The 174,138-nt window shown below is 68.1% G+C and carries 154 protein-coding genes, 4 tRNA genes and 1 pseudogene (1 of these 159 only partly in view); 57 read left to right on the top strand and 102 right to left on the bottom strand.

The features are described 5' to 3' along the window. The 11 genes from ACM6LR_RS08740 to ACM6LR_RS08690 all read right to left on the bottom strand — a co-directional run. On the bottom strand, positions 1 to 1,237 hold a 1,237-nt coding region (locus ACM6LR_RS08740), incomplete at its 3' end, for a cation acetate symporter (RefSeq protein ID WP_414943520.1). Next, positions 1,234 to 1,578 carry a DUF485 domain-containing protein gene (locus tag ACM6LR_RS08735; RefSeq protein ID WP_414936397.1) on the bottom strand — a complete coding sequence of 115 codons (345 nt, stop codon included), beginning with the start codon at positions 1,576 to 1,578 and terminating at the stop codon, positions 1,234 to 1,236. The genes ACM6LR_RS08735 and ACM6LR_RS08740, both read right to left, overlap by 4 nt. A gap of 149 nt (positions 1,579 to 1,727) precedes the next feature. Further along, entirely contained in the window at positions 1,728 to 3,518 is a 1,791-nt protein-coding gene (locus ACM6LR_RS08730; protein WP_414936398.1) for a cation acetate symporter, read from the bottom strand. Between the two features lie 146 nt (positions 3,519 to 3,664). Further along, the gene (locus ACM6LR_RS08725) at positions 3,665 to 4,189 is read right to left on the bottom strand and encodes a hypothetical protein (RefSeq protein ID WP_414936399.1); all 525 of its coding nucleotides are present in this window, start codon (positions 4,187 to 4,189) and stop codon (positions 3,665 to 3,667) included. A gap of 9 nt (positions 4,190 to 4,198) precedes the next feature. Beyond that, positions 4,199 to 5,035, bottom strand: coding sequence for a LytR/AlgR family response regulator transcription factor (locus ACM6LR_RS08720; protein WP_409489632.1), 837 nt, complete (start codon positions 5,033 to 5,035; stop codon positions 4,199 to 4,201). A 145-nt stretch (positions 5,036 to 5,180) separates the two neighbouring features. Beyond that, positions 5,181 to 6,602, bottom strand: coding sequence for a carbohydrate-binding protein (locus ACM6LR_RS08715; RefSeq protein WP_414943519.1), 1,422 nt, complete (start codon positions 6,600 to 6,602; stop codon positions 5,181 to 5,183). Between the two features lie 185 nt (positions 6,603 to 6,787). Next, entirely contained in the window at positions 6,788 to 7,633 is an 846-nt protein-coding gene (locus ACM6LR_RS08710; protein WP_414936401.1) for a S49 family peptidase, read from the bottom strand. Positions 7,634 to 7,652: 19 nt separating this feature from the next. Beyond that, the gene (locus ACM6LR_RS08705; protein ID WP_414943518.1) at positions 7,653 to 8,948 is read right to left on the bottom strand and encodes a histidine kinase; all 1,296 of its coding nucleotides are present in this window, start codon (positions 8,946 to 8,948) and stop codon (positions 7,653 to 7,655) included. 438 nt (positions 8,949 to 9,386) lie between these two features. After that, positions 9,387 to 10,250, bottom strand: coding sequence for an Fpg/Nei family DNA glycosylase (locus ACM6LR_RS08700; protein ID WP_414936403.1), 864 nt, complete (start codon positions 10,248 to 10,250; stop codon positions 9,387 to 9,389). A gap of 32 nt (positions 10,251 to 10,282) precedes the next feature. Continuing rightward, positions 10,283 to 10,723, bottom strand: a complete 441-nt coding sequence (locus ACM6LR_RS08695; RefSeq protein ID WP_414936404.1) for a DUF983 domain-containing protein — start codon at positions 10,721 to 10,723, stop codon at positions 10,283 to 10,285. A gap of 106 nt (positions 10,724 to 10,829) precedes the next feature. Beyond that, on the bottom strand, positions 10,830 to 12,383 hold the full coding sequence (locus ACM6LR_RS08690; RefSeq protein WP_414943517.1) for a sigma-70 family RNA polymerase sigma factor: 1,554 nt from the start codon (positions 12,381 to 12,383) through the stop codon (positions 10,830 to 10,832). 197 nt (positions 12,384 to 12,580) lie between these two features. On the opposite strand from ACM6LR_RS08690, the gene ACM6LR_RS08685 reads away from it, so the two are divergent. Next, positions 12,581 to 12,653: transfer RNA gene (locus ACM6LR_RS08685), tRNA-Gly, on the top strand. 317 nt (positions 12,654 to 12,970) lie between these two features. Beyond that, complete coding sequence (locus tag ACM6LR_RS08680; protein ID WP_414943516.1) at positions 12,971 to 14,695, top strand: hypothetical protein; 1,725 nt, start codon at positions 12,971 to 12,973, stop codon at positions 14,693 to 14,695. Positions 14,696 to 14,707: 12 nt separating this feature from the next. Here the strand turns inward: ACM6LR_RS08680 and ACM6LR_RS08675 are convergent, their stop codons facing one another. From ACM6LR_RS08675 to ACM6LR_RS08655, 5 genes are all read right to left on the bottom strand, one after another. Beyond that, positions 14,708 to 14,854, bottom strand: coding sequence for a hypothetical protein (locus tag ACM6LR_RS08675; RefSeq protein WP_414936407.1), 147 nt, complete (start codon positions 14,852 to 14,854; stop codon positions 14,708 to 14,710). Positions 14,855 to 15,028: 174 nt separating this feature from the next. Continuing rightward, positions 15,029 to 15,430 (bottom strand): immunity 7 family protein, encoded by a 402-nt coding sequence (locus ACM6LR_RS08670; RefSeq protein WP_414936408.1) that lies wholly within the window; start codon positions 15,428 to 15,430, stop codon positions 15,029 to 15,031. Positions 15,431 to 15,440: 10 nt separating this feature from the next. Beyond that, the gene (locus tag ACM6LR_RS08665; protein ID WP_414936409.1) at positions 15,441 to 15,989 is read right to left on the bottom strand and encodes a DUF2716 domain-containing protein; all 549 of its coding nucleotides are present in this window, start codon (positions 15,987 to 15,989) and stop codon (positions 15,441 to 15,443) included. Between the two features lie 187 nt (positions 15,990 to 16,176). Then, the gene (locus ACM6LR_RS08660) at positions 16,177 to 16,785 is read right to left on the bottom strand and encodes a hypothetical protein (protein WP_414936410.1); all 609 of its coding nucleotides are present in this window, start codon (positions 16,783 to 16,785) and stop codon (positions 16,177 to 16,179) included. Positions 16,786 to 16,860: 75 nt separating this feature from the next. After that, a complete protein-coding gene (locus ACM6LR_RS08655; RefSeq protein WP_414943515.1) occupies positions 16,861 to 17,367 on the bottom strand; it encodes a hypothetical protein in 507 nt (168 codons plus the stop codon). Between the two features lie 388 nt (positions 17,368 to 17,755). Here ACM6LR_RS08655 and ACM6LR_RS08650 point away from each other — a divergent pair, with 388 nt between their 5' ends. From ACM6LR_RS08650 to ACM6LR_RS08625, 6 genes are all read left to right on the top strand, one after another. After that, positions 17,756 to 18,925: a hypothetical protein gene (locus ACM6LR_RS08650; RefSeq protein ID WP_414936412.1), complete on the top strand. Its 1,170-nt coding sequence runs from the start codon at positions 17,756 to 17,758 to the stop codon at positions 18,923 to 18,925. Between the two features lie 146 nt (positions 18,926 to 19,071). After that, positions 19,072 to 20,415, top strand: coding sequence for a flagellar basal body-associated protein FliL (locus ACM6LR_RS08645; RefSeq protein WP_414936413.1), 1,344 nt, complete (start codon positions 19,072 to 19,074; stop codon positions 20,413 to 20,415). A 9-nt stretch (positions 20,416 to 20,424) separates the two neighbouring features. Further along, positions 20,425 to 21,789 carry a class I SAM-dependent methyltransferase gene (locus ACM6LR_RS08640; RefSeq protein WP_414936414.1) on the top strand — a complete coding sequence of 455 codons (1,365 nt, stop codon included), beginning with the start codon at positions 20,425 to 20,427 and terminating at the stop codon, positions 21,787 to 21,789. Continuing rightward, positions 21,786 to 23,708, top strand: a complete 1,923-nt coding sequence (locus tag ACM6LR_RS08635) for a glycosyltransferase family 4 protein (protein ID WP_414936415.1) — start codon at positions 21,786 to 21,788, stop codon at positions 23,706 to 23,708. The genes ACM6LR_RS08640 and ACM6LR_RS08635 overlap by 4 nt, the downstream gene beginning before the upstream one ends. Then, positions 23,701 to 24,267, top strand: coding sequence for a hypothetical protein (locus ACM6LR_RS08630; RefSeq protein WP_414936416.1), 567 nt, complete (start codon positions 23,701 to 23,703; stop codon positions 24,265 to 24,267). Before ACM6LR_RS08635 ends, ACM6LR_RS08630 begins: the two co-directional genes overlap by 8 nt. Further along, complete coding sequence (locus tag ACM6LR_RS08625; RefSeq protein ID WP_414943514.1) at positions 24,264 to 26,045, top strand: glycosyltransferase; 1,782 nt, start codon at positions 24,264 to 24,266, stop codon at positions 26,043 to 26,045. The genes ACM6LR_RS08630 and ACM6LR_RS08625 overlap by 4 nt, the downstream gene beginning before the upstream one ends. A gap of 292 nt (positions 26,046 to 26,337) precedes the next feature. On the opposite strand, the gene ACM6LR_RS08620 is transcribed toward ACM6LR_RS08625, so the two are convergent. The 7 genes and pseudogenes from ACM6LR_RS08620 to ACM6LR_RS08590 all read right to left on the bottom strand — a co-directional run bounded on the left by ACM6LR_RS08620 (position 26,338) and on the right by ACM6LR_RS08590 (position 31,108). Then, positions 26,338 to 27,078 carry a Crp/Fnr family transcriptional regulator gene (locus ACM6LR_RS08620; RefSeq protein WP_414936418.1) on the bottom strand — a complete coding sequence of 247 codons (741 nt, stop codon included), beginning with the start codon at positions 27,076 to 27,078 and terminating at the stop codon, positions 26,338 to 26,340. Continuing rightward, positions 27,078 to 27,278 (bottom strand): hypothetical protein, encoded by a 201-nt coding sequence (locus ACM6LR_RS08615; RefSeq protein ID WP_414936419.1) that lies wholly within the window; start codon positions 27,276 to 27,278, stop codon positions 27,078 to 27,080. The genes ACM6LR_RS08620 and ACM6LR_RS08615 overlap by 1 nt, the downstream gene beginning before the upstream one ends. Positions 27,279 to 27,871: 593 nt before the next feature. Beyond that, positions 27,872 to 28,540 (bottom strand): response regulator, encoded by a 669-nt coding sequence (locus tag ACM6LR_RS08610; protein WP_414936420.1) that lies wholly within the window; start codon positions 28,538 to 28,540, stop codon positions 27,872 to 27,874. Further along, positions 28,537 to 29,661: a sensor histidine kinase gene (locus ACM6LR_RS08605; RefSeq protein ID WP_414936421.1), complete on the bottom strand. Its 1,125-nt coding sequence runs from the start codon at positions 29,659 to 29,661 to the stop codon at positions 28,537 to 28,539. Before ACM6LR_RS08605 ends, ACM6LR_RS08610 begins: the two co-directional genes overlap by 4 nt. Before the next feature lie 58 nt (positions 29,662 to 29,719). Continuing rightward, positions 29,720 to 30,574: a hypothetical protein gene (locus ACM6LR_RS08600; protein WP_414943513.1), complete on the bottom strand. Its 855-nt coding sequence runs from the start codon at positions 30,572 to 30,574 to the stop codon at positions 29,720 to 29,722. 63 nt (positions 30,575 to 30,637) lie between these two features. Then, positions 30,638 to 30,841 (bottom strand): annotated as a pseudogene (locus ACM6LR_RS08595) (XRE family transcriptional regulator); the annotation flags it as partial. After that, a complete protein-coding gene (locus tag ACM6LR_RS08590) occupies positions 30,815 to 31,108 on the bottom strand; it encodes a hypothetical protein (RefSeq protein WP_414937136.1) in 294 nt (97 codons plus the stop codon). The pseudogene ACM6LR_RS08595 and the gene ACM6LR_RS08590, both read right to left, overlap by 27 nt. 123 nt (positions 31,109 to 31,231) lie before the next feature. Here ACM6LR_RS08590 and ACM6LR_RS08585 point away from each other — a divergent pair, with 123 nt between their 5' ends. Both ACM6LR_RS08585 and ACM6LR_RS08580 read left to right on the top strand, forming a co-directional pair. Continuing rightward, complete coding sequence (locus tag ACM6LR_RS08585; RefSeq protein WP_414936423.1) at positions 31,232 to 31,753, top strand: RNA polymerase sigma factor; 522 nt, start codon at positions 31,232 to 31,234, stop codon at positions 31,751 to 31,753. Beyond that, on the top strand, positions 31,746 to 32,621 hold the full coding sequence (locus tag ACM6LR_RS08580; RefSeq protein WP_414943512.1) for a VOC family protein: 876 nt from the start codon (positions 31,746 to 31,748) through the stop codon (positions 32,619 to 32,621). Before ACM6LR_RS08585 ends, ACM6LR_RS08580 begins: the two co-directional genes overlap by 8 nt. Positions 32,622 to 33,107: 486 nt before the next feature. Here ACM6LR_RS08580 and ACM6LR_RS08575 read toward each other — a convergent pair whose 3' ends face one another. After that, entirely contained in the window at positions 33,108 to 34,871 is a 1,764-nt protein-coding gene (locus ACM6LR_RS08575) for a gamma-glutamyltransferase family protein (protein WP_414943511.1), read from the bottom strand. A gap of 119 nt (positions 34,872 to 34,990) precedes the next feature. Then, positions 34,991 to 36,301 carry a UDP-glucose dehydrogenase family protein gene (locus tag ACM6LR_RS08570; RefSeq protein ID WP_414936426.1) on the bottom strand — a complete coding sequence of 437 codons (1,311 nt, stop codon included), beginning with the start codon at positions 36,299 to 36,301 and terminating at the stop codon, positions 34,991 to 34,993. A 161-nt stretch (positions 36,302 to 36,462) separates the two neighbouring features. On the opposite strand from ACM6LR_RS08570, the gene ACM6LR_RS08565 reads away from it, so the two are divergent. Next, on the top strand, positions 36,463 to 37,221 hold the full coding sequence (locus ACM6LR_RS08565) for an SDR family NAD(P)-dependent oxidoreductase (RefSeq protein ID WP_101611665.1): 759 nt from the start codon (positions 36,463 to 36,465) through the stop codon (positions 37,219 to 37,221). A gap of 67 nt (positions 37,222 to 37,288) precedes the next feature. On the opposite strand, the gene ACM6LR_RS08560 is transcribed toward ACM6LR_RS08565, so the two are convergent. Together ACM6LR_RS08560 and ACM6LR_RS08555 are read right to left on the bottom strand one after the other, a co-directional pair. Continuing rightward, positions 37,289 to 37,477, bottom strand: a complete 189-nt coding sequence (locus tag ACM6LR_RS08560) for a hypothetical protein (protein WP_414936427.1) — start codon at positions 37,475 to 37,477, stop codon at positions 37,289 to 37,291. 38 nt (positions 37,478 to 37,515) lie between these two features. Continuing rightward, positions 37,516 to 39,162: a TM0106 family RecB-like putative nuclease gene (locus ACM6LR_RS08555; RefSeq protein WP_414936428.1), complete on the bottom strand. Its 1,647-nt coding sequence runs from the start codon at positions 39,160 to 39,162 to the stop codon at positions 37,516 to 37,518. 90 nt (positions 39,163 to 39,252) lie between these two features. Here ACM6LR_RS08555 and ACM6LR_RS08550 point away from each other — a divergent pair, with 90 nt between their 5' ends. Further along, entirely contained in the window at positions 39,253 to 39,717 is a 465-nt protein-coding gene (locus ACM6LR_RS08550; RefSeq protein WP_414936429.1) for a DUF6474 family protein, read from the top strand. Between the two features lie 286 nt (positions 39,718 to 40,003). Here ACM6LR_RS08550 and ACM6LR_RS08545 read toward each other — a convergent pair whose 3' ends face one another. The 4 genes from ACM6LR_RS08545 to ACM6LR_RS08530 are packed head-to-tail and all read right to left on the bottom strand — an operon-like array spanning position 40,004 to position 43,556. Then, on the bottom strand, positions 40,004 to 40,963 hold the full coding sequence (locus tag ACM6LR_RS08545; protein ID WP_414936430.1) for a glycine betaine ABC transporter substrate-binding protein: 960 nt from the start codon (positions 40,961 to 40,963) through the stop codon (positions 40,004 to 40,006). Position 40,964: 1 nt separating this feature from the next. Beyond that, positions 40,965 to 41,741: an ABC transporter permease gene (locus ACM6LR_RS08540; RefSeq protein WP_414936431.1), complete on the bottom strand. Its 777-nt coding sequence runs from the start codon at positions 41,739 to 41,741 to the stop codon at positions 40,965 to 40,967. Further along, complete coding sequence (locus ACM6LR_RS08535; RefSeq protein ID WP_414936432.1) at positions 41,738 to 42,922, bottom strand: ABC transporter ATP-binding protein; 1,185 nt, start codon at positions 42,920 to 42,922, stop codon at positions 41,738 to 41,740. Before ACM6LR_RS08535 ends, ACM6LR_RS08540 begins: the two co-directional genes overlap by 4 nt. Then, on the bottom strand, positions 42,909 to 43,556 hold the full coding sequence (locus ACM6LR_RS08530; protein WP_414936433.1) for an ABC transporter permease: 648 nt from the start codon (positions 43,554 to 43,556) through the stop codon (positions 42,909 to 42,911). The genes ACM6LR_RS08535 and ACM6LR_RS08530 overlap by 14 nt, the downstream gene beginning before the upstream one ends. 302 nt (positions 43,557 to 43,858) lie before the next feature. Here ACM6LR_RS08530 and ACM6LR_RS08525 point away from each other — a divergent pair, with 302 nt between their 5' ends. The 5 genes from ACM6LR_RS08525 to ACM6LR_RS08505 all read left to right on the top strand — a co-directional run bounded on the left by ACM6LR_RS08525 (position 43,859) and on the right by ACM6LR_RS08505 (position 49,055). Next, complete coding sequence (locus ACM6LR_RS08525) at positions 43,859 to 44,350, top strand: hypothetical protein (protein WP_414937095.1); 492 nt, start codon at positions 43,859 to 43,861, stop codon at positions 44,348 to 44,350. Positions 44,351 to 44,420: 70 nt separating this feature from the next. Next, entirely contained in the window at positions 44,421 to 45,194 is a 774-nt protein-coding gene (locus tag ACM6LR_RS08520) for a YcnI family protein (protein WP_414936434.1), read from the top strand. Further along, on the top strand, positions 45,195 to 45,758 hold the full coding sequence (locus ACM6LR_RS08515; protein WP_414936435.1) for a copper resistance CopC family protein: 564 nt from the start codon (positions 45,195 to 45,197) through the stop codon (positions 45,756 to 45,758). Beyond that, positions 45,755 to 46,786, top strand: coding sequence for a copper resistance D family protein (locus ACM6LR_RS08510; protein ID WP_414936436.1), 1,032 nt, complete (start codon positions 45,755 to 45,757; stop codon positions 46,784 to 46,786). The genes ACM6LR_RS08515 and ACM6LR_RS08510 overlap by 4 nt, the downstream gene beginning before the upstream one ends. A 253-nt stretch (positions 46,787 to 47,039) precedes the next feature. Beyond that, a complete protein-coding gene (locus ACM6LR_RS08505) occupies positions 47,040 to 49,055 on the top strand; it encodes a tetratricopeptide repeat protein (RefSeq protein ID WP_414936437.1) in 2,016 nt (671 codons plus the stop codon). Positions 49,056 to 49,267: 212 nt separating this feature from the next. On the opposite strand, the gene ACM6LR_RS08500 is transcribed toward ACM6LR_RS08505, so the two are convergent. Together ACM6LR_RS08500 and ACM6LR_RS08495 are read right to left on the bottom strand one after the other, a co-directional pair. After that, entirely contained in the window at positions 49,268 to 50,155 is an 888-nt protein-coding gene (locus ACM6LR_RS08500; RefSeq protein ID WP_414936438.1) for a phosphotransferase family protein, read from the bottom strand. Positions 50,156 to 50,162: 7 nt separating this feature from the next. Next, positions 50,163 to 51,566, bottom strand: coding sequence for a tetratricopeptide repeat protein (locus tag ACM6LR_RS08495; RefSeq protein ID WP_414936439.1), 1,404 nt, complete (start codon positions 51,564 to 51,566; stop codon positions 50,163 to 50,165). Between the two features lie 318 nt (positions 51,567 to 51,884). Between ACM6LR_RS08495 and ACM6LR_RS08490 the strand changes: the two genes are divergently transcribed. After that, entirely contained in the window at positions 51,885 to 52,259 is a 375-nt protein-coding gene (locus tag ACM6LR_RS08490) for a hypothetical protein (protein ID WP_076163933.1), read from the top strand. Between the two features lie 13 nt (positions 52,260 to 52,272). Continuing rightward, positions 52,273 to 52,698 carry a hypothetical protein gene (locus ACM6LR_RS08485; protein ID WP_414936440.1) on the top strand — a complete coding sequence of 142 codons (426 nt, stop codon included), beginning with the start codon at positions 52,273 to 52,275 and terminating at the stop codon, positions 52,696 to 52,698. A 338-nt stretch (positions 52,699 to 53,036) separates the two neighbouring features. Here the strand turns inward: ACM6LR_RS08485 and ACM6LR_RS08480 are convergent, their stop codons facing one another. Then, the gene (locus tag ACM6LR_RS08480; protein ID WP_414936441.1) at positions 53,037 to 54,293 is read right to left on the bottom strand and encodes an MFS transporter; all 1,257 of its coding nucleotides are present in this window, start codon (positions 54,291 to 54,293) and stop codon (positions 53,037 to 53,039) included. Then, on the bottom strand, positions 54,286 to 55,608 hold the full coding sequence (locus ACM6LR_RS08475; RefSeq protein ID WP_414936442.1) for a GH1 family beta-glucosidase: 1,323 nt from the start codon (positions 55,606 to 55,608) through the stop codon (positions 54,286 to 54,288). The genes ACM6LR_RS08480 and ACM6LR_RS08475 overlap by 8 nt, the downstream gene beginning before the upstream one ends. A gap of 140 nt (positions 55,609 to 55,748) precedes the next feature. Between ACM6LR_RS08475 and ACM6LR_RS08470 the strand changes: the two genes are divergently transcribed. Then, positions 55,749 to 56,393 (top strand): TetR family transcriptional regulator, encoded by a 645-nt coding sequence (locus ACM6LR_RS08470; protein WP_414936443.1) that lies wholly within the window; start codon positions 55,749 to 55,751, stop codon positions 56,391 to 56,393. A gap of 433 nt (positions 56,394 to 56,826) precedes the next feature. Here the strand turns inward: ACM6LR_RS08470 and ACM6LR_RS08465 are convergent, their stop codons facing one another. Beyond that, positions 56,827 to 58,011 carry an amino acid deaminase/aldolase gene (locus ACM6LR_RS08465; RefSeq protein ID WP_414936444.1) on the bottom strand — a complete coding sequence of 395 codons (1,185 nt, stop codon included), beginning with the start codon at positions 58,009 to 58,011 and terminating at the stop codon, positions 56,827 to 56,829. A gap of 86 nt (positions 58,012 to 58,097) precedes the next feature. Between ACM6LR_RS08465 and ACM6LR_RS08460 the strand changes: the two genes are divergently transcribed. Then, positions 58,098 to 59,402: a D-arabinono-1,4-lactone oxidase gene (locus tag ACM6LR_RS08460; RefSeq protein WP_414943510.1), complete on the top strand. Its 1,305-nt coding sequence runs from the start codon at positions 58,098 to 58,100 to the stop codon at positions 59,400 to 59,402. Positions 59,403 to 59,414: 12 nt separating this feature from the next. Here ACM6LR_RS08460 and ACM6LR_RS08455 read toward each other — a convergent pair whose 3' ends face one another. The 5 genes from ACM6LR_RS08455 to ACM6LR_RS08435 all read right to left on the bottom strand — a co-directional run bounded on the left by ACM6LR_RS08455 (position 59,415) and on the right by ACM6LR_RS08435 (position 66,581). Beyond that, positions 59,415 to 60,362: a ribose-phosphate diphosphokinase gene (locus ACM6LR_RS08455; protein ID WP_414936446.1), complete on the bottom strand. Its 948-nt coding sequence runs from the start codon at positions 60,360 to 60,362 to the stop codon at positions 59,415 to 59,417. A 61-nt stretch (positions 60,363 to 60,423) separates the two neighbouring features. Beyond that, positions 60,424 to 61,074, bottom strand: coding sequence for an NAD(P)H-binding protein (locus ACM6LR_RS08450; protein ID WP_414936447.1), 651 nt, complete (start codon positions 61,072 to 61,074; stop codon positions 60,424 to 60,426). A 19-nt stretch (positions 61,075 to 61,093) separates the two neighbouring features. Then, positions 61,094 to 61,744: a hypothetical protein gene (locus ACM6LR_RS08445; protein ID WP_414943509.1), complete on the bottom strand. Its 651-nt coding sequence runs from the start codon at positions 61,742 to 61,744 to the stop codon at positions 61,094 to 61,096. Positions 61,745 to 62,106: 362 nt separating this feature from the next. Continuing rightward, positions 62,107 to 64,374, bottom strand: a complete 2,268-nt coding sequence (locus tag ACM6LR_RS08440; protein WP_414943508.1) for a protein kinase domain-containing protein — start codon at positions 64,372 to 64,374, stop codon at positions 62,107 to 62,109. After that, on the bottom strand, positions 64,365 to 66,581 hold the full coding sequence (locus ACM6LR_RS08435) for a serine/threonine-protein kinase (protein WP_414936449.1): 2,217 nt from the start codon (positions 66,579 to 66,581) through the stop codon (positions 64,365 to 64,367). Before ACM6LR_RS08435 ends, ACM6LR_RS08440 begins: the two co-directional genes overlap by 10 nt. A 118-nt stretch (positions 66,582 to 66,699) precedes the next feature. Here ACM6LR_RS08435 and ACM6LR_RS08430 point away from each other — a divergent pair, with 118 nt between their 5' ends. Both ACM6LR_RS08430 and ACM6LR_RS08425 read left to right on the top strand, forming a co-directional pair. Next, the gene (locus tag ACM6LR_RS08430; protein WP_414943507.1) at positions 66,700 to 67,761 is read left to right on the top strand and encodes an HpcH/HpaI aldolase/citrate lyase family protein; all 1,062 of its coding nucleotides are present in this window, start codon (positions 66,700 to 66,702) and stop codon (positions 67,759 to 67,761) included. 138 nt (positions 67,762 to 67,899) lie between these two features. Continuing rightward, positions 67,900 to 68,754, top strand: coding sequence for an HpcH/HpaI aldolase/citrate lyase family protein (locus ACM6LR_RS08425; RefSeq protein ID WP_414936451.1), 855 nt, complete (start codon positions 67,900 to 67,902; stop codon positions 68,752 to 68,754). A gap of 189 nt (positions 68,755 to 68,943) precedes the next feature. Here ACM6LR_RS08425 and ACM6LR_RS08420 read toward each other — a convergent pair whose 3' ends face one another. The 9 genes from ACM6LR_RS08420 to ACM6LR_RS08380 all read right to left on the bottom strand — a co-directional run bounded on the left by ACM6LR_RS08420 (position 68,944) and on the right by ACM6LR_RS08380 (position 78,028). Continuing rightward, complete coding sequence (locus ACM6LR_RS08420) at positions 68,944 to 69,465, bottom strand: hypothetical protein (protein WP_414936452.1); 522 nt, start codon at positions 69,463 to 69,465, stop codon at positions 68,944 to 68,946. A 240-nt stretch (positions 69,466 to 69,705) separates the two neighbouring features. Continuing rightward, positions 69,706 to 71,091, bottom strand: a complete 1,386-nt coding sequence (locus ACM6LR_RS08415; protein ID WP_414943506.1) for an amidase — start codon at positions 71,089 to 71,091, stop codon at positions 69,706 to 69,708. Positions 71,092 to 71,102: 11 nt separating this feature from the next. After that, a complete protein-coding gene (locus ACM6LR_RS08410) occupies positions 71,103 to 71,861 on the bottom strand; it encodes an SDR family NAD(P)-dependent oxidoreductase (protein ID WP_414943505.1) in 759 nt (252 codons plus the stop codon). Beyond that, the gene (locus ACM6LR_RS08405) at positions 71,858 to 73,279 is read right to left on the bottom strand and encodes an aldehyde dehydrogenase family protein (RefSeq protein ID WP_414943504.1); all 1,422 of its coding nucleotides are present in this window, start codon (positions 73,277 to 73,279) and stop codon (positions 71,858 to 71,860) included. Before ACM6LR_RS08405 ends, ACM6LR_RS08410 begins: the two co-directional genes overlap by 4 nt. Then, the gene (locus ACM6LR_RS08400; protein ID WP_414943503.1) at positions 73,272 to 74,045 is read right to left on the bottom strand and encodes an ABC transporter ATP-binding protein; all 774 of its coding nucleotides are present in this window, start codon (positions 74,043 to 74,045) and stop codon (positions 73,272 to 73,274) included. The genes ACM6LR_RS08405 and ACM6LR_RS08400 overlap by 8 nt, the downstream gene beginning before the upstream one ends. Next, on the bottom strand, positions 74,042 to 74,788 hold the full coding sequence (locus tag ACM6LR_RS08395; protein WP_414943502.1) for an ABC transporter ATP-binding protein: 747 nt from the start codon (positions 74,786 to 74,788) through the stop codon (positions 74,042 to 74,044). The genes ACM6LR_RS08400 and ACM6LR_RS08395 overlap by 4 nt, the downstream gene beginning before the upstream one ends. After that, complete coding sequence (locus ACM6LR_RS08390) at positions 74,785 to 75,597, bottom strand: ABC transporter permease (protein ID WP_414943501.1); 813 nt, start codon at positions 75,595 to 75,597, stop codon at positions 74,785 to 74,787. Before ACM6LR_RS08390 ends, ACM6LR_RS08395 begins: the two co-directional genes overlap by 4 nt. Beyond that, on the bottom strand, positions 75,597 to 76,541 hold the full coding sequence (locus tag ACM6LR_RS08385; protein WP_414936459.1) for an ABC transporter permease: 945 nt from the start codon (positions 76,539 to 76,541) through the stop codon (positions 75,597 to 75,599). The genes ACM6LR_RS08390 and ACM6LR_RS08385 overlap by 1 nt, the downstream gene beginning before the upstream one ends. Next, complete coding sequence (locus ACM6LR_RS08380) at positions 76,538 to 78,028, bottom strand: ABC transporter substrate-binding protein (RefSeq protein ID WP_414936460.1); 1,491 nt, start codon at positions 78,026 to 78,028, stop codon at positions 76,538 to 76,540. Before ACM6LR_RS08380 ends, ACM6LR_RS08385 begins: the two co-directional genes overlap by 4 nt. A gap of 60 nt (positions 78,029 to 78,088) precedes the next feature. Here ACM6LR_RS08380 and ACM6LR_RS08375 point away from each other — a divergent pair, with 60 nt between their 5' ends. After that, the gene (locus ACM6LR_RS08375; protein ID WP_414936461.1) at positions 78,089 to 78,832 is read left to right on the top strand and encodes a FadR/GntR family transcriptional regulator; all 744 of its coding nucleotides are present in this window, start codon (positions 78,089 to 78,091) and stop codon (positions 78,830 to 78,832) included. Positions 78,833 to 78,853: 21 nt separating this feature from the next. Beyond that, entirely contained in the window at positions 78,854 to 79,909 is a 1,056-nt protein-coding gene (locus tag ACM6LR_RS08370) for a patatin-like phospholipase family protein (RefSeq protein ID WP_414943500.1), read from the top strand. Positions 79,910 to 79,983: 74 nt separating this feature from the next. Here ACM6LR_RS08370 and ACM6LR_RS08365 read toward each other — a convergent pair whose 3' ends face one another. The 5 genes from ACM6LR_RS08365 to ACM6LR_RS08345 form a co-directional block, all read right to left on the bottom strand. Next, positions 79,984 to 80,586: a class F sortase gene (locus ACM6LR_RS08365; protein WP_414936463.1), complete on the bottom strand. Its 603-nt coding sequence runs from the start codon at positions 80,584 to 80,586 to the stop codon at positions 79,984 to 79,986. A gap of 4 nt (positions 80,587 to 80,590) precedes the next feature. Beyond that, entirely contained in the window at positions 80,591 to 81,295 is a 705-nt protein-coding gene (locus ACM6LR_RS08360) for a hypothetical protein (protein WP_414936464.1), read from the bottom strand. Positions 81,296 to 81,724: 429 nt separating this feature from the next. Further along, positions 81,725 to 82,057 carry a hypothetical protein gene (locus ACM6LR_RS08355; protein WP_414936465.1) on the bottom strand — a complete coding sequence of 111 codons (333 nt, stop codon included), beginning with the start codon at positions 82,055 to 82,057 and terminating at the stop codon, positions 81,725 to 81,727. A 17-nt stretch (positions 82,058 to 82,074) separates the two neighbouring features. Continuing rightward, positions 82,075 to 83,115, bottom strand: coding sequence for a trans-sulfuration enzyme family protein (locus tag ACM6LR_RS08350; RefSeq protein WP_414937096.1), 1,041 nt, complete (start codon positions 83,113 to 83,115; stop codon positions 82,075 to 82,077). Positions 83,116 to 83,451: 336 nt separating this feature from the next. Beyond that, entirely contained in the window at positions 83,452 to 86,688 is a 3,237-nt protein-coding gene (locus ACM6LR_RS08345; RefSeq protein ID WP_414936466.1) for a penicillin acylase family protein, read from the bottom strand. A gap of 194 nt (positions 86,689 to 86,882) precedes the next feature. Here ACM6LR_RS08345 and ACM6LR_RS08340 point away from each other — a divergent pair, with 194 nt between their 5' ends. Then, on the top strand, positions 86,883 to 87,263 hold the full coding sequence (locus ACM6LR_RS08340) for an FKBP-type peptidyl-prolyl cis-trans isomerase (protein WP_414943499.1): 381 nt from the start codon (positions 86,883 to 86,885) through the stop codon (positions 87,261 to 87,263). 64 nt (positions 87,264 to 87,327) lie between these two features. Here ACM6LR_RS08340 and ACM6LR_RS08335 read toward each other — a convergent pair whose 3' ends face one another. The 3 genes from ACM6LR_RS08335 to ACM6LR_RS08325 form a co-directional block, all read right to left on the bottom strand. Then, positions 87,328 to 88,371: an ImmA/IrrE family metallo-endopeptidase gene (locus tag ACM6LR_RS08335; protein ID WP_414936468.1), complete on the bottom strand. Its 1,044-nt coding sequence runs from the start codon at positions 88,369 to 88,371 to the stop codon at positions 87,328 to 87,330. Continuing rightward, positions 88,368 to 88,592 carry a hypothetical protein gene (locus tag ACM6LR_RS08330; RefSeq protein WP_414943498.1) on the bottom strand — a complete coding sequence of 75 codons (225 nt, stop codon included), beginning with the start codon at positions 88,590 to 88,592 and terminating at the stop codon, positions 88,368 to 88,370. Before ACM6LR_RS08330 ends, ACM6LR_RS08335 begins: the two co-directional genes overlap by 4 nt. A gap of 592 nt (positions 88,593 to 89,184) precedes the next feature. Then, positions 89,185 to 89,267 (bottom strand) — tRNA-Leu (locus ACM6LR_RS08325). 129 nt (positions 89,268 to 89,396) lie between these two features. Between ACM6LR_RS08325 and ACM6LR_RS08320 the strand changes: the two genes are divergently transcribed. From ACM6LR_RS08320 to ACM6LR_RS08285, 8 genes are all read left to right on the top strand, one after another. Continuing rightward, positions 89,397 to 90,674 carry a DUF3662 and FHA domain-containing protein gene (locus tag ACM6LR_RS08320; protein ID WP_414943497.1) on the top strand — a complete coding sequence of 426 codons (1,278 nt, stop codon included), beginning with the start codon at positions 89,397 to 89,399 and terminating at the stop codon, positions 90,672 to 90,674. A 161-nt stretch (positions 90,675 to 90,835) separates the two neighbouring features. Beyond that, positions 90,836 to 91,303, top strand: a complete 468-nt coding sequence (locus tag ACM6LR_RS08315) for an FHA domain-containing protein FhaB (protein ID WP_414936471.1) — start codon at positions 90,836 to 90,838, stop codon at positions 91,301 to 91,303. Further along, positions 91,300 to 92,706, top strand: coding sequence for a PP2C family protein-serine/threonine phosphatase (locus ACM6LR_RS08310; RefSeq protein WP_414936472.1), 1,407 nt, complete (start codon positions 91,300 to 91,302; stop codon positions 92,704 to 92,706). The genes ACM6LR_RS08315 and ACM6LR_RS08310 overlap by 4 nt, the downstream gene beginning before the upstream one ends. Further along, a complete protein-coding gene (locus tag ACM6LR_RS08305) occupies positions 92,706 to 94,184 on the top strand; it encodes an FtsW/RodA/SpoVE family cell cycle protein (RefSeq protein ID WP_414936474.1) in 1,479 nt (492 codons plus the stop codon). Before ACM6LR_RS08310 ends, ACM6LR_RS08305 begins: the two co-directional genes overlap by 1 nt. Beyond that, the gene (locus ACM6LR_RS08300) at positions 94,181 to 95,644 is read left to right on the top strand and encodes a penicillin-binding transpeptidase domain-containing protein (RefSeq protein ID WP_414943496.1); all 1,464 of its coding nucleotides are present in this window, start codon (positions 94,181 to 94,183) and stop codon (positions 95,642 to 95,644) included. The genes ACM6LR_RS08305 and ACM6LR_RS08300 overlap by 4 nt, the downstream gene beginning before the upstream one ends. A gap of 3 nt (positions 95,645 to 95,647) precedes the next feature. Continuing rightward, complete coding sequence (locus ACM6LR_RS08295) at positions 95,648 to 96,958, top strand: protein kinase domain-containing protein (protein ID WP_414943495.1); 1,311 nt, start codon at positions 95,648 to 95,650, stop codon at positions 96,956 to 96,958. Beyond that, positions 96,955 to 98,919: a Stk1 family PASTA domain-containing Ser/Thr kinase gene (gene pknB / locus ACM6LR_RS08290; RefSeq protein ID WP_414943537.1), complete on the top strand. Its 1,965-nt coding sequence runs from the start codon at positions 96,955 to 96,957 to the stop codon at positions 98,917 to 98,919. The genes ACM6LR_RS08295 and pknB overlap by 4 nt, the downstream gene beginning before the upstream one ends. A 98-nt stretch (positions 98,920 to 99,017) precedes the next feature. Next, on the top strand, positions 99,018 to 99,479 hold the full coding sequence (locus tag ACM6LR_RS08285; RefSeq protein WP_414943494.1) for a type II toxin-antitoxin system Phd/YefM family antitoxin: 462 nt from the start codon (positions 99,018 to 99,020) through the stop codon (positions 99,477 to 99,479). Positions 99,480 to 99,655: 176 nt separating this feature from the next. Here ACM6LR_RS08285 and ACM6LR_RS08280 read toward each other — a convergent pair whose 3' ends face one another. From ACM6LR_RS08280 to ACM6LR_RS08270, 3 genes are read right to left on the bottom strand one after another with little or no spacing between them, the layout of a single operon-like run. After that, positions 99,656 to 100,300: a hypothetical protein gene (locus ACM6LR_RS08280; RefSeq protein WP_414943493.1), complete on the bottom strand. Its 645-nt coding sequence runs from the start codon at positions 100,298 to 100,300 to the stop codon at positions 99,656 to 99,658. Further along, positions 100,288 to 101,100 carry an ATP-binding cassette domain-containing protein gene (locus ACM6LR_RS08275; RefSeq protein WP_414943492.1) on the bottom strand — a complete coding sequence of 271 codons (813 nt, stop codon included), beginning with the start codon at positions 101,098 to 101,100 and terminating at the stop codon, positions 100,288 to 100,290. Before ACM6LR_RS08275 ends, ACM6LR_RS08280 begins: the two co-directional genes overlap by 13 nt. Further along, positions 101,097 to 101,741 (bottom strand): aminodeoxychorismate/anthranilate synthase component II, encoded by a 645-nt coding sequence (locus tag ACM6LR_RS08270; RefSeq protein ID WP_414936482.1) that lies wholly within the window; start codon positions 101,739 to 101,741, stop codon positions 101,097 to 101,099. The genes ACM6LR_RS08275 and ACM6LR_RS08270 overlap by 4 nt, the downstream gene beginning before the upstream one ends. A gap of 111 nt (positions 101,742 to 101,852) precedes the next feature. Between ACM6LR_RS08270 and ACM6LR_RS08265 the strand changes: the two genes are divergently transcribed. Continuing rightward, positions 101,853 to 103,172: an FAD-dependent oxidoreductase gene (locus ACM6LR_RS08265; RefSeq protein ID WP_414937097.1), complete on the top strand. Its 1,320-nt coding sequence runs from the start codon at positions 101,853 to 101,855 to the stop codon at positions 103,170 to 103,172. A gap of 191 nt (positions 103,173 to 103,363) precedes the next feature. On the opposite strand, the gene ACM6LR_RS08260 is transcribed toward ACM6LR_RS08265, so the two are convergent. Further along, positions 103,364 to 104,017: a response regulator gene (locus tag ACM6LR_RS08260; protein WP_414943491.1), complete on the bottom strand. Its 654-nt coding sequence runs from the start codon at positions 104,015 to 104,017 to the stop codon at positions 103,364 to 103,366. Beyond that, on the bottom strand, positions 103,957 to 105,807 hold the full coding sequence (locus ACM6LR_RS08255; protein ID WP_414943490.1) for a sensor histidine kinase: 1,851 nt from the start codon (positions 105,805 to 105,807) through the stop codon (positions 103,957 to 103,959). Before ACM6LR_RS08255 ends, ACM6LR_RS08260 begins: the two co-directional genes overlap by 61 nt. Before the next feature lie 132 nt (positions 105,808 to 105,939). Between ACM6LR_RS08255 and ACM6LR_RS08250 the strand changes: the two genes are divergently transcribed. The 3 genes from ACM6LR_RS08250 to ACM6LR_RS08240 all read left to right on the top strand — a co-directional run bounded on the left by ACM6LR_RS08250 (position 105,940) and on the right by ACM6LR_RS08240 (position 107,894). Continuing rightward, complete coding sequence (locus ACM6LR_RS08250; protein ID WP_414936485.1) at positions 105,940 to 106,650, top strand: ABC transporter ATP-binding protein; 711 nt, start codon at positions 105,940 to 105,942, stop codon at positions 106,648 to 106,650. 15 nt (positions 106,651 to 106,665) lie between these two features. Beyond that, on the top strand, positions 106,666 to 107,400 hold the full coding sequence (locus ACM6LR_RS08245) for an ABC transporter permease (RefSeq protein ID WP_414943489.1): 735 nt from the start codon (positions 106,666 to 106,668) through the stop codon (positions 107,398 to 107,400). A 101-nt stretch (positions 107,401 to 107,501) separates the two neighbouring features. Then, positions 107,502 to 107,894, top strand: coding sequence for an SCO5389 family protein (locus ACM6LR_RS08240; protein ID WP_414936487.1), 393 nt, complete (start codon positions 107,502 to 107,504; stop codon positions 107,892 to 107,894). Here ACM6LR_RS08240 and ACM6LR_RS08235 read toward each other — a convergent pair. From ACM6LR_RS08235 to ACM6LR_RS08225, 3 genes are read right to left on the bottom strand one after another with little or no spacing between them, the layout of a single operon-like run. Beyond that, complete coding sequence (locus ACM6LR_RS08235; RefSeq protein ID WP_414943488.1) at positions 107,891 to 108,868, bottom strand: LLM class flavin-dependent oxidoreductase; 978 nt, start codon at positions 108,866 to 108,868, stop codon at positions 107,891 to 107,893. The genes ACM6LR_RS08240 and ACM6LR_RS08235 overlap by 4 nt on opposite strands. A 2-nt stretch (positions 108,869 to 108,870) precedes the next feature. Continuing rightward, positions 108,871 to 109,026 carry a hypothetical protein gene (locus tag ACM6LR_RS08230; RefSeq protein ID WP_409489491.1) on the bottom strand — a complete coding sequence of 52 codons (156 nt, stop codon included), beginning with the start codon at positions 109,024 to 109,026 and terminating at the stop codon, positions 108,871 to 108,873. Beyond that, entirely contained in the window at positions 109,026 to 109,949 is a 924-nt protein-coding gene (locus ACM6LR_RS08225; protein ID WP_414943536.1) for a class E sortase, read from the bottom strand. The genes ACM6LR_RS08230 and ACM6LR_RS08225 overlap by 1 nt, the downstream gene beginning before the upstream one ends. 402 nt (positions 109,950 to 110,351) lie before the next feature. Here ACM6LR_RS08225 and crgA point away from each other — a divergent pair, with 402 nt between their 5' ends. Beyond that, the gene (gene crgA / locus ACM6LR_RS08220) at positions 110,352 to 110,618 is read left to right on the top strand and encodes a cell division protein CrgA (RefSeq protein WP_037308756.1); all 267 of its coding nucleotides are present in this window, start codon (positions 110,352 to 110,354) and stop codon (positions 110,616 to 110,618) included. A 118-nt stretch (positions 110,619 to 110,736) separates the two neighbouring features. Then, entirely contained in the window at positions 110,737 to 111,114 is a 378-nt protein-coding gene (locus ACM6LR_RS08215) for a PH domain-containing protein (protein WP_414937099.1), read from the top strand. 268 nt (positions 111,115 to 111,382) lie between these two features. On the opposite strand, the gene ACM6LR_RS08210 is transcribed toward ACM6LR_RS08215, so the two are convergent. Continuing rightward, positions 111,383 to 112,345 (bottom strand): rhomboid family intramembrane serine protease, encoded by a 963-nt coding sequence (locus tag ACM6LR_RS08210; protein WP_414936489.1) that lies wholly within the window; start codon positions 112,343 to 112,345, stop codon positions 111,383 to 111,385. Positions 112,346 to 112,397: 52 nt separating this feature from the next. Then, positions 112,398 to 112,958: a peptidylprolyl isomerase gene (locus ACM6LR_RS08205; RefSeq protein ID WP_414936490.1), complete on the bottom strand. Its 561-nt coding sequence runs from the start codon at positions 112,956 to 112,958 to the stop codon at positions 112,398 to 112,400. A gap of 89 nt (positions 112,959 to 113,047) precedes the next feature. On the opposite strand from ACM6LR_RS08205, the gene ACM6LR_RS08200 reads away from it, so the two are divergent. Continuing rightward, positions 113,048 to 113,791, top strand: coding sequence for a hypothetical protein (locus ACM6LR_RS08200; protein ID WP_414943487.1), 744 nt, complete (start codon positions 113,048 to 113,050; stop codon positions 113,789 to 113,791). Positions 113,792 to 114,083: 292 nt separating this feature from the next. Here ACM6LR_RS08200 and ACM6LR_RS08195 read toward each other — a convergent pair whose 3' ends face one another. Beyond that, positions 114,084 to 114,539, bottom strand: a complete 456-nt coding sequence (locus tag ACM6LR_RS08195) for a DUF6918 family protein (protein WP_414936492.1) — start codon at positions 114,537 to 114,539, stop codon at positions 114,084 to 114,086. A gap of 168 nt (positions 114,540 to 114,707) precedes the next feature. After that, complete coding sequence (locus ACM6LR_RS08190) at positions 114,708 to 115,232, bottom strand: DUF2020 domain-containing protein (protein ID WP_414936493.1); 525 nt, start codon at positions 115,230 to 115,232, stop codon at positions 114,708 to 114,710. 99 nt (positions 115,233 to 115,331) lie between these two features. Here ACM6LR_RS08190 and ACM6LR_RS08185 point away from each other — a divergent pair, with 99 nt between their 5' ends. Together ACM6LR_RS08185 and ACM6LR_RS08180 are read left to right on the top strand one after the other, a co-directional pair. Continuing rightward, complete coding sequence (locus ACM6LR_RS08185; RefSeq protein ID WP_414936494.1) at positions 115,332 to 116,045, top strand: hypothetical protein; 714 nt, start codon at positions 115,332 to 115,334, stop codon at positions 116,043 to 116,045. A gap of 3 nt (positions 116,046 to 116,048) precedes the next feature. Then, on the top strand, positions 116,049 to 116,690 hold the full coding sequence (locus ACM6LR_RS08180) for a pyridoxal 5'-phosphate synthase (RefSeq protein WP_414943486.1): 642 nt from the start codon (positions 116,049 to 116,051) through the stop codon (positions 116,688 to 116,690). 67 nt (positions 116,691 to 116,757) lie between these two features. On the opposite strand, the gene ACM6LR_RS08175 is transcribed toward ACM6LR_RS08180, so the two are convergent. Next, positions 116,758 to 117,942: a DNA glycosylase AlkZ-like family protein gene (locus ACM6LR_RS08175; protein ID WP_414943485.1), complete on the bottom strand. Its 1,185-nt coding sequence runs from the start codon at positions 117,940 to 117,942 to the stop codon at positions 116,758 to 116,760. A 254-nt stretch (positions 117,943 to 118,196) separates the two neighbouring features. Here ACM6LR_RS08175 and ACM6LR_RS08170 point away from each other — a divergent pair, with 254 nt between their 5' ends. Continuing rightward, a complete protein-coding gene (locus ACM6LR_RS08170; protein WP_414943484.1) occupies positions 118,197 to 119,048 on the top strand; it encodes an ADP-ribosylglycohydrolase family protein in 852 nt (283 codons plus the stop codon). A 60-nt stretch (positions 119,049 to 119,108) separates the two neighbouring features. Further along, positions 119,109 to 119,351: a hypothetical protein gene (locus ACM6LR_RS08165; protein WP_414943483.1), complete on the top strand. Its 243-nt coding sequence runs from the start codon at positions 119,109 to 119,111 to the stop codon at positions 119,349 to 119,351. 372 nt (positions 119,352 to 119,723) lie between these two features. Here ACM6LR_RS08165 and ACM6LR_RS08160 read toward each other — a convergent pair. The 11 genes from ACM6LR_RS08160 to dnaA all read right to left on the bottom strand — a co-directional run bounded on the left by ACM6LR_RS08160 (position 119,724) and on the right by dnaA (position 132,578). Further along, positions 119,724 to 119,796, bottom strand: a tRNA-Ala gene (locus ACM6LR_RS08160). A gap of 39 nt (positions 119,797 to 119,835) precedes the next feature. After that, positions 119,836 to 120,024 carry a DLW-39 family protein gene (locus ACM6LR_RS08155; protein ID WP_414936499.1) on the bottom strand — a complete coding sequence of 63 codons (189 nt, stop codon included), beginning with the start codon at positions 120,022 to 120,024 and terminating at the stop codon, positions 119,836 to 119,838. 248 nt (positions 120,025 to 120,272) lie between these two features. Next, positions 120,273 to 120,346: transfer RNA gene (locus ACM6LR_RS08150), tRNA-Ile, on the bottom strand. Positions 120,347 to 120,393: 47 nt separating this feature from the next. Then, entirely contained in the window at positions 120,394 to 121,080 is a 687-nt protein-coding gene (locus tag ACM6LR_RS08145) for a DUF3566 domain-containing protein (RefSeq protein WP_414936515.1), read from the bottom strand. 36 nt (positions 121,081 to 121,116) lie between these two features. Then, complete coding sequence (gene gyrA / locus ACM6LR_RS08140; protein WP_414943482.1) at positions 121,117 to 123,639, bottom strand: DNA gyrase subunit A; 2,523 nt, start codon at positions 123,637 to 123,639, stop codon at positions 121,117 to 121,119. Positions 123,640 to 123,691: 52 nt separating this feature from the next. After that, entirely contained in the window at positions 123,692 to 125,659 is a 1,968-nt protein-coding gene (gene gyrB / locus ACM6LR_RS08135; protein WP_414936517.1) for a DNA topoisomerase (ATP-hydrolyzing) subunit B, read from the bottom strand. Positions 125,660 to 125,864: 205 nt separating this feature from the next. Next, entirely contained in the window at positions 125,865 to 126,356 is a 492-nt protein-coding gene (locus ACM6LR_RS08130; RefSeq protein WP_414937100.1) for a DciA family protein, read from the bottom strand. A 272-nt stretch (positions 126,357 to 126,628) separates the two neighbouring features. Beyond that, complete coding sequence (gene recF, locus ACM6LR_RS08125) at positions 126,629 to 127,783, bottom strand: DNA replication/repair protein RecF (protein ID WP_414936518.1); 1,155 nt, start codon at positions 127,781 to 127,783, stop codon at positions 126,629 to 126,631. A gap of 5 nt (positions 127,784 to 127,788) precedes the next feature. Continuing rightward, entirely contained in the window at positions 127,789 to 128,679 is an 891-nt protein-coding gene (gene gnd / locus ACM6LR_RS08120) for a phosphogluconate dehydrogenase (NAD(+)-dependent, decarboxylating) (RefSeq protein ID WP_414936519.1), read from the bottom strand. A 37-nt stretch (positions 128,680 to 128,716) separates the two neighbouring features. Next, positions 128,717 to 129,850, bottom strand: a complete 1,134-nt coding sequence (gene dnaN / locus ACM6LR_RS08115) for a DNA polymerase III subunit beta (protein WP_414936520.1) — start codon at positions 129,848 to 129,850, stop codon at positions 128,717 to 128,719. 1,102 nt (positions 129,851 to 130,952) lie between these two features. Beyond that, entirely contained in the window at positions 130,953 to 132,578 is a 1,626-nt protein-coding gene (gene dnaA / locus ACM6LR_RS08110; protein WP_414936521.1) for a chromosomal replication initiator protein DnaA, read from the bottom strand. Between the two features lie 594 nt (positions 132,579 to 133,172). Here dnaA and rpmH point away from each other — a divergent pair. The 8 genes from rpmH to ACM6LR_RS08070 all read left to right on the top strand — a co-directional run bounded on the left by rpmH (position 133,173) and on the right by ACM6LR_RS08070 (position 138,678). Continuing rightward, complete coding sequence (gene rpmH / locus ACM6LR_RS08105; protein ID WP_005154511.1) at positions 133,173 to 133,316, top strand: 50S ribosomal protein L34; 144 nt, start codon at positions 133,173 to 133,175, stop codon at positions 133,314 to 133,316. A 23-nt stretch (positions 133,317 to 133,339) separates the two neighbouring features. Then, entirely contained in the window at positions 133,340 to 133,750 is a 411-nt protein-coding gene (gene rnpA, locus ACM6LR_RS08100) for a ribonuclease P protein component (RefSeq protein ID WP_414936522.1), read from the top strand. 4 nt (positions 133,751 to 133,754) lie between these two features. Continuing rightward, positions 133,755 to 134,060 (top strand): membrane protein insertion efficiency factor YidD, encoded by a 306-nt coding sequence (gene yidD, locus ACM6LR_RS08095; RefSeq protein WP_020632650.1) that lies wholly within the window; start codon positions 133,755 to 133,757, stop codon positions 134,058 to 134,060. A gap of 4 nt (positions 134,061 to 134,064) precedes the next feature. After that, positions 134,065 to 135,174 (top strand): membrane protein insertase YidC, encoded by a 1,110-nt coding sequence (gene yidC / locus ACM6LR_RS08090; RefSeq protein ID WP_414936523.1) that lies wholly within the window; start codon positions 134,065 to 134,067, stop codon positions 135,172 to 135,174. Between the two features lie 30 nt (positions 135,175 to 135,204). Next, positions 135,205 to 135,762, top strand: coding sequence for a protein jag (locus ACM6LR_RS08085; RefSeq protein ID WP_414936524.1), 558 nt, complete (start codon positions 135,205 to 135,207; stop codon positions 135,760 to 135,762). Positions 135,763 to 135,980: 218 nt separating this feature from the next. Further along, complete coding sequence (gene rsmG, locus ACM6LR_RS08080) at positions 135,981 to 136,661, top strand: 16S rRNA (guanine(527)-N(7))-methyltransferase RsmG (RefSeq protein WP_414936525.1); 681 nt, start codon at positions 135,981 to 135,983, stop codon at positions 136,659 to 136,661. A 65-nt stretch (positions 136,662 to 136,726) separates the two neighbouring features. Next, positions 136,727 to 137,656 (top strand): ParA family protein, encoded by a 930-nt coding sequence (locus ACM6LR_RS08075; RefSeq protein WP_414943481.1) that lies wholly within the window; start codon positions 136,727 to 136,729, stop codon positions 137,654 to 137,656. Next, positions 137,653 to 138,678 (top strand): ParB/RepB/Spo0J family partition protein, encoded by a 1,026-nt coding sequence (locus tag ACM6LR_RS08070; protein WP_414936527.1) that lies wholly within the window; start codon positions 137,653 to 137,655, stop codon positions 138,676 to 138,678. Before ACM6LR_RS08075 ends, ACM6LR_RS08070 begins: the two co-directional genes overlap by 4 nt. 487 nt (positions 138,679 to 139,165) lie before the next feature. Here the strand turns inward: ACM6LR_RS08070 and ACM6LR_RS08065 are convergent, their stop codons facing one another. Together ACM6LR_RS08065 and ACM6LR_RS08060 are read right to left on the bottom strand one after the other, a co-directional pair. Then, complete coding sequence (locus ACM6LR_RS08065) at positions 139,166 to 140,116, bottom strand: D-alanine--D-alanine ligase family protein (protein ID WP_414943480.1); 951 nt, start codon at positions 140,114 to 140,116, stop codon at positions 139,166 to 139,168. A 37-nt stretch (positions 140,117 to 140,153) separates the two neighbouring features. Further along, complete coding sequence (locus ACM6LR_RS08060) at positions 140,154 to 141,473, bottom strand: PLP-dependent aminotransferase family protein (protein ID WP_414943479.1); 1,320 nt, start codon at positions 141,471 to 141,473, stop codon at positions 140,154 to 140,156. Between the two features lie 194 nt (positions 141,474 to 141,667). Here ACM6LR_RS08060 and ACM6LR_RS08055 point away from each other — a divergent pair, with 194 nt between their 5' ends. Further along, a complete protein-coding gene (locus ACM6LR_RS08055) occupies positions 141,668 to 142,312 on the top strand; it encodes a GNAT family N-acetyltransferase (protein ID WP_414936530.1) in 645 nt (214 codons plus the stop codon). A gap of 348 nt (positions 142,313 to 142,660) precedes the next feature. On the opposite strand, the gene ACM6LR_RS08050 is transcribed toward ACM6LR_RS08055, so the two are convergent. The 9 genes from ACM6LR_RS08050 to ACM6LR_RS08010 all read right to left on the bottom strand — a co-directional run bounded on the left by ACM6LR_RS08050 (position 142,661) and on the right by ACM6LR_RS08010 (position 153,864). Further along, complete coding sequence (locus ACM6LR_RS08050; protein ID WP_414936531.1) at positions 142,661 to 143,809, bottom strand: N-acetylmuramoyl-L-alanine amidase; 1,149 nt, start codon at positions 143,807 to 143,809, stop codon at positions 142,661 to 142,663. Between the two features lie 260 nt (positions 143,810 to 144,069). Further along, on the bottom strand, positions 144,070 to 144,393 hold the full coding sequence (gene trxA, locus ACM6LR_RS08045) for a thioredoxin (RefSeq protein WP_076163850.1): 324 nt from the start codon (positions 144,391 to 144,393) through the stop codon (positions 144,070 to 144,072). A 36-nt stretch (positions 144,394 to 144,429) separates the two neighbouring features. After that, positions 144,430 to 145,425 carry a thioredoxin-disulfide reductase gene (gene trxB, locus ACM6LR_RS08040; RefSeq protein ID WP_414943478.1) on the bottom strand — a complete coding sequence of 332 codons (996 nt, stop codon included), beginning with the start codon at positions 145,423 to 145,425 and terminating at the stop codon, positions 144,430 to 144,432. Between the two features lie 172 nt (positions 145,426 to 145,597). After that, positions 145,598 to 146,383 carry a hypothetical protein gene (locus tag ACM6LR_RS08035; RefSeq protein WP_414943477.1) on the bottom strand — a complete coding sequence of 262 codons (786 nt, stop codon included), beginning with the start codon at positions 146,381 to 146,383 and terminating at the stop codon, positions 145,598 to 145,600. Further along, on the bottom strand, positions 146,380 to 147,039 hold the full coding sequence (gene sigM / locus ACM6LR_RS08030) for an RNA polymerase sigma factor SigM (protein ID WP_037308644.1): 660 nt from the start codon (positions 147,037 to 147,039) through the stop codon (positions 146,380 to 146,382). The genes ACM6LR_RS08035 and sigM overlap by 4 nt, the downstream gene beginning before the upstream one ends. 31 nt (positions 147,040 to 147,070) lie before the next feature. Continuing rightward, entirely contained in the window at positions 147,071 to 148,633 is a 1,563-nt protein-coding gene (locus ACM6LR_RS08025; protein ID WP_414943535.1) for a protein kinase family protein, read from the bottom strand. A 121-nt stretch (positions 148,634 to 148,754) separates the two neighbouring features. Then, positions 148,755 to 150,890, bottom strand: a complete 2,136-nt coding sequence (murJ, locus tag ACM6LR_RS08020) for a murein biosynthesis integral membrane protein MurJ (protein ID WP_414936534.1) — start codon at positions 150,888 to 150,890, stop codon at positions 148,755 to 148,757. 305 nt (positions 150,891 to 151,195) lie between these two features. After that, a complete protein-coding gene (locus tag ACM6LR_RS08015) occupies positions 151,196 to 153,346 on the bottom strand; it encodes a DUF6049 family protein (RefSeq protein ID WP_414936535.1) in 2,151 nt (716 codons plus the stop codon). Further along, positions 153,343 to 153,864 (bottom strand): NUDIX hydrolase, encoded by a 522-nt coding sequence (locus ACM6LR_RS08010; RefSeq protein WP_414936536.1) that lies wholly within the window; start codon positions 153,862 to 153,864, stop codon positions 153,343 to 153,345. Before ACM6LR_RS08010 ends, ACM6LR_RS08015 begins: the two co-directional genes overlap by 4 nt. Before the next feature lie 148 nt (positions 153,865 to 154,012). Here ACM6LR_RS08010 and ACM6LR_RS08005 point away from each other — a divergent pair, with 148 nt between their 5' ends. Then, the gene (locus tag ACM6LR_RS08005; protein WP_414936537.1) at positions 154,013 to 155,434 is read left to right on the top strand and encodes a CCA tRNA nucleotidyltransferase; all 1,422 of its coding nucleotides are present in this window, start codon (positions 154,013 to 154,015) and stop codon (positions 155,432 to 155,434) included. A 258-nt stretch (positions 155,435 to 155,692) separates the two neighbouring features. Here the strand turns inward: ACM6LR_RS08005 and ACM6LR_RS08000 are convergent, their stop codons facing one another. Further along, entirely contained in the window at positions 155,693 to 156,115 is a 423-nt protein-coding gene (locus ACM6LR_RS08000) for an AAA family ATPase (protein ID WP_414937102.1), read from the bottom strand. Beyond that, the gene (locus ACM6LR_RS07995) at positions 156,070 to 156,957 is read right to left on the bottom strand and encodes a hypothetical protein (RefSeq protein WP_414943476.1); all 888 of its coding nucleotides are present in this window, start codon (positions 156,955 to 156,957) and stop codon (positions 156,070 to 156,072) included. The genes ACM6LR_RS08000 and ACM6LR_RS07995 overlap by 46 nt, the downstream gene beginning before the upstream one ends. A gap of 348 nt (positions 156,958 to 157,305) precedes the next feature. On the opposite strand from ACM6LR_RS07995, the gene ACM6LR_RS07990 reads away from it, so the two are divergent. Both ACM6LR_RS07990 and ACM6LR_RS07985 read left to right on the top strand, forming a co-directional pair. After that, positions 157,306 to 158,613 carry a sensor histidine kinase gene (locus ACM6LR_RS07990; RefSeq protein ID WP_414936539.1) on the top strand — a complete coding sequence of 436 codons (1,308 nt, stop codon included), beginning with the start codon at positions 157,306 to 157,308 and terminating at the stop codon, positions 158,611 to 158,613. Between the two features lie 16 nt (positions 158,614 to 158,629). After that, positions 158,630 to 159,481 (top strand): class I SAM-dependent methyltransferase, encoded by an 852-nt coding sequence (locus ACM6LR_RS07985; RefSeq protein WP_414943475.1) that lies wholly within the window; start codon positions 158,630 to 158,632, stop codon positions 159,479 to 159,481. A gap of 384 nt (positions 159,482 to 159,865) precedes the next feature. On the opposite strand, the gene ACM6LR_RS07980 is transcribed toward ACM6LR_RS07985, so the two are convergent. The 7 genes in view from ACM6LR_RS07980 to ACM6LR_RS07950 are tightly spaced (at most 38 nt apart) and all read right to left on the bottom strand, a layout consistent with a single transcriptional unit that may run on beyond the window. Beyond that, the gene (locus tag ACM6LR_RS07980) at positions 159,866 to 161,794 is read right to left on the bottom strand and encodes a TNT domain-containing protein (RefSeq protein ID WP_414943474.1); all 1,929 of its coding nucleotides are present in this window, start codon (positions 161,792 to 161,794) and stop codon (positions 159,866 to 159,868) included. A 38-nt stretch (positions 161,795 to 161,832) separates the two neighbouring features. Continuing rightward, positions 161,833 to 162,927, bottom strand: a complete 1,095-nt coding sequence (locus tag ACM6LR_RS07975; RefSeq protein WP_414943473.1) for an ADP-ribosylglycohydrolase family protein — start codon at positions 162,925 to 162,927, stop codon at positions 161,833 to 161,835. 4 nt (positions 162,928 to 162,931) lie between these two features. Then, a complete protein-coding gene (locus ACM6LR_RS07970) occupies positions 162,932 to 164,953 on the bottom strand; it encodes a YrhB domain-containing protein (protein WP_414936543.1) in 2,022 nt (673 codons plus the stop codon). Positions 164,954 to 164,969: 16 nt separating this feature from the next. Continuing rightward, a complete protein-coding gene (locus tag ACM6LR_RS07965; protein WP_414943472.1) occupies positions 164,970 to 167,216 on the bottom strand; it encodes an ADP-ribosylglycohydrolase family protein in 2,247 nt (748 codons plus the stop codon). Then, entirely contained in the window at positions 167,217 to 168,686 is a 1,470-nt protein-coding gene (locus ACM6LR_RS07960; protein WP_414936545.1) for a TNT domain-containing protein, read from the bottom strand. Between the two features lie 8 nt (positions 168,687 to 168,694). Beyond that, positions 168,695 to 169,150 (bottom strand): hypothetical protein, encoded by a 456-nt coding sequence (locus tag ACM6LR_RS07955; protein WP_414936546.1) that lies wholly within the window; start codon positions 169,148 to 169,150, stop codon positions 168,695 to 168,697. After that, positions 169,147 to 174,138: the 3' portion of a toxin glutamine deamidase domain-containing protein gene (locus tag ACM6LR_RS07950; protein ID WP_414943471.1), read on the bottom strand. 2,082 nt of this gene lie beyond the right edge of the window; only the last 4,992 of its 7,074 coding nucleotides appear in the window; its start codon lies beyond the right edge, outside the window; the stop codon is at positions 169,147 to 169,149. Before ACM6LR_RS07950 ends, ACM6LR_RS07955 begins: the two co-directional genes overlap by 4 nt.

Genomic DNA, 174,138 nt, shown 5'->3' with positions numbered 1-174,138 from the left:
TCTGGTTCTTCGCGAGGATCCCGCCGACGATCGCGACCGCCCCGATCACCAGCGCGGTGATCCGCGCGACGCGGACTTCGCTGTCGGCGTCGGTCTTGCCCCGCTTGATCACGTTGGCGTAGACGTCGTGCGCGAACGACGCCGACGCCGTGATCGTCAGGCCCGCCACCACCGCGAGGATCGTCGCGAACGCCACCGCGGCGATGAACCCGAGCAGCACCGGGCCGCCCAGTTCGAGCGCCAGCAGCGGCGCCGCGGAGTTGGTCGTCCCCGGTGCCTTCGCGATCACGTCCGGGCCGACGAGCGCGCCCGCGCCGTAGCCGAGCACCAGCGTGAACAGGTAGAAGATGCCGATCAGTGCGATCGCCCAGACCACCGAACGGCGCGCGTCCTTCGCGGTCGGCACGGTGTAGAAGCGCATCAGCACGTGCGGCAGGCCCGCGGTACCGAGCACCAGCGCGATGCCCAGCGACAGGAAGTCCAGTTTGGTCGTGCCCGTCTTCCCGTACTGCTTACCCGGGCCGAGCAAAGCTTCCCCGGTCTGTCCGCCCTTGTCGACGGCGGCTTGGAACAGGTTGGAGAGGTTGAAGCCGTATTTCCCGAGCACCCACAACGTCATCGCGAACGTGCCCGCGATCAGCAGGACGGCCTTGATGATCTGGACCCAGGTGGTGCCCTTCATCCCGCCGATCAGCACGTACAGGATCATGATCACGCCGACGACGGCGATCACCAGGTCCTGGCCGAGGTTCCCCTCGATGCCGAGCAGCAGGTTCACCAGGCCGCCCGCGCCCGCCATCTGCGCCAGCAGGTAGAAGAACGAGACGGCGAGGGTGGAGATCGCGGCCGCCGCGCGGACCGGGCGTTGCTTCATCCGGAACGCGAGGACGTCGCCCATGGTGAACTTGCCGGTGTTGCGAAGGAGTTCCGCGACCAGCAGCAACGCCACCAGCCACGCGACGAGGAAGCCGATGGAGTAGAGGAAACCGTCGTAGCCGTTGATCGCGATGGCGCCGGCGATACCCAGGAACGACGCCGCGGAAAGGTAATCGCCCGAGATCGCGATCCCGTTCTGCGGGCCGGTGAACGCGCGGCCCGCGGCGTAGTAGTCGGAAGCGGTCTTCGTATTCCGGCTGGCCCGGAGAACGATCACGAGGGTGATCGCGACGAACACCGCGAAAATGGTGATGTTGAGCGCCGGATTGCTGCCTTGGACGCCCGCGGCCAGTGTGCTCACCGTTCGGTCCCTTCGACCCCGTGCCGGATCTTGTCGGCGAGCGGATCGAGTTTCCGGTTCGCGTACCGGACATAAAGGCCGGTGATCACGAAGGTCGACACGAACTGCAGCAGGCCGAAGACGAGGCCGACGGTGATGTTGCCGAAGAGCTTGGTGCCCATGAACGCGGTCGCGTAGTCGGCGAGGAGTACGTAGAGCAGATACCAGAGCAGGAACAGCACGGAGACCGGGAAGACGAACACCCGGAGCCGTCGTCGCAGCTCGGTGAATTCCGGGCTCGCCTGCACCTTTTCCCAGTCGGATTCCGGATCCGGGCCGAGGTCTTGCTCGGTGCCACTCACGTCGGACCTCCCACCTGCCGCGAACACTCGTGACGCCTGGCCGATTTCGTCGTCACGGGAGATCATGCCCCTTATGGGGCGCGAGAGGGGCAATCCATTTGAGTGAACGAGACGACTCTGCGTAGACCGTTGCGACACGACCGGGTGAACTACTTCCGGTGACGACCCTTTCCGGTGGTCCGCGTCTTCTCCTCGGCCTGCCCGAACCGGGCGACCGCGCGATCGCGCATGAACCCGAGCGGGTCGGGCGCGTGCAGCCGCAGCATCACGCCGTGGACGTCGTCCGGTCGCCCGTACCCGGTCGCGCGGCTCACCACGTAGGTGGTCAGGAACGCCGCCGGCACGGTGATCAGCGCGGGCTGGTTCGAGAACCACGGCGCCCAGCCGCCGGTGTACTTGCTGACGATGTTGACCACCAGCGCGGTCAGCACCAGTCCGCCGCCGACGAGCATCCCGGCCAGCGCGCCTGGCCAGCTGAGCTTCCGCCACCAGACCCCGAGCAGCAGCAGCGGACTGAACGTGGACGCGGCCAGCGCGAACGACATCCCGACCGAAAGCGAGAGGTCCTCCGACGGCAGCAGGACCGCCAGCGCGAACGGGATCAGCGCCACGATCGCCGTCGCCACCCGGAAATCGCGGACACGGCCGGGCAGCACGTCGGTGGACACCACCCCGGCGACACTCACCAGCAGTCCCGACGAACTGGAGAGGAACGCGGCGAACGCGCCCGCCGCGGTCACCGCGCCCAGGATCTGCCCCCAGAGTCCGGGGAGGACCGCGGACGGCAGCAGCAGGACGGCCGCGTCGGTCTTCCCGGTCACCAGCAGTTCCGGGACGTACATCCGCGAAAGCGCGCCCAGCAGTGTCGGGAACAGGTAGAACAGCCCGAGCAGCAGCAGGACGTGCACCGTCGTGCGGCGCGCGGCCTTGCCGTCGGGGTTGGTGTAGAAACGGACCAGGACGTGCGGCAGGCCCATGGTCCCGAGGAACGTCGCGAGGATCAGCGAATAGACCTGCAGCAGATCGGTGAGACTGCCCGAGCCCGGCCGCAGCCAGTCGCCGTTGGACGCGGGCGCGTCACTGACCACCGGGACCGGGGTGCCCGCGGTGAACTTCAGCGTCGTGCCCTTGGTGACCTTGTGCCCGGCTTCCGGCGTCCACACCGCGAAACCGTTGGCCCGCGCGCCTTCTATCTGGCCGTACGCCTCGAGCACGGTGACCGAGGTGACCTTCAGTGTGACGTCGGTCTGGACGGAGATCGTGGTGTTCTCGGTGAACATCGGCGGCGCAGGCTGCCCCAGCGGACGCGCGCCGCCCGGCCCGCCGGAGCCGACGAACACGATGCACAGGATGAACGTCGGCACCGCGATGGCGAACAGCTTGAGCCAGTACTGGAAGGCCTGGACGACGGTGATGGCACGCATCCCGCCCGCGATCACGTTGAAGCCGACCACGAAGGTCACCAGGATCGCGCCCGCCCAGGCTGGCACGGGCAGGATGGTCGCCAGCGTCAGGCCGGCGCCCTGCAGCTGCGGGGCCATGTAGAGGATCCCGATGAACACCACGAACGCCGTCGAAACCCGGCGCAGCATGGTCGAGCCCAGCCGCATCTCGACGAAGTCCGGCAGCGTGTACGCGCCGGACCGCCGCAGCGGCGCGGCGACGAACAGCATCAGCGCGAGATATCCGGCGGTGAAGCCGATCGGGAACCACAGCGCGTCGGCGCCGTCCTTGAGCACGATGCCCGCGATGCCCATGAACGACGCGGCGGACAGGTACTCACCGGAGATCGCGGCGGCGTTGCGCCGGGAGCGCACGGTACGGCGGGCGACGAGGAAGTCGTGCGTGCTGACGGCCGACCTCGAGGAACGATGCCCCAGGTAGAAGGTCAGAACCGCGACCAGCACGATGCCGGCGATGGCCCACGGATTCAGCTGCACAGTGGTATCTAATCGCGCGCTGACGAAAACGCGCCGCCAGGGCACCACTGAGTGAACACGTCACCTCGATGTGCGACCGCGTTTCCGGGGCCTTCGGCCACAAGAGGGCGCGTGATCATGCTCCTCCTCTCCGTGCCGCTCCGCGATCAGTTCTCGATCATGTCGACGAAGTCGCGTTCATGGCGTTCGGCGAGCCGGTTGTACCAGAGCCCGATGACGAACAGGAACGGAAACGGTGCCACGCCGAGGATCAACCAGGGCAACGGGATGCCGACGACGACCACTCGTCCGAACGACGGGATCAGGTAGAACAGCACCGGTAGTGAACACAGCGTGCCCATCACCAGCAGCGCCAGCAGGGAGGCCGTCCGCAGCTGGATCTTCACCAGATCCCGGACGAGGAGCTTTCCCCAGCTGGTCTGCTCTTCGAGTTCGACCCTGGCCCGCAGGGTGCTCGTGGCCTGCCGCGGATCGGCGAGGATCACCCGCTGCCGCTTGGGTTTCGCGTGGTGCTCGGGCTTCGCCTGCTCGTGTTTCGGGCCGGACGGCGCACCCGGCACGGGCTCGACGACGGCGCCTTCGGGCTGCGGCGGCTTCTTGTGCCTGCCCTTGCCCAGCGTCGGGTCCGGTTCGCGGACGCCGTTGACGCGGCGGTAGTAGTCGTCGGTCATGATCCGACGCTACGTCGACCGGTTGGTGCCGACCAGCCTGTCCTTGAGCGCGCGGGTGTGACGGCGGCTCACCGGCAGCACCTTCTCCTCGTTGCCGATGACGACCTGGTAGCCACCCTGGCCCATCCGCAACTCGGTGACCAACGGCAGCGAGACCAGGAACGACCGGTGGATCCGGACGAAACCCGCCTTCTCCCAGCGCTCCTCGAGTTGTGCGAGCGGGATGCGGACCAGGTGGCTGCCGTCGGTGGTGAACAACCGGGCGTAGTCACCCTGCGCCTCGACCCACCGGACCGAAGAGCGCGGGATCAGCTTCGTGGTGCCCGCGAGCTCGACGGGGATGACCTCGTCGTCGTTCTGGACGAGCCCCGTGCCCTCGGGGCCGCCCCGCTGCGGCGCGGCGTTCGCGGCGAGTTTGTCGATCACGCGGACGATCGCGCGGTCGAGCCTGTCCTGCTGGTACGGCTTGAGCACGTAATCGAGCGCGCCGAGGTCGAAGGCGTTGACCGCCTCTTCGGCGTGCCCGGTCACGAACACCAGCGCCGGTGACGGGCGCAGCGCGGCGAACACGCGGGACATCTCCATCCCGGACAGTCCGGGCATGTCGATGTCGGCGAACACCGCGTCCACGATCGGGAGGCCGCGCGCCTTGCGGTCGCCGAGCCTCGGGTCGTCGGTGGACAGCAGGCGCAGCGCCTCCGAAGCGTCGATCGCCGGGAAGACCAGGGCGACGTGCGGGCTGTTCCGGAGACAGTGAACTAGTTCGTCTAGCCCTTTGGGCTCATCGTCCACCGCAAGGACAATGAGCTTCCGGGTGTCATCGTGAGCACTCACAGTGAGTCGCATAATGCCCATTGCCGGGTTCCCTGTCCAGCCCGCCTCACGAAAGTCGAACGAAAAGGACGGCACCGCCCACCCCCGCGCCCGGGGTGGCCGGTGCCGTCATCTTTTCCGGTGACACGAACCGCCTAGCCGTGCCACATCTCTTCCTTCACGGGGTGAAGGTGAACCAGTTGACGCTCACGAAATCGGCGGGCTGGCCGCTCGCGAAGGTCAAGTAGACGTCGTGCTTCCCGGTGATCCCGCTGATGTTCGCCGGAACGGTCCGCCAGTTCTGCCAGCCGCCGGTGTCACCGACGGCGAAGCTGCCGACGGGCGCGTTCGACCGGCTGTCGAGCCGGACCTCCACGAGGCCGCTCACGCCACCCGCCGCGCCGGACGCCACCCGCGCCTGGAACTGCCTGCCGGTCCGCGTCCCGAAGTCGACGTTCGGATAGCGGGCCCAGTCGCCGTTGCCTGCCGGGCCGATGTTCTGGCCGCCGCCGGAGTCGGACGTGGCCTGCTTGGCGATCCCGGTGGCCTGGCTGTAGGACTCCGCCTGGATCGTGCTGTAGGCGCTGCCGCCGCCGGGAGAACTCGTAGTCGTGGTGGGTGTGGTGGGTGTCGTGCCGCCGCCGCGGGTCAGGACGGTGACGTAGTCGACGAGCATCGGATGCCCCGGCACGATCCCGGGTCCCGGCGTCGTGGTGCCGGAGTTGTTGTTCGGGAACGCGCCACCGATCGCGACGTTCAGCAACACGAAGTAGCCCGCGTGGTTCGTCATGTTCGCCCAGGTGGTGGCGTCCACCTGGTTCTGATCGACCGAATGGAACTGCTGACCGTCCACGAACCAGCGGAACACGTTGGGGACGGCGCTCGTGTCCCATTCGAAGGTGTAGGTGTGGAACGCGCTCTGGCAGCTCGCGCCGGGGCAGGTCCGGCTGCCGACGAGGCCGGTGGTCTCGTCGCACGGGCCGCCGGGGTTGACGCCGCAGTGCAGCACACCCCAGACCGAGTCGATCCCGTTGACGTTCTCCATGATGTCGAACTCGCCGACGGCGGGCCAGTTCCAGTAGTTGCCGCGATACGGCGAGCCGAGCGCCCAGAAGGCTGGCCAGTAACCGAGGGCCGCGGCACCGGTGACGTTCGGCATCTGGATGCGGCCTTCGATGCGGAGCGCGCCACCCGACGGCGGTTTGAAGTTCGTGCGCTGCGTTTCGATCCGCCCCGAGGTCCAGTTGCCCGCGCCGTCACGCAGCGGCGTGATCCGAAGGTTCCCGGAACCGTCCTGAGCGAGGTTGGCGGGATTCGCGGTGTAGTTCTGGATCTCACCGGTGCCCCAGTTGCCGGGACCGCCGGGATAGGCGTGACCGGTGTCGATGATCCAGTTCGCGCTCGACGGGAGCGAACCCGCGGCGCCGGTGAAGTCGTCGGTGAACACGGTGGTCCAGCCGGACGGCGGGGGCGGGACGGCGGCGGCAGCGGGGATCGTGAGGGGAACCGCGATCAGCGCCGCGCCGGCCGCCGCGCCGAGCGCGATCTTCCAGCGGCTCCGGTGGCTCGGACGGCTCGCTTGGGGAGAAGTAACGGACATCGGACCTCCTCGTCAACACTGTCGAGGGTTTGTTGCCGTTCACAACAAAGCGGTATGTCCGATATGACACCTGGTCTGAACCACTTACGCCTACCACCGTCCGGGTGAATCTGCCCCCAGCCCCGACGCGATGAACGGGACTTTCCTCGCAACTTTTGCGAGGAAAGTCCCGTTCATTACCCTGGTCAGAGGCCGAAGCGGCTCCACGCGGCCTTGTGCTGCACGGCGTCCAGCAGCGCGCTCGCCGCGGCGGGAGCGCCGATGCCGAGCCGCGCCAGCAGGGCCTTCTTCGGTTCGGCGATCGAGATCTCGGCGTCCGGGTACCGCTCGCTGATCACCTGACGGAGGCTGCCGACGCCGTCGATGAGACCGAGTTCGACCGCGCGGGCGCCCAGCCAGACATCCCCGTTGAACAGGTCGTCCGAGCCGGAAAGGCGGTCTCCCCGGCGTTCGGTGACCCAGTCGACGAACAGTTCGTGGAGCTGGCCGTGCATCTTCTTCAGCCACTCGACGTCTTCCGGCTTCTCCGGGCTGAACGGGTCGAGGCGGGACTTGTTCGTCCCCGCGGTGTGCAGCCGCCGCTCGATGCCGAACCGCTCCAGCAGGCCGGTGAACCCGAACCCACCGCTGATCACGCCGATGGAACCGACCATCGACGTCCGGTGCGCGTAGATCTCGTCGGCCGCGCAGGCCAGCCAGTAGCCACCGGACGCGGCGACGTCCTCGGCGAAGGCCAGGACGGGCACGTTCTTCTCGTCGGCGAGCTGGCGGATCCGCTCCGCGACCAGGCCCGACTGCGTCGGCGCCCCACCCGGCGAGTTGATCTGCAACGCGACGGCCTTCAGCCGGTCGTGCGCGAACGCGCGGGTCAGCGCCGATTCGACGGCGGCGAGGTTGATCGATCCCCTCGCCAGTGGCGACGGGGTCGGCGTGATGACCCCGTGCAGCTTCACCACGGCGACGACGTCCTTGCGCTCACCCCGGTCGCCGATCATCGGGAGACGGGAGGTCAACTTGTCCGCAACGCTCATACCGCCAGGTTACCGACGTTCAGGACGGCAGCACGCCGCTGCGCGAACCGGCCACCCCGCTGGCCTCGTGCGGGCCACCCTGCGGGGGGACGGCGGTGCTGTCGACGGAGAAGTCCGGCAGGTTCGGCCGCACACCGGGCATGAACTTCGGCACCCGCAGGGTCACCTTCATGCCGGCACCGGGCGCGGTTTCGACCATGAGCGCGTAGTCGCGGCCGAACACCTGCTGCATCCGCTGGTTGATGTTGCCGAGGCCGACGTGCGCGCCGGTGCGGTGCTGGCTGCGGAGGTCCGCGAGCTTGGCAGGCTCCATGCCGATGCCGTCGTCCTCGACGCTGATCAGCGCCTCGGCGCCGTAGTCCTCGGCGATCACCGTGACGCAGCCGCCGGAAGGCTTCGACGCGAGGCCGTGTTTGACGGCGTTCTCCACCAGCGGCTGGATGATCAGGAACGGCACGACCACCGAAAGCACCTCGGGCGCGATCTTCATCCGCACTTCTAGCCGCCCGCCGAAACGGGCGTTCTCGATGGTCAGGTACCGGTCGATGTTCCGCAGTTCCTCGGCGAGCGAGGTGAACATGCCCGACGTCCGGAACGAGTAGCGCGTGAAGTCGGCGAAGTCCTGAAGCAGTTCTCGCGCCTCTTCCGGGTCTGTCCGGATCAGCGACGAGATGGTGTTGAGCGCGTTGTAGACGAAGTGGGGCGAGATCTGCGCGCGCAGCGCCTTGATCTCCGCCTGCTGGAGCTGGTTCTTCGATTCGTCGAGGCGTGCCAGCTCGAACTGGGTGCAGACGAACTGCGCGACCGCGTCGGCCATCTGCACCAGCCGCCCGCGCGTGCGCCCGACGACCAGCAGCGCCGCCTCGGTCTCGCCCTCGACGATCAGCGGCACGATCACGGCGGTCCGCATCCGGCAGGTGCCGCGGTGGTTGCACGGCATCTTGTCGTGCGCGACGACCTCGCGGCGGTGTTTGCGGATCGCGTTGCCGATGGCGTCGACGAGATCGACGTAGTGGTCGTTGGCCTCGCCGTCCCAGGACAGCAGCGTGCCTTCGCTGTCGGTGATGCCGACGGCGACGCAGTCGAGCATCTCCAGCAGCTGGCTGGTGATCTTGTCGGCGACCTGTTCGTCGAGCCCCTCGCGGAGGTCCGGCGTCGCCTTGGACATCCGGTGGACGGCCTGCAGCACCGCGTTCTCCACGATGCTCGCGGGACGCCGCAGCTTGATCAGCAGGACGATCACGAGGATCGCGAGGAGCAGCGCGACACCCCAAGGGATGATCTGCGCGATCTCGAGCCCGGACACGGCGTCCATGCTCTGCGCTCGACCAACCGGGTGCAAGGCCTGCTTCCCACTTTCCGTTGAGTTGTGACAACTGAGGGTGGGACCGACCCTACCCAAAGCCGGGGTGCTCTCCCCGGGGTCACTCCCCGTGGCGTCGGGAAGACTGTCCGCAGGCAATCGTTTCCGGGGGAGGAACACAAGGCGCGGAACGGGGAAACTCGCCGCGGTCGGGGAACCTGGTCGCGGAAGGGGGATTCCCGGGAGCGGTCGTCCAGGTCCGGAGCGGTGAGGCGTGCTGGCGCTGAACGGGTACGACCTGGCGAAGGACGTGGCGCACGAGGCTCCGCTGCCGAGCAGTCCGCTCCCCGCGGGTCGCCGCCGCCCGCTGCTGACCGCGTTTAGTCCTCTAGTTGCGGTAGTTGCGCGTGCAAGTACCGCAACTAGAGGACTAAACGCGGAGGTGGTGGGTCACTTCAGCAGCCGCGACATCCGCCGGTCCGCCAGTGGTTTGCCGCCGGTCTGGCAGGTGGGGCAGTACTGGAACGACTTGTCCGCGAACGAGATTTCGCGGATCGTGTCGCCGCAGACCGGACACGGCAGCCCGGTCCGCGCGTGCACCCGCAGCCCGGACCGCTTCTCCCCCTTGAGCCTGGCCGCGGACTGTCCGACCGACCGCGTCACGGCACTGGTCAGCACTTCACGGATGGCCTCCGAGAGCCCGTCGAGCGCTCCTTCGGACAGTTTTCCGGTTGTGGCGTAAGGAGAAAGCTTCGCCATGTGCATGATTTCGTCGGAGTAGGCGTTGCCGATCCCGGCGACCAGCGACTGATCGGTCAGCGCCGTCTTCAACCGCTCGGTGCGCCCGGTGAACAGCTTCTCGAGTCCCGCCCGGTCCAGCGACAGCGCGTCCGGCCCGAGCCGCGCGATGCTGGCGACCTCCTTCTCGGGATCGCGCACGATCCAGACCGCCAGTCCCTTCTTCGTGCCGGCCTCGGTGAGGTCGAAGCCCGGCCCGGCGGCCTCGTCGAGGTGGACGCGCAACGAGATCGGCCCCTTGCCGGGTTTGAGCGGCGTCGGCGACAACGCGTCGGACCAGCGCAGCCAGCCCGCCCTCGCCAGGTGGACGACCAGATGGAGATCCCCGGCGACGAGGTCGAGATGCTTGCCGAAGCGGCCGGCCCCGGTGACCTCGCGGCCGTGCAGCTCGGTCCACGGCGGTGTCGCCGTCTTCAGGACGCTGAGGGACGACACGTCGACGCGGAAGACCGTCTTGCCCACCGCGTGTTCACGCAGATGGTGAGCGAGCGCTTCGACCTCGGGTAACTCGGGCATGGCCCCAGTCTCGCGCGTTCAGGCCGCCGCGACTACTCCACCGGGTGCAACGGGCCGTCGAAATCCGGCAGCGAGTGCTTCTGGATGGTCTTGGTGATCTTCGAGACCTCGCCGCGCACGGTGAACATGCCGCGGATGGTGCCCACCCAGCGCTCGGACGGCCGGTCGCCCGCCAGATCGCCCTCGGTCTCGGCGACCACGGTCCACGGACGGCGCAGGATCCACCGCAGCGGGAAGAACAACGCGACCAGCAAGAGCGCCAACGGAACCCAGGACGGGATCATCACGTCCGCGGGGGTCCACAGGATGAGCACGATCGCGAGCAATGCCGTCACCACGATCATCGCGATACCCGGGCCGTAGCTGCCTGCCACATCGTGCTCGAAGTCGTCCGCTGTCGCGGGAGCACGCCATTCCATCTGGGCTCGGACCACCCAGTCACGGCCGTCCTCGCCGTGCACCAGCCGGTTCATTCAGTCGCCTCCCGCGCGGCCGCTCGCTCGTCGTGAGCGAGCTCCACCGTACCGTGACCACGGCGAAATTCGCGAGAGTTCGAAGGCGATCTGCCCCTCTCGCGCGTTACGGGCACGTCGGGTGGTCGACGCGTGGTTCCGGATAGTGGGAAGTGGGCTTCACCGGGCTCTGCTCGTCCTCCGACGGCTCGTCGGAAGGCGTCTCGGTCGTCCCCTCAGGGTTGCCGATCACCGGCGAAGTGGCCCCTTCCCGGCCAGTGGTCGACTCCGGCGCGTTGTTCGGCTCCGTGGACTCCCGCGGGGTGGTCGTCGTCGGACTCAGCGACCCCCCGGACGGCGGGAGGTCGTCCCGCTTCGTGGTGGTCTGGTTCGAGCCGGTTTCCGGGACCTCGTTACGCGGCGAGGTCTCCTCCTGTGACGGAACCAGGCCTGGCTGAGGCTGCGGCTGCGGTCGCGGCTGCTGAATGTCGTCGCCGCCGAATTCCTTCCTCGACTTGCCCGCACCGGGCAGGCTCGGCAGGTCGGCGACGCCGAGTTCCGCCGCCGGGCCCCGCCCGGTCTCGATGGACTGGGGCCCCTTGCCGTGCAGCTGGTCCTCGGCGATCCGCTGCGGCGGAATCTCCACCGGCCTGCCCTGGCCCGGCGGGGCGACCTGCGCCGGCAGCAGCGTCAGCTCCGGCAGCCCGCCACCGGGCAACCCGATGGTGTGCGTGACGTCGGTGCCGAACACGGCCGGACCCGCGACGAGCCCGGCCGCGCCCGCGGCGGCCGTCGAGGCCACCGCCAGACCGACCTTGACCTTCGACCCGAGCAGGATTCCCTTGACCGACGCGGCCACCCCGGACAATGCCCCGGACGACCCGCTCGCGTAGATCCCGGCCGCCCCCGGCACCAGCAGGGCCACCACACCGGCGTGCGCCCGCAGCGAAGAACAGACGTCACGCAGCTCGTCATGCGTGGCACGGCAGGACTGGCACCCGATCAGATGAGCCTTGATCCGGCGAGCCTCGGCACCGGTGACACTGCCCGCGGTGAACCCGCCGAGCTTCTCCACCACCGCCCGGCACGAATCCGGCCCGCGGTTCACCGACAGATGCGCCTGCAGATACGCCGCCCGCAGCCCCTGCCGCGCCCGGCGCGCCAACGCCGCCGTCGCGTTCGCGCTCAGCCCGAAATGCGGCGCGACCATCGAGGGCTGCTCACCCTCGACCTCCGTCTGCCACAACACCGAACGCCAGCGCTCCGGCAAACTCGTGAAAGCGGTCGTGATCAGCGAATGCTCGGCCGTACGGGCATGCGTGTCCGTCCCCGCCCCGGCCCGGAAAGTCAGCTCGTCGTCGCTCACCGGCACGTCACGACGCGCGCCGTGCCACTCCCACGAGACCCGGCGAGCCACCGTCAGCAGATACGCCCGGACATAGTCCCGCGGCCCCGCGCCCCGGCGCAGCGCCTGAAGCACCCGGAAGAAGGTTTCGGCCGTGATGTCCTCCGCCTCCGAACGATCGGAGGCCAGACTGCGCGCCAGTCGCCGCACCGCGGCGGCGTGAAGCTCGAAAAGCTCCCCGAAAGCGGCGTCCTCCCCTTGGCGGAGCCGCTGGAGCAATGCCTGCTCGTCGGATTCCGAGACCGCCTGAAGCGGCACTGTGCCCTGCTCGGTCATCCGGCCAGGCACCTCCTCCCCGAAGGACTCACCATTCGGTCGAATGGGGACACCATACGGAGGTATGCAGCCGTCGTCACCCCTTGTACGCCAGGCGTGACACCGAAGCACGTGTCGGGGTGGGTAAAAACGGCTACAGACGGTCCGTGTATGGTTGTTCCACTGCTTCAAACGAGTGCTGAAGCAGCGCAAGACATGCGGATGTAGCGCAGCTGGTAGCGCATCACCTTGCCAAGGTGAGGGTCGCGGGTTCGAATCCCGTCATCCGCTCGCATGCGGGCGCAGTGTGTCCAGAAAAAGCCTGGACCCAGGCCTGCTCGCCATAATTCCCGGAGGGGGCCGAGCCCCCCGGACCCCCACGTCGCTTGTCTCTCACCTTTTCGGGGTGGGTACGGAGCACGTGGTCTTCTTCGTTTTCCCCCTATGTTCTTCGTGGCTCTTTTGGTTACTAAGTGCTACAGGTTCGGTGAGCGGGGTCACACGACCGTAGTAATTCGGATTCGTGCATATGTCGGCCCGCTGGCCGCGGTCGTCACCTGGGCATTCGGTAGCTTGTGGGCCGGATCTTCGAGCCTGGGGGAACAAGCATGAGCGAGAGCACGTCGGGTGGCGACACCGCCACCCTCGAGCCCGCCTCGCGACGTCCGCGAACCACCGGGACCAGGCTGTCCCGGCTGCCCGGCCTCGGCACCGTGTCGCTGTGGGCCCTCCTTGTCACCCCCATCGTGCTCGCGCTCGCCGAAGCCCTGAGGTCACCGAGGCTCAACTACTGGGACTTCTGGCACGCCCTCAGCCTCACCACCGACGCGAACGGCTCGCTCGACCCGTCGACCTTCGGGAGGCTGTACAACGAGCACCCGATCATCACCGTCGCGATGACCTTTTGGGTCGACGCGAAGCTCTTCGCCGGCGCCAACTGGACCCTCGGTGTCGCCACGGTGCTGCTGGCTCTGGTCACCTACGCCGCCCTGTGGAGCATGCTCCCCGAGAAGCTCACCGGCCTCCCCCGTCTCGCCGTCCTGGCCGCGCTTTCCCTGCTGGTCTTCTCCTCGGCCGGGATGGACTACTTCGGCGCGGGCTGGATGGGGATCCAGTGGTTCGTCGGCATCGCACCCGCCGTCGTGGCCATCGCGTTCGCCCACCGCGGCCGCACCGTGCCCGCCATGCTCCTGGCGCTCATCGCCTGCCTCGGCCACGGCTCCGCCTTCCCGGTCTGGATCGCGCTCGGCCTGATCGCGTGGCTCCGGCGGGACCGGCCGTGGCGGGTCCTGCTTCCCTTGGTGCTCGGCCTCGGTGTCCTGCTCTTGTGGCGGCTGGCCACCAGGGTCGAGGTAGGCGCGCCCCCCGCCATCCTGGGTGTGGACACCTACTTCGGTTCGATCGTGACCGTCCTCGGCCGCACCTGGGCGGCATCGGCGGCCGACACCGCCATGGTCACCGGCGTCGCCATGCTCGTGGCCATCGGACTCACCGTCGTGGACGCGGTCAAGCGACGGGGCACGGCGTCGACCCCGCAGGCGGGCAACAGCTCCGGCTGGGTCGGCTTGGGCGTCCACATGGCACTGGCCGCCGTGCTGATCGGGCTCGGCCGAGGGCGGTTCAGCAACGTCGAAGGCCTCTCCGCCCGCTACTCGATCATCGGCCTGCTCGCCGTCGGCGCGCTCCTTGTCCTCCTGGCGATGCGAGCACAAGGACGCGTCCAGCGCTACCTCGTGCCCATCGCACTCGTCGTCGGGCTCAGCACGTACGCCGTCGGGTCGACGAGCGCCCACATCGTCCGGAAGGGTTACCCCGGCCAGCCCGTCCTCGCGGTCGCCATGCAGACCGGCGCCACCGCGGTCGTCAAGAAGATGAACGGCTACCCGGAGAACCTCGACAAGTACCGGCGACTCGGTATCTACCCCTTCACGTCCGACTTCACGCTCGGCTGTGGCGAGGGCGGACCGGAACTCGGCTCCCGGATCGACGTGGCCTCGGTCCCGGTGATCACCGCGGCGATACCGAAGGGTGGCGATCGGACGGCCGGATTCATCGAGAGCCCCGCTGTCACCGGCGACACCACCCTCACCGGCTGGTCCTTCGTCGGCGGCGAACAGGCCGACTGTGTGGTGGTCACCGATGGCTCCGGCACGGTCGCCGGAGGCGGCGCGGTCGGCTTGCCACGCCGCGACGTCTCGACGGAGTTCGGCCCCATCACCGGCCGCGCCGGCTGGGAGGCCGTGGCACGACCGGGACTCGAGGACGGTCTCGTGTTCGTGAGCCGCGAGGGCGAGCTCTACCGGCTGGGGGCGCAGACCGACGGCAAGCCCTGAGATTCCGCCCGCTCAGGGCGCGGGCACCTTGAAGGGGTCGTGCTCGGACAGGAGCTTGTCGACCCGTGCCTGGTCGACTCTGCTGACGACGGCGTTCTCGTCCTGCCGGTCACGGACGCATTTGGCGAGGGTGAACGCCGACGTCGTCAGGAACAGCATGCCGAGAGGCCCGCGATGACGGCGACCAGGGCCAGGCCGAAGGAAAGGGCCGCCTGGACAAAGAACGCGACGGTGGTCGGAGGCGCCGAGGAGTGGGGTTTTTCGTCATACAAACCAAGGTCCACCGACGGCCGCCCGATGTCTTGAGTACGGCTACTCAAGAAGGTGTCGCGATCAGATCTCGTAGCCGTCCATCACGGTCGGCGCGACCGGGGAGAGGTGGTCGTCGCCGCGTTCGGCGACCAGGCCACGCGCCATCCGGTACACCTGGAACTCGTTGTCGTGCGCGGGATCCTGGTCGTCCCAGACGTGCAGGAGACCGTACGAACCCGGCGCGAGGTCGCCGACGCGGGTGAACAGGTCCACCAGCTCGGTCCCGATCACCGTGCCGTGCTTGTCCATACCGCCCAGATGCAGCACCGGCACCCCGGCGGCCCAGCGCAGGTCCACCAGATCACCGTCGGCGAAATCGCGGACGGCGCGGTGCACCCGTTCGACGATGCGCTCGAGCAGCGCCGCGTCATCGTCGCCGGAAGGGCTCGCTTGGATGGTCACCCACCCGTGGTATTCGAACACCCGCCTGAGTTTAGGCAGGTCCGGCCGCCATCACCGCCGGCGCCCCATCGCGCCGCAGCACGTTCTTGAAAACTCGCTCGCCGTGCCGCTCGAAGGCGGGCGCCAGTTTCTCGCCGTAGACGCACAAGGTTCGCTCCCACGGGTGCCCGAGTGTGCCGAAGCGGAAGTCGTTCGCCAGGAACAGGTGGTAGTCCGTACGCGGGAACACCGGAACCGGCCACGGGTCGAGCGCGGCGTGACGATGCGGGTAGAAGCGATACGACTGATGCTGCCAGTGCAACACCCATACCCACTCGTCCTCGGCGACGCAGTCCTTCAACGCCGACAACGCGACACGGGCGACGTCGTTCTGCTCGACGGCGTACGGGCCGAGCCGGAATTCGGCCGAAGACCGGTCGAGTCCACCGGGCGCGAGGTCCCACGCGACGGACGGCGCGGGTTCACGGAAGCCCGGCCAAGCGTGCGAATAGGTACTCGGCCAGAACGCGAGCTTGTCGTAGACCCAGTACCACGCGGGCTCATCCGCGACCCTGGAGACGGCTTCCCATGCGTTGTTCACGAGCGACCCTCGGTGGTTCGGCCGATTAAGACTGGGAAAGCTTCGTGTTCGGGGCCCAAGTTGTCCAGCTTGTAGGCATACTCCGTGAAACTGTCACCTGATCAGGTGTCTTGTGCCGCCGCCGGAACCGTGAGAATGACGGTGCGTGAACGGCGAGCCCGCCGGACGCGGGCTCGCCGTCGTTCGATCATGCGGCCGCCTCCCAAAGGCTCATGAAGGCCGACGCCTCACTCCGCACCCACGGCCGCACCCTGTCGCGATCGCGCGGTGACAACGCGAACTCCTTCGAACGCCGGACATCGATCACCAGCGGACGCCCGCCGGGACGCAGCTCGTCCATGGTCTGCTCCAGTAGCCACAGCACCATCTGCGCCGCGTCGCGGCTCAACGGTTCCTCCTTGAAGTAGAGCCAGGTCGCGTAGACCGGGCCGTCGGCCTTGCGCAGGCCGAGGTGCGGGTTGATGCCCACTTCGAGCGCGCCGAGCCGCCAGCGCGACCGGCCGACCTCGGCCAGCCGCAGGTCGCGCCGCCCCAAATAGCGCAGCCAGCCGTCGGCGATCTCGGTGTAATGCGGCCGCGTGCGCTCATCCGCGTTCTCGATGAGGGCACGCATCGCTTCGCGATCCCGCCCGGAGATCCGCCCGGCCCGGATCGCGTTCGCGGCGCGGAGGTAGAAGTTGAACCCGCCCCGGGCCGGGTCCTCGTACTGACGGCGCCACCGCCGGACGAACGAGGAACGTGCGGGACCCGAACTCGTGCTGTACCCCACGAACGTGGGCAGGGTGATGTAGGCCATCCGTGTCTGCCTTTCGCCGCTGTTCCTGCTGTACAACGTCGATTTTAGAACACATGTACGACAAAAACCGGCGCCTTACGGGTGACTCCGGCGAGGAGGCCAAGGACCTTCGAGCAACTCCGCCGCTTCCTCGAGGATCGGCACCTCGCAGACGTCACGCGGGGTGAGATCGGTGGGGATCCAGTTGTCGAGCATCGCCGACCAGCGCGCGATCCCGCGCAGCGACGCCGGCGACCCGAGCAGCTCGCCGACCTCGCTGACCAGCGCGCCACCGGCCGCGGGTGACAAGTCGCCCTCGACCATGGCGGTGAGCCAGCCGCGGATCAGCAGCCAGCGCGCGGCCGTCGGGTCGGTGGGCAGTTCGAGACCGAGTTCGCCGACGACCTGGCCGAGCGCGTTGTCGACGGCGTCTTCGCCGGAGGACTCGAGCCCGGCGAGCAAGGCGAGAGAGGGCACGTCGAGCCCGGCGACGATCGCGTCCAGACCGGCCTCGACCAGGTGGGACGTGCGGACGTCGCGTCCGGCGAGCCTGCCGATGGCCAGCTCGCGCAGCGCGCTGCGACACGCGTCGATTTCCGTCACCCGGCACTTCCCACGTCCGCCACCGTACCGCCGGGAGGGGTGGGTCGCCCGTGCACGCGTTCACCTGGTCGTGAAGGCCTCTTTGCCTGCCTTTCAGGGCCCAGGATCTCGGCAAAGTCGCGGAGCTGCCGCTCTGCGTCGCTGGTGGTAGTCCGGACTTGACATCGCTCGTGCCGGGGTTCATCCCTTCACCGTCAGCCTCACACAACGACGAATAACGCCTGACCCGCAAGACCTCGACTTTGCCGGGACCTTCCGGTCCACGATGTCGCGTCCGGGCGGTGCTGGACCTAGGCACGGACGGACGTAAGAATGGGAAAAGACCAACATCAACCACCCGTCCGGGTCATGCAACACTGACGGCCCACACCCGGCGGCAGGGGGCTATATGAGCTGGCAGGACGAGCTTCGACAGCTGGATGTCGAGCTGGCCTCGGGCCGCATCGGGCACACCGAACACCGCAAGAGGCGCGACGAACTCCTCGCGGAGGCGTCCGGTGGGACAATGCCGTCGCCGGTCGCCTCACCGTTGCGTCATCAGTCCGGACCGTGGCACAGCACCAACCCCGCCGCACGGCCGATCGAACTGCCGACGGCCACGGTCCCGGCGCCCCTGCCGCGGCAGACGCCCCCGCCGGAGCGGAAGACCGAGCCGATCGCCACCGAGCCGCCCCCGTACCGGTCACGCGACGAGAAGCGGGACAGGCAGTCCATCCCCCACATCGCGGACCACAAGACCACGGCGCCTTCGCCCGCCGACATCAATCCGACGGTCTATCTGCGCGCGGAGCCGCCAACGCAGGTCCAGCGCAAGCGGGCCACCGCGGAGCCGAACCGGCCGCTCCCGCCGCTGACGCCCGAGCCCCGCCCTCAGCACAGCGCTCCCGCCGAGGATTACACGGTCGCCGGCAAGGAGAAGCCGGTGTGGCTTTTCCTCGGCGCCGGTGTGCTCGTCGTGCTGGTACTGATCATCGGCGGGACCCTGTGGCTCGGTTCGTCGTCTTCGAACGTCGCCGGCACGCCGCCCGAGACGGCCCAGCCGCCGGGTGGGCTCTCCGGGCTCGTGCCGAGCGAACGGCCGGACAGCACGCGGACACCGGTGGAAGACCGGCTTCCCGCGTTGCCGGGGACGCCGTCGAAGGAGAACTCCACGATGTCGGTCGCCAAGGGTGCCGAGCTGAAGCTCTACTCCCAGGCCGCGGCCGACTTCATGCTGGCCAAAGGGGTCACCTCGGTCACCTACAAGGGCTCGTCCGACGGTGTGAAGGGCTATCTCGTCCTGGTGATCCCGACGAACGACGCGAAGGACGCGGACGCGGTCGTCAAGTACTTCCGGCAGAACTCGATCAACGCCGGAATGCGCGAACAACGCGTCGGTGACCGGCTCGCGCTCGTCGGCGCCAACAAGAACGGCCAGCTCAGCGGGTTCGGGTACGCGTCCGGCACGATGGCCGTGACGGCTTGGGTGTCCCAGCCGCTCGGTGGCGATTCGAAGGCACTCGACGACCGTCTGGAGAAGACGGCCGCCGCGCTGGGCGACGTCCTCCCGGCGGGCTGAGCTGCCCGGATCGCCGGCAGATCACGATTCGACCCGCGAGAGCGCCCCGGCGCCGGGCAGTGCAGAATGTGCGACGTCACCGCAGTGGTGGTATCGCGACGACCGGGCCTTTTCCGCGAGCCCGGCCATCAACGAAAAGGGGGCTGGTGGTGTCCTGGCAGGAAGAGCTGCGGAATCTGGACGAGGAGCTCGCATCCGGCCGCCTCTCGGCGGACGACTACCGGATCCGCCGCGACCAGGTGCTGTCTTCAGCGGTCGCCTACGGTGACGCTCCGCAGCAGCAGGTCCAGCAGCCCGGCCAGCAGCCACCGCCCGCAGGCCAGCAGCCGCCGCCCGCCACGCAGCACGGTCAGCCCCCGCAGCAGCCCGGCCAGGCCTCGGCCGATTCGACGCAGATCATCGCTCCGGTGAACCCGCCGCAGGGCGGCGACGGCGCCGAGCGCACGCAGGTCGTCCCGTCCTGGCAACAGCAGCAGGCCCAGCAGCCGACCACCGACCCGAACCGCACGCAGGTGGTCCCTCCCACGACCTCGGCGCCCGGTGGTTTCCCCCAGCAGGGCCAGCCGTCCCCCGCCGTCGGCTTCCCTCAGCAGGGTCAGCAGTCGCCGGCAGGTGGTTTCCCCCAGCAGCACGGCTATCAGCACCAGCAGCCCCAGCAAGGCTGGAACGCGCCCGAAGCGGACCCCGCACCGCCCTGGGGCGGCTCGGACTTCCCGCCGATCTCCCCGGTCGGCAGCACGGAATGGGTCAAGCAGGGCCCCGAACTCTTCGACGACAAGCCTCGCGGCAAGGGCAAGAAGGTCGCCATCATCGCGATCGTCGCCGTGCTCGTGCTCGCCGGTCTCGGCGTCGGTGGCTACTTCGCGTTCTTCTCCGGCGGCGGCGATCCGCAGGCGGATGACCCGGCCACTCCGCCACAGAGCCAGTCACAGGCGCCGCCGTCCTCCACGAAACAGCTCACCCCGCAGGAGAAGCTGCTGGAGAGGATCCCTGAGCAGTCGGGTACCGCGGACCCCAAGAGCGGTGTGCTCAAACTCGCCGAGGCCGCTTCGATCACCGGGATGGAACAAGGCGAGATCGACCTCGTCACGGCCGAAGGGGTCAAGGAGGTCATCTACCGGGGCTCGGAGAAGCAGCCGGACGAGGCCGGACCGCAGAAGGCCAAGATCTCGATCACGATCATCCCGCTGAGCAACCCGGGCAGCGCGCAGGACCTGGTGAGCAAGCTTCGGCAGTACCAGAACAGCCACGGGTTCGTGCACATCACCGACACGGTGCTGCCCGGCATCCCGACCAAGGTGAACTTCCACAAGAAGGTCGAGGGCGACAGCGGCGACTACCGCGGCACCTGGGTCTCCGGCAACAACATCATCCGGGTGGACATCCTGCAGAACCCGCTCGGCGGCGGACCCGGCGAGGCCGCCCTGAGCGGCACTTACCAGCGTGCGGTGAAGCAAGGCCTGCTGGAAAACTTCCCCGCCACGAACTGAGTGGGGCAGATGGGGGTCGACCGGCTGCTCTCGACGGTCCTTTCGCTCGCCGAGGACCTGGATTCCCTCAGCGACGAACTGCACTTCGCCTGCCGGGATCTCGCCGACCGCGCGCCGCTCGACCACGGTGCGGCGAACGTGCTCCGGGCGCTCACCCTGCCCTGCGACGCCCGGGTGCTCGAGATCGGCGCCGGCTATGGGGCGCTCACGAGGTATTTGGGCGAGCAGGCCGAGGTCGTGCACGCGATCGAGCCGGACGAAGGCCGCGCGGAAGCGGTCCGGGCGCGGACCGGTGAACTGCGCACCGTCGAGGTGTCCACCGACGATCCGCGGAAGTTGCCGAGCGGTACCGAGTACGACTTGGTGGTCGTCGCCCAGCCGTACGCGACCAGAACCCTTCTGGAGTCCGTGCGGCGGCGGCTGTCGCCCCACGGCGCCGTGGTGGTGACGACCCGCTCCCGAGCGGTCGTGAACACGCTCGCGGACGCCGGGCTGGACGTCACCCGGGAACTCCTCTGCTCGCCTGGACACGAGATCGCCCGCTCGGTGCGGTCGGCGAGGCTCGACGCCGAAGCGCCACGGCTGGCCGCGGCGATCGCGGACGGTCCCGGCCAGGGTCTGCTGCTCCTCGCCGGTCCTGGTGCGGGCGCACTGTGGCCGTCCGACCGGCTCGCGACCTACTTCAACACCACCGAACGCGCCGCGTTCGCCTGCACGCGGGCCGACATCGTCCGGACGTCGGGCGGGGCCGAGGTGCGGCGGGTGCCGCTGCGTCCTTCGACGGCCGTCGCCGGGATTTCCGTCGGCCCGTGGACGGATCCGGTGTACGACGCCTCCACGATCCTCGAGGTCCTGCTGGCCGCACCGGAACGGGCGGGCGACCTGCTGCCCGCCTGGCGCGACTTGCTGCGCGCCGAGGCGGCGCGGGGGGTGCGGGCGCTGTGGGACCTCGTGCCGCACAACGTCGTCGTCGACGGCGAGACCCTGCACCCGATCGACCTCGAATGGCGGCACACCGGCGCGGGTGTCGCCGAGGTGACCGAACGCGGAGTACTGGTGCTGGCCGACAAACTCGCCTCGGCGGACTGGCGGGGAGCGGCGGACGGCGGGACCACGCGGGAACTGGCCGGCTGGCTCGGCGTGCTCGCCGGTCTCGATCCCTCCTTTGTGGACAGTGCGGTCGAGCGCGAGATCGACTTCGCGACGATCGGTTCGTGCGGTGCCGTGCACGGCACCGCCGAGATCCGCGCGGCGATTTCGGACATCTGGCACGCGCGACTGGAGCGAACGGTCCATTCCGCCGAAGACCGGCCAGACGCGGAAGCCGCCGAGTACGGTCGCCTCAGCGACGAGAACAAGGAAGCGAAGCCATGACGAGCCTCTACACCGCCGGTATCGTGACCCCGGGCCGGCCGGTCGGGCATCGGTACGAGCTCCGCGGCTGGACCACCGGCGTCGGCAGCGCCGACGAGATGTCCGTGAGCGTCGCCGGGGTGCCCACGACCGTGGTTCCGGAGGACTGCCCGGACGCGCCCGCCGGCGCGTTCGGCTGGAGAGCGGTGCCGCACGGGTGGCTTCCCGCCGGGCGGCGGGAAGCGGTCGTCTACGGCCCCGGCCAGCGCGTCCTGTCCACGGCCAGCGTCCACATCGGAACGCTGCCCGGTGAGGAACCGTTGTGGATCGGGGAGATCACCACCCCCAGGGCGGGTCAGGTCACCGATGCCCACGTCGCGTACGTCTCCGGCTGGGCACTCCTGCAGGGGCAGGCGCCGAGCTTGATCGAGGTGCAGGTCGAAGGCGGCGGCACCGTGCGTGCCCGCACCCGTCTCCCCCGCGAGGACGTGCACGCGGCACTGCCCGGTTTCGCCGACGCCGGGGTGAGCGGGTTCGAGGCGTGGGTCCCGGTCGACCTGCCCGAGGGCACCGAGCGGACGCTCTCCCTCCGGATCCGGTTCCGCACCGAAGGGGTCGGCGAACACGTCTCTCCCCGGCACACCTTCACTCTGCGGCACGCGGAGGCGGATCCCGACGAAGCCGTGCTCGCCGAGGAGCTGGCCACGGAAACCGCTCGAGTGCTGGCCAGGACCACGGTGCCGGCGGATCCGCGCCACGCACTGGTGTTCACGCACAGTCTCGCCGTCGGCGGCGGACAGCTGTGGCTGCAGGAACTGCTCGGCAGGCTCGTCCGAGACCATGGCTGGCGGGCCGACGTGGTGACCGCGGTGGACGGCCCGCTGCGCGCGGAGTGCCGCGAACTCGGTGTCCCGGTCCACGTCACGACGCACTACCGCACGTCGTCGGTCCCCGAGTACGAAGGTCACGTCGCCGAACTGGCCCGTTTCGCCAAGTTGTCCGGTGCGGGCGTGGCGCTGGTCAACACCCTCGGTGGTTTCGCCGCCGCGGACGCGGCCAACCGCGCCGGGCTCCCGACCGCGTGGGTGATCCACGAGAGTTTCTCCTTGCCCACCTTCGCCTTTCACAACTGGGGCCCGGACAAACCGCCACCCGCGGTCTGGCGACGCTGGGAGTCCACTCTCGCCGAGACCGACAAGCTGCTGTTCGTGGCCGACTCGACGCGGGAGATGTTCCTTCCCTACAGCAAGCCGGAACGGTGCCGGACGGTCCGCTACGGAACCCCGATGTGGACGCTTGGCGGAAGGACTCCGGCCGAGACCCGGCGCAAGGCACGCTCCGACCTCGGCTACTCGCCGGACGACGTGGTGCTGGTGAACGTCGGGATCACGGAGCCACGCAAGGGCCAGGCACCACTGCTGTCGGCGATGCGGCGGATCCGCCGCGTCCACCCCGAGGTGAAGCTCAGCGTCATCGGCCTGCACCCGACCCCGTACGGGCTGGCCATGGAGCGGACGGTCGAGCGGGCCGGGCTCGGGAGGGCCGTCGAGCTGGTGCCGATCCAGCCGGACCCGATGCGCTGGCTCCACGCGGCCGACCTCTTCGTCAACAACTCGGACGTCGAATCACTGCCACGGTCGATCCTCGAAGCCGTCAGCTGCGGAGTCCCGGTCGCGGCGACCGATGTGTTCGGCGCGCGGGAGATGCTCGTCGACGGGGAATCCGGCTGGTTGTTCGAAACCAACGATGTCGACGCCTTGACGGCGACGTTGCTTCGGGCGCTGGAAACACCTCCGGCTCGACGACGAGAAATGGCCGAAGCCGCGTACGAGAAACTCCTGCCGTGGCTCGATCCGGCAGGCTACGCACGGGAATACTCCGAAATCCTGACCGATCTCGCCCACAGCGGGCGCAACAGTGCGGGGGGCGACCGTGCCTGACGAAGAATCCGAGTTCACCGGCCTGCCCGGCCGCGTACAGGCCGAACTGACCCGCTTGCGGGCCGAACGGCAGATGTTCACCGCCGAACAGGACAGATTGAAAGCGAAGCTGACCGGTACGGAGCAGGAACTGCGCGAAGCGACCGCCGACGCCGCGGCGGTCACTTCGCTGCGCGCGGAGCTCGCCGAGTCGGAAGGGCAAGCGGCCGCGCTACGGGAAGAGCTCGACATCGCGAACGCGAGGACGACGGCGTTGGCGGGCGATGTGCTCTTCGCCCGGCATCAGCGTGACTCGATGCGCGCGGAACTCCTGGCGGCTCGCGAAGAACGCGACAGACTACGGCTCGCCTTGCTCGACGCCGAACTCGTGCTGTCCGCGGGGGTCGTCGAGGCGGACATCCTGCCCGGTGGCGAACCGTCCGCGGACCGGCAGCGCATGCTGACCGCGGAACGGGTGGCCGCCGAGATGGCGGGTGAACTCGACGCGACGCGCCGGACCGTCAGCTGGCGGGTCACCGCGCCGCTGCGGCTGGTGCGCAGGAGGATGAACCGGCCGTGACCGACCTCTGTTTCGTCTCCGCCGAGGGCGGCTCGTCCTTCATGGAGGAGCTGCTCGAAGTGGTCGCCGACGCGGTACGTTCGGCGGGTGGGCAGGCTCGGACGGCCGTCGGCAAGTACCCGGAGGCCGGCCCGGACACCGTCTACGTCGTCGTCCCGCACGAGTACTTCGTCATCTCCCCGGACGCCGACTTCCCCACCGCCGAACAGTGCCACCGGACCATCGGGTTCTGTGTGGAACATCCCGGCACCTCGACGTTCGAACGCACCGTCTCGCTCGTCCGCGCGCTGGGCGCCGCGGTCGACATCCACGCCGACGCCACCGCCGAACTGCGACGGCGCGGGGTGCGGGTCGAGCACTTCCAACTCGGCTACACCCCGCTGTGGGATCTGTGGGGCGGCGACCTCGACAGCCCTCGCGACCTCGACGTGACGTACCTTGGCACGGCCGAACGCCGCCGGTCGGCACTGCTCGGCTCGTACGCGCGTGACCTCGCCGGGCTGCGGACGCGGCTGCTGACCCCACCGCACGAACCGATGACCACCGCTCGCGTCGATTTCCTGCCCGGCAAGGCGAAGTTCGAGCACCTCGCCCGGTCCCGGTTCCTGCTGAACCTGCATCGGGAGCGGAAGCAGACCCTGGAATGGGTCCGCACCCTCGAAGCGATGACCAACGGCTGTGTGGTGATCAGCGAGACTTCGGCCGACATCGAGCCGCTGGTCCCCGGCGAACACCTGGTGATCGCGCGGGCGGAGTCACTGGGCACCGTCGCGGCGGCGCTGGCCGCGGAACCCGGACGCGAACGCCGTCTCCGAGCGGCGGCGTATGACTTCGTGCGTTCACTAGACATGGGGCCATCGGCCCGGATGCTGATCGAAGTGGCTTCATCGCTCGTCCGCGGCGCCACCGCGGCGCCGCAGACGGACGTCGCCTCGGCACGGCGGCTCGCGTCGACCCTGCGCAGCCCGGCGAACGCACTCGCGATCGACACCTCGTCATTCGACGTGCGCTTCGCCGGGGATCGTTCGGTGCGGGGCACCGCCTCCCCTGAAGGCCTGGTGGCTTCGGCGCGGCTCAGGCGTCAGGTCGAGGGGGCGCGGCGGGTCGCTTCGCGGCGCTGGGAGCCCGCGACGGCCTCCTTGGCGGGCTCCGCCGATGTCGACGTGCTGATCGTGCGCCGGACCGGCGAAGCCGACCCGGACGAGCTGGCGAACGACCTGCTCAACGGTGGCGTGGCGCCGCGGAAGGTACTCGTCGGCGAGGACGGCGTGCACCCGTGGCCGCGCCCGCGCCCGTACGACGTCCTGCTGCACGGCACCCCGCTCGGCCGCGGGCTCACCCGGAACTCGCTGCTGGAACGTTCGACGGCGTCGTGGCTGCTGGTGCTCGACGGCGGGATGCGCGCTTCGGAGTTCCTGCTGGAACGGCTGCTCGCCGCCTCGGAAGGTGCCGACGTCGTGCACTGCCCGGTCGCGGATCCGGTGGACGGCCTGGTCGGCGCGCTGCCGCCGGAGGAGCGGCGCCTGCGGACGCTGCCGTACCTCGGCAGCGGGTATCTGGTGCGGCGGTCGCTGATCGACGAGTTCGGCGGGTGGAACTCCGAGGTCCTGTTCGAGGGTTTGGAAGACCACCTGTTCTGGCGGCGGGTGGCCGCCGCGTCGCGGCCGACGGCGCTGGTGCAGCAGGTGCTGCTGCGGCGGCTGCGGCCGGATCCGGACTCGCGGCCGATGGACGTCGACCCGCATCGGGTGTGGGCGGCGGTGGACAGCGCTCTGTAGCTCCTCCAGGGCGCGATCTTCGTCCGTTCGAGTGAGTTTAGGCCGTGTCGGTGAACGTCCTCCCCCGGTGACGCGCCTTATGAGCAGAGCATCGGAGCGTTCGATGCTGGACGAGGAGGAGCCGCATGGCCTGGGAAATCGCCCTGGTCGCCGCGCTGGCCGTCGTATTCGTCATACGGCTCGCGCTTCAGCTGAAGCGCGGCTGACCGCTTTCGGACCGTTAGCCCGCTCCCGCGGCGCACGAGTGGGATGAACGGGGCTTCAATCTCGGATTTCGCGAGGAAAGCCCCGTTCATCCCACGGCCGCCCGCCGTCCCAGCCGCAGTTGTGGAATCTGCCGCGCATGGGCCCCGCCGGCCGGGCGATTCACCGGGAAAAGCGGTGGACCGTCTTCCCGTAGTTGTTTCTTGACGTGAATCGTCTTGTACCCCGTCGTCAGATAGCCCTCGTTCTTGAGTTTCACCATCTCAGAGTGCACCGAAGCGGGGGACGCCCCGATCGCGGACGCGATATCCGCGTGGTTCAACCCCACGTCGATGACGACGTGGTCTTCTGCGGGGATTCCGTAGACCACCTGCAGGCGAGCCAGGAACGCCGTCAGCCTGCTCCGGACCTTGGCCGGCGCGAAGCCCAGCGCGACGTCACGGCGCCGTGCCCGGAAGGCCAGGACCTCGGCGGCCGCGCCCATCGCCTGCTTGTTGTCGTGAAGAAAGCCGCGAAAGGTCTTCTGCGGGACTTCGAGCACGCGGGCCGGCTTCGTGGCGACGTAGGCGAGGTGGCTCGAACGGCCGACAAGGCAGTCCTCGATGCCGAGAAGGTCACCGGTGCCGAGCAGGTCGACGATCATCGGCGAAGTGTCGCCCTGTGCCGTACGCAGCACTTTCACGAAGCCCGACTGCACGACGAGCACCGGTGGGGCCGGATCCGCCTGATTCGCCAGGTTCGTGCCCGCCGCGTGGTCGACGTATCTGCCGAGGTCGATCAGCCGACGCCGCTGCCGGTCGGTGATCGTCTCCAGGAAGGACCGGCTCATCAGCCCACCACCGCCGCGAACGCGTAGAGGATGGCCGGAAGACCCGCCACCAAGGCCGTCACCGCGCCGATGACCCTGGCGGGCTGGGCGACTTTCCCGGCGAGCAGGAGCCGGGTCAGGATCGCGGCGAAAACGATGTAGGCGAGAACGACGACGCCCGCGGTGATCACCAGCAGGGGATCAGAAGTATTCGACGCCAATAGTGACTCCCAGTGAGAAGAAAGCGTTCTTGAAGCTTTTTCAAGTTCTTGCCCGGCCGGGTGAGAATCACGTCCAGTAGGTGACGCAATCGCACGGCCACACCTTCGAAGACTAGTGCTCAGCGGCATTGCGAGAAAGCAACGCGCTACCCGCGGCACCCTTACAGGGAGCCCCCATTCGTCCATTTCGCAACGGAAAGTGACAGTCGTTTCGGGTATGACCGACGAGGAAAATCACGGACCGTACACGAGAAAGCCGTCAGTTTTCGCGGATCACGGCCGAAAACAGTGGGAAATCAGGGTTAGCAGTACGGACATATCATTGAGACTTGTCCACCGGGAATAATCGGCGGCGTTGCCGAGTCCGAGGTTTCCCCAGGTCGACGCGAGGATGAATCGGAGACCTTGATGCACGTGCAGATGCACGACCTCGCGAGGCTCACCGACCCCAGGAGGCGATCGGCGGTCATTTAACGGAGGGTCAACGATCCGTCGTCTTCGATCACGCCCAGTGATCCGAAAGGAACTTCGGCAATCTCAGCTTTTTGGGGGAATCCCACCCTGGCCGGATAACGCGCGGCGAGGAGCTGCGATCAGGCGCGACGGGGGCTGACCAGGCCGGACTCGTAGGCCAGCACCACCAGCTGCGCCCGGTCACGCGCCCCGATCTTGGTCATGATGCGGCTGACGTGCGTGCGCGCGGTGGCCGTCGAGATCACCAGATGCGCGGCGATCTCGTCGTTCGACATACCGCCCGCGACCAGGCCGAGGACCTCACGTTCGCGGTCGGTGATCTCGCGGACGGCGCTCACGTCGATGCGGCGGTTCTCCGGCCGGTCGACGAACTCCGCGATCAGCCGCCGGGTCACGGTCGGCGCCAGCAACGCCTCGCCCGCGGCGACCACCTTCAGCGCCCGCAGCAGTTCCACCGGGTCGGTGTCCTTCAGCAGGAACCCGCTCGCGCCGGCGCGCAACGCCTCGTAGACGTACTCGTCGACGTCGAAAGTGGTCAGGACCAGAACCTTCACTCCGGCCAGCTCGGGGTTCGCGGTGATCCTGCGGGTCGCTTCGAGCCCGTCGACGCCGGGCATCCGGACGTCCATCACCACGATGTCCGGCTGGTGCTCGACGGCGGCCGCGACGGCCTGTTCACCGTCACCCGCCTCGGCAAGGACCTCGAAGCCGTCTTCGGTCTCCAGCAACAACCGGAAACCGGCGCGCACCAGCGCCTGGTCGTCGGCGAGGACCACCCGGATCGTCATCGTTCCCCCTCGATCGGTAAAACCACGCGAACCTGGAACCCGCCATCCACCACGGTCGTCGTGAGCGCGCCACCCAGCGCCGCCGCCCGTTCGGACATCCCGCGCAGGCCGTTCCCGGGCGCGGGTTCGACGGCGCCACGGCCATCGTCGCGGACGAGCAGCGTCAGCGCACCGGTTTTCCGCTCGAATCCGATATCGACGCCGCGCGCCTGGTTCGCGTGGCGGACCACGTTCGTCAGCGATTCCTGCAGGATCCGGTACGCGGCACCGTCGACGGGGGCGGGCAGCTCACCCGGTTCGCCGTCGACGCGGACCTCCAGCCCGGCGGCCCGCGCGTGCTCGAACAGCTCGCCGGCCTGGGCCAGGCTCGGCGCGGGCGCCTTGTCCTCGCCGGAACGCAGCACGGCCAGCGTCGCACGAAGGTCCTTCAGCGCCGAAGCGCTCGCCTCCTTGATGTTCAGCAACGCTTCTTTCGCCTGCTCGGGACGCCGGTCCGCGACGTGCGCGGCGACCCCGGCCTGGACGTTGATCATCGCGAGGCTGTGCGCGACGACGTCGTGCACCTCGCGGGCGATGGTGAGCCGCTCCTGCTCGGCCATCCGGTGCCGGTGCTCGTCGGCCTGCTCGCGCCGGGCCCGCGCCGCGGCCAGCCCGTTGCGCACCGCCGTCCCGATCCCGACGACCGCGATCACCCACACGACACCCAGCCCGGCCCGCGCGTCGAAGGAATCGAATCCGTGCCGGACGAACAACGCGACGCCGGCGGCCACGAGCAGCGATCCGCCGGTGATCCCGGCGACGAGCGGCCCGCGGACCTTGGTGAGCACGAACAACGCGATCGTCGGCAGCACGATCGCCGGACCGCCGGGGTTGCCGGAGGCGTAGTAGCCCAGTGTCAGCGCCGAGGTGAGCAGGAAGATCGGCATCGGGAACCGGTGGACGAGCAGCAACGGCAGCGCGATCGCGACCAGCCAGAGGGCGCCGAACGTGGTCAGCGCCTGCGCGCCCGGTTGCCAGCGGGCGGCACTGCTCGTGGCGCCGAGGACGAACCCCAGCGGCAGCACCACGCGCAGCACACGGCCCACCCAGTGACTCCACGGATACCGTTCTTTCAGCAGCACAGGACGAAAACTACCTGGGGTCGAGGCGTACCGCGTCCGTTGAAAAGCGGCTTCTCGGCTACGCCGCGTGCGGTAGCCGGCGCAGGACCGACGTCATCATCAGCACCCCACCGATCACCTGCACCGCCAGCACGAGCACCCGCCCCAGCCCGGGCGAACCCATGCCGAACGCGCTGAACAGGCCCCAGGCCCCCGAGCCCGCCATCACCCCGGCGCCGGTCCACACCAGCACCAGCCGCGGCCAGAACCGTCCACGCGACACCGAAGCCAAGGCCACCGTGGCGAACACACTGAGCAAAGCGACCACGACGTCCTGGCCGCGAGCCGACAAGCCGCCGGAGCCGAACGCCCAGCTCCCGTGGCCGATCGCGGAAACGAGCGCGGCGGCGATGCCGAGTCCGCCCGCCACACCGATCGTGCCCGGCCGCACGGTGCCGGTGACGACGAACCACCAGCGATCGCGGGCGTAGAGCACGAACGCGGTCAGCAGCAGGATGCCTTGCCAAGCGAAACCGCCGTAGACGACGGCCCAGACCCAGTTCTCCAGTGGCATCTCGGCCAGTTGCGCGTGCGCCAGCTCGGTGACGATCACCGGGAGGTTCAGCACGATCGGCGCGAGCAGGCCGGTGCCGATCCAGATCGGGAACAGCACGAGCGGCGCGGGGATCCGGCGGCCCCAGGAGTAGGTGAACGCCAGCGCGAGCACCACCGCGACGACGTCCATCCCGCCGGTGAGCAGGTTCGCGAAGAGCATCAGCTCGGAGTCCACAAAGGACGGATCGCGGAGGCCGAGGCCGCCTCCCGTGACCCAGGACGCCTTGAGCGTCAGATACGGAAGCGTGCCCAGGATCGCGGCGTAGCAGATGATCAGGCGGGCACTGGAGATCTTGGGGGCGGCGACTGCTGCGGTCATGTCCTCAGCGTCGGCTTTCACGCCGCGGAAAGAATCCCCCGCGAGCCTGGTTCGCCTCCCTCCTCAGAAGGAGCTGGGCAGTTTCGCCGCGGTTTCCTCGTCCGCCGGGGTGCGCGTCGCCGGCGAAATCTCCGAACGCCGTCCGAAGTACAGGTAGGAGAACTCGAACCGCAGCAGGCCGACATCCGGATGCAGGTGCTACTCGAGCACAATTCTTTCGGTGGAGACGTCGTGCTCCTTTCACATCCGCTCGAAGACTTCGGACTCACCGTGCTGCTGGAGTGGGCGGACCTCGGCGTGCTCGATTCCGCGCCGGGGATGCTGCTGTGCGGTCTCGGTCAGGGCCTCGCGATGAGGACGGTGTTCCGGATCGTCCTCCCCGAAGGTGCCGCCGGAGATCGCCGGGGTCGGCAGCGGGATGCGGACGACGTCGCAGCAGGCGGCGATGGCACTGGGCGTGGCGACGTTGGGGACGTTGTCCGCCTCCGTCGGCGCGGGCCCGCTCGGGATGAAGGGCGCGTTCGCCCTGGTCATCGGGATTCAGGCGGTGCTGACGGTCGGTGTGATCACGGTGGCGCGACGGCTGCCCGATCCGCGGGGCTGAGAAAGTTCGATTTCACCCGTCGGAGTTGTGGCTCGCCGAGCGACGATGGGGATGTGACGGAACCACGGGTGCATCGGGACCCGGCCTTCGCGCTGCTGTCGCTGTACGAGACGGCGTTGCCGGAGGTCTACGGGTACCTGCTGTCCCGGTGCGGTGATCGCACCCTCGCCGAGGAACTGACGTCGGAGACTTTCCTCGGCGCGGTGAGGGCCTGTCGCAAGGAATACGCGCCTGCGGTGAGCACCGGGTGGCTGATCGGCGTCGCCCGGCACAAGCTCGCCGATCACTGGCGACGTAAGGAACGCGAGGAACGCGGGCTACGGCTCGTCCACGAGGAAGAGGTCCACACCGATCCTTGGGACGAGCGGCTGGACGCGCTCCTGGCGCGCGAAGTGCTCGCGTCGCTCGGGGCGCACCACCGAGCCGCGTTGACGCTTCGCTATGTCGACGGCCTCCCGGTACCGGAGGTCGCCGTCCATCTGGGGCGCACGGTGCACGCCACCGAGGCGTTGCTCGTGCGGGCCCGTGCCGCGTTCCGGCGTGCTTATCAGGAGAAGGAGGGTCGCGATGCCTGATCCGTTCGACGCGCTTCGCGCGCCCTCACAGCGTGTCGATCCCGACCCGCTCTTCGCCGCCGAACTGCGCGACAACCTGCGTCGCGCCGTCTTGAACGGAGCCGAGATGACCGAAACACTGGCGGAACCACGTTCCCTGACGCCGTACCTGGTGGTGACCGACGCCCGCGCCGCGCTCGACTTCTACGTGGAGGTGTTCGGGGCGCGGCGCCGGGCCGAGCCGATCGTGATGGAGGACGGCCGGGTCGGGCACGCGGAACTGGCCATCGGGGACAGCGTGCTGATGCTCGCGGAGGAGTTCCCCGAACTGGGCAATGTGGTGGCGGCCGCCGGTGGCCCGCTGATCCGGGTCGAGGTGCCGGACGTGCACGCGGCCGCGCGGCGGGCCGTTGAACTGGGCGGGGAACTGGAACGTACCGTCTCGGACGAAAGCCATGGGCTGAGCGGGACGATCAAGGATCCGTACGGGCAGCGGTGGCTGGTGGCGCAAGCCGCTCCGCGTTCTTCGTCCGGTGCGGCGCCGATCCGGCACGGCGAAGCGGGCTACTTCACCTTCCAGGTCCCGGACGACGCACGCGCGAAGGCGTTCTACGGCGCCGTCCTCGGCTGGCAGTTCTCCCCCGGACGGGTCGAAGGTGGTTGGGGCGTCGAAGGTTCCGGCCTGCAAGGCGGGCTTTGGGGCGGCCCAGGACGGCAGGTGGGCTGGAAGGTCATGTACGCCGTCGACGACCTGGCCGCCGCCCTCGACCGTGTCCGGGCTCAGGGTGGCCAGGCAGGCGAAACCGAACAGCAGCCCTACGGCCTGAGCGCCGACTGCACGGACGACCAGGGCATCGAATTCTGGCTCTGGGAACAGCCGCGCTCTTAAAGTCACCACCCCAGCCCCCACCCGTCCCAGGGGGGCGACCCCAAAGCCAGTCTATCGCCGATGGGGGACGGGAAGTGGGGCTGAGGCGAGTTGTCCACAGGTGGAAGGCATTGTGGACAACTGGGACTGGGGGTTCAGGGTCCCGGCGAAGTCGAGGTTTTGCAGGTCAGGCGGTTATTCGTCGCTGCGTGAGGCTGACGATGTAGGAATTGGGACGATGAGTGTCCCGATTCCTACATCGTCGCGAGGTCACCGGTTGCGGAGCTTGATCGACAAGGGTTCAGGAAGACATGCCCTCGGCACACGCCGAGCGGGGGAAGATTTCGAACGTTCAACGTCCCAAATCCTCCCCGCTCGGCCCTCGCAGGCACTAGCGATGCCAAGTCCTGATTACCAACAGCAGCGCTGACCAGCAGCTCTGCGACTTTGCCGGGACCCTGACTTTGAGGGTAGGGAAGGAGGCCTTCACGGCACGATCCGGGCAGGTCAGCGACCGGCGGCGTAGCCCTGCATCCCCCGCGCGTTGGCGGCGGCGCGGAGAACTCCGCCGGAACGCGAAACGGCCGAAAGTCGTCCCAGCGCCCAAGGTCCGGCATCGACGACAGCGTGTCCACGTGCGGCCAGAGCGTCCATTGTGGACTGGCCGAGCCGCGACTCGACCACGAGTTCCCGCGGTGTCCACGAGCGCGGATAGAACGAACTCGGGAACGCGGTCGTATGCCACGCTGGCGAGTCGATCGACTCCTGCAGGTTCAGCCCACCGAGGGTGTGCGCCAGCCAGAAACACAGCTGCCACTGGTCCTGCTGGTCCCCGCCGGGCGTCCCGAACGCCAGCACCGGCTCGCCGTCGCGCAGGCCCATCGACGGCGAAAGCGTGATACGTGGCCGTTTCCGCGGCGCCAGCGAGTTCGGCAGGCCCTGTTCCAGCCAGAACATCTGCCCACGGGAGTCGAGACAGAAACCGAGTTCCGGAATCGTCGGACTCGACTGCAGCCAGCCACCCGACGGTGTCACCGAGATCATGTTCCCCGCCGCGTCGACGACGTCGATGTGCACGGTGTCGCCCCGGGTCTCACCCAGCGGCCCGACCGTCGGCTCCCCCGTCGCGCCGGAACCGGATTCGATACCACGCAGCTTTTCGAGGATCGCGGGCAGTCGCGGCGAGGGCCCACCCGGCCGGAGTCCGGCGGACGCCTCTTCGGTGATCAAGGCGCGGCGGGTATCCGCGTATTCGCGGGAGATCAGCAATTCGATCGGCACGTCGGGGGAATCCCCGTACCAGGCCTCGCGGTCGGCGAACGCCAGTTTCGCCGCCTCGACGGCCAAGTGCACCGTGCGTTCCGTCGGAATTCCGTCCACATAGGACAGTTCGTCACGCAGGCCGTCCAGTAGCCGAGCCTGCTGCAGCAACGCGGGCCCCTGGGTCCAGGCGCCCATTTTCACCAGGCCCCAGTCACCGAAGTCGACCTGCAACGCCTCTTCGTACGTCGCTTCCCAGCCCGCGATGTCCTCGCCGGTGAGGAGACCGGCGTGATCGCGGCCGGAGTCGTCGCGGAAAGCCTTCCGGCCGAACGCCTCGATCGCTTCGGCGACGAAACCCTGCGACCACGCGTGCCGTCCGGCGTCGATCTGTGCCTCGCGGCCGCTGACCGACTCGGCCTCGGCGAGCAACCGCTCCCAGGTGTCCGCGAGAGCCGGGTTGCGGTGCGGTCCCTGGGCGGGCTCGCCGTCGGGGAGCCACAGCGCCGCCGACGTCGGCCAATGCTCGGTGAACAGGTCCCGCACCGCGCGGATCGTGTCGCCGACCCGGCTGACCAGCGGAATCCCGTTGCGCGCATATGAAATCGCGTAGCCGAGCACGTCGCGCAAAGACTTCGTGCCGTGATCCCGCAGGAGCAGTAGCCAGCCGTCCCACGCCCCCGGCACGGTCGCGGGGAGCAGGCCGCTGCCGGGGATCAGATCGAGACCGAGGTCCGCGAAACGCTCCGGTGTCGCGGCCGCGGGCGAGACGCCTTGACCCGCGAGGACCCGGGGCGTCCGGTCCTTCGCGGTGACGAAGATGCCGGGAACCTGCCCCGCCGGGCCGCACAGATGCGGCTCGGCGATCTGCAGGACGAACCCGGCCGCTACCGCCGCGTCGAAGGCGTTGCCGCCGTTTTCCAGCACCGCCATCCCGGTGGCCGAGGCCAGCCAATGCGTCGATGCCACCATGCCGTGGGTGCCGGCCAGTTCCGGCCTGGTCGTGAACACCCAGCCGATACTACGCTTGGCTAACTACTTTTTCAGTCCCAGCAGTTGAAGAGGGCTCCGCCCAGGTTGCCCTGGTGTCCTGAAAGGGTCCTTCAGGACACCCCCGGAAGGCAGGTGGGTCAGGAGACGGCGACCTTCCGCCGCAGCGCCGCCCGCGGTCGCCCGACGCCCTGCCACGACAGGCCGGCGTCCAGGATCCGTTGCGGCTCCAGGAGGTTGCGTGTGTCGACGACCGAGTCGCCGTCCATCTGCTCGGCCATGTAGTTCCAGTCGAGCCGGTTGAACTCGTCCCACTCCGTCAGCACGACGACGGCGTCGGCCGCCTTCGCGACCTGGTACGCGTCGTCGACCACGGTCATCCCGGCGATCTGGCCGCCGACGGCGGGGTCGTAGGCGGTCAGCTCCGCCCCGAGCGCGCCCAGCACGGAAGCGACCGCGAGGGCGGGCGAGTCACGCAGGTCGTTCGTCCCGGCCTTGAACGCCAGTCCGAGGACGCCGATCCGCGAACCGGCCAGCGTGCCGCCGACGGCGCCGGCGATCTTCGCGACGATCCGGTCCCGCTGCGCGATGTTCTCCTCGATCGCCGAGGTCAGCAGCGTGAAGTCGTACTGGACGGACTCGGCGACCTTGACCAGCGCGCTGGTGTCCTTCGGCAGGCAAGAACCGCCCCAGCCGGGGCCGGGCTTGAGGAACGAGCGGCCGATGCGGCGGTCGTAGCCCATCCCTTCGGTGACCAGGTCGATGTCCGCGCCGAGGCGTTCGCACAGTTCGGCGATCGAGTTCACATAGGACAATTTCATCGCGAGGAAGCAGTTCGCCGCGTACTTCACCAGTTCCGCGCTGGCCGCGTCGGCGATGACGACCGGGGCGGCGAGATCGGCGTAGAGATCGCCGACCCAGCGCGCCGCCTCGACGTCGTCCGAACCCACGACGATCCGGTCCGGGCCGAGGAAGTCCTCCACCGCGGTGCCCTCGCGCAGGAACTCGGGGTTCGACACGACCGGCACGTCCGTGCGGCCGAGCATCGCCTGGATGCGCTTCGACGTCCCCACCGGAACGGTTGATTTGGTGATCAGCGCACAACCCGGCGGAATGACGTCACCGATCTCGGTGGTCACGGCTTCGACGGCCCGCAGGTCCGCCGAACCGCCCGCGCCCATCGGGGTCGGCACACAAAGGAAAATGGCCTCCGCGTCGCGGACCGCGTTCCGCGCGCCGACCACGAACTCGAGTCTTCCGCTGGTCAGTCCCCTCGACACCAGCTCGGACAGTCCCGGCTCCAGGATGTCCACTCGTCCGGCGGAGAGCCTTGCGACCTTCGCCTGGTCGACATCGACGCAAGTGACTCGATGCCCCAGGCCGGCCAGGCAGGCCCCCGTGGTCAATCCGACGTAACCGGTCCCCACCACCACGATCCGAGCAGCGCTCATGGTGCTGAAGGTGACAGCCTGAGTTGACCTCCGAGCGAACGGAATGCTTCGGGCCCGAATACTCCTCACGACATGCTGCGCACCGACGTGAGCCAGCACACCCACCCCGCCGATGCGAACGAGCGTTAACCTAGGGAACGGTTGTCGACGAAAGGGAGAACATGCAGATCACCGATACCGCGGCGCTCGTCACGGGTGGCGCGTCCGGGCTCGGCGGTGCGACCGCGAAGGCGCTCGCGGCGAAGGGCGCGCGGGTCTTCGCGCTGGACCTCGCCGGTGCCATCGCCAACGCCGAGCAGGTCGAGGGCATCACCTACGTCGAGGCCGACGTGACCGACCCGGAGCAGGTGCGGACCGCCGTCGCGACCGCCGCCGAGTCCGGGGTGCCGTTGCGGACCGTGGTGAACTGCGCCGGGATCGGACCGTCCGCGCGGATCCTTTCGAAGAAGGGCCCGCACGACCTCGCCCTGTTCGCGAAGGTCGTCCAGATCAACCTGATCGGCTCCTTCAACGTGCTGACGCTGGCCTCCGAGGCCATCGCCAAGACCGAGCCGCTGGCCGACAACGCGCGCGGCGTCATCATCAACACCGCGTCGATCGCGGCCTACGACGGCCAGATCGGACAGGTGGCATACTCGTCGTCCAAGGGCGGCATCGTCGGGATGACCCTGCCAGCCGCCCGCGACCTCGCGTCGCACGGCATCCGGGTGCTGACCATCGCGCCGGGCATCGTCGACACCCCGATGCTGGCGACCGTAAGCGACGAGTTCCGTGCTTCGCTGGCCGAAGGCGTTCCGTTCCCGAAGCGGCTCGCGCGGCCGGACGAGTACGCGCAGCTCGCGCTGTCGCTGATCGACCACGACTACCTGAACGGTGAGGTCGTCCGGATGGACGGCTCGCTGCGCATGGCCCCTCGCTGAGCCGCTCCCCGTGAGATGAACGGGGCTTTCCTCTCAGATTCTGCGATGAAAGCCCCGTTCATCTCGCTCAGGGACGGGTGAGGCGCACGTCGAGGGTGATGCCCTCCGTGGTGATCTCGCACGTCCTGAACGTGGTTTCGGCGACCAGCCCGCCGAACCGCGCCGGCGTGTAAGCGCGCCGCCGGAGCTGGCCGAGCGTCTGCCGGACACCGAGCGCGGCGAGTTTGCCGAGCTTCGTGCTCTCGACCTCACGCACGATGCCGGGCGGGCGCGAGTCTCTTAGTTCATGAGAGATCAGAGGTCGTTCATATACGGCACGGCCGTCTGCGCGTGGTCGGTCATCCACTTCCGCAGCGCGTGCGTGGCCAGGACGTCGTCCTCGTTGTAGCGCAGCAGCCGCTCCCGCTGGAGTTCGTCCGGGACACCGCCGTCCATGCCGACGGCGTCGCGGTACCAGCTCATCGACGCCTCACCGCCCGCTTCCGGATCGCGCCAGGTGAAACCGGCGACCGGGGCGATCACCTTGAGCCCCTTGCCGTGCGAGCACAGGAACTGGTCGGTGACGCTGCGGAAGAGGTCGATCCACTCCTCGGAGTCCACAAAGGACGCGATCTCGGCCTTGGTGGGAACGCCGGGGTGCTCACCGAACCGGCCGGCGGACCCGAAGAGCCAGCGGTTCTCGGCGAGCGCGTTGTAGCAGTAGGCACGGAAGGTCAGCCCCGCCGCGAGCGTGCGCTCGCGGACTTCCTTGAACCAGGCCCAGAATTCGGCGAACGACCGCGCCTCGTCCGCGGTCGGCAGCGGCTCCCAGGTCGCGAAGGCCCGGTAACCCTGCTCCATTCCGATGTCGGCGCCGGTCAGCAGCGAACCCCACAGGTACGCGCCGGAATCGCCGAAGCTCTCCATGTCGACATCGACCTCGACGTCACCGCGCGAGACCTCGATGCGGTCGACCTTGCGCACCATCGTGAGATCGGCGAGCCAGGCACGCGCGAGGATGATCGCGTCGGCGAAGGTACCGCCCGTCCAGTTCATCGGCGGCGGCTCGTCGGCCGGGTCGAGCGCGGCCAACTTGTCCACTGTGGACACTCCGGCGCGGCGGAGTTCCATCGCGTCCTCGCCGCGGACGACCAGGCTGACGTCGCGGGTTTCGGTGAGCACGACCTCGCACGTCGGCCACCAAGGGCAGCGACGGCATTCGAGGACACGCGACGGCTCGGCAAGTGGCTCTTCGCCTTCAACGGCTGCGCTCGCGATGGCGAGCCTGTCGGCGAAGCGGCTCTGGTACTCCGTCAGCGCGCTTCGGCCGCCCGGCCAGGTACCCGCGGACAGGTCGTGCCAGACGACGACATCCGCGTCGAGGCCGATGACGCCGCCGATGGCGCGGTGGCCTTCGTGCCTCCCGAGCGCTTCGAGCATCCGATAGAGGTGCGCGAGCCGCATTTGGTCACGCGGCTGCGAGCGGACCTTTCGCGCCGGATCGGGCAACCGGTTCGCCGGGTCGAGATCGGTCATCACCGTGGTCGGCGCGCCCGAACCGCGATCGGTGATGCGGTGCCGCACGACCAGCACCGGCACGTAGCCGTCGGCTGTGCGGATCAGAAGTTCTGAGCCGCCGCGACGGTGACCGGCACGGTCCACCGGGAGCAGGGCACCCCAGATGTAGTGCGCTTCGGCGGCGAAGGCCTCTTCGGTGAGTTGCACACGCTCGGCGGCGGGAAGGTCGCGAGGGATCTTTACCCAGCTCACGCCGGGCCCTGTCGCCTCCATCAGCTGCCGCACGATGGCCTCGCGATGCGCTGACGCGTCGTCGATCCGCTGCTGCGCGGCGGGGTCGGGCGGGGCGAGCGGGACCTCGCGCATCGCCGGATCGTGTTCGAGGTGCACGCGACGCCGGCAGCGGCTCACCGCTCCCGCGTCCAGTAGCACCTCGTTACTCACAGACAACACTCTAGAAGGCGACCGGCAAGCCGACATGCCCGCCACTTCGGGGACCAGTAAGTTCGTCTGTGACACAGCGTGGGAGGTGCCATGGCGCGCAAGGCCAAAGCCGTCGAGGCCGAAGGCAGGATCAACCCGAAGAAGGCGAAGAACGCCGTCGCGGTGGTCAAAGTGCTCGGTCCGGCCGTACTGCCGGTGATCGCGCCGTACGCCGTTCGAGCGGCGGGGGCCGCGCGAGAGCTCTACGACCGTTACCAAGCGAAGAAGCTCGGTGTCGCGGTCGACCAGCTCGGCGAATTCAGCGGACGCGGTGCCGCACTGCACGCGCGGATCGCCGGGCTGACGCAGGGACTCGCGGAGCTGAGGAAGTCCGCGAAGGCGACCGATGCCGACGTGTCCTTCGCGAAGGACACGCAGGGGACGCTGGAGCAGCTTTCGGCGACCGTCCGCGCTTCGGAGCGGATGCCGGCCGCGCGGCGGAAGGCGGCGCACCGGGCGGTGGCCGGGGAGCTGGACCAGCTGGAGGGAAAGCTGCTGCACCGCCTGGGGATCTGAGCGGTCGAGCGCCTCAAGTGCCATGAACGGTCCGTTACTTGCAAATTTTGCAAGTAACGGACCGTTCATGGCACGACCCGGTGCGTCCAGACGGATGGTGAGGGTGGTGAACTCAGCCGAGAGGTCTCCCCAAGGGCGCCCCGCGCCCGACGGAGACTTCACCCGTCGAGCGCCCTCTCTTGGGCCGAAGGCCCACGGAAACTCGATGAAGGGGCGCCTCCACTCCTACCGCGAGGTGAATGCGGAACGGCGCCCCTTCGGCGAGTTTCCGTCAGCGCTCGACAGATTAGCTGATGAAGCCCTTCTTCTTCATCCACTCATAAGCGACTTCGCCTTGGTCACGGCCGTCTACGTCGACCTGCTTGCACAGTTCGATCATCTGCTGGTTGTCGATGGCCGCGGCGACGGCTTCGAGCGGGGCGCGGAGTTCCGGGTGCTGCTTCAGGAAGTCCGAGCGCAGCGTCGGCACGGCGTTGTACTGCGGGAACGCCTTTTTGTCGTCCTCGAGGACACGCAGGTCGAGTCCGGCGATGCGGCCGTCGGTCGTGAAGATCTCGCCGATCGGGCAGGTCCCGCTCGCGACGGCCGAGTAGATCGTGCCGATGCCGAAGTTCTTGATCACCGGGTTCTGGAACCCGTATGCCCGCACGGCGGCGGGGAAACCGTCCTGGCGGCTGGTGAACTCGGTCTCCAGGCAGAACACGCCCTGGTCGGGCTTCTGCTTGAGGAACGCCGCCAGGTCCGAAGTCGTCTTCAGGTTGTTCGCCGCTCCGTAGGCTTCAGTGACCGCGAAGCCGTACTGGTCGTTCAGCGGCGAATAGTTCAGCCAGGTGACGCCGAACTTCGACTCGTCGGCCGCCTTCGTGGCTTCGTACTGGGCTTGTTCCCCACCGGGGACGGGAAGTTCGTTGCCCTGGTAGTTGATCCAGCCGGTGCCGGTGTATTCCCAGGTGACGTCGGTCTGGCCGGCGAGCAGTGCCTGCCGCGACGAGTTCGAGCCCTTGATGTCGGTCAGGTCGATGACGTCCGCGCCCGCCGCGGAAAGCGCCATTTCGGCCATGTAGCCCAGGATGATGTTCTCGGTGAAGTCCTTGGACCCCACCGTCACCTCGACACCCTTGAGCGCCTCGATGGGCTGGATCGAACCGGGTTCGATCTTGTACGGCAGCGCGGTGTTGACCTCGAGCCCGCAAGCGGAAAGCGTGCCGCACAACAGGACTGTGCCGAGAATCGCCTTCAATCGCATGTCAGCGCAGTCCCTTCGGTCCGAAGAACTGTTCCGCGACCGCACCCAGCCAGTCCACCAGCAGTGCCAGCGCGACGGCGAGCACCGAACCGGTGATCAGCACCTTCGTCAGGTTGAGCTTGTAGCCGGTGTCGATGAGCAGGCCGAAACCGCCGGCGTTGACGAACATGCCGAACGTCGCCGTGCCCACCGCCAGCACCAGCGAGGTCCGCAGGCCGGCCAGGATCAGCGGGACGGCCAGCGGGAACTCGACCCGCCACAGCACGCCGGAGGCCGACATGCCGATGCCGCGACCCGCGTCGATCAGTGCGGGGTCGACCTGTTGCAGGCCGACCATCGTGTTCCGCAGCACCGGAAGCAGCGAGTAGAACGCCAGCGGCAGCGCCGCGACCCACAGCCCGCCGGTCGCACCGGTGACGATGAACCACAGCACCAGCACCCCGAGCGCGGGCGCGGCCTGGCCGATGTTCGCGACCGCCAGGAACACCGGTGCCGCCCACTTCGCGTACGGCCGCGTCACGAGCACGCCGAGCGGCACCGCCACGGCGACCACGATCGCGGTGACCACGACGGTCATCGCCAGGTGGTCACGCAGCGCTTCGAGCAGCCCGGTGGCGTTGAGTGTCGCCTTCTCCGTGGCGGTCAGGTCGCCGGCGAACACCCAGATCAGCACGCCGGCGACGATCAGCAGGACCACCGCGGGCTGGGCGAACAGCCGGACCCGTTCGGCGCTTCTCGACGAGGACTCGGTGGTGAACCCGGTATCGACGGCCGTCATGCGGTCACCCCTTCCGCCGGGTTGCCGTCCGAGTGCTCCTCGCGCAGCTGCTGGATCGTCGAGATGACGGTGTCGAGCTCGATCGTCCCGGCGTACTCGCCGCGAGCGCCGGTCACCGGGACGCTGCCGCCCTCGGCGAGCATGGCTTCGAGCGCGTCCTGCAGCGTCGACTGGAGGCTGACCGAGTCACGCAGCGGCTTGCCCGCGGTGGCCAGCGACGTCGCCGCGGTCAGCTCGCGGACGTGGACCCATCGCATCGGACGACGGCGCTGGTCGAGCACCAGCACGAAATGCTTCCGCTGCCGGGTCAGTTTCTCGCGCACGTCCGACGGCGATTCGCTGACCGCCGCCGTCAGGGCGTCCTGCTTCAGCTCGACGTCGCGGACCCGCAGCAGCGTCAGCTGCTTCAGCGAGGCACCGGCGCCGACGAAACCGGCGACCGTGTCGTCGGCCGGGTTCGCGAGGATCGCGTCCGGGGTGTCGTACTGGAGGATCTTCGACTGGTTGCCGAGCACCGCGATCTTGTCGCCGAGCTTCACGGCCTCGTCGAAGTCGTGGGTGACGAAGACGATCGTCTTCTTCAGTTCGGTCTGCAGCCGCAGCAGTTCGTCCTGCAGATTTCCTCGGGTGATCGGGTCGACCGCGCCGAACGGTTCGTCCATCAGCAGGACCGGCGGGTCCGCGGCGAGCGCCCGCGCGACGCCGACACGCTGCTGCTGCCCACCGGACAGCTGACGCGGGAAGCGGTCGCGGAAGTCGGCCGGGTCCAGCCCGACCAGGTCCATCATCTCCTCGACCCGGTCGTTGACTTTCTTCTTGTCCCAGCCGAGCAGACCGGGCACCACCGCGATGTTCTGCGCCACGGTGAAGTGCGGGAACAGCCCGGCCTGCTGGATCGCGTAGCCGATGCGACGGCGCAGGGTGTCGACGTCGAGCTTCAGCGCGTCGTCACCGCCGATGGTGATCCGGCCGGACGTCGGCTCGATCAGCCGGTTGATCATCCGCATGGTGGTGGTCTTGCCACAGCCGGACGGGCCGACGAAGACCACGATCTTGCCGGCGGGCACCACCATCGAGAACTCGTCGACCGCGGGCTCGCGGGTGCCGGGGTAGCGCTTGGAGACGTTCTCCAGCTCGATCTCGACGCCGGATACGGTTTCAGGCTGCTCAGCCACGGACACCCCTCGAGACGGTCAAACGATTGATCAGGACGTAAACGGCGTCGAGGACCAGCGCGAGGACGACCACGCCGAGCGTCCCGGTCAGCGCCTGGTTGAGGGAGTTCGTGCTTCCCGCGTTGGTGAGGCCGGAGAAGACCTCCGAACCGAGGCCCGGGCCCTTCGCGTAGGCCGCGATGACCGCGATGCCCATGAGCATCTGCGTCGCGACCCGCATCCCGGCGAGGATGGCGGGCCAGGCGAGCCGTAGCTCCACCCTGGTCAGCACGCCGAACCGGCCCATACCGATGCCGCGTGCCGCGTCACTGACCGCTGGATCGACGCCGCCGAGCCCGACGATCGTGTTCCGCACGATCGGGAGCAGCGCGTAGAGCACGAGGGCGATGACGGTGGTGTTCGCGCCGAGGCCGAAAACCGGGATGAGGAGGCCTAAGAGGGCGAAGGAGGGGACGGTGAGGATCGTGCTCGCCAGCGCCGTGGCCACGGCCGACCCGATCGGGCTGCGGTAGACCGCTACCCCGATCACCACGCCGAGCACGGCGGCGATGATCGTGCACTGCACGACCGCGCTGACATGGAGAAGCCCTTGAAGGGCGAGTCTGTCCCACCGATCCGAGATGTACTCGAAGAGGTTCATCGCGTGCTGGTTCTCCCGCCGCCTCTAAGTGAGAGTCCTCACCCATTCGGAGTAGCCGTATCGGGAGCCTGACTACCCAAAACGTGTGCGGCCAAACCCCGGTTTACCGCCTTTTATCCCGTAAACCTTCCCCATTCGGCCTAAATGGGCAAACGCAGGCGCCGTCCCGCGGTGTCTTTCCCACTGCTCACCAGCCGGGAGGACGTCGACCGCTCGGCCGGATGTCGCATACCCTTCACCTCGTGAGCAAGGGCAGCCATCACCGAAGCGCGTTACGCGTTGTGCGTGGCGGCTTGCTCGGCGTGAGTTCCGCGGCGCTGGCGGTGACCGCTCACGTCGTGGGGGACGGCGAAGTACCCGATGCGGCGATGACGATGTTGCTCACCGTGCTCATCGGCTGGAACGCCACCGCGCTCGCCGCGAAGGCGCGCGGACCGCTCGCCACGATCGTCGACCTCGGCGCGGGCCAGGTCGTGATGCACCTCGTGCTCAGCTCCCTGAGCAGTCACGAACTGAGGCACGACGAGCCCGCTCCCGTCTCGGGCGGGCTCGCGATGACCGTGGCCCACGTCGTCGCGACGCTGGTCACCGCGCTGCTGCTGGCCAAGGCCGACGGACTGCTGCTCGGCGTCCTCGCCTGCCTGCGCGTGCTGGTCCCGTTCATCCTCAACGCGCTTCCGGTGCCCGCCGCGGCGGGCACGCCGGTGCTCGCCCGTCCGGCGGGTCCCGGTCACCTCGTCCGCGTGGACCTTCGCCGGGTCCACGGCAGGCGCGGCCCCCCGCTGCTCTCCTGAACCCCAGCTCGTCCCCCGTAAACCGGCGAGGTCCCCGAACCCGCCGTCTCAATCACGTTCAGGAGTCTTCGTGTCCAAGCACGTCTTCCAGCGCGCCGGTTTCCTCGCCGCCGCCATCGGTGCCGCCGGTCTGCTCTCGGCCGGGGTCGCCTCGGCCCACGTCACCGCCAACGTCTACGGCCCCCAGCCCGAAAAGGGTGGCTACGGGTCGATCTTCTTCCGCGTCCCCAACGAGGAGAAGGACGCCGGCACGGTGAAGGTCGAGGTCACCCTCAAGCCCGAGTACGCGCTCAGCTCCGTGCGCACCAAGCCGATCCCCGGTTGGAAGGCCGAGGTCGTCAAGTCGAAGCTGCCCGCCCCGGTGACCACCGCCTCCGGCACTCAGATCACTGAAGCCGTCACCAAGGTGTCGTGGACCGCGGAGCCCGGCACCAAGATCGCCGCCGGTTCGGCCGAGTTCCAGGAGTTCCAGATCAGCGCTGGCCAGTTCCCGGCCACCGTCGACGCGCTGGAGTTCCCGGCCACCCAGACGTACGAGAACGGCAAGGTCGTCGAGTGGAACCAGCCGACCCCGGCCTCCGGTGAAGAGCCGGAGCACCCCGCGCCGAGCGTGAAGCTCGCCGAGAAGAGCGGTGACGGGCACGGTGGTGGCCACGGTTCCGACACGAAGGCCTCCGAGGAATCGCACGCTTCTTCGTCGTCGTCCGACAACACCGCCCGCTGGCTCGGCGGCGCGGGCCTGGTCGTCGGCGCGCTCGGCCTCGGCGTCGGCGCCGGTGCCACCCTGCGCGCCCGCCGCGCCACCGCGGCCGCCTCCACCAAGAGCACCGAGGAAACCGAGTAAATGCGTAAGGCGCTCATCGCGCTGGCGATCACCGGGGTGGCGTGGCTCGCCACAGCCACCCCGGCGCTGGCGCACAACGTCCTGATCTCCTCAGACCCGGCGAAGGGCGCTTCGCTCGCCGCCGGGCCCGCGAAGATCACCCTCACGTTCGACCAGTACGTCCAGAACGCGAACGTCAACCAGATCGCGGTCATCGGACCGGGCGGCGGCCAGTGGGCCGAAGGCCAGGTCGAGGTCCGCGACAGCGTCGTGTCCGTACCGCTGCGGCCGCTCGGCCCGGCGGGCGAGTACAAGATCGGCTTCCGGATCCTGTCCGCGGACGGGCACGCCGTGACCGGTGAGGTGCCGTTCACGCTCACCGCCGCGGGCGCCGGGACACCGGCGACCGCCGACGCCGCGCGCAGCAACGCGGGCCAGGCCGAGACGACCCCGGCGACCGGCGGCGAAGGTTCGTCCGGGGTACCGATCTGGGTGTGGATCGCGGGCGCCGTCGTGCTGCTCGCCGTCGGACTGACCGTCGCACTGCGCACCGGCGCGGGCGACAAGGAGAAGAGCGGGTCATGACACAGGCCGAGACCACCTCGCGCGCCCGCGTCGCCGTCCTGTTCTGCGTGGTGGCGGCGGGGATCGTCGGTGCCCTGATCGGCGTCGCGCTGACGGCCACCACCCCGGTCCCCGGGGTCGCGCAGGTCAGCGAGGTGGTCTCGGTCTCCATCCCGATCGTGCGGGTGCTGCTGGACATCTCGGCGGTCGCCACGATCGGGCTGGCGCTGCTTTCAGTGCTGGTCGGCTACGACCGGCCGAAGCTCTCCGAGCCGATCATGCGGATCGCGCGGCCCGCGAGCGTCGCGGCGGCGCTGGTCTGGGCGACCACCGCGCTCGTCGCGCTGATCCTGCAGACCGCCGAATACCGGCCGGGCTCCAGCACACTGTCGATCTCGGACGTCGGGAGCTACATCGCCGATGTCGGCGCGGGGAAGGCGCTGCTGATCGTCGCGGTGCTGGCGTTGCTGCACGCGGGACTCGGCGTCCTCGCGCTGAAACACGGCGAGAAGGTGCCCGCCGAGGTCCGCGTCGGACTGGGCCTGTTCGCACTGCTGCCGCTGCCGGTCACCGGGCACGCGTCGAACTGGAACTACCACGACTACACGATGATCTCGATGGAACTGCACGTGATGAGCGCGGTCGCCTGGACCGGCGGGCTCGGCGCGATGGCGGTGCTGCTCGTCGGGAACCGGACACTGCTGGCGCACGCGCTGCCGCGGTTCTCCAAGCTGGCGACGCTGTGCCTGATCCTCGGCGCGGTGACCGGCCTGTTCAACGGGCTGATCGAGATCACGCTCAACCCGTCGCTCGGTTTCTGGGAAGGCGTGTTCACCACGCCGTACGGGCAGTTGGTGCTGCTCAAGCTGTTGTGCACCGGGGTGATCGCGGGTCTCGGCGCCTACACGCGCTGGAAGCTGATGCCGCGGATCATCCGGCACAACCGGACGGCACTGGCCGCGTGGGCGACGCTGGAGCTGACCGTGATGGGGTTGGCGTTCGGGTTCGCCGTCGTCCTCACTCGCGCGCCGGTCGTGCCGACGAGCTGAAGGGGACTTTCCCCGCATCTCACGCGGCGAAGGGCGCTTTCCCCGCATCGCATGCGGGGAAAGTCCCCTTCAGCCAGGCGGTGGCCTTGCTCCATCTGGCCGCATTTGACCGGTTTCACTGTCCTCTTCGGATCGTCACCGGAATGCTCTACGCGATCGCTGGGGTAACCCGAAGAGGGGATAGTGGATGGGCAGCCCGATGCCGGGTGAAAGTGAAGTCGGCACACCGCAGGTACCGCGCCAGCGTTCGGCGGTGAGGCTCACCAGGCAGGTGAGTTCGGGGCCGCGTCAGCTCCCGCCCGCGCCGGCGCATTTCACCAACCGTACGGCCGAACTCACGCTGCTCGAGAAGCTGCTGGCCAAGGACGACACCGACGCCGACCGGCCGTCGCTGCACCTGATCAGCGGACAGGGCGGCATCGGGAAGACGGCGCTGGCCACCGCGTGGGGCCGTCACGTCGGTGACCGTTTCCCGGACGGGCACCTCTGGACGGATCTCGGCGGCTTCAGCACGAACGGCCCGCTCTCCGCGAGCGAAGCACTCGGCCGGTTCCTCCGCGCGCTGGGCGTCCCGCCGGAGGGGTTGCCCTCGGAAGTCGAGGAACTCGCCGCCCTGTACCGCACGACGACCGCCGAGCGGCCGCTGCTCCTGCTGCTCGACAACGCGGCCTCGGCCGAGCAGGTGCTGCCGCTGCTGCCTTCCTGCGGGGAAAGCCTCGTGATCGTGACTTCGAGGCGCCGCCTCGGCAGGCTCCAGGCCGAACATCGCGCGAGGCTGATCGAGCTGGCTCCCTTCGGCTCCGCGCACAGCGCCGAGCTGCTGGGTCGCGCGCTCGGCGCCGAGCGGGTCGACGCCGAGACCGACCAGGCGCGCGCCATCGCCGAGCTGTGCGGCGGCCTGCCGATCGCCCTCACCACGGTCAGCGCCAAGCTGGCTGGACGGCCGAAAATGTCGTTGGAGAAGATCGCCACCGAGCTGGGGAAGGAATATCGTCGACTGGCCACGCTCTCGACGAAAGAGGCGCAATCGGTGGAAGCCAGCTTCAACCTGTCCTACGACGAACTTCCCTCGGACGCGGCCGCGCTGTACGCGGCGCTCGGGCTGCATCCCGGTCCCGACTTCGGCGTCGGAGTCGCGGCCGCGTCGATCGCCGTCCGCCCGGAGGTCGCCGACGACCTGCTTGACCAGCTCGTCGACGTCGGGCTGCTGATCGATCGGGGTGACGACCGGTACACGTTCCACGACCTCGCGCGGCTGCACGCCAAGGAGAAGACGTCGGGCAACGAGTACGACCGCGACATCGCCGTGCGCCGCATGCTCGAGTGGTACCTGTTCGCGGCCTCCGCGACGGCCGGCTTGACCACGCCGGACCAGGACACGATCCCGTACCGCTACGAGTACCGGCCGTCGACGCGGGCGTCGTTCGATTCGTCCGAGGAAGCACTCGCCTGGCTGGAGCTGGAACGCGAGAACCTCATCGCCGCGGTCCAAACGGCCCACGAATGGCAGCTGCCGGAGCTCGGCTGGCAGCTCGCCACCGCGATGTGGCCGCTCTTCCTGCTGCGCAAGCACTATCCGGACTTCCTGCGGGTGAGCGAGATCGGCGTCCACTGCGCGAAGGCCTGGGGCAATACCTCCGCGGAGGCGTTGATGCGCAACCGCGCCGGCGCCGCCTGCCGCGGCACCGGCCGGTACGACGACGCCGTGCGGCACTACCTGGCCGGACGCGACGCGGCCCGGACAAGCGGGGACCACGTCGTCGAGATCCGGTCGGTGGAAGGGCTCGGTCTGGTCGCACTGCAACAGAGCAGGCTCGACGAAGCGATCGAGTGGTTCACCGAGGACCATCTGCTCAGCGAGCGGCAGGAACGCCCGCACGACGTCGGGCTGGCGCTGATCAATCTCGGCGCGACCCGTGCCAGGGCCGGACAGGTCGAGGCGGCGATCACCGACCTCACCCGTGCTCGCGACACTCTCGACGGCGACGACTACAACGTGGCCCGCGCCCGGATCGAACTCGGCCGCGTCCTCACGGCGAGCGGGGATCTCGCGGGCGCGCGGGCCGAAATCGAACCCGCCCGCGCCACCATGGAGGCCAGCGGGTCGCGGTTCGAGGTGGCCAGGGCGCTGTCCGCGTTCGGCGAGATCGCCGAAGCGGAAGGCGAGCCCGAAGAAGCCCGGCGCCACTACGACAAAGCTTTGCCGATTTTCGTCGGGCTCGGCCGCCCGGAAGCCGACGCTCTGCGTACGCGTTTGGAACAACTGTGACTCGAAGGCACCGATCGACGAACAACCACGGGATGAACTGAGCGCGCCATTTAACGGAGCGTAGCTGCAAGTTGCACATTTGGGGGAGCCTTGGGCCAGGAGAAGTGATTAGCCCGGGCGAATTCGTCACCGATTGATCGCTGATTTCGGGCAAGCGACGAACGGTCATTCGCCGTCGGCGAATGCACGTGCAGAAACCTTTCCCTGGTGACTCACCGATACCGGTTCCAGCGGGCGCCGGTGTGCCCGTTCCGGAGATCGTCCAGCCGTTTTCGCAGCTCATCACGCACGCTGGGGTGACTGCGGAGAATCGGGAGAACACTCGTGGTGAGCTTCAGTTCACGGATCGCGCGCAGTACCGGGAACCCGGACCACGTGGTCACGTCGAATCCGTACCGCTCGGCGAACACGCGATAGCGAGCGGGTGGATCACCGAACCGTTCATGGCCGACGGCGAGCGGCGTCAGATCCCATTCCGGCGGTCCGACGCAGGACGAATCGAAATCGCACAGTACCGGTCCGTCCGGTCCTCCGATCACATTCCCGGTGTGCGCGTCCCCGTGGACAAGGGCCCGCGGCAAGGGAAAGTCGAGCGTCGCGAGCGCGGCCTCGACCTCGGCACAGCGTTCGAGCAGGAACCGCCGGTCGCCCGATGACAGCTCCTCCGCGTCCGAAACCCGGGCGCGGACCGCGGCGAACGGCGCCCATTCGGCGAGCCCCTCGGGCGGCTCGAGCGCGTGGACCCGGCGCAGCAGCGCGGCGAGGTCCGAGGACTTGGCCTTCCGGCCGGTGGACGGCACTTTCCACCACACCGTCACGAGATGGTCCCCGACCGGCAGCGGCTGGTCGAGGCCGGGAAGCAGGCGGATGGCGGGCACGTCGTGCCGTTCGAAGTGCCGTGCGACCCGCACGACCGTGCCGGCCCGGTGCCTCAGCAGGGTCGAGCCGACGATCCGGACGACGAACGGCGCGCTCGCCAGTTCGTAGACGGCGTTGTTGGTGAACCTCAGCAGCCGGGCCTCGGCGGGGTCCACGCCCAGCAGCTCACAAGTCCGCCCCAGGACATCGCGCAGTTTGCCGGGTGTGAACCGGCCGTCCAATCCTCGCTCAGGCGGCGTAGAAGGAGTTGAGGCGATCGGCGAGGTCACGGGCGTCGGCGTTGTTCCGGCGGCGCTCCGCCTCGACCTGCAGTGGTCGCATCCGGTCCTTCACCCGCTCCGACTTGATGCCCTCGGCACAGTCGACGGCCTTCGAGCCCACCTTGGCGCCGTGATCGAGATCGCCTTCGAGCAGGTGGTTCGTGGCCAGCGCGCTGAGCATGAACGTCTTACTGCGGGCCATGTCGTCGTCGTAGAACTCGACGGCCTTCGCCAGCGCCGGGATCGCGTACTTGGTGTGCTCGGCGTTCTTCGCGGCGAGCACCGTGTGCACGGTGCCGATCATGGCGTAAACGTCGGTCTCGGTGAAGAACTTGACCCAGGACTCGGCCTCGGCCAGGTCGGCGCGGGCGAACTCGTCCTTGCTCCGGCCGAGCAGCTTGGTGGCCTGCTCCTCGTTGCCCATCATCGCGTAGGCCCACGCCTCGTTGGCGCAGAGCACGGCGACCGCCAGCTCGGAGCCCGATTCCTGGGCGGCGATCTGGCCGAGCTGGAACAGTTTCAGCGCGTCGTTCGGAGCGTCCTGGTGCAGGTAGACGCGGCCCATCCGGTACAGCACGTTGGCCACCAGCGGATGGCTGTCCCCCTGTTTGGCCAGGTCCAGCGCGTTCGCGAAATGGCCGCGTGCGGAGTCCATGAGGCCGGTGTCGAAGGATGTCCAGCCCGCCAGGCTGTGCAGGTCGGCCAGCGCGACGTACAGGCGGTTCTTGACCATTTCGGTGCCGGTGGACTCGAGCATCTGCTGTCCCCAGGACAGCTGCGCGACCACGGCGTCGCGGCAGAACCCGCCGCCGTACTGGTAGTCGAGGGACCGGAGCGCTCTGGTCGCGGCTTCCACCTGACGGACGTCGGTCATGCCGATCCGCCCGGGAGCGGGCGTCTTCGCCGGCCCGGAAGACCAGGTACCCGATTCGGGACCGAATACCGCCGCACCCATCGTGACCTGGGCGGCGTGCGCGAGGAACCTCCGTCGCTTCACGGACTCGTCCTCCTCCGCCTGCTGGCCGTCGGCAGCGCCGACGACCTTTATCGCTGTCGCCTCGTCATAGGCGAGACCCATGTATCCCCGTGGGACACCAAGGCCGTCAGCGATGCGGGTGAGCACGTCGTACGCCATCACCTGGCGACCCTTGAGGATCTCGGACACCTCGGACTGCGATTGGCCGGTCATCGCGGCGATCTGGCGCTGCGAAACACCGTGCTTGCGCAACAGCCGGTAGACGGAAGAGATCTCCCGGGTGGCCAGTGCGGCTCGCATCTCCGGCTGCTCCCAGGCATCCGGCGGCACGGGGTGACTCTGGCGGCTCTTGGAGTCCGAGCCGGCGACAGCGCCGCCACCGATACTGGCGTCCATTGCGCCCCCTCACAGTTCCGTTGGGGTCGAGAAACAGCGTAAGCACACTTATTCAACCGTGCGAAACACCGAAATGCCCGTCGTGATCGGCCCGGCAGAAGTCGTTTGACCGCTTACCGTGAAACCTCGTCCGGTTACCGCTATGACGGCGGTTCGACCTTCTATCGCACTCGGTTTCACATCACTGTAGTTGTCAGATCTCAGTGACCGACCAGCCACCGGCAGCGATCACAGAGAGCTACCAAGTCTCCGAACCTCCTACAGGTGCGGATACGCGGTCAGGAAGACGACGTGGAACGAGAGAGCGGAGAAGAGCCAGTGGAGTTCGTGGACTCGATCGCAACAGGCTCCATCACCGCGGGACGGCCCGGTATGGCGACGCGCCACCTGCGTGCGGCCGGCCCCGCCGGTCAGCAGGCGGTCGCCGTCGCGCCGGGTGCCAACCGTCCGGTCTCCCCCTCCGCGGCGGTCGACCCTCGTACCGCGAGTGTGCGCCGTTACGAAGGCGGACAACTGGTCTGGCGCGTGCAGTGCGGCGATCTCATCAGCCGCGAGCGTGCCGTCACCGTGTTCGTCGAAGACAACCAGGTGGTTCTCGTCTCGCCGCCAGGAGAGACCGCGCGCCTGACGTCCGGCCAGCTCGGACAGCTCAGGGCAGCGCTCAACGAAGCCGCCAAGATGGCGGAAAGGTGACGGTGAGTTCTCCGTGGATCAGGTCCTAGGGCAAGTCCTCCGCAACGCGGTTTGGGAACGCCTCGACATGCTCTCCGATCTCGCGAACCGGGCTGACGCGCAGTCGCTCGTGTCGGTCGCTCGCTCGGAGCTCCCCCGGCTGACCGAGGGCTGGCGCGCGATGCTCCAGGCGCATGAACCCGACGAGCGCGGCGACTGCCCCACTTGCTCGACCCGCTGGCACAAGTGCAAGGCCCCCTGCTCGGTCTGGCAGGTCGCGCACGAGCACCTGGTCGCCGGCGGCCTCGCCCCCCAGCAGACCGTGGCCACCCAGGACCACCGGCGGGAGAACCGCCGCCGTGTCCCTGGTCAGAGTCGTGGCGTGAGCCCAGCCGAAACCACCGGCAGGCACGCACTGGTCAACCCGCGCAGGCCTGCCATCGGCGGTGTGCACGCTTGAAACTCTTCTTGAGAGACACCGCCTAGAAGCTGGCGAGCGAACGGCGGTCCGAGCGCCCCCTCGGCAACCACGCCACGAGCTCGCCTTCGCCGGAAGCGGTTCGCCCGTACCCCCGAACGCGACGAGCCGCTCTCGGTGATCACTCCGGTCCCCACCGCGATTAATCGAAAATTCTCGGCAGAACACCTAGCGAAGGCAGTAATCGGTCGCTAGGTTGATGATCACAAAAGCAGCGCGATACCTGCCAAGGAACACGCTGCCATCCCCCGAACTCCGCGGGCCGGTGCCGTTGCACTCCCCTCCCCCGACCGGCACCGGTCCGCGGTCTCCAAAACGCTCTAGCCGACGCCTTTCACCCGCGTGACCAGCACCGCGGCGATGACGGTGGACAGCGCCGAAGCCGCGAAGAGGCTCGGATAACCGCCCAGGTAGGCCAGGATCGGCGCGGTCAGCATCGGCGCCACCACCTGCGGCAGCGAGTTCGCGATGTTGATGACCCCGAGGTCCTTCGCCCGGTCCTGCGCGGTGGGCAGCACCTGCGTGAGCATCGCCAGCGCGACGGCCATGTACGCACCGAAACCGACGCCCAGCAAGGGCGACGCCGCGAGCGCGGCCGTCCAGTTCTGCCAGACGACCAGCACCAGCGCGGCGACGGCCATCACCGCTGACGCGGCGAGGACGTAGGGCTTACGTCGTCCGGACTTGTCGGAGAAATGCCCGGCGATGAGCGCGCCGACGATGAGGGCGGCGCCGTAGAGCCCCATCATGATCAACAGTCCGGTGTCCGGGTCTTCGTAGTGCACCGCGTCCTTGAGGAAGAACAGCAGGTACAGCGTCCCGAAGGCGTTGCCGAGGTTGATCATGAAGTGACAGCCCCACGCCCAGGCGAAGTCCGGATGCCTGCGCGGAGAGATCCACAGGTTCGACAGCACGTCGCGAGTCTTGGCCGACGGCCGATACGCGACCGGCAGCCGCGCGTCCGGCGTGCGCAGGACGAACGCCGCCGCGCCCGCCAGCACGATGGCCGCGCACACCGCGTAGCCCAGCGGAAGACCGGCGAGGTCGAGCATCACCACGACCACCACCGCGCCGAGTACGGTCCCGAGCATCTGCGCGATACCGACCAGCCCGCCGACCTGCGCGCGCTGGGGCACGGGCACCCGGTCCGCGATCGCCGAGACCAGCATCGCGAGCATTCCGTTCAGGCCCGCCTGCACCAAGCACCAGCCGAGCACCATGACCGCGACGTTCGGCGCGAACGCGAGGACGAGCAGCCCGGCCGCGGCGACCACGGCACCGGCGGCCGTCCACGGATGGCGGCGTCCCCGCGCGGAACAGGTGCGGTCCGAGAGCAGGCCCACGGCCGGGTTGGCGATCAGCGCGATGACCGCGCCGACCCCGGTGACCAGGCTGAACACGGCCTCTTTGTTGGCCGCGTCCAGGATTTCGGCCTGCTTCGGCAGCAGGACCTGGATGGGCGCGTAGACCCCGAGCCAGAGCGCGATGTTCGCGAAGAACAGCAGGCTCATCCAGCCCGCGCGGACCCTGGCGACCGGTTCGGCGAGCGCCTCGGGCAGTTCCCTGACCTCACTCATGGCGGATCAGTTCCCGGTACCAGCCGAAGGAATCCTTCGGTGTCCGCTTCTGCGTCTCGTAGTCGATGTGCACCAGGCCGAACCGCGGCTGGTAGCCCTTCGACCATTCGAAGTTGTCCATCAGCGACCAGACGAAGTACCCGCGGACGTCGACCCCCGCGTCCATCGCCTCGCGCACCGCGACCAGATGACTGTCGAGGAAGTCGATGCGCTCCTGGTCGTGGACGTGCCCGTCATCGGCGACGACGTCGTCGAAACTGCAGCCGTTCTCGGTGATGTAGACGGGCGGGAGGTGCTCCCGGTAGCGCTCGTGGAAGCCGACGAGCAGATCGCGCAGCCCGTGCGGGACGATCGGCGAATCGTTGGTGGTCATGGGATATCCCTCGATCGCGCGAAGCTCGAAGGGGAGCGGGTTGCCTTCACCGGGCGCCGCGACGCCCTGCGGCTCGTAGTAGTTCACCCCGTAGAAGTCGAGCGGCTGCGCGATGGTGGGCAGGTCTTCGGCGAAGTTCTTCGGGAGATGTTCGACGACCTGTTCGGGATAACGGCCCAGCAACACAGGATCCGCGTAAGTGCGGTTGATGAGGGCGTCGATCCATTCGCCCGCGGCCTTGTCCGCCGGCGAATCGGAGGCGGGCCAGATCGGCGAATGATTGTTGGCCGTGCCGACACTGCGGGCGCCGGCCGCGCGCAGGGCCTGGACGGCGAGACCGTGGGCGAGATTCTGGTGGTGCGCGGTGGGCAGGGCGTCGAGCAGCAGGGTCTTGCCCGGCGCGTATTCGCCGATCGCGTAGCCGAAGATCGACATGACCATGGGCTCGTTGAGCGGGATCCACATTTTCACCCGATCGGAGAACCGCTCGCCCAGGATGGCGGCGTACTCCGCGAACCGTTCGGCGGTATCACGGGAGAGCCAGCCACCCTTGTCCTCGAGCGCCTGCGGGAGATCCCAATGGAAAAGCGTCCCCACCGGGTCGATTCCGGCGGCGCAGACCTCGTCGATGAGCCCGTCGTAGAAGGCGAGGCCTTCCGCGTTGGGCTTTCCGTCGCCGTCGGGCTGGATTCTCGGCCAGGCGAAGGACATCCGGTACGCGCCGACGCCGAGTCCGGCCATCAACGCGATGTCGCCGGAGTAGCGGTGGAAGTGATCGGCCGCTACCTTGGCGTCCTCCCCCCGCGCGATCTTCCCCTCCGTTTCAGTGAACGTGTCCCAAATGGACTGTCCTCGGCCGCCCTCTCCGGTCGCCCCCTCGATCTGGAAGGCGGAGGTCGAGACACCCCACAGGAATTCGGACGGGAAGGTCGGATTCTCCACCGGCTACGCACCTTTCTCGAGAGACACAAGCTTCGGAGACACGGCCGAACATGAAAAGTTCTCAGATACTATGCCTTCACTCGACCGTGGGGAACCCTGTCGGGACGATAAAGTCGCAGATCAGCGAAGGAGGAGCCCGAGTGTCCGACATCCAGGCCGCGAAACCGCAGACGGAGACAACTCCGCTCCGGCGGCAGCCCGTCCAGCAACGCAGCGCCAAGCGCGTGGAGCAGATGCTCGACGCCAGCGCCCAGCTGATCGACGAGCTCGGTTACGAAGCACTGACGACCACGTTGATCGCGAAGCGCGCGGGGGTGGCCGTCGGTTCGCTGTACCAGTTCTTCCCCGACAAGCGGGCCGTGGTGCAGGCGCTGACGCAACGCAATCTCGAACGGTTCGTCGCCTCGGTGTCCGACACCCTGAACGAGCTCGCGCCCGAACACTGGTGGGATGTCGTGGACTCGATCCTCGACATCTACCTCGACATGCACCGCGAGGTCCCCGGATTCTCGAAGGTCCACTTCGGTGACGTCGTGGACCGGCAGCTTCTCGACGAGACGCGCGACAACAACGCCGTCATAGTCGACGCGCTCACCGACATCCTTTCGGCGCGGATCTCGTCGCCGCTGGACGACATCCGGTTCGCGCTGACGATCGCGAACGAGACGGCCGACGCGCTGCTGAAGCTGGCTTTCCGTCGTGATCCGCGTGGGGACGAGCGGATCGTGGCGGAGGCGAAGTCGGTGGTGAAGGGGTACCTGGCGAGCAAGTTCGGGGAGGCCTGAGTTTTCTGGGCGCTCCGGGTGGGCTGAAGGGGACTTTCGCCGCGTCCGATGCGGCGAAAGTCCCCTTCGCCCACGTCGGTCCACTATGGACTGATGATCGGCGGCCTGACTGTCCCCCCATGCCACCTTTTGAGACGCTGAGCGCCCCGAACTCGGTTTGGCGAGCCTTCCGCACACCGACGGATTCCCTGCTCCATTAGTGTGCACCGGCGACCCGGGCCCATGCCTCACCAGTCACACATGCCCCACCAGCCCCGCCACGACCTATCCTGAGCTGGCGTTATCCTGTTATCCACACAAGTTGTCCACACCCACCCACAGTTGTGGACAACTTCACCCTCCGCCCCTCGGAATCCTCTCCCCCGACACCCCCTCCCGATACGCTGGTGCGGGGCGCGCCCCCCTGGGACGGGTGGGGGTGGGGTCGCGCGGATCAGCCGAAGTTTTGGGCTTCGCCTCGGTAGGTGGGGACGGTCCGGTCGACGCGGTCGCCGATGACGACGTGGTAGTGCGTGAAGCGTTCGGCGAGTTCGCCGGCCTTCGCGTGGCGTAGCCAGACGCGGTCGCCGAGCCGCAGGTGGCGGGCGGCTTCGCCGGAGACGGGGGTCTGGACTTCGCCGGCGCCCTCGAACCCGAGCAGCGAGAGACCTTCGGGCAGGTAAGGCGTCGGCTGTCGCGAAGACTCCGTTGGGCCGGAAGCGATGTAGCCGCCGGAGAAGAGCGTGGCGACCTTCGGCGCAGGCCGCCGGACGACGGGGAGCGCGAACATCGCGGCCGGACGCGGTGAGAAGTGCGCGTAGCCGTCGAAGAGGGTGGGGCCGATCAGGCCGGAGCCCGCGGCTATTTCGGTAACGGCCGCTTCGGCGCCTGTCGATTCGACGCTGCCGCTGCCTCCGCCGTTGACGAACTCCAGATCCGCCAGGGCCCGCACCGCCTTGACCGCGGCCGCGCGGCGCTTCGCGATTTCCACAATGGACTTCCGCTGCATCCAGCCGACGACCGCGTTCTTGACGCCGCCACCCGCCGCGTCGCCGAGCCCGGCGATCTGGCCTTCGTACGCCATCATCCCGGCAAGCCGGAAACCCCTGCGGGACAGGATGGTTCGCGCCAGATCGGCGGCCTGCCGCGGGCTGAACACCGGCGAGCGCCGGGTGCCGACATGCACGCCGGGCAGGGGCCGCCACGAAGCGTCGAGTTCGAGACAGACCCGGATTTCGGCATGGTCCTGCCCCAGCGCGGCATCGACCAGGTCGAGGTGCTCCGGCGAATCGACCATGATCGAGATCGCCGCCCGCGCCCGGTCGTTCGCCACCAGCCGCCGCAGCGCGCCGTGGTCGGCGGTGGGGTACGCGACCACGATGTCGTCGGTCGTCCCCTGCTCGACGTGCCAAACGGCTTCGGCGAGCGAGTAGCACATGAGACCTTCGAAGCCGGGCCGCGCGAGCGCCCGCATCAGCAGGTATCGGCAGCGCACCGACTTGCTGACCACGCGGATCGGCTTGCCGCCCGCCCGCCGCAGCAGATCGGCGCCGTTCGCGTCGAAAGCATCCAAGTCGACTATCGCGAACGGAGGATCCAGATCCTTCGTCGCCAAGTCGTACACCGTCGCACTGGTCACCCGAACTAAGGTACGACAGAAGGGCTTGAAACGCGAATACTATTCACTTACTGTTTCGGCACTCACGACGACTGTTAGGTGGGCGCATGACTCGGTGGACCAACTGGGCCGGTACCGCGGCGGCGACACCCCTGCGTGTGCATCGGCCGCAGGACACGGGTGCGATCGCCGAGGCGATCGGCCGGACCGCCGCGGCCGGACGGCGCCTGCGCCCGCTGGGCAGCGGCCACTCGTTCACGGCGATCGCCGTGGCGAATTCCGACGCCATGGATTTGGCCGGCTGGACCGGTATCGCGTCGGCCGACGTCGCGAAAGGCCTGGTCACGGTCCGATCGGGCACCACGCTCAAGCGACTCAACGCCGAACTCGACGCGCTGGGGCTGGCGATGACCAACCTCGGCGACATCGACGCGCAGACCGTCGCCGGCGCGATCTCCACCGGCACCCACGGCACCGGCGCCCGGCTCGGCGGGATCGCCACCCAGATCGCCGCGCTCGAACTCGTGCTCGCCGACGGCACCGTGGTCACCTGTTCGGCGGACGAGCGCCCCGATCTCTTCGCCGCCGCGAGGGTCGGCCTCGGCGCGCTCGGCGTCATCAGCACGGTCACCCTGCAGTGTGAACCGTCGTTCCTGCTCTCCGCGCAGGAACGGCCGGAACCGCTCGAACAGGTCCTCGAAGGCTTCGACCAGTTCGCCGACGAGAACGACCACTTCGAGTTCTACTGGTTCCCCTACGGCAAGAACGCGCTGGTCAAGCGCAACAACCGGCTCCCGGCGGGCAGCGAACGCAAGCCGCTGAGCAAGGTGAAGGAATTCGTCGACTACGAGATCACGGAGAACGTCGCCTTCGGCGGGCTGTGCCGCCTCGGCCGCGCGGTACCGAAACTCGTGCGGCCGCTCGGCAGGTTCGCCTCGAACATCCTCTCCACCCGCGAATACAGCGACACCTCACATCGCGTCTTCGTGACCCATCGCGGCGTGCGGTTCGTCGAGTCGGAGTTCGCGATCCGCCGCGAATCACTGCTCGACGTCTTCGCCGAACTTCGCGCGTTCGTACCGAAACTGGAGAACCCGATCGCGTTCCCGGTCGAAGTACGCGTCGCCGCCGCGGACGACATCTGGCTCTCCACCGCCAACGGCCGCGACTCCGCCTACATCGCGATCCACCAGTTCGCCGGCATGCCCTTCCGCGAGTACTTCGCCGGATTCGCGTCGATCGTCGGCGAGGTCGGCGGACGCCCGCACTGGGGCAAGATGCACGACCTCGACGCGGCGACCCTCCGCTCGCGCTACCCGCGGTTCGACGATTTCTCGCGGGTCCGCAAGGAGGTGGACCCGGCCGGGATCTTCACGAACACCTACCTCGACCGGGTCCTCGGCACGATCTGAGCCGATGCAGACCTAAGCCGATTCGAAGAGCGCGCTGACCGACTCTCCGTTGTGGATCCGCCGCATCGCCTCCGCCAGCGCGGGCGCGATCGACAGGACCCGCAGCTTCGGGCTCTGTTCCTCCGGCGCGATCGGCACCGTGTTCGTGCAGACGACCTCGAGCACATCGGGCTGGCTGCCGATCCGCTCGAGCGCGCCGCTGGTGAAGAGACCGTGCGTACAGGCGACGCGGATCGAGCGCGGCTTCAGTTCGCGCAGTTTGGAGAGCAACTCGATCACCGTGCTCCCCTTGGCGATCTCGTCGTCGAGGACGATCACGTCGCGGCCGGTGATCTCACCGATCACCGAGCTGATCTCGACTCTGTCGTCGGCGAAGCGCTGCTTCGCGCCCGCGGCGACCTGCGCTCCGAGCAGCCGGGCGAAATGCGCGGCCTCCTTGGCGTTGCCGAGATCCGGCGAGACCACAGTGGTCGCGGAGAGGTCGTACTGGCGGAAGTGCCTGGCCAGCTCCTGCAACGCGTGCAGGTGATCGACCGGAACGCTGAAGAATCCGTGCACCTGCGGCGAGTGCAGCGTCATCGCGAGGACACGATCGGCGCCGGCGGTCGCCATGAGATCGGCGACGAGGCGGCCACCGATCGAGATGCGCGGCGCGTCCTTCTTGTCCGACCGGGCGTACGAGTAGTGCGGCATGACGACGGTGATCCGCTTCGCCGACGCGCCCCGCGCGGCGTCCAGCATCAGCAGCAGTTCGACGAGGTGTTCCTGTACCGGCCGCACCAGCGGCTGGATCAGGAAGACATCGCGTTCACGGCAGTTCGCCTCGAGCTGGACTTCGAGGCAGTCGTTGGCGAACCGCTGCACCCGCACGGGATGCAGCGGAACACCGAGATGAGTACAGATCTCTTCGGCGAGCTCCGGATGTGCGCTACCGCTGAAAACCGCGATGTCCTCGCGCAAGGACCTACTCCGTTCACTTAACTGACGGATTACGTCCACACACTAGCCAGTACCGACGATTTCAGAGAGCGGAAACAGCCTGAGAGATAGGAGTATCACCCGAGATCGCTTCGAGGACGCGTCCCACCGTCGACGGATTGTCGAGCAACGCGACCAAGAGCGCGGCGACGTCCTGACGCGGGATCGGCCCGCGTCCGGTCGCTTCCGCGATCCGGATCTCTCCGGTGCCGTCTTCGTCGGTGAGCTGTCCCGGCCGCAGGATCGTCCATTCGAGATCGCGGGCGCGCAGATCGTCCTCGGCCGCTTTCTTCGCTTGGAGATAGACGCGGAAATCGTCCGATACGTCCGCGGTCTCCCCTTTGTCGGCACCCATCGAGCCGACCTGGATGTGCCGACGCACGCCCGCCCGCTCGGAGGCCGCCGCGAAAAGTCCCGCGGCCGCCCTGTCCACAGTGTCCTTGCGAGCCGTGCCGCTGCCGGGCCCGGCTCCGGCGGCGAAGATGGCGGCGTCGGCGCCATCGAGCACCTTGGCCACGGCGTCCACATCGGACTTTTCCAGGTCGAGGACGACGGCTTCGGCACCGATCGCCTCGAGGTCGGCGACGTGATCGGGATTGCGCACGATCCCCACCGCCTGATCACCGCGCCCGGCGAGAAGTTTCTCCAGCTTCAGCGCGATCTGTCCGTGTCCACCCGCAATGACTACTCGCATGGACCCGACAGTAGTGCGTCTACTCGACTTCGGCAGGGGCCTCGGTGGCGCGCAGCAGCTGGTCGTAGACGATCTCGTTGACCAGGCGCGAGACCGGGTCCTCGTCCAGGATCATGCGCTCGTTGTGCCCCTCGAGGTCGAGGTCGGTCACCGCGTTGGGGTCGGCCGCGACGATGCCGAGCCCGTAGGCGCGGGCACGCGGCAGGCAATTGCCGACGTAATCTTCCGTCAGTACGGCTGGCGATGGGAGCACCATCGCGGCCTCGCCGTAACGTGCGAACGGGACCGCTGAGGCCATCGCGGTGCGCCAGTGCCGGGCGACCGCGAGGACGCCGATGATCTCGGCGGCCGGCGCGGGTGCGGTCGCGGCCAGCTCTGGCCATGTCCAGGTGTCGACGGTGGCGCGATCGACGACGGGACCCATACCCATCGCGATGCGCTCCGCGTGCACGTCGGTGCGGAGCCGGGCGACCACGCAGATCTTCCGGCCGAGCACGGTGGTCTCCGGCAACACGATGCCGTTCCAGCCGAGCAGGGCCGCGGCCTTGCGCGAAAGCTCCTCGACGCTCGCGGACAGTTCGATCGGCGGCACCACCCGGCTCGGCAGTGACCGGCTGCGCTTCGCGCCACCGGCGACCGTCGAGCTCTCCATGTTCGGTGTAGCCGCCACGTTCCGCCTCCTTCGAACCTGGTTTCCCTAAGGCTCTTCATCCCGTGCCGCCTCGGAGGAAGCGGCACATGAACTGTCTAACAGGGCGGGGACGCGGGGGCGCCGGACAACGCGAGTGGCTGCGATCGACGGCGCCTTGTCATCGGTGACCGGTCGGCAGGCGGTCATTCGACTTCAGTCCGACCGTGCCGCCAACCGAGTGAGAGCGAGGTAAGTGGTGTTACCCGGCGTCTCCGAACGGTCACGGGTATGGACTGATCGCTACCGGACACAGACGCGGCAAAGGAAGCGAAACGTTAGGCCATCCGGCCCAGTGCACACTCATTCCACTGTGGACATTTCTGGGGCTTCCCAGGTCAAGGTCATGAGAACGTCGCGGTTCGGAGGAGTTCCTCGACGCCTGGCGTCCGCCACTCGTCCATCACCACGATTTGCCTGTCCACAACGAACCAGATCCGCTGGGTCACTTGCGCCTCGCCGCTGCCACCCGTCTGTCCACGAGGAACACAGTCGACGGCCCACTCCTCGTAGGTCGCCGTGGCGGTGCCGATCGGTGCGGTGGCGGAAACCGTCTTGGTAGCGTCACCCTCTTGGCGGAGGTCCTTGCGGCCGGCGGCGTTGCAGGCGCGGCCGCCCGCGCTGCGGCGGTACAGCTCGCCCGGCCGATAGGCCGGCTGCTCCGCGGATTCCTTCGTGTTGTCGGTGATGAGGAAGTAGCGGCAGTTGAAGTATTTCTTCGGATCCGGGCAACTCGAATCGACGATCACCTTCTCGAGTCCCTGCGGCACCGCCGTCCAGCCCGGCGGCAGATGCAGGGTCAGCGCGCCGACCGCCACGTCGGTGAGCCCTTGCGCGGGCGGCGCGGCCGAGGTCCCCTTCAGCGGTTTTCCGCCGGTCACGCCCGCGGCGAGTTCCGGATTCAGGAGATCGGCGACCTTGTCGTAGGGCAGCGTGTAGTTCTGGACGCCACAGGCGGTGGCGAAGCCGAGCCTGTTGAGGTCGACGGTGATCTCGACGGCCGTCGGGGTGAACGCGAGCCACACCTTCCGCTCGTCGGTGAGGTCGGCCGTCTTGAGGGGACGGTACGGGAAGTAGGCGTTGGCAGGGCCGCACTGCTTCTTGTCGGGCCAGAGCAGTTCGGCGAGGGTCCGCAGTCCGTCGTCGGTGAACTTCCCGGGGGCGAACAGTTCGGCGGGCGTGAGTGCCTTGCCCTCCTTCAGGTCGATCGTCACCGCGTCACGACCGTTTCCCCAGGTCGAATGCGGTTTGTTGGTGAGGTCATGGGTGTAGCTCACCGAGAGGTACCGCTCGTTCTGCGAGCGGATCTCGGCCTTCGTGAGGAGTTCGTACGGCCCGCGTTCCGGCTCCAGTTTGGCCGCGCCGGGGCCGGTCTTGCGGTTCCACTCGTCGATCGGCGCGGTCAGGGCGTCGTTGACCCGCTTCAGCCAGGCCTGGTCGGTGGACCCGGACACCTCTGGATAGTCCCCGGTGTAGGCGAGGTTCGTTCCTGGCACGGTGCCGGTGCGGTTCTTCATGGCGACCTTGAGCGCGACGGCCTGCTGAGTCGTCGGCGGTGACTGCGGCGGGGTGCTCGCGTCGGAGAAGACGACCACCGAGCCGACCACCGCGGCCGTCGCCGCGACGACACCGATGGCGACCTTCAGCCCGGCCGCGATCCCGCCGGTCGACGCGGCCACCGCGCCCGTTCCGGCGGCGGCGACCCCGGGCGCGGCCGCCGTACCCGCGCCGAGCAGGGCCAGCGGCGTCACCGCGGCGAGCAGGCCCGTCGCCTTCGCCAGCCGTGACCAGCCCTTGCGTTCCCAGTCGTCGCCGTAACCCGCGCGGGCGACACGTTCCAGTTCGCCGACGAACATGAGCGCGTCGACCGGTCGTTTCGACGGATCCTTCGCCATCCCCAGCGCGACGATCTCGTGCACCGGTTCGGGTGCTTCGCCGAATGGGATGGGCGCGTGTTCGTGCAGCGTGCGGAGCACCTCGGTGTCGTCGGCCTGATACGGCCGATGACCGGCGACGCACTGGAAGAACACACAGGTCGCGGCGTAGACGTCGGTCGCGGGAGTGGACTGTCCACCCGCCCATTGTTCGGGCGCCATGTACGCCGGCGTGCCGACCGCCGGACCCCGGTCACCGGCGAGGACTGCCGTGCCGAAGTCGACCAGCTTGCTCTCGCCGGTGTCGGCGACGAGGACGTTGCCCGGTTTGTAGTCGCGGTGGACGACGCCGACGGAGTGCGCCGCGGCCAGCCCGAGCAGCGATCCCTTCAGCACCGCGAGCGCGGCTTCGGGCTCGAGAGCGCCTTCGGCCTGAAGTACCGCGCGCAGCGAGACCCCGTTGATCGCCTCCATCACGATCGCCGCGCCCTGCGGCGTCTCGAAGAACTCGTACAGCCGGACGACGTGCGGGCTCGACACCCGATGCAGCGCCAGCGCTTCCTGCCGGAACGCGGTCAGATACGCGGGATCCGCGGCGAAGCGGGAGAAGAGGTATTTGATCGCGACGATGTGGCCGGTGTTGTCCTGGCGTGCCAGGACAACACGGCCGAAGGTGCCCTCCCCCAGCTGCTCCAGCTCGGTGAAGCCGGGCAGTCTCCACTCGTCGGTCAGTGCCACCGTGCCTCTTCCAAAATCTTGTCGAGTCCTGGAGTGTTCCACTCGTCGACGATCACGAGCTGCGTTTTCGGCAGAAACCACACTCGCTGGGTGACGATCCCGCCGCCAGAACACGTGAGCTGCCATTCCTCGTAGGCGGCCTTCTTCGTTCCGATCGGCCGAAGCTCCTTCGCCTGCAAGACGGGCGAACCCTGTGTTTCAGCTGGTACCCCGAGGGAATGACACGGACGCGGGCCGGTCGAGCGGTTGTACGGCTTGCCCGGTTCATACGCCGGAGTGGACGGATCGACCCGTGAGTTGTCACTGAAGAGAACGTGCGCGCACTGCGCCCCCGAGCACTGGTCGACGGTCACCAGAGAGCGCTCAAGCGTCGCGCTGGACCGCAGCGACCACTTCTCCGGTGTGGTGATGGTGAACGCGCCGACGTCGTCCTCTTTGGTCCGTTGCGCCGGTGTGTCGCCGAGCAGCTTCTTGACCCTGGGACTCAGCAGATCGAGCAGCCGGTCGTAAGGCACGGTGACCGTCGTCGGGTTGCAGACCATCGGATACCCGAGTGCGAAGGCGCTGAGGTGGAAGACCATCCCGCCCGCCGCGGGCGCCGCCTGCACGATCGACGCTTCTTCGGTGTACGGATCCGACATCGACCTGGCGGGGAGATGCTTCGGCTCCGATGGCGGCTCGGCGAGGCATTCACCTGGTCTGGCCGAGGCGTAGAGCCGGTCTTCCAGTGTCAGCATCCGTTCGGCGTTGCCCTCGACGTTGTCGAACAGGTTCGGGGTCGAGATCACGTCGCCGCCGGACAGGTCGATCACGAGGGTGCGAACGTCGTAGCCGCCGTGGTTTCCGAGCTGCACGGTTTCGACCGAACGTTCGTAGACGACCGAGAGCAGCTTGTCGTCCTGGCGCAGGACCTCGGCCTTGGTGGTCATATGCGGGATGTCGCCGTCGGGTTCCTTCTCCGGCGGGTTGCCCGGCGACCAGACGCTCGTGAGCCAGCCGTCGATCGGCGCCATCAACGCCTTGTTGACCCGCTCCTCGACGGCCTTGTCCTTCAGTCCGCTGATCCGGACGTACTTGCCGTTGTAGTCGAAGCCGTTGAGCTTCTCGGTGCGGGTGCGGACGTCGACCCGCAGGGCGGCGAGCGTCGTCGTCCGCGGTGACGGCTGGTCGTCGCTGCCGGCGTCGACCACCACGACCGTGCCGACGGCGGCAGCGGTGACGGCGGCGATCGCGGCGGTCACCTTGAGGCCGAGCGCGATCCCGCCGCCGGTGGTCGCCGCGACCCCGCCGACCACGCCACCCGCGATGACCGGCGCGGCGGCCGTCCCGGCTCCGAGCAGGGCCAGCGGGGACAGGGCGACCAGGACACCGGCGCCCTTGGCGAGCCAGTGCCGGCCGTTGCGCTCCCAGTCGTCGCCGTACGCCTTCCGCGCGGAAGACTCCAGTTCGGCGACGAACCCGGCCGCGCCCGACGGCCGCTGGGCGACGTCCTTCGCCATGCCGCGCGCGATGAGGTCGCGGACCGGTTCGGGGACCTCACCGAACGGGATCGGCGCGTATTCGTGCAGTGTGCGGAGCACTTCGGTCTGTTCGGCCTCGTACGGCCGGTGCCCGGCGACGCACTGGAAGAAAACGCAGGTCGCGGCGTAGACGTCGGTCGCGGGGGTGGCGATCCCGCCTGCCCACTGCTCGGGCGCCATGTACGCGGGGGTGCCCGCGGCGACACCGGTCTGCCCGGCGAGGACGGCGATGCCGAAGTCGACCAGTTTGCTTTGCCCCTCGCGGGTGACCAGGACGTTGGCCGGTTTGTAGTCGCGGTGGACGGTGCCTGCGGCGTGCGCGCCGGCGAGGCCGAGCAGCGAGCCCTTGAGGATGGCCAGCGCGGCTTCGGGTTCGAGCCTCTCCTGGCGGCCGAGGATCTCTTTCAGGGAGATTCCGTGAACCGCTTCCATGATGATGGCGGCACCCTGTGGGGTCTCCACGAACTGGTGCAGACGGGCGGTGTGCGGTCCCGAAACCCGGCTCAGGATCTGCGCCTCATGGCGGAATTCGGCCAGCCGCCGCGGGTCCGCGGCGAACCGCGTGTACAGGTATTTGATGGCCACGACCTGGGCGGATTCCTCGTGCCGCGCCAGCACGACACGCCCGAACCCGCCTTCGCCCAGCGACCCCAGCTCGGTGAAACCCGGCAAGGCCCAGTCGTCCACAGATTCCTCCGCGATTCCCGATCGTGCCCCCTTGGAGGTGAGCTGCGCCGCAGCGGTTCCCCGCCTTCCGGGTTTAGGGTTACTCGTCGGTCACTTAGCCCGTTGCGATGGAGGAACGATGCGTTCGCCGAAGGATTTCTTCGCCCCGCTCGCGGTGGGGGCGCCCGAACCGCTCCGCCAGATCCCCGTGCCTCCTTCGCGGATGATCCACTTCTTCGATCCCAGCAACGAGAAGATGGCGGCCAAGGTCCCGGATCTCGCCAAGAAGGTCGACGTCCTGCTCGGGAACCTCGAGGACGCGGTGCGCGCCGACCGCAAGGAGGCCGCGCGGAACGGGCTCGTCGCCATCGCCAAGGCGAACGACTTCGGGAAGACGCAGCTGTGGACGCGCGTCAACAGCCTCGACTCGCCGTGGGTGCTCGACGACCTGATCACGCTGGTCACCGAGATCGGCGACAAGCTCGACGTGATCATGGTGCCGAAGGTCGAAGGCGCGCAGGACATCCACTACGTCGACAGGCTGCTCGCGCAGCTCGAAGCGCGAGCGGGCCTGACGAAGCCGCTGCTGGTGCACGCCATCCTGGAGACCGCCAGCGGCGTCGCGAACGTCGAGGAGATCGCCGGCGCGAGCCCCCGGATGCAGGGCATCTCGCTCGGCCCGGCCGACCTCGCCGCGAGCCGCCGGATGAAGACCACCCGGGTGGGTGGCGGGCATCCCGGTTACCTCGTGCGCACGGACCCGACCGGCGAAGACCTGAACGAGGGACGCACGACGTATCAGCAGGACCTTTGGCATTACACCGTCGCGCGGATGGTCGACGCCTGCGCGGCGAACGGGATCATGCCGTACTACGGGCCGTTCGGCGACATCCGTGACGTCGTGGCCTGCGAAGACCAGTTCCGCAACGCGTTCCTGCTCGGCTGCGTGGGTGCCTGGAGCCTGCATCCGGTGCAGATCGACATCGCCAAGAAGGTGTTCTCACCCTCTCCCGAGGACGTGGCCTGGGCGCGGCGCGTGATCGCCGCGATGGGTGACGGCACCGGTGCCGTGATGATCGACGGGAAGATGCAGGACGACGCCTCGGTGAAGCAGTGCCGGGTGGTCGCCGAACTCGCCGACGCCCTGGCCGCCGACGACCCCGAACTCGCCGCCGCCTACGACGCCGCCGGCAGTGTTTGACATCACGCGATCGCGAACACGTCCACGGGCCGCGGCTGATCGAACACCCGCCAGTCGCCACCGCACGGCGGCCCGCAGCCGCGTTGGCGAGGCCTGCCGGCCAAAACGCGTGATCCGAAAAGATCAGGAGGCTTCCGAATGAATCCCCGCCGTTCCGTCCTGTACATGCCCGGCGCGAACGAAAGAGCACTGGAAAAAGCCAAGACGCTCGACGCGGACGGGCTGATCCTCGACCTCGAAGACGCCGTCGCGCCCGACGCGAAGGAAGCCGCTCGTGAGCGGGTCTGCGTCGCCGCGTCTTCGAAGGAGTACGGCGAGCGCGAGGTGACCATCCGCGTCAACGGCCTCGACACCGAATGGCACGACGCCGACCTCCGGGCCGCCGCGCAGGCGGGTCCGGCCGCGATCGTGGTGCCGAAGGTGAACTCCGCCGCCGAGGTGCACAACATCGAGCGCGCGCTGGAACTCGGCGGCGCACCCGATCACACGAAGATCTGGGCGATGGTCGAAACCCCGGTCGCGATGCTGCACGCCGAGGAGATCGCGTCGGCGTCCGAACGGCTGACCGTGCTGGTCATGGGCACGAACGACCTGGCGAAGGAACTGCACGCCGAATTCGTCCCCGGCCGCGCGCCGCTGCTCGGCGGGCTTTCGCTGGCACTGCTGGCCGCGCGGGCGACCGGCAAGGCGATCCTCGACGGCGTCTACAACGACGTGAAGGACCTCGAAGGCTTCGAGGCGGAATGCCTGCAGGGGCGCCAGTTCGGCTTCGACGGCAAGACGCTGATCCACCCGACGCAGCTGGAGCCGTGCAATCGGATCTTCGCGCCGTCAGAGGAGGAGATCGAACGGTCGCGCAAGATCATCTCGGCATTCGAGGAGGCACAGGCGGCCGGGCAGGGCGTCGTGACCGTTGACGGGCGGATGATCGAAAACCTGCACGTGGACAACGCGCGGCGGATCCTGGCGCTGGCGGAAGCGATCGGCGGCTGACAGGAACGTGCGGCGAACAGCCGCGTCCATGAACTGTTGGCCGTGATGTAGGCAGCGACCTGTGGGGAGATGAGACCGGCAAGGTCTTGCACGTCCTTCCAGTGCCCCAGCAAATCGACAGCGAGCAGCGGCTCGTGGTGAGCGACGCGGTTGCGAAGCCTGTGTAAGCGCTCTACGTGCCGGTCGACGTCACGACGGTCGGTCCCGGCACGAAAAGGCCAAGTGTAGGTACGGGATCCACAGCGGGTCGTGATGACGTCTCGCGGACAGGTACCGCCAGAAGCCGAAGCTGAGTTCGGCGATCATCTTTCCGGGCGACGGCGATGGCCGCTTGTCCGAACCGCAAGGGCGGTTGACCTTCGGGGTCGCGTTCTTGATCGCTTCGGCAAGCAGTCTTCGGCTTGTCTCGTTGACGTCGTACCGCGTACCGTTCGCCGCTTTCTGCCACCGCGACGGGAAGATCATCGTCGCCTGGAAGACCCAGTGCGCCTTTCCCTCTGCGACGGCATGGCCCAGTGCCCGGTCATAAGCGTTGCGCAAGGCGACTTCCAGGTGCGACAGGTCGTGATGGATCGCTGCGGATACCGCCGTGTTCCACTCGTACAAGCCCACGGCTTGCTCCCGTTCCTGGTTCGCCGCTTGCGGGAAGACCTCGAACCTTGGCTTCGACAGCCAGGTTTCGATCCAGTCCCCCGCACCAGCGCTGGTCATCCTCGGAACTCCTGCCTAGGGATTCGCCGTCCACTCGACGTGGCCGACAAATTTGCTATGCTTGCCGACGAATAGCCCCGGATGGCCCCTGACCTGCTGGTCATGTCACCGGGGCTTTGATCTTTTCGCTTGCTGGCAGGCAAGGCAACGACGGCAGGACAGGGCGTCGTGCCTGACGCAATTCGTCCTCTGGTTGCGGTAGATGAACGCGCATCTACCGCAACCAGAGGACGAATTGCGTCAGGGGCGGGGCCAGGGGCGGGCAGGGGGGCGAAGGGTTTCGTAGGCGGCAGCGGCGCGAAGGACGTCGAGGTCGGCGAAGCGGCGGCCGCTGATCTGGAGGCCGATGGGCTGGTCATCGCTCGTGTAGCCGCAGTTGATCGAGACGGCGGGCTGGCCGGACATGTTGTACGGCACGGTGAACGCGATGTGCTCGAACGGACGGCGCGGGTCGTTGGTCGGCGAAGGCCACTCCGCTGGCGGGGCCGAGACGGGGCACGTCGGTGACAGGACGACGTCGAAGCGTTCGGTCTCGCGCAGGGTCGCGACGGCGATGGCGTCGATCTGCGCGAAGCCGCGGTAGGTGTCGACACCGCTGACGTCGGCGCCGCCGGCGGCCCAGTCGGCGATGTACGGCAGGACCTTCGCGCGGCGTTCTTCGGACAGTGTGGACATGTCCGACCAGGCTCGGACGCGCCAAAAGGTGTCGAGCCCGTCGAGCATTTCGCGGCGCAGGAACGGTTCCACCGGTTCGACGACGGCGCCCGCGGCTTCGAAGGCCCGCGCGGCCTCGGTGACCGCCGCGAGGATGTCCGGCGAGACGGGGAGGCCGACGCCGGGGTCGAGGTGGAGACCGATCCGTAGGCCCTTGACCCCGACTGACAGCGACTCCCAGTCAAGTGAGGACGCCGGCAGCGAAAGGTGGTCGCGACCGTCCACACCGGACAGAACGCTCATCAGCAGCGCGGTGTCGGCCACGGTCCGCGTCATGGGCCCGGCGACGCGGCCGAGGAACGGCGGATCGACCGGCACGCGACCGAAACTCGGTTTCAACCCGACCAGGCCACACCAACCGGCGGGCAGCCGGATCGAGCCGCCGATGTCGGTACCGACGTGCAGCGGGCCGTAGCCGGCGGCGGCCGCCGAACCGGCGCCGGCGCTGGAACCGCCGGGCGTGCGCGCCGTATCCCACGGGTTCCGCGACGCGGTGTGGAAACTCGACAGCCCGGACGTCAGCATCCCGTAGTCCGGCATGGTCGTCTTGCCGAGCAGGACCCCTCCGGACTCGCGCACGCGAGCGCCCGCCGGGGCGTCGTCAGGCGCGGGCACCAGCGAGGTGGCGGCCGTGCCGAGCGGGACCGGGGTGCCGCGGGTCGCGATGTTCTCCTTGAGGGTCAAGGGAACGCCGTCGATCGGGCCGAGGCGTTCCCCGGCGTGCCAGCGGCTTTCGGACGCCTTCGCGTCTTCACGCGCGCCGCCCGGGTCGTACGCGTACAGCGCGTGCAGTTCGGGCTCGCGCGCCTCGACGCGGGCGAGGACCGCTTCGGTGACCTCGACCGGCGACAACGTTCTCGCGCGGTACTGGGCGACCAGTTCGACGGCGGTCAGATCGGGCAACTCCGGCACAGCGGAACTCCTCACGTCGCGGGCGGTTCGAAGCGGCCGTCGACCGCGGTCCAGCCGCCGTCCACCGCCAGCACGGACCCGGTCACGAACGACGACGCGTCGGACGCCAGATAGACGACGGCGCCGGCGAGTTCGTCCGGACGTGCCCAGCGGCCGAGCGCCCCCTTGGTCGCGTAGGCGTCGTACCAGGCCGGATCCGCTTTGATTTGCGCGGTGAGCGGAGTCTCGACGACGCCGGGAGCGATCGCGTTGACCCGCACCCCGGCCGGGCCGAACTCCGCCGCGGCCGTGCGGAACAGCTGCACGAGACCGGCTTTCGTCGCCGCGTACGGCCCCTGACCGGGCTCGACGGTCGTACCGCGGATCGAGGAGAACCCGATGACGCTGCCCCTCCCGCGCTCGACCATCCCCGCGCCGAACGCGCGGACGACCTCGAACGTCGCACCGAGGTTCAGCGCGATCACCCGGTCGAATTCCTCGCGCGAGTACTCGAGCAGGCGTTTGCGCACGTTGGTCGCGGCGGTCAGCACCACGACGTCGATCTCGCCGAGTTCTTCCGCCGCTCGCGCGGCCGCACCGGACTCGAGCAGGTCGATCTCGTAGGCCTCCCCCGCACCGGTTTCCTCGGCGGCGGCGACATCGCGGTCCGCGACGATCACTTCAGCGCCGTGCGCGGCCAGCGCCCGAGCGGCTTCGCGGCCGATGCCGCTGCCTCCGCCGAGCACCACGGCCCGTCGTCCGTCGAGGCGGAACAGGTTCTCATAGCTCATGGCCGCAGCACCGCCATCCTCGTCACGGTCAGTTCCTCGACCGCGAACCGCGGCCCTTCCCGCCCGATCCCGGAGTCCTTCACGCCGCCGTACGGCATGGTGTCGGACCGGAAACCGGGCACCTCGTTGACCACCACACCGCCGACGTCGAGTTCGTCGAGCGCGCGGAACGCGGTCTTCAAGGACGTGCTGAACACCGAAGCGTGCAGGCCGTAGCGCGACGCGTTGACCGCGTCGAACGCTTCGTCCACTCCTGCCACAGTGCGAAAGCAGACGACGGGGCCGAAGATCTCTTCGTCCCAGCATTCGAGGCCCTCGGGCACGTCGAGCAGCACCGTCGGGCGCAGCACTGTTCCGTCCACACCGCCACCGACCAGCCGCGCACCCGCCGAAGTCGCTTTGTCGACCCATTCCTGAACGCGCCGTGTCGAACCCTCGTCGATCAGTGCCGACACCCGCGTCTTCTCGTCGCGGGGATCACCCGCGACGACCTCGCCGAACCGCGCCAGCACGCTTTCGGTGAACTCCTCGGCCACCGCTTCGACGACCAGGACGCGTTGCACCGAAATGCAGGCCTGGCCGGACGCGTAGAACCCGCCGCGCAGCACGGCGTCGGCGGCCGCGTCGAGATCGGCGTCCTCGGCGACGACGAGCGCGGCGTTGGAACCCAGCTCCAGCAACGTCTTCGTCGGCGCGGCGTCGCGGGCGATCCGGTGCCCGACCAGCGCGGATCCGGTGAACGACACCGCACCCACCCGCCTGTCCGTTGTCAGCGCCGCCCCGACCGCCGCGTCCCCGGTGACCAGCTGGACCATCGCGGGCACGTCGGTCAGCGAGCGCACGAGGTGCACGAGCCACAAGGTCGCCAAGGGCGTCTGCGGGGCGGGTTTCACCACCACCGGGCAGCCCGCCGCGATGGCGGGCGCGATCTTGTGCGACGCCAGCAGCAGCGGATAGTTGAATCCGGCGATGCCGACCACGACGCCGATCGGCTTACGCTTCCAGAACCCGACCAGCCCGTCGCCGGACGGCAGCAGGTCGAGGGGCACGGTCTCGCCGTGCAGCCGGGAAACCTCTTCGGCGGCGGCCTGCCAGGTGACGATCGTGCGGGCGACCTCGACACGGCAATCCACCAGCGGTTTGCCGGTCTCCAAGACCAGCAGCCGCTCGAAGGCCTCGCGCCGGGCTTCCAGAGCGGTGGCGACGTGGTTCAACAGCGTGCGACGGGTACGCGATGGCAAGGCCGCGACCTGCTTGAACACCGCGACGGCCTCGTCGATCGCCCGCGTGGCCAGCTCCGGCGTCCCGACCGGCGCCCGGCCGATCTCGCTCCCGTCGTACGGGAACGTCACCGGCTCAGTGTCCACAGTGGACATCCAGCCGTCGCCGATCGGCAGTCCTTCCGGGTACTCAAGCATCGTCGCCTCCGTTACGAAGCCGCGCCAGCTCGGCGCGCAGGTTCGGCGCGGCCGCCAGCAGCTCCCTGGTGTACTCGTGTTCCGGCGCGTCGTAGACCTGGTCGACGTCACCCATCTCGACGATCTCCCCGCGCCGCATCACCGCGACCCGGTCGCAGACGTGCCGCACCACACCGAGGTCGTGCGAGACGAAGACCAGCGTCAGCGAGTACAGCTCGACCAGCGACGCGAGCAGGTCGAGGATCTGTTTCCGCACCGAGACGTCGAGCGCGCTCACCGGTTCGTCCGCGATGAGGACGCTCGGGTTCGGCGCGAGCGCCCGCGCGATCGAGACGCGCTGCCGCTGCCCGCCGGAGAACTGGTGCGGGTACCGGCCGGCGGCGTCTTCGGGCAGGCCGACCGCCTTCAGCAGCTCCGAAACCCGCGCGGGGTCCCGGCGTCCCAAGGGTTCGGAGATGATGTCGCGCACCCGCATCCGCGGATCGAGCGAGCCCATCGGGTCCTGGAAGACGATCTGCAGTTCCGACCGAAGGAAGCCGAGTTTCCGTTCGGGCAGCGTGTCGACGCGCTTGCCCTGGAACGAGACACTGCCCGCCGTCGGCTTGTCGAGAGCGGCCAGCAATCTGACCAAAGTGGACTTCCCCGAGCCAGACTCGCCGACGATCCCGAAGCGCTGACCAGCCTCGACGTCGAACGAAACCCCGCGCAGGGCGTGCACGTCGCGGCGTGGGTAGCGGCGTTCCAGGTCCCGGACCTCGATCATCATCGGCTCGCCTCCAGATCCGAAGCGGCCAAAAGCTTCTTGGTGTACTCGTGCTGGGGAGCGGTGAGCACTTCGCGGGTGGTTCCGGCCTCGACGATCTCGCCGTCCAGCATCACCAGCACCCGCTCGCACACCGACGCCACGACGGCGAGGTCGTGCGTGATGAACAGCAGCGCGCTCTCCCGCTCGCGGACGCCGTCGAGGATCAACTCCAGGATCTGCGCCTGCACGGTGACGTCCAACGCGGTCGTCGGCTCGTCGCAGATCAGGAGCTTCGGATCGTTGGCCAGCGCGATCGCGAGCACCACGCGTTGCCGCTGCCCACCGGAGAGCTGATGCGGATACGCGCGGAAAGTCCCTGGCAAACCGACGGAATCCAGCAACGTCTCCGCCGCCGCGCGGTGATTCCCGCGATCGCGGTGGATCCGCATCGGCTCGGCCACCTGCGCGCCGACCCGCATCGCCGGGTTCAGCGCCGTCATCGGCTCCTGAAACACTATCGACAGTTCGTTGCCGCGCAGCCGCGACAGTTCCTTCTCCGGCGCGGTCAGCAACTCGCGGCCGTCGAGCTTCACCGAACCGGACGCGGCGAGTTCTTCGGGCAGCAGGCCCATGATCGACAACGCCGTCAACGACTTCCCCGAACCGGACTCGCCGATCAATCCGACGCGCTCGCCGCGCGCGATGTCGAACGAGACGCCGCGGACCAGGTCACCGATGCCGAGGCCGTGGACTTCGAGGGTCATAGCCGCACCGCCAATCGAGGGTCGAGACGATCGCGGAGGCCGTCCCCGAGCAGGTTGAAACCGAGGACGGCGATGGCGATCGCGACGCCGGGTACGAGCGCGAGCCGCGGGTGCAGGGTCAGGAACACCTGGGATTCCTGCAACATCCGGCCCCACGATGGCGTCGGCGGCCGCGTGCCGAACCCGAGGAACGACAACGCCGCTTCCGCGAGCACGGCGATCGCGAACGACACGGACGCCTGGACGATCAGCATTCCGGAGATGTTCGGCAGCACGTGCCGCGCGGCGATGGTCAGCCGCGACCGGCCCGCCGACCGCGCGGCCAGCACGAATTCGCTGCTCATCACCTGCAGCGTTCCCGAGCGGGCGATCCGGGCGAAGGCCGGGATGGTCGCGATGCCGATCGCCACCATCGCGGTCAGCGTGTCGGCCCCGAACACCGCGCCGAACATGATCGCCAGCAGCAACGCGGGGAACGCGAGCACGAGGTCGTTGACGCGCATGACGAACTCGCCGAGCCACCGCGACGACATCCCGGCGAGGATGCCCAGCGGCGTCCCGATCAGCGCGGCGATCCCGACCGCGACCACGCCGACGTACAGCGTCGTCCGCGCGCCGACCATGAGCTGGCTGAGCACGTCGCGGCCGAAGCCGTCCGTGCCCAGCAGATTGGCGCCGCTGAAGTCGTGCAGCCGATGGGCCGCGTCGACCTTCACCGGGTCGAACGGCGTCCACACGAACGAAAGCAGCGCGGCGAGCACGATCAAAGCGACCAGTGCGCCGCCGATCACGAGACTGCGATCGCGCATCAGGAACCCCGCAATCTCGGGTCGAGCACCGTGTAGAGGACGTCGACCACGAAATTCACCAGCAGCACACCGACCACCAGCACCAGCACGATCCCCTGCACGGACACCAGATCCCGTGACGCCACCGAGTCGAGCAGCATGCTGCCCAAGCCCGGCAGGACGAACACGCGCTCGACGACGACCGCGCCGATCAGCAGCGTCGCCAGTTGCAGGCCCAGCACCGTCACCACCGGCACGGCGGCGTTGCGCAGCCCGTGGCGGAACAGCGCCTGGAACGGCCGAAGTCCTTTGGAGCGCGCGGTGCGCAGATAGTCCTGCCCGAGGGTGTCGAGCACGGCGGAGCGGGTGTATCGGGTCAGTACGGCCCCCTGCACGAGGCCGAGTGACAACGCCGGAAGGACAAGGCCGCGGAGGAATTCGCCAGGGTCTTGCACCGGCGGTGTCCAGCCACCGGAAGGCAGCCAGCGCAAGTGCACCGCGAAGATCTGCACCAGGATGATGCCGGCGAGGAACGCGGGAATCGCGACGCCGATCTGCGAGAGCCCGGAAACCGCGGTGCCATCGGCTTTCCGGCGCCGCACGGCGGCGAACGTCCCGGCCGGGACCGCGATCAGCAACGCGACCAGCATCCCGGCCCCGACCAGCCACAACGTCACGCCGAGCCGGTCGGCCAATGCGGGTCCGATCTCTTCGCGGGTGACGTACGAGCGGCCGAAGTCGCCTTGCAGGACACCGCCGATCCACTCGAAGTACTGCGTCACCAACGGCCGGTCGATGCCGAATTCGGCGCGGGTCTTCGCGATCAGCTCCGGCGTCGCGTTGACGCCGAGCGCGACCTGCGCCGGATCGCCGGGCAGCACGGCCATGAACAGGAACACCACGATCGACGCGACCAGCACACTGGCGATCAGGATCGACAGGCGGCGGAGGACCTTGACCGTCATCGCGGCGCCAATCCCGTGAGGTCGAAGGACTCGCTGACCTGGTTGCGGACGAACCCGGTCACCTTGTTCTTCGCCACGATCACATTGGGGAACAGGAAGAGCCAATCAGCGGCGGCGTCTTCGGACAGCTGCCGAGCGACCTGCCGCATCGCGCCGACCTGCTCCTGGGGCGTTCCGGCGTCGGCCTTCGCCAGGTTTTGCTGGACGGGCTCGCCGTCATAACCCCAGTAGTACTTCGGCTTGCCGAAGGTGACGATGTCGCGTGCCTCGACGTGCTGGATGATCGAGAGGTCGTAGTCGCGGTCGGTGAAGACCTGCTTGAGCCAAACCGCCGGGAAGTCCAGCGGTTCGATCGTCACCGTGACCCCGACATCGGCCAGTTGCGACGCCACCACCTGCGCGGCCGAGACGGCGTACGGCAGGTTGGGAATCCTCAAGCGCAGCGCGGATTGCGGCTGTCCGGCCTCGGCGAGCAGCGTTTTCGCCTTCGCCGGGTCGAAGGGGTACGCGTTCGAAAGGTCTTCGTACCAAGGATCCGTCGGCGGGACCATGCTGCCGATGAGCGTGCCGCGCCCGGCCCAGGCCGTGTCCAGCAACGCCTTCCGGTCGATGGCGTAGGACAGCGCGCGCCGCACGCGGACGTCGTTCAGCGGCGGACGCGCGTTGTTGAACGCGAGCGTGACCTCGCTGTTCGTCGTGCCTTCGACGACGGTGAACCGGTCGTCGCTCTGGAACTGAGGGATCGAGTCCGGCACGGTGATCGCGGAGATGACGTCGATCCCGTTGCTGAGCAGGGCGTTGTTAAGCGCCGTCGGATCCTTGATGTACTTGAGGACGACGGTGGAATACGCCGGTTTACGGCCCCAGTACGCGGAATTCTCCTTGAGCACGATGGAATCGCCGCGCCGTCGCGAAGACACCGTGTACGGCCCCGTCCCGACCGGTTTGTTCGCGAGATCCGCGACGCCGGTGGGGCTGAACATCGCGCCGAGCCTGCTGGTGAGGCTGAACAGCCAGCCGTTGCTGGGTTTCGTGAGCACGACCCGCGCGTGGTCCGGCGCGACGACGTCGACCCGGTCGACGACGTCCATTGTGGACTTGATCGAGACCGTCCAGTCGGTTTTGACGCGCATCAGCGAGAACTTGACGTCCTCGGCGGTGAACGGCGTGCCGTTGCCGAACTTCGCGTCCTTGCGGAGCTTGAAGTCGTAGGTCTTGCGGTCTTCCGAGACGGTCCACGATTCGGCCAGCAGCGGCACGATCTTCCCGTCCGTGTCGAGTTTCACCAAACCCTCGTAGACGTTGTAGAGCAGGGCCTGCGGAATGGCGGCACCGTCGGTGCGGGTGAAGTCGAAATTCGCGGGCTCGGCGGTGTAGCCGACCGCGAGCGTATGGGGATCCTTGGCCACGGTGGCGCTCGAACCGGCGGAGCAGGCGGACGTCACCAGCAGCAGCGCCAACGCCGCCGCGTGGATCCGGACTTTCATCCTGCCCCCTGACCGGTAGACTGGTCTGACCAGTAAACCAGACGAGACGGCAGGGTCAAGATGGAATTCGAGCCGGTCGCCCCTGTCCGCGCGTACCAGCGCGTCGTCGAACAAATCGAGGAAGCCGTGTTCAGCGGCCGGATCAAACCCGGCGACCGGCTACCGAGCGAACGTGAACTCATGGTGCAGTTCGACGTCGGCCGCTCGACCGTACGGGAAGCGCTGCGTGTCCTGCAGGCGGCGGAAATGATCCGCTCGCGGCCCGGCGATCCACGCGGTCCCGAGGTTCTGGCCGCCTCACCCGTCGCGTTGCACCGGTCGATGCACCGGCTGGCAAGGGCCGACCACCTCGGCCTTTCCGAACTGCTGCAGTTCCGCATGATCCTCGACGGTTCCGCACATCTGCTCGCCGCGCAGCTCAGGACCGAAGACCATCTGACGGAACTGGACGCGGCACTGGAAGCGATGCGCGCGGGCGTCTCGCGGGGTTTCGCCGAATTCAGCCACGCGGACGTCGCGTTCCACGAGGCCATCGCCCGCGCGACGGGGAATCCGCTGCTGGTGATCAGCGGTGAGGTCGTCCGCGGGGTCGTACTCGAACTCATCGAGGACAAACTGGAGCACGCCGACGACCGGACGGCGTTGATGCGCAACTGGCTGGCGCATCACGAAGAGGTGCTGGAAGCGATCCGGGACTCGGACGGTGAGCGCGCGGCGCGGCTGGCGAAGCAGGCGCTTTACGACAACTACGCCGAGTACGTCCCTGAAGAAGAACGTCGTCTTCTCCAGCCACTGCTCGCTTGACCCGCCTCTACACTCGCTCAGGTGGGGGATGCCAAGAAGCCTTCAACGGCCCGGAAGGGCGTCGGTCTCGCGCTGTCCGGTGGCGGCTACCGCGCGATGTTGTTCCACACCGGAGCCCTGTGGCGGCTCAACGAACTCGGCTGGCTGTCGAAGATCTCGACGTTCTCCAGCGTCTCCGGCGGTTCGATCGCCGCCGGTGTCCTCGCGCACGCGTGGTCGGACCTGGACTTCGAATACGGTGCCGCGAACAACTTTCACGACGAGGTCGTCGTGCCGATCCGTAAGCTGGCGCGTACCCGGCTCGACATCCCGATCACCTTGCGCGCCATGGCCATGCCGTGGCGAAGCGCCGGTGATGAGCTCGCGCGGGTGTACGCGAAGCACCTGTTCGGCGACTGCTGCCTCAAGCATCTGGACCCGGCGGCCCCGCAGTTCGTCTTCACCGCGACGAACCTCCAGGACGGCGCGCTGTGGTGGTTCTTCCGGCAGGACGGGCCGCACGGGAACCTCCCCCTCGCCACCGCGGTGGCCGCGTCGTCGGCGTTCCCGCCGATGCTCTCGCCGGTGGTCTTCCGCGATCCGCTTTCGGCCGAAGCCGGCAAGAAGATCGTTCTGAGCGACGCCGGCGTCTACGACAACCTCGGGCTGGATCCGGTGGAGGGGCACGCGACGGTGCTGGTCAGCGACGCGGGCAAGCGGATGAAGGTCAAGCAGAAGGTCAAGCGTGACTGGGGGCGGCAGCTGCTGCGCGTCCTCGACATCATCGACAACCAGGTCCGCGAGCTGCGGCGGGGCGCGCTGCTGAAGTCCTATGTGGAGAAGGACTTCGCGGGCGCCTACTGGGGAACCTACGTCGATCTGGAGAACTTCGAGCTGGCGGATTCACTGAGGGCGCCGGTCGAGCTCACGCACAAGCTGGCGGAGACGCCGACGCGGCTGACGAAACTGCCGGAGGTGTTGCAGGAGCGGTTGATCAACTGGGGTTACGCGGCGTGCGACGCGGGGATGCGACGGTGGGTCGACACCGAGGCGGTGGCTCCGGCCGGGTTCCCGTTCCCGAAGTCGGGCGTGGGCTGAGCGGGTCCCCGAATGCTATGAACGGTCCGTTCCTTGCGAAATTTGCAAGGAACGGACCGTTCATAGCGCGCGCGTCAGGCGACCAGGTTCGCGTAGACGATGATGTTGTCCTTGTAGCTGTGCTCTTCCTTGTCGAAGACACCGCCACAGGTGATCAGCCGCAGCTGCGGCTTGTCCGTGTTGCCGTAGACCGCGTCCTCGGGGAACTGGTCCTTGGGAACCTGCTCCTTCTTCTCGACCACGAACTTCAGGCTCTTGCCGTCGCTGCGGTCGACGAGGATCTCGTCACCTGGGCTGACGTCCTTGAGCTTGTAGAAGATGCCCGGCTGCTTGTTGCCGTCGACGTGCCCGAGCACGATCGCCGGGCCGACGTCACCGGGAACCGGCGAAAGCTGGTACCAAGCGGCCTGCATCGGCTTCTTCGCCGAAGGGACGGCCATCTTGCCGTCCTTGTTGACTGCGACCGCGATCAGGTTCGACTCGGCGCCGATCTTGGGGATCTTCACGTTCGTCGGCCGGGTGCCGTCGAACGGCTTCGTGACCGGGACGGTCGATTCCGGCGGCGCCTGCTGTGCGGCGGGCGCGGGATCGTCGGTACCGCAACCGGTCAGCGCGAGGGAAAGGATCAGGGCGGCCGCTACCGCGCGGCCACCCTGCCTCAGGAATTTCGTCGACATTCGATCAGGCCGCGGTGGCGCCGAAACCGGTCTCGATGCCGCCCTTGGGGGCGTACTTGACCTGCTTCTCCGGCTTGCCCGGGGTGCCCGCGCCGCCGCCGATGGGCGACTCGAACTCGATGTCCGCCTTGCCCGGCTTGCCGGCACAGGTCCAGGTGAAGGTGCTCGAGTTGCCCTTGAAGGACTTCTTCACCTTCACGATGTAAACCCAGTAACGGCCGTCGTCCTCGGCCTGGTTGTGCCTGATGATGTCGAAGTCCGGAGCCGAAACGTTCGACGGCTCGCCCGACTGGCAGGCGATGACCAGCGCGCCGACGCCGGTGTCACCGATGTAGCCCGCGCCGACGTTGTCGTAGAAGGGTTCTTCCGGCGGAGTGGTCGGCTTCTCCGAGGTGGAGGTCGGCGACGGCTTGTCGGAAGTCGGCGTGCCGCTGGTCGAGGTCGGCGTGCCGCTCTCGGTCGTCGACGGCGGGGCCGTCGTGACCTTGCCGCCCGACCATTCGGGACCCGAGGTCGCCTTGCCGCCCGTCCACGAAGGCGAGGGCGCCGTGGTGGGCGTCTCGCTCGCCGGGGCGGCAGGCGTCGTCGTGATCTCGTCCTGTGCCATCGCGGCGGGCGTGACGGCCAGCGAGATGACGGCGCCGGCCAGCACCGCGCCCGCGACGCGGCTCAACGTCTTCTTCAAAGTGATCTCCCAGTGGAAAAGCATCGCAACGCAAGGTGACCCCCACCCTGCGACCACCCAGGGAAAAATCCCACGTTCGGGTGATAGCGCGATCCTGCCGGAAAGTCGTGGCTCGGCAGTAGCGAAAGGACAGTGACAAGAGCCACTGGAAAAACCGGTAACACCGAGGTGGTCCGACCCGATACAGGAGTCCGAAAGTCGCTCAGCAGAGGGAAATCCTCGCGGTGCCGAGGGCAGGTTAACACCCATACGGCCGGAATGGCCGCCATGCGGAAGCCTTTTTTCCTCTTCCGCCGAACGTCTCGAAAGCGCCGGTTTTCCTGGCCGAATCGACCGCTGTTCGCCACTCTCCGCACGTTTGTTACCCGTCGGTTCACACGTTCGGAGTACGCCCTCGTGAAGCACTGACCAGCTCCAGGTGAAAGCCGGTGCTTGGTAACTCGAAGGTCACGATCAGAGCACCAGGAACAAGGCCACGGCGAGGGAAAGCGCGCCGAGGAGGCCCCCGAAGAACAACCAGGGCTTCGGTGACGTCCGCTTCCGCACCGCCCGGCCACCGCCCACGGCCGCGAGCAGCAGCCCGAGACCGAACCCGATCGCCGGGACGAAGGTGGCGAGTGTCCGGTTCTCCGGGGCGCAGGCCCAGATCTCGTCGCTCGGGCAAGGCTTCGACGCGAGTTCGGCCAGCACGCCCGCCGCGACGATGGCGAGAAAGCCGAGCACCAGGAGCCAGAACAGGCCCCACATCCATTGACCGAGCCGCCGGGGCGGTTTCGTCTCCTCCACGCGTTCAGGTTAAGGCGCTAGCCGAGTGCCGAAGCCAGATCCGTCCAGAGATCTTCCGGATCCTCGAGCCCGACGCTGAATCGGACGAGTCCGGCGGGCACGTGGGCGTCGCCCGCCAGCCAGGCCCGCCGCTCGACCAGGCTCTCGACGCCGCCAAGGCTGGTGGCCGCGCGGATCAGCCGCAGCGAGCCGATGACCTTGTCCGCGGTTTCCGCGTCCGGAAGTTCGAACGCGATCATCGTGCCGGAGCCGGGATACCGCACCCGGGTGATCGCGGGGTGGTCCAGCAGCCGCGCCGCCAGCAACGCGGCCGTGCGCGTCTGCTCGGCCAGGCGGACCGGCAGCGTCCGCAGGCCGCGCAGAGCCAGCCACGCTTCGAGCGCTCCCGGCGTCGCGCCCATCCGGGTGCGCGCGTCGCGCAGGTCCTTCGCGACGCCTTCGTCGGCCGCGATCGTCAGGCCGAGCAGCAAGTCACTGTGTCCGCCGATGAGTTTCGTCGCGCTGTGCACGACGATGTCCGCCCCGAGGTCCAGCGGCCGCTGACCGAGCGGGGTGGCGAACGTGTTGTCCACGGCGACCAGGCCGTTCGCGGCGGCGGCGATCGTCTCGATGTCGATGACGTCGAGGGTGGGGTTCGTCGGGGATTCCAGCCAAAGCAGGTCGGCGTCCGCGGCGGCGACCCACGCCTCCGTGTCGTCCGGCGCGATCTCCGTGACCATGAGACGGCCGGTCCGGTGCGCGTGCGCGAGCAGCCCGCGAGACCCGGCGTAGGAGAACGTCGGGACGCAGACCTTCGCGCCGACCTTTAACGTGTCCACCACGGCGCTGAGCGTCGCGATCCCCGACGCGAACGCGGTGGCGTGCCCGCCCTCGAGCGCGCCGATCGCGGCTTCGAGGGCTTCCCAGGTCGGCGTGCCGTTCTCCCGCGAATACGCGCGATCGGCGCCGGCGTCGAAGGTGCTCGCCGCGACGATCGGCACGTTCAGCGGTTCACCGGGGCCCTCGGGGCGTCCGGCGGCGACGGCGAGGGTGCGGGGTGACCAGTCGTTCGTGTCCACCCCACCACCGTAAAGGTCGCGGATGATCACGGAAACCGGCCTCTTCGCGATCATCGGGTGCCGGACTCCGGCCATGACTTCCGGAACCATCGACGCGGGAACCTGAGCACTCGGCGACATGTGGGTCAACCGGGTCGGGTTCGGCGCGATGCGTTTGCCCCAGCGCGGCCGCTGGCGACCGTGACCAGGCCCAGATCCGCCTCGCGTGGGCTCGGCGGCGTGGGCCGCACGTACTGGTCATTCCGGACAACGTCGCCGCCGGAGAGCACTGCGGCTCCCGCCCGAAGCCCTGGCCCGCCTCGAAGTACTCCATCAAGGCGGGCCGTCAGCCACGGCCTAGTGGGCGTACACCTCGAACTCGTAGAGGGAGTAGCCGTACTTCGTGCCCCGCTGAACTCCGGCCATCCGGACGTAACGGCCGTCGGTGGCTTCGAAGGCGACGTTGTCCTGCCCGCCGTCTCCGTCCACTATGGACGCCGCGTCCCGCCAGTTCGTCCCGTCCGACGAGACCTGCACCTTGTACGCCTTCCCGTACGCGGATTCCCACTGGAGGATCACCCGGGAGACCCGCCGCACCGAACCGAGGTCGACGGTGATCGACTGGCCGTCGCTCCAGTCGCTCGCCCAGCGGGTCGAGAGGTTCCCGTCGATCGCGTTGGACGGCGGCGAGTTGTACCAGCCGGTCTCGTGGCTGCTCGCGCTGACCGACCGGCCGGTGGCGAGGTTGGCGATGTTGTCGCCGCGCTTCGCCGGGAACTCGACGACCTGCTGGAAGGTCGGCCGGTTCTGGGTGCTCATCTTGGCCTGTGTGATCCCGCCGAGCGCGCGGTGGATGATCGTGTCGGCGCACCACTGGTCACCCGCGGAGCAGTCGCCGTCACCGGGGTACACGGTGTTGGCGGGCTGCGCGGCGGCCTGCGTCAGCGAGTCGAGCAGGATCTGGCGGCAGGCGTCGACGTCGCCGCCACCGCAGTACTTCGCGCCCAGCGGTCCGGCCACGTTCTGCCCGAGTACAGAGCGGATGTCCTTGTGCACGTAACCCCACCAGCCCGCCTGATACGACGAACCGGCGTGCGGCTGGCCGACGTGCTTTCCGGGAACCTCGTTCTGCCAGCCCGAAGGCGACTCGTTGATCTTCAGCACGCCCACCATGGCGGCGTAGGCGGCGTCGCCCATGCCGGGTTTGAACTGGGCATTGACCAACAGCGGCCACCACGCGTCCATGACGCGGATCGCGTCGGCGTTCGCGTAGGCCTTGCTTCCGGGCGAGGTCTCCGAACGCAGGCCGCCCGCGGCGAGCCAGGTCTTCAGCTTCGCCACCGCGTCCGCGGCCGGACCGGTCACGGGGGCCTTGTCGATCACCTTGAACAGTTCCGGCAGCACCTTCTCCGCCCGCAGGTCGGCGAGCGCCGCCTCTTCCATGGCCTGTGTGAGGTTCACCCGCGTCACCTTGGTGCCACTGGAAACCAGTTTCTTGACCCGCGCGTCGATCAGATCACCGCGGTGCACGGAACTCTTGTCCGCGCCGCTGGCGGCGTAGCCCTTGGTCTGGGCGTTGTTCCAGCTGATGTAGTAGTCCTGGTTGATCGACTGCGGATGCTGCGACGACGGCGTGTAGTTCGCGAGGTTTCCGTCGGGATTCCAGCCCTGCCAGTCGAATCCGGCGTCGGCCTTCACCGGCATCGCCGGGTCGACGGTCGGATTGCGGACCGGGTTCGAGCCGGAGTTGAAGTACGCGACGTCGCGGGAGTCGGCGTAGAACCAGTTGTAGGTCTGGTTGACGTCGGCCGCCGCGGCCTGGAAGTCCTGCGCGGACTTGATCGCGTCCGGGTCGTTGAACTTCTGGAAGCCGATGATCGTGTCGATCTCGTGCTGGAAGGTCGACCGCAGCGACGCGTACGCCACCGGTTTGCCGCCGACCAGTGCCCGGCTCGTCACCGGACCGTATTTCGTGCGGAAGCTGCGCAGCGTGTACGAACCCTCGGCGGTCCCGTCGGCGATCGTGGGCTTCCAGGCGTTCTTGCGCTCGACGATCTCGAACGGCAGGCACTGGCCGCGGAAGCGGTAGAAGTTGGAGTTCTTGGTCGGCGTGGAACCGTTCTGCTCGCACAGTTCGACGGCGTAGGAGTCGGTGATGTCCTGCGACGCCGAAGTCGCGCTCCACGAGTAGTCCTTGCCGCGGCCGAGCAGCACGTACATGCTGATGCCCGCGAAGGAGGCGCCGCGGGCGCTGATGCCAGGGCCCTGGAGTTCCTGCAGCATCAGCAGTTGCGGCGCGAAGTAGCCGGTCTGCGGGCCGAAGACGGCGACCGGGTGCCCACTCGCGGTCTTGGCGCCGGAAACGACCAGCGCGTTGGACATGCCGTGCTTCTCGGAGAGCATGTTGCCGGGCAGGACGCCGTCGTCGAAGATGCCGCGGACGGCCTTCTGGTCTTCAGGCGCGGGAACGGTCACCTTGGCGGGCGCCCGAGTCCCGGCGGAACCGGTCGGGTCGAAGACGAGTTGCTGCCCGGAGACCGAACCCTTGTCCGGCATCGCGGCGCCCTGCGGGTTCGACGGTGCCTTGCCGTAGTCGAAAGTCTGTCCATTGTGGAGGGTCTTGACGGTCTCGGGGTCGTCCTCGGAGCGGAGGCTCTTCCAGACCTTGTCGCCCTGTTCGAGACCGTACTTCTCCTGCATCGCCATCTTCGCGATGGCGTTCTGCACCTCACCACCGCCGCCGGCACCGAACTGCGCGCCGACCACGGCGGCGAGGACGACGAGGTCGGTCAGCTTGAACGGCTCGATGGTCCCGGCGTTGGTGATCGCGTCGACGTGCCCGGTGAGGACGTACTCACCGGGGAAGTAGCGCCCGCTGTGCGAATCGGAGATGTACTTGTTGACCCCCTGGACGTAGGCCTCGGCGTCGGCCTTGCCCTGTGCGCCGCGCGGACCACTGGCCGCGGCGTTGTCGATCTGCTTCTGCAGTTCCTGCTCGGTGTAGGGCGCGGAGGAGAAGAAGCTCTGCTCGAGGTCGCGGTTTCCCTGCGCGCCCCCGGCGAACGAGGTCAGCTGGCCGCGTCCGACGCGGCGCATGACGTCCATCAGCCAAAGGCGGTCCTGTCCGGCGGCGTACCCGGCGCCGTACATCGTGCCCGGTCGCGTCGTGCCCACGATCCGGGGAACACCGGTCGCCTTGTCACGAGTGATCGTCACGTCCGAACGGGGTTTGATCGTGCTCTCGACCTGCCCGGACTGGACACCGAACGAGGCATCGTTGAAGAACTGGTTGATCTTGTCCGTGGTCAGCGTCCGGTAGCCGTTGGCGAGCGAGGCGTACTTGCCGAGCTGGTCGGCCGAATGCGCGGGACGGGTGCCGAGCGCCTTGTGCGCCAGTATCTCGGCGAGGGTGGCGTTTCCCTTGGTGCCGGGCGGCAGGATGTCGGAACACTGGCCGCCGCAATAGTCGTCGAGCGCGGCCGCCACCACCGAGTTCTGCGGGGATTCCGCCGCGCTCGCCTGCGGTGCCGGAACGGTTCCCGCCACCAGGGTCAACCCCGCCAGCGTCGTCAAGACCCGTATGCCTCGTCGCATGAAAGACCTCCGTCGTCGGAGAGTGACGAGGCGCACACTACGCACGGGTATCCAAATTTGTGAAGACTATTCGCGTTCTTCTCACCGTTCGGCGGAACACTTCGACCTGCGAACCCCGGACCTGCGTAGGTAGCCCTCCTCTTCCCCGCCGCCGCCCTCAGCGGAGAAGCTTCGCTTCACGTATCTTCCTTGGCATGTCTTTGGAAAAGCCCCAGATCGACCGCCCGGAGGGGCCCGCGCCCTCCGACCTGGAGAAGTCCGACATCACCGTCGGAGAGGGCCAGGAGGCGAAGTCCGGCGACACCGTTTCGGTGCACTACGTCGGTGTCTCGCACTCGACCGGCGACCAGTTCGACGCGTCGTGGGACCGCGGTGAGCCGCTGCGCTTCGGCTTCGGCCTCGGCGCCGGTCAGGTCATCCCCGGCTGGGACCAGGGCGTCGCGGGCATGAAGGTCGGCGGCCGTCGTCAGCTGGTCATCCCGCCACACCTGGCCTACGGCGAACGCGGCGCCGGTGGCGTCATCAAGCCGAACGAAACCCTGATCTTCGTCGTAGACCTGATCGGCGTGAACTGACCCACTCAGTCAGCAGGGCCCCGGTGGACATAGCCCTCCGGGGCCTATCTGGCGCCGCCGAGAGTCACACCGCTTGCAATCGTCGCGTCGGTCGCGCAAACGGGTTGTCCGCGGAGTCTTCCGAGAAGCCCGCCAATTCAGCGATCTCTTCATCGGTGAGACCTTTGGCCCGTAATGCATCCCCGATGGCCGTGACGAGCTGCGGGATCTCTGGCGCCAAGCGGTCACTGTCCGGTTCAGTCGTCTTCCATCCGCGAGCGTTCAGAGACTTGTAGAAGCTCGTACGGTCTGCTGCGGAAACCTGCTTGAGCGAGTAGGCACGCTCGAAGAGCGCCTGCATCGAGACTCCCCAGACTCGCTTCATGTCTCGTAAGTGTCCGAGCGTCGCAGGACGAAGATCCGGCTTGATCACATGCGCCGGCATCAGAAACTCAGCCGCGAACTCGTTGGCTTCTCGTTCGGGATCTTCGGTCGCGATCCCGTTGTGAAGCACGAGATGGCCGAGTTCGTGAGCCAAGGTGAGCCGTTTGCGATCGACCGGGGCGGCCGCGTTGATCAGCAACACAGGGTGATCGCCGATCCACTGGGAAAGCCCGTCGATACGCGAGGTACCGAAGTCTTCTTCCAGGATCACGCAGCCGGCGGCCTCGAGCCATCGGGCCAGGTGCCGCACCGGCCCGGCCGGCAGTCTCCATTGAGCGCGCACCATCAGCGCCGCCTGCACCGGAGTCGTATCGATCGGATCGAACGTCGGGACAGACTGCTCCGCCCTCATCGACACCTCTTCGAACAACACGGACACGTGGAGTCGATAGGCGTTCAGTCGCGCTTCCAGTTTCCGCCACACGGACGCTTTGGTCGTTCGCGGACGCCTCATGTGTGCGTCCACCGCGAGCGCGCCCCGAACGGCGTGATCCCGAGACAGGAAGCGCGTTGATACGCCCAACGACCGCGCGAGCCGGCTCAACACGTCGTCATCAGGCATGCGTTGGTCGTTCTCGTAACGGGACAACGCTGCCTGCGTGACTCCAGCCATGGCGCACAGATCCGCCTGCGTCAGTCCGCGGGCGCGGCGAAGTGTTTCCAGCACATCGCCGATTCCACTCACGTCGCTTCGTCCTCCTCATCTCGGACCATGGCCTCGTACAGGTCGATCTGGGGCAGCGACGGATCCACCGGAGTCCAGGTGAACGCCGTACCCGTGGCGCCAGGCGCCCCAGCATCTACCTCGACAGCCCAAATCGCATCTTTGTCCAACCCGTCGCGCAGGGAGACGATGGTGCCGCCGATCACCCGCTCTTCGGGGTCCCAGCGGTAACCGAAGCCCAAGCGGACCTCCTCCAATCCTTCCAGAGCTTCGGATTGCGCCCAGAAGGCTAGGGCGGATTTCGTGGCGTACGACCTGACGCGATCTCGAACCGTGTGCCGCTTCACGAGCGCGGTACCGGAGACCGACCGCGACTTCGCGAGTGACCCCCTGATCCACCAGCTCGACCGAATCGATGTCCGTGAGCCCCCGGCGCAAGTGCGCCCAAAGCCGGTCATGGATCCAGTTCGAGAGCCCACGATCACTACTGTCCGCAACCCAGCCGGGAAGGCATCGCGATACTCGGCCAAGTCAGCTCTTGCCGCATTCGTGGCGTCGACCAGAGCTTCGACGACCTTGTCGCCAAGGTCGTGCAGAACATCCTCAGCCTGAGGGTAAGAAAACATACCAGAAAATATACCGCCTGCGCACACGCAACAACCAGCACAAAAGCAGGAAAGGAAGGATTGTTCGCGGGATTGAGGCACCGAACCCAAGACCAACCGTCACTCTCACGCACCGTGGGGGCCCGGGGGTTCGGCCCCGGGAGTCGACGAGCGACGACTCACGCGAAAGAGGCCCCCATCACGGAGCGAAGGGGGCCTCGAACAAGAGTGGGCGAGGAGGGAGTTGAACCCTCACGTCCTTTCGGACACACGGACCTGAACCGTGCGCGTCTGCCATTCCGCCACTCGCCCGAGTGCATCGTTCTCTGACAGCTCGCAAAGCGTAGCAGGCTGATTTCACGGGTTTCACCGGGGGCCGTGTCCGACTGGCCGTACCCGGATAGGATCGACGGGGAAGCATACGTGTGAGGAGGTTGCCCGGTGGGCCGCGTTGAGCGCTTTGATAGGCGGCTCGAGAATCTTGTGGGCAATACCTTCGCGCGCATGTTCGGTGGCAACGTCGTCACGCAGGAAGTGGCGGTGGCGCTTGAGCGCGAGAGCGAGGAGAACATTCGTGAGCTGGCCGGTGGTCGACAGCTCGCCCCCAACCACTACATCGTGTCGTTGGGGCAGGCTGATCACGAGCGCATGGCCGGAGACGAGCGTCGGGTCACGTCGGTGTTGGCGGAGGCGGTCAAGGAACACCTCGCCGAGCACGGTTGGGACACCTATGGTGACGTCGTAGTTTCGCTCGAGCGCAACGAGGCGCTGCATACTGGACAGTTCAAGACCCGTTCGTCCGTCGATCCCGACGTCAAACCCCACGACGCCGAAGGTTCGTCACGGTCGGCACGACCCAGCAACGCAGGAGACCCAGCAATGAGCCAGCCCCCCGGCTACGGCCAATACGACCAGGGTGACCCGTACGGCCAGCAGCAGGGCCAGTACGGCTACGGACAGCAGGCTGGCCAGCAGCAGCCCGGGTACGACCAGGGTTATGGCGGCCAGCAGCAGGGCGGCTACGACCAGGGTTACGGCGGCGCCCAGCAGCCCGGTTACGACCAGTACGGCGGCCAGCAGCAACAGCAGCCCGGGTACGACCAGGGCTATGGCGGTGGCGCCGCTCAGCAGCCCGGCTATGACCAGTACGGCGGCCAGCAGCAACAGCCTGGGTACGACCAGGGTTACGGCGGTGGCGCCGCTCAGCAGCCCGGCTATGACCAGTACGGCGGCCAGCAGCAACAGCCTGGGTACGACCAGGGCTATGGCGGCGGCGCCGCTCAGCAGCCCGGTTACGACCAGTACGGCCAGCAGCAGCAAGGCGGCTACGACCAGTACGGCGGTGGCCAGCAGCAGCAGTACGGCCAGCCCGCCGCGGACCCGTACGCGCAGGGTGGCGGCTACGGTGGCCAGCCCGCGGCCGGCCGTCAGCTCGCCGCGAGCCTTCAGCTGGACGACGGCTCGAACCGCTCGTACTCGCTGAAGCAGGGCGGGAACGTCGTGGGCCGTGGCCAGGACGCCGACTTCCGGCTCCCGGACACCGGTGTCTCGCGCCGTCACCTGGAAATCACCTGGGACGGCCAGAGCGCGACGCTCGCGGACATCGGTTCGACGAACGGCACGACCGTCAACGGCACCCCGGTGCAGACCTGGCAGCTCGCCGACGGCGACGTGATCCGCGTTGGCCACTCGTCCCTCGTGTTCCGTACGCAGGGCTGACCGGCGGCGGCTGGAGGGGGTACCGCAGAATTGCGGTGCGGGACCTCGAGTGGATCGGCACTTCAGGTCGTATGCGGAGAGCAAGGCTGTTTCGGAGCCGACCATCCCGGACGGTCCGGTCTCTTCGCGGCGTACAGGAGATACGGGAGCGGACACAACAAGTGCCAGAGCTGGTCGTTCAACTCACCAGGGTGGGCTTTCTCGTGCTGCTCTGGCTCTTCGTGTTCGCGGCGTTGCGCGTCGTCCGCTCGGATCTGTACGCGGCCTCCGGGCTGCGAGTCGCCGTCCCGACGTTCGGTCGCAAGAAGAAGGAAAACAAGAAGCCGCGCGGCGCGAAGTCGCCGCAGCAGCTGCTCGTGACCCATGGCGCGCTGGCAGGCACCAGGATCGCCTTGGACGGCAGGCCGATCCTGATCGGCCGTGCCGACGACTCGACCTTGGTGCTGGACGACGACTACGCGTCGACCCGGCACGCCCGGATCGCACTGCGCGGGGAGGATTGGTACGTGGAAGATCTGGGCTCGACGAACGGCACGTACCTCGACCGGGCTAAGGTCACGGCACCCCTCCGGGTCCCGCTCGGAGTCCCCATCCGGATCGGCAAAACGGTGATCGAGCTTCGCCCATGACCCTCGTCCTCCGCTACGCGGCTCGCAGCGACCGGGGCCTGGTGCGTTCCAGCAACCAGGACTCCGTGTACGCCGGTCCCCGCCTGCTCGCCCTCGCCGACGGTATGGGCGGCCACGCCGCCGGTGAGGTGGCCAGCAAGGTCGTCATCGCCTCCCTCGCCCCGCTCGACGACGACGAGCCGGGTGACGATCTCCTCGCCCAGTTGCGTGAGGCCGTCCAGAACGGCAACGCGGCCATCGCCGAACTCGTCCAGCAGGACCCGGACCTCGACGGGATGGGCACGACCCTGACCGCCGTGCTGTTCGCCGGTTCGCGGATGGGTGTCGTGCACGTCGGCGACTCGCGGGCGTATCTGATGCGAGGCGGGCAGTTCTCGCAGATCACGCGGGACGACAGCTTCGTCAACGAACTTCTCGAACAGGGCCGGATCACCCCGGAAGAGGCCGCGGTGCACCCGCAGCGGTCGCTGCTGCTGAAGGCGCTCACCGGCCACGAGGTCGAGCCGAGCCTGACGGTGCGCGAGGCGCGCGCCCGCGATCGCTACCTGATCTGCTCGGACGGCCTGTCCGGCATGGTCAGCGACGAAACGCTCGCCGAGGCCATCCAGATCCCGGATCCGCAGGCCTGCGCGGACCGGATGATCGAGCTGGCGCTCAAGGGTGGCGGCACGGACAACGTCACGGTGATCATCGCCGACGTCGTCGACGTCGATTTCGGTGAGGACGCGCCCATAGTGGGCGGCGCCGCCGGGGACGGCAGTGACGAGTTCCACCAGGGCGACTCCCCCGCCGCCCGCGCCAGGGCGCTGACCCAGCCCGCACCGCAGCCGCGGCCCGAGGTCCAGCCACCACAGGAGGACCCGAAGGTCAAGCGCCGGAGGCGATTTCGCTGGCTGGCGGGAGCAGTGGTCGTCCTGATCGTGCTGGCCGCGGCGGCGATCGCCACGCGGTATTTCGTGCTGAGCCAGTACTACGTCGGTGAGGGTGACGGCGAGGAGGTCGTGATCTACCGCGGCGTCCCCGGCAGCATCCTCGGCATCGACCTGCACGCCTACGAGCAGGGCTCGTGCCCGCCGGGCGGGCTCTGCACCGACAAGCTACTGGTGCCCGCGCTCCAGGAGGACGCGCGCATCGCGGTGAAGAACGGCGTCAAGAAGGACAACCTCGACGACGCCCGCAAGTACATCGACGACTTCCTGCGGCCGCACAAGCAGTTGGCCGACTGCAAACCGGCCAGCGGCTCGAATTCCGTGCCGCCTTCCATGCCGCCTCCCGCGTCGTCGCCTCCGGTGTCGTCGTCGGCGGCCTCCCCTTCTACCCCCGCCTCGCCGAGTTCGGCGAACCAGCCAGCGGGGAGGGACTGCTCGACGCCGGCCACGGCAGCACCAGGGGGCGGTAACTGATGAGCACACCGCTCGCCGATCCGGCTTCGGCCCAGTTCGCCACGAACCCTCCGCGCGAGCTGCCCACCCGGCGCGGAACCGAACTCGTTCTCCTGGCGTTCGCGACGTTCATCGTCACCATCGCGCTCGTGCTGGTGGAGGCGAACCAGGAGCAGGAGCTCACCAGCTCGATCATCTGGCTGGGGCTGTCCTACCTCGGGGTGCTGACGGCGGCACATCTGGCGGTGCGCCGCTGGGCGCCGTACGCGGATCCGGTGATCCTGCCGTGCGTCGCGCTGCTGAACGGGCTCGGCCTGGTGATGATCCACCGGATCGACCTCGCGCTCGCGGAGCGGGCTGTCCAGCTGGGCAAGGAATACAACCCGGACGTCACCAAGCAGGTGCTGTTCACCGCGATCTCGCTGGTGCTGTTCGTGGTGGTGCTGATCGTGATCAGCGACCACCGCACGCTGACCCGTTACGGCTACATCTGCGGTCTGGTCGGCATCGTCGCGCTCGCGCTGCCCGCGGTGCTGCCGTCGAGCCTGTCCGAGGTCAACGGCGCGAAGGTCTGGATCAAGCTGCCGTTCTTCTCGATCCAGCCCGGCGAGTTCGCGAAGATCCTGCTGATGATCTTCTTCGCCTCGTTCCTGGTGACGAAACGCGACCTGTTCATGGTGGCGGGCAAGAAGATCGTCGGCGTCGAGTTGCCGCGTGCCCGTGACCTCGGCCCGATCCTGATCGCGGCGGCCGCCTGCCTCGGCGTGCTGGTGTTCGAGAAGGACCTCGGGACGTCGCTGCTGTTCTTCGGTGTCACGCTGGTGATGCTGTACGTCGCGACCGAACGGGTCATCTGGGTGGTGCTCGGCGTCGGCTTCTTCGCCGCGGGCGCGATCATCGCCTACAACCTGTTCACGCACGTCCAGCAGCGCGTCCGGAACTGGATGGACCCGCTCGCCACCTACGACGACGCCGGCGGCGGTTACCAGGTCGCGCAGGGTCTGTTCGGACTCGGGACGGGCGGGGTCGGCGGCACCGGCCTCGGCGCCGGACGGCCGGACATGGTCCCCGAGGCCAAAACGGACTTCATCACCACCGCGATCGGCGAGGAACTCGGCTTCATCGGCCTCGCCGCGATGCTGATGCTGTACCTGATCCTGGCGATGCGCGGGATGCGCAGCGCTCTCGCGGTCCGCGACACCTTCGGCAAACTCCTCGGCGGCGGCCTTTCGTTCGCCCTGGTCATGCAGATCTTCGTGGTCGTCGGCGGCGTCACGAACCTGATCCCGAACACCGGGATCACCGCCCCGTTCCTCTCGCGCGGCGGTTCCTCGCTGCTCGCGAACTACATCCTGGTGGCCCTCCTGCTCCGCATCTCCGACGCCGCCCGTAAACCCGCCGCGCGGCCGAAGCCGCAACAGCCTCAGGCGCCGCTCGCGGAAGCGCACACGGTGCTGGTCCAGCGGCCGCCCGCGAACGGTGAGGGGAGCGCTTCGTGAACACCCCGCTCCGCAAGGTCGGCGTCGCCATGCTCGTCATGGTGGTGCTCCTGCTGGCCAACGCCACCTACATCCAGGTGGTCAAGGCCGACGACTATCGCACGGATTCACGCAACCTCCGCGTGCTCTACGAGGAGTACTCCCGTCAGCGCGGGCTGATCGTCACCCCCGACGGTGCCGCGCTCGCGAAGGTCGATCCGTCGAACGACAAGTACAAGTTCATCCGGACCTACGCCGACGGCCCGATGTACGCGCCGGTCACCGGCTACTACTCGATCAACTACGGCTCGGGCGGCCTGGAGCGCTCCGAGGACGAAGTCCTCAACGGCTCCGACCCGCGGTTGTTCGTCCGGCGCCTGTCGGACATGGTCACCGGCCGCGACCCGCGCGGCGGGAACGTGCGGCTGACGATCAACCCGGCCGTGCAGAAGGCCGCGTACGACCTGATGACGCAGAAGGGCTACACCGGTTCGGTGGTCGCGATGGAGCCCAAGACCGGGCGCATCCTGGCCATGGTGTCGACGCCGTCGTACGACCCGAACAAGCTCGCCTCGCACAGCACCAAGGAGCAGACCGCGGCGTGGGGGCAGTGGCGCGACGATCCGAAGAAGCCGATGCTGAACCGCGCGATCTCGGAGACCTACCCGCCGGGTTCGACGGCCAAGCTTTTGGTGACCGCGGCCGCGCTCGAAGACGGCAAGACGCCGGACACGCCGGTCAGCACCGCGCCCAACGTCAAGCTCCCCGGCACGCAGACGACGCTGGAGAACTACGGCGGCGCGACCTGCAAGGGCAGCACGTTGAAGGAAGCGCTGCGGTACTCCTGCAACGTGCCCTTCGCCGAACTCGCGGGCGAACTCGGCAAGGACAAGCTGAACGCGACGGCGAAGAACTTCGGCCTCGGCGAGGATCTGACCGTGCCGATGCGGGTGGCCGGTTCCACCCTCGGCCCGCTCGACTCGAAGCCCGCCCTGTTCCAGAGCGCCATCGGACAGCGCGACGTGCGTCTGACGCCCCTGCAGGACTGCCTGCTTTCGGCGACCGTCGCGAACAACGGGATGGCGATGAAGCCGCAGCTCGTGCAGGCGCTGCTGGCGCCGAACCTGTCGACCATCGAGGACTACACCCCGACCGAACTGACCGGCGACGCCGCGCTGTCCAGCGCGAACGCCGCGCTCCTGCGCGACATGATGCTGGCGTCGGAGGAGAACACGAAGGGCGCCGGCAAACGCGGCGACATCCAGATCGCCTCCAAGACCGGCACCGCCGAGCACGGCAACGACCCGAAGAGCACCCCGCCGCACGCCTGGTACACCGGTTTCGCGCCGGCGATGGACCCGACGATCGCCGTCTCGGTGATCGTCGAGTCCGGCGGTAACCGCGGGCTCGAAGCGACCGGTGGCACCGTGGCCGCGGAGATCGGCCGCGCCGCCGTCAACGCGATGCTCGGGGGTGGATAGCGCATGCTGTCCTCGGGTCAGCTGCTGGCCGACCGGTACAAGCTGACGAACCGGATCGCCGTCGGCGGGATGGGCGAGGTCTGGCAGGCCAGTGACACGCGGCTGGACCGGACGGTCGCGGTCAAGATCCTCAAGGCGGAGCTGTCCGGCGACGCGGAGTTCCTGCACCGCTTCCGGACCGAGGCGCGGATGACGGCGTCGCTGAACCACCCCGGCATCGCCGCGGTGCACGACTACGGCGAGACGGTCGCGGACGAGCTGTCGATCGCGTACCTGGTGATGGAGCTGGTCGAAGGCGATCCGCTGGCCGCGATCATCACCCGCGAAGGACGGCTGAACGCCGAGCGCACCCTGGACATCCTCGAGCAGGCCGGGAACGCGCTGCAGGCCGCGCACGAAACCGGTCTGGTGCACCGCGACGTCAAACCGGGCAACATCATGGTCACCCCGGCCGGGCAGGTGAAGATCACCGACTTCGGCGTCGCGAAGGCCGCCGACGCCGCCCCGGTGACCAGGTCCGGCATGGTCATGGGCACCGCCCACTACATCGCCCCCGAGCAGGCGCTCGGGCACAACGCCGAACCGGCGAGCGACGTCTACTCGCTGGCCGTATGCGGTTACGAATGTCTCACCGGGCACCGGCCGTTCCTTTCGGAGAACGCGGTGACCGTCGCGATGATGCACATCCGCGATCTCCCGCCGCCGCTGCCGCCGGACGTGCCGCCGGGCACCCGCGCGGTCATCGAGGCGACCCTGATCAAGGATCCGAGACAGCGGTACAACAGCGGCGGCGAGTTCGCGGCCGCGGTGGCGGCGGTCCGCGCCGGCCTGCCCCTGCCGACGCCGTCGGGGCTGGTCAACGTGGCCTACGCCGCGGGCCAACCGCCCGTGATGCCGCAGCAGGGACCGCCAGGTCCGCACTCACCGTCGAACCCGATGGTGGCTGTCGGACCGGCGTCGCATCCGGCGATGCACCCGGTTACCGGCCCGCCCCCGATGGCGGTCCGCCGTCTGCCCGGCAAACGGCCACAATGGGGCTGGTGGGTGCTGCTCGCGGTGATCCTGATCGCAGTACTGGTGGCAGGAGCCTTCCTCATCGTGAGACTGGTCGGTTCGGGCAACGGACAGCGGTCGGGCGGCGTGGAAACGAGTGAACAGGCACCGGCTCCGGGTAAGAAGTCTGTAGGTCCTTCACCGACATCCGCGTACCCCGCGGTGCCGACGGAGGGCAGCACCGAGGAGTCGGCCGGGCAGGCGAATCCAGGAATGATGAGCAGCAAACCTTGGACGGAATGGAACGGCACGCAGAGATGAGCACACCAAGACTGCTCAGCAACCGCTACGAGCTGGGCGACACGCTCGGCTATGGAGGCATGTCCGAGGTCCATCACGGCCACGACGTGCGCCTGGGCCGGGAGGTGGCGATCAAGATCCTGCGTGCCGACCTGGCACGGGATCCCCAGTTCCAGGAACGTTTCCGTCGCGAGGCACAGAACGCGGCGGCCTTGAACCACCCGGCGATCGTCGCCGTCTACGACACCGGCGAGACGAACACCGAGCTCGGCACGCTGCCCTACATCGTCATGGAGTTCGTCGAAGGACGGACCCTGCGGGACATCGTGAAGACCGAAGGCCCCATGTCGCAGAAGCGGGCGATGGAGGTCATGGCCGACGTCTGCGCGGCGCTGGACTTCTCGCACCGGCACGGCATCGTGCACCGCGACGTCAAGCCGGCGAACGTGATGATCACGAAGAACGGCGCCGTCAAGGTGATGGACTTCGGCATCGCGCGCGCCATGCACGACGGGCAGTCCGCGATGACGCAGACCGCCGCGGTGATCGGCACGGCACAGTACCTCTCACCGGAGCAGGCCCGCGGTGAGTCCGTCGACGCGCGTTCCGACGTCTACGCCGCCGGTTGTGTGCTGTACGAACTCGTCACCGGAGAGCCACCCTTCACCGGTGACTCCCCGGTCGCGGTGGCGTACCAGCACGTCCGGGAGGACCCCAACCCGCCGTCGTCGGTGAACCCGGCCGTGGCGCCCGAACTCGACGCCGTCGTGCTCAAGGCGCTCGCGAAGGGCCCGGCGAACCGCTATCAGTCGTCGGCGGAGATGCGTTCGGACCTGGTCCGCACGCTGTCCGGCCAGCGGCCGTCCGCGCCGATGGTGATGTCGGAGGACGAGCGCACCCAGGTCATGGACTCCGACCGCCGGGCTCCGCAGCGCTACGACCAGTACGAGGACGAAGCCGAGGATCCGGCCGCGAAGAAGAAGCGTCGCGCCTGGTTGATCGCCGGCCTCGTCGTCTCGCTGGCGGCCGTGGTGCTGCTGATCATGTGGCTGTCCAACGCGTTCGACAGCACCGGCGCGGAGAGCAAGGCGATCCCGGCGGTGCTCAGCCAGTCCGAAGCGACGGCGAAGACCACGCTGCGTGACGCGGGATTCAACTCGTTCGAGGCCACCAAAAGGGTCCCGTGCACCGGAGCGGCCGTCAACGGCCTGCCCGCCTGCGACGAGAACGACATCGACAAGGTCATCGCGATCAACCCCGCCCAAGGCCAGATGACGCTGACCACGGAGAAGATCACGCTGACCGTCGGCGCGAAGCCGGACAAGATCAAGACGCCGGACCTCAAGGGCAAGACCCAGGCCGAGGCCGAGGCGGCGCTGACCGGCGCGGGCCTGAAGCTCGGCGCGACCACCGAGCAGGAGACCGACGAGCCGAACAACGCGGGCAAGGTGCTTTCGCAGAACCCGGGCGCGCAGGCCGAGGTCGACCAGGGCTCGAAGGTCGACATCACCATCGGGAAGTCCAAGGAACTGAAGACGGTCCCGAACTACAAGGGCAAGAGCCGCTCCGAGGCGGAAGCCGGGCTGAGGCAGGCCGGGTTCACCCCGGTGTCCAAGAACACCAGCTCCAGCGAGCCCAAGGACACGGTCGTCGACCAGAACCCGAACGGCGGCAAGCTGCCGGTCGGCAGTGTGGTCAACCTGTCGATCTCGGACGGCAGCCAGGAGACTTTCGACATGCCGAACCTGAAGGGCATGACCGAGGAGCAGGCGACTCAACAGCTACAGCAACTGGGCTGGTCCGGCAAGCTGGACACGCAGGCCGACAAGTCCGGTGACCGGGACGACGCGGGCAAGGTCAGCAAGACCAACCCGCAGGCCGGTTCGAAGGTCGCGAAGAACGCGCCGATCACGCTGTTCATCTACGAAGGCGACGACTCGCCGACGACGTCGAGTCCGCCGCCGTTGATCCCGACCAGATGACGTAACGGATCTAGCTGAAGGAGGGCCCCGCACGGTTTCGTGCGGGGCCCTTTTCCTGCCACCGCAGCCAGGTCGCTACGAAGCGCTTCACCAGGCATATGGTCCGGCAGATCACACAACGCGAACTGCGCAATGACACGCCGAACATCATGCGTGCCGTCGAAGAAGGGGACAGCTTCGTTCTCACGCGCAACGGCACGCCTGTCGCGGATCTCGTGCCGCACAGCCAGAAACCGACCTTCGTTCCGTTCGGCGAGCTGATCGAGCTTCTCGGTGATCTTCCGCCGGAGGATCCTGCACAGTTCTTCGCGGACGTCGATCTCGCGGCGGATCCTGACCCGCACCGCGGCCCGGGAGAGCCGCAGCGGTGGCAGAAGCGGTTCTGCTCGACACTTCAACTGTCATCGCCCTGCCTCGTCCCGATGAACTCGCACTCGACGCTCCCGCGGCCATCGGCTCGATCACCTTGGCGGAGCTGGCCGCCGGAGTGCACGGCGCGGACCGGCCTCGCGACAGGGCCTCTCGGCTGGTCCGCCTCCAACGAGTGGAAGCGCGAATGATTCTCCTCATCGCGTCGGTCGCGGCGATCCATCGAATTCCTCTGGTCACTCGCGACGGCCCCGATTTCACCGACCTCGCGCCTTTCGTCAAGGTGATCGCAGGCGGCCACGGACTGAAGCCTCACGCCAAGCTCTCGGGAAGTTTTTGGCAGGACCCTCGAGTCAGCGGCTGGCCATCAGGCGTTGCGGCGGAGCAGGTGGCCGACGGCCGTCGCGCTCACGAGCAAGACGACGACGGCCGCCACCGCGGTCACCGTGAACGGACCGGCCAGTGGGTGTTGCGAAGTCAGGGCACGCAGCAGCGGGTTGGCCAACGGCAGCCATTTCACCAGCAGCACGGCGGCGAGCGCGAAGATCGCCGCCAGTACGGACCAGCCGATCCGCGGGATCAGCAGTCGCGAACAGGGCAGGCCGATCGCGATCCCGAACAGCGCGCACAACGCGTGCGCCGCGGCGCCGAGGGCGAGGGTGCCGATCGGAAAGCCGCCGGACCGGATCCCCGACCACGCCAGCGTCACGAAGATCAGCACGGCGGCGCAGCCGAAGACGGCCAGTGTCGCGCCGCCGAGGACCGATCGCCAGCGTCGCGCGTGGCTGAAGGTCACCAGCCGCTGGACCGGGTCCTCGACGTCGAGCATCGCGATCGTCAGCCAGCACGAGACCACCAGGAGCGATCCCGCGCTGATCCCGTACTGCGGCAGCAGCGGTGACTTCGGATCCGTGTAGAGCACGGTGCTGACCGCGAGGTAGGCGAGGATCGCGGGGAGATAGCGCTGGGAATGGCCGAGCAGTGCGAGGTAGTAGCGGGTCATGGCGAGCACGGCGCCACCTCCCGGACCGACAAGCCCCGGTTGAGTGCGCGCAGCAGGACTGCGTCCGTGTGCCCGGCTTCGACCGTCAGGACGACTCTTTCGCCGTCGGCCACGGCCTGGCTGACGCCGGGTTCCGCCGACCAGTCGCCACCGGGTCCGTGAAGCACGATCTTTGTCGCGGCTTCGGCTTTCGCGGCCGCTTCGACGCGGATCAGGCGCCCCTCGTCCATCCGGTGGACGTCGTCGGCGTGGGCGTGCACGGCGGCCGCCCGATGGTCGGTGAAGACCACGCTCGCGCCACGTTCCTTGGTCTCGGCGACGAGTTCGCCGAGCACCGTGTGGGCCTCGACGTCGAGGCCGGACCAAGGTTCGTCGAGGATCAGCAGCTCCGGTTCGACCAGAACCGCCTGGGCGAGACCGACTTTCTGGGCGTTGCCCTTCGACAGCGTCCGCAACGGTGCGTCCGGCCCGCCGACCAGCGCCAGCCTGTCCAGCAGGGGATCTATGGCCGACAAGTCGACAAGTCCGTCGATGCGGGCCATATGCCGCAGGTAAGCTCTGGCGCTCATCCGCTGTCCGCCAGGAAAGCGGTCCGGCAGGTAGCCGACCCGCGGGCTGCCCACGATGGTTCCCGAGGTCCCGCGGGAAAGTGCCGCGAGGAGCTTGAGCAGCGTCGACTTGCCCGACCCGTTCGAGCCGAGGATGCCGATGACGCGGCCCGGTGGGACGTCGAGGTCGACGTCGACGAGCACCGGTTCGCCGCGGCCATAGCGCTTACCGACTCCGTCGAGCCGGATCAGTGAGGTCACGCAGCAGCGGCCTTCTGCAGTGCGCGGGTCGCCTGTTCGAGTTCGTTGACCGTGGCGTCGGCGACCGGGTGCCCGGCCGAAGCCATCCAGTTCGCCAGCATCCGGTGCCCGCCCTGCGTGAGCACGGATTCGGGGTGGAACTGGACGCCTTCGAGCGGCAGCTCGCGGTGCCGCATGCCCATCACGACACCGGACTCGGTGCGGCCTGTGATCTCGAACACGGTGTCGTCGATGGTTTCCGGCAAAACGGTCAACGAGTGGTACCGCGTGGCGGTGAATTCGTCAGGGAGCCCGGCGAGCACTCCGTCGCCCGAATGACGGACTTGACTCGTCTTGCCGTGCAGCAGTTCAGGGGCGCGGTCGACGGTGGCGCCGAAGACGACGCCCAAGGCCTGGTGGCCGAGGCAGACGCCGAGCATCGGGATCCGCTTTTGAGCGCATTCGCGGACGACGTCCATGCTCTGACCAGCACGTTCCGGGGTTCCGGGGCCGGGAGAGACGAGGACCGCGTCGAACTCGCCGAGCTTGTCGATCTCCACGACGTCGTTACGCCAGACAGTGCAGTCGGCGCCGAGCTGGGCCAGGTACTGGACCAGGTTGTAGACAAAACTGTCGTAGTTGTCGACGACGAGCACGCGCATACCGCCAGCTTAGCGGCTCCCATCAGGTGGACCGTACGCCAGATCACAATGAATGTTAGGGCTACCTAACTTACCGTGGTAGGGGTGAGCCGTTCTCTTCGTGTAGCCATCGTGGGTGCCGGTCCGGCCGGCATCTACGCCGCCGACATCCTCGACAAGTCCGACGCAGACGTGACGATCGACCTGTTCGAGCGTATGCCGGCGCCGTTCGGGCTGATCCGGTACGGCGTCGCGCCCGACCACCCCCGGATCAAGGGCATCGTCACCGCCCTGCACAAGGTGCTCGACAAGCCGAACGTCCGGCTGCTGGGCAATGTCGACTACGGGACCGACCTCAAACTCGACGATCTGCGCCAGTTCTACGACGCGGTGATCTTCTCGACCGGTGCCATGGCCGACCGCGCGCTCGACATCCCCGGCATCGACCTCGACGGCAGTTACGGCGCCGCGGACTTCGTCTCCTGGTACGACGGTCACCCGGACGTCCCGCGCACCTGGCCGCTGAACGCGACCTCGGTCGCCGTTCTCGGTGTCGGGAACGTGGCGCTCGACGTGGCGCGGATTCTCGCGAAGACCGCGGACGAGCTGCTCAGCACCGACATCCCGGACAACGTCTACCAGGGCCTGAAGGCCAGTCCGGTCACCGATGTGCACGTGTTCGGCCGTCGCGGCCCGGCTCAGGCGAAGTTCACGCCGCTGGAACTGCGTGAGCTGGACCACTCGCCGAACGTCGAGGTCGTCGTGTACCCGGAGGACATCGAGTTCGACGAGGGCAGCATCGCCGCGCTGCGGGCGTCGAAGCAGATCGACATGGTCGTGAAGACGCTGCAGGAGTGGGCGATCCGCGACCAGGGCGACCGGCCGAAGCGGCTGCACCTGCACTTCCTGCACTCGCCGTGCGAGGTCGTCGGGGAGGACGGTCGCGTCGTCGGCCTGCGGACCGAACGCACCGAACTGACCGGTGACGGGAACGTGCGCGGCACCGGCGAGTTCCACGACTGGGACGTCCAGGCCGTCTACCGCGCGGTGGGTTACCTGTCGTCGCACCTGCCGGAGATCCCGTTCGACCACAACACCGGGACCGTGCCGAACCAGGCTGGCCGGGTGCTGGACATCGACGAGGACCAGGTGCCGGGCGTCTACGTGACCGGCTGGATCAAACGCGGCCCGGTCGGCCTCATCGGCCACACCAAGGGTGACGCGGCCGAGACGATCGCGAGCCTGCTGGCCGACGCCGACGACCTGGCGGCCCCGGCAGTGGACGATCCCGACGCGATCCTCGGCTTCCTCACCGAGCGTGGCGTTCCCTTCACCACCTGGGAAGGCTGGGGCAAACTCGACGCCCACGAGAAGTCCCTGGGCGTTCCGCACGGCCGGGACCGCGTCAAGGTCGTGGAACGCGACGAAATGACCCAGATCTCGCGCTCTTAACTCACTTACCCAGCCCCCCACCCGTCCCAGGGGGCGGCCCCGAACCCAGTCTATCGGCCGGGGGCGGCGAAAGGGCTGGTCAGTTGGGGTTGTCCACAGCCGGCGACGGTTGTGGACAACTGTCGGGCGCCGTGAAGGCCTCCTTCCGGGACTCCGAGTCCCTCAAGGGGGCCTTCACGGACCTAAAAGGATCAGGAACCCAGGTAGGCCAAGACCGCGAGCACCCGCCGGTTCGTGTCGTCCGAAGCGACGATGCCGAGTTTCGCGAAGATGTTCGCGGTGTGCTTCCCCACCGCCCCCTCGCTGAAGTGCAGCCGCCCGGCGATCGCGGCGTTGGAGCAGCCCTCGGCCATCAATTCGAGCACCTCGCGTTCCCGAGGGGTCAGCGCGGAGAGAGGGTCGGAGGCGTTGCCCGCCACCAGTTTCGCGATCACCTCGGGGTCCATCGCGGTCCCGCCGCCCGCCACGCGCCGCACCGCGTCGATGAACTGGTCGGCGTTGAAGACCCGGTCCTTCAGCAGGTAGCCGATCGCGCCGGCGCCGTCGGCCAGCAGTTCCCGGGCGTAGAGCTGCTCGACGTGTTGCGACAGCACGAGAATCGGCAACCCGGGGACGTCACGCCGCACCGCCAGCGAGACCTGCAGGCCCTCGTCGGTGTTCGTCGGCGGCATCCGGACGTCGACCACCGAGACGTCCGGCCGGTGTTCGCGCAACGCCCGTTCCAGTTCCGGCCCGGTCCCGACGGCCTCGACGACGTCGAAACCGTGCGCGGTCAGCAGATGTGTCAGTCCGTCCCGGAGGAGGTACTGGTCCTCGGCGACGACACATCGGGGTCGAGCTGACACGGGATCTCCATGGTCGCCTTCGTCGGCCCGCCGGGCGGGCTGGTCAGGGCAAAAGTACCGTCGAACGTGCCCAGCCTGCGTTCGATCCCCCGAATCCCGCTGCCCCGGGCCGCGTTCGCACCGCCCTTCCCGTCGTCGGTCACCTCGATCCGCAGCAGACCGTCGTCATAACCCAGCTCGATCGACACTCGCCGCGCCTCACCGTGCTTCGCCGCGTTGCCCAGCAACTCGCTGACCGCGAAGTAGGCGCACGCTTCCGCGGGCTGTTCGAGCCGCGGCACCACACCATTCACCGAGGCCCGCAGCGGACTGTCCAGAGCCATCGCCCGCACTGCGTCACCGAGACCGCGTTCGGACAACACCGGCGGGTGAATCCCCCGCACCAGCAGCCTCAGCTCGGTCAACGTCTCCGACGACGTCTGCCGCAGGTCGGCGGCCAGCCGTTTCGCCGCGGCCGGATCACTGTCGATCAGGGCTTCGACGGCCCCCAGCTTCATCCCCATCGCGACCAGGCGGGACTGGACCCCGTCGTGCAGATCCCGTTCGATCCGCCGCAGTTCGGCGGCCTGCGCGACCGACGCGTCCGTCCGCGTCTGCTTCAGCCGCTCGACACGCTGCTCCAGCCGCGACGCCTCCGTCGATCCCAGCAGCAGCTTCGCGAAGCGCGCTCCCAGCCGAGCGAGCCACGGTGTCGTGACCAGCCCGGCGACGAAGGCCGCGACGGCGACCGGAGTCAGCGCGAGCGCCTGCCCATGGCTGGTCGCCTCGGGCAGGCCGATCATCGAGAACCAGTGCGTGGTCGACCATCCGGTGTTCGTCCACTGGGCGATCGGACGCCATACCCACAACGCCAAGACACCCTGGAATCCGAAGAACACCAAGGCCGCCGTCGGCAGCGCCATCAGCAGCAGCACCACGGAGTTGACCAGCGCGGCCGCCAGGTCACGCCAGGTCGCCCGATCCCGCATCGCCCAGCGCCAGCGCGCCAGCCGCGCCGGCCACCACGGCGTGTCGTACAACTGCCGTCCGTGCTGGTACATCCCGTCCGCCCGCGGCAAGGGGAACGACGGCTCCGGCAGGTAGGGGCGGTCGATCCGCACCCCGGTCCAGTTCTTGGCTTCGCGGCGCAGGGTGTCGGTCACCGTCCGGCCGGCGACGACCAGCGTCGGGAACAGCGGCGCCGGGCCGATCAGCACGAGCAGTGTCGGAACCGCCATCCCGAGCTGCGCGGCCGAAAGCCCGAACAGCCCCAGCTGGAACCCGAGCGCCTTGAGGTGCCGTTTGAGCCAGCCCTCGCCGCCACGACGCTCACGCGGTCCGAGCCACCAGCGGGTCCACTTGCCGTACAGCCGGAGCGCGGGCGGTCCGGTCAGCAGAACCGCGGGCACGAGCAGCAGACCCGCGAAGGGGTTCCACAGCTGCCAGCCGAGATCGCGCCCGGTCGCCGGGTCGTCGGAGATCCACTCGAACCGTTTGGTCCATTTGATGAACCACGACCGCTTGAACAGGCTGTTCCCTTCGCGGTACCAGCCATCGCGCTCACGTTCCGGCTCGGGCGGAGCGGGCCGGTAAGGCGACTCGACGTCGATACCGCACCAGCGCCCGGCCAGCCGCCGGGTGAGGACGGCGCGCGGCCGTGCCCCCTCCAGCGCCAGCGTGTACGCGAAGACCAGACCCGCGCAGAGCAGGCAGAACCCCACCAGCACGAGCAGGAGGTCCAGCCAGCTCACCAGGGCCAGGCCGGTGAGCGCGAGGCCGCGGCGCACCGAGGTGAGGTACTTGCGAATCATGCGAGAAGTCTCGCCCACCGCCCTCACCCGGCGCAGTGACCACAGGTCCCCGGTTGGGGTGGGCCCAGCCCCACCCCAACCGGGCTTCTAGCCCCATTCAGAAGAAAAGCGTTGCACCATAACGTTTTTCGCATGCCACTCATCGAAGTCAGCAACCTCCGCAAGACGTACGGAGAGCACGTCGCGGTCGACGACGTTTCGTTCCACGTGGAACAGGGCGAGATCTTCGGGATCCTCGGGACCAACGGCGCGGGCAAGACCACCACCGTCGAATGCCTCCAGGGACTGCGAACGCCGGACTCCGGCAGCATGTCGGTCCTGGGGCTCGACCCCGGCAAGGACCACAACTTCCTCCGGCAGCGCCTCGGCTCACAGCTTCAGGAGAGCAGCCTGCCGGACAAGATCAAGGTCCACGAGGCACTCGACCTCTACGCGTCCTTCTACGCGAACCCCGCCGACACCGGCGACCTGCTTACGAAACTGGGTCTCACCGAGCAGCGGAACAAGTACTTCGGCAAGCTTTCCGGCGGGCAGAAGCAGCGCGTCTCGATCGCGCTCGCGCTGGTCGGCCGCCCCGAGGTCGCCGTCCTCGACGAGCTGACCACCGGACTGGACCCGCACGCGCGCCGCGACACCTGGAAGCTCGTCGAGACCGTGCGCGACAGCGGGGTCACCGTCCTGCTCGTCACGCACTTCATGGACGAGGCCGAACGCCTCTGCGACCGCCTCGCGATCTTCGACGCCGGACGCGTGGTCGCCACCGGCACTCCCGGCGAGCTCCGCGACCGCGCCGGTAAAACCACCTTGGACGACGCCTTCGTGACCCTGACCGGCCGCGACTGATCCCGGAGACGAGAAATGAACACGCTCACCAAGATCACCATCACCGAAACGAAACTCGCCCTGCGCTCACCGGGCTTCGTCATCTCCGGGCTCGTGCTGCCGACGGCCATCACGGCCGTGCTCGGGGTGATCCCCGGCATTCGCGCGGAGAGCGAAACAACGACGGGGATGCGCTTCCTCGACGCCTGGGTACCGTCGATGATCGTGCTCACCATCGCCATGATGGGCCTGCAGTCGATCCCCGGGATCATCGCGTCCTACCGCGAACAGGGCATCCTCCGCCGCTTCGCCACCACCCCGGTACACCCGGCCCAACTCCTGGTGGCGCAGCTGATCATCAACGTCGCCGTGACGATCGGCGGGGTCGGCATACTCCTCGTGGCGGCCGACGTCGTCTTCGACGTCCCCAGCCCGCGCGACCCGCTCGGCTTCCTGCTCGCGTTCGTCCTCGGCACGGCCGCGATCTTCGGCCTCGGCCTGATCGCCGCGTCGGTCGCCAAGACCAGCCGCGCCGCGGGAGGGATCGCGATGATCGCCTATTTCCCGATCATGTTCCTCGGCGGCGTCTGGCTGCCGCGTCCGTTGCTCCCGGAGGTCATCCAGAACATCGGCGCGTACATCCCGCCGGGCGTCAAAGCCCTCGAAGACGCCTGGACCGGCACCGGTGCCCAGCCGCTGCAACTCGCCGTTCTGGCGGTTTTCGCGGTGGGCAGTTGTGCAGTGGCGGCGAAGCTCTTTCGCTGGGAGTGACGGCGGCTTCCGCCAAAGTGGTGATGATGATCGTTTTCTCTTGTGGCGCGGGCCGCGGGTGGGTAGTCAGGGAGACGGCCAACGTTCACCTTGGAGGTTCGATGTCTTTGGATGTATCGCCCGCGCTGCTTGAGAAGGCCGAGCGCGGGGAGGTCTCCGACGCCGAATTCGTCGCCTGTGTCCGGGAATCCCTGCCCTACGCCTGGACCGTGATCACCGGTGTCATCGCGGAGGCCGACGGCGCGCCCGACGGGTTCGCCGACAACGAGACGCCGCCGCCGAGCGAGGCCGAACGCGGTCAGCTGCTGCGGGCGCTGGCCTCGGACGCCATCCGGGGCGGGCTGGAACGGCACTTCGGCGTGAAGCTGGCGTTCCAGAACTGCCACCGGATCGCCGTGTTCAAGAAGTCCCATGTGGACAGTGACCGCTACCGCGCGTTCGTCTCGCCACGCGGCCAGCTGCTGAACCAGAGCCCGGAACTGCGCGACTGCTAGCCGGTTCGCAGCGCGGGTAGCACTTCGGCGCCGATCCGCGCGATGTTCTCGAGCGTTCCCTCCGGCGTACCGGACGCTTCCACCATCATGATCACGTGGGAGATCCCGGTACGCCGGATGCTCGTCCCCAGCCTGTCGACGCAGTACCCCACTCCGCCGATCGGGTGCCTTTCGCACAGCTTGTCGGTGTAGGAGACCGGATCCTTGTCCAGCCCCCGCTTGCCGTTCAGGGAGACGTGCCCGGCGAACCCCTCCTTCAGGGAACCCGGCAACGCCGACCGCACGACGTCCAGCGCGTCGTCCCCCACCTGGCACATCACCGTCGAGACGTGTTCGGCGGCCGAATCCCCATATGCGGCAAGGGTTTCGATCTTGGCGTCGTCGTCGGCGTGCAGGCCGAGCAGCATCGGCAGCCGACGGTCGGCAGCCAGCCGGACGGCACGCGATCCGGCGTCACCGCAGGCCACGACCAGGCGCGGAGCCCGCTGGGGCCGCGGCACCATCGGGACCTCACGGAACTCGAAGTGGTCGCCATCGGCCGAGACGGTCTTCGAAGTCATCGCCGCGAGCAGCAGATCGAGGCTCTCCTCGAACCCCGTTTCGTAGCGGGACGCCCCGGTGCCGAACACCTCGAGGTCCTGCCACGGCCCGCCCCGGCCGACGCCGATCCGCAGCCGTCCGCCGGAAACCGCGTCGAGCAGCGACCATTGTTCGGCGAGCGCCACCGGATGCGCGATCGACAGCACGCTCACCGCGGTGCCGACCGCGATCCGTTCGGTGCGGCCGAGCACGTGCGCGGCGAGCGTGATCGCGGACGGGCACACGCCGTACGGCATGAAGTGGTGCTCGGCGAACCAGACGTCGTCGAATCCGGCCCGTTCGGCGGCGACGGCGGCGGCGACCGACCTGCGCAGGACGTCGGCGTCCTCCTGCCCGGGAAACCGCCCGGAAACGAGGAAGACACCAAAACGCACGCCTATTGGACGCTCACTTCGTTGAACCACAGCCGCGGTTCCAGCCACGGGAAGACGACGAACATCAGCAGGGCGACGATCCCCAGCGCCAGCACGACCGACGTCATCAGCTTCACCGCGAAGGGGCCCGGCAGCTTGCGCCAGATCCAGCCGTACATCAGCGCGCCTCCGAGAGCTTGGGCAGGAGTTCGGCGTAGGAGCCGACCTGGTTCTTCGGCACCTGCTGGGCCAGCACCGCGTGGATGATGAGCCGCTCGCGCGCCGAGAACTTCGGGTGACACGTCGTCAGCGTAAGCAGGGAGACCTGCTCGGCCTTGGGCAAGATCTCCGGGTCCTTGTACGGCACCGGGTTCACCGTGTCGCCCTTGGTCGGGAACACGATGCGGCGGCCGTTGGTCTCGCCGTAGGCGCCGCCGTCGACGGCGTTCGGGTCACGCAGCGTCCCGACGTTCTTGCATTTCGGGTCGGCGCCCTTGCCCGTGGCCCAGCCCTCGACCTCGTCCTTGTAGGGCAGCACCTTGTAGATGTAGAAGTCGGTCTGCGTCTCGATGATGATCTGCTCGCACGAGCTGACGTTGTCGAGGTCGTTGAACGGCGCGCCCTTGCCGACGCGGTGGCCGGCGATCGCGAAGTTGCCTGGCTCGCCCGGGAGCGCGGTGCCCTTGTAGTGGCCGGGGCCGACTTCAAGCGCGGCCTCGGTGGTGCCTTCCTGGATGGTGAAGTTGAAGTCGGCGCCGAACACCGGGATGTGGATCCTGGCGAACGCCTTCCCGTCGACGAGGTCCGGATGCAGCTGCCGGTCCTTCGACCAGTCGCCGTCCAGTTCCGAACTCGCCTCGGACTGCTTGCCCGCGGAGAAGAGGTCGGTCACGTAGACCTCGTAGACCATGAACAGCAGCACCACCAGCCCCGCGGTGATGAGGAGTTCCCCGACTGTCCGGATGGCGACGCCGCCCTTGCCCAGTTCCGCCGGGGGGCGTTCTTCGGTCGCGGTACCGCCGCCGACCGGTTCGAAGATGACGGTCTCCTCGGTCGACCCCGGCGGCGGCGCGGGACGACGGCGCGGTGGTGGCCCATCCATCCGGCGTCGCGGCGGTGGCCCGTCCGGCGACCTGCCTTCTTGCGGCCTTCGGCGGGGCGAAGGCGTCTCTCCCTGGCCGCGACGCGGCCCGGCCGCGTCCTCCGGCCTACGCCGGGGCACTGGACGGCCCTCGCCGGGTGGGCGTTCGGAGTACCGCCGTCGGTCCCCGCCCGGCTCTTCCCGCTCAGCCACGCAAGCTCCTCAGTCTCGAACCAAGCCGCAGTGTCGAACCAGCACAGTGTCGAACCGTGTGTGACACCATTGTCACAGTGCGGGAAATCGACCGGTCCCGGACGGTGCCCAGCGGCGCCTGTTTACGTTAACGTGTGCACGTGGCGCTGGTTGCGCACCCGAAAGCGGGTCATCGCCACCAGGGAAGCCGAACAGTACGCGAGGAACACGATGCCGAAGTCCAAGGTCCGCAAGAAGACGGCGTACACCCCGCCGACCGATCGCCGCACGCCGGTGAAGGTCAAGGCCGCGGGCCCGTCGAACCTGTTCTACAAGATCGTGATGTTCGGTCTCATGTTGGTCGGCCTGTTGTGGCTGGTCGTCAACTACATCGCGGGTGACAAGATCCCCTTCATGGCGGATCTGGGCAACACGAACTTCGCGATCGGCTTCGTGCTGATGATCGCCGGGTTGCTTATGACGATGCGGTGGCGGTGAGCATTACCCCGGTTGGCGGCTTGACGCCGAATTACACCGGTGTGACTCATCCCCAGTGTGGATAACCCCTGTGGATAACTACCCCACCTCGTGGGCACCGCAGCAGAACGTTGTGGTAGTGGCTTGGGCGATCACCCTGTTCTTGCTGGCAGGTGTGGTGTGGCTGGCCATCGGGGGTGACGTCGGCGGCACCGTGCTGACGGGGATCTCGGTGCTCTCCGTCGGCGCACTCGCGCTGCATGGCACCCTGCTCCGTCCCCGGCTGGCCGCCGGTCCCGACGGGATTCTGGCCAGGACCGCCGGTGGCGCGTACCAGTACTCCTGGGCCGAAGCCCGGCTCCGGCTGCGCACGACGCGCCGTTTCGGCCGGGACAGTCTGACCCTCGAGGTCGAATCCGGCGAACATCTGCTGGTGTTCGGCCGGATCGACCTCGGCGAGGACCCCAGGGACGTCATGGACGTCCTCACCGCCCTCAAGGGTCAGGCGTTGTCGTAGTAGTGGACGTCGCCGTTCGGGCCGTGTGACCAGCCCGCGACCGCGGGCGACGCGTACTCCCCGAAGATCTCGTACGACAAGGCTGGCGAGCAGATCGGCGGTGACCTCCCAGCCACTGGCCGCGCCCGGCCTCGTCGTGCTGACGGTCTGCGTCGCCACCGACGAAGTGACGCCGGGAAGCAGAGTCTTCGCGACGACGGGGGCGAACAGCACCCCCCTAAAAGTACCCAGTCACGTTGCTTCTCCCCACGTGGGGGAAGCGGAGCTACTACCGGTAGCAGATGTAGACGGACTGGCCCTGGTATGGCGTGAACTGGCAGTACGCGGCGGAAACCGTCTGCGCGTCCTTCCAGACGATGAGCCCGATGATCGCCACGACGACGATCGCGATGCCGACGATCTGCCAGCGGAGCCGGTTCTTTTCCGGGGCGTACAGCAGGGCGAAGGTCGCCAAGAGACCGGCGGCGAAACCACCCGCGTGGGCGAGGATCGAGATGTTCGGCACCTGGAAGGTGATGAACACGTTCAGGCCGAGGATGATCAGCAACCAGGTCGGGTTGAGCCTGAGTTTGATGACGATGACCGTGTACGCGCCGATGAGCCCGAAGATGGCGCCGGACGCGCCCACCACGGGGAAGGCGTCGAGGCCCGAGAACACCAGGCACGCGGCCGAGCCGCCGAGCATCGACACGAAGTAGAGCGCGGTGAACGGGAGCCGTCCGAGCGCGAGCTCCAGCGGGCGGCCCACGAACCAGAGCGAGAAGGCGTTGCTCGCGATGTGCAGCACGCCGAAGTGCAGGAATCCCGAGGTGAAGATCCGCCACCACTCGTTGCCCGCGAGTGTCGGCGCGTTGTCCAGGTTGCCGAGCTGGAAGAACTCCGAGATGTTGTTGTTCGAGATGCTGCCGGACAGCGCGACCGTGATGAAGAAGATGACGACGTTGAGCGCCAGGAGGGCCGGCGTCACGAGAGCCGTCCGAGGCGGCTGAGCGCCGGCGAGGGTGGTCGCGCCGTAGCCGGCGTCACGATACTGCTTCTGCTGGACGCGGTCCTGCTGGCGGCCTGCCTGCACGCAGTCGGTGCACTGGAAGCCCACGGACGCTTCACGCAGGCAGTCCGGGCAGGCTGGACGCTCGCAGCGCGAACAGCTCAGCCCGGTCCGCCGGTTCGGGTGCCACCAGCAACCAGGCATGGCGGCCTGCTGGTACTGGGGATTCGGTGGTTGGCTCACGATGCCACCAACCTACCGAAATCCCCCGTAGCCGGCTTTGTGATCAGCGTTGTCAGCCTTCGCGGGTGATGCTGACCTTCTCGATGACGATGTCCTGCAGCGGACGGTCGGCCGGACCGGTCGCCGTGCGCCCGATCGCGTCGACGACGTCGCGGGATGCCTGGTCCGCGACCTCGCCGAAGATCGTGTGCTTGAAGTTCAGGTGCGTCGTCGGGGCGACGGTGATGAAGAACTGTGAGCCGTTGGTGCCGGGTCCGGCGTTGGCCATGGCCAGCAGGTACGGCTTGGAGAACTGGAGCTCCGGGTGGAACTCGTCGCCGAACTTGTAGCCGGGGCCGCCGCGGCCGGTGCCGGTCGGGTCGCCGCCCTGGAGCATGAAGCCGTCGATGACGCGGTGGAAGATCGACCCGTCGTAGAACGGGCCCGAGTTCGTGCCCTGCGCGTTGGGCTGGGTGTACTCCTTGCCGCCCTCCGCCAGCCCGACGAAGTTCGCGACCGTTTTCGGCGCGTGGTCGGGGAACAGGTTCAGGTGGATGTCACCCTGATTGGTGTGCAGAGTGGCCTTCGATGCGCCACCGATGAGGGATCCCTTGCTTTCAGTCACGAGCGTCATCGTGCCATCTGCGGCAAGATCTGGGGGAAAGGGGCACGATAGGTTACGAGCAACGAAGCAGAATCAAAACGATTGATGAGGTGAAGGCCATGACCCGGACCGCAGATTCGGTGAGCGAGTCGGCGAAGGCCGGCGCGCTCGGCCTGCGTAAACGTGCGGTTGAGGCGGGTAAGGAAGCCACCGCCCACGCCGTCGAGGTAGCCGAGCAGAAGCTCTCCGAGAGCGCCGGTGAGATCGCTAAGACCAGCCGTCGCGCGCGCAAGAAGCTCGCGAAGAAGACGGAACTGACCCGCAAGGAGCTCAAGCGGAGCTCGAAGGCGGCTCGTAAGGAGGCGTTGGCCAGGATTTCCGAGATGCGGAAGCCGGGCCGTAAGGCACGTAAGGCCGCGATCCTGGCCGCGAAGTCCACCGGTGAGTCCAAGCGCCGGGGCAAGAAGGACTTCAAGGCCGCGAAGAAGGACTTCAGGGCCGCGCTCGTGGAAGCGAAGTCCGCTGCCAAGGGGACGCGTAAGCGTCGCCGCTGGCCGTGGGTCATCGGTATCGCGGTGGTCGGCGGCGGTGCCGCCTACGCCCTGCGTTCCAAGCAGGAGCCGCCGGTGGCGCCTGCTCCGCCGAAGGCACCGCCCGCTCCCCCCGTGAAGCCCGCCGCTCCGGCCGGGGCCGCGGCCGCGCCGAAGCCCGATCCCGCGAAGCCTGCCGCTTCCGGTCCGGCTCCGGCTCCGGCTCCGGCTCCGGCTCCGGCTCCGGCTCCGGTGAAGCCCGCGACACCGAAGTCCGGTACCCCGAAGAACGGGCACCAGGCTTCAACCAGCTCCGCCGACAAGAAGAACTGACGCCTACCCCTCGTCCCCTACTTGTCGCACGGGCCGTCCAGTGACCCACAAGGCCACTGGACGGCCCTCTCACGTCCAAAGCGACCCAAGCCCGAAGATCAACGCACCCCACAACAGCACCGGCGGACCCCCCGTCTCGCCGAAGCGCGCCAGCGCGACGGCGAGACTTCACCGGTCGCGCGCCCTCTTTCGGGCCGAAGGCCCACGTAAACGCGATGAAGGGGCGCCTCTCCGCCCCACGTGAGTGGGAAGCGGATCGACGCCCCTTCGGCGCGTTTACGTCAGCGCGCGATTAAACAGACGCAGCAGCGTGCTTGTCGATCAGCTGGCCGAGGCGGGGAAGGGCCTCCTCGACGTTCTTCTTGCCGTTCGGGCGCAGCTTGCCGTAGACCTTCTTGATGCTGTCGCGGCTGCTCTTGTCGGCGCGCGCGTCGGTGACCGACAGGAGCGCGTCGGCGGCCTCGTCGCTGCGGCTGACCAGGTAGGCACCGAAGTCGTTGCCGCCCTTGGCCTTGTAGTCGCCGTAGAACGGCTCGAGGGCGCCGGTGAAGTCGTCGAGCAGCGCGTCGACGGCGGAGGGGATGATGCCCGGCTTGATCTTCTTGACGGCGGCGAAGCCGGTCTTCACGACGGCACCCGAAACGCCGCCCTTGTCCGAAACCTCGGCGTCGACGAGACCTTCGAAGTCGCTCACGACCGCCGGGCGGCGGGTGGAGTCGAGCAAGATTTCCTTGAGGGTGTCAGCCACGAAACCTGTCCTTTTGTCTTATGGGGAGAAATGATCTTTTGTGCCGCCGAGCCACACCGCGAGGCGGCCTCCGCCGGATCTGGCATTGCGCTGGGTCCCGCGAACCCTCGCGCGTGCGGCACAGGGTAGTACAAGATCAACTTCACTCTGACGTGTGGATACCACTACCTAGAGCTGCAGCTCACCGATAGCCTCCTTCGCCACCGTACGTGCTTTGATGCTCTGCTTCTGGTTGGTGGTCACGACTACCGCGTTCCCACCTTTCGCGACGGCGTAAACGGCGCCGTCACCGGACGGCTGGTAGCCGCCTTTCCAGCCCGCCGGTTCGTCGGCGGGGTTGGAGGTGTCGATGGGTGCCGCCTGGTCGACCAAAGCCTTGGCGACGGCGGGTTCTCCGACGTAGACGCGCACAGTGAGCTGCAGTTTCCCGCTGAGCGCGTAGAAGAAACAGGTCGGCTGCGGCTGGTCGGCCGACGTCTTGACCTTGGAGACCTTCTGCCCGTTGGCATCCGAAACGAACTCGGTGCCCAGATACGGGCACGGGCCCTTGCCGGTGGGTTCCGGCGGCGGCGGGATCTGGGGCGCCGGGGTGCTCGACGGCGCGGTCGGGTTCGCCGCGGGCGGCGGCTGTTCCGTCGGCCCGCAGGCCGCGAGGAGCGGCACCACGAGCGGCAAGATCAGAAGACGTCGCATAGTGGCGTCCAGTGAAGCAGATCGGTTCACCGCGTCGCCGCATCCATCCGCCCTGTTCGTGCGACGATGGCGGTGCGTAGCGGTCTTCAGGAGGCATCAGTGCTCACCAAGGAGCAGTACCTGGGTGCGGTGGCGGAACGTATCCAGCGCAGCGGTGGCAGGCTGAACACGGTCCAGATCGGCCCGAGCGCGGCCGTGGTGGGTCTGTACACCGAATCCGTGATGCTGTCGACGATGAACTATTGCGTGGTCGCCGCGGCGATCCCGGAGGTGACCGCGCCCGCGTTGTACGACTTCACCGGGCTGGCGACGCAGCACGCGCGTGCGAACGTGTGGGGCACGGTGGGCTGGACGGCGGCTTCGGTGGTCATCGCCTGCCTGATCGGGGACCGGGTGTACCCGGACGCCGCGCAGGCCGCGTCGGCGAAGTCCGGCAATCAGTTCGGCGGCGAGACGCGCATGGTGGCCGTCGACGTTTCGGCGGCGCAGATGTACGCGTTCGTCGGCGGGAAGCTGTGGGGCGCGGCGGTGCAGGGTTCGGTCAACGCGAAGCTGACCTTCTGTTTCCCGCAACCGGCCGAGGTCTACCAGCAGGTGCAGTGGCAGCAGTCGCAGGGCCAGCAGCCGCCGATGCCGCCCGGACCGCCGATGCCGCCGCCCGGCTGGCAGCCGCAGCAGCCGCCGCCTCCCCACCAGTACCCGCCGGTCGGGCCGCCGCCCGCGCAGGGCGTGCCGCCCGGTCAGCATCCGCCGCACTATCCGCCGCCCGCGCCCGGTTATCCGCAGCACGGCCAGCGCCCGCCGGGGTACTGACCGGTGACCGGCTCGTTGCGCGGCTGGCAGTCGTTCCCCGAAGAGCTGCCGGAGTTCGACTCCGGGAGCACACCGGGCACGCCGAGCGAACTGTTCCTGGAATGGCTCGACGAGGCCGGGGAACACGTCCTCGCGCCGCACGCCGTCACTCTGTCCACAGTGGACACTGATGGAGTGCCGGACGCGCGGGTCGTGATCCTCAAGGCCGTCGACGGTGGCACCTGGGCGGTCGCGACGAGTTCCGAAAGCCCGAAAGGCGTTCAGCTGGCGAAGAATCCGTACGCCGCACTGACGTTCTTCTGGCCGGGACGCGGCCGTCAGGTCCGGTTGCGGGGCCCGGTCTCGCCTGCCGACCCCGAGGTTTCCGCGGCCGATTTCACCGCCCGGCCGCCGGCGTCCCGGGTGGAGGCGTTCGTCGGCAGGCAGTCCCAGGTCCTCGAAGACCCGGGCGATCTCGACCGCGCTGCCGAGGAAGCGCGCCGGTGGGTCGAAGACAATCCCGGCGTGGCACCGGAAACCTGGACCCGCTATCTGGTGACGCCGTCCGAAGTGGAGTTCTGGCAGGCCAGCCACGACCGGCGGCACAAGCGCCTCCGCTATCGGCGTGAGAACGAGACCTGGCGCAAAGAACACCTCTGGCCGTAAACGGCAATCGGGAACGACGACGGTGAACGACACTTGGTCCCCATCGACGAAGCCGGAGCCTGACCGGTCAAGCTCTGAGATCGGCGACTCGCGACGCCCGGCTCTTCGGTGAATCCAGACTGAAGCTCCGGGCGTCGCCCAGCTGGTCGCGGACGAATTCCTCGGTCTCCACGACCGTCTTACGCAGTGCGGCGTCTTCGTCCCCGAAGACCTTGTAGACGATCTTGTTCGTCTCGGTGTCGAACTCCCACAAGCCGGCGAAGCGGCCTCGGTCGACGATCAGGTGGCTCGGTGGATCCGCCTGCCCGCCCAGCGTCTCCCCCGCGCGGCCACCGGGCACCGGGCGTCCGACATCGGCGTCATCGAGCAACCGTGACATCTCGCGGTGCAGCAGGTGGATGCCGTCGATCCCGGCGAGAAGCGCGTACGACGGCTCCGACGGCACGGCGAAGGCGTCGAAGTCGTCCGCGAGGTACTTGGGCATCAGCAGATCGGTGCCGTCGAGCGGCACGAGTTCCAGCGATGCCACGGCCTTCTTGGCGTTCGCCGCGGTGAAACCGGAGAACCAGCGGAAATGCTTGAGCGACGCCGGTGCCGCCCACGAGAAGTACCGCCGGGCCAGTTCGGTCTGCGCGGTGTCCATATCGGACAGTCCACCGCGCGGGGACGGCGTCCAGCGGACGTAGCCGTAGCGCTGCTGGTCCAGCCGTCCGTTGGCCGGGACCCGGCGGATGTCGCCGCGGACCTGGAGCAGGCCGAGCGCGAGCGGCAACGTCGTGGTGGTGCCGCGTTTGCGACCCGCCTCACCGAGGTTGCGGACCGCGGGCCCGGCGGCGGCCTTGATCGCGGCCGAGTCGAGCGGTCCGGCCGACGCGTCGAGCAGGTCGGCGACGGTGACGCACAACTGCTCGATCTCGGCCTGTGTGACGCCGAGGTACTTCTCCGCGGCCGCGATTTCACCCGCCGGTGCGCCGGCGCCGACGGTCAAGCCGAGTTCGAAGTCCGCCGCGGGCAGAACGTAGGCGCAGCCGCGAGCCGAGGGCAGTTCGTGGATGGCGAGCCGGGCGACGTCCGCGTCGACCGTCTCGCGGTCCAGACGGGCTCTGGCGAACAGCCCGAGGTAGGGCGCCGAACCGCCCACGGAACGCATCCAGCCGGTCCGCTCCAGCACGCCCGCCGCCGGGGCGCCGTGCAACGATCCGTCGAGACCTTGCCGATGTGCCCACCACGCGCGCAGCTTTTCGGTCGCCATGTCTCCACGGTATGGGCATTCGGTGGCGTACCGCAGCCCGGCACGCTCGGGTGATGCGCAGGCGGTTCTCGGAAGGTTCCCCCATCGCGTCGGCGGTGCCTGCGGCGCGTCCAGCTCGAGAACTTGCACCAGGACCTGCTCGCGATCGCACAGGGACGCGCTTCACGCATCTCGGCCGGTTTTCCGGCTTTGCCGCCAGACCTACGGCAAACTGCCTTTCGGAGACGGCACGATTGACCGCCTGAAGGAGTCTGATGCTGGTCGAACTGGCCATCGGCGACGCGTACGGAGGCTCCTTCGAGCACGCGTACCCGAGTTTCGTCGCCGAGCACAACACGCTGGCCGGATACGTGCCGCATCCCGGCCAGCTCGGCGTCCCGGCCGGCCGCTACACCGACGACACGCAGATGACGATCGCGATCGCCGAACTGCTCGTCTCGGGTCGCCGGTGGACGCCGCCGCTGCTCGCCGAGCAGTTCGTGCTCGTCTACCACCGCGATCCGCACGACGGTTACGCGCCACGCTTCCATCAGCTGCTCAGCGAGGTCCAAGACGGCGAAGAGCTGCTGCGACGGCTCCAGCCGCAGAGCGACAAGAGCGGCGCGGCCATGCGGGCCGGGCCGATCGGGGTCCTGCCGACCGTCGACGACGTCCTCTACCACGCGAAACTGCAGGCCAGGATCACGCACGACACCCCGGCCGGGATCGCCGCGGCCCAGGCGGCGGCGCTCGCCGTCCACTACTGCCACCATCGGCTCGGCCCGCTGGCCGAGGTCGCGCGGTGGATCGACGGGGTGCTTCCCGAGGACGTCGGGCACGGCGGCTGGGCGCGGCCGTGGTCAGGCAAGATCGGGCCACAGGGCTGGATGAGCGTCCGCGCCGCGCTGACCGTACTCGCCGATGGCGGTGGTCTCGCCCGGATGCTCCACACCTGCGTCGCGTTCACCGGCGACGTCGACACCGCCGCGACCATCGCGCTGGCCGCCGCGTCGCGTTCCCCCGAGGTCGCTCAGGATCTCCCACCGGTGTTGTGGCGGGACCTGGAGAAGGGCGAGTTCGGCCGTGACTACCTGGCGGAACTCGACGAGCGGTTGCTGCACATCTGACGTAGTCGAGATCCACAGAAGGCGGACGCGCCCGTGGGCTTGCTTCGGCAGACTGGGCCGGTGAAGTGGCTGATCCGGGGCGGAGCCGCGGCCGGCTGGCTCGCGGTGAGCGCGGTGCTCGTCGTCGGCACGGCGAACCTCGAACCCGATCACGGGGAACGTCCGATCGACGCGCTCGGGTTCACCGTCGTCGCGGTCGCCTGTCTCGCGCTCGCCGCTGTCTGGCGACGGTGGCTGGGACGGAAGCGTTTGCGCTCCTGCTCTACCTGGGCATCGGCTATCCGGACGGTCCCGTCCTCTTAGCCGGTCTCGTGCCGCTGTTCGACCTCGGAACCCTGCGCCCGCGACGGCTCGCGTACGCCTTCGCGGGTGGAATGGCGACGATCGTCGTGGGCGCGAACTTGTCGACAGGTGGGGCGGGCGTCATCGATCTGGTCTTCGTCGGTTGGGCGGGTGGCGTTCACCGGTTCGACCCCCGCGATTGTGGTCGACGAACCGTTTCTCGCGGTCGACGACATCGCATGGGGTTGGTCCAGGTCACAGAACTCTCGCGGCCGCCCATTCGGTTCGGTTCCGCTGTGAATTCGTTGTCGGATTGCGAAGGACCGTTCAAGAGCGCGTACCGACAGCAAAACGGCCTGGCTGGAGGAAATCCTCGGCCAGGCCGTTTGTGTGTGGAGCTGAGGGGAATCGAACCCCTGACCCCCGCCTTGCAAAGGCGGTGCTCTACCAATTGAGCTACAGCCCCGAGTCGCGAGCGGTCACAGAATAACCGCCCGCGGAAAGCTCAGTTGTTGCGGGACGCGTCCGCGGCCTTGGCCGGGGTGCTTCCGTTCGTGGAGACGGCGCCGAGCGGGCGCTCGGTCGGCGCGGTGGCCTCACGCCAGAGGTCGGCCTCGGCCTTGGCGGCCTTGTTGCGCTTGATCACGAACAGCACGCCGCCCGCGATGACCGCGAGCGCCAACAGCTTCTTCATCAGAAGCCCCCTCTTTCCGCCGAGTTGCTCCGCTTGCCCACCGATGCTACTGCACGCCGATCCCCGGACGCCTGGCGCCCGACGTTCCACGTGGAAACACGCGATGGCAGAAGCCCTGCCGGGAAGAGAAGTCCGGCAGGGCTCCACAGGTGGAACGCCAAGGCGCCCGCGACCCTTCCCCGTTTCGCGTGAGCTTGCCCACGCAGCAGAAAAGCCGACTCGCGATGATCGCGAACCGGCTTTCGGAGTGGGCCCACCAGGACTTGAACCTGGGACCTCTTCGTTATCAGCGAAGCGCTCTAACCGCCTGAGCTATGGGCCCGAACGAAGAGAAGATTACAGGACGCCTTTCGGCGTCCTGCAACCGGGTCACTCTCGTTCGGAAAGGGTCACTTCCAGGCCTCCGGCGAGGTCGGCGGAGACGTTGTAGATGAACGCGCTGACGGTGGCGAGGGCCGAGATCAGCACGATGTTGATGGCGCCGAGGATGGCCGCGATCCCGAAGACGCGGCCCGCGCTGATCAACGGGTCTGCCGGTGCGTCGGCACCTTCCCCGCCGACAAGCGACGAGTAGGTCCCGTTGAGTTTGTCCCACACGCCCATACCGTCGAGGACGGTGTACAGGACGCCGACGGCGACGAGCCACACGAAGAACAGTGCGACGCCGAGGACGAGGGACAGTTTCAGCACCGACCACGGGTCGAAGCGTTTGATCTGCAGGCTGGCGCGACGCGGTCCACGGCCGGGGCGGCGGAGCGCCGTCGGCGTGGCACGGGTGCGGGAGGCCGACGGGATGGCGGAGGGGGCGGGTTGGTCGCCCTCTCCGCTGTCGCCGAAGAGCTTCTTCGCGGCGGTGCCGCTGACCCCGTGGTAATCGGTCACGGTTGTCGCGTCCTGCTTCGGTTCCGAGTGGGCCACGTCCTCGGTGGCGACCGAAGACACCGAGACCGTCTGCTCACTGGTGCCGTCGGCCTCCCCCGCGCTGTCGCGCTGCCAGGGCGGGCTCGACGAACCCGCCTGCGCGCCGCCTGCTTCGGGCTTCTCGGATGGTGTCACGAGGTGTCAGTCCTTACCCAGTACGTGGGGCGTCGCCTACTGCTCCGACGCCGGGGTTTCTTCTCCTTCAGTACTACCTGCAGTGGCGACGTCTGAGGGCTCGTCCGCGTTGCGTGCGACCGCGAGAAGAGTGGTTCCTTCGTCGAGATTCATCAGCCGCACTCCCTTCGTCTGCCTGCCGGCCTTGCGCACCTGTCCCGCCGAAGTCCGGATCACCCCGCCACTGGAGGTGATCGCGTAAAGCTCGTCTTCGGCGTCGACGATGACCGCGCCCACCAGCCTGCCACGTTTCCGGTCGTACTGAATGGTGAGCACACCCTTGCCGCCGCGGCCCTGGACCGGATAGTCGTCGGTGGGGGTGCGCTTGGCGTAGCCGCCGTCGGTGGCGACGAGGAGGAACCTGTCCGGCTGGACGACGTTGACGCCGAGCAGTTCGTCACCGTCGTTGAACCGCATGCCCAGCACACCGGACGTCGCGCGGCCCATCGGGCGCAGCGCCTCGTCGGTGGCGTGGAAACGGATCGACTGACCCTCCGCGGACACCAGGAGCAGGTCGTCTTCCGCGGCCACGAGCACGGCCCCGACCAGCTCGTCGCCCTCGCGGAGGTTGACCGCGATGAGGCCACCGGCGCGGTTGGAGTCGAAATCGGTGAGCTTGGTCTTCTTCACCAGGCCGCGCCGGGTCGCGAGCACCAGGTACGGCGAGACCTCGTAGTTCGGGATCTCGATGACCTGGGCGATCTTCTCGTCCGGCTGGAACGCGAGCAGGTTCGCGACGTGCTGGCCGCGCGCGTTGCGGTTGGCCTCTGGCAGGTCGTACGCCTTGGCCCGGTAGACGCGGCCCTTGTTCGTGAAGAACAGGATCCAGTCGTGTGTCGAGCAGACGAAGAAGTGCTGGACGATGTCGTCCTGTTTCAGGGTCGCGCCCTGCACGCCCTTGCCGCCGCGTTTCTGCGATCGGTACAGATCGGTTTTCGTTCGCTTGGCGTAACCCGTGCGGGTGATCGTGACGACGACGTCCTCGACGGCGATGAGATCTTCGACCGAGACCTCGCCGTCGAACGGGATGATCTTGGTGCGCCGGTCGTCGCCGTACTTGTCGACGATCTCCTGCAGTTCCTCGGCGATGATCGAACGCTGCCGCACCGGCTTCTCGAGGATGTCCTTGAGGTCGGCGATCTCGAGTTCGATCTCGGCCAGCGTGTCGACGATCCGCTGCCGCTCCAACGCCGCGAGGCGCCGAAGCTGCATGTCGAGGATCGCGGTCGCCTGGATTTCGTCGACGTCGAGCAGGCTCATCAGCGCGGGACGGGCCTCTTCGGCCGAGGGCGAGCGCCGGATCAGGGCGATGACCTCGTCGAGCAGGTCCAGCGCCTTGACCAGACCGCGCAGGATGTGGGCGCGCTCTTCGGCCTTCCGCAGCCGGAAGCGGGTCCGGCGGACGATGACCTCGATCTGGTGCTTCACGTAGTGCCGGATCATCTGGTCAAGGCGCAGCGTGCGGGGCACGCCGTCGACGAGGGCCAGCATGTTGACACCGAAGTTCTGCTGCAGCTGGGTGTGTTTGTACAGGTTGTTCAACACGACCTTCGCGACCGCGTCGCGTTTGATCGTGACGACGATCCGCATACCGCTGCGGCTGTTGGACTCGTCGGCGATGTCGGAGATGCCGGTGAGCTTGCCGTCGCGGACCAGGTTCGCGATGTTCTCCACCAGGTTGTCCGGGTTGACCTGGTACGGCAGCTCGGACACGACCAGGATCGTGCGGCCCTTGGCGTCCTCTTCGACCTCGACGACCGCGCGCATGCGCACGGAGCCGCGGCCGGTGCGGTACGCGTCCTCGATCCCGGAGTTGCCGAGGATCATCGCCCTGGTCGGGAAATCCGGGCCCTTGATCCGGACCAGCAGCGCGGCGAGCAGCTCGTCGTCGGTCGCCTCGAAGTTCTCCAACGCCCATTTGACGCCGTCGGCGACCTCGCGCAGGTTGTGCGGCGGGATGTTCGTCGCCATCCCGACCGCGATCCCGGAACCGCCGTTGACCAGCAGGTTCGGGAACCTTGCCGGCAGGACGTCGGGCTCCTGGGTGCGGCCGTCGTAGTTGTCGGAGAAGTCGACGGTGTCTTCTTCGATGTCCTGCAGCATGTGCATCGCGAGATGCGCGAGCCGGGATTCCGTGTACCGCATGGCGGCCGCGGGGTCGTTACCCGGCGAGCCGAAGTTGCCCTGCCCGTCGATCAGCGGGTACCGCAGCGCCCACGGCTGGGCGAGCCGCACCAGCGCGTCGTAGATCGCGGAGTCACCGTGCGGGTGGTAGTTGCCCATCACGTCGCCGACGACGCGGGAGCACTTGTTGTATCCGCGGTCGGGACGGAAGCCGGAGTCGAACATCGAGTACAGCACGCGGCGGTGCACCGGCTTGAGGCCGTCCCGCACATCCGGCAGTGCCCGCGACACGATGACGCTCATCGCGTAGTCGATGTAGGAGCGCTGCATCTCCTGCTGGATGTCGACCGCTTCGATCCGGTCGTGGTCCGGAGCAGGCGGCAAGGTTTCCGTCATGGGGTCCTTCTCGTGTGGAAAGTCCTAAAGGGACAAGAAGCTGGGGACGCGGTCACACGTCCAAGAAGCGCACATCCTTGGCGTTACGCGTGATGAAGGAGCGGCGTGCCTCGACGTCTTCGCCCATCAGGACGGAGAACAGGTCGTCGGCCTGCGCGGCGTCGTCCAGGGTGACCTGGCCGAGCAGCCGGTTCGCCGGGTCCATCGTGGTCTCCCACAGCTCTTCGGCGTTCATCTCGCCGAGACCCTTGTAGCGCTGGATCGCGTCGTCTTTGGGAAGGCGCTTGCCCCCCTCGACACCGGCCTGGATGACGGCGTCGCGTTCCCGGTCGGAGTAGGCGTACTCCGGCTCGGCCCGCGGCCACTTGATCTTGTACAGCGGCGGACGCGAGAGGAACACGTGCCCGTGCTCGATCAGCGGGGTCATGAAGCGGAACAGGAACGTGAGCAGCAGCGTGGTGATGTGCTGGCCGTCGACGTCGGCGTCGGCCATCAGCACGACCTTGTGATACCGCAGCTTCTCGAGGTCGAACTCCTCGTGGATACCGGTGCCGAGCGCGGTGATCAGCGACTGGACCTCGGTGTTCTTGAGGACGCGGTCGATACGGGCCTTCTCGACGTTGATGATCTTGCCCCGGATCGGCAGGATCGCCTGGTACATCGAGTCGCGGCCTTCCTTGGCCGAACCGCCGGCCGAGTCGCCCTCGACGATGTAGAGCTCGCATTCCGAAGGGTTGGTCGACCGGCAGTCCTTGAGCTTGCCGGGCAGTCCACCGATCTCCAGCGCGCCCTTGCGGCGGACCAGGTCGCGCGCCTTGCGGGCGGCCATCCGCGCCTGTGACGACGAGATCGACTTGTTGATGACCGTCTTCGCCTCGGCGGGGTTGCGCTCGAACCAGTCGGCCAGCCACTCGTTCGACGTCTGCTGCACGAACGTCTTGGCCTCGCTGTTGCCCAGCTTGGTCTTGGTCTGGCCCTCGAACTGCGGCTCGGCCAGTTTGATCGAGACGATCGCGGCGAGACCCTCACGCACGTCGTCACCGGTCAGGTTGGCGTCCTTCTCCTTGAGCAGCTTCTTCTCGCGCGCGTACGCGTTGACGACGCGGGTGAGCGCGGCGCGGAAGCCCTCTTCGTGCGTGCCACCCTCGTGCGTGTTGATCGTGTTGGCGAAGGTGTACACCGACGGCGTGAAGCCGTTGTTCCACTGCATGGCGACCTCGACTTCGAGGCCGGTGCCCTTGGCCTCGAAAGAGATCACGCTGTCGTGGATCGGGTCCTTGCTGCCGTTGATGTGCTTGACGAAGTCCTCGAGACCGCCCGGGTAGCAGTAGGTCTTTTCCTTGACCCTCGCCGCTTGGCCCGAGGCGTCCACTTCGGTCTCTTCGTCGGCGACGCGCTCGTCGCGCAGCGAAAGGGTCAGGCCCTTGTTGAGGAAGGCCATCTCCTGAAGACGCCGAGAAATCGTCTCGAAGTTGTACGTCGTCGTCTCGAAGATATCGTCGTCGGCCCAGAAGGTGATCGTCGTTCCGGTGCTGTCGGCCGGGCCGAGGTCCCGCAGCTCGCCGGGAAGCTGGTTCGTGTATTCCTGGCGCCAGCTGCGGCCGCCGTATTTGACCTCGGCGAGCAGTGTCTTCGAGAGCGCGTTCACCACGGAGACGCCGACGCCGTGCAGACCACCGGACACCGCGTAGGAGTCGCTGTCGAACTTACCGCCCGCGTGGAGCACGGTGAGCACGACCTCGAGAGTCGGCTTCTTCTCCTTGGGGTGCATGTCGACCGGGATACCTCGGCCGTCGTCGACGACCCGCACCCCGCCGTCGGCCAGCAGGGTAACCTCGACCTTGGTGGCATGGCCCGCCATCGCCTCGTCGACGGAGTTGTCGACCACCTCTTGGACGAGGTGGTGGAGGCCGCGTTCGCCGGTGGAACCGATGTACATACCGGGACGCTTGCGGACTGCTTCGAGGCCTTCGAGCACCGTGATCGACGACGCGTTGTACTCGCTCTTGTTCTCGGTCACAGGCGTTGATTCTCCTCGTCTACCCCGAGCGGAAGCTCGCTCGTCTCCAGTGTACTTGGCCGCGTCCGCTGACATGCGGCAAGGACACCCCTGATTTGCTCACAGGCGCGCTAATTCGTTCGAAGAAGAGTCTTGACGTTCGCGAAGCACTCTGGGCGCCTTCTCGGGACACTGGCGGCATAGTCGCGGCGAAGCGCAACTCGGATCAGCCGTACGTGTCACGCGGACCACGTCCAGGGACGCGCCGCGGCCCTTTTCGCCAGCTCGGCGCCGTCGGCCCCTGGATCCGCATCCTCTTCACCACGCCGTGCCCGACGCCTGCCGCGATCTTCGTCAGCAACTGACCCTGTAGCAGGCGCAGTTGCGTCGCCCACGCCGTCGAGCTGGCGCGCACGGTCAGCTCGCCTTCCTTCAAGGCCACCGGCTGGGCGTGTTCGGCGACCTCTTCACCCACCAGCCGCGCCCAGTGGCCGAAGACCTGACCGTTGGCCAGCCGCGTGTTCCAGCCGCGGTCGACCGCGATCCGGGAAGCGAGCCTGCCGAGCGGTTGCGGGTCGCGGGTGTCGGCACCCGGCCCTGACCAGCGACGACGTCGCGAACTCTGTCCGTTCGCGCCGGCCCCGCCTCCGGTGATACGGCCACGGCGGACGCCCGGTTCGACACCACGCGCCTTGGCTTTGGCCTTCGCGGCCTCCAAAGCGGCATGCGCGAGGTCACGGCCGGTAGTCGGCTCCTTGCCGTTGGTATCGGCTGGGCCGTTCGATACTGGGGCCTGTTCACTCTGCGTGTCGAACAGGCCTCCCTCGCTCGGGTTGCCGCCCTTACGGGGGGTGTCAAGCCGCTTTTCAGGCCCCTTCGTCACGCGGGGCGATAACGCGTTCACGGTGTTATCCACACTGTCCACAGGTTTGTCCCCAGATCGGTGGGCAACTGCTGTGGCGCCGATCACCCGGAGTGTCCGCTTCGGGATCATCCTCGGTTGATCTCACCATCGGCCACGAGGAATCGGTGCCCGGCCAGTTCGGCGGGTACGTCCTCGTCCACGGCGGCGGTCACCAGCACCTGCTCGGCGCCTGCCGCCACCTCCGCCAGCCGGGCTCGGCGACGCCGGTCCAGCTCGGCGAACACATCATCCAGGAGAAGCACTGGTTCCCCGGCCTCGCCACGCAGGAGTTCGTAGCTTCCCAAACGCAATGCGAGGGCGAACGACCAGGACTCCCCATGGCTCGCGTAACCCTTGGCCGGGGCCTCGCCGAGGATGAGGTCGAGCTCGTCCCGGTGCGGGCCGACCATGCTCACCCCCCGCTCCAGCTCCAGGTTCCGGGACCGGCCCATCGCCTCGACCAGCACTTCCTTGAGCACCGCTTCGTCGGCGCGAGGACCATCTGGGACGCCGTAGCCCTCCGGCATCGCTTCGCCCAAGCTCGATTTGTAAGCGATCTTCGCCGGGCTCGAGTCGGGCGCGACCCCCATGTACGCGGCGGCCGCGTACGGCGCGAGGTCCGCGATGAGGTTGAGCCGGGCCGCCAGCAACGCCGCCCCCGCCACCGAAAGGTGGTCGTCCCAGACATCGAGCGTCGACAACGCGTACGGGTCTTCGCGACCCGTACGCCGCTTACCCGCTGTTTTGAGCAGGGCGTTCCGCTGCTTCAGCACCTTCTCGTAGTCGGCGCGGACCCCGGCGTACCGAGGCGCGCGAAGCACGAGGAGTTCGTCCATGAAGCGGCGACGCTCCCCGGGATCCCCGCGCACGAGCGCCAGGTCCTCCGGGGAGAACAGCACCGTACGCAGGATCCCGAGTACGTCACGTGGCTTGCCGACCGCGCCGCGGTTGATCCGCGCGCGGTTCGCCTTGCCGGGGGTGATCTCCAGCTCGACCGTCAGTTCGCGGTCGTCGTTGACCACCGCGACCCTGATCAGCGCGCGTTCGCACCCGTGCCGCACCAACGGCACGTCGGTCGCGACGCGGTGCGAGCCCAGGGTCGCGATGTAGCCGATCGCCTCGAGGAGGTTCGTCTTGCCGCGGCCGTTCTGTCCGACGAGGACGGTCGGGCCGGGTTCGAGCTCGAGATCGGCTTGTGGCCAGGACCGGAAGTCGGTGACCTGGAGATGTCTGAGGTACAACCCGCCTAGCCGCCGACCTTCTTCACGGAATGCCCGCCGAACTGGTTGCGCAGCGCGGCGACGGCCCGCATGGCGGCCGAGTCCTCCTGGCGCGAGGCGAATCGCGCGAACAGCGCGGCCGAGATGACCGGCGCCGGGACCGCGTTGTTGATCGCCTCTTCGAGGGTCCACCGGCCTTCACCGGAGTCCTCGACGTAACCCTCGAGGTCGTCCAGCTCCGGGTCCTCGTCGAGCGCGCGGACGAGCAGGTCGAGCAGCCACGAGCGGACGACGGTCCCCCGCTGCCAGCCCTTGATCACCGCGGGCACGTTCTCGACGACCTTCGCGGCTTCGAGCAGCTCGAAGCCTTCGGCGAAGGCCTGCATCATGCCGTACTCGATGCCGTTGTGAATCATCTTCGCGTAGTGACCGGAGCCGACGGCGCCTGCGTGCGAGAAGCCTTCTTCGCGCGGGCCCTCGGGACGAAGCGCGTCGAAGATCGGCATGGCCTTCTCGACGTCCGAAGCCGCTCCGCCGACCATCAGGCCGTAACCGTTGTCCTTGCCCCACACGCCACCGGAAACCCCGCAGTCGAGGTAGCCGATGTTCTTCGCCGCGAGCAGGTCACCGTTGATCTTGTCGTCGGTGTACTTCGAGTTGCCACCGTCGATCACGAGATCGCCCTCGGACAGCAGATTGCCGAGCTCCGCGACGGTCTGCCGAGTGGGTTCCCCGGCGGGCACCATGATCCAGACGATCCGCGGACCGTCCAGTTTGGACACCATGTCCTCGAGCGACGTGGAGTCGGTGACGTCCGGGTTGCGGTCGTAACCGACCACCTCGTGACCGGCGCCGCGCAGCCGCTCACGCATGTTGAACCCCATCTTACCGAGGCCGATGAGTCCCAGCTGAGCCATGAAGATCCCCTTTGGTGCGAACAGAAACGGCGACCGGTCAGCCCGGGAGGCGAACCGGCATCAGGAGGTACAGGTAGCCGGGGACGACGTTGCCCTCTTCGTCGGCGGGCTTGATCAGCGCCGGCCGGTTCGGCGTGGTGAACGTCAGCTCGGCACGGTTCGCGTTCAGCGCGCCGAGACCGTCGACGAGGTAACCCGGGTTGAACGCGATGGTCACCGGCTCACCCTCGTAATCGACCTGAAGCTCCTCTTCTGCCGAACCCTCGTCGTCGCCACCGGCGGACAGGCGCAGCGACCCGTCCTTGAACTCCAGACGAACCTGGGTGCCACGTTCGGCGACCAGCGAAACACGCTTGATCGACTCGGCGAGCGCGGAGACGTCGATGACCGCGCGCGACGTGTGCTGCGCGGGCAGCAGCTGCCGGTACGGCGGGAACTCCGCGTCGAGCAGCCGGGTCGTCGTGTAGCGACCGGAGCCGGAGAGGCCGAGGAGGCCCTCCCCGCTGGCGAGCGCGAGACGGATCTTCGCGCCGCTGGCACCGAGCGTCTTCGCGGCCTCGGCGAGCGTGCGCGCCGGGACGAGCACGGCGGCGTCGGACAGGCCCTCGGCCGGCTCCCAGGTGAATTCGCGCATCGCGAGCCGGAAGCGGTCGGTGGCGACCAAGGTCAGCGAGGATCCGGAGATCTCCACCCGCATCCCGGTCAGCATGGGGAGCGTGTCGTCCTTGCCCGCGGCGACGACGACCTGGGTGACGGCCTGGCCGAAGGCGTCGCCGGTGAGTTCACCGGCGAAGGCGGGCTGGGACGGGAGCTGCGGGTAGTCCTCGACCGGCATCGTCGGCAGGGAGAAACGCGCGGAGCCGCAGGTGATGGTCGCGCGGGCGCCGTCGACGGAGATTTCGACCGGCTGCGCGGGCAGCGACTTGGTGATGTCGGCGAGGAGGCGGCCGGAGACCAGGAGGCGGCCGCCGTCGGCGATCGTGGCCGGGACGCCGACCGTGGCGGAGACCTCGTAGTCGAATCCGGAGACGGTGAGTGCGTCAGTCGTCCCGTCGGAGCCCGCATCGAGCAGGACACCGCCCAGAACCGGGACCGGAGGCCGCGACGGGAGGCTTCTCGCCACCCACGCGACGGCGTCGGCCAGCCCGTCACGCTCGACGCGGATCTTCATGCGCGCTTCCTTTCGACAACCGAGCCCCTGACGGCTCGAAAGCTCAACGGTTCACCGCGGCCGGAGAGCGCGATGGCCAGGTGCCTCGCAGGTTCGTTCGGTCCGAGCGAGGACGCGAACGCACGTCGACACGCAGACCAGGTGCAGGGACCCACGTTAGGCCGTCCCCGGGGTCCGCGTCACCTCGGCCTCCCCTTGCTTTTGTCGACAAGACGACACGACTCACCGGCTGTCCCCAGATTCGTCCTTCGCCTGTTTTTGTTTTATTCCCTTCTTAAGAAGAACTAAGAACAGCAGTAGTAATAGGCGTTGTGGATTGTGTGGACAAGCCTCGTTCGCGCAGGTCCCGGCGGGTCCGAGGCTGTGGACTGAGGGTGTGTACGGACGGTGGACAGCTCGGGCCGTCGGTGGATGGATTCGGGCGACGCTCGATCTGTCCACAGTTGGCCTCAGTTGTCCCCATGGTTATCCCCAGATTTGCGGCGGTTTGTACCCAGGGGCTGTGGGTCCGGCTCGTGACCGAAATCGCTCGGGAGAGTGATCCGGGCGGCCTGCGTCGCCCTTGTGTACAGAATGTGGGCAACCTGGGGACAGCGTGTGGATCACGGTGTGGAAATGCTGTGGATTTCCTGTGAGTGCGATGTGGACGGAAAACCGATCATCACTGGTCGCGGCCCCGCTGGAGTTGTGCACAAAGTACCCACAGCCTGTGGATTCTTGTTGTGCACAAAGGGAAAACCGAAGGTCACGTACGCGCGCTTCGCGTCCTTCGCGCACCTACGCCATGTTCTTCAGGCACCCACTCTTCGCGGCTCTACACGCGCTTCAGACCTATGTAGACAGCAACGCGGCACGACGAAGGGCTCCCACCTGGACAGAGTGAGAGCCCTAAAGCTGTTGTGTACCAAGGAATTTTACTGTCTGGTGACCACTACGGGTCTCCCCAAGGGCGCCCCGCGCCCGACGGAGACTTCACCGTCGAGCGCCCTCTTTCGGGCCGAAGGCCCACGTAAACGTGATGAAGGGGCGCCCTCCACTCCCAACCTGAGTTGTAAGCGGCCCGGCGCCCCTTCGGCACGTTTACGCCAGCGCTCGACAGATATCACTGCCTGGCGCGCTGCTTGATGCGCGAGGTCAGCTCCTGCACCTGGTCGTAGATGCGCCGCCGTTCGGCCATCTCTTTGCGGATTTTCTTGTCCGCGTGCATGACCGTCGTGTGGTCGCGGCCGCCGAAGGTCTGTCCGATCTTCGGCAGCGACATGTCCGTCAGTTCGCGGCAGAGGTACATCGCGATTTGGCGCGCGGTCGCGAGGGCCTTCGTTTTCCCCGGACCGCAGAGGTCGTCGAGAGTCACGTCGAAGAACTCCGACGTGACTCCCATGATGGTCGGCGCGGTGATCTCCGGCGCGTGCGAATCCGGGATGAGGTCGCGGAGCACGATCTCGGCGAGAGCGACGTCGACCGGTTGCTGGTTCAGTGACGCGAAGGCGGTGACGCGGATGAGCGCGCCTTCGAGCTCCCGGATGTTCGCCTCGACGCGCGAAGCGATGAACTCCAGCACCTCGTTGGGGACCGCGAGCCTGTCCTGCGCGGCCTTCTTGCGAAGGATCGCGATCCGGGTTTCGAGCTCGGGCGGCTGGATGTCGGTGATGAGGCCCCACTCGAACCGCGTGCGCAGCCGGTCTTCCAGCGTTTCGAGGCGCTTCGGCGGGCGGTCGGAGGAGACGACGATCTGCTTGTTCGTGTTGTGGAGGGTGTTGAAGGTGTGGAAGAACTCTTCCTGCGTACCTTCTTTGCCTTCCAGGAACTGGATGTCGTCGACGAGCAGGATGTCGACGTCGCGGTAGCGGCGCTGGAACGCGACCTTGCGGTCGTCTCGCAGCGAGTTGATGAAGTCGTTGGTGAACTCTTCGGTCGACACATACCGCACGCGCATGCCGGGGAAGAGCCGCTGGGCGTAGTGCCCGACGGCGTGCAGCAAGTGGGTCTTCCCGAGTCCGGACTCTCCCCAGATGAACAACGGGTTGTACGCGCGCGCCGGTGCTTCGGCGACGGCGACCGCGGCCGCGTGCGCGAAGCGGTTCGAGGCACCGATGACGAAGGTGTCGAACGTGTACTTCTCGTTGAGCTTCGTCTTCGACGTCTGCGGCTGCGCTGGCGCGGTATAGGGCTGGCCCGCGATCGGCTGGCCGGAGAACGTCGGCCAGATCTCGGTCACGGCGGCGAGGGCTTCGCCCTCTTCGTCGACTTCTTCGTCGCTGTCGTCGCCATCGTTCAGGCTGTTGTCCACCGGCTGCCTCGGCTGCCTCGGCGGCCTCGGTTTGGGAGGCTCGGGCCGGGGCCTGTTCGGGGACAGCATGCCGTCACCGTCGGGCAGCGGAGGAGTGCCGGGCATCGGGCCGGAGCCGTTTTCCACCCGGCCGGGTGACGCCTCATAGCGGGGCCCCGGCGAAGCAGGAGGCATCTCGGTGCTGTCGACCTTCACCGCGAGGGAGACCGCGCGGCCGAGCCGACGCGAAAGGGCTTCGGTGATCGCGCCGCGAAGGGCGCGCTCGATCGCTTCCTTGGCGAAGTCGCTGGGAGCGGCGAGCAGCGCGGTGCCGTCGAGCAGGCCGATCGGCCGGGTCACCCGCATCCAGGCGCGTTGCTGCGGGGAGAGGGTGCCATCGGACAGTTCGCGCACGACCTGTTCCCAGATGACGCCAAGATTGTGCTGGTGATCGGACACCTGCCTGACTCCCCTCCCCTCATCGGTGCGTGCGAACACCGCGCTCCGAAACATCGGGTCGGGCGCCATCATGGCCCGATCAGCTCATGCGCACAGCAAATATCCACATAGTTGTCCACAGCTGTGCACTAATGTACGGCGGCCCGCGGCGACGTCACCTGCGGGATCGCCGTAGGCCGGCGGGACGCCTCCACAACCCGAGGACGCCCGGGCGTCTGCACCGTTCCACCTCGGCGAAAACCCGGGAGAGGCACGCTAACAAGCCCCGCCCGATGCCACAAGGCATCCTCGCGCGCAAGCATTTCACGGTGTACGACGCGTTGCCATTCGATGCCGTCGCGTCTCGGTGATCACTCTCCATGGCCCGTCGCGTTCAGTGGTCGAGGGGGTGCCTGCCGGACTCGGGCGGTGGGTGCGTACCCTCGTAAGGTCTCCCGTATACAGCGGGGGCGTTTCGCGTGCCCACGTTGTCGTCGCTCGACGTGACGAGGCCACACGTTGGTAGGAGACACCAGAGACTGCCGTGCGTCAGCACGACACGCCAGGAACGGGTCGAACCGTTCCCGGCGGCCGATGAAACAGGAGAAGTAAGTCGTGAGCAAGGGTAAGCGCACCTTCCAGCCGAACAACCGCCGACGCGCCCGGGTCCACGGGTTCCGGCTTCGGATGCGGACCCGTGCCGGCCGGGCCATCCTGGCGGCTCGCCGTCGCAAGGGCCGCGGCGCACTGTCCGCCTGATCCGGCCGCCGTCGAGGGACGTCGTGCTGCCGGCCGCCGCGAGGTTGCGGCGCAGTGAGGATTTCCGTGCCGTGATGCGGCGTGGGGCCAAGGCAGGCAGGCGCCGCCTCGTCGTCCATGCGTTGACCACGGACCCGCCCGATGCCGCCGAAGCGGCGCGGGCGGGTTTTGTGGTGAGCAAGGCCGTGGGCAACTCGGTGGTGCGCCACCGGGTCACCCGCCGGTTGAGGCATCTCATTTCCGCCAGGATCGGAACACTGCCGCCGGGGAGCTCGTTGGTGATACGGGCACTACCTCCGGCCGCGGACGCGTCCAGCGCGGAACTCGGCTCGGACCTCGACGCGTCGTTGCGACGTCTCGGGTTGTCCGGGCCTTCCGCCGTCACCGGGAAGTCCCGCCAGGCGCGACCCCCCGACAACGGATCAGCGGTGTAACGGCATGCGAGCCACCGAGAACGAGACCACCGAAGACGCCCGGCCCGGCCCGGTGGCCTGGGTCCTGCTCCTGCCCGTCAAGCTCTATCGCAAGGCGATCTCCCCCTTCCTTCCTCCGGCGTGCCGGTTCTACCCGAGCTGTAGCGCGTACGCCGTCGAGGCACTGACCCGGCACGGCGCCGGCCGCGGCAGCTACCTCGCGGTCCGGCGCCTGCTGCGCTGCGGCCCGTGGACCATGCCCGGCCGCGACCCGGTACCCGAGACCTTCTCGTGGCGCCACCGCCGACCTGAAACACCGATCGAGGAGTAGTTCAGTGCTCGACTTCATCTACTACCCCGTGTCCTTCATCTTGTGGTGTTGGCACTGGGTCTTCGGGCAAGTCTTCGGCGAGGCGAACGCGGTTTCGTGGATCCTCGCGATCATCTTCCTGACGTTCACCGTCCGCGGCATCATGTTCAAGCCGTTCGTGAACCAGGTCCGGTCGATGAAGAAGATGCAGGACTTCGCACCGGAAATGAAGAAGGTGCAGAAGAAGTACGCGAACGACCGGCAGCGCCAGGCGATGGAGATGCAGAAGCTCCAGAAGGAGCACGGCGTCAACCCGCTGGGCAGCTGCCTCCCGATGCTGCTTCAGATCCCGGTCTTCATCGGCCTGAACCACGTCCTGCGGATGTTCACCATCAACCCGTACGGACCGTTCGAGGCGAAGACCGAGAACTACTTCTTCGACAAGGCCGGCGTCGATTCCTACGTCAACGCGAAGATCTTCGGCGTCAACCTCGGCGACGCCATCTACACCGGTGTCGACATGGTCAGTGGCGGTAACGCGGCGACGGGCTTCCACTGGCACGTCGCCCCCGTCGCGATCCCCCTGATGATCGTCGCCAGCATCGCCACGCACCTCACCGCTCGCCACTCGGTCCAGCGGCAGAACCCCGAGTCGGCGACCCCGCAGACCGCGATGATGAACAAGCTGACGATGTACGTCTTCCCGATCGGTGTGCTCATCTTCGGTGCACTGTTCCCGCTCGGTCTGCTCCTGTACTGGCTCGCCAACAACGGCTGGACCCTGATGCAGCAGCGTCTCGTCTACACCAAGATCGACAAGGAAGAAGCGGCCCGCAAGGAAGCCGAGAAAGAGAAGCGCGCGAATCTCGGTCCGAAGCCGGGCCAGAGGCCGACCGCGCCGCGTCCCGGCCAGAAGCCGGTCCAGCAGAAGCGGAACAAGCCGTCCTCCGGCGGTCAGGTCAAGAAGGCCGGCTCGCCCCACGGCTTCGCTCAGACCGGCTCGTCCACCGCGGCGAAGAAGGACGACACGAACGCATCAGCCGAGCAGTCGACGAACGGCTCGAAGGAGAACGGCGCGGACCTGCCCGGTCTCATCTCGGACTCGACCAAGAAATCGGGCCGGAAGCGTCGCTGACGCCGATCCGGCCTGGAGAGGAGACCAACAATGGCGGAGACGATCGACACGATCGACGCCGAGGAGAACAGCGCGTCCGAGGTCGAGGACACGGCTGCGGAGACCAGCGGTAAGCGAGGTGTCGACGACGACGTACTCGTGAAGGAAGGCGACATCGCCGGCGATTACCTTGAGCGGCTGCTCGACCTTCTGGACTACGACGGCGACATCGACCTCGATGTCGAAGCGGGCCGCGCGATCGTCAGCATCGACGGGGGCGAGGACCTGGAGAAGCTCGTCGGCCCGCGCGGCACCGTGCTCGAGGCGCTCCAGGAGCTGACGCGACTGGCGGTGCAGCAGGAGACCGGTTCGCGGAGCCGCCTGATGCTGGACGTCGCGGGCTGGCGCGCGGACCGCCGCGAGGAGCTGCGCGAACTCGGCCGCTCGACCGCCGAGACGGTGGTCTCTTCCGGCGAGCGTGTCCGGCTGCAGCCGATGAGCCCGTTTGAGCGGAAGGTCGTGCACGACGCTGTCGCCGCTGTCGACGGGGTCAAGAGCGAGAGCGAAGGAGAGGACCCGAAACGTCGGGTCGTCGTCTTCCCCGCCTGAGAGTTCTCTCGGAAGAAGTGGCCCACCGGTGATCCGGTGGGCCACTTCTTTTTCCGGTGAATTACACGGGTGGCGTTTCACGTGAAACGCCACCCGTCGTTGTCGAGACGAGTGGAGTTGTCCACAACTCCGGTCTGTCTCCCCGCTTTGCGGTCAGCGTCATGGACAATCAGTGGAGCGCGTTTCACGTGAAACGGCGTCGAGGTTGAGGAGCAAGAGTGGGCTTGGACGGGGTCGCCGCATCGGTACGGAGTGCGGCGTCGGAGGTGTTCGGAGATTGCGTCGAGCAAGCCATCGGCTACGTCGAACTCCTGGAGCGCCACGGCGTCGAGCGCGGGCTCATCGGTCCCCGTGAAGTCGACCGGCTGTGGGAACGGCACGTCTTGAACTCCGCTGTGATCGGCGAGCGGATCCCCGGCGGCGCCCGCGTGGTCGACGTCGGATCGGGAGCGGGGCTTCCGGGTGTACCACTCGCGATCAGCCGACCGGACCTCGATATCGTTCTCCTCGAACCGATGGCCCGCCGGGTCGACTGGCTGACCGAGGTTGCCGAGAAGCTGGAACTCCCGATCACCGTTGTTCGCGGGCGCGCGGAAGAGCGGCAGGTACGCGAGGAGCTCGGTGGCGCGGATGTCGTCACCGCCCGGGCGGTCGCCCCCTTGGCCCGGCTCGCGAGCTGGTGCCTCCCGCTCGTGCGTTCCCAAGGCACTCTGGTCGCTCTCAAGGGAGCGAGCGCCGGAGAGGAAATCGAACGCGATCGCGTCGCCGTCCGGAAGGCCGGCGGTGACGAGCCGGAAGTCTTCGCGTGCGGCACCCAGGTGCTTGAGGTTCCCAGCACGGTCGTCGTGATCCACCGCCTGCCTTCGAAATCGTCTAGGCCGCGCGGCAGGCGAAGCTAGACCAGTTCCACGTGAAACATCGCAGAACGACTCCCACGTCTAATACAGAGGAGGCTCGAGACCCGGTGACTCCCCCACCGTCCGACCCTGCGGCCACTGGCAATGAGCTCGGCTGGACGCCGATCGCTGATGAGGCCGTCCGGGCCGCCAGCGTGCTGCACCCCAAGAAGGGGGCACTCCCCCGCCCGAACCGCCGGCGCGTGCTGACGGTCGCCAACCAGAAGGGCGGCGTCGGCAAAACGACGAGCACGGTGAACCTCGCCGCCGCCCTGGCCGTCCACGGGCTCAAGACGCTCGTGATCGACCTCGACCCCCAGGGCAACGCGAGCACCGCGCTCGACATCGACCACCGTTCCGGCACGCCGTCGATCTACGAGGTGCTGATCGGTGAGGTCACACTCGCCGAGGCGGCCGCGCAGAGCGAGCAGTCGGAGAACCTCTACTGCGTGCCCGCGACCATCGACCTGGCAGGCGCCGAGATCGAACTCGTGTCGATGGCGTCCCGCGAGATGCGGCTCAAGGAGGCGCTCTCATCCGAGATCCTCGACGAGATCGACGTCGACTACGTCTTCATCGACTGCCCACCGTCGCTTGGTCTGCTGACCGTCAACGCGATGGTCGCCGCGCAGGAGGTGCTCATCCCGATCCAGTGTGAGTACTACGCGCTCGAAGGGCTGGGGCAGCTGCTGAGCAACATCGAGCTCGTCCAGAAGCACCTGAACCGCGAACTCATCGTCTCCACGATTTTGCTCACCATGTACGACGGCCGGACGAAGCTGGCCGATCAGGTGACGAACGAGGTCCGGAACCACTTCGGGGACACTGTGCTCAAGACGGTGATCCCGCGCAGTGTGAAGGTCTCCGAGGCGCCTGGATACGGCCAGACGGTCCTCGCGTACGACCCGGGTTCCCGGGGGGCGATGAGCTACGTGGACGCGGCGAAGGAGATCGCCCAGCGTGGGGCGGAGATGAAAGAAAGGAGCGGTACGGCATGAGTGAGCGCAGAGGGGGGCTCGGACGCGGGCTCGCCGCCCTGATCCCCACCGGTCCGCCACCCGGCTCTACGGCCCCGGCCGAGAACGGTTCCGCCGCGACCCCCGATCCTCCGCCCGGTCCGGCCGGTCCGGCGGGGCCGGACGACAAGGGCTGGTTCGCGGCCAACGGTGCGGCCGGTTCGCACGGCGGAGCGGTGGCCGGTGCGGTCTACCGCGAGGTGCCGGTCAGCCAGATCAAACCGAACCCGAAGCAGCCGCGGCAGGTCTTCGACGAAGACGCGCTCAACGAGCTGGAACACTCGATCCGCGCATTCGGGCTCATGCAGCCCATCGTGGTCCGTGAGCTCGGAACCGATGAATACGAACTCGTCATGGGCGAGCGGCGGCTGCGCGCGTCGCAGCTGGCGGGGCTGGAGGCGATCCCGGCGATCGTCCGCCAGACCGCCGACGACGCGATGCTGCGTGACGCGCTGCTCGAGAACATCCACCGCGTTCAGCTCAACCCGCTCGAAGAGGCGGCCGCGTATCAGCAGCTGCTCGACGAGTTCGCGGTTACGCATGAGGAGCTGGCCGGCCGGATCGGGCGCAGCCGCCCGGTCATCACGAACACGATCCGTTTGCTCAAACTCCCCCTCGCGGTCCAGCGACGGGTCGCGGCGGGCGTGCTTTCGGCGGGACACGCGCGGGCGTTGCTCTCTCTCGAAGACGCCGACGCTCAAGAAGAGCTGGCTGTACGGATCGTCGCGGAGGGTATGTCGGTCCGCGCGACCGAGGAAGCCGTCACGCTCAAGAAGAGCGAGAAGCCGCCCAAACCGAAGCCCGCTCCCCGCAAGCCGATCCAGGCGCCTGGTCTCCAGGAACTGGCGAACCGGCTTTCGGACCGATTCGACACCCGGGTGAAGGTCGACCTGGGCCGCCGCAAGGGCCGGATCACGCTCGAATTCGGGTCCGTAGACGATCTCGAACGTATCGTGGCACTCATGGACAAAAACCAGGCAAATCAGACATCCGAAACCGATTAGGGATCACACCGGGTTGTTTTGTCACGGTGACGATTGCTTACCGATCATGATGGAGTAACGTAGAGTGCTTGATCTAAGGGCAAGTTGTTTCCCGTGAAACTGACCGTCGACGAGGTGGCGCGCGGGTGGCCACGGCGATGAGCGGGGAATCTTCGCCGGCGTCTTCGGTCTCGTTAATGGGTTCGCTCGCACAGGCTTCCTCACCGCCGAGCAGGAAGCCTTCCGCCGGACGAACAACGACTGGTACGACGCGAACTTCATCAACCCCGCACACACTGACCCCAGCGTCTACGACGCCGAGATAAATTCCGGGGCCGCAGCGTGGTTCAAGGCGACGGCCCGCGTCTTCATCGAGCGGGTCGACGGCTACCTGTCGATTTTGGAAAAGCACGAGGTCCCGTGCGAGACCGTCCGGTCGCCGAACCCAGCCCAGGAATGAGAAAGGGGACTCGCCCGCGGTGGGCAAGTCCCCTTCGTCGTGTTCAGGTCAGCTCTTGCGGGAAACCGCTCGTCCGACGAGGTCGGCGAAGACCGATCCGAGGGTGGCGCCGGCGGCTTCGATCGCCATGGGCACGATGGACGTTTCGGTGAGACCCGGTGAAGGGTTCACCGCGAGGAAGTAGACGGTGCCGTCCTCGGTGACCACGGCATCGGTGCGTGAGATGTCGCGAAGCCCGAGTTGACGGTGCACCGCGATGGCCAGTTCGCTGACCGCCTTGGCGGCGTCGTCAGAGATCCTTGCCGGAGTGAAGAAGTCGGTCAAACCGGCGGTGTAGCGAGCGGTGTAGTCGTACACGCCGCTTTCCGGCACGATCTCGACCGCGGGCAGGGCTTCGGGGCCCTCGGTGCCTTCGATGACCGTCACGGCCACTTCGACGCCGGTCACGAACTTCTCGGCGAGAACGGTGTCCCCGTACGCGAAGCAGCCGACCATCGCGGCTGGCATCTCCGCGGCTTCCTTGACGACCTGGGCGCCCAAAGCCGAACCACCCTGGTCGGGCTTGAGGATCAGAGGCAGGCCCAGCGTCTCGACCATCGCGTCCAGCACGGCCTGCGCGCCGAGTTCACGGAAGGTGCTGTGCGGCAGCACGACCCAGTCCGGCGTGGTGAAGCCCGCGTTGGCGACCAGCGCCTTAGCCGTCGGCTTGTCCCATGCGCGGCGGCAGCCCTGCGAACTGGTGCCGACATAGGGCACGTCGAGCATTTCCAGCACCGTCTGCACCGCGCCGTTCTCCCCCTCACCACCGTGAAGGGCGATGATGGCCGCGTCGGGGCGCTGAGTGCGAAGACGTTCGAGCAAGCCCGCGTCGGTGTCCCACTCCTCGACGATGAGACCCTCCGCCCGCAGCGAGACCGAGAGCCGCCGCCCGGAGCGGAGAGAGACATCGCGTTCGTGGGAAAGTCCGCCTGCGAGTACGGCAACGGTGCGGTCGACCACCGAGGACTCCTTTGTGTCTATGAGGACATCCGGTCGATCAGACCGTGTCCGGGGAGGGGTTCTGCGGCCCCGAGATCGAGCGTGGGCTCACGTTACCGAAGGTACGCGCAAGGTCCATTTCGGTCTCGAGCACCGCGGCGAGCCGTCGGACGCCTTCGCGGATCCGCTCGGGTGTCGGGTAACAGTAGGAAAGACGCAGCTGTCTGCTGCCGAAGCCATCGGCGTAGAAACCGGTTCCGGAGGCGTACGCCACCCGGGCGGTGACGGCTCTCGGCAACATCGCCTTTGTGTCCACGCCTTCGGGGACGGTCATCCAGACGTAGAAACCGCCTTCGGGTTTGGTCCAGCTGCAGCCGGCGGGCATGTGCTGTTCGAGCGCGGACAGGATCGCGTCCCGGCGCTCCCGGTAGTTTTCGCGGAAGGTCTTGATTTGACCCATCCAGTCATGAGTCGAGAGGTATCGCGACACGATCAACTGGTTAAGCGTTGGCGGGCAAAGGGTCGCGGACTCGGCCGCGAGTACGAGTTTCTCTCGGACGGCGTGCGGCGCGAGTACCCAGCCGACGCGCAGTCCGGAGGCGAAGGTCTTCGAGAACGAGCCCAGATACACGACGTTGTCGGGGTCGATCGAGCGGAGCGCCGGGTACGTCTGCCCGCCGAAGCCGAGCAGACCGTACGGGTTGTCTTCGACGATGAGGATGTCGTGTTCGCGGCAGATCTCCACGATCTCCGCGCGGCGCTCGACGGCCAGCGTGACGCCGCCGGGGTTGTGGAAGTTCGGGATCGTGTAGAGGAACTTGACCCGCTGGCCCGTCTTCTTGGTCTCCTCGAGTGCGGCACGGAGCCCCTCGGGGACCAGGCCGTGGTCGTCCATCGCGACGTGGACGACGTTCGCCTGGTACGCGGCGAAGGAACCGAGCGCGCCGACGTACGACGGACCCTCGGCGATGATGACGTCGCCCGGATCGCAGAACAGCCGGGTGACCATGTCGAGCCCCATCTGGGAGCCGACCGTCACGACGACGTCGTCCGGGTGGGCCTTGATGCCCTCGAGCGCCATGATCTCGCAGATCTGCTCGCGCAGCGCCGGGACGCCGTGCGCGGAGCCGTACTGGAGTGCGACCAGGCCGTCCTGCGCGATGAGTTCACCGACCTGCGCGGACAACGTGTCGAGCGGGAGCGCGGCGAGATTCGGCATCCCGCCGGCGAGCGATACCACCTCGGGGCGACTGGCTACCGCGAACAAGGCCCTGATCTCGGAAGCAGTCATTCCGGCCGTACGCGCGGCGTACCGGTCGAGATGCGGATCGAGGTTGTGACGGCCGGTCTGCGGCCGGACAGGGCGATTCTCGGTCATCAGGCGCTTCACCCGTGCTTCGAAGTGAACATAGTGGCTACCGACTGGTAGTTCCATCGAGTGTAACCACCCTCCCTTGAGGGGCCCTGGCCTTCCGGTGTTCATCACATCGGCCTATCCTCGATCAGGACCCCTTCAGCGAGCTCTGCTCGGGACAGGGCTGAGTCGGTGTCGTCGTTCAGGGAGGTTTGCCGGTGTCGCGTCGCGTCGTGGGCGTAACCCTGGACAACCTCGAGCATCTGCCGAAGAGCTGCCGCCGCTGTGTGTACTGGGAGCTGGCGCCGCATATGAAGGCGCAGGCCGAGGAATACGGCGCGACAGAGGTCGAAAAGGAAGCCTGGGTCTCCAGTGTCCTGCTGGAATGGGGCTCCTGTGGCCGCATCGTCTACAGCGACACCTTGCCTGTCGGCTTCGTGCTCTACGCGCCGCCGAACGCCGTGCCGCGTTCGCTGGCTTTCCCGACTTCGCCGCCCGGTCCGGACGCGGTACTGCTGACCGCCTTCCAGATCCTCCCCGAATTCCAGGGCGGCGGCCTCGGCCGGATGCTGGTGCAGGCCGTCGCGAAGGACCTGACCAAACGCGGTGTCCGCGCGATCGAGGCCTTCGGGGACGCCAAGCCCGACGAAACCGATCCGGACGGCGGGCACAGCTGTGTGCTGCCCGCCGCGTTCCTGCAGGGTGTCGGGTTCAAGACCGTGCGACCGCATCCGCGGTGGCCTCGGCTGCGACTGGAACTGCGGTCGGCGATCTCGTGGAAGGAAGACGTGGAGGCGGCCCTTGAGCGGTTGCTCGGCCAGGTCTCCATCACGACCGCCGAGCCGAGCATGGGTCGCGCCTGATCTGTTCGGCCGTTCCGGATGCCGTGAAAGGCCCCCTTCGTAGCGAATTTCGCACTGAAGGACGCCTTCGTCTCACGCCTTTAGCAGAGTTTCCGGGCGCGCGCAGTGGCCATCCCCCACCTTGGGGACAGCTGTGGGTAACCCGCCGAGTTATCCACAGATCGCTGCTAGGAGCGGTGGAAAAACTGTGGATGGGTAGACTGGACTTGGGGACGCCCCCCGGGAAGGGCGGGGGCTGCGCGCCGGGTGGAGCTAGGGGTGGCGTGGTCGGGAGAAGGGGCACACAACCGGTTGTGCCGATGGTGTCGGCAGGGGAATGTACGCCCGCGTGCGGGTGTGGAGGACTGGCTACTCCGCTTTGGCGAGTTCGTGGGCCAGGACGTCCGCGAAGGTGAACGTGCCGGTCGGCTGGTCCCCTTCGCCGAGGAGGTACAGGCGTTTCACGGCGACCAGGATGCCTTCGGCGACGATGTCGCGGAAGGCCGGGTCGGCCAATTTGGCGCCGTCTTCCGGGTTGGTCAGGTAACCGATCTCGATCCGCACGGCCGGGCAGCGGGTGCGGGTGAAGATCTCCCAGGTCTTGTAGTGCGTGCGGCAGTCGCGCATGCCGGTCCGGGCAGCCAGCTCGCGCTGGATGAAGCCCGCCAGCAGCTCACCGACGGTCGACGTGGGGCCGTTGCCGGTGCCGAAATGGAAGCTCGCGACCCCCTGCGCCTTGGGCGAGGGGTTCTTGTCGTTGTGCAGCGAAAGGAACAGGTCGGCGCCCGCCTCGTTTGCGAACTTGGCACGCTCGCCCTCGGTGGGGTTCTGGTTCGGCCCGCGCGAGATCAGCGCCTCCATGCCCGTGGCCTGCATCCGGCCTTCGAGCCGTCGCGCCAGATCCCAGGCGATGTCCGCTTCGAGCAGGTCACCGGCGACGACACCGAGGTCTTCGCCACCGTGGCCAGGGTCGATCACGATGCGCTTGCCGCGCAGCCGGGGGCCGGCCTGGCGCACCAGCTCCTGCTCGCGCAGGAAGACGGGGCGGCCGCCGCGTGCGCGCGGTGAGGACAGCCGGTGCAGTTCGCGGATGGTGGCCGGACCGCACATGCCGTCGGCGACCAGGCGCATGTCGCGCTGGAACGTCTTGAGCGCGCGTTCGGTCTGTGCGCCGAAGTGCCCGTCCGGGCGGCCGGCGTCGAAGCCGAGTTCGGTCAGCCGCTCCTGGAGCGCGAAGACGTCGTCACCCTGCATGGGCGCGGAGAACATGTAAGTCAGCGGGCGGCTGCCGAGGTGATAGCCGGCGCCACGAAGTGCCTGATAAGTCGCAGGACCCACCAGACCGTCGGTGATGAGCCCACGGCGCTGCTGGAACGCGCGCACGGCATGTTCCATCGCCGTGTCGAAGACCTCGTACTCCCCGGATTCGGTCACCGGCGGGAGCAGCTCCATCGCCGCCAGCGTGGACCTGATCTCGGCGACGTCCGGTCCGGCGTCACCGCGGCGGAGTACCCGCATGCACTCCTCGCTCTTCCTTTGGGGCACCGAATCGAACTCGATGCACGACTGAAAACTCTGCGGGGCGAACCCCGGTGCTCTATTGTGCCCTGTGAACTCTCGGTGAGCGCGGAGGCCCGGTCGGTGCGTCAAGTCTCCGTTCGAGGAACCCTTCCGGACGCCCTGATCGTGTTCCGGTAGCGGTGAGAGATACCCGTTCCGCCGAACGACGAAACCCGGAGCCTGGGCAGGCCCCGGGTTTCAGCAGGTGAAACGGGAGATCAGAGGACGTCGGCGAGATCCGAGAGCAGCGCGGCCTTCGGCTTGGCGCCGACGATCTGCTTGACCGGCTTGCCGCCCTGGAACAGGATCAGCGTCGGGATCGACATCACCTGGTAGTCACGCGCAGTGTTCGGGTTGGCGTCGATGTCGAGCTTCGCGATGGTCAGCTTTTCGCCGTTCTCCGCCGCGATCTCCTCGAGCACCGGGGCGACCATCTTGCACGGACCGCACCAGGTCGCCCAGAAGTCGACCAGGACGGGCTTCTCACTCGTCAGCACGTCGTCGACGAAGCTCTTGTCGGTCACTGTCACGGTGTTGGCCATGGTGTCTCCTCCTGGGTAGTAGAACGGGCTTGAAAGTCAGTTGGTGGTGGCGCCGTAGCCGCCACCGACCAGCTCAGGGGTCTCCTGGGCGGTCTCGACACCGGCGTGTTCCGCCAGCCATCGTTCCGCGTCGATCGCCGCGGCGCAGCCCGAACCCGCGGCGGTGATCGCCTGCCGGTAGGTGCGGTCGACCAGGTCACCAGCCGCGAAGACACCGGGAAGGTTCGTGTACGAGGTCCGGCCCTTGGTGAGCACGTAACCGTCTTCGTCGAGGTCCACCTGACCGCGTACCAGTTCGCTGCGCGGGTCGTGACCGATGGCGACGAAGAACCCGGTCACGTTCAGCTGGGACTCCTCGCCGGTCACCGTGTCCTTGACCTTCAGGCCCTCGACCTTGCCCTCACCCTCGACCCCGGTGATCTGCTTGTTGAGCGCCCACTTGATCTTCTCGTTCTCGCGGGCGCGTTCCAGCATGATCTTGGAGGCGCGGAATTCTTCGCGGCGGTGGACGATCGTGACGGACTTGGCGAACTTCGTCAGGAAGGTCGCCTCCTCCATCGCGGAGTCGCCGCCGCCGGCGACCACGATGTCGTGGTCGCGGAAGAAGAAGCCGTCGCAGGTGGCACAGGCCGAAACACCGCGGCCGAGCAGTTCCTGCTCACCGGGGACGTTCAGGTAACGGGCCGCGGCGCCCATCGAGAGCACGACCGCGCGGGCCGCGTAGCGCTTTCCGTTCGCGACGACGTACTTGACGTCACCGGTCAGCTCGACGGACTCGACGTCCTCCTGGCGCAGATCGGCGCCGAAACGCTTCGCCTGCTCACGCATCTCTTCCATGAGGTCGGGACCCTGGATGCCTTCGCGGAAGCCGGGGAAGTTCTCGACCTCCGTCGTCGTCATCAACGCACCACCGAACTGCGTGCCCTCGAACACCAACGGTTCGAGCTGCGCTCGTGCCGCGTAGACAGCGGCGGTGTACCCCGCAGGACCCGACCCAACAACGATCAGGTTCCTGATCTCCTCGGCAGCCACCCGTGACCTCCGCTCGTAGTGACCTGTTCACCAGGCTCAACACGATCGTAGGGGCCGGTGTTCCCGGGGTGACCGGCGCTACTTCTCCTGCCTTGCGGCGGCGACAGCAAAGGTCCCTTGCTTCCGGCATGGGGAGCAAGGGACCTTCGCTATCGCCGATACCGCTCCGCTGCTACTTCTGTCCGATGATCTTGTCGAAAAGGACCGCCGCGTTGCCCGGGCCGCAGTCCGCACCGAAGGCGACGATGCGGAACTGGGCGAGCTTGCCTGTGGTGTAGATCACCATCACGCCGTCCTTGCCCGCGACGTTCACCGGCCGGATGCCCTCCGGCCGCACGTCGGGGTCCAGTCCGGCGGCGGCGACACAGGCGTCGAGCCGCTCTTCGGTCTTCAGCGAGCCGAAGTCGCGGACGCCGACCGCCTTGCCGACGAGGGCTTCGGCCCCGCCACCGTCGCCGCCGACCGAAGGACCGGTGGGTGCGGGCGGGGGCTGCGCGACGCCTCCCGGCGTCGACTGCTGCGTGGTGGGGACGACGATCGCGATGGCGGCGATGGCCGCCGCGGCCACGGTCGCTATCCCGGCGCCCCAGCCGATCCGCTTGTTCCGCCGCCGCCGTGCGGCCGCGAGGTCCACCACCGGGGCGACCTGCGCCTGCTGCCCTTCAGGTGCGCCTTGAAACGCAGGCGACGTCCGCATCCCGGCGGCCAGCGCCGCGTCGATCCTGGCGGCGAACTCCGCCGGCATGGGTGCGACCGGCTCGTTCGCGAGTTCCGCGAGGTCGGCCGTGGTCGCTTCAAGTGCTTCGATGATCGCCAGTGCTTCGGGGTCGGCGTTCACCAACGGCCAGAGTTCGGCCGCTTCTCGCTCGTCCAGCACCCCAGCGTGCAGGTCGGCGAGCACATCGACAGACCACGGCGGACCGACGGTCCCACCGATCCCCCTGCTCTCGTCTGTCATCGTCCCTCCCCGTCACCCGGCGTGCCCTGAGGACGCCTGGCACCCCGTTGCGGGGTAGCGCGCTCCCGTTTGCTTTCGTGAGTTGGGACGTTCGCAATCGCATCGGGGTTCCGCAGATGTCCGAGAACCTTCGCGAGCTTTCCGCGACCCCGGGCACACCTGCTCTTCACCGTGCCCTCGGCGATGCCGAGCATTTTCGCCGTCTCAGCGACCGAGTATCCCTCGACGTCGACCAACACGATCGGGGCACGTTGCTCTTCGGGAAGCTGGTCGAGGGCTTCCTTGACCACGAGGCTCGTCTCGCGCTCGGACATCGAGTCGCGCGGCGAGGCGGGCTCGTTGAACTGCCCGGTCTCTGGCAGTGGGACGGTCGGTCTTGCCTTGCCCCGCCGGATGCGGTCGAGGCACGCGTTCACGACGATGCGGTGCAACCACGTCGTGACTTGCGATTCGGCCCTGAAGTTGCCCGCCGCGCGGAACGCGGAGATGAAGGCGTCCTGCAGGGCGTCCGCGGCTTCTTCCGGATCACGCACGGTGCGCAGGGCGACCGCCCACATGCGATCCCGATGTCGCTGGACCAGTTCACTGAACGCGTGCGGGTCACCAGCGGCATGCGCCGCTATGAGATCCGCGTCCGTGGGAGCTGCAGCTGTCACCCGGGAGAGCCTACTGACCCTTTGATTTAGGTCACCCCGCAGGCAGGAAGGTCAGCTCTTTGAGTTCGGTGACGAACTTGTTGTCCTCGTCTCCACCCAGCTGAGTGATCCAGATGATGAAGTACTGACCCTGCTGAGGTTGCTGCAACGCGATGGTCGATTCGCCCGCCGCCAGGTCCCCGCCGCCGACGACCTTCGTCTCGTCGAGCTTCGGGTTCTTCTTGTCGGCGGAGCGGATCTCGACCTTCGAGCCGGGGCTTCCCGCGTCGATCTTGATCTGGCTGAGGTTGACCGGGTCCTTGAAGGTCACGACCAACCCGACACCGTCTTTGAGGACCGGGAACTGCTTGTCGTACTCGTCGGTCTTCCACGAGGTGCCCGCGTCGCCGTCGGTCGTGTTCTTGGCGCGGCCGGGGCTGTCGCCCTTGCTGCCCGGATTGAACACAGCGACGGCCGACGGCTTCACCGCGGCTCCCAATGCGGGAGACGCGGGCAGCTGCTGGGTGGGCGGGGGCTGCTCGCCCGAAGGCGGCGGAGCCTGCGAAGACGACGACGCGGCGACGTTCAGGTTCGGACCGCTGGACTTCGATTCGCCCTGGAACAGGTTGATGAGCATCATCCCGCCCCAGGCCAGGATGACGACGGTCGCGACGACCAGCACGGTCACACCGAACGCCAGCTTCTTGCGCCGCGCGACGTCCTTGACCGGCTTCTTCGTCGTCCAGACCGCGCCGTCCGACTCGGCGGGGGCTTCTTCTTCGCCGACGGCCTTGATCAGCTGGGTGCGCTCCTCGGCTTCGGCGACCTGGCCCAGTACGCGCAGGATGGCAGCGCTGGTGCGGATGCCGCCGTGGCCACCGTCCTCGATGGTGCGGACGGCGAGTGACGACAATTCGACCGGGACCGTCGGGACCAGTGATCGCGGCGGGATGACGCGGCCGGTCGGCGCGTGCGGAGCCGCCGGGATCGCGGGGGGTCCGCCGGGAAGCGCCCAACGGCCGGTCAGCAGCAAGTACAGGACCGCGCCGAGCGCTTTGACGTCGTCGCGAAGGGTCGCTTCGGGTAGTGGGCCCGGGAAGGCGAGCTTCAGCGCGCCGTCCGGGGTGAGCCGCAGGCGCTGAGGATGGTCGAGGCCGAGCACGAGTCCGTTCTGGTGGGCGTGATCGACGGCTTCCGCCAGCGCTTGCACCATCCGGGCCGCCGCGGCGGGCGCCACCGGGCGCTGCGCCACCAGGTCGACCAGGTCACTGCCCTTGGTCCATTCCGCCACGACGACACCGAGCAGGCCTTCGCCCGAGGTGACTCCGCTGCCGAGGCTCAGCACGTCGAGGACGCGCGCGACCCCGCCGTGGCCGAATTTGGAGGCGTGCGCGGCACGCTCCAGCGTTCGGCGCGCGAGCCTCGCGGCTTCCGCGTCCGCCGGGTCACCGACCAGCAGTGTCAGTGCCACATCCCGCTTCAGCTGCCCATCGCGGGCTCGCCAAAGATGCGCGGCGGCCCGTTCGTCCACCCCGAACTGTGCGAGCAGGCGATACCGGCCGTCTCCGACGACCCGGCCAGGGGCCAGCGACCCGCCTTGGGCCCGGATGCCCACCTGGCTCGCCTCCCCTGCCTGTTCGCTCCGTCTCGTATCCACCGCAACTCTCCCGCGTAGCTCCCGCACCGAGGGTACCCAGAATACGACGCGTGGACGCGCGCCATCCGTGCGTGAATCGTTATCCGCGCTTGATCAACCGGGTGATCCTGTCCGTGGCGGGCTTCAATTCCTCGACTCTGAGGGCCATGAGCACGCCGAACGAGACCGCGATCCCGACCACCGTCTGCAGGAGAAGTTTCACCCAGGCATGGAAAGTAGGCCCGAACGAGTCAGGGACGACCTGCCCGGCGAGCCAGGCCGCGCCGACTCCGAGCACGCTCGCGACGACCGTGAAGAGGATCACCCCGAGAATCCGCTTGCTCCGGAGATTTCCGAGGGTCACCCACAGCCAAACCTGGCCGAGGATCGCGCCGACGACGAACGTGAGGCCGTTGACCATCATCACGCCGAGCACGATGTTGTCCGGCGACAGCAGCACGGGGCACAGGTAGAGCAGCGGCACCTTGACCACGGTCATCACGATCATGATCAGCACCGGCGTCCGCGCGTCCTTCATCGCGTAGAACACCCGCATCTGCAGCATGACCAGCGCGTACGGCAGCAGCGCGAACGCGCTGATCGCCAGTGCCTCACCCATCCGCGCCGCGTCCTCGACCCGGCCCTTGCCCAAGGTGAACAGGGCGATACCGACCGAACCGCCCACAACGGTCATCACCGCGGAGATCGGCAGGAGAGTCACCGTCGAGATTCGCGAAGCGTAGGAGAGGTCGCCGATCAGCTTCTTGTGGTCGCCGTCGGCCGCCGCGCGGCTCATCCTCGGCATGATCGCGGTCAGCAGCGACACCCCGATGACGCCGTACGGCAGCTGGAAGAGCAGCCACGCGTTGCTGTAGGCGGTCACACCGCCTTGCGAACCGCTGGTCAGCACGCGTGTCGTGATCGTGTAGCCGACCTGGCTGACCGCGACGTAGCCGACGGTCCACAGCGCGAGCCCGCCGAACTCCTTCATGCGCTTGTCGATGCCCCAGCGCCACTTGAACTTGAAACCGGACCGCAGCAGCGGCGGGATCAGCAGCACCGACTGCGCCACGATGCCCGCGGTCACGCCGACGCCGAGCGTCAGCAGTTTCGGGTCGGTGATCGACACCGGGTCGGTCGAGATGTTCCCCGGCATGATCCACACCACGAGGATCGTGAAGATCACGACCAGGTTGTTGATCACCGGCGCCCACGCCGTCGGGCCGAAGATGTTCTTCGCGTTCAGCACGGCCGAGAGCAGCGCGAACACGCCGTAGAAGAAGATCTGCGGCAACAGCAGATACGCGAACGCGGTGACCAGGTCGGGGTTCGCCTGTCCTTTGTCGTCCACGTAGAGCTTGGTGATCAGCGGTGCCGCGAAGACCGCGACCGTCGTCCCGACGACGAGCAGCGCGCCCGCTACGGTGACCAGCCGCTGCGTATAGGCCTCGCCGCCGTCCTTGTCGTCCTGCGACCGCACGAGCAGCGGGACCACGAGGCTGGACAGCACGCCGCCCATCAGCAGTTCGAAGATGATGTTCGGCATCGTGTTGGCGACGTTGAACGAGTCGTTCTCCACCTGGGCGCCGATGGCCGCGACCAGCAGCAGCTTCCACGCGAAGCCGGAGATCCGGCTGATCAGCGAGGCGATCGCCATCCGGCCGCTGGACTTCGCGATCGACGGCGCCTTCGCCGGGGCGGCGACGTCCTGTTCACCGGTCTCCCCCGGCCGCGGTTTGACCAGCGGCGCGTCCTTGATCGCAGGCATGACCTGCGTGGCGAGCTGGTCGTACGGGCGGAGGACGTCGGGGTCGGCGACCGGCCAGCGCGATCCCATCGGGACGCCGGGGGTGCGCGGGATGAACCGCGTCGCGTCGGGTTCGTCGCGCCGGTCCTGCTGCCAAGGGCGGACCGGTGGCGGCTGGCGGCGCCCGCGATGCGGCGGCGGCGGTGTCTGGTTGAGCGCCTGCGGCGCCGTCGGACGGCGCTGAGGTGGATTCTGGGGCGGTTCCTGGGACGGCTGCGGCAGCGGTTGCCCCGGCGGTGGCGGAATCTGCTGACGACGGGTCGGCGGAGGCGGCGTCGACTGCGCCGGGGGCGCGACGGGCGGAGGCGCCTTCCGCGGCGGTGCTTGGTTCGGCGGTGCTTGGTTCGGCGCTGCCTGGTTCGGGGGTGGCCTCAGCCTCCGCGTCTCGTCGTCGGTACGGCCCGCGCCACGCTGGCGGCGGCCGTCCACCGGCGGCTGCTGGGGAGGAGGCGGTGCCGCCCGCCGCGGCCGCTCGCCGCGTTCGGGCGGGGGGACCTGCTGCGGGGGCGGCTGACGGCGTTCCGCGCGTTCAGGGCGCCCTGAACGTTCCGGACGGCGCGCTGGGCCATCCGTGCGACGGGGCGGCGGCGGAGTACCTTCGCGCCGGGGACGGCCTGCACGCTCGGGCGGTACACCCGGCTCTCTTTCCAACGTGCGCCCAATCCTCGGTGCTCGACTACGTGATGCCCGGTGGCATCGTTCGGCCCAGGGTAATCGGCGACGGCCGGAAACACTTAAACCTGTGCGTCCTCGGTCACACGGGGGGCAGTTTCATTCGTCCGAGCGGCACGTGAGTCCTTGATCCTCCGGTAGATCCGGCGAGACGAGAGCAGCAGCAACGCGCCAGCCGCGGTGACGGTGATGATGATGGTGATCGCGCCGTACTCCGTGGAAGTCAGTTCGAACCGCGCGTCGGTGCCGAGTTTGGTCCCGTCGGGCGTGGTCAGGGTCACGTCGACGCTGAACCGGCCTGCTCGAAGCGCCTCGACCGGGAGCAGCTGGTTGACGGCGCCGTTGGCCGGGACGGTCCGCTCCGGGACCGCTTCGGTGGGACGCAGGCCCACGTTGTTCTTCAGCACGGTGCGGACGTTGACGCCGACAGGCAGGCCGTTGGTGATGTACGCCGGCAGCGGCGACGCGCCGGAAGCCAGCGCGATCGTCTGCTTCGGCCGTTCCACGGTCACCTGGCTGCGGATCGCTTCGAGGTCACCGCGGGCGTTGCCGGTGACGGTCCCGGCGTCCGCGCCGCGCCACGAGGTCGAGGCGGCCCGGATGAGGGCGAGCCGGACGGGGGCGATCACGTCGGCCGGCTTCACTCGTTTGGTGGAATCCATCGTCATCGCCGACGACAGGCCCAGCGTCTCGTTGTCGATCTGGGACATCTTCGCGGTGACGTCGCCACCGGTCGCGGCCGAAACGTCCTGCGGGTCGTAGTTGACCGACGCCGTCCCGGACGGGCTTTCGCCGAGCAGATCGGGCAACGGCGTCGACTTGATGAGGCCGACGGCGTAGAACTCACCCATCCGCTCCAGGAACGTGGTGAGGTCGGGACCGGTCGGGTCCCAGTGCCTCGGCGGCGCGATCAGCAGCTGTGCGCGCTCCTGCCCCGTGGTCTGCCCGCCGAGCCCGGCCCGGAAGGCGATCGCGCCGAGCCCGTTCTGGGTGCCGCCGGAGCCGTTCAGCGCGGACGCGATCAGCGTGTCGATCGGCTGCGCGCGGAGGTTCGTCCCTTCGAGCGAGACCCCACCCGAAAGCGGGGCATCGGACTGGAGCTTGCCCGAGTCGGTCAGCACGGTCTTGACGCCCGCCTTGCCGATCGCTTCGACGGTCTGCGAGTCGAGGGCGCCGCCGGGCCACAGCACACCGTCCTGCGGCTGGATGCCGAGCAGGTTCTTGATCGTCGCGGCGCCGCCGAGCGCACTGGCCAGGAGCGCGGTGTCGGTCGCGTCGCCGGCACGGACCTTCGTCAGCGCGGTGAGGTCGGCGTCGGCGAACGGGAGGGTGACCACGCACCGGCCCGCGACCAGCGCCTTCAGCTGGCCGAGCCAGTTCCTCGCGCTCTCGACGCCCTTACCCGCGACGGGACCGCCGCCGGTGGCGACCTGGTAGCCGCGGGCCATCCCGTCCACGGTCGCGACCAGATCGGGGTCGATGGCCAGGCACAACGACGTCGAGACCTTCGTGTCGGCCTCGGCCGCCCGCGCGGCAGCGACCAGCGAGTCCAGCCGTCCGCCCGGGCTCAGTTCGCCCGCCAGCCGCTCGTCGGACAGGGTCAGCGGGCCGCCGAGCGGGGACGAGACGACGTGCACGGTGCTGTTCGCGATCGGCCACAGCAGACTCGCCGACGGCGGCGACGGCGGACGCGACCCCGGCGCCCTGCCGGGGACGCCGAGCACCGGCATCAGCAGGCTGACCGCGGCGAGCCGTTCCGGCCCGCCGAACTCCGGGGTGCCGTTGACGTTGACCAGCAGCGGGTACACACCGGGCTTGGAGAACTGGAGCTTCGAGGACTGGCCGAGCGGGACGATCAGGTTCAGCGCCGCGCTCCGCCCCGCTTCCAGGGTGCCCGGTTCGAGGTCGACGAACTCGGTCGCCGACTGGTCCTTGAACTTGCCACCGGCGAGCACGTCGCCGATCTGCTGCTCGCTCTGCAGCCGGGTGCCCTGCTGCAGCCGGACGCTCAGCTTGCTGATCGGCCGGTCGCCGACGTTGGTGACGCGGCCGGTGACGGTGAGCGACGTCGAGGTCGAGGTGATCACGCGGGGATTCAGCTGATCGAGGTCCACGCGCAGCCGGGGCTGCTCCTGCGCTTGCGCGACCGCGCCGAACAACGCGGGCAGAGCCAGGAACAGGATCGACAGGACAGTGGCGGCAAGCCGCTTCACTCAGGTGCTCCCTCGGCGGTGTGCTGTTGCGCGAAGAGTTCTTTCGCCTTCCGGACCAGCTTGCGCTCGTCGGAGTAGGCGAGAATGGTCTCCAGGTCGGTGAGCGGTACCCAGGCGACCTCGGTCACCTCGACATCTTCGTCCGAAAGTTCGCCGCCGGTGGATTCCAGGATGAAATGGTGCACCGTCTTGTGCACCCGTCGTCGCTCGGCCACGAACCAGTAGTCGATGGTGCCGAGGGGCTCGAGGACCCGCGCGGAGATGCCGGTCTCCTCCTTCACCTCGCGCACCGCGGTCTGTTCATACGTTTCATCGTCCTCGATGTGGCCCTTCGGCAGCGACCACAGCAGTCTGCCGTGCCGGTCGAGCCGCCCGATCAGCGCGGCGTTGGCCCGCTCGACGTCGACGACGAGGCCGCCGGCGGAGGTTTCGTCGACCGTGGTCAGCCGCCTTCCCCGCCTGCGCCTCCGCCGGCGGCCCGGCTTCGAAGCGCCGGAGCGGCCGGCTGATCCAGACATGCTGCGATGCTAGAGCAAACGGCGGTACGGGTACGCTGGCTCTCCGTGCCCGTGTTGGGCCGAGTCGTAGTAAGTACATCCAAATCGTGGTGGGATTGTCGTGAACAAGGTGGTCGCCGGGCAGGTGATTGCGGGGAAGAGCACTGCGATGCAGAACGCTGTGACGGAGCTGATGCGCGTCTCCCCGCTGGCGGACGAACTCGCGAAGCTCTTCGCCAAGGCGGGCTACAGCCTGTACCTGGTCGGCGGGAGCGTCCGCGACATGATGCTCGACAGGCTCTCGAGCGACCTCGACTTCACCACCGACGCGCGGCCGGACCAGGTGCTGAAGATCGTCGGCCCCTGGGGCGACGCGGTGTGGGACGTCGGCATCGCGTTCGGCACGGTCGGCGTGACCAAACAGGGCATGACCCTGGAGATCACCACGTTCCGCGCCGACAGCTACGACCGTGTCGGCCGCAACCCCGAGGTCACCTTCGGCGACAGCATCGAGGGCGACCTGCTCCGCCGCGACTTCACGGTCAACGCGATGGCGATCGACCTCGCGAGCCAGACCTTCGTCGACCCGTACGGCGGGCTACAGGCGCTGCAGGACCGGGTGCTCGACACGCCCGCGACCCCTCAGGAGTCCTTCGCCGACGACCCGCTGCGCATGCTGCGGGCCGCGCGGTTCTCCGCGCAGCTCGGGTTCACCGCGGCGCCGCGGGTGATCGACGCGATGACGTCGATGGCCGAGGAGATCGACCGGATCACCGCCGAGCGCGTCCAGGCCGAACTGTCGAAGCTGCTGCTCGCGGACGACCCCCGGCCCGGCATCGAGCTGCTGGTCGACACCCGCCTCGCCGACCGCGTGGTGCCCGAGGTGCCAGGTATGCGGCTGGCGATCGACGAGCACCACCAGCACAAGGACGTCTTTCAGCACTCGCTGACCGTCCTCGCGCAGGCGATCGACCTGGAGAAGTCTCACGAACCGACGTCGGAGCCGGATCTGATCCTGCGGCTCGCGGCGCTCCTGCACGACGTCGGCAAGCCCGCGACTCGCGAATTTCAGCCCGGCGGTGGCGTGAGCTTCCACCATCACGAGGTCGTCGGCGCGAAGATGGCCCGCAAGCGTTTGCGTGCACTGAAGTTCTCCAAGGAGATCGTCCAGGACGTCAGCCAGCTCGTGTTCCTGCACCTGCGGTTCCACGGGTACGGCAAGGGTGAGTGGACGGATTCGGCGGTGCGGCGCTACGTCACCGACGCCGGCGACCTGCTGCCCCGGCTGCACAAGCTGGTGCGCGCCGACTGCACCACGCGCAACCGGAAGAAGGCGGCCGCGCTGCAGGCGACCTACGACGACCTCGAGCGGCGGATCGAGACGATCCAGGCGCAGGAGGACCTCGACCGGGTCCGGCCCGATCTCAACGGCGAGGAGATCATGCGGATCCTCGACCTCAAACCGGGGCCGGACGTCGGCAAGGCGTGGAAGTACCTGAAGGAACTGCGGCTCGACCGCGGTCCGCTGGAGCACGACGACGCCGTGGCCGAGTTGAAGAAGTGGGCCACCGAGAACGGCCTCGGGAACTGAGGTCAGGTCGCGACGGCGTCCACATCGGTCAACAGTTGCCGCCAGCTGGAGAGCTTGCTGACCGGGCCGTGCCTGTCGAGTCGTTCCAGAAGTTGTCTCCGGTGCTGATTGAACCGTTTGGCGTCACGGTCGCGTCGTCTGCCAGTCGATTCAGCCGCGGCGATCAAGGCGGACCGCAGGAGTTCTTTGGGGTCGGCGACCTTCTCGACCTCATGGATTTTCGGGAGTCCAAGAGTGGCCTTCCCACGCGAGTCCTCATCAGCCGACCAGATCCATGGGAAGCTTGAACTGGACTCCGGGTGGAGCGGTCGCGTAAACGACCCGATCGGCGTCTGTGGCCACTACCGCGGCTTCCCTGGCTCGCCATGTCCTGGCGAGTGGAAGTAACGAGAGCGCCCTCGTAGTACTTCCATCAGGCGCGGTCTGGAGTCGGTTGTCCGCGACCAAGATGTCTTCACAGCTGCATAATTGGACCACTCCAGGCGAATGGGTGTTGATGATGACCTGTCGGAACGGGTTGTTGGCGTCCGGTGGTTCGTCGGGGTCAACGGCAAGGTCACGGACCAGGTCGAGCATCGCCTTCAGGTTGGCCGGATGTATCCCGTTCTCCGGCTCCTCCATACAGATGAGCCCGGTCACTGTGGGATCTTCGAGTAGTACGCACAGCGCGAGAAAATGCAGAGTGCCCTCTGAGAGCGCGCGTGCTGGAAGCCTGAGCCCGCCACGTTCCTCGCGAGGAACAGCGTAATTACCTCTCGAACCTGGTCAGGTTCCACAGAGAGGCTTTCGACGCCAAGGTCGGCGAGCCGACCGGCGACCCGCGCGTAAACAGCGTCCGCGTCTGGTGCGACTTCGTTGCTCACGTTGTCCTGGGCAATCCGGAAGAGCGCGGCCGCGAGGTGGCGGCCATCGGAGCCGAGTGAACGAGGGGCGGTGAATCCGTCCGGTGTACGAAGCGCGGAAGGCTCGAGGGCAAGCCTTCGCCAGCTCTGCATTTCGCGGCGCGCGACGAGAATTGTCGGGTGGTCGTTCGTCGTGATGGTGCTCAAGACAGTTCTGCCCGCCCGTGCTGCGGCGCGTGGTCGGGGCCTGCCTGAGCTCCCGCCGTCACCGTGCACGTTGATCACCAGGCCACTCTCCTGAACGCCCGTCGAAAGGTACGGCCCACCGCTCCGTCGTCCCAGCAGCACGGCATTACGGAACCTCTTGACGCTGTGATTGAACTTCAGATGTTCAGCCGCTTCACCTCGGTTGATGTGAACGAGCTTCTCGGACAGCAGGGCAAGCCGCCCGACGCTTGCTTCACCGTCCGGACGGGTGTAGCCGAGTCCGAGTTCATATCGAAGGAACGTCGTGGTCGCAGGTGCGGGTGAGCCGAGATCGTCTTCGACTGTCGCCGGAACGATCATCTCGACCGCGATATGGATCTCACGCTCGTGGTCGCCGTAGCCGTCCCAGAACAGATCTCGTGGGTCGCCGCTCCGTCCGTCGGCAGGGCCGCGTATCTGCTGAGCTGCTTCCATCAGGGTGCCGGACGCCAGGTGCGACAGAAAGTCGATAACGTCGGACAGGTTGGACTTGCCGATCCCGTTCGCTCCCGCGATGCAGGTGAACGGACCGAAGTCGACCCTTACGTCCAGCAGGTTCTTGAACCCCTGTACCTCCAGCCTGGTGAGTATGAAGTCAGGCTAGCGTGGCGACGAGTCGATTCAGCGGAACGTGGCGTCGGTGAAGGTGACTTCGATGCGCTCGAGGTCGCCGTTTCGTCACGGATTTCCACGTCGATCGAGTGAGATAACTCCGTTGGGCCCTGGCTCGTTGTGCCGTTAGCCGACATACTCGCGCCGGTGCTCCGGGCAGGGGGAAGATCCATGGCGAAGCGGCCGACCAGTTTTCTGGTGATGTTGCTGCGTCGCGGCGCGCCCGCGCTGGCCACGGCGACAAGTGAGCTGTCCGACGAGGTCGGCGATCCGACGCCGATGCGCGCGTTGCGGCGGATCCAGAAGATGTCCGGGCCCGTCGACACGACCTATCGCGACAATCTCCTGTTGCGCGCTGCCCGATATGTCGCACTCGTTCCGTTGGTCTACCGGCTCTTCGCGGTGCCCGGCGCGTTCGGGGTCTACGTCTCCACGCACGGCATGATCGGGATCGGCCCGGTCGGGCTGGTGGCACTCGGATCGGTCGCGCTGTCGCTGTACGGGATCCGGTGGATGCTGCGTTCGGCGCCGTTCCGGCCGCAGCACGCCGTCCGGTTGCTGGCCCTCGACCTGGTGTTCACGCTGCTCGCGCCACTGGCCGTCGGCGCGCTCGTACCGGCTTCGGTGTTCGCCGAGGCGATGGCGGTGCCCGGGAAGCACCTGCTCGGCGAGGTCGCGCTGCTGGCGCTGGCGCTGGGGATGCCCGCCGCCGTGGGGCTGGCACTCGCCAGCTTCCCGGTCCGGATGCTCGCGTCCCTGCTCGGCACCGGCAAGGCCGCGCCCGGTGACGCCATGGCCACCTTCCCGTCGATCGTCGGCGTGCTCTTCACCGCGACCGGCGCGCTCGTCCTGATCGGGCTCGGCACCAGGCTCGCCCTCGCGTACGGCATCCGCAACGGCCGGACCGCCGAACGCGCCCGCCAGCACCGGATACTGCACGACTCCGTGCTGCAGACCCTCGAAGCGATCGCGCTGGCCGGCAAAGGCGACCCGGCGGCGCGGCTCGCCGAGGTGCAGCGGCTGGCGCGGGCGCAGTCGATGGAACTGCGGCGGACGATCGAGAGCGAGACTTCGGAACGGTCGGAGGCCGGGTCGCGGCCGCTGGGAGAGAAGCTCGCGTCACTGGCGGCGGAAATGGCACGGGACGGGCTGCGTGCCCAGCTCGTGATCGCCGAACTCGACGACGACACCCTCTCGGAGGTCCGGCAGATCGCCATCCGCGACGCCGTCCGCGAGTCGCTGCGAAACACCCTCAAGCACGCGGGGACGGACAAGGTCGTCGTGCGCGTCGAGGAGCAGGAAGGCGGCATCACGGTGATCACCCGCGATCACGGCGCGGGCTTCAGCCTCGACTCCCGGCCCGCCGGCTTCGGGATCAGCGAGTCCATCACCGCCCGGCTGAACGAGGTCGGCGGGACCGCCAGGGTGGAGTCCGCTCCGGGCAATGGCACCAGAGTCACCCTCTGGGTGCCGTTCTGACGGTAAACAGGAGAGCATGAAGAAAACGGACGTCTTGGCCAAAGCGCTCACCGCGTACCGCGACGGTGACCTGGCCATGGCAGCGGACCTCGCCGAGCGTGCCGGGTCCACGCTCGGCATCGAACTGCACCGGTACCTGACCGAAGGTGGCTGCGAAGGTGTTTACGACCAGCCCGCCGCGTTCACGGCGTTCATCCGCGGCGGGGGGAACGTCAAGCTCTACCGCACGCTCAGCGCCATGCTCGCCAAGCGCTATGGCAGTGTCGGTTCGCTGCTCGACCTCGGCTGCGGCGACGGGCTCGCCGTCGTCCCCGCGCTCGAACAGGCCGACCGGCAGCCCGGCCGGATCGACCTCGTCGAGCCGTCGAGCGCCCTGCTCGCCGAAACACGCAAGCACCTCGACGGCACACACGGCCTGCACACCTGGGGCGCCACCGCGCAGGAATTCCTCGCCCGCGACGACGACCGGCAGTGGCAACTGACGCAGTCGACCTTCGCGCTCCAATCGATCCCCACCGCCGAGCGCACCGAAGTCCTACGGGCGCTCCGGCCCCGCACCGCCTGCCTGGTACTCGCCGAATTCGACGTGCCCGAGTACGACGAAGACTCCGCCGAGTACCTGCTCTCGCTGGTCACGCGCTACGAACGCGGGATCTCGGAGTACGGCAAGGGCGCGTCGCTGGTGGCGCAGGGATTCCTGCTCCCGATCCTGCTGGGCTTGGTCAAACCGGGAGCGGACCGGACGAACTGGGAGCAGCCCGCCACCGATTGGGCTTCGCAGCTCAAGGAAGCGGGTTTCACCGGGATCCGGATCGAACCGCTGGCGGACTACTGGTGGTCCCCCGCCGTGCTGATCACCGCGTCCTGAGTTCGGCTCCCTCGGGGGAGATGGGGATCTTTGTTTTCCTCGCTCGAAACCCCCCGTTGTCGAGGACGGCCGCGCGGCTCGCCGGCCATCGTGACGTCCTCGCCGAGGGTGCCGATGAGCTGATGCGACGACACCGGTGTGCGACGCGGGTGCGTACATGAAGGCCCCCTTCTTCGCGCCAGGCTGATCAGCGCTGGCGGGAATCCGGACTTGTCATCGCTAGTGCCTGCAAAGGGCCGAGCGGGGAAGGCATGTCCCTGAACCCCTGTTGATCAAGCTCCGCAACCGGTGTGAACCCGCGACGATGGAGGAATGGAAACACTCAACGTCCCCATTCCTTCATCGTCAGCCCGGGCGGCGACACCGCGCGGGTCGACCCGACCGTCACTGGACCCGCGACAGCGCGCCGGTTTCGAGATGCTGGGCGATCGGCCGGGGCAGCACGTAGGCCACGGCCCCGCCCGGTGTCCCGTTCCACGGCGCGGTGATCCCGGTGACCACGCGCAGCGGCCGTTGGACGCGGTACAGGCGGCGTTCCCGTTCGCGTTCCGCGGCCAGCGACGTCTCGACGAACCGCGACGGCTCGGCGTGCACGAGGTTGCCGGTCTCGTTCCCGAACCGCTGCACGGTGGTGCCCGCCGTCAGCACGATGACCCGCTTGCGCCGGAAGAAGTTCAGCGGCGGCTCGCCCCGCAGCGGCAGGATCGGCCAGTCGGCCGGGTTGTCGGCCTCCTCGTTCGCGCCCACCGCGGTTCGTGCCGGGTACAGCAGCAGGGTGCCGAGAAAGAACCTCGCCGCCTCTTCGAGCTTGGCGAACGCCACCGGCTCGTCCGCCGGAGGCCGCGACACCTCCCAGCCGTTCGCGGCGCGGCGCAGGGTCCAGAGCCCCGGCTCCGGTACCGCGTTCGCGCCGATCCGGTAGGCCGTCGGCGCGATCCCGTGCTCGGCCAGCCGCTGGTAGAGCACGTCCAGCACCTCACCGGCCCGGACGTCGCGGCCGGGCTCGCCGTCACGTTCGACGCGGGTGCGGACGCTGTCGTCCGGCAGATCCGCGTCGGTCTGCGGCGGACGTGGTTTGCCGACGATCTCCGCTTCGGCGGTCGCCCGCACCAGTTCGCCGACCAGCGGCGGCCGGAATCCGGCGCCCCTGATGTGCTCGATCAGCTCCGGTTCCGGCGGCACGCCGTATTTCCGCAGGTAGTGCGGGACGGCCGCGGGCCAGATCCAGACGCCGTCGGTGTGGAAGGCGTTCGGCACGTCCGGCGGGCCGTTCGGGGTGAAGATGTCGGGCTGCGGACCCGGCCGGGACACCGCCACCGGTGAGCGGAAGAGGTAGTCCAGCACGCCGCGGACCTGGTCCGGCTGCACGGGCGGCCGGTTGACGACCGGGCGTTCGCCTTCGTTGTGCGCGTCGACGATCTTCGCGTGCCGGAACGCCACGTCCAGCGGCAGCCCGGCCTTGGCCGCGAGCCAGGCCGGGACGTGCTTGTGGTCGCGCGGGAAGATCGCGAGTTCGGTCGCGTACGCGCGTGGCGTCGGCTTCCCGCCTTCGTTCGGCGCGAGCCGCCAGGTCGGTTCCTGCTCGGCGTCGAAGTCGAAGTCGAAGTGCGACTCCGAGTCCAGCGTGAAGGTGCCCTGGAACCAGGTGCCGGTCTCGGGGTGGTGCATCGCCGCGCGCAGCCGCACGAACAGCGAGCCGAGTTCCGGCGGGGCCGCGATCGACACCGACACCGGGCCGGTGCCCTCGTCGCCGACCGAGCGGACCTCGAGTTCGGCGTAGTCGCCGATCTGCCGGAACTGGGCGCCGACCCGCTGCCAGCCCGGCGGCAGCACCCGCAGCAGCGTCCGGCCGATGGCGCGCAGCAGCGGAGGCTGGTCGCCGACGCCGTTCTCCGGCCGGGCGTCCTGCGTCTCGACGAAGTCGTGCCTGGTCTGCCACAACGCCGTCAGCCGCGACGGAGCGGCCGTGGTCGAGAAGTCCGTCAGGCCCAGTTCGGCGGCGCGGGCCGCGTCCTCGCCCGCCCAGCGCAAGGTCAGCTCACCGCCGCCGGTGTGCGGCGCGATCAGGAAGTGCTCGTCGTCGAACCGGCCGTGTGTCTGCAGGCTGAAGGTCGCGCCGACCTCGCCGTTCAGCACGACCCTCGCCGGGCGCCCGTTCCAGTCGCGGTCAAAGCCTTCAGGCGCCGTCTCCCCCGGCGGCGCGATGAGCAGCAGTGTGCCGTCTTCGGTCGACCGCTGGGCCGCGAAGACGGTTTCCCCCCATACGGCGTACAGGCCATCCGGCCGCTCCGCCGCTTGAACCCGGTAACGCACGATGTGTCCTCCCCAATTTCCCCAAACCGGAGGTAAACCTAGTGGGCCGGGTAGCGGGCGTACCACCGGTCGTCACCCGGCGCGTTCCCGCCGAATTCCGCGAGCGCGTCGTCCGCCAGCCGTCCGATCACCTCCGCCAGCTCCAGCTTCGCGAGCCAGCTCGGCTCGAGCTCTTCCTCCCCGTACATCGCGCCGACGAGGTTCCCGCAGACCGATCCGGTCGAGTCGCTGTCACCGCTGTGGTTCACCGACGCGAGCAGCGCGGTGTTGGGGTCCGTGGTGGCCAGTGCCACGTAGACCGACATGGAGAGCGCGGTTTCGCCGATGTTCCCCTGTCCGAGCGTCTCGAGCCTCTCCGGTGTCGGGGCCCCCTTCTCGGCCAGGGCGAGTGCCTGGTCCAATGCGACGCTCTGCTCCTCGTGCCCCTGGTACTTCTCCAGTTCGACACGGGCGGTCGCGACGGCGTCGAGCAGGGGTTTCCCGCGCAGCAGTTCGTGCACGATCACCGCGAAAGCACCCGACGAGAGATACCCACTCGGGTGACCGTGCGTCAGTGCCGCGCTCTCGGCACCGAGCCGGAAGACCTCCGCGAGGTCGTCCGACCACAGGGCGACCGGCGCCGCGCGCATGACACCGCCGCAGCCCTTCGAGTTGTTCACCGGCTTGTCCATGCCGCCACGCACGCCTGTCTTGCCGTACGCCTCCAGCTCGCTGAAGCAGGTCAGGCCGGGCGCGCGACGGCTGAACAGTTCGCGGTTCGTGATCAGCCAGCCGTCCGGTTCCAGGCTCGTGTCGTGCGGGCCGCGCGCCCGTTCCCACGAGACGCCCTGGGTGTGCAGCCAGCGCTGGTAGGCCTGCTGGAGCGACTGCTCGACGGGCACGGCACCGGCGTGGGCGTGCGCCCTGATCAGGCCTTCCAGGGTGAACAGCGTCATCTGGGTGTCGTCGGTGATCCGCCCGATCCCGCCGTACGCGGGGATGAGGTCGGTGATCCCGGCGGGACCGGCGATCTCCCGGATGCGGTCGATCGAATCGAATTCGGTCTTCGCACCGAGCGCGTCGCCGATCGCCCCGGCGAACAGGCTGCCGCGCAGCCGCGAACCGGTCGCCGGATTCTGAAGCCAGTCGCGCATTTCTCTACTGCTCTCCTCGTGGATACCGGTTCGCGTCCCAGCGGCGCCGCTCTTCGGGCTCGCGGGGCAGACCGAACCGGTTGAAGTAGTAATAGGCGTCGCCCGCCATGGCGTCGACGACGCCGAGGTCGGGATACGCGGCGAGCCAGGACTCCGGCAGACCGGGCACGGTGAGCCTGGCACCCACCATCGCCCCGGTCAGCGCGCCGGTCACCGTGCCGCCTCGGGCGGCCAGTGCCAGCGCCGCCTCGGGGTCGTGGCCCCGTTTGGCGGCGGCGAACAACGCCCTGCCCAGCACCGAAAGCGGCGTGCGGCCGTCCCCGATGCTGTCGAACTGTTCGACGTCCTCGCCGTCGAGGTCGTTCCTGAGGTCGAGCACGGTCTTGACCAGGTCGCCGACCTCACCGCTGTACTCGTCGAAGCCTTCGAGGAAGTTCGCCACCGCCGGCTCGCCGTTCCGGGCCGCGAGCTGGGCGCGGAACACGTTCACCAGCAGTTCGGCGCCGTGGACGACCTCGTGCCCGGCCGCGGAACCGACCAGCTCACGGACCACCTTCATCGCGTAAAAGGCGTTGTCGGCGGGACCTTCCACGCCACCGGTCACCGTCGCTGCCAGTGCGGTCGCCAGCATGGCCGAGAACTCGGCGGGGGCCGGGCCCGCGCCTTCGGTGGCCTTGGCGACCCAGCCGTCCGGCCGCCCGCCCGCGGGCAGCGACGCCGGGATCTCGGCCTTGTCCGGGGTCGGGTCCAGGCCGCGGAGCACGGACTCGGTGTGGAACAGCAGTTGCCGGGTCAGCCCGCCGAGCGGCAGCCCGTCCGCCGGGTCCGCGCCCGAGCCGAGCGCGTCTCCGAGCGCGAAGCCCACGTACGCGCCGAGAAGCCGCGGGTATGCGAAGCTGCCGACGGGGATCGTCGGGTTGTAGAACTTCCCGAAAGTCCAGGCGGCCGGGCGCGGTTCGCCGTTGTCGTAAAAGTGCGTGACCAGGCCGTTGGCGAACAGGTCTTCGGGCAGTTCCGGCAGCGGACGGCCGTCGTACTTCGCCCGGGAGCGCTCGAACGACAGCGTCGCGCCACGGACGTAGCGGGCGAGCTCGTCGGTACTCAGGGGGTAGCCGTTGTCCCTGGCCTGGTCGACGAGGCTGCGCAGGTTCGCGGTGGCGGCGCCGTCGTACTCCCCGCTGAAGTAAGCGGGACGCCCGACGGACTCCGGGCGCTCGGTCCCTTTCGGGAGTTCGAGGTCGGCGACCTGCCGCAGGGTCTCCGGGTAGACGTTGAAGGTCCCCGGCCTGCCAGGGTTGACCAGCAGGCCGACCCCGGGGGTGTCCTTGGCCCGGCGCAGCAGCACGCGGGGCTGGATTCGCTGCCAGACCGTGTACTCCGACGGGACCTGTGCCTCGGAGGTGTAGACGACGAACCTCGCGCCCGCGTCACCGAAGTCGCGGACCTGCAGGTGGCCGTCCTTCGCCGGAGCCAGCACGTCGAGGTCGAGCATCCAGTGGACGAACTCCTCCGGAGTGATCCACTCGACGCGAAGGTAGCCCAGCAGCGTCTCGACATCGCTTTCCGGCTTCGGCCGCCCGGAGAACCGTGGTCCTGGCCGGTGCTCCGGGTTCGCGCGGACCGCGCCGGTCGGCTCGCCGAACAGCGTGTGCTGCTCCCAGCGCAGGATCGCCGCCTTCGGAACGGGCAGGCCGGGGACCGCGGCCGGATCGAATTCGGGATCGACGACCTCGGTCCATCGGGTGAACGCGTCGTCGTCACCGTCGCCGCCGGCCGCCGAAACGGCCATCAGCTCCAGGTCGAGCCGGATCTCGCCGCCGTCGTCCGGGACGAACGCGACCGGGCTGGGGAACAGGCCCGCGCCGGGGTCGGTCCCGTCGAGCCAGCCGACGGTGTTGTAGGTGACGTTCCAGCCTTCGGTCGCGCGCACGACGTACTCGCGGCGGATCCGCAACGCGCCGGTCCCCTCCGCACCGCGGCCTGCCAGCCACTCTTCGACACGGCTGACGGCTTCCTCTTCGTTCATCGTCCCCATTCCAGTCTCACCAGCGGGGATACCGCCGGTCCCAGCCGTCGACCTCGTGCAGCGCCGAGTGGCGGTCGAAGTGCCAGAACGCGTCCGTGGCGATGTTCTCCACCAGGTAGCGCAGTTCCAGCTGCTCGACCCACTTCTGTGGCAGGCCGGGAATGCCGGTACGGGCGCCGAGCAGCGCTCCGGCGATCGCGCCGGTGACCGCGCTGCGGCCCGAGTGGTTGACCGCCCGCAGCAGCGCCTGCTCCGGGTAGTTCTCGAAGCCGGACAGCGCGGCGAACGCGCGGCCCAGCACCGAAAGCGTGCCCTTGCCGTCGCCGATCAGCTCCGGGACCCGCAGGTCGGGCAGGCCGTGCTTGCCGAAGAACGGCACCGATTCCGCGACCATCGCCTTGAGATCCGACCAGACCGGTCCCCGCTGGTGCGGGTTCTGCTCGCTGAGGACCTCGCGGGAGGTGTTCCAGATCGGGTAGCTGAACGCCTCCGAGGTCAGCGCGGGTTCGAACAGCCAGGTCAGGTAGGTCGCCGCCTCGACGTCGATCTCGCCGGGATGGGTGACCGAGACCAGGTCGCGCACCGCCTGGCGGACGCCGCCGCTCATCGCGGTGCCCGGGCCGGCCGCGGTCATCGCCGCCGGCAGCGCCGCGACCAGCGCGTCCGGTCCGCTCAGCGGCATCGCCGTCGGTGAGATGGTGGCCAGCGCGTGATAGGCGTTCAGTTCGGCGTCGTCGGGGGTGCGCCGGACGCGGAGTTCCGGCACCTTCACCAGCCAGCCGTCGGCGTTGTCCAGCGGCGCGCCCTGGGTGTGCAGCCAGCGCATCAGCGAGTTGCGGGCGACCGTCCCGAGCGCCCGTTCGGCGTCACGGTTCTCCGGCTGCTCGCGATGGGGGCTGCGGATCACGGCCTCGGTGTAGAACAGCAGCCGCTGGGTGAGCGGTCCGATCCGGCCGGGCAGGTCGAACGCGACGGGCAAGTCGGTGACGCCGTCCGGGCCGTAGGTGCTATGGATCTCGTCGAGCCGCATCCGGTCGACGGCCGCCCCGAGCGCCTCGCCGAGCGCGAAGCCAACGTACGCGCCCGTGACGCGCTGCCAGCCGTAGCGCGAGCTGGAGCGGTCTCGGTCGAAGTACTTGCCGAAGGTGTCCAGACGCGGCTGGATCTGCCCCTCGTTGTCGTAGCCCGGCGCCAGCCCGTTCGCCCGCAGGTCGTTCGGGCGGCCGCGCGGTGGTTCCGGCCGGTTGAGCGCAGCCAGCCACGATTGGCCGAGGACGGTCTTCTGGCATTCCTCGACGGTCAGTTCGAAGCCGCGGCGGCGTGCTCGTTCGGCGGCGGCCAGCGGTGGCTTCACCGGTTCTGGCAGGCCCATCTTCGCGGCGGTATCGGCGGCAAGGGCCTCCAGTTCGGGATCCGCTTCCGGGCAGCGTTCGTTGACGTCGACGGACGCGTCCCGGCGCGGGAACTTCGACGCGGTCTCGGTGAGTTCGGCGCCGCCGACGTCCTCGAAAGTCGCGGGCCCGCCGTTGATCACGAGGTTCGGCGGGCTCTCGTAACTGGCAAGGGTGGCGATGTCCACCTTCCAGTACCCGTGTTCGCGGGACGGGAGGTTCCTGGTCGAGCTGAACACCCTCAGCTCGGCACGGTCCTCGTTGAAGTAGAACCGCTCCGTCTTGCCGGACGCCAGGTCGAGCGGGACGTAGACCTCGCAGCGCAGCAGTCCGATGAGCAGCTGCTCCCTGGTCAGCCAGCCGACGCTGGCGAACGACAGCAGTGTTTCGAGTCTGTTCTCCGGTTTCGGGTAGCCGCGGCGGACCGGACCGGCCTTGTATTCGGGGTTCTCCCGTTCTTGACCGGTCTGTACGCCTTCCGAGTTGACCTTGACCCAGCCGGCGACGACCTGCAGGGGGACCCCCAGATCACCGAGCCCGGCCTTCGCGTACTCGGGGTCGACGACCTCGCGCCAGGCCTCCTGGCCGGGGAAAGCGACCGGGACGCTGAGCCCGCCGGGCTGCGGATGCGCCTGGCGCAGCTCGCCGTCCGGTTCGCGGACGAGCACCGACGGCGGCGGGAAGATCTCCTTCTCGGCATGACCCTCGTCGAGGAAGGCGATCGTGTTGTAGGGGACCGACCAGCCCTCGGGGATGCGCAGGACCTTTTCGTGGTTCACGCGCAGGCCGACGCCGCCCGGCGCGGACACGTCCGGACCGTGGACCGCGCGCAGCCACTCTTCGACCTTGGCTACCGCTTCCGCCGATTCCACCTACTCGATCCTCTCCAGGCTGCCGTCGGACACGTGCTCGGCGATGGTCCTCGGGAGCACGTAGGCCACCGCCCCACCTGGCATGTTCGCCCAAGGGACGGTGACACCGGTGATCACGTGGAGCGGGCGGCGCAGCCGGTAGGTCCCGCCGACGCGCTCCCGTTCCAGCGGCAGGGACGTCGTGGCGAACCGTACCCCTCCGTGGTGCACCAGATTGCCCGTTTCCTCGCCGAACCGCAGTACGACCGTACCGGCGACCATCCGGCTGACGCGCTTGTTGCGGAGCAAGGTGAGGGGAGGCTCACCCGGTGCTGCCTGCACCGGCCAGTCGGCGAGTTCTTTCGCGGTCTCCAGCGGAGTTTCGTGCCCGGCTGTCATCCTCGCCGGATGCAGCAGGACGGCGCCGAGAAGCTGGTGAGCCGCGTCTTCGAGCTTTTCGAAGTGCTTCGGAGACACCGGGGCGCCGCCGGAGTAGGCGGCGACCTCCCAGCCCTTCTCGGTGAAGTTGAGGCACCAGGCGCCGTCCGCGCGGTCCCCGATGCGGTACGCCTCCGGCCAGACGGCGTGCTCGCCGAGCCTGCTGACCAGGACGACCAGGAGCTCTTCGTCGGCCAAGGTGGGATTCGGCGACGTCTCCAGCTCCGCGGCGATGTCGCCCTCGGTCTTCTTGACGTCGGAGCGGCCCGGTTTCGGCCTCGGCTTGCCCAGCAGATCCGCTTCCGCGGTCCGGCGCACGAGGTGTTCGACGTACGGCGGCTGGAACCGCTGCCCCCGGATGTGCTCGACCAGTGCCGTCTCCGGCGGGATTCCGTACTTCCGCAGGTAGTGCGGCACGGACGCGTGCCAGATCCAGGTGCCGTCGGTGTGGTAGCTCTCCGGGACGTCGCCGTCGGCCTCCGGCTCGAAGATGTCTTTCCCGAGGCCGCTGCCCGACAGGATCGCTGGTTCCCGCTCGAGGTACTGCGCGACCAGCGGCGCTTCGGATTCGTCGAGTTCCGGCCGGTCGACCACCGGCGGCTTGCCCTCGGTGTAGGAGTCGACGATCCGGGCGTGCCGGAACTCGACGCGCAACGGCAGCTGGGCGCGTAGCCGCCACCAGTCCGGGATGTGCTCGTCCTCGCGCGGGAACGCGGCCAGCTCGTCCGGGTACGCCGAAGACGCCGGTGCCTTGGTCCAGGCCGGTTCGTCGTCGAGGGTGAAGTCGAAGTCGAAGGTGCCGTCGGGGTTGAGCGTGAACCTCGACTGCAGCCAGGTTCCCCGGCCGGTGCCGTACATCCCGGTGCGGAGCCTGCCGAAGAGATCGTTCAGCTCGGGGGCGGGCGTGAGGTTGTGGCCCTCCAGTTCGGTGTACTCGCCCGCTTGCCGGAAATCGGCGACCGCGGCGCGGGCGGTGTCGGTGACACTCGTCCGGATGAGCTTGCCGATCTCCACCAGCAGCCCGCGTTGTTCGTCAGAAGTCAGTTGTTCCACGTGAATCATCACGTCCGGTCCGGCTTGTATTCAGGGAAACGCGGCTCCACCCGGAAAGACGGTGGCTCACCGGCGGCGCGGCGGGCGGACTCTTCCGCCCACATCTCGAAGGTGCGCTTGCGAAGCGACTGGATCAAGGCGATCTCCTGTGGCTGCGTCCCGCGCTCTTCTCGTCTGGCCTGCTCGTACAGGCCGTCGATGGTTTCGTAGAGGGCGAAGATCGGCCCGTCTCCCTTGAGGTAGCGCGCGCGGGCTAACTCGGTCTCCTGCACGAACTTCTGCTCGGGGACCTTGCTGATGTCCGAACTCGCCATCGCGCGGAGCACCTCGCGGACATGGCTCGGGTCTTCCTCGAACTCGCCGGTGCGCAGGTTGAGGAGGTACCCGGTGAGGCCGCCGTCCGGCGTCGCGTCGACCCGGTAGGTCTGCGCGTAGTAGGTGAAGTAGGCCGGTGTCTCGATCACGCGCTCTCCTCCGGGGGCTTCGGCAACCCCAGCCGCAGGCCTTCCATGAACTTCACCCGCACCTGGTTGATCAACGCGGCCTCCAGCTGTGCCTGTTCCCTGGTCAGCCTGCCTTGGCTCTCCTCGTCCGCCGCTCGGTTGTACGTCGGGAAGTCCCGGCGGACTTCGTACAGCGCGTGCTCGAAGACGGCGACGTCGTCGATGCTTTCCAGGTGCAGCCGCAGTTCGGCGACGTGCCCGTTCGGCAGCCGGACGTTCATCTGCAGGTCGCGGTAGCCGCTCGCCTGCGGATTCGCGAACCGGTCCTCGAATTTGACGATCTTGAGATCCGGATGCGCCATGACGGCGTTCAACGCGTTGTAGGCGTCGGCGACCGTCTTGAACTGGATCTTCGCACCGACCAGGTCGACGAGACGGGAGGCGTCGCCACCGTACTTGGCGATCTTGGCCATCGCCCGGCCTTCCTTCTTGGGTTCGGTCCGCGCACCCGCCGTGCCGTCGTTGTCCCCGGCGATCTCGGCGACGATCCCGTTGAGCCGCCCCTGGTTCTCGGGCCACGCGGCCGCTTCCCGCCGCAGGAACTCTCTGAGCCGGGGTTCGTCGCCGATGTGTTCGTCCGGGAATCCGGCGTGGACCCGCTCGCTCGGATCGGCGCCGGCGGCCACCTCGGCCGCCGCTTGCGCGAGCTCCCGCTGGTGCGGGGTCAGCGGTGTTTCGCCCGGTCCTGCCTGTTCGACCTCGTTGATCAGCTGATAGTCGCCCGCGTGCGCTTCGGCGACCGCGTCCAGGAGCATCGGGATCGCTTCCGGATGCTGAAGGAGGCTGCCGATGGTCACCGGGTTGTGGAGAAGCGACTCGGCGAGATACGCGTTCGCGGGGTCCTGCAGCAGGCGCAGCAGCTCGGGATGCCGGGGCAGCTGCTCGGCGATGAAGTCCCGCATCGGGCCGAGGTCGTGGGTGACGCCATCCTCGTCGACGTGTTTCGCCCGGTCCTTTTCCGGATCCAGCCGGTCCAGCGCGGCCGCGATCTCGGGGTCGTCCAGGGACCGCTCGTGAGCCATGCCGTAGCCCCCGTCGCGCGGCGGCGTCACGATCGGACGGCCGTCCGGGCCGATCCGCGACGGCTGCACGTCGGGGGTGTCTTCCCGCGCGTACGCGATGCGCGGGTCGACAGGCTGATCCGGCCGTGCGTAAGCGATTCGTGGGTCCACAGGCCGTGTCCAAGCGGTCTCCGTCCGCGTGGTGTGCGCGTCGGTGTGCTGCGCGGCAGGGGTTTCCGGGACACCGACGTGCATCAGCCGCACGCCCACCGGGGGATGCGGCAGGTTCATCAGGGCACCCGACTGCGGGTCGATGAACGCGACGCCGTCCCGCGTGTTCGCCACCATGGCGATGTGGCCGCGCTCGACGCCGTTCTCGTCGAGGTACTTCACCGCGACGACCGCGTGATGGTCGGTCGGCATGTCCCGCATCTCGCGGATGACGGTGTCGTAGTCGGCACGGTCGGAGAACTGCCCGCCGAACCGCTCTTCGACGTGCTCCAGCGTGCCGCGGCCGTCCATCTCGTGCATGAGCAGCGGGTCGGCCGTCGAGTCGATGCCGTTCAGCCGGTCCATGTACGCGCCCGGCGTGCGGGTGCAGTTGGAGCGGTAGCCGTTCGCTAAGGCGTCCGGGTCGCTGAAGTGCGGGTTGACCTCGCCGAGCCGCGGATGCCGGTCGCGCACGTACGCCGCCTGCTGTTCCGCGCTCGCCGAACCGGCGTGGATCGCGGGTTCGCTCGGCGGGTTCGTCGCGACCGCCATGGACGAGTAGTCCCGCTCCGGGGCGGGCAGCTCGACCGTCTCGTGGTCCTGAGCGGGCTGTTCGCCGTACTCGGGTCCCTTGTCGGCGTCCGCGACCGCGTGCTCCGCCGGATTCTCCGTGGTGAGGTGCGGGGTCTGCGGCTCGTCGAAGCCGCCGAGGCGGGCCATCGACCGTTCCTGGGCGAAGCGCGCGAGTTCGGGTGCCTCCGCGGCGTGCCGGGCCCGCCGCTCGTCCATCTTCTGCTTGGCGGTGTCGGGATCGAGGTAGCGCGGGTCGCCGGGTGTGACCTCTTCGGCGTGGATGACCCACTTCGGCCGGTCGACCAGCGGCGGAGTCTTGAACTCCTTGCTGTGCACGTAAAGCTGCGTAGCCGGCTTGGTGATCGCCTCGCGCTCGCCCGGGTTCTCGGCGAGCGACGAAACGTCCTTGCCCGTCTTCGAGACGATGTGGATCTCGACGTCTTCGCCGAACTTCGACTTCGTGTCCGGTGACGTTTTGATGGTCGAGCTGGTCATCGTCGGTTCGGGGACGGTCTGGCCGACCTCGTAGTGCGCCGCCATGATCCCGGCGGCGCGCACGTCGCCCTTGGTGTCGATGCCGCGGATGGCCTCGCCGTGGAAGTCCGGCAGCTCGTGGAGCGCGCCGACGATCGCCCGGGTGCTCCGCTGGGCGTTCTCGAAGTCGGGGTGCGTTTCACCCCGGCGGTTCGCGTCGTTGATCGCGTAGGCGTGCTCGCGTGAGTACGAGTAGATCGCCTCCGCGGCCTCCGGCGAGATGCGGTCCTTCAGTGGGCTGGCTTCCAGCCGCTTGAGCGCCTTTTCGCGGGCCTGCTCGGCGAGATCCGCGCTGTCGTAACGGTCGCGGAGGCTCTTGTGGTCCTCGGGCGAACCACGGAAGTCTTCGTCGGTGACGTAGCTCTCGTCGAGCCGCGTGGGTGCTTCTTCAGGGCCTTTGAGCCGCTCGGCGATGTCGAGTTCGGCCTTGGGGGTTTCGGCTTCGCCAGTCCTGTCGATGTGCGGTGCGTCGCCTCCGCCCATCGGCAGCGCCTTGATCGACGTCGGGTCGTCGGGCAGCGTCGCGAGCCGCCCGGTCATCGGGTCGGCGAAGACCACACCGTGCGGCGTGTTCACCGCGGCGACGATCCGGGTCTCGATCCGGTCCTTCGACCGCGGTGAGCCTTCCGGCGCGTTCGGTTCGGCCGCGGCGTGCTGCTCGAACGCCACCGCGGTCCGCGCGCCCACTGGACGTTCGCCCAGCTCACGGGCGACATCGGCGAACCCGTTCCGATCCGACCACTGCCCGCCGAGCCGATCGCTGACGTGCTGCAGCGGCGAGCCACTCGCCGACGGCCCGGCGACGGCGTCGCCCCCGTTCATCCGGTCCTCGAACGCGACCAGCGCCTCGGCCGAGTTGGTCTGGTAGCCGTCCTTCCACGATTCGGGTGCGTAGTAGTTGCGGGTGTTGGCCTCGCCGATCGCGGGAAGCTCGTCCATGACCAGCCGGACCTGCTGGTGCGGCGTCTCGGCGGAACCGGCGTGGATGACCGGCGTCCCACCCTCGTCGAGCGGCCTCGCCAGCTCGGACCAGCCGCCGTCGGGAACGTGTTCCCTCGGCTTGGGGACCTCGCGGACCGGAGCGTCGGCGGCGTCGATCCAACCGCCCTTGCCGTCGGAGATCTTGGTGTCGAGACTGGCGAAGCCCTTGTTCTGGAACAGCTCCGGATGATCGCGGCGCAGCTGTTCGTCGCGGGCGGCCTCCTCCTGAGCCAGCCGTTCCTGCTCGGCGTTGTTGTACTCACGCCGCTCCGCGACCTTCTGCTGGACCTCGTCCGGGCTCAGGTGGCCGTCTTCACCGGCGACGACCTCTTCGCATTCGACGATCCACTTCGGCAGGTCGTTGGGCGAGCCGTCGTCCAGCCGCTTCTTGTAGTCGGGATGCTCGGGATGCCCCGGCCCCATCTTGACGTCGGTGACGCGCAACTGCGTCGCCGACTTCATCAGCACTTCGCGCTCGTCCTTGAGGGAGGCGAGGTCCTCGATGTGGCGTCCGGTCTTCGACTGGATGCGCATCTCGACTTCACCGGGGAAGGTGCTGCGCGGATGCTCTGGCGTGACCCGCGACGTGCTCAGCATCTGCGGATCGACGATGACCTGCCCCTTGGCGTGCGCCTCGAGGAAGCCGTGGATCGCGCTTTCGTTCCCGTTGAAGTTCACCCGGCGCGAGACGACGCCCTCGTAGGCGGGCATCTCGTTGAGGCCGGAGGTGATCGCCTCGATATGCGGCCGGAGCGCGTCCAGCTCGGGGCCGCCGTGTCGCTGGGCATGGGTGATCGTCTCGGCCATGTCGGTACGCGTGTAGCTGTGCACCGCGTACGCGCCCTGATCCGACATGTCCCGGACACGCGGGTCCTCGTGGGCATCGCGTTTGGCGAGACCCTCGCGGCGGACCTGTTCGCTCCGGGCTTCCCCGGTCTCCGCGTCGAAACCACGCTTGTCGAGCTGCGTTTCGGCGAGCGCGCGGTAGGCCGCCGGGTCGTCCGTGTGGAAGTCCGGGTCGGTCAGGTACGGCTCGTCGACCGGGGAACCGGTGTCGTCAGTGGTCTTGTCGTCGGGTGTGACGTCCTTGGGGAGATCCGTGTCCTTGGGCGGGTTTCCGCCGTGGTCCTGGGGCACGGGTTCCGCCGGGGCGTGTTGCTGCGGCGGCTGCTGTTGCCGCGTCCGGTCCTGCGGGACGTTCCCTTCGTGGCCAGGGCGCGGCGCCGGGACCTGCGGCGGGCGTTGCGGCTGCTGCCCGCCGAAACGCGGCGGCTCGGCGCCGGGCGGCACCGGACGACCGGGCTGCTGCCCCGGGTGCCGAGGCGGCTGTCCGGGGTGACCGGGCGGAGGCGGCGGCACAGGACCGCGGTTGCCGGGAAACGGGCCATTGCCAGGGTGCTGGGGTCGTGGCGGAGGCGGCGGGTAGCCCGCCGGGCCGCGCTGCTGGCCAGGGGGCTGCCCGGGCGGCGGCTGCTGCGGACGCGGCGGGACACCGCCGTTCGGACCGGGCCCCTGAGGCGGCCTGCCCTGATAACCCTGGGGCGGCGGCTGCGGTCGCGGCGGCTGCTGGCCAGGCGGTGGCTGCTGAGGACGCTGGCCGGGAGGTCCCTGCGGCGGCGGTTGCTGGGAACGCTGCTGCGACCGGTCCGG

Source organism: Amycolatopsis sp. cmx-11-32 (assembly GCF_047608695.1).
GTDB lineage: Bacteria > Actinomycetota > Actinomycetes > Mycobacteriales > Pseudonocardiaceae > Amycolatopsis.
The sequence above is the reverse complement of the archived record's forward strand: the minus strand, read 5'-3'. Positions and strand labels throughout refer to the sequence as shown.

Bases quoted from the DNA above. Each gene is read 5' to 3' on its own strand.
- ACM6LR_RS08725 (WP_414936399.1), bottom strand. From the start codon at position 4,189: ATGACCGACGACTACTACCGCCGCGTCAACGGCGTCCGCGAACCGGAC.
- ACM6LR_RS08720 (WP_409489632.1), bottom strand. From the start codon at position 5,035: ATGCGACTCACTGTGAGTGCTCACGATGACACCCGGAAGCTCATTGTC.
- ACM6LR_RS08715 (WP_414943519.1), bottom strand. From the start codon at position 6,602: ATGTCCGTTACTTCTCCCCAAGCGAGCCGTCCGAGCCACCGGAGCCGC.
- ACM6LR_RS08710 (WP_414936401.1), bottom strand. From the start codon at position 7,633: ATGAGCGTTGCGGACAAGTTGACCTCCCGTCTCCCGATGATCGGCGAC.
- ACM6LR_RS08705 (WP_414943518.1), bottom strand. From the start codon at position 8,948: ATGGACGCCGTGTCCGGGCTCGAGATCGCGCAGATCATCCCTTGGGGT.
- ACM6LR_RS08700 (WP_414936403.1), bottom strand. From the start codon at position 10,250: ATGCCCGAGTTACCCGAGGTCGAAGCGCTCGCTCACCATCTGCGTGAA.
- ACM6LR_RS08695 (WP_414936404.1), bottom strand. From the start codon at position 10,723: ATGAACCGGCTGGTGCACGGCGAGGACGGCCGTGACTGGGTGGTCCGA.
- ACM6LR_RS08690 (WP_414943517.1), bottom strand. From the start codon at position 12,383: ATGACCGAGCAGGGCACAGTGCCGCTTCAGGCGGTCTCGGAATCCGAC.
- ACM6LR_RS08680 (WP_414943516.1), top strand. From the start codon at position 12,971: ATGAGCGAGAGCACGTCGGGTGGCGACACCGCCACCCTCGAGCCCGCC.
- ACM6LR_RS08675 (WP_414936407.1), bottom strand. From the start codon at position 14,854: ATGCTGTTCCTGACGACGTCGGCGTTCACCCTCGCCAAATGCGTCCGT.
- ACM6LR_RS08660 (WP_414936410.1), bottom strand. From the start codon at position 16,785: ATGGCCTACATCACCCTGCCCACGTTCGTGGGGTACAGCACGAGTTCG.
- ACM6LR_RS08650 (WP_414936412.1), top strand. From the start codon at position 17,756: ATGAGCTGGCAGGACGAGCTTCGACAGCTGGATGTCGAGCTGGCCTCG.
- ACM6LR_RS08640 (WP_414936414.1), top strand. From the start codon at position 20,425: ATGGGGGTCGACCGGCTGCTCTCGACGGTCCTTTCGCTCGCCGAGGAC.
- ACM6LR_RS08635 (WP_414936415.1), top strand. From the start codon at position 21,786: ATGACGAGCCTCTACACCGCCGGTATCGTGACCCCGGGCCGGCCGGTC.
- ACM6LR_RS08620 (WP_414936418.1), bottom strand. From the start codon at position 27,078: ATGAGCCGGTCCTTCCTGGAGACGATCACCGACCGGCAGCGGCGTCGG.
- ACM6LR_RS08610 (WP_414936420.1), bottom strand. From the start codon at position 28,540: ATGACGATCCGGGTGGTCCTCGCCGACGACCAGGCGCTGGTGCGCGCC.
- ACM6LR_RS08600 (WP_414943513.1), bottom strand. From the start codon at position 30,574: ATGACCGCAGCAGTCGCCGCCCCCAAGATCTCCAGTGCCCGCCTGATC.
- ACM6LR_RS08590 (WP_414937136.1), bottom strand. From the start codon at position 31,108: ATGACCAGGGCGAACGCGCCCTTCATCCCGAGCGGGCCCGCGCCGACG.
- ACM6LR_RS08580 (WP_414943512.1), top strand. From the start codon at position 31,746: ATGCCTGATCCGTTCGACGCGCTTCGCGCGCCCTCACAGCGTGTCGAT.
- ACM6LR_RS08570 (WP_414936426.1), bottom strand. From the start codon at position 36,301: ATGAGCGCTGCTCGGATCGTGGTGGTGGGGACCGGTTACGTCGGATTG.
- ACM6LR_RS08565 (WP_101611665.1), top strand. From the start codon at position 36,463: ATGCAGATCACCGATACCGCGGCGCTCGTCACGGGTGGCGCGTCCGGG.
- ACM6LR_RS08550 (WP_414936429.1), top strand. From the start codon at position 39,253: ATGGCGCGCAAGGCCAAAGCCGTCGAGGCCGAAGGCAGGATCAACCCG.
- ACM6LR_RS08545 (WP_414936430.1), bottom strand. From the start codon at position 40,963: ATGCGATTGAAGGCGATTCTCGGCACAGTCCTGTTGTGCGGCACGCTT.
- ACM6LR_RS08540 (WP_414936431.1), bottom strand. From the start codon at position 41,741: ATGACGGCCGTCGATACCGGGTTCACCACCGAGTCCTCGTCGAGAAGC.
- ACM6LR_RS08530 (WP_414936433.1), bottom strand. From the start codon at position 43,556: ATGAACCTCTTCGAGTACATCTCGGATCGGTGGGACAGACTCGCCCTT.
- ACM6LR_RS08515 (WP_414936435.1), top strand. From the start codon at position 45,195: ATGCGTAAGGCGCTCATCGCGCTGGCGATCACCGGGGTGGCGTGGCTC.
- ACM6LR_RS08510 (WP_414936436.1), top strand. From the start codon at position 45,755: ATGACACAGGCCGAGACCACCTCGCGCGCCCGCGTCGCCGTCCTGTTC.
- ACM6LR_RS08495 (WP_414936439.1), bottom strand. From the start codon at position 51,566: ATGGACGCCAGTATCGGTGGCGGCGCTGTCGCCGGCTCGGACTCCAAG.
- ACM6LR_RS08480 (WP_414936441.1), bottom strand. From the start codon at position 54,293: ATGAGTGAGGTCAGGGAACTGCCCGAGGCGCTCGCCGAACCGGTCGCC.
- ACM6LR_RS08460 (WP_414943510.1), top strand. From the start codon at position 58,098: ATGACTCGGTGGACCAACTGGGCCGGTACCGCGGCGGCGACACCCCTG.
- ACM6LR_RS08450 (WP_414936447.1), bottom strand. From the start codon at position 61,074: ATGCGAGTAGTCATTGCGGGTGGACACGGACAGATCGCGCTGAAGCTG.
- ACM6LR_RS08430 (WP_414943507.1), top strand. From the start codon at position 66,700: ATGCGTTCGCCGAAGGATTTCTTCGCCCCGCTCGCGGTGGGGGCGCCC.
- ACM6LR_RS08425 (WP_414936451.1), top strand. From the start codon at position 67,900: ATGAATCCCCGCCGTTCCGTCCTGTACATGCCCGGCGCGAACGAAAGA.
- ACM6LR_RS08420 (WP_414936452.1), bottom strand. From the start codon at position 69,465: ATGACCAGCGCTGGTGCGGGGGACTGGATCGAAACCTGGCTGTCGAAG.
- ACM6LR_RS08410 (WP_414943505.1), bottom strand. From the start codon at position 71,861: ATGAGCTATGAGAACCTGTTCCGCCTCGACGGACGACGGGCCGTGGTG.
- ACM6LR_RS08405 (WP_414943504.1), bottom strand. From the start codon at position 73,279: ATGCTTGAGTACCCGGAAGGACTGCCGATCGGCGACGGCTGGATGTCC.
- ACM6LR_RS08400 (WP_414943503.1), bottom strand. From the start codon at position 74,045: ATGATGATCGAGGTCCGGGACCTGGAACGCCGCTACCCACGCCGCGAC.
- ACM6LR_RS08395 (WP_414943502.1), bottom strand. From the start codon at position 74,788: ATGACCCTCGAAGTCCACGGCCTCGGCATCGGTGACCTGGTCCGCGGC.
- ACM6LR_RS08390 (WP_414943501.1), bottom strand. From the start codon at position 75,597: ATGCGCGATCGCAGTCTCGTGATCGGCGGCGCACTGGTCGCTTTGATC.
- ACM6LR_RS08385 (WP_414936459.1), bottom strand. From the start codon at position 76,541: ATGACGGTCAAGGTCCTCCGCCGCCTGTCGATCCTGATCGCCAGTGTG.
- ACM6LR_RS08380 (WP_414936460.1), bottom strand. From the start codon at position 78,028: ATGAAAGTCCGGATCCACGCGGCGGCGTTGGCGCTGCTGCTGGTGACG.
- ACM6LR_RS08375 (WP_414936461.1), top strand. From the start codon at position 78,089: ATGGAATTCGAGCCGGTCGCCCCTGTCCGCGCGTACCAGCGCGTCGTC.
- ACM6LR_RS08365 (WP_414936463.1), bottom strand. From the start codon at position 80,586: ATGTCGACGAAATTCCTGAGGCAGGGTGGCCGCGCGGTAGCGGCCGCC.
- ACM6LR_RS08360 (WP_414936464.1), bottom strand. From the start codon at position 81,295: ATGCTTTTCCACTGGGAGATCACTTTGAAGAAGACGTTGAGCCGCGTC.
- ACM6LR_RS08345 (WP_414936466.1), bottom strand. From the start codon at position 86,688: ATGCGACGAGGCATACGGGTCTTGACGACGCTGGCGGGGTTGACCCTG.
- ACM6LR_RS08340 (WP_414943499.1), top strand. From the start codon at position 86,883: ATGTCTTTGGAAAAGCCCCAGATCGACCGCCCGGAGGGGCCCGCGCCC.
- ACM6LR_RS08310 (WP_414936472.1), top strand. From the start codon at position 91,300: ATGACCCTCGTCCTCCGCTACGCGGCTCGCAGCGACCGGGGCCTGGTG.
- ACM6LR_RS08305 (WP_414936474.1), top strand. From the start codon at position 92,706: ATGAGCACACCGCTCGCCGATCCGGCTTCGGCCCAGTTCGCCACGAAC.
- ACM6LR_RS08295 (WP_414943495.1), top strand. From the start codon at position 95,648: ATGCTGTCCTCGGGTCAGCTGCTGGCCGACCGGTACAAGCTGACGAAC.
- pknB (WP_414943537.1), top strand. From the start codon at position 96,955: ATGAGCACACCAAGACTGCTCAGCAACCGCTACGAGCTGGGCGACACG.
- ACM6LR_RS08285 (WP_414943494.1), top strand. From the start codon at position 99,018: ATGGTCCGGCAGATCACACAACGCGAACTGCGCAATGACACGCCGAAC.
- ACM6LR_RS08270 (WP_414936482.1), bottom strand. From the start codon at position 101,741: ATGCGCGTGCTCGTCGTCGACAACTACGACAGTTTTGTCTACAACCTG.
- ACM6LR_RS08255 (WP_414943490.1), bottom strand. From the start codon at position 105,807: ATGATTCGCAAGTACCTCACCTCGGTGCGCCGCGGCCTCGCGCTCACC.
- ACM6LR_RS08250 (WP_414936485.1), top strand. From the start codon at position 105,940: ATGCCACTCATCGAAGTCAGCAACCTCCGCAAGACGTACGGAGAGCAC.
- ACM6LR_RS08245 (WP_414943489.1), top strand. From the start codon at position 106,666: ATGAACACGCTCACCAAGATCACCATCACCGAAACGAAACTCGCCCTG.
- ACM6LR_RS08240 (WP_414936487.1), top strand. From the start codon at position 107,502: ATGTCTTTGGATGTATCGCCCGCGCTGCTTGAGAAGGCCGAGCGCGGG.
- ACM6LR_RS08230 (WP_409489491.1), bottom strand. From the start codon at position 109,026: ATGTACGGCTGGATCTGGCGCAAGCTGCCGGGCCCCTTCGCGGTGAAG.
- ACM6LR_RS08225 (WP_414943536.1), bottom strand. From the start codon at position 109,949: ATGGATGGGCCACCACCGCGCCGTCGTCCCGCGCCGCCGCCGGGGTCG.
- crgA (WP_037308756.1), top strand. From the start codon at position 110,352: ATGCCGAAGTCCAAGGTCCGCAAGAAGACGGCGTACACCCCGCCGACC.
- ACM6LR_RS08205 (WP_414936490.1), bottom strand. From the start codon at position 112,958: ATGACGCTCGTGACTGAAAGCAAGGGATCCCTCATCGGTGGCGCATCG.
- ACM6LR_RS08200 (WP_414943487.1), top strand. From the start codon at position 113,048: ATGACCCGGACCGCAGATTCGGTGAGCGAGTCGGCGAAGGCCGGCGCG.
- ACM6LR_RS08190 (WP_414936493.1), bottom strand. From the start codon at position 115,232: ATGCGACGTCTTCTGATCTTGCCGCTCGTGGTGCCGCTCCTCGCGGCC.
- ACM6LR_RS08175 (WP_414943485.1), bottom strand. From the start codon at position 117,942: ATGGCGACCGAAAAGCTGCGCGCGTGGTGGGCACATCGGCAAGGTCTC.
- ACM6LR_RS08170 (WP_414943484.1), top strand. From the start codon at position 118,197: ATGCTGGTCGAACTGGCCATCGGCGACGCGTACGGAGGCTCCTTCGAG.
- ACM6LR_RS08155 (WP_414936499.1), bottom strand. From the start codon at position 120,024: ATGAAGAAGCTGTTGGCGCTCGCGGTCATCGCGGGCGGCGTGCTGTTC.
- gyrA (WP_414943482.1), bottom strand. From the start codon at position 123,639: ATGACGGAAACCTTGCCGCCTGCTCCGGACCACGACCGGATCGAAGCG.
- gnd (WP_414936519.1), bottom strand. From the start codon at position 128,679: ATGGCTCAGCTGGGACTCATCGGCCTCGGTAAGATGGGGTTCAACATG.
- dnaN (WP_414936520.1), bottom strand. From the start codon at position 129,850: ATGAAGATCCGCGTCGAGCGTGACGGGCTGGCCGACGCCGTCGCGTGG.
- yidD (WP_020632650.1), top strand. From the start codon at position 133,755: ATGCGAGCCACCGAGAACGAGACCACCGAAGACGCCCGGCCCGGCCCG.
- ACM6LR_RS08085 (WP_414936524.1), top strand. From the start codon at position 135,205: ATGGCGGAGACGATCGACACGATCGACGCCGAGGAGAACAGCGCGTCC.
- ACM6LR_RS08070 (WP_414936527.1), top strand. From the start codon at position 137,653: ATGAGTGAGCGCAGAGGGGGGCTCGGACGCGGGCTCGCCGCCCTGATC.
- ACM6LR_RS08060 (WP_414943479.1), bottom strand. From the start codon at position 141,473: ATGACCGAGAATCGCCCTGTCCGGCCGCAGACCGGCCGTCACAACCTC.
- ACM6LR_RS08050 (WP_414936531.1), bottom strand. From the start codon at position 143,809: ATGCGGGTACTCCGCCGCGGTGACGCCGGACCGGACGTCGCCGAGATC.
- trxA (WP_076163850.1), bottom strand. From the start codon at position 144,393: ATGGCCAACACCGTGACAGTGACCGACAAGAGCTTCGTCGACGACGTG.
- ACM6LR_RS08035 (WP_414943477.1), bottom strand. From the start codon at position 146,383: ATGACAGACGAGAGCAGGGGGATCGGTGGGACCGTCGGTCCGCCGTGG.
- ACM6LR_RS08010 (WP_414936536.1), bottom strand. From the start codon at position 153,864: ATGTCTGGATCAGCCGGCCGCTCCGGCGCTTCGAAGCCGGGCCGCCGG.
- ACM6LR_RS08005 (WP_414936537.1), top strand. From the start codon at position 154,013: ATGCAGAACGCTGTGACGGAGCTGATGCGCGTCTCCCCGCTGGCGGAC.
- ACM6LR_RS07995 (WP_414943476.1), bottom strand. From the start codon at position 156,957: ATGGAAGCAGCTCAGCAGATACGCGGCCCTGCCGACGGACGGAGCGGC.
- ACM6LR_RS07990 (WP_414936539.1), top strand. From the start codon at position 157,306: ATGGCGAAGCGGCCGACCAGTTTTCTGGTGATGTTGCTGCGTCGCGGC.
- ACM6LR_RS07985 (WP_414943475.1), top strand. From the start codon at position 158,630: ATGAAGAAAACGGACGTCTTGGCCAAAGCGCTCACCGCGTACCGCGAC.
- ACM6LR_RS07975 (WP_414943473.1), bottom strand. From the start codon at position 162,927: ATGCGCGACTGGCTTCAGAATCCGGCGACCGGTTCGCGGCTGCGCGGC.
- ACM6LR_RS07970 (WP_414936543.1), bottom strand. From the start codon at position 164,953: ATGAACGAAGAGGAAGCCGTCAGCCGTGTCGAAGAGTGGCTGGCAGGC.